The organism is Sulfitobacter mediterraneus (genome assembly GCF_003054325.1).
In the GTDB taxonomy this organism is placed as follows: domain Bacteria; phylum Pseudomonadota; class Alphaproteobacteria; order Rhodobacterales; family Rhodobacteraceae; genus Sulfitobacter; species Sulfitobacter mediterraneus.
Genome location: NZ_QBKU01000004.1, coordinates 165,500 through 377,647, shown reverse-complemented (window position 1 = coordinate 377,647; position 212,148 = coordinate 165,500). Strand labels below are relative to the sequence as shown.

The window sequence follows — 212,148 nt, the reverse complement described above, 5'->3', positions numbered from 1 at the left end:
CGCCCGCAGATGTCTACTTCGGGCGTGACAAAGCCATTCTAAAACAACGCGAAAGGATCAAACGCAAGACGCTCGAAACGCGACGCTTGCATCACGGCAAACACGCCGCATAATCACACTAACCAGATGAGCCAAACTCTCACTTAGTTTAAGCCGCTCTTGGTTCCAAAATCCCTGACGACGGACACCCAAACCCGGCGTTGAATACGATGTTCTCGGGCTTGGTTTTGTTACCAGTTGGGCAGATGGTTACTTTACCATTGAGGGCGCTAACAGCGAAGGTGAAACACACGAGAGACCTGACGCTCCAAGGGCAAGGGCATCGCAAGGTGTGGCGTCCGCTCCCGACACTGACTTTGATACGGAAAACGATGCCGACCTAAGGCAAAAGCAGATCACCACTGTCGCCGCAAGGCGTGGTCAGGCTAGTTTTCGGGCAAGCCTACTTTCCGCATATGAGGGGCGCTGTTGCATCACCGAATGCGATCTAGTCGATGCTTTAGAAGCTGCGCACATCTCGCCATATAGGGGATCACAGTCCAACCATCCACAAAACGGGCTTCTCTTAAGGGCCGATATACATACCTTGTTTGATCTCGGGCTTATGGCTGTCGACCAAAACAAGAAGCTTATTCTTGCACCGCCGTTAGCCCTGTCTCAGGCATATTCCAGCCTCACTGGCATGACCTTGCGGGAGCCAAGCGATCGACGTCTTGCACCAAGTAGAGAGGCTCTGCGGAAGCATAGAGAATGGTCTGGGCTCTAGTGGTGGATTCTGCACATTAATGCCTCTCGCTGCTAATGCGAAAACAGGCCGTCGCAGGGGCGGCGTCGATACGAAGGGTGGAAAGCCGACATTCTCTGCGGCTGCATTCCTATAGAGCCGTAGCGTTGGAAGCTGACATTCAGATATCCGTTCGTTGAGCCGGGTGCTAGTCTGTTTATGATGGCTGGTGTTCTCACGTGGTTGTCCGCACCAGCAGCGTTGTTTGTCGCCAGCATCGGCGCGATCAGTGTGTTCAAGGCGGTCTACATCGATAAACGCGAACTCAAGTCTGCCTGTGTCGGTGGTGACAGCAAGGTTCCATTAGGATTCGTGTCACTGACGGAGAACCTGATGATGGTCGGTATGGCGATCTGGATGCTCTCGAAGCTGTGATAATAAATTGTTTGACCCTCCACCTGCAGGAAGCCTTAGCAACACTCAAAAGCGCAAAGGGGCGGAGCCTACAATGAGATCAATAATCGTAGTTGCGGCCTTACTGGTTGGAGGTGGCGTAGGCTACGCGCTTTGGCCGAACGCATCGCAAACACCACAATCGGACCCCGCATCCAATTTTGAGGGTGGTGCTTTAGCTGATGTGCTGGTGCCTGAAACGCTGTCACAGAACGCCCAGATTGGGCAGCTTGGATATGAGGCCAAGTGTGCTGCTTGCCACAGTGCGAATGCAGCGGGTCAAGATGGCGTGGCTCCGCCATTGGTCCACATCATTTATGAACCCAGCCACCACGGTGACGAAGCGTTTCAACGGGCGACTGAGTTGGGCGTTCGGGGCCACCATTGGCCGTTTGGTGACATGCCTCCCGTAGAAGGTGTCACACGGGCAGACGTTACGATGATCATCGCTTACATTCGCGAATTACAACGTGCCAATGGGATCAACTGATCTCCAACAACAAGACAGGAAACAACAATGAAGACTTTTCTACTCGCAGGCATGATCGGAATTTGGGCAACAGGTGCGATGGCACACTCCCCCCTTGATGCAACGACTCCTGCTAATGAGGCCACCGTCACAGAGATGCCGAGTGAAGTCTTGATGGACTTCAAAGGCGACATTCGGCTGACACGGGTTTCGATCACACATGCTGACACCCACAGTATGGACATGGACCTTGGGGATCAAACAGCATTCACGCAGGAGTTTGCTTTGCCAATGCACGATATGGGTGCAGGGACCTACGTCGTTGAATGGCGCGGCCTTGGTTCCGATGGTCATGCGCTGAATGGCACCTTCAGCTTCAACGTCGAATAACAGTGCCTGATGCGTTCGGGTTGGCCGCCATTATCGCAAAGTTTGCGCTCTATCTTGGTTTGATGACTGCGGCTGGCACGGTCATGGCCACATGCATGTTTCGGCTAGATCGCACTCGTGGTTTGGCCGCAGCATTCGCCGTTGTGGGGTTGATGGCAACGATCCTCGCCTTCTCATTGCGGGGTGCCAATCTGACGGGAAATGTCAGCGGCATGACCGATCCTGAGATGCTTGGCCTGCTTTGGACCACACCTGTAGGCACTGCTTTGTTGTTACGTTTGGTGGGCCTTGGTCTGTTGATCGCTGGTCTGTTCATGGGCCGCCTTGGGATGTGGATTTCTATGCTGGGTGGTATCATTGCAATCTGGTCGTTTGATCACATTGGACACGTTTCTAGCCGTGACACCACACTGCTCGAAATCGCATTGACGTTGCATTTGCTGGCTGTTGCCCTCTGGATCGGGGTTCTCACGCCGTTGAAACGACTGGCATCATCGCCAGCCACATATACGTCGGCTGCGGATGTCGGGCATCGGTTTGGCGTTGTCGCCATGGTTACCGTTCCTGCGTTGATTATCGCGGGTGGCTACATGGGCTATGAACTGGCCGGGTCACTCGAAGCGCTTGTAGGAACTGGCTACGGGCAGGCATTGATCATCAAGATGTTGCTAGTCGGCTTGCTTCTTGGGCTGGCCGCTGCCAACAAGCTTCGGTTCATACCTGCGCTTCGTGCGGGCGATCCAGCCGCCGCAGGCCATCTTTCCAAATCCATATCGGTCGAATGGCTGGTCATCCTGGCAGTGCTGGGAACGACCGCTGTTTTGACAACAAATCTGACTTTGCCAACATGAGGCTCCGCATGAACAGACGACACTTCTTGGCTACCGTCTCAGCCACAGCGATATTACCGATGCCCACATTCGCAGCCCAAGATACGTTGCGGCTGAAGGCGGAAGCGGTGACGCAGCAAATCTTACCCTTGGGAGACGGTGTAACGTCTATGTTGGGTTTCAACGGATCGATGCCCGGTCCCGAACTGCGGGTGCGACGTGGCGAACGTGTGAACATCGAGGTCGAGAACGGTCTTGAGGAAGGCACAGCGGTGCATTGGCACGGCATCAGGTTGGAAAACCGGATGGACGGGGTGCCGATGTTGACGCAAGAATTGATCGAACCTTCTGCCACCAAAACCTACAGTTTCATCCCGCCGGACGAAGGCACCTATTGGTATCATTCGCATTACATTTCTCATGAACAGGTCGCTCGTGGCATGATGGGTCCGTTGATTGTTGAGGATGAAACGCCCCCAGATGTTGATCACGACATAACCGTGTTGATGGCAGATTGGCAGATGCAAGAAGATGGTAGTCTGTCGGACGAGTTCGCCGACATGCACAGTGTCGCTCACGGCGGTTACATGGGAAACTTCGCCCGTGCATTCCTATCCCAAGATCTGGTGAAGACGGGGGATCGTGTTCGGTTTCGGCTGATCAACGCGGCCACAAACCGTATCTTTCCCGTCGCGGTGAGTGGCGTCGTCGGGGCGGTCGTGGCCTTGGATGGCATGGCCCTATCCGAGCCACGTCCTATAGAAGAACTTACTCTTGCACCTGCACAACGGGCAGACTTGATCGTTGATATCACTGGCCCCGTGGGGATCGATATGATGACCCGTCAAGGACCATATAGATTGGCTGATCTGACTGTGAATGGCACAAATACGGATAGGCTGGCTGGACCGATCATGGCTCTGTCACCGCCAAACCTGCCAACACCTGCTGAACCTAGCCAGCATCTGACGCTGACGATGATGGGTGGTGCAATGGGTGGTCGCCATGATGGTGACAATATCTGGGCCTTCAACAATGTCTCGGACCTACAAGGCGACCCATTCGGCTCATTCCAAAGTGGCGAAACGGTGCGGATCACATTCGCAAACGACACATCTTTCCCGCATGGCATCCACCTGCACGGTCACCACTTTTATGAAGTTGATCAGAGCGGGGCCTTGGGCGACTTACGGGACACAACTCTGGTGAATGCAGGCGATAGCCGTGACATCATCTGCGTGTTCGACAACTCTGGCCGATGGTTATTGCACTGTCACATGCTCAGCCACGCTGTTGGCGGGATGCGCACATGGGTGAACGTAGCATGAAGTGGCTCTTACCCGTCTTGCTGTTGCTGGCTTCCACAGTCGCTGCTGATCACAATTGGGAACAACGCGATATCGTTGCAGGTCAAAGCTTGTACGCAGACAACTGTGCATCTTGCCACGGTGCAAACCTTGAGGGACAGCCGAACTGGCAATCCCCGAACGCCGATGGTGTGCTACCAGCCCCGCCGCATGATCGGACGGGTCACACATGGCATCACGATGATGAGCTGCTGTTCGAATATACCAAGTTGGGTGGCGCTGCTGCATTAGAAGTCAGAGGTGGCACTGGGTTCAACAGCGGGATGCCTGCCTTCAACGAGACACTTACAGATGATGATGTATGGGATATCCTCGCCTACATCAGGTCAACTTGGCCTGAGCGGGAACGTGAGGCCCAAGCGAGTAGGAACCCACAGCACTGATGGCATGTCCACATGATGAACATGTCCTCACTATGGCAGCGTATATTTCCCACGACCAACGCGGACCATGCGACCGTCGTCACACAGCCCCCGCAGCGCGCGATAACAGGCTTCATGGCTAAGATTAATGCGGGACGCCAACTCGGTCACCGTTGCATCAAGGTAGCTTGCTTTGACAGCCGCCAGTATGCGTTCTTTGGCTGACGGGATTGCCAGCAACTCGATATGTGCGCGGTACTTTTGGAGCTGAACAGCAAGCAACCTTGTGAAGCATTCAGAGAAAGCAGGATTAGATTGCATCGTTGCAACGACATCTGCCTTTGCGATCTTGGTGACGCTTCCAGCTTTGCTGCATATCGCATCGCAGTGGTACGTCGCTGAGAAGACTGATGCCTCGGCAAACAGCCCGCCCGACACTGCCCTGTGTAGGGTCAAGGTATCGCCACCCAACCCAGTTCGTTGCAGCGTCACGCATCCAGATACAACACGGTAAAGCCCCGATGTTATCTGGCTCTGGCGAAACAGCACGTCCCCCTTCTGCATGTCAATTGTGCGACACGCAGTAGCGGATAGATGAGAAAACGGATCAGGAAGCATATGATCCAAGTCATAAGTGATCAGAGTGAATTTGGATAGGGTGATCAAGAAATAGGAGTGTTCAATGAAACTAGGTCTTTTATCCGCAACGATGATGTTCGTTGCATCCAATGCCATGGCCCAACATGCTCATACGTCGGGGTCGCCAAGCGAAACGGGTCAGTCACAGTTCGCAGCGATTGCCGAGATCGTCACTCTGCTGCGTGATGATCAAAACACGGACTGGGCGCAGGTAGATATCAAAGCACTGCGTGATCACCTCGTGGATATGGATAACGTGACGACGAGGGCGTCGGTTGAGCGAACGGTCGATGGAATGAGTGTGAAGTTCATAGTCATTGGCGATCAGGTGGTCACAGCATCGATCAGGCGCATGGTGCTGGCACACAGTCCGATGTTGCAGGGATCATCGGATTGGACCGTCACCGCTGGAGAAATAGAAGGCGGTGCATCAATGCTGGTTCAGGTCGGGTCAGACGAAGAGTTAAACCAAGTTCTGGGATTAGGTTTCTTTGGATTGATGACAATCGGTGCGCATCATCAACAGCATCACCTTATGATCGCAACAGGGCGATCACCTCACTGAACAAAAGTCCAAAGCAGACCTCCAGAAACTAATGTGGAAAGGTCGCTTTGTCCGCAGACTACCAGTTCACTGTTGGCCCGATTTTGCACCTGCAGAGAAAGTTCGGAATGACGGGCCTCACCGCAGCATTGACGACCATTGTTGGAGGTCTGCAAGGGGCCGCCCTTGAAGGCGGCGCAACCTTCGCGGCACAGGCTTTCTATCCGGGCATCGCATCGGATTTTGGCAGGGTCGGATCCATAACGTCCCAAGGCTGTGCACTTTTGGCAAAGTTATCGCGACTTGGGGTGTCCTGACCCTTAGCGATCGCTAGAATCGTCTAATTGGGTTTGAAAGCGAGCCTGGATTTCACGCAATTCTTCAATAGCGCTGCGAATATCTGAGCTATCGATGATATTGACCTCGACACGTTGACCGGTGTGAGACAACTGCCTGCCTGAGGTCCGGTCTTTGGATGCCACATATTCCGAAAGCTCGAAGTATTGAACAGGTCGTTTGAAGCCGCGTGGAATAAACTCACCTTTGTCTTCGACTTTCACATGTGCTTCGACCAGTGAAACCGTGTTCTGGTCCATGACTATTCTCTTTGGATTGGCCAATCCCTGAAGTCGTGCAGCCAAGTTTACTGGGCTACCCAAAACGGTGTAGTCAAGCCGCTGATCCGAGCCAAAATTTCCGACGGTACAATACCCCGTGGCAATGCCCATCCTGACGCGCAGTCCGTTGGCAACACCATTTTTCTTCCAGAAACTTTGCAACTGTTCGACCCGTTCTTGCATCCTTACCGCCATTTCGACACACTGCAGGGCATCCTCTGCATCCCCTTGGGTTTCCGGGTCTCCAAAGAAGACCAAGATCGCGTCGCCGATGAACTTGTCGATAGTGCCACCGCACTCGATGGCGATGTTTGTCATTTCCGACAGATATGAATTGATCACGGTTGCCAGACGTTCGGGCTCCATTGTGTCGCTCAGATCGGTGAACTGCACGATATCGGAAAAGAAGATTGTCAGGTTTTTGCGCGCATGCGTTTTGGCCGCATCCTCTGTCTCGGAGAAAATACTGTTATAGATCTGCGGAGACAGGTACTTGGCGAGCCGATTTGCCAATGTCTCAAGCTGCTGGCTCTTTTTTTCTATAATCTCTCGGTCGCGAATTTTCTGCTCAAGCAAGTCCTCGCGTTCGCGCCGCAGCGACCATTCAGCGGTCCGGTCGACAAACTGGCCTTGAACACCATTGAGGTAGGAAAAATCGTTATTCTGTGTGTATGTGGACAGCAAGGAGAACACGCGATCCTCGCCTTCGACCGAGACCTGAACATGCGGCAAGAGCACGGACCCATCTTTCTCCAGGCCCGTTCTGTATAGATCAATCTGCTTGCCCGGCAGGCCCAGACGCTCCAGCACATCCAGCATGGATGTATCTGTGGCGTCGCCCAATTCAGGAAAAAAGACGCGGAAATTCTCGTTCACGCGTCGAATTTCGAGGTCTTTAGTGGCAAAATACGCGGCTGTGATGGCATTCTCGAAGTTGAAGAAACTAAGGCCCAGAATAGTTTTCTGATTGAAAAACTGCTCAGCATTCATGACGTGTGCCCGTTAAGTTGGGCAGTGTTGTCTTGTTCTCTGTACTGCCGCTCTGTTTGCGCAATTTTACCCGTCACAGCGCCCCAGGTCGTGACGCAATAGGGGACACAATATGTCAGTAGCACTTTGAGCAACGGTGGGAAGCGCCCAGCCAGGAGGACATCTCCATGATTGATGGCCGTCAGCAGGGTGCCAACGATAAGAGCCGTTACGGCCGCTTTGTGCGGTGTGCCATCTCCGAAAAGCAAGGACGGCAAATCTGCCCTCTTTCGTGATATCTCGTTCGACATATCGCAAGTCTCCGCTCTGGGTTCAGACAGAATGTTCGACCGGAACGCCAGGCGGCCAATGGCTCGTAAGCAGATGATAGGGGCACATCAGTCGATGTAACAGGTCTTTCTTTACCTGTCGTCCCGCCCGAGGTTTGGCCCGTTAATGGCACCTGCATCCACCATAGGTACTGTGATCACGCTTGGAAGTGCCTGCATTGAGGGGTAGCGTCTCATGACTGGCCCAATCACTGGCGCTGGCAGACGGGAGAAAACAATGACGCTTTCACTGCAGGTTTTATACACAACAGAAAATGGCACGACGTTCGATCATGCCTATTACGCGTCAACACATATGCCCATCGTTACCGAACATATGGGCCCTCATATTCAACAAACGCTGATCACCAGAGGTTTGGCAGGTGGCCCAGAAACACCCGCAGGATATCATGCCATTGCGACCATGACCTTTGGGGATCAGGCGGCGTTGGATGCAGCAATGGCCGCTGCGGGACCGGCGTTGCAGGACATTCCAAACTTCTTCAGCGGAGATCCCAAGATGCTCATCGGCGAAGTTGCCGATTGAACGAAAGGTGTCGCAATGGCTGGCCGAAACCTATGACAATAACAAAGGCTTCGGTCAGCTTTGGTGTTTAGAGAACTTAACGCCGAAGACGTTTCGGCACATAGCGATTTATTTCATATTCCGATCAGGGGATGCATTTTTTGTTGACGGAAAAATCGACCAGATCTTTCTGGCTTTGATATTTCGTTGTCAATGCTCGCCTAAGGTTTCCAGTTAGAAAAAAACGACCGTTCTTGCTTCCCTGTCTAAGAGCAGCTCTGGGTACCCCAGCGGCAAAGGCCCGATTTCCTGATCTCCCGGTGCTGGTGTATTGCGCTCCCGCAGCGAATGTCTCCATTGTGAACTACGACCGCAGCATCCGAACTGGGTGCTCAAAGTCGACAATGGGCCGCTTTCAATAGCGACCCTACTTTGCGTTGCAGTTACGTTGCCGCGCCCTTTGCGCTGAACCGGTCTAAAGCTGCTTGCCGGTGGCGGCGGCACTGGGGTCAGAGTTTCCACTCGAACCCGACGGCTTTTTCGGACTCGTCCCAAAGACGTGTCATGACAGCCTTGTCATGGGCGTGAGCGTTCAGTGTGCCCTTGCCGACCGGGCCAACCGCTTCCATCCGGCCCGTTGGACCGTAGAGGGCGCGTTGCTCGGTCAGGGACTCTTCGGTCGCGCAAATAACCTCAGGGTATGAGCCTTGTTCCGCAGTCTGGACCATCGGCGTCTTGGTCATTAGCCACCAGATGAAACGCATTTTCCGGCTTCCGCTGGTGGTGATCAGCGATGTGGCTGACGAGCCTGGATGACAGACGAAGACCTGGACTTCTCTGCGCCCTGCAGCGGCCAGCCGGTCCTGCAGCTCGTAAGCAAACATCATTTGCGCCAGCTTGCTCTGCGAATAGGCGGTGTTTGCGCCGTAGCCTTCGTCCCAGTTCATGTCGTCGAACTTGATGGTCTTGAGACCCATGTTGTAGCCGAGGCTGGCCACAACCACGATCCGGCCTTTGCTTTCAGCGATGCGGTCAAAAAGCAGACCATTGAGCAGAAAATGCCCGTAGTGGTTGGTGCCAAGCTGGCTTTCGAAACCGTCGACGGTCAGCTTGCGCGTCGGCACCTGCGCGATGGCCGCGTTATTGATCAGCGCGTCGACCTGAGGCACCGTTTTCAGAACCTCTTCTGCGGCCTCGCGCACGCTGTCCAGGACGGACAGGTCCATGCGGATGAAGCTCACGTCAGCTTTCGCGCCGAATTCCTGTTTCAGATCTGCGATGGCCGCCTCGGATTTCTCGGCTGAGCGGTTGAGCATCACCACCTTGGCGTTCTTTTTCAGAAGAATGCGCGTGGCTTGAAAACCTGCGCCAGCGTTGGCGCCGGTGATGATGTAGGTCTTGCCTGACTGATCCCCGAGGCGCTCGGGTGTCCAGCCTTTGGGTCCGAATGTCGTATCTGCCATGTTCTGTCTCCTACCAGCGCAGGCTGGCCGTTTGCGATTTCATTGTCTGAAAGCACAGATAGAACCCGGCAGGGTGCAGAAACAGGCGATATCCTCTCGATTACTTGCCCAATCGTCTCAACCCCATTGCAAAGAGGAAAGCCCTCTGCCAGCTAGGTTGCATGAGCAAAGACCAAATAAAAAACCTTATCGAGCGCCGTCTGCCAGAGACGGGCCTCGTCGATACCGCGTTGAAAGGCGTCCAGCTTTTCCGGGTGACCGAGGCCATGCCCTGCGTGCCTGCTGTCTACGAGCCCACGGTGGTGGCCATTCTCAGTGGCACCAAGGAAGCTGTTCTGGACGGTGAGCACCACGTCTATGGCAGCGACAAATACCTGCTGTGCCCCATGACTTTACCGGTGGAGGCGGGCACGCCTTTGGCTTCAAATGACGATCCTCTGCTTGGCGTCGTGATTGCGCTGGAGCCACGAATGATGCGGGAGCTCACCATGGAGATCGAGACCGCCGCCGGTGGCAACAAACAATTGCGGGACGGCGCGCCATCGGCTTTGGCATTGGCGTCTTGGGATGGTGGTTTCACGCAGGCACTGCTGCGGCTTCTCGAACTGCTCGACAATCCGGTTGATCAGGAAGTACTTGGACAGGGGCGACTACGAGAGTTATGTTACGCGGTGCTCATGGGCGAGGCCGGGGTCGCCGCAAGACGGGCTTTTGGCGTCGGCAACGAAATCGCGCGCACCATCGATTACGTCTCGACCCACCTGAACGAGCAGGTCACTATCGACAATATGGCCGAGCACGTCGGCATGAGCCGCGCTGTCTTTCATCGGCGGTTTAAAGAAGCCACGACAATGTCCCCGATACAGTTCGTGAAATCCATGCGGCTGAACCACGCCGCAATGAAGATCGCCGAAGGAAAGCCCGTGTCGGAGGCGGCATGGGATGTAGGCTATCAAAGCTCCTCTCAATTCAGCCGCGAGTTTAAGCGGATGTACGGCCAGTCGCCCCGGCAATGGAGCAACGCGGCACAGGTATCAGAACGACTGAACTAAGGTGCCACTGCCACTTCAGGCTCGTGGTGAATGTCCGGAAAGCGGGCTGCGACTGCAGCATTCTGATCTATAGTTGAGTGACCGGTTTGGGCCGAAATACGCACTTGTTTGCATCAAGCATCTGTCATTATCCAAGCAGTGCCAACCAAATCCCTACAAACATCAATATTCCGCCAAGATTGACCCAAGCGTGCCAAATCGCATACCGGAACGGCAGGGCTTTTCGAGCGTAAAACCCAGTACCAACAACATAGCAAAGTGCTCCAGCAAGAACGCAATAAAGAGTTTCGGCAGGCACATTGGTCAGATCTGGCAACGCGCTGAGACCAATGGCGCCCAAACCGAGATAAGATGCTGTCGACCACCGTGATTTGACGTTTGCATCGGTGACCTTCTTCCAGATCGCAACAACCGTTAAGCTCCAGCAGACCAAGAGGAGCGTCATCGTCCAAGCGGTGTTTGCCTGAATGAAGAAGGGTGTAAAAGTACCTGTAATGCTTGGGTAAATGGCCGCATGATCGATCCGCCGCAACAGCTTGCGCCGATCGTGCCAAGGGGAAAAGTGGTACAGAAACGATGCCAGGTTAGACGCCAAAGCACACAGAAGGTAGACAAACACGGCTACAGACAGCTTAGGTTCAACCCGGCCAACCGAATTCAAAACAAGTAAACTACCGGCAATCAATATCAAGGCCAGACCAGCGATATGTACAACCAAGTCTGCTCTGCGATGGGATTGTTTTGGACTAGGAAAAGTCAGCGATGTCAAGCCTAGCCTCGAAGACTGCAATCGATACTGCAAAAGTGGTGCCCGGGGGCGGAATCGAACCACCGACACGAGGATTTTCAATCCACTGCTCTACCCCTGAGCTACCCGGGCACGGGAGACCAATCACTGGTCGGGTGAGCGGGTTCTAGGGCGTTGCGGCGGGGGTGTCCAGCCTCTTTTGCGAAGTTTTTTCACGCCATCGCCCATTCCGCTTTATTGCGGCTTTTGTGCTGCGATCTGAGCGGCTTCGGCGGCATCTGCGGCGGCTTCGATGTCCTCGGGGTCACGTGAGGGGATGGCGTAATTGCCGTTCATCCATTTGGATAAATCCACGTCCGCGCAGCGCCTTGAACAGAACGGGCGGTACTTTTCAGTGCTGTCTTCAGCGCATATCGGGCAGCTCACGACGAGGCCTCGTTCAACGGCGCACGGGCGCGTTTGCGTTGCAGTTCATAGTGGCCAAGCGGTGTCCAGCCCACCAAGGTCGTCTCGACCGTATCGGCGCGAAATGCGGCGCGCAGGGCGCTTTCGAAGGTGCGGCGGTCCTTCTTGGGCATGGGGGCAAGATCCAGCGTGATTTGACCGCCCAATCCCCGCACCCGCAGCGCGCGCGGCAGCAGACGTGCGCAAGCCATGTTCGCCTTAACCCCGGCGGCAAGGGAGGCATCATTGCCGGTGTTCACATCAACCGCGACCAAGGCGCGGGTCGGCTCTACATACATCGCTGCACCGCCGCCAAGGCCAACGGTTGCCCCGCGTGCATTCTCCAGCGCGTCCAGAACGCCATGGGTTTCAAACCCGCCTTCGTCGGTCACCACCTCGGCCGGATCGGTCCAGTCGCGCCATGCCAGAATATGCGGTCCGTCGCCTTCGGACAGCACTTCCATCTCGGTTGACGTGTCGCCCAGCACCTTTTCCGCCAGATCCAGCATTGCCGAGATATCTTCGCCAATCTCATCACTGTCCGCCCCCGCGCAAGAGGACCGGAGGATCAAACCATGCGGCGCATCACTGGCAATCTCATGGGCAATCTCAAGCAAGCGGTCGCGTTCGTCCTCTTTCTTGATGCTGCGCGAAATGTTCAGACCCGGCGCGTCAGGCGTGACAATCGCATAGCGGCTTTTGAACAGGATCTTTGCCGTTACCGGCAATGCCTTGCCCGGCTCCGAATATCCCGTCACCTGCACCATAATTGGCTGGCCGGGGGACAGCCCTTTGATCTGGCGCAGGAATGCTGAACCGTCAGGGGTTTTCAGAAACATCCCCCCCTGCCCTTTGACGGGCCGATCAGCAATGGCACGATAGATCGTGCCGGGGCGCGGCGCATCATTGTCGATCAGCAGATCGTCCAGCTTGCCGTCCACCATCAATGCAGCGGCTTCAGCCGTGCCCAAATGATCAAGAATAATACTGCGGCCCTTCATGAGGCACCTCCATAAAGCGGGTAACCGGCGGCAATCAGCAAATTCGCGGTTTCAGCCAGAGGCAAGCCCACGATTGCGGTGAAAGAGCCACTGATCCACGGGATCAGCGCCCCCGCTGGCCCTTGAATACCATATCCGCCAGCCTTGCCCTGCCAATCACCGGTGGCAAGGTAGGCTTTTATCTCAGTGTCAGACAGGGATTTCATCTTGACGATGCTTTGCACGTCGCGTTCCCAGATCTGATCGCCGCGCTTCACGGCCACGGCGGTGATCACCTTATGGCGGCGCCCCGACATCAGGCGCAAAAACGCCTCTGCCTCTGCCGCATCATCAGGTTTTCCAAGGATGCGGCGGCCCAAGGCCACTGTGGTATCGGCGCACAGCACGATGTCATCGGCATCCGCAGGCACAGCCGCAGCTTTCTGGCGCGCCATGCGTGCACAATAGGGCCGTGGCAGTTCGCCCTTGGCAGGGGTTTCGTCAATGTCAGGGGCGCGAATATCGTCAGCAACCACGCCGATTTGCGCCAGCAATTCCTTGCGGCGCGGACTTCCTGATCCGAGGATGAATGTCATGGGTCTGCGCCTCGTCTGCCTGATGGTGCTATCGCCGCAGCATCTGCACCCGCCGGCCCGCTGCAGGGGGTCAAGGCCGGGTGCAACTGCATGATGCGGTCCCGGCCATCGATTTGGTCTTACTTAAAGCGGTAGTTGATCCGACCCTTGGTCAAATCATAGGGGGTCATTTCCACCTGTACCTTGTCGCCAGCCAGAACACGGATGCGGTTTTTGCGCATCTTGCCTGCCGTATGTGCGATGATCTCATGGCCGTTTTCCAGCTCGACCCGAAACGTCGCATTAGGCAAGAGTTCCTTCACGACACCGGGAAATTCGAGCGTATCTTCCTTGGCCATGGTCTCTCCTTGATCAAAATACCCTCCAAAATGAGGGCGCAGGCTTAAATGGGCGCATTCTGCCAATATTTCAAGGGGCAATCAGCGCAAAGAGACGTTTGTCGCAGGATGGTCACGCCCGTCCTGCCCGGACCAGTGCCGCCGGTTCAAAACAATGCCATCCGCGCGGACATTGGCAATTTGATCTAAATCCACATCAGCATAGGTCCAAACCGGGTCATTGAGCGCCCCTGCGGCCAGAACACCGGTAGGGGGAAAGCCGTTGTCAGGCGGGCCGTAGATGCCGCCAGCACCAAAGGATGTGCCCAAGGCCTCGGACCACTCGGCGTCACCAACAACTGAGGACATCGCCGTAACGCATTGATTTTCCAGCGCCCGCGCCATGGATCCGATCCGCACGCGCCAATATCCGGCCAGCGTTTCGGTGACGCTTGGCACGGCGATCACATCACATTCGGTCAGGGCGCGGCCCAGCAAAGGAAATTCGCTGTCATAGCAGATCAAAATGCCGATTTTGCCCAATGCGGTGTCAAACACCTGCAAGTTGTTGCCCGGCACCACATCCCAGACCTCGCCTTCAAACCGGGTCATGATCTGCTTGTCCTGCACACCGATCTGCCCGGTGGGCGTGATCAGCCGGGCACGATTCACCGGGCGGGTATCCGTTGCCGCCGGACCGGAGGCTGCGATGATATGCACGCCATAAGTGGCCGCCAGTTTGACATGCAAGGCATCCGCATCCGGCAACCGGTCCGAGACCGAAAACAGGCTTGCCTCCAGATCACCGGCAACCTGCAATCCATCCAGCGTGGCCAACTCCATCGCGCCATATTCGGGAAACACCAGCAAATCGGCCCCTGCCCCCGCAGCGTCCGCCACCCAAGCTTCGATTTTGTCTTCAAATTGTGCCCAGGACGTCAAGACATCCAAAGGATAGGCGGCACTGGCAATTTTCATCGGTGGATCCCCTTGTTTCAGCCGCAGTTTGCGATGCCCGCCCCCTTGCTTCAAGCCAGATCTGACAGTCCCCGCTTATTTCACTTTCTATAAACTAATCCCACTAGAATTCATATTTACTTGACTGAAAGACGCAATAGTTTCAAACAACCGAAATCAAGGGGAGAACGACATGCTCAAAAAAGGGATCTCTTTGCGCGGCATCGAAGTGTTTGAGGCCCTTGCCCAGACCGGATCAGTGGCCCAAGCCGCCGCCATCACCGGGCTCAGCCAACCCGCGGTGAGCCAGCAAATGCGCAACCTCGAAACTGCCGTCGGCGCCGAGTTGATAGATCACGGCCGCCGCCCCATGCGCCTGACCCCGGCAGGGCGCCTGTTCCTGCGCCGGTCAGAGGCCGCGCTGTCCGAATTGCGGCTGGCACAAAGCGAAGTCACCGTGATGGATCTGGCGCATCTGGGCGAATTGAACCTCGGTATCATTGACGATTTCGACGATGATCTGACGCCCAGGCTGGCCACCATATTGGCCGACAGCCTGACCGGATGCCGGTTTCGCATGACCACCGCAGGCAGCAACGAACTGGCACAGGCGATCCGCGACAAAAGCCTGCATATGGCCATCGCCGCCCGCACCAGCGAAAAAGTGCCCGGCGTCATCGAATACCCGCTGGCCCGCGATCCATTCATCATTGTCACCCCTGCGGGCAGCCGCGCACAGGCCCAGCAACTGCTGGCCGGTGAGGCGGAGATCCCGTTTTTGCACTATGCCGCCGGTCAGTTGATCGAAACGCAGATCAGCAGTTTCCTTCAGGGTCAGGATCTGGAACTCTCGGCCCGTTTTGAAATTGGCAGCCATCTGGCGCTTATGGCGATGGTCGCACGCGGAATCGGTTGGGCGATTACGACACCCTTGGGGTACATGCGGGCCACCCGGTTTCACGACGGCATGCGGGTGATGGCCCTGCCGATTCCCGATGCGGCGCGGCAAATTTCGCTTTTTGCCGGATCGGAATGGTCCGGGCCCGTGCCGCGTGATATTGCCCGCACCATGCAACGGCTGATGGAGGCCCATATGATCGGCCCCGCCACCGCCCGCCGCCCTTGGCTTGCAGATAAATTCCACCTGATCGGGGACACGACTGGATGACACAGCCCAACGCGAAAATCGTCATACTGACCGGTGCAGGAATTTCCGCAGAAAGCGGGATCGAAACGTTTCGCGCCGAAGATGGCCTTTGGGCGCAACACCGGGTCGAGGATGTGGCCACACCCGAAGGGTTTGCCCGCGATCCGGAACTGGTTGTGCAATTCTACAACGCCCGCCGTGCGCAAGCTGCTGAGGTTCATCCGAACGCCGCGCACAAAGCACTGGCCCGGCTCGAGACGGAGCATCCCGGCGAAGTTGTCGTGATCACCCAGAACGTCGATGACCTGCACGAACGCGGTGGTTCAGACACCGTGCACCACATGCATGGCCACCTCAAAGGTGCTCTTTGCGCGATCTGCGATCACAGATGGCCTGCGCCCATGGTCATGGCCGTTGGTGATCCCTGCCCCAGCTGCAACGCGCCTGCGGCGCGTCCTGACATCGTTTGGTTCGGCGAGATGCCCTATGAGATGGATCTGCTGTTCGACCACCTGACACAGGCGGATATTTTTGCCGCCATCGGCACCTCTGGGAATGTCTATCCGGCGGCTGGTTTTGTGGCAGAGGCGCGCCGCGCGGGCGCACATACGCTGGAGTTCAATCTGGAACGTTCTGCTGTCGGGAACCAGTTTGCAGAGCACCGCCTGGGGCCAGCCTCCGAAACGGTCACGGCCTGGGTGGCAGAAATTTTAGGGCAGTGACCTCGGAAAATTCGAGTTTTCCGATCCGTTTTCGATAAACAAACGAAAACAGCGCGGGCCGAAACCCGCGCTGTGCAAGCTTTAGTGGCTCATCGCGCCGTGTTTTGGCTTGCGCGTATGGTCCACAGGGATTTTCACTTCCATGTCGCCGGCCTTTTCAAAAGTCAGCGTCACGGTGATCTCTGCGTCTTGCTCAAGCGGGGCCTTCAGCCCCATGAACATCACGTGATCGCCGCCCCGCTTGAGTGCATGCATCTCACCCGCTGGCAACGCGATTCCGCCTTCGACCTCGGTCATCTTCATCACGCCGTTTTCGTCTTCGATATGGGTATGCAGTTCAACCCGGCCCGCCACGTCTGAGCTGGCGGCAATCAGGCGGTCATCCTGATCGGAGTGATTCATCAGCGTCATGAATGCGGCCCCCGTCGGCGAGGACGGCGTTGAGCTGCGGGCATAGGGGTCTTTGACCATAATCTCACCTGCAAATGCAGGAGCGGCCAACATGAAAAGCGCAGCAGAAGCTGCTGTGAAGAAACGTGTATTTGTCATTGTCTTGTCCTTGGTTGATCTGAATTAGCTGGGGTCAGATCAAGGCAGGCGGCGCCCGTGATGGGGGTGTCAATACACGCACCGCCATAGGAGCCGGCAACGCCAGCGTACAGCCGGCTTCAAAGCAAAGCACCTGTTGCGGTGCGTTGATCTGCAGCGCCTCTACCTCAAACAGGACATTCAGCGCTGCGTCCGGGCAGATATGGGGCGCGGAGGTCGGCGCACCACTGGCGTCTACATATACCGCCGATGGCCCGCTGCCGGTACACAGCACCATCTGCCCCGTGGCCGCATTAGCCCCGCGCGCCACCGCCATGCTTTGGCTGGTGAGCGCCAGAACCAGAACCATCAGAAATGAGAACAAGCGGCGTGTCATGCCCCTGCTCTAGCTCATGCAAGCGGGACATTCGAGGTACAAAACGACGCAACCCCGGATCAGATGATCCGGGGTTGCTTAATCTCAAACTGTTCGGAGTTTCCGATCAGGTCAGCGCTTCTGCTGTTGCGCTGGATTTGGCGATTGCCTTTTTGATCTTCAGCGCGTTGGCAGACAGCTCAGTGTCTTTTGCCTTGGCCAGGAACTTGTCAAGGCCACCACGGTGATCCACGCTGCGCAGGGCAGCCGCAGAAATGCGGAGTTTGAACGAACGGCCCAGTGCTTCGGACTGCAGTGTGGTGTCGTTCAGGTTCGGCAGAAAGCGGCGACGCGTCTTGTTGTTCGCGTGGCTTACGTTGTTGCCCGTCATCGGGCCTTTTCCGGTCAATTCGCAAACGCGCGACATGGGTCTATCCTTTTGTTTAGTGGTGCAGCGCCAAGGGGTCGGCGCAACACATAAAACGGGCCGCGGCGGGCGACCCTGAAACTGGTTCGCTGGCTTTAGTGGGAATCGGCCAAGGCGTCAACCCGAAGTCCGCGCGAGTGCGGAATTTCGGGCGTCACTGCGTTTGCCACATCCCCGCCCCGGGCGCCAACCCTGCCGCGCCATTTCCTTTGCATCCCCCGCGCAGATTTGCGACACCTGCCACATGACCATACATATGCGCGCCCTTCTTGTTCATCTTTTCACCGCAACCGGTGCCGTTTTTGCCATGCTGGCAATGCTCGCGGCTGTCGATGGCAAATGGGACATGATGTTCCTATGGCTGGTCGTCGCGTTCTTTGTGGATGGGATTGATGGCCCGCTGGCCCGACGGTTTGATGTCAAAACCAATGCGCCCGAATTTGACGGTGTTCTGCTGGATCTGATCATCGACTATCTGACTTATGTGTTTATCCCTGCCTTCGCCCTGTTCAAATCCGGGCTCATGGACGGGTGGAGCGGCTGGGCCATGATCATCATCGTGACCTTTGCCTCGGCGATGTATTTTGCCGACACAAGAATGAAGACCAAAGACAATTCATTCTCCGGCTTTCCGGGCTGCTGGAATATGCTGGTGATCGTGCTTTTTGCCCTGCAACCGGCATGGTGGATCAGCCTGATTATCGTATCGGCCCTGGCGATCACCATGTTCCTGCCGATCAAATTTGTGCATCCCGTGCGCACCGAACGCTGGCGCCCGGTGACTTTGCCCATGGCATTGGCCTGGACCTTTTTTGCCGGCTGGGCGGCATGGGTCGATTTTCATCCCGAAAGCTGGGCGCACTGGGGTTTGGTCATCACATCGGTCTATCTGATTTGCGCCGGCGCTGTGCAGCAGATGACCGAACCCAAATAGGCTGGTGCATTTTCCTCTTGACCTCAACCTAGGTTGAGCCTGCATCAGAAATGCAACAAGAGGATTTGACATGACCGACGCCCCAAATTCCGCCACCCCGTTGCCACAACAAGACAGCTATGTGTCTTGGCGTGAATTTATGCGCAGCGGCTATTCTGCCCCCTTGGCGCTGGTCTGCCTTGCCGTATGGCTGCACGCCGCCGACAGCCTGATCGTGGCGACGATGCTGCCCTCGATGGTGTCTGACATTGGCGGAGCGGCCTTTGTCAGCTGGACCGTGTCCATCTATGAAATCGGGTCCATCGTCGCCGGCGCAGGCACCGCGCTTTTGACGATGCGCTACGGGCTGCGCGGCCCGATGAGCGTCGCAGCGGCCCTCTTTGGCTTGGGCTGTTTGCTCAGCGCTGTCAGCCCGACCATGGGCGTTGTCCTGATTGGCCGGGTGATGCAGGGCCTCGGCGGTGGCGGCATGGTGGCCATGGCCTTTGTCGCGGTGGGCGTTCTGTTTCCGCGCCGCTATGCCGCGCGGGTGCTGGCCGTGGTGTCGACATTCTGGGGGCTTTCGGCCTTTCTTGGGCCGCTGCTGGGTGGGCTGTTCGTTGAATATGCCAACTGGCGCTGGGGCTTTGGCTTTTTTGCCGTGCAGGCCATGTGCCTCGCGATCTGGATCGCCCTGCAAGGCAGCACTGGCCCCCTCCCCCAAGATGGCCCACTCGGCCGCTTTCCGGTGGTGCGCCTTGCCGTTCTATGCATCGCTGTCGTGCTGATCTCGGCAGGTGGTATCCGGGTGGAGCCTGTGCGGTCCACACTGCTGATCCTTGCGGGCCTGTCTTGCCTTGGCTGGTTTCTCTGGCGCGATGGACAGGCGGGCGCAGACCGATTGCTGCCCAATGCGCCGCTGGACCCCAGAAACGCCACCGGCGCAACCCTGCTGATGATCCTGATGCTGTCGATCGCAACCATCGGCATCCTTGCCTATGGCCCCCTTCTGATGACCACGATCCACGGTATCTCTGCGCTGACCGCCGGATATATCGTCGCCGCCTCCTCCATCGGGTGGACGCTGGCCGCTGTCACCGTAAGCGGCGCACCCGAACGTCTGGACCGGCTGTGGATCGCCGCAGGCATGATCATGACCACCATCAGCATCCCCGGATTTGCCTATGCCGTGCCCGCAGGGCCAATCTGGCTGATCGCACTGTTCGCCGGGCTAGAGGGCGGCGGTTTCGGTCTGGCCTGGACCTTTATCCTGCGCCGTATCACCGCCCTTGTGCCAGAACATGAAATCCAGCGCGTGTCAGGGGCGATCCCCACCGTGCAACGCATCGGCTATGCCCTTGGTGCCGCCTACGTTGGGATCATCGCCAATGCCGCAGGTTTCTTGACCATGACTGGCCCGGAAGACGCCGCAAGCGTGGCGCGTATCCTGTTCCTGTCCTGTGTGCCGCTGGCACTGATCGGGCTTGGTGCGATGCTGGGCCTTGTGCGCAAACATCCCTATGACACTGCAATGACCGCCGCAGATTGATCAGATCAACAAGCCCGCCGCGCCCTCATGGCGCAAGAGCGCCACTTTGGTCTCAACCCCGCCGCGCCCGGAAAACCCGGTCAACCCTTTGGCCCCCATCACCCGGTGGCAAGGAATGATCACCGGGATCGGATTGCCGCCGCAAGCCTGTCCGACAGCCTGCGCCGGAACGCCCAGAGCCTTGGCAATCTCACCATATGTGCGGGTATAGCCAAAGGGGATCGCGGACATCGCCGCACAGACATCGCGCTGAAAATCGGTGCCCGCAACCCGCAGTGGCAAATCAAAATCTTCCAGATCACCCGCTGCATAGGCCGCCAGCTGCTCTGCCGCGCGATCAAGCAAGGATGAGCGGTCCTGCTGTCCGACCCTGGTCCAATCCAGACGAGTGATCGCCCCGTCCTCTTCGGTCAGGGTCAGGTTGCCAAATTGTGTGGGAACGCTGCGCTGTTTCATGCAGCTATGATGGGGGCAAGCGCCCCCCGCCGCAATCCGGTTCTTGCGCAAGAACCGGATGGGGAAAGGTGGGGGAAATCCCCACCTTAAATTTTAAACCGCGTTGGCCTCATCCACCGCAGTATCGCACCGACCGCAAACGCCGCCATGGCTGTGGCTGCCCACATCCGGCAGGACCTTCCAGCAACGTTCGCATTTGTCGCCAATTGCCCTATCAATTACCACCCCGATGCTCGGAAGACTCTCAAGTTCAAATACTCCTTCTGGCGGCTCTGCTTCTGAAAACAGAATATCTGAAACGATGCAAATATCCGCGAAATATTCCCTGTCTAGTGGCCAAACTTCAGTCTTTTCAAGCGGCACACGACTGTCCGCACCTAAATAGACAGTTGCGCATGCTTCCAGGGAAGAACCTATCTCTTTCCTAACCCGCATTTCTTCAAGCGCTCCAGTTACTACACGCCGGATTGTACGAACATCTTTCATTTTCGCCGCCAGATCTGCATCCAGCCAGCTTTGCGGTGTTTCAGGGATATCGGTCAAATGCACCGAACTGCCTTCACCAGGGAAACGTTCAAGCCAGATCTCTTCGGTGGTGAACACCAAGATGGGGGCAAGCCATGTGGTCAACCGGTGGAACAGGATATCCAGCACCGTCCGCGCCGACCGGCGGCGCAGGGTGTCGCCATCGCAATAAAGCGCATCCTTGCGGATATCGAAGTAGAACGCACTCAGATCCACCGTGGCAAAGGTAAAGACCGCCTGAAACACCCCCTGAAAGTCAAATTTGGCATAGCCATCGCGCACCTGCGCGTCCAACTCGGCCAAACGGTGCAGCACCCAACGCTCCAGCTCAGGCATATCCGCCGGATCAACCCGATCGCTTTCGGTGAAATCATTCAGCGACCCCAGCATATAACGCATGGTATTGCGCAACCGGCGATAGCTGTCGGCCACACCCTTGAGGATCTCATCGCCGATCCGCTGATCCGCTGTATAATCGGTTTGCGCCACCCAAAGCCGCAGAATATCCGCGCCATATTGCTGCACGATCTTTTCCGGCACGATGGTGTTGCCGATGGATTTGGACATCTTCATGCCCTTGGCATCCAGCGTGAAACCATGGGTCACCACATTGCGGTAAGGCGCACGACCCGTGGTGCCAACAGATTGCAGCAAGGATGAATGGAACCAACCGCGGTGTTGGTCGGTGCCTTCCATATAGACATCGGCGATGCCGTCTTCGGTGCCATCTTCGCGGTCGCGCAGGGTAAAGGCATGGGTTGATCCACTGTCAAACCACACGTCCAGAATATCCGTCACCTGATCATAGTCATCGGGGTTCACGATGCCCTCGAGGAACCGCTGCTTGGCGCCCTCTTCATACCATGCATCCGCGCCCTCGTCCTCAAACGCAGACGTGATCCGCCGGTTCACCTGTGCATTGCGCAACAGGAAATCATCATCCGTGGGCAAAACACCTTTCTTGGTGAAACAGGTCAGCGGCACACCCCAGGCCCGCTGGCGCGAAAGCACCCAATCAGGCCGCGCCTCCATCATCGAATGCAAACGGTTGCGCCCGGATTTAGGGGTCCAGTTCACATTGTCGATCTCGGTCAAGGCCCGCTCGCGGATGGTCTTGCCATGCGTGTCGAGCCCGTCACCCACAACCTTGTCAATCGCGGCAAACCACTGCGGCGTGTTGCGATAGATCACCGGCGCTTTGGAGCGCCAAGAATGCGGATAGCTGTGCTTGATCTTGCCGCGTGCCAGCAAACCGCCCACCTCGACCAGCTTGTCGATGATCGCGGCATTGGCATTGCCCTCTTTGCCATTCGGCTTGAGGATCGCCTTGCCACCAAAGAACGGCAGATCATCGCGGAACCGCCCGTCAGGATTGACGTTGTAGGTGATCACATCGGCCAACATGCCCAAATCGCGATAAAGTTCATATTCCTCTAGGCCATGCGAAGGCGCGCAATGCACAAAGCCGGTGCCTTCGGTATCCGTCACAAACTCGGCCGCACGGAAATCGCGCAAATCATCCCATTCGCCGTTCGCCCCTTCGGTCCCGGCCAATGGATGCTTCAGCGAAATGCCCGCCAACTCATCGTTGGTGACATCGCGCAAACGGGTCCACTGCCCGTCCTCAAGCCGCGCGCGGCCAAAGACATCCGCCGCCAGATTGTCCGCCAACAGATATTTATCACCCACATTGGCCCAGCATTCATCCGGCGTCGCAGTGACCTCATAAAGGCCATAAGAAATGCCCGCGCCGTAAACCACGGCCTTGTTCGATGGCATGGTCCAGGGTGTGGTGGTCCAGATCACCACCTTGGACCCGCTCAGATCCCCGTCCGCGACCACATCAAACTTCACCCAAATGGTGAAACTGTCCTTATCGTGATACTCAACCTCGGCCTCGGCCAATGCGGTCTGTTCCACCGGCGACCACATCACCGGCTTTGAGCCTTGATACAGCGTGCCATTCATCAGGAACTTCATGAATTCCTCGGCGATCACCCGCTCGGCATGAAAATCCATGGTGAGGTAGGGATCGGCCCAATTGCCCTGCACGCCAAGCCGCTTGAACTCCTCGCGCTGCACATCCACCCAACCACGGGCAAACTCGCGGCATTCGCCGCGAAACTCGTTGATCGGCACCTGATCCTTGTCGCGGCCCTTCTTGCGGTACTGCTCCTCGATCTTCCACTCGATCGGCAGGCCATGACAATCCCAACCCGGAATGTACCGCGCATCAAAGCCCATCATCTGATGGCTGCGCACGATCATATCCTTGATGGTTTTGTTCAGCGCATGACCGATGTGCAAATGCCCGTTGGCATAGGGCGGCCCATCATGCAGCGTAAAGGGCTTGCGCCCCGCTTTCTCGCGTAGGCGATCATAAACGCCAATCTCTTCCCAGCGCGCCAGCCAGTTTGGCTCGCGCTTGGGCAATCCCGCCCGCATCGGAAAATCGGTCTTGGGCAGGTTCAGCGTGGATTTATAGTCGTGTGTCTCGGGCGTATCGGCGCACATCTGTCGCGTCCTTTGGCAAATCGTTCGGGGAATGTTTCGGAGTGGCGGTGCGATGGTCTCAAACACCTCGGCCCGGCGTCTCACTGTATCAGAGCGCCGGGTAAATAATTCGAATAATGATCGCTGTGATGCGTCTCATGCCCCGCTTATAGGCTCGCAACTTGGCCCCCACAAGCCCCCGTCATCGCCCTTTTTGGCCTGCAAAACTCTGGGGGTTTGGGGGCAAAGCCCCCATTCTTGATAAATCAAATGCGGCGCAGCCGCGCCTTCGCAACAGCCAGAAGCGCAACGCTAACCCTTCGCGCCAAAAAGCCCGCCCAAGGCCCGTTTTACAATCCCGCGCACCTTGGGTCGCCGCTCGGGCGCAAAAGGCAAAGGCCGGCAGACTTCCATTGCGGCCACGCCAACGCGGGCGGTCAATGCACCATTCACCAACCCTTCGCCAAACCGGCGGCTGAGCTTGCCCAAAATCGAACCGCCCAGAAACGGCTCCAGCATATCATCGCCAACCGCCACCGCGCCCGTCGCCACCAGATGCGACATCACCGCACGGGTCAGCCGCCAAGACCCGAAAAATCCGGACCGCCCGCCATAGATCTCGGCCACCCGCCGGATCATCCGCAGGTTCGCGCTCAGCGCCGCCACCACATCCGCCAACGCCAGCGGCACCAGCGCCGTCACCGTTGCCACCTGACGCGCTGCGGCTTCAACCTCGCGGCTGGCGGCCTGATCCAGTGGCGCCAGCAGTTCCGCCTCGGCCAGATGCAACAACCCCTCAGCGTCCATCTGATCGGCGCGCAGCTCCTTCAGGCGATCCCGGCCCCAGCGCGTGTCCTCGCGCCCCTTATAGAGCCGTACCAAACGGTCCGTCACCGACCGCGCCGCGCCCAGATCCTCCTGCGCCAAAGCCTGCCCCGCATCATGGCGCAGCCCGTCCAGCTTCGAGAGGCGGCCAAACGCCGCCATCTCGCGCAGGCCCATCAAGGTCAGCACCAGCACAAACGCCCCGATCAGAACCGTCATCGCCCAGCCCAGCAACGGATACCGCGCCATCAGATCCGTAACAAAGGTCCACGCCGTGATGGACACCAGCGCCCCGACCAAAGTCCCGGACACCCACCAGAACAACCGGCCCAGCAGCGATGGCTTTCGCGCCGCCAACCGTGCCGCAACCTGCATTGCCTGCCCCTGCGGCGCGGGCGGCAAGATATCAGGCACCGGCGGCGCATCGGCCACTTGCGGGCGCGGCGCAGCTTCTTCTTCGATCTCAAACAGAACCGGACCTTTGGCCATCACGCGCCCTTTCTTTGCCATTCAAACCGCACATCGGGCAGCTTTTCATCCGTCGTTGCACCATCCGTGCGTTGCACTTCGGCAAATCCGTGGCGCAGGTAAAACCGCTGCGCCCCCTCGTTGGCCTGAAATGTCCAAAGTGACAGCCTGTCATACTGGTCCATCACATGCTCCAAGATCGCGGTTCCGGCACCCTGCCCCCTCGCCTTAGCCGCCACGTAAAGCGCATCCAGATCCGCGCCATCACATGCGGCAAACCCGATCACGCCGCCGTCCTGTTCGGCCACAGTCACCCAGCCACGTTTGATCATCGCACCTGCATGGGCAATGTCCTCGGCCCCGCTGTGCAGCTTTGGCATCCATTCGGTTGTCGCGGCAAATTCGGTCAAAATGCCTCCGACAGCCCCGGCATCGGTGGACCGCGCCGCCCGCAGAACCGTCATAACCGATCCCCGAACAAGAACTCTGCCGCACGGTCCAATCTGATATGCGGCGGCCCGTCACCGGGGCGCAGATTCAGCGGCGCCGGGGCAAACCGCATCACTTGATAGTCCTGATCCAGCCACGCCTCTGCCCCCTGCCGCGCTGGGGTCAGCAGATGCGCCGGATCTTGCGGCAAGTCGCCGGGGTAAAACGCCGCCTCCTTGCCGGTTTCAAGCAACGTGCCGCGCACCACCGGCAACATATCGCCCCCATGTTTCATCTCGTCCTCCGTCGTCGCCCTGAGCGAGGCGATGGACAATGCAGCTGTGCCAGCGCCTGCGTATTGTGCCCGATCTTGTGCCTCGCGCACCAGCGCCTGCATGATCGCGGTCAGGCGCGGATGTTGTTGATGATGAAGATGATCCGCTTTGGTGGCCGCAAACAGGATCTTCTCCACCCGTTTGCCACGCAACAGGTTGCTGAGAAACCCGTTGTTGCCGGGCCGGAACGCCGACAATGTCTCGCTCAGCGCCGCGCGCAAGTCCTCAACCGCCTGCGGCCCTTGATGGATCGCGCCCAGCGCATCAACCAAGACCACCTGGCGGTCGATCCGGGCAAAGTGATCGCGGAAAAACGGCTGCACCACACGTTTTTTGTAGGCCTCGAACCGCCGTGCCATTTCGCGGTGCAAAGACCCGCGATTTGACGGGCCATCCGTGCGCAAGGGCGCAAAGGTCAGCACCGGCGATCCGGCCAGATCACCGGGCAACAGAAACCGCCCCGGCGTGCAATCGGAAAAGCCGTCTTGCCGCGCGGCTTGTAGATAGCTGGCAAATTCCCGCGCCAGATCCTGCGCCAAAGTCTCTTGGTGTTTGGCCTCGGGATCCGCGGTCTTGGCCAGCGCGACAAACGCCTCAGCGGCGCTCCTGCTTTCAATGCGGCTTAGGGTGTCGTTGGACCAGTCTTCATAGCTGCGCTCCATCAAGCCCAGATCCAGCAGCCATTCGCCGGGGTAATCGACAATATCCAGATGGATGGTGCGCGGCCCCTGCAATCCGGACAAAAGCCCGTTTGGGCGCACTTTGAGCGACAGGCGCAGCTCAGATATTGCCCGCGTGCTGTCGGGCCAATGTGGCGCAGGGCCGGTCAGCGCGGCAAGGTGGTTTTCATAGTCAAAGCGCGGCACGGTGTCATCGGGCTGCGGCTGCAAAAACGCCGCCTCAATCCGCCCCTCGGACGCGGCCAAAAGCCCCGGCATCCGGCCACGGTCCAGCAGATTGGCCACCAGCGAGGTGATGAACACGGTTTTGCCCGACCGCGCCAAGCCGGTCACGCCAAGACGGATCACCGGCTCAAAAAATGTCTCTGACACGGTGTCTTGCACCGTTTCAACCTGCCGCCAGATGCCATCGGCAATGCGTGAGATGACCAAAGCTGCGTCCGCCCCGTAATGTGTTTGGCCTTAACATAGGCAGGCGGGTGAGGGATTGCCAGACGCCAGCCACCGCGCTAGACGCGGCGCATGCCCCGTTTTGCCTTAAAAATCGAATATCATGGCGCGCCCTTTGTCGGTTGGCAGCGGCAGGTGAACCTGCCTTCTGTGCAGGGCGCGATTGAGGCGGCCTTGGCCAAGCTTGAGCCGCGCGATCACACCATCGCCGCCGCCGGGCGCACCGATGCGGGCGTGCATGGGCTGGCGCAGGTGGCTCATTGTGACATGATCGGCGATTGGGAGGCGTTTCGCCTGTCAGAGGCGCTCAATTACCATCTCAAGCCGCAGCCCGTGGCGATCACCGCCTGTGTGGCTGTTGAGGAAGATTTTCACGCGCGGTTCTCGGCACTTGAGCGGCGCTATCTGTTCCGTATCCTATCGCGCCGCGCCCCGGCCACCCATCAAGAAGGGCTGGTCTGGCAGGTCAAACATGATCTGGATGAAACCGCCATGCAGGGCGCTGCGGATATTCTGGTGGGCAAACATGATTTCACCACCTTCCGCTCAACCATCTGTCAGGCCGAAAGCCCGGTTAAGACGCTGGACCATCTGAAGGTCAGCCGGGTCGAAACAGCGGGCGGTACCGAGTTCCACTTTGATGTGCGGGCGCGGTCCTTTTTGCACAATCAGGTCCGCAGCTTTGTTGGGACGTTGGAACGGGTCGGCGCCGGATCATGGACGCCGCAGGATGCTCAAGCCGCGCTGGAGGCCCGCGACCGCGCGGCCTGCGGGCCGGTCTGCCCTCCGCAGGGTCTCTATCTGGCGCATGTCAGCTATCCGGTAGATCCGTTCGCCTAGGATCAGGCTTTACAGCGCGTTCCAATCACCGTGAAATTTGCCGTCTTCGTCGGTGCGGGCAAAGCCATGCGCCCCAAAGAAATCCCGCTGCGCCTGTATAAGGTTAGCGGTGCCGCGGCCCCGGCGCATGGTATCGTACCACGCCAGCGAGGCCGCCAATGCCGGCATCGCCACGCCTTGCGCGATGGCCGCTGACAAAACCCGCCGCAATGCTGGCACGGATGCCTCAAGCCTTGCCCGCATAGCAGGCGCAAGGATCAGGTGCTCAGCAGGTAAATCCCCGCGAAACGCATCCGCAAATTCGTCCAGCAAGGCCGAGCGGATGATACATCCGGCCCGCCAGATCTCTGATATCCGCGCCATGTCGAGGGACCAGTCAAATTCATCCGACGCCGCCCAAAGGATACGAAACCCCTGCGCATGGGCCAGAATGCGCCCCGCCAACATCGCCTGTTCCAGATCCGCGTCGCTTGGCATATCTGCCGCAAGCGTACCAGCTGCCAACAAGGGTTCGGCCATCACCCGTGTGTCTTTTTCCGAGGACCAGCCACGCGCACCCACCGCCGCCTCAATGGTATTGGCCGATTGACCCATCTTCAGCGCCTCGATCAGAGTCCAGCGGCCCGTGCCTTTTTGCCCGGCTTGATCGCGGATCACATCCACCATCGGTTGGCCGGTCTTGCTGTCGATTGACAAAAGCGCCGCGGCGGAGACCTCGATCAAATAGGAACTCAGCGGGCCGTCGGTCCAACCCTCAAACAGCGCACCGATCTGCGGCGCCGATTGTCCGCCCGCATCGCGCAGCAAACCGTAAATCTCGGCGATCATCTGCATATCGGCATATTCGATGCCATTGTGCACTGTCTTTACAAAATGCCCCGCGCCATCCGGCCCCAGATGCGCCACGCAAGGCTCGCCCTTGAACTTTGCTGCAATCGCCTCGGCCATCGGGCGCAGGCTGGTCCATGAATGATCCGTGCCGCCCACCATCATCGACGGGCCGTGCCGGGCGCCCTCTTCGCCCCCCGATACGCCCATCCCGACAAAATGCAGCCCCGTACCAGCCAGATCAGCGGAACGGCGGCGGGTGTCATTGAAATTGGCATTCCCACCGTCAATGATCGTATCCCCCTCCTCCAGATGCGGGCGAATGGCCTCGATCATAGCGTCCATCGGCGCGCCGGATGGGATCATGAACAGGATGCTGCGTGGCCGTGCAATGGCCGCAACAAAATCTGCCAAATCGGCCTGCCCGGTCAGCCGCTTGGCCAGGGGGCCGGCTTCTTTGATGAAATCGTCAATCCAATTGGCCTCGCGGTTTGACACTGCCACATCAAAACCGCTGTCGGCCAAATTCAACGCCAGTGCAGAACCCATTGTGCCCAACCCATAGACACCAATATCCGCACCCTTTGACTGTTTGTTCATGGCTGCCGCTGCTCCCGGATGTGTCGATGAAAACGCCTGTTGTCTGCCCCATTTAAGCGGCCCACCTCAGGAAGGCCAATAGACATTCGCCTCTCCGGCCACCGCGCAAGCCCTGCCAAACCGGCCAAATCCCAGCCACATGGGCAAAAACCGTCAAAAAAGTTCAATATGCCGCATCGTATACAATGGTATACCGTAGACGCGCCCAGATGAACCCGCTATGAAGCGGCAAATTCACACATGAGGAGATTCCTATGTCCGATATCATTTACACCAAAGTGGACGAAGCGCCGGAACTGGCGTCCGCATCTTTTCTCCCTGTCATCCAGAAATTTGCCGCCGCCGCCGGTGTCTCTGTCGGGACCAAGGACATCAGCCTTGCCGGGCGTATCCTCGCCACCTTCCCCGAGCATCTGAGCGAAGCACAGCAGCAGTCCGATGATCTGGCCGAACTGGGCCGTCTGGTCAAAACGCCCGACGCCAACGTGATCAAACTGCCAAACATCTCGGCCTCCGTGCCGCAACTTGTTGCCGCGATCAAAGAGCTTCAGTCGCAAGGCTTTGCCCTGCCCGACTACGCCGAAGCACCCGAGACAGACGCAGAAAAAGCTACCCGCGCCAAATATGACGGCATCAAAGGCTCTGCCGTGAACCCGGTCCTGCGCGAAGGCAACTCGGACCGCCGCGCCGCCAAGGCCGTGAAAAGCTTTGCCCAGAACAACCCGCACCGCATGGGCGACTGGTCCGCAGACAGCCAAACCGAAGTGTCCTCGATGTCCGGTGGTGACTTCTTTTCCAACGAGGTGTCCGCGACCCTGCCTCAAGACAGCACCGCCAAGATCGTACTGGAAACAGCCGCAGGCGAAACCGTTCTGAAAGACGGCATCGCCTATCCTGCCGGAACCGTTGTTGACGCCACCTTCATGAGCGCAGCCGCCTTGAAAGGCTTTCTCGCCAGCGAGATTGAAAAGACCAAGGCCGCTGGCACGCTGTTTTCTTTGCACATGAAAGCCACGATGATGAAGGTCTCTGACCCGATCATCTTTGGTCACGCGGTCAAGGCCTTCCTCGCCCCGGTGTTTGACGCCCACGGTGACAAGATGGCCGAACTGGGTGTGAACCCAAACTCTGGTCTGGGGGATCTGCTGACCCGTGTCGAAGGCGATGCGGCGATCATGGCAGATATCGAGGCCTGCATGGCCGCCCGCCCGCCGATGTACATGGTGGATTCCGACAAAGGCATCACCAACCTGCATGTGTCCTCTGACGTGATCATCGACGCTTCTATGCCCGCGCTGATCCGCGCTGGCGGCAAAGGTTGGGGGCCGGACGGCAAGGAAGCGGACACCAATTGCGTGATCCCAGACAATTCCTATGCGCCGGTCTACGACGAGACCATCAAGTTCTTCAAAGAGAACGGCAAGATGAACCCGGCCACCGCAGGCACGGTTCAGAACATCGGCCTGATGGCTCAAAAGGCCGAGGAATACGGCTCTCACCCGACCACATTCGAGATCCCCGAGGCGGGCACCGTCAAGATGATCCTCGATGACGGCACGGTGCTGCATTCCCACGCGGTTGAAGTTGGCGACATCTGGCGCTCTGCCTCTGCCCGCAAGGCCCCTATCGAAGACTGGGTGAATCTCGCAATTGATCGTCAAAAGGCCGAAGGCTGCCGCGCGATTTTCTGGCTGGACGCAAACCGCGCCCATGACGCGGAACTGATCACCTATGTCAAACCTATCCTTGAGGCCAAAGGCGTTGCCGACAAGTTTGAAATCATGGCCCCGCGCGAAGCCACACGCGCCTCGTTCGAGACCATCACCAAGGGTGAGAACACCATCGCCATCACTGGCAACGTGTTGCGCGACTACCTGACTGATCTGTTCCCGATCCTTGAATTGGCGACTTCCGCCAAGATGCTGTCGATCGTGAAACTGATGAACGGCGGCGGCTTGTTTGAAACCGGCGCGGGCGGCTCTGCCCCCAAGCACGTTCAGCAGTTGGTCGAGGAAAACCACCTGCGTTGGGACAGCCTTGGCGAATTCTGCGCCTTGGGTGAAAGCCTGACCTTCCTGGCCGACAGCAAAGGCAACGCCAAAGCCCGCGTTCTGGGTCAGGCCGTGGATGCCGCCACGCAAGGCATTCTCGACCATGGCCGCTCTCCTTCCCGCAAGGTGGGTGAGCCGGACAACCGCGACAGCCACTATTGGTTCGCACGCTACTGGGCCGAAGCCTTGGCCGCGCAATCGGATGATGCAGATCTTGCCGCGCATTTTGCACCCATCGCCAAGGCATTGGCCGAAGGCGAAGCGAAGATCATCGCGGAACTGGCAGCGGCGCAAGGATCCCCCGCCGATCTGGGCGGATATTTCCGCACCGATGCAGCCAAAACGGCGGCTGTCATGCGCTCCTCCGCGACATTGAACAGCATCATCGGATAAACCTGTTCAAAGCGAAACCAAGGCCGCGTAACCCTATGGGCTGCGCGGCCTTTTTCGTTTGTACAACCACCCCCGCAGCGCAGAAAACCGCCCCAGATTTGATCTTTGACCGATTTACACCTATATGTAGAGCCAGAGCAGAACAAAAACCTACAAAACGAAACCAGGTCAATATGATACACTCGTTCAGACGTGCATGGGATGACATGCTGTTGCCGCTGTTGCAGCGCCCCAAACGCTTGCAGGTTGCAGCGCTGTGTTACCGCGAAACCGAAAATGGCAAACGGGTCCTGCTGATCACCAGCCGCGACACGGGCCGGTGGATCGTGCCTAAGGGCTGGCCGATTGACGGGCTTGATGGTCCCGGCTCCGCCTTGCAAGAAGCATGGGAAGAGGCTGGCGTGACCCAAGCGGACATCGAAAGCGATCCGGTTGGCTTTTACGAATATGCCAAGGGGCTGGGCGAAGGGCTGACTGTGCCGGTTGAGGCGCAGGTCTATTTGACCCGTGTGCGCGATCTGAGCGAAGACTATCCAGAGGCCGACGCCCGCAAACGCGCGTGGTTTGCCCCCCAGGACGCCGCCAATCTGGTGGACGAGCCGGACCTTAAGGCAATCTTGAACGCGCTTTGATCGCACGCTAGCCCGGCAAACCCACCCAAAAGCCTCAATCCGCCGTAAAATGTGACGGTTTTGTGACGCTGCGCTTGCGCGGCGGCGCTTGGTATGCCACCTCCCCACCGGATCAATCACTTCCTTGGAAGGTACAGGCATGGCGACGGACAAAGGCCCGCAGGGCAGTCAGTGGAAAACACTTGATACAGACCTCAACCGCATCTCACAGGTTGAGCTGGCCACGACCTATGTCGCCCGTCCGCTGGTGGGGCCCGGTATCGCACTGGCCTTTATGGTGCTGGCCGGAGTGATTGCCGCAGTCTTCTTTGGCCAGACCCCGACCAGCTTTGTGGTTGTCGCCGCCGCTGTCTTTGGGGCCTATATGGCAGTGAACATCGGCGCAAACGACGTGGCCAACAACATGGGCCCTGCGGTGGGCGCCAACGCCCTGACCATGGGCGGGGCCATTGTGATCGCAGCCTTGTGCGAAAGTGCCGGCGCATTGCTGGCGGGCGGTGATGTTGTTTCGACCATTTCCAAAGGCATCATTGATCCTGCCTCTATCGCCGACACACAGGTGTTCATCTGGGCGATGATGGCTGCGCTGATCTCATCAGCGCTTTGGGTCAACCTTGCCACTTGGGTTGGCGCGCCGGTCTCCACCACCCACTCTGTCGTGGGCGGGGTGATGGGCGCAGGCATCGCAGCCGCCGGTTTGACAGCTGTGAACTGGCCGTCCATGGGCCTTATCGCTGCCAGCTGGGTGATTTCCCCGGTTCTGGGCGGCGCAGTGGCCGCCATGTTCCTTGCCTTTATCAAGGCGCGGATCATCTATCAGGACGATAAAATCGCCGCCGCCCGCCGCTGGGTACCTGTCCTCGTCGGCGTTATGGCCGGTGTTTTTGCATCTTATCTGGCGCTCAAGGGGCTGAAACGGATCATCAAGATCGACTTGCCCACAGCTTTGCTAATCGGGGTTCTGCTGGGGGCGTTGGCCTATGCCATTTCTGCGCCGCTGGTGCGCCGCGCCTCTGTAGGCATGGAAAATCGCAACAAATCCGTCAAGATCCTGTTTGGCCTGCCGCTGGTCCTGTCGGCTGCATTGCTCAGCTTTGCCCATGGTGCAAACGATGTAGCCAATGCGGTCGGTCCGCTGGCAGCGATTGTGCATGCCACCGAATTTGGCGGCTTTGAGGCTAAGGTTTCCATCCCCATGTGGGTGATGGTCATCGGGGCCTTTGGTATCTCGTTTGGTCTGTTTCTGTTCGGTCCCAAACTGATCCGCATGGTTGGCAGCCAGATCACCAAGCTGAACCCGATGCGCGCCTATTGTGTGGCCCTCTCGGCAGCAATCACCGTGATTATCGCCTCTTGGCTTGGCCTGCCGGTCAGTTCCACACATATCGCCGTTGGCGGTGTCTTTGGGGTTGGGTTCTACCGCGAATGGCACATGGAACGCCGTCTGCGCCGCCCCGGCGAAACCGCAGGCACCGTCAAACGTATCGCCCCCGAGGAACGCCGCCGCCGCAAGCTGGTGCGCCGCTCCCACTTCATGACGATTGTCGCTGCATGGGTGATCACCGTACCCGCCGCCGCGACGATGTCGGCGATTGTCTTCTACGTCTTGAACGCAGTCATAAACTAAGAAGTACCCTGCCGGATCTCGCGGCGCAAAGCTGCGGCGCTGAGGTCTGGCAAACCTTCCTCTGCCAGCTCTGCGGTGCGGATCACCTCTGCCACCATGGTGCAAATCGGCGCGGGGCGGCCTTGCGCCTTTGCCATGGCAATCACCGCGCCTTGAAGGCTGTCGATCTCTGTCGGTCGACCCGCCATCAAATCCAGCGCCATCGAGGTCCGCGCCTGCGCGTCAATGGTCAGCATCGAGGCCGCAATACGCGAGAACAGAGGCGTCGGCAGGCGCAGAATAAACGGGATGACCCCCACAGAAACCGGCGTCATCGACACAGGCCGAATGCCCGCGCCGCGTAGAACGCCCAAAGCCTCCCGCCATTGATCCGCCATCAGCCGCCGCCAAGACCGATCCCGCAATTGTTCCGCCAAGGGCAGCCCGCTGAGCGCGTTCAGCGCGTTGTTGAGGTTGATCAGGAACTTGCCCCATTGCACCGCCTCGATATCGCGGCTGCTGGTTGTGCTGAGATGCGGCACCGACAGCAAGCCCTCCAAATCGCCTGCGCCCCCCGCAATGACCACATCGCCGCTGGTGGCGCGGTGATAACATCCCTGCCCCATCGGGACGACGTTGAACGGCACCATCCCGCCGCGCACGTCATGCCCCGGCAGCGCCTCTTGCAACAGCGCCCCGTTGCGCAACCCGTTTTGCAGGCTGATCACCGGCGCCTTGATCGGGGCGTGTTGGTCGATGAGTTCCGCGATGGTCGCCGTATCGCCCGACTTGACGGTGACCAACACCACATCTGCCCGCGCCAGACAGGCCGGATCTTCGGACAGCGCCAGACGATCCGTACCGATCTGCACCGCCATGCCGCCAAAATCCGTGAGCGTCAGGCCATGCGACCGGATTTCCTGTGCCACCCGTGGCCGCACCAGCAACGTGACCCGCCGCCCGCCAGCGGCCAAAAGGCCGCCGACAAAACACCCGATGGCCCCCGCCCCGGCAATGACAATGCGTGGCTCAGCGGCCAAGACACCACCGCATAATCGCCTTTTGCGCATGCAAACGGTTTTCCGCCTCGTCAAAGATCACCGAATGCGGCCCGTCCATGACGCTGCTGGTGGCCTCGTCATCGCGGTGCGCAGGCAGGCAATGCATAAAGAGCGCATCATCCTTGGCTTGCGCCATCAACGCATCATTGACCTGATAGCCGCGCAGCTGGTTGTGCCGCCGTTCGCGGGCTGATTGCGGATCATGCATCGACACCCAAGTGTCTGTGACGACCAGATCGGCGCCCTCAACCGCCTTTTGCGGATCGCGCTCGATTGTGTAGAGCCCGTCAAGCGCGGCTTCGGGGTCCAGCGGCGGCGGGCCGGTGAAGGTCAGGTCAAACTCAAACTGTTTGGCCGCATGGGCAAAACTGGCAAAAACGTTGTTGCCGTCCCCGGACCAGACCACCTTTTTGCCCTTGATCGGGCCGTTGTGTTCTTCGAACGTCTGGATATCTGCCATGATCTGACAAGGATGGGTGCGGTTGGTCAGGCCGTTGATCACCGGCACCGTGGCATATTCGGCCATGTCCAGCAGGGTCTGTTCCTCAAATGTGCGGATCATGATCAGATCGACATAACGGCTCAGCACCCGCGCGGTGTCTGCAATGGTCTCGCCGTGGCCCAACTGCATATCGGCCCCCGACAACACCATGGTTTGCCCGCCCATCTGCCGCACCCCCACGTCAAAGGACACCCGCGTCCGTGTCGATGGCTTTTCAAAGATCAGCGCAACCATGTGATCTTTCAGCGGCTGATCATCATCAGGCGCACCGCGCGGACGGCCCGCCCGCGATTTTTTCATCGCGGCGGCATCGTCGATAATGCTGCGCAAATCGGTGGCAGAGGTTTGGTGAATGTCTAGAAAATGGTTCATCGGTATTCTTTCTCGTCAAGTTCGCGCCAAAGACGGCGGAGCTTTTGGTCTTTGGTCAATTCGGGATCACGCGCCTAGGCTGGTGGCGGCGCGGTCAAGGCGCGTGACCGCTTCGGCGATCTCGTCATCGCTGATATTCAACGCGGGCAGCAGTCGGATCACATTGTCCGCCGCGGGCACGGTGATCACCTCGGCGTCGTAGCCAGCCTTGACCACGTCCGCGTTTACGGCTTTGCACTTGATCCCCAGCATCAGACCTGATCCGCGCACCTCTTCGAACACGTCCGGATGGCTGGCGATCAGCCCTTCGAGCTTTTGCCGCAGCAGGCCGGCCTTGCGGTTTACCTCGGCCAGAAAAGCCGGATCAGCGACGATATCAATCACCGCATTGCCCACCGCACAGCCCAATGGATTGCCGCCATAGGTGGACCCATGGGTGCCAGCGGTCATGCCCGAGGCCGCCTCTTCGGTCGCCAGAACCGCACCCAACGGGAACCCCCCGCCAATGCCCTTGGCCACCATCATAATATCCGGCCCAACGCCGGCCCATTCGTGGGCAAACAGCTTGCCCGTCCGGCCGACCCCGCATTGCACCTCGTCCAGCATCATCAGAATGCCATGTTCATCGCACAGATCGCGCAGCCCCTTGAGACAAGCATCCGGCAAAGGGCGAATGCCGCCCTCGCCCTGCACAGGCTCAACCAGGATACCGGCGGTCTTTTCTGTGATCGCCGCTTGCAACGCCTCGTGATCACCAAAGTCCAGATGCACAAATCCAGGCAACAACGGGCCAAAACCCGTGGTCATCTTCTCTGACCCTGCCGCCGCGATGCCTGCGGAAGACCGGCCATGAAAGGAACCGGAGAAAGTAATAATCTCCACCCGCTCTGGCTGACCCTTGTCGTAGAAATACTTGCGGGCCATCTTCACCGCCAATTCGCAACTTTCGGTGCCCGAATTGGTGAAAAACACCGTGTCGGCAAAGCTGTTATCGACCAGCTTGTCCGCCAGCGCCTGTTGCTGCGGGATTTGATAGAGGTTCGAGGTGTGCCAAAGCGTACCCGCCTGCGCGGTCAGCGCCTCAACCAGCGCCGGATGGGCATGGCCCAGTGCATTCACAGCAATCCCCGCACCCAGATCCAGAAAACGTCGGCCATCCGCCTCGATCAACCAGCTGCCCTGTCCGGAGACAAAGCTGAGCGGAGCACGCGAATAGGTCGGCAAGACGGAAGAGATCATGAAAGTGTCCTTAGGTAAGGGCCGCAACAAAGGCCCAAAAGGGCATGGGCGGCGGGTCTGGTCAAGTCAGTTTGGAAGGAGGGCTGCACACTGGCAACAAGATCACCACCTGCAATTGTGCAGGGGAGCGGGATAAAACCTTAGCGTCGTCGGGACAGGTATGCCGTTTGTGTGATCATGGGGCCTGTCTTAGGGGCAATCGAGACGGTTGCAAAGCCCCAATTTCACGCTTGTGACCCATCCCCGCTGCGGTCATAGCTTGGCCATGTATCAAGCCAAGACCCAAAATAATGCCCTTGCTGCTGGATTGATCGGGGTTGCGACCGCGTTTATTGCGGCAACCACCTTGATGGCCAAGGCGCTTGGCAATGATGCACTTGGTCCTGCCTTGCCTGCGCTCCAGATCAGCCATGGCAGGTTTCTGTTTGCGTTCATGGCGATTTCGACGGCTGTGATGATCCTGCGCCCCGCCCTCAGCGCGCCGCATTGGAGGCTGCATCTGGCCCGGACCAGCTGTGGCTGGGCGGGGATCACGCTGATGTTTGCCTCTGTCGCCTATATTCCGCTGGCCGATGCCACCGCGATATCATTTCTCAATCCGGTTTTTGGCATGATGCTTGCCATTCCCCTGCTTGGCGAGACTGTGGGCCGCATCCGTTGGTTCGCCGCCGCATTGGCACTGTTTGGCGCGTTCATCCTGTTGCGCCCTACGCCGGAAAGTTTCCAACCTGCCGCGCTTTTGGCATTTGGCGCGGCGATGGTGATGGGGCTAGAGCTGATTTTCATCAAGAAACTAACGGGCCGCGAAGGGCCGTTTCAGATCCTGTTTTTCAACAACCTGATGGGCCTTGGTATTGCGACCTTGGCGGTTCTGCCCGTTTGGCAAATGCCAAGCACCGCTCAATGGGTCTTGCTGGCCGGGATCGGTGTCTGCATGGCGGTTGCCCAGACCTGCTTTGTCAATGCGATGGCCCGCGCCGATGCCAGCTTTGTCGCGCCCTTCAGCTATGGCACGTTGATCTTTGCCGCGCTCTACGACCAGATCTTTTACGGAGTCGTCCCCGACGCCGTCACCCTGATCGGCGCAGGCATCATCATCGCCGGTGCCGCCCTGCTGGCCCTGCGCGAGGCACGTCAAAAACCCAAACCTCCGGCGGCTCATACGGCACTTTGACGCTTCACACCTTGCACCCAGCCCCCGAGTGATTAGAATAGACGACTGAACATGACAAAGCGGTCCATCAATGGGGGCCGCTTTTTAGCTAGGGAAACCGGAAATGTCCTGGACTGACGAGCGCGTAGAGACACTCAAGAAAATGTGGGGCGAAGGCCAGTCCGCAAGCCAGATCGCCAAAGAACTGGGCGGTGTGACGCGCAATGCCGTGATTGGCAAAGTGCACCGTCTGGGCTTGTCGAACCGCACGACCACGGGGGCCGCCGCGCTGAAATCCGAGCCCAAGGCCAAGCCTGCCCCCAAGGCAGAGCCCAAGGCCAAGCCAGCCGCACCCAAGCCCGCTGCGCCGGAAATGAAAACCGAGGCCGCCGCGCCGCCAAAATCCAACCTGCCCGCCCGCAAGCAGATCATTCCCGCAGGCCAACCCCTGCCGCCACAACCATCGGCGAACGAGATCAGCCCAGAGGCATTGGCCAAGGTCAACGAGATCGAAAAGAAAGCCAAGAAAATCGGCCTGATGGAACTGACCGAACGCACCTGCAAATGGCCTGTGGGCGATCCCGCGACCGAAGATTTCTGGTTCTGCGGCCTGCCGGTGCAGCAGGGCAAACCCTATTGCGAGGCCCACGTCGGCGTGGCGTTCCAGCCGATGTCAGCACGGCGCGACCGCCGCCGGTAAGATCGGCAACAGTTTTCAAGATTTGAAGGGCGGGCCGAAAATGTGCCGCCCTTTTTCTTTTTCGTCCCCGCGTCATGAGTTCAAGCGTCACGAGTTCAAGCGTCAAGCCGGGCAGCGCCAGACTGCGGGATGGCGCAGCAACAAACGTTCTTGCCACTTTATGGTCCATTCAGTCGCTCCTATTCGAGAGAAGTGCCCCAGTAGCCAAAGCGCCAGCCCGGTGGGCGGTCTGGCGCTGCCCGGCGGCTACGCCTTTGCTCCGGGCATGATCGCTATAAGCCTGGTTGCGAAAACCAGCCACTCCGCCCCCTTTCACCAATCCGTGAGGGGGATTTACGCCCATGTAATAATCTCTAGAGATCAATAGATTGCACCTTTGCGCCTGCCGTGCATTGGTAACCTGCCGAGTTCTGCATCCGAAAGGTCCGATGATGCCCGATACGATCCGCGCTGCTGACGCCCTCGCCCGCCGTCTTTATGATGCCGGTTGCCGATATGCCTTTGGTATGCCGGGGGGCGAGGTTCTGACCTTGATCGATGCGCTGAAACAGGCCGGTATCCGGTTTATCCTCGCCAAACACGAGAACGCCGCGGGGTTCATGGCCGAAGGTGTACACCACCGCGATCACGCGCCTGCCATTCTGGTCGGCACCATCGGCCCCGGCACATTGAACGGGGTCAACACCGTGGCCAACGCATTGCAAGATCAGGTGCCGCTGATCGTCCTGTCCGGCTGTGTCGATGCGGATGAGGCGGCCCGCTATACCCATCAGGTTGTCGATCATCAGGCGGTGTTCGAACCGGTCACCAAAGCCTCGTTCCGCTTGTCTGCTGGCGCCGCCCATGTGATTGCAGACAAAGCCGTCGCCATCGCCACCGAAGGGCGCATGGGTCCGGTGCATATCGATGTGCCGATTGGTGTGGCCGACACCCACATTCCCGCACTGGCCCCTGCCCGCCGCCGCCCGGCATCACCCAGCATTCCGGCGGAAAAGGATCTGGAAACCGCCCGCAGCTGGCTGGCCGAAGCCCGCAAGCCGCTGATGATTGTGGGCGTGGATGCGATGAACCAATACGCCGGACAAGCGGTGCGCGAATTTGCCGAAGATCACAACATACCGGTGATCACCACCTACAAGGCCAAAGGCATGCTGCCCGAGGATCATCCGCTGGCCCTTGGTGGTGCAGGCCTGTCCCCCTTGGCGGACAAGCATCTGGTGCCTTTCACACAATCGGCAGACCTGATCATCTGTGTCGGCTATGACCCCATCGAAATGCGCCCCGGCTGGCGCGATGTATGGACCCCGGACAGCCAGCGCGTGATCGACATCACCGCCGTGCCAAACCACCACTATATGCATCAAAGCACGCTCAATTTCGTGACCGACTGCGCCCCGACCCTTGCCGCCCTCAGTGACGGGCTGGACCCGCGTGCGACATGGGTGGACGGCGAGATACACCAGCTCAAGACCGCGCTTGGCACGGCCTTCCCCAATGATGAAGATTGGGGGCCCGCCGCCGTGATCGACACTTGCCGCGCCGTTTTGCCCAAGGGCACCATCGCCTCTGCCGACAGTGGCGCACACCGGATCTTGCTGAGCCAGATGTGGGAATGCCACGCGCCGCGCGATCTGATGCAATCCTCGGCGCTTTGTACGATGGGCTGCGCTGTGCCGATGGCCATTGGCGCAAAACTCGCCGATCCGGAGCGCAGTGTCGTGTCCTTCTCCGGCGACGCGGGGTTCTTGATGGTGGCCGGTGAATTGGCCACCGCCGCAGAGCTGAACCTTGCGCCGATCTTTGTGGTCTTTGTCGATGCCTCACTGGCCCTTATCGAGAAAAAGCAGCGTGAACGACAGCTTAGCAATTCTGGCGTGGATTTCCCCCGCCACAATTTCGCAGCGATGGGCGTGGCCTTCGGCGGGCGCGGCGCAACCGTTCGCAGTCGCAAATCGCTAGAAACCGCGCTTGAGCAAGCCATGCAAGCGGATACCTTTACCGTGATTGCCGCTGTGATTGATCGCGGAGCCTACGATGACCGAATCTGAGCCGAAAGGCGCGTTGGACGGTATTTTTGTCCTCGACCTGAGCCGCATTCTGGCCGGGCCGACCTGCACGCAGATGCTGGGCGATCTGGGCGCAACGGTCATCAAGGTGGAGAACCCGCGCAGTGGCGGCGATGACACCCGTGGCTGGGGCCCGAATTACGCCAAAGATGCGGACGGAAATCCCACAGATTTGTCGGCCTATTTCATGGCTGCAAACCGCAACAAACGCTCTATCTCCGTTGATATTTCTACCGCCGATGGCCAGAAAACCCTGCGCCACCTCGCGGCCCGTGCCGATATCGTGGTGGAGAATTTCAAACCCGATGGCCTCAGGAAATATGGGTTGGATCACGCCAGCCTGATGGCCGCGCATCCCGCGCTGATCTATTGTTCGATCTCCGGCTATGGCCAGACCGGCCCGAACCGTGATCAACCCGGCTATGACCTGATGGCGCAAGGGTTTGGCGGGATTATGTCGATCACCGGCGAACCTGACGGTGCCCCGATGAAAGTGGGTGTTGGCATCGCGGATGTGATGTGCGGCATGTATGCCACCATTGGGGTTCTGGCCGCTTTGCGGCACCGCGATCAAACCGGCGAGGGCCAACATATCGACCTGTCCTTGGTGGACAGCGCCATGGCGTGGCTCATCAACGAAGGCACCAATTTCCTGACCTCTGGCACCCTGCCGGAGCGGCGCGGAAATGCGCACCCCAACATCGTGCCCTATGACGCCTTTGAATGCAGCGACGGTCATATCCTTTTGGCCGTCGGCAATGATGCGCAGTTTGCGCGGTTCTGCGATGTGCTGGGGCTGGGTGATCTGGCGGCTGATCCGATGTTCCAGACCAATCTGGCCCGCATCGAAAACCGCGCAGCTCTTTTGGCGCGGATCGTACCTGCGATGAAGACACAGGCGAAGGCGGATATGCTTGCGCGCTTGCAAGCTGTCAAAGTGCCCTGCGGCCCGATCAACACCATTGCCGAGGCATTGTCGTCGGATCAGGCCCAAGCCCGCGGCGCCGTGATCGACATGCCGCGCCCCGAGATTGCGGGCGGGATGTTACAACTTCTGGGCAATCCTCTGAAACTGTCGCGCACGCCGGTGCAATACAATCGCCCGCCGCCGCGATTTGGCCAAGACACCCGTGATGTGCTTGAAACATGGGGACCAGATGCGCCGCAAAAGGGCGATCCACAGCGATAATCCGCGGGCAAGATCCATACCTTCTGGCACAAAGACGCCCTGCAAACCCGCCAACTGACACATTCGCTCACGAAAGCGCAGGTGCGCTTCACGTTGGCGTGTGACGCGCGTCAGACCCGTTCATCGGTTTTCAGAATCCCGCTATCCCTTTGCCTTAGAACAGCAATCGCAGAAGGCCACGGTGATGACAGTCGATATTTGCAACGCATCCGTTTCACTGCAAAGTGCAGAGGCGCTCACCAGTTGGAATGCGATGATCCGGGCGTTTCTGGCACATGGCACCGCCACGCCGCAGCATCTGGGCGCCACGTTGGAGGCTGATCCGGATTTTGCCATGGCCCATGCGGCCAGAGGGCTTTTTTCGCTGATGCTGGGCCGCGCCGAGATGTGGGCAGTGGCCGAAGGGGCGCTGGCCTCTGCCAAAGCGGCCCGCGCCGCCCGCCCCATCTCTGATCGCGAGGCCTGTTGGATAGATGCGCTGGAGGCATGGTTGGCCATGCACCCCACCGGCGCGATTGCCGCGCTTGAGAAGGCTTTGCAGGATCAACCCCAAGACACATTGTCGGCCAAGGCCAGTCAGGCCATCCGCTTTATCCGTGGGGATGCAGCCGGGATGCGCAGGTCCATTGAACGTGTTCTGCCTGCGCATGGGCCGGATCATCCGCTTTGTGGGTATGTTCTGGGTTGCCATGCCTTTGCGCTTGAGGAAACCGGCGAATATGCCCGCGCCGAACACACGGGCCGCGCTGGTCTGACCTATGCGCCGGATGATGCATGGGGGCTGCATGCCGTTGCCCACGTGCATGATATGCGGGCCGAGCCGGGCGCTGGGATCACCCTCATCGAAAACCACAAAAGCGCTTGGGACGGGTCCAACAATTTCCGCTATCACGTCTGGTGGCATAAAGCCTTGCTGCATCTGGATCTTGGTCAACTGGATCTGGCGTTGACGCTTTATGACAGCCAGATCCGCGCCGACAAAACCGACGATTACCGCGACATCGCCAATGCAACTTCGCTGCTGATGCGACTTGAGCTTGAGGGCATTGATGTTGGCACCCGTTGGGATGAATTGGGTGCATTGGCCGCGCCGCGCATTGACGACGGTTGCCTTGTCTTTGCCGATCTGCATTACATGCTGGCCCTCTCCGGCGCCAAGGAAGGCACGGCCGCTGATGCCATGGCCGCCCGCTTTGCCCGCGATGCCAAGGACAGCGGTGAAATGGCCGCCCGCGTGGCCGATCCAGGCCTTGCCGCACTGGAGGGTCTCAACGCCTTTGCCGAGGGGCGCTATGGCGATGCCTTTACCCTGTTGGCGAAAGCCCGCCCAAAAATGCAAAGCATCGGCGGAAGTCATGCCCAGCGCGATGTGTTTGAGCGCATGACCATTGACGCAGGTCTGCGTGCAGGCCATCTGGATGGCACAGAAGCGATCCTGCTGGACCGACTTGCCCTGCGGGCCGGTCACGAGGACCGCTTTACCGCAACCCGATTTGACCGCCTGTCCTCTGCCCGCCGCATCCCGGCGCAATAACCACCTGATTTGCGGACCCAGCGAACATTATGAGCCTTGCAGCTGCCACATCCGAAATTCCATCCCGCCCGGTGACCGCCTTGGGCGCACAATCCGGCACACGGGTGCGCGATCTGCGACTGGATTTCTTTCGGGGCATTGCGATGTTCATCATCCTGATCGCCCACACCCCCGGCAACCTGCTGACCCTTTGGATACCGGCGCGATGGGGGTTCTCCGACGCAACCGAGATTTTTGTGTTCTGTTCCGGAATGGCCAGCGCCATCGCCTTTGGCGGGGCCTTTGTGCGGATGGGCTGGATACTGGGCACTGCGCGGGTGCTGTTCCGGGTCTGGCAGGTCTATTGGGCGCATGTGGGGCTGTTTTTTGCGACACTGGCGATGACCGTTTATCTGACAGAGCTGGACATCACCGGGCGCAATTATTGGGGCCAGCTGAATCTGTGGATGATGTTTGTCGAAAGTGACAAATGGGACAACTCCAACATCCTGCTCAGCTTTATGACCCTGCGCTATGTGCCGAATTATTTCGACATTTTGCCGATGTATATGGTGGTTCTGATCATGATGCCGCTGGTGATGGCACTGGCGCGGATCAACCTCTGGGCGGTGGCAGGTTTTGTTGCGTTGGTCTGGGTGATGGCGCAGGATGCCTTGCTTGAGTTCTTTGGCCTTGGACATCTGCATCTGGAATTCCCGGCAGAGCCCTGGACCGACAGGTCATGGTTTTTCAACCCGTTTGGCTGGCAGCTGATCTTTTTCACCGGCTTTGCCTTCATGCGCGGCTGGCTGCCCAAGCCGCCGGTTCATAAGATCCTGATCGCCGTAGCGGCATTTGTGGTGCTGGCCAATGTCCCGCTCAGCAATATTGGCGTGCGCGAGTTCGGCTTTGACTGGGCCAAGGACTGGCGGATTGCAAACGGCGGGCTGATCAACAAATCGGACTTCGGCATTCTGCGCTATGCACATTTTCTGGCGCTGGCCTATCTGGCCTGGGTCGCGGCGGGCGACAAAGGTGCGCGGCTTTTGGCCCGTGGCACCGGCGCAGCGGCGCGGTTCTGGTCCGGCGCTTTGGCCGTGATCCTCAAGGTTGGGCAACAATCACTGGCAGTATTTGTTGCGAGCATGTTCATGGCGCGGGTCATGGGTTTTGCGCTTGATGTGCTGGGCCGCAGTTTGGCTGCCACCCTGCTGGTCAATCTGATCGGCGCGGCAATTCTGATTGCGGTGGCCTACGGCGCGGGTTGGTTCAAATCCCAACCATGGCGCGCAAAGGCGGGTGCTTGATGCTGCGCCGCGATGTTCTCAAATCACTGGCCGCGCTGGCCGCCCTGCCCGCCACCGCCTGGGCCGAAGAGCCGGGTCTGCAACTGGCCGCCGAAGCGACCGCGTTTGATCAGGACACTGTATTGGACCGCGCCCGCGCATTGGCGCGCGCGCCCTTTACCCCGCGCCCGCAGATCCCTGAAAGCTGGCGCAACCTGACCTATGACCAGTACCGCAAGATCTGGTTTGATGCCCGCAACGCCCTGTGGGAAAACAGCGATGCGCCGCAGCGCGTTGATGTCTTTCCCCCCGGTCTCTACTTTCCCCAAGCTGTCGCCCTGCATGTGGTGGAGGATGGCCAATCGCGGCCCGTCCGCTTTGACATGGGGGTCTTTGACACCACCGACAAGTTCCCCGATGTCGATCTTGACGAGACCCTCGGCTATTCCGGTTTGCGTCTGCGGGCAGAGCTTGAAACCTCCGGTATCTTTCAGGAATATGCGGTTTTTCAGGGCGCCAGCTATTTCCGCGGCATTGGCACGGGCGAGATTTACGGGTTGTCCGCGCGTGGGCTGGCGCTCAAAACCGGCGATCCGATGGGCGAAGAGTTTCCCGATTTCACCGCCTTTTGGCTGGAAACGCCCGCACCTGGCAGTGACAGCATCGTCCTGCATGCCCTGCTCGACAGCCCGTCTTGCACAGGTGCCTACCGCTTTGAGATCACGCATGGCGCGGTCTTGGAGATGCAGGTCGAGGCCCATGTTTTTGCCCGCACCGACATAACCCATCTGGGCATTGCGCCGTTGACCTCTATGTTCCTGTTTGACGACACGATGCGCCAGCGGTTTTCGGATTTCCGGCCAGCGGTTCATGACAGTGACGGCCTGCTGATCCACAATGGCGCCGGCGAGGTGATCTGGAGGCCGCTGGCCAACCCGGCCGCTCTTCAGATCAGCGCCTTTGCCGACAACAATCCGCGCGGTTTTGGCCTGATGCAGCGCAAGCGCAAGTTCTCGGATTTCAACGACCTTGAGGCGCTTTATCACAAGCGCCCCGCCGTCTGGATCACGCCGGGCGAGGATTGGGGCAAAGGAGCGGTGACTCTGGTCGAGATCCCCGCAGACCTTGAGATCTACGACAATATCGTCGCCTATTGGCGGCCCTCTGCCCCGCTCAGGGCCGGGTCTCAGCATCAGATGAGCTATACCCTGCATTGGGGCGCGGATCCGGTTGCGGCTACACAGGACATGCCTCTGCGGGTGTTCAACACCGCTATGGGCGGCCGTCCCGAAGGCGGGCAGATCATTGCGATTGATTTTGAAGATGCCGCCCATGTGCCGGATGACCTAAGCGCGGTTGAGATTATCCTGCGGTCCAGCGCCGGTGACACTTCCTCTGGCATCGTGCAGCGCAATCCCGAAACCGGCGGTCCGCGTCTGGCCTTTACCTTTGAGCCCGGCGAGGCGACGCTGGCCGAGTTCCGGGCGCAACTGCGGCTGAACGGTGCCCCCTTAAGCGAGGTTTGGCTTTATCGGTGGACCGCATCATGACGGCACCTGCCTGCCCTCCCTTTGCCATGCCGCCCGCCGCGCCGCTGGATATGGACGCACAGGATTTCACCCATGCGCCCACCAGTCGCAACGCCGCACCCATAGGCAACAGGCGCTGGCGTCTGGCGGTGTTTGTGCCGGCCTGTCTGGGCACATTGGCACTGATGATTGGGATCTACGGATGGCTGGCCAGCGGCGGCATGACTGGGCTGGAGTGGGCGCTGCTGATGATGATCGGCCTGACATTTGTCTGGGTCACGCTCTCGGTCAGCACAGTTGGGGTGGCAATTTCTGGGCTACTGGCACGGCAGGCGGCTGACACAAGAAGCCCGGCTGCCATCACACCGATGGATGTGGCCCTCTTGGTGCCGATCTATAACGAAGTCCCTTGGGATGTTTTTGGCAATGCCGCCGCCATGCTGGATGATCTGGCCGCCCGCAAAGGGCCGCACAGCTATAGCCTGTTCATCCTGTCCGACACACGGGATGACGCCATTGCCGCGCAGGAATGGCAGGCGTTTGAACAGTTGCGGGCCACTGCGCCCAGGCAATTTCCAGTCTATTATCGTCGCCGCACCGCCAACACAGACAAGAAGGTTGGCAATCTGGTCAATTGGATCACCGGCTGGGGCGCGGCGTTTGAGGGGATGCTGGTACTGGACGCCGACAGCCTGATGACGGGCCGCGCGATTGAACGGCTGGCCTCTGAACTGGCGAACGACCCTGAGGCAGGCTTGATCCAGAGCTTTCCGATGTTGATCGAGGCCAACACTCTCTTTGCCCGCGTGCAGCAGTTTTCCAACATCGCCTATGGCTGGCTTCTGGCCGAGGGGCTGGCGCTTTGGGCACGCAATGAAGGCAACTACTGGGGCCACAATGCGATCATTCGCACCCGAGCCTTTGCCCAAAGTGCGGGCCTGCCGCATCTGCGCGGGCGCAAAGGGCGCAGCGACTTGATCCTGAGCCATGATTTTGTCGAAGCGGGCCTGCTGCGCCGTGCGGGATGGCGTGTGCGGTTCCTGCCCCGCGTCACCGGCAGTTTTGAAGAGACCCCCGGCACGTTGATCGACTATGTTCTGCGTGACCGCCGCTGGTGCCGGGGTAATCTGCAACATCTGCGATTGCTGCGCACTGCGGGGCTGCATCCGGTGTCACGGTTTCACCTGCTGCATGGGGCAGTGAGTTATCTTCTATCGCCCGCATGGTTTGTTTTGCTGGTGGTCTGGGCCTTGCTTGGCAAAGACGCGGAAACCAACGTGATCCGCTATTTCAACGAGGCCAATCCGCTGTTCCCCGACTGGCCCCCCGCCATGAGCCATATCGACAGTGCCGTGTTTCTGGTGATCATGTACGCAATGTTATTGGCCCCGAAAATCGCGGGCGCTGCGATCATTGCGGCCACCCCGACCGCGACCCGAAGCTTTGGCGGGCGGCGGCCTTTCTTGACCTCGGTTTTGGCCGAGGTGGCGCTGTCTATCGCCTATGCGCCTGTGCTGATGATCCAGCAAACCAAGGCGGTGCTGCGGGCCACATTCACCCGATCCGAACCATGGGCCCCGCAACAGCGCAGCGCACAAAGCTATCCAATCACCACGTTGATCAAATTCCACTGGATCGAAACCCTGCTCGGGCTGGTGCTGCTCGCGGGGTTGTTGGCCGGGTTGATATCGCTCTGGCTGGTACCGATTGTGTTCAGCCTTGTGGCGGCGGTGCCATTGTCGGCCCTATCGGCGGTCAATATATCGCGCCTTGGCATGAAAGGGCTGCGCATGGACAGCCCCAACTCCCTGCATGAGCCAGCGATTGTACGCAGCGCCCGCGCCGCACGGTCCAAAATGAAAAATCAGATTTTGGCCGCAGAACATATCGCGGCAGAATGATCAGGGTTGCCGTACCGGCAATCCGCGGCTGATCCACCCCGGCCCTGCACCGGACCCTACCATGCCCTCCGGCACATCCAATACCTGTTCAAACCCGGCCTCGCGCAGCGCCTTGGCCACCCGGGCAGAGCGCACGCCCCGGGCACAAATCAAGGCTACAGGCCGCGTTCTGTCGCCGTTCACGGCCGCAAGCAAGGCTGCGCCAAAATCATCGCGGCGCATGTCAATCGGCACCGCAGATTGTGCGATGCCCGTTGCGGCCCATTCTTCGGGCCGTCGAATATCAATGAGGGTGATCTGTCCGGCATCGGCCTGCGCCAATGCATCCGGGGCGGACAGGTCGGCGCTGCCAACCTCCGCCCCGATATTGTAATACCTTGCGACCCAAAAGACGCTTAATGTGACCCCGGCCACCGATCCCAGCATGAACCCCCGACGCGGAAACCGCTTGGGGGGCGCCGGTTCAAACGATGGATCGCGCCGGGGTCTGCGCATCAGTTGACGGGCGCGGCGCTGGTGAACTTGGGAATGGCACGATCAGAAGCAGGCGCAGGTTCGATGCTGGTCCAGTTGCCTTCGGCCAGATCAATGTTGCCCGGAATGTCTTCTTCCCAGAAACCAACAACGTTTTTGGTGATGTTCAGGTACAACTTGTCATCCACGATCCGCCACAGGGTCGGGTTGCCCGGAACCTTGCCGCCTTTGGACACGCCGTAAGCGCAGTGACCATCATATTGCGGTGCATATTTGGCAGGATCGGCCAGAAACGCGGTCTTGTTGGCCTCGCTGGAGAAGGCAAACTTGGCCCCGTTGTATTCGGCGGTGATGTCCTTGTCCCCGGCAACGGGCGCAGGCTGGCTTTGACCCACAGCGTTTTGCGGCAGGTCGAAATAGGCAACCACATCATAGCCTGAGGCGGCAAAACCGGTGCCATCAATGTACTGATCCCCGGCAAAAGCTTGCGAGGCAAAGGACAAGGCTGTGGCAGCGGCGGCGATGGAGAGGGTAAAGCGGTTCACGTTTCAATTCCTTTTTGAGGCTTCGGTAAAACCAACCTAGGAGCCCGCCCAACCATTCACATCCCACGAAGCTGTGACCTCGCGCCGATGTGACGGGGCGGTGAATATCTGAAGGATAACAGAGAGGTTTATTTCAAAATAGGGGGTTTAGAGGGGTCACTGCCCGGCGGCATGCGCGGCGTATGTTGCAAACCCTCCCCTTGCGGCAAGTCAAAGCGCAGACCCACTTTGGCGAGTTTTTCAACCGTCGGGTCGTTTGGCGCGAAAAAGCCCACATCCATGGCCCCCGCTTCGATCCCTGAAAACGTCAGCGCCTCGGACGCTGCCCGCACCAGTGCATCCTGCGCCCGCGGGATCGCCCCGACAAAGGCCAGCAAATGCCCGCGTCCGCCGCCCGCATAATCAACCGCCACCAAAAACGCCCCAGCCGCCATGCCCGTGGCGGTCGCCAATTTGGCATCAATCGCAGCGATCAATGTCTCGGGCAGACCCTTGGGCGGCAGCAGCGCCTCAATCTTGGCCTCCACCTCACCGGCCTCATGGGCCAGCGTATCGCGCAGCCATTCCATTGCACCCGCAGGCAACAATATCTCGGACGGGGCCACACCGATATTCACGGCCATGCCCAAGGGCTGCCCCTCAAGCATTCCGGCAATCGCCCGCCCCGATAGGGCGACATAGGGCGCGGCCTCGCCCACATAGGCCGCCAGACGCGCCGCGCGGTCGAACACCACGACATAGGCATCCTCCAGCAAGATCGGATTGATCTGATCCCCGACCGGTTCTGCCTCAAGCAACATGAACAGCTCAACATCTGCGATCCGCTCGTAAAACCGCAGGCGCGCCGTATCGTCATCGGGCGCAGCGGTCATTGCGGCATGCGCCTCGTCCAGCGGGGTCAGGTCAGTCATGGAGCACCTCGGTCACAGCGGCCCGCAGTCGCGGCACCACGTCTGCCTCGAACCACGGATTTTTCTTCAGCCAACCGGTATTGCGCCACGACGGATGAGGCAAGGCAAAGACGCCTTTTGGGTGGTCCTGCCACCCCGCGACGGATAAGCGCACCGATATATAATCCGGCAGATGATATTTCATTGCATAGCCGCCAATCAGCAAAGTCAGCCGGATATCCGGCAATAGGTTCAATGCCTGTGCCCGCCACGTCTTGGCACAGATCGGCGGCGGCGGCAGGTCACTGCCACCGGCGTTGTAACCGGGAAAGCAAAACGCCATCGGCAGGATGGCCAGTTTCGATTGGTCATAGAAGGTGTCTTCGTCCAGCCCCATCCAGTCGCGCAAACGGGTGCCTGAGGCATCCCAAAACGGCTTGCCGCTTTCATGAACGCGCAGCCCCGGCGCCTGCCCCGCGATCAAGATCCGGGCCTCCGGCGCGAACCAGACCACCGGACGCGGCTGATGGCCCGTTGCCGTGGCGGCAAAACGATCGCTGCATAGGGTGCAGCGGCGTAGGGGCGCGCGGATGTCTGTCATAGGCGCAGGATAGCCGATGCCGCCGCCGCGCCAAGCTCAAAGAGAGACGCCCCGCATATTCATTTCGAAAATTATCGAAATAAACCTTGCGTCAGCCATTCATTTCTATATTTCTAGAAATATGAAAATTGATTCTCCACAAACCCCGCCCCTCACGCTGGCCGCTGCCAGCTTCGCCGCGCTTGGCTCCGAACAACGCCTGATGGTACTGCGCACGTTGGTGCGGGCTGGCCCTGACGGGTTGAGCATTGGGCTGCTTGGGGATCGCACCGGCGTGACCGGATCAACTCTAACGCATCATCTCAAACTGTTGGCCGCTGCTGGTCTTGTGAAACAAGAACGTCAAGGCCGCAGCACCATCTGCGCCGCTGTTGCCTATGAAGAGGTGCAGGCGCTGTCCCATTTTCTGCTGACCGAATGCTGCGCAGACGCGGGCAGCCCATGCGAGGAACACAATCATGGCTGACACAACCCAAAGCCAAACCCCGATCAGTCGCCTAAAAATTGGCGCTTGGGGCGTAACCGCCCTGCTGCTGGCGCTGGTTGCGCTGCTCGACTGGCCGCAATTCATCCCCACGGTGACATTCGCCGCCAAGGCCTTGGCTGGCACCGCGCCGTTTATCCTTTTTGCCGTTTTTGCAGTGGCGTACCTCAAGGCCAGTGGCGCGGAAAACCTGCTGGCCCGCGCGTTTGAGGGCAACCCCGCGCGCATGATCGTGATGGCGGCGCTGCTGGGGGGATTGTCACCCTTCTGTTCCTGCGAGGTCATCCCCTTTATCGCCGCGTTGCTGGCCGTCGGGGCGCCGTTAGGCGCGGTGATGGCGTTCTGGCTGGCCTCGCCGTTGATGGATCCTGCGATGTTCGCTATCACCTCTGGCACCTTGGGGTTTGACTTTGCGCTGGCCAAAACCATCGCTGCTATCGGCATCGGGATGTTGGGCGGATTTGGGGTCATGCTGGCCGCGAATACCCCGCTGTTTGCCGATCCGTTGAAGGAACGACCCAGTGTTGGCGGCTGCTGCGGCGTGCAGAAACCGTTCTCTGGCCAAACCGTCTGGAAGTTCTGGCCCGAGCCGGACCGCCGCGCGGTGTTTTCCGAAACCGCCCGCGAAAATGCGCTGTTTCTCTTCAAGTGGCTGACGCTGGCCTATGTGATCGAGGCGCTGATGCTGCACTATATTCCGGCTCAGATGATTGCCTCCGTATTGGGCGGTGAGGGGGTGATGCCGATCCTGCTTGGTGCATTGGTGGGCGCACCTGCCTATCTGAACGGCTATGCCGCCGTGCCACTGGTGGACGCGCTGTTGGCCCAAGGCATGACCCAAGGCGCGGCGATGTCCTTTGTTATTGCAGGCGGGGTCAGTTGCATTCCGGCGGCCATCGCGGTCTGGGCCTTGGTCAAACCGCGGGTCTTCATGGCCTACCTCGGCTTTGCCCTGATCGGTGCCATGATTGCGGGTCTTGCCTGGCAGGCAGTTGCGTGAGTGTTGCCCCCCAATTGCCGGAAACCGATGGCTCATAAACATCAACACATTCACGCCAATAGTGGCGACAGCAAGGTTGCCTTTGCTGTCGCTTTGAACCTTGGCTTGACGATTGCGCAGATCATTGGCGGCATCGTCGCGGGCAGCCTGTCCCTGATCGCAGATGCCTTGCACAACCTGTCTGATGCGATTGCGTTGATCATCGCCTTTGCCGCCCGCAAGATTGCCCGCCGCCCTGCGGATGGACGCATGACCTTTGGCTATGACCGGATCGAGGCGGTTGCCGCCCTGATCAACTACACCACATTGATCGTCGTCGGCTTTTACCTGCTGTACGAAGCTGTCTTGCGCTTCATCACACCCTCTGAAGTCACCGGATGGATTATCGTTTTTGTCGCTGGCATCGCACTGGCCATTGATCTGGCAACAGCCGCGCTGACTTACCGGTTGTCGAAATCCAGCATCAACATCCGCGCGGCGTTTTTGCACAATCTGGCGGATGCACTGGGATCTGTGGCGGTCATTCTGGCAGGCACTTTGGTGATCCTGTTCGGCTGGCATTGGGTTGATCCGCTGACCACGCTTTTGATTGCCGGTTACATATTGTGGCAATCGGCCACCGAGATGCCCAAGGTGATCCGTATTCTGATGCTCGGCAGCCCGCCGCATCTGGACATTCAAGAGGTGATCACCGCATTGGAGCAGACCCCCGGCGTGATCTCTGTTCATCATATACATCTGTGGATGATGGGCGAACATGACACCGCCCTTGATGCCCATATCGTACATGATGCGCAGGCCGATCCCGGCGCTTTGCGTCAAACAATAAAGCAGCAATTGTCTGCAAAATTTGGCGTCGGGCACAGCACGCTGGAACTGGAGAAACCACAAGATTGTTGCCCTGATACCAATCAGATCGGCCACCGCAGGCATTCCGAGCAACAGTGATCCGCGCAACCCACTCGCGGCGTTGTACTTTTCAAAAGAAATGCGACATAATGCGGGGAAAATCGGTAAACAGGCCTTTAAGACACCTCTGCTAAGGGGGGACAGGCCCAATAACAGGCAGCACCGGAGCAGGGCATGCTGGAGTTTGAGAATGTATCCAAGTCCTTTTGGACGGGATCGCAGCACAAGGTCATTCTTGACCATGTGTCTTTTCGCGTGGAATTGGGTAATTCTCTGGGCATTCTGGCCCCCAACGGCACCGGTAAATCCACTCTTATCAATATGATGGCGGGCCTTGAGAAACCCGATGAGGGCGAAATCCGGCGCAGGTGCAACATCTCCTTTCCGCTGGGATTCATGGGCGGCGTTGTCGGCAAGGTTTCGGCCATGGAAAATGCCCGATACATCGCCCGGCTCTATGGTCTGGACCCCGATTATGTCGAAAGCTTTTGCCGATGGCTTTGTGGGTTGGGCGAATATTTTGACCAACCACTCGGCACTTATTCCTCTGGCATGCGGTCGCGGTTCACATTCTCGCTGATGCTGGCGCTGGATTTTGACATCTACCTGATCGACGAAGGTATGCCGTCGACCACCGATATGGAGTTCAACCGCAAAGCGGGTGAAATCCTGCAGGAACGCCTGCGCACAACCACGATCATCATTGTCTCGCATCAGGCGCAGACCTTGGAAAAATTTGCCCGCTCGGCGGCCGTCCTGTTGGGCGGCAAACTCTATATGTTTGACACCTTGGAAGAAGCGAAACAGCTCTATGACTACGAAACCCAAGGCTAGAAAATTCCGCATCAAGCGGAGCGCCTCACCCACGCATAGCCAGCATGCCGATACGCCGGAGCATGTGCAGCGCCCGCAAGCCCCGGATCAATACGGAGAGCCGCCCGTTGCACTGCAACGCCGCGCTGCCGCGCATGCAGCGCCCCGCGCCGTGCCGCCCTCCGGTCCCGCGCACCAAGAGCCACCGCGCCCAGCCGCCCCTCATCGCGAGGCACCCCAAGCCGCGCCGCCCCGACAGCCCGCCCCCACACAAGCCGCCGCCCCGCAGCCGCAGCGGGCACCAGCGGGCGATCACGCTCAACCCCGCGGACCGCAACAGACCCGTCATGCCCCTCCGCCCGAGGCCGCCGCGCCAACTGCGCCACAACAAGACGCCGCGCCAAGCCAACAACCGGGCGGCGAGACAGACATCGACGCGATCCGCCGCGAAGGTCTCACCGGACGGCAACTGCGCATGGCCCGCCGGGTGGCCCAAAAACACGGGCTTGCCCCCACCTCCGATTTTGACGCGGTGCGCCTGCTGCGTGAACAGGGCATCGACCCGTTCCAACGCTCCAACATGCTTGAACTGGTGGTGCCAAACACTGACGGGCAACCCCCCGCCAACCCAGCCGGTAGCCCGCAACCGCCTGCAAACGCGCCACAACCCAATGCCAAAGGCGGCCGCATTCAGCTGCCGCAAACCATGCCCGCGGGGGCCAACACGCTGCCATCCACCGAACAGCTTTCTCCGGCAGAACGGCGCGAGCATGAAATTTCGCAAATTCAGCGCGACATCACCCTGCGCAGACGCCGCAAACTTGGCCTGTTGCTGGCCCGCCTCGCTGCCTTTGTGATCCTGCCCACGCTGATCGCCGGGATCTATTTCTACAAAATCGCCTCGCCGATGTATGCCACCAACAGCCAGTTCCTGATCATCCAAAGCGAGGGCGGCGGCGGCGCCAGCCCGTTTGGCGGCATCCTGCCCACCCAATTTGCCAACAGCGCCGACAGCATCGCAACGCAGGCCTATCTGCAATCCAAGGATGCAATGCTGCGCCTGAACGAAGATACCGGGTTCAAGGACCATTTCTCGGATGACTCTATAGACGTGGTGCAACGCTTGACTGCAAACCCAACCAACGAAGAGGCCTATAAAGTCTACAAAAAGAACGTCAAAATCGGCTATGATCCCACCGAAGGCGTGATCCGTATGGAGGTGATCGCCGCCGATCCGCAGGTCTCCGCCGCCTTTTCCGAAAGCTTGCTGAAATACGCCGAAGACCGAGTTAATGAGCTGTCCAAGCAAAAGCGCGAAGACGGGATGCGCGACGCCCTCACCGGCTTTGAAACCGCGCAGAAAAACCGCCGCGACAGTCAAGAGGCATTGATCCGTCTACAAATCGAAAACGGCGTGGACCCCGAAGCCGAGATCGTCGCGATCCGCGCCCAGATCACCACCTATGAGGGGCTGTTGATCGAAAAAGAACTGGCCCTGTCGGCGCTTCTGGACAACCCGCGCCCCAACAAGGCCAAAGTCGACGGTGCCCGCAGCGATGTGCGCCGCCTCAAGGAACAGCTTGCCAAGTTGAACGTGAAAATGAACTCCGCCACCGAAGGGGATAATTCTCTGGCCAAGCAAGCGGTCACCATGCAATTGGCCAAGGCCGATCTTGCTGCTGCGGATATGGTGCTGCAATCAGCACAAACCGCAATGGAACAAGCCCGGACCGAAGCCAACCGCCAGGTGCGTTACCTCACCGTCGCGGTGCAACCCGTCGCCCCGCAAGAGCCGACATATCCCCGCCGATTTGAGAACACGATCTTGGCTTTCCTGATCTTTGCAGGCATCTACCTGATGTTGTCCCTGACAGCCTCCATCCTCAGAGAACAGGTAACCTCATGACCCAAGTAACCATCCGTGACGTGATTGTCGGCAATGATCGCCCCCTGACCGTGATCGCCGGCCCCTGCCAGCTCGAAAGCGAAGACCACGCACAGATGATCGCGGGCAAAATGAAAGAGGCCTGCGCCGCCGCCGGAGCGCAATACGTTTTCAAGGCCAGCTATGACAAGGCCAACCGCACGTCCCTGTCTGGCAAGCGGGGTCTGGGCATTGATCAAGGCCTCAAGGTGCTGCAATCGGTAGGCAAGGCGCTGGATGTGCCAGTCCTGACCGACGTACATTCAGATACCCAATGCGCCATCGCCGCCGATGCCGTGGATGTGCTGCAAATCCCGGCCTTCCTGTGCCGCCAGACTGACCTTCTGCTGGCCGCAGGCAACACCGGCGCTGCGGTGAACGTCAAAAAGGGCCAATGGCTCGCCCCTTGGGAAATGAGCAATATCGTCGACAAGATCAAATCGACCGGCAATGAGAAAATCTTGCTGACCGAACGCGGCACCGCCTTTGGCTACAACACATTGGTGACCGACATGCGCGGTCTGCCGCAAATGGCGCAAACCGGCTATCCCGTGGTGATGGACGCCACCCACGCCGTTGCCAGCCCCGGCGGCAAAGGCACCTCATCGGGCGGGCAACGCGAATTTGCCCCCGTGCTGGCCCGTGCGGCAGTGTCCATCGGTGTGGCGGCTGTTTTCATCGAAACCCACGAAGATCCGGACAACGCGCCCAGCGACGGCCCCAATATGATCTATCTCGACCAGATGCCTGATCTGATCGCCACACTGATGAAGTTTGACGCGCTGGCCAAACAGCACCCCATGACATTTTAATTGACCCAATTTGCGAGATCTGACGTGACAAAACCGGCACCAACCGTGACCCAGAACACCTGGGAATTCCTGCGCGATGCGATGATCACCCCCACGGGGTTCCGCGAATATGACGCCCGCTGGAAATACCCAGATGACATCAACCTGCCCGGCATCACCGCCCTCGGCCTCGGCCTTGGCACCCAGATGCAGCGGCGCGGGATTGAGCCGGTGATCGCCGTTGGCAATGATTATCGCGACTATTCCCTGTCGATCAAAAACGCGCTGATGCTGGGGCTGATGCAGGCCGGGATCCACGTCAAAGACATCGGCCCTGCCCTATCGCCCATGGCCTATTTCGCGCAGTTCCACCTGGATGCCCCTGCCGTGGCCATGGTCACGGCCAGTCACAATCCAAACGGCTGGACCGGGGTCAAAATGGGCTTTGAACGCCCCCTGACCCACGGCCCCGATGAAATGGCAGAACTGCGCGACATTGTGCTGAATGGCGAAGGAAAACCCCAAAGCGGTGGTGGCTACGAGTTCGTCCACGGCGTGCGCGAGGCCTATCTCGACGATCTGGTTGGCGATTTCAAAATGTCCCGCAAGCTCAAGGTGGTCTGCGCCACGGGCAACGGCACCGCCTCCGCCTTCGCACCTGAGTTGTTCGAACGCCTCGGCGTTGAAGTGGTGCCAAGCCATAACGCGCTGGACTACTCCTTTCCGCATTACAACCCCAACCCCGAAGCCATGGAAATGCTCCACGACATGAGCGCCTCGGTCAAAGCCTCCGGCGCCGACTTCGCGCTGGGTTTCGACGGCGATGGCGACCGCTGCGGCGTGGTGGATGACGAAGGCGAAGAAATCTTCGCCGACAAGGTTGGGGTGATCATGGCCCGCGATCTGGCCAAACTCTACCCCAACGCCACCTTTGTGGCAGATGTAAAATCAACCGGCCTCTTTGCTTCGGACCCCGAGCTTCAAAAACACGGGATCAAAGCCGACTATTGGAAAACCGGCCACAGCCATATGAAACGCCGGGTCAAAGAGATCGGCGCCTTGGCGGGCTTTGAAAAATCTGGCCATTACTTCCTCGCCGAACCCATCGGCCGCGGCTATGACTGCGGCATGCGCGTCGCGGTCGAGATCTGCAAACTCATGGACCGCAACCCCGACATGTCGATGTCCGACCTGCGCAAGGCCCTGCCGCAAACCTGGGCCACGCCCACCATGTCGCCCTATGCCGCCGACACCGAAAAATACGACATCCTCGCACGGCTGGTGGACAGGCTTGTCGCCAAACACGCCGCAGGCGAACAGATCGCCGGACGCGCCATCAAAGACGTTGTGACAGTCAACGGCGCCCGCGTGATCCTCGACAACGGCGCTTGGGGGCTGATCCGCGCCTCATCAAACACGCCAAATCTGGTGGTGGTCTGCGAAAGCCCCGCATCAGAAGCCGAAATGCGCGCAATCTTTAAAGATCTGGATGCCGTGATCCGCACCGAGCCGGGCGTGGGGGATTACGACCAAACCATCTGATCCGGCCGTTCTTCATTTGGCCAGAAAAACTTCTGGGGGGTTTGGGGGGCAAAGCCCCCCATCCAAAAATAGATCAAATGCAGCGCAGCTGCTCAATTGCCATGGGCCGCGCCGCAAAACGCCGCGATCTTCAATGTATCTTTTTCGCCGGGCGCCTGCTCCACCCCGGATGACACATCCACCTGATTTGCGCCGGTCATCGCAATCGCCTCTTCCACATTGTCCGGCGTCAAACCTCCGGCCAACATCCATGGCACCGGCCAGCGGCGCCCGGCAATCAAACGCCAGTCAAAGGCCAACCCGTTGCCGCCGGGCAGGACGGCTTCTTTCGGTGGCTTGGCATCGACAAGGATCTGATCGGCAACCTGCATATAGGCCTCAAGCGCGGGCAGATCGCTGGCATCGGCAATCCCCACAGCCTTCATCACCGGCAGGCCATAACGGGCTTTGATTTCTGTCACCCGTGCAGGGCTTTCCTTGCCATGAAGCTGCAACATGTCCAGCGGCACCTCGGCCACCAAACGGTCCAGAAATTCATTGGGCGCATCCACGACCAGCGCCACCTTGCAGATGCCCTCAGGGATCGCGGCGGCCAGCTCTGCCGCCTCGGGCAAGCCAATATGGCGCGGAGATTTCTCGAAAAATACCAATCCGACATAGCGCGCCCCCGCCGCCACGGCGGCGTCCAAAGACGCGCGATCGGTCAGACCGCAGATTTTCACATTCACTTGTGCAGGCATGGCTGGCCTCAGCTGGCCTCGTCGAGCAGCGCGAGAACCTCGTCCTTGCCCTGATGCTTTTCGCCCTTAAGCCGGGCGACCTCACGCTCCAGCCGGCGCATTTCGCGGGCTTGCCGCGCCGCTTCTGCACGTTGGCCGTATTCGCGGATCCATTCCCAGACAAACCCCACCAACAGACCGGCAACAATGCTACCAAGGATCACCAGAAACAGCGGCAGTTCGATCTGCGGGTTCACCGCAAACCAATGCGACACCTCAGTGGGCAGAATCTTGAGCGGCACAATCGCACGATTGGCCAGTGCCACAGAGATGAGGGCCACTGCAAAAATGGCAATGCAAAAGTAGCGAACGTAACGCATCAGGCTTTCCCGTTTAACCGATCCCGCAACAGTTTTCCGGTCTTGAAGAAGGGCACATGTTTTTCCTCAACATTGACCGCCTCACCGGTGCGCGGGTTACGGCCCACTCTGGCATCTCGCTTCTTGACGGAAAACGCGCCAAAACCGCGCAGCTCAACACGGTCGCCCTGCGCCATGGCGCTGGTGATCTCGTCAAAGATGGTATTCACGATCCGTTCAACATCGCGTTGGTACAAATGTGGATTGTCGTCTGCAATTTTCTGGATCAGTTCTGACCGGATCATCGAATTATCCCCCCCGAGACGTCTATATGTTTTTTTGCTGCTAAAAGACGACTATAGGAAGAAACCTTTCAATCGGGAAGTGATCCTTGCGCCCGTCTGTCGGGTTTTTTCGGCAGAAGGCACTGTTTTCAGGCAATTTTCCGCTGGGTCACCCTGCGATTTGCCCTTTCAGCCCGGTAAATGCGCCCAGCGCCCACCTTCAAATCCGGGCGATTCGCAAAAAAATGGCCCCGCAACATGCGCTGCGGGGCCATTCAATTCTATGCGTTGAGATCTAGCAGATCACTCGTCGCCCTTCAGAGCTGCACCAAGGATATCACCCAAGGATGCGCCGGAATCGGAGGAACCATACTGTTCAACCGCTTCTTTTTCTTCGGCGATTTCGCGGGCCTTGATGGACACGCCCAAACGGTGTGCCTTGGCGTCCACGTTGGTGATGCGCACGTCGACCTTGTCACCGACCGAGAAACGCTCTGGGCGCTGCTCTGCACGGTCACGGGACAGATCGGAGCGACGGATGAAGGATTTCATGCCTTCATATTCCACTTCGATGCCGCCCTCTTCGATCGAGGTCACATTCACAGTCACGATAGAGCCGCGCTTCACGCCGCCAACCGCTTCTGCGAACTTGTCGCCGCCAACACCTTTGATGGAGAGCGAGATACGCTCTTTCTCGACGTCAACTTCGGACACAACCGCGCCGACCATGTCGCCCTTGCGGTAGTTCTGGATCGCGTCTTCGCCGCGCTCGTCCCAGCTGAGGTCAGACAGGTGAACCATGCCGTCGATGTCGCCTGGCAGGCCAACAAACAGACCGAATTCGGTGATGTTTTTGACTTCGCCTTCAACTTCGGTGCCTTCAGGGTGTGTTTCTGCAAACACTTCCCATGGGTTGCGCATGGTCTGCTTGAGACCAAGGGAAACGCGGCGCTTGGCACCGTCGATTTCCAGAACCATGACTTCGACTTCCTGAGATGTGGAAACGATCTTGCCTGGGTGTACGTTCTTTTTGGTCCAAGACATTTCGGACACGTGCACCAGACCCTCAACGCCCGGCTCCAGCTCAACAAAGGCGCCGTAATCGGTGATGTTGGTCACGCGGCCAGTGTGCGAGGATTCCAGCGGGTATTTCGCCGCAACCAGATCCCATGGATCTTCTTGCAACTGTTTCATGCCCAAGGAGATACGGTGTGTCTCTTTGTTGATCTTGATGACCTGAACCTTGATGGTTTCACCAATCGTCAGGATCTCGGATGGGTGGTTCACACGGCGCCATGCCATGTCTGTGACGTGCAACAAGCCGTCAACGCCGCCCAGATCAACAAACGCACCGTATTCGGTGATGTTCTTGACCACACCGTCAACGGTCTGACCTTCGGTCAGGTTGCCGATCACTTCGGCACGCTGTTCGGCACGTGATTCTTCGAGGATCGCACGACGCGATACAACGATGTTGCCACGGCGGCGGTCCATTTTCAGAACCTGGAATGGCTGCTTGAGACCCATCAATGGGCCCGCATCGCGCACGGGGCGCACATCAACCTGAGAGCCGGGCAGGAACGCGACTGCGCCGCCCAGATCGACAGTAAAGCCACCTTTTACGCGGCCAAAGATCGCGCCTTCGACGCGTTCTTCTGCGGCATAGGCTTTTTCCAGACGATCCCATGCTTCCTCGCGGCGGGCCATCTCGCGGGAGATAACTGCTTCACCGCGGGAGTTTTCGACCTGACGGAGGAAAACTTCGACCTCTTGGCCGACTTCAACATTTGGAGCTTCGCCTGGTTCGGCAAATTCTTTCAACTCAACGCGGCCTTCCATTTTGTAGCCTACGTCGATGATGGCCTGGCCCGCTTCGATCGCGATCACCTTGCCTTTAACTACGGAACCCTCTTCGGGGGTGTCCATTTCGAAGCTTTCGTTCAAGAGTGCTTCAAACTCGTCCATCATATTCGCCATGTAGCGTATTTTTCCTAATCTAGACTTGTTTACTGGCCGCGCGGTTGTCTCCGCCGGTCTTGGAATGAAATTGGTCCGCCGCGCGGGCATCAAACACAAAAGAAAGAGGGCCGGTTGAAACCGACCCTGCCCGCAAATTGTGTCCGAAGCTGTATCCGCCCCTTAGACAGACGCGCGTATAGGCCAAATGCCCCAACACTGCAAGGGCCAAAGCCCTAATTGTCTGCCTCGGCGCTGTGCGCTTGGGCCGGAACAATCACCCGCTTTCAGCCGCACCCGTGCCTGAGCGTGCATGCTTCCCAAAACCCCGGCCCGGTTCCCTCAAAGAAACCGCCTATGCACCCTTGTCCGGCATCTGGTCCAAAACCCCTTGGATCAACGCAGTAACCTCCGCCACCGCATCGGCAATCGCCATATTCGACGTATCAATCCGCACTGCATCTTCTGCAGGTTTGAGCGGTGCATCGGCGCGTCCCATATCCCGCGCATCCCGCGCCAGCACGTCTTTCAACACCTCTTCGGGTGTCACATCCATGCCCTTGCCCGACAGCTCTGCATAACGCCGTTCTGCCCGTACCTCTGCATCTGCCGTGACAAACAGTTTCACCTGCGCCTGCGGGCATATCACCGTCCCGATGTCGCGCCCATCCAGCACCGCACCGCCCGCCCGCGCCGCAAAACTGCGTTGAAAATCGACCAAGGCCGCCCGCACCTCGGGGATCGCCGCTACCCGGCTGGCCTCTTGGGCCACGGACGGACGCCGCAAATCGTCATGCTCCAGATCCCCCGGCACCAGCGCGCGCGCTGCCTCTGCCGGAGACTGCCCCTGCAAGGTCTTCCCTGCCACCGCCCTGTACAGCAAACCAGTGTCCAGATGCGCAAACCCAAAATGCGCCGCGACCGCCTTGGAAATTGTGCCCTTGCCAGAGGCCGCAGGCCCGTCAATCGCCACGGTAAAGCCGTTTGTTGTCATGACCCGCCCCTTGCACGTTGTTTTGGCGCCCAGCGCCATGCCCAAAGGCAAATGGCACATGCCAGCGCCAGAAAGCCCCATTTCGCCATGGTAAATCCACTGGCCAGCGCCACCGATTCTGCATCCAACGCCGCGCTGCGCAACATATCAGCCACCAAGGCATTTTCGGCCAGATCCATCACCAAATATGCTGCCGGAATGACCATCAATGACAGGCGCATGGCCGGATGCACCCCGCGCGCTTGCCCCCACAGAATACCCGACAGGCAAATCGTCAGAAGAACCGGAAACACGGTGTCCAGCCATCGAAACCAGCCCAGATAAAGCTGCTTTTGCCCCGCATCCAGCATCCCCCGATAAATCTCGGCCTCCGCCAAAGAGTACCCGCCCAACCGGCTGTCAAAGATCAGCATCCCGTCTGGCTCCAACCATCCTTTCGACAACGCCGCCAACACCAGAAAAAGCGCAAGCGAGATCGCTCCGGACAGTCTGACCAAACGGCCCAGCGTCATCAGCCCGCGTTGCGCGTCACCTGCGCACCCAGCTGCTGCATCAACGGCTCGAATATCGGAAAGGACGTGGCAATTGGCCCGCCATCATCCAACTGAACAGGCTTTTGCGACGCCATGCCCAAGATCATAAAGGACATCGCAATCCGGTGATCCAGATGGCTGGCACAGGTCGCACCACCCGGCACCTCACCATGGCCGCGCCCCGTGACGATCCACCAATCGGGTCCATCCTCAACCTCAATGCCATTGCCCCGCAAACCCGTGGCCATCGCGTCAATCCGGTCGCTTTCCTTCACGCGCAACTCTTTCACACCGCGCATCACAGTCTGCCCTTCGGCAAAGGCGGCAACAACCGACAATACCGGATACTCATCAATCATCGACGCGGCACGCTCGGGTGGCACTTCGATCCCCTTGAGGTTCGGCGAAAACCGCGCCCGCAGATCAGCGACAGGCTCACCGCCCTCTTCGCATTCGTTCTCATAGGTCAAATCCGCACCCATCTCGCGCAGCGTGGTAAAGACACCCGCCCGCGTCGGGTTCAAACCGATCCCCGGCACCAGAACATCCGACCCCGGCACAATAAGCGCTGCACAAACCGGAAACGCCGCCGAAGATGGGTCGCGCGGCACGTCAATATGCTGCGGCTTCAACTCTGGCTGCCCGGTGAGTGTGATCACGCGGCCCGCATCTGTCTGTTCTACGGTTACTTCTGCACCAAACCCGGCCAGCATCCGCTCGGTATGATCACGCGTGGCTTCGGCCTCAATCACAACGGTCTGGCCCGGCGTGTTCAATCCGGCCAGCAAAACCGCGGATTTCACCTGAGCCGACGGCACCGGCACCTCATACCGCACAGGAACCGGATCAGCCGCCCCCACAAGGGTCATCGGCAAACGCCCCCCCTTGCGGCCAACCGACTGACACCCGAACAACGCCAAAGGGTCGGTAATCCGTGCCATTGGCCGCCCGTTGAGGCTTGCATCCCCGGTAAAGGTCGCCGTGATCGGAGATGTCGCCATCGCCCCCATGATCAGCCGCACACCGGTGCCGGAATTGCCGCAATCAATCACATTCTCCGGCTCGGCAAACCCGCCGACACCAACACCCTGCACTGACCAAGACCCGCCGCCGTGATCGGTCACCTCTGCACCAAAGGCCCGCATTGCTTTAGCGGTATCAAGCACATCCTGCCCTTCCAAAAGGCCATTGATCGTGGTCTCGCCCACCGCCATCGCACCCAAAATCAACGACCTGTGCGAGATCGACTTGTCACCCGGCACTTCGGCCACACCGGTCAAGGGACCGCAAGCGGTAGAAGTCATAGGAATGGGGGCACCGTGGCTCGACATGTTAGCGTCCTTACTTTGTTCAAAACGCTTCTAACGCAGCCATGAAACCACGTCCATGCCATCCGCAACGGCGCTGCACCCAAACTTCATTTGGCCAGAAAACCTCTGGGGGAGTTTGAGGGGCCAGTGCCCCTCATCAGCATAATAAAATCAAATGCGGGCCATGCCCGCACAATCGGCTCAGGTCTTGCGGAAGGTCAGGTAATGCGGGGTCCGCCCCTCGCGCAGGGCCTTTCGCTCATACCGCGTCGAAAGCCAATCCTCCCAAGGCTGCCGCCAGTCCTCCGGTCCTTCGGCCAGCCACTCAAACCCGAACTGCGGTACCTGCTCCAGGGTCTGACGCACGTAATCCTCAATATCCGTGGCCACACGGAACATTGCACCGGGTTTGAGCACCCGCGCCAAAGGTTCAAGGTGTTCAGGCGTCACAAACCGGCGCCGGTGATGCCGCGCCTTGGGCCATGGGTCGGGATACAAAAGAAACGCCCGGTCAATCGATTCTGGCGGTAGCACGTCAAACATATCGCGCACGTCGCCGGGGTGGATCGCCAGATTGCCGACACCGGCCCGGCGGATCTTACCCAAAAGCATCGCCACACCATTGATATAAGGCTCGCATCCGATGATCCCCACATCAGGGTTCTGCGCCGCTTGATGCACCAGATGCTCACCACCGCCAAAGCCGATCTCAAGCCAAACCGGCTTGCCATCAAACAGCCCCTTCAGATCCAAAGGGGTCCGCTCGGGATTGTCCTCCCAGCTCACCGGGCCAGGCGACAGCCCGTCCAGATCTTGCTCAATATACCCCTGTTGGGATTTCTTGAGAGATTTGCCTTTGAGGCGACCATAGAAATTGCGGCGGGGGCGTGTTGGCTGTGTCATGCGCTGCCTTTACCGAAGCCCGCGCCGTGCTGCAACGGGGGCATTAAGCCTTGGGTAATATCCTCACGCCTATAGTCGGCCAAACTTGTTGAAAGGACACTCCATGCCCAGCCCCTCGCCCCTGCGGCCCCATGGATCTGTCACAAATGGGCAACCCACGGCGGTTCTCATTCTGGATGACGAACGGTTTGACAGGCACCGATTGGCCCGGTTCTGCTCAAGCCTCGATTTTCCCTGCGCAGTCTCCAACGCCAGCAGCCTGAACGATTTTCGCAGTCGGATAGAGGAAAGCTCGTTCTCGCTGATCCTGATTGACTACTACCTGCCCGATGGCAATGGCTTGGACGCTTTGGAACTGGTGCGCCTGTCGCCGCGCAACCTGAACACCGCCACGATCATGATCACCGGGCTTGGGCAAGATAACATTGAGCAGCAGGCACTGGATTGGGGCTGTGCCGATTACCTCACCAAGGACGAGCTGTCCTCGGCCACCTTTCACCGTGCGGTCAACAACGCCTTGCAAAAATCGAAACTGACCATTGCGGTCGAGGCTCAGACCTATGCCCGGCAAGAGGTGGAAAAAGTACTGGAGCACTTTGCAGGTCAATGCGCCCGCGACATCAAACCCATGGTCAGCCGGATGATGCGGCAATTGCGCGATCTGCGCACCGGCGCTGAACACGCAGGCGCACCGCAATTGGATCAGTTTGACCGCATCGACAGCTCTTGTATGACCTTGTGGGAATTCCTGATCGAGATGGAGCGCTATCAGGGCGAAGCTCTTGTTGGCGGAATGCTAACCCCGCTCAGCGAAAGTTCAAATGGCGATTTGACCGAACCACGCAAACCCCCTTCGCCCTTCGCACGGATGCCGCATTAGGCCTGCGCACCAAAGATAAAGGGCCGCAATCGCGGCCCCTTTTTAATTCCAAATCTCTAGATCTGCCGATCAAACGGCGGCTTTCAACGCCTCTGCCAGATCGGTCTTTTCCCAGCTGAAACCGCCATCCGCCTGCGGTGCGCGGCCAAAGTGACCGTAAGCTGCCGTGCGTTGGTAAATCGGGCGGTTCAACTGCAGATGTTCACGAATGCCGCGCGGCGTCAGGTCCATCGTGGCACCAATCGCCTTTTCAATGTCCTCATCGCGCACTTGGCCCGTGCCAAAGGTGTCACAATAGATCGACAATGGCTTGCTCACCCCAATCGCATAGCTGAGCTGGATCGTGCATTTGCTGGCCATGCCAGAGGCCACAACATTCTTGGCGAGATAGCGCGCCGCATAGGCCGCCGACCGGTCAACCTTGGTCGGATCTTTGCCGGAAAACGCGCCGCCGCCGTGGGGCGCCGCGCCGCCATAGGTATCCACGATGATCTTGCGCCCGGTAAGGCCCGCATCGCCGTCTGGTCCGCCAATCACGAATTTGCCAGTGGGATTGACCCACCACTCGGTCGCATCGGTGATCCACCCTTCGGGCAGCTGCTCGCGGATGTAGGGCTCAACAATCGCGCGAATGTCATCGCTGGTCTGGCTTTCATCGGCATGCTGTGTGGACAGAACGATCGACGTTACGCCAACCGGCTTGCCATTTTCATACCGCACAGACAGCTGGCTTTTGGCATCAGGGCGCAGCGTTGGTTCAGTGCCGTTTTTGCGCACCTCGGCCAAACGGCGCAGGATCGCATGGGCGTAATGGATCGGCGCTGGCATCAATTCGGGCGTCTCGTCGGTTGCAAAACCAAACATGATGCCCTGATCGCCCGCGCCCTCGTCTTTGTCGCCAGAGGCATCAACCCCCTGCGCGATATGCGCAGATTGCCCGTGCAACAGGTTGGTAATCTCGCAGGTGGCGTGGTGGAACTTGTCCTGCTCATAGCCGATGTCTTTGATACAGGCCCGCGCGATGTCTTCAATCTGGTCCAGATACTGACCCAGCTTTTCTTTGTCGCTGAGGCCGACCTCCCCGCCGATGACCACCCGGTTGGTGGTGGCAAAGGTTTCGGCCGCCACCCGCGCTTCGGGCTCTTCGCTGAGGAAGGCATCCAAAACCGCGTCCGAAATCCGGTCACAGACCTTGTCGGGGTGACCTTCGGAAACGGATTCCGAAGTAAAAACATAATTCTGTCGGGACATATCGCGCTCCAATAGATAAAAAACTGCCACGTCAGGAAGCCGTTGTGGCATGTCCGTTGGGCTTATCGGGGCAGGCCAGCAGGGTCAATCTTTAACTGCGGCGGCGGCCGAGTGCCGCAGCGGCCAATCCCAGAATGAGCAGCAATGCAAGCGGCAGATCCCCTATACGGGCATAAAGCGTCGCAGGTGCAGGGGCGGGCAGGACCGCATCCACAAAACCGGCTGTGTTCAATGGCAGTGACGCTGTCACCCGGCCATAGGGGTCAATCATGGCAGAGATGCCGGTGTTGGCCGCCCGCGCCAGCGGCAGCCCCTGTTCCATCGCCCGCATGCGGGCCTGCGCCAGATGCTGTTTCGGCCCGGCCCCTTTGCCAAACCACGCATCATTGGTGATCTGGATCAGGAAGGCAGGCCGCTGGGGTGCGCTGTTCACATCATGGGCAAAAACCGCTTCATAACAGATCAGGGGCAAGGCCTTCCCTAAAGCTCCGAAATCCAGCAGCTCCGGCCCCGGTCCGGCCGAAAATCCAGCCCCGTTTTGCGGGGCCAAGCCATGAATGCCGATCCGCGCCAGCAAATCACCAAAGGGCATGTATTCCCCAAAGGGCACCAGATGATGTTTGTCATAGGTCTGCGTCACCGCGCCTTTCGGATCCAGCACCACCATTGAGTTGAAAAACCGCAAATCGCGGGTGCGTTGAACGCCCAAGGTAACGGCGGCCTCCCCTGCCGCTTCGGCGATCGGTGCCAATGCCTCTTCGCCGTAGGGCAAAGCCCAAGGGATCGCGGTTTCAGGCCAGATGATCAGGTCAGGTGCCTGCCCGGATGCATGTGGCGGCGCGGCGGTCAGTTCCAACTGGCGGTAATAAAACGTATAGGCCTTGTCCGGATCCCATTTGTCTTTTTGCGGTGCGTTCGGCTGGATCAAGCGCAGGCTGTGTTCGGTCATCTGCGCTGTGGGCGCAAAGGGCGGCATCAGCAACAGTGCAGCGGCGGCGCCTGCGCCAAACACACCTGCGTACCGCGCAGGGCCTGTGCGGAATAGACCGACGGCAAGCGCGGCACAGAAGAGCAATGCCAGATTGACCCCATGCGGACCCACAAAGGCCAATCCCCGCCCCGCTGCAACATCAACCAAGGCCTGCGCCGGTGTGGCCCATGGAAATCCGGTGAAAATATAGGCGCGGATCATCTCCGCCGCCGCCAGACACAGCGCCAAAGGCCAGATCGTGCCCCGTGACAAATACCGCGCCCCAGCAAAGGCTGCGCCCCAAAAAAGCGCGAGACCGGCCGCCATGAACACCAGTGCAAAGGGGGCCATCCAGCCGTGACGCGGCACATCCACCAAAAACGGCGAGACGATCCAGTGCAAGCTATGAAGGAAGTAGCCCGTGCCAAAGGCCCAGCCCAAGAGCGCGGCGCTGCGAATGGTCTGTTGCCGCCCTGCCAGCCAAAACCCCACTGCAAAAGCTGCAAACAGCACAACAGGCAGATCATAGGGCGCCTGACCAAACCCTGCGGCGGCACCAACAAGAGCCGCCACAATCAAGCTGCGCCACGCCCCCTGCGGGGTGGTCATCCGGTGGATCCGGTGGTCCGCACCCGCAATCTTTTGATACGGCGGGGATCGGCGTCAATCACTTCAAATTCCGGGCCATCCGGGTGCAGAACCACCTCGCCCCGTGTCGGCACACGCCCCGACAGCATGAACACCAAGCCGCCAAGCGTGTCGATTTCTTCTTCGTCGACGGCCTCGTGATCGGTCAGGGAATGGCCAATCTCGGCTTCAAAATCCTCAAGCGGGGTCTTGGCCAGTGCCAGATAAGTGCCGGGCTTTTCCACACTCCAGAACGTGCCTTCGTCGACGTCGTGTTCGTCTTCGATCTCGCCGATGACCTGTTCGATCAGATCCTCGATTGTCACAAGACCATCAACGCCGCCATATTCATCAATCACCAACGCCATATGCCGCCGCTCTGCCTGCATCTTGGTCAGCAGCACGCCAATGGTCATGCTGGGCGGCACAAACAACAATGGCCGCAACATATTGCCCATGTCGAAATTGGTGGATTTGCCGTTGAACCCGTGTTGCAACGCCAGATCCTTGAGGTGGGCCATACCCACAGGCGTGTCCAGCGTACCGTCATAAACCGGCAGACGGGTCAGGCCGCTGTCCTTGAAAACCTCGACCAGCTCTTCCAAGGAAATCGTGATCGGCACAGCGGTGATTTCCGCTTTGGGCACCGCCACATCATCCACCCGCATCCGCCGCAAGTTCATCATGCCACGAGCCGAGACCCTGTCCACCGGAGGCGGGGTCATGTCGTCCTCAATCTCGCTGTCGGAAGGGCTCAGCGCCCCGATCACCCGTGAGAAGAAACCGCCCGGTTTGGGGCTGTCTTCGGTCTCTTGGTCCATTCCTTCATCTGGAAGCGCGCGCCGCGCCGCGTCAGATGGTCCGTCTGTATCGCCCATTGGGTCCTGTCTTGTGATAGGGCAGTCAATCTGCCGGGATGATCCTATATGGGTCATCATGACCCAGTTTGCCAAGTATTTCGACCTCTAACCCCTCCATCAGGGCCGCATCTGGGTCGCAGATGTGATCAAAACCCAACAGATGCAGCACACCGTGCACGATCAGATGGGTGACATGGGCCTGCACCGGCTTGTCTGCCGCCGTCGCTTCTGCAGCGCAGGTATCATAGCTGATGGCGATATCGCCCAGCTCAATCATACCGTCCGGCCCCGGCAAAGCGGGCAACGGATCACCGCCGGGCTGCGCTGAGCCGCGTTCTTCTGCGGGCCAGCTCAGCACATTGGTGGCCTTTGGTTTGTCTCGAAAATCGCCGTTGAGCACGGTGATGCGGGCATCATCGCAGGCCAGCACCGTCATCTCGCAACCTGCCGCGTCAATCCCGAGGTGGGACAAGGTGACCAGCGCAGCGGTTTGTGCAAGGCTTTCGAGATCAAGATCCGCCCAACGCGCATCCTCGATCACCACATCAAGGCCCTGCACCTTAGCGAAGCCGGGGGCCAGCCCCCGGACCCCCGGAATATTTAAGGCCAAAAAGGGAGAGGACGCCCATCATGCTTTGCGCTCTGCCTCGGCCTCGTAAGCTTCGATGATGGCGGCGACCAGCGGGTGGCGCACAACATCCTTGGAGGTGAAATAGTTAAAGCTGATCTTTGGGATGCGGTTCAGCAGGCGTTCGGCATCGGCCAGCCCTGATGGCACACCGCGCGGCAGGTCGATCTGGGTGCGGTCCCCGGTGATCACCATGCGCGAGCCCTCGCCAAGGCGGGTCAGGAACATTTTCATCTGCATGGAGGTGGCGTTTTGGGCCTCGTCCAGCACCACAAAAGCATTGGACAGCGTGCGCCCGCGCATGAAGGCCAGCGGCGCGATTTCGATGCGTTTTTCTTCAAGCAGTTTTGCCAGCTGTTTGCCCGGCAGAAAATCATTCAGCGCGTCATATAGCGGCTGCATGTAGGGATCGACCTTGTCTTTCATATCGCCGGGCAGATAGCCGAGTTTTTCACCCGCCTCGACCGCCGGGCGGCTGAGGATGATCCGGTCCACATGGCCGCCAATGAACATGCTAACCCCCACGGCCACGGCCAGATAGGTCTTGCCGGTGCCCGCCGGGCCGATGCCAAAGGCCAGTTCGTTGTCAAACAGCGATTGCACGTAAGCTTTCTGTGCCTCTGTGCGCGGCTCTACCCGTTTTTTGCGGGTTTGGATTTCGATTGCCTGACCAATGGGCATTTCGATCTGATCGCCCTGGCGCACGCCGGTATCGACCTCTGATCCGCCCATGCGAATAAGGCTGTCCACATCCGCAGGTTCCACTGCGCGCCCCCCTTCGAGGCGGGCGTAAAGCATGTTGAGCAATTGGCTCGCCTGTTGGGCTGCATCTACTTCACCCAACACGGACAATTGATTGCCGCGGCGGATGATCTGCACCTCCAGCGCCTTTTCGATGGCGGCGAGATGGGCATCATAGGCGCCGCACAGATCAATCAACAGACGGTTGTCCGGAAATTCCAGCACAACAGGATCAGCGTTTGGTGTGGCGGCTGTCATCAGATCGCTTTCAGGCAAGTGGCGCTCCTTTGCTTGCACTCAGACTCAGTAGATAGGGCGATTGCGGGGCGATTGCATCCCGCAAAAACAATAAGGGCCGGAGCGTCACACGCTCCGGCCCGATGATGGTGCGGCACTGGCGCATGTTCAGTTCGGATCCGGCACATTTGAGCCGCGTTTGAAATCCCCCGAGGTGTAGGTTGGCGGGACATCGCCACTACAAACCGGTTTGCCGTCACGATCCAGGCGGGGCGACAAATAGCCCTCAACCCCGTCATCGACGATCCAGTGGTCACAGCCATTTGGATCCACCCAAATGCCTGCTTGCAGCTCGCTTAGCGGTTTTTTGTCAAAACCGCGGTCAAAGGATTTGTCAGCCTTGAACCCCACACCGGGGCCGGCCTCCATATCGGCGCAAGCCGCGAGGCCAAGCACGCAGGCCGTGACAGCAATAAATTTGGTCTTTTGCATCATCATATCCTTCACCGCACACAGAGGATTTCGACGCGGCGGTTCTTGGCCCGGCCAGCGGCGGTTGCATTGGTGGCGGTGGGTTTGCGTTCCCCATAGCCGCGCACATCACTGACGTTGCCGCCGTTTGCGCGGGCAATCGCAGCCACTGCATTGGCCCGGTTTAGCGATAACCTCATGTTATATGCATCCGAGGCGCGGCTGTCGGTGTGGCCGGTGATCACAAATGACGTCGCCTGTTCGTTTTGAAAAAACGCGGCCAGCCGTTCCTGTGCCGAGGCCCCGAGGCGAAAACTGTTGGTGGCAAAAAACTGATCCGAGTTCAGGACACCGCAGATATTGCCCCCCCGGCAGACGGGTTTGCCATCGCGCGTCAAATGCGGGCTCATGAACCCTTCTGCGCCGTCGTCCATGACCCAATGTTCACAGCCATCCGGATCAACCCAGATGCCCGGCACATATTGACCCTGATCGCGGCCCTGCTGTGATGCGGTTTGCGCAAAAGCCATCGGCGCAGCCAACAGGCAGGCCATCACAGCCGCAATAGACCAAGTGCCGATCAGCCTTGAGATCGTGTTTATCACAAGAATTCCTCGCTTTTCGGTTTCGGCGGACGGGCATTTTGCCCACACGCCGCTGTCGCCTGCATTCCCTTTGAGGTTATGCAGAAAAACAGCTTCTGTGAAGCACAGATATCAACATTTAGGGGGTGAAAGTGTTAACGCACCCAATAAAATGCGCCAGAACCTAGGCAGGCGCAATCAGCGCAGGGTTGTTTCGTTATGAAATCTGTCGTGCAGTGAGGGAATTTGTCATTGATTTCACAATTTTAACTGGCACGATGTCGCCAATCTGTGCCTGCGCGTCATCAATATGAACCGCATGTAAATATTCGGATTTACCAAGCATCTGCCCCGGATTACGCCCGGATTTCTCGACCAGAACTGACAATTCGCGTCCGACCATGCTTTGCTGGATCTCTTTTTGATGCTGGGTGATCAACGCCTGCAACCGCTGCAAACGGTCATTGGCCACGTCATCGGGGATCAACGCGCGTTCTGCCGCCGGAGTACCCGGGCGGGTCGAATACCTGAACGAATACGCATAGCCGTAGCGGACCTCGCGCACCAGATCCATGGTGGCCTCAAAATCCGCATCGCTTTCTTCGGGGAAACCGACAATGAAATCGCCAGACATCAGGATATCGGGCCGCACAGCCCGGATGCGTTCGATCAGACGCAGATAGCTTTCTGCGGTGTGACTGCGGTTCATCCGTTTGAGAATGTGATCCGAGCCGGATTGCACCGGCAAATGCAGATATGGCATCAGCGCCTCAACCTCGCCGTGCGCGGCGATCAGATCGTCTTCCATATCGTTGGGGTGGCTGGTGGTGTAGCGAATGCGGTCCAGCCCGTCGATTTTGGCCAGCTCCCGCACCAATGCGGCCAGTGTCATGTCACCCTTGGGGCCAGCGCCGTGGTATGCATTGACGTTCTGGCCCAGCAAAGTGACCTCGTGCACCCCGCGATCGACCAGCGCGCGGGCCTCATCCAGAACGCGGGTTGCAGGGCGGCTGACCTCTGCGCCGCGGGTATAGGGCACAACGCAGAAGGCGCAAAATTTGTCGCAGCCTTCCTGAACTGTCAAAAACGCCGCCGGGGCGCGTTTGGTTTGCGGGCGCGATTTAAGATGCTCAAACTTGTCTTCTTCGGGGAAATCGGTATCGAGCGCGGTTTCTCCCTTGCGCACCTTTGCCTCCATCTGGGGCAGCCGGTGGTAGGATTGCGGCCCAACCACCAGATCCACTGCGGGCTGGCGGCGCATGATCTCTTCGCCTTCGGCCTGCGCAACACAGCCCGCCACGCCGATCTTGAGATCCGGATTCAACGCCTTGAGCGGCTTGAGGCGTCCCAGTTCGGAATAGACCTTTTCGGCGGCCTTTTCCCGGATGTGACAGGTGTTGAGCAGGATCATGTCCGCGTCATCGGCGGTCTTTGTCTCAACATAGCCTTCGCCGCCCAGCGCTTCGACCATGCGTTCGCTGTCATAGACATTCATCTGACAGCCGTATGTCTTGATAAACAGTTTCTTAGGCGTGGTCATGGCAGATATCCGGATCAAAAGGCAGAAGCCGCCATGTAACAGTGCCTGCCATGGCTTGCAATGGAGGTGGAATTGGCCGATTCTGCGCTCAACGATTGTCCGTGAGGCCCTATGCACCATTCTTCGCTCGATGAATTGATCAAAGACGCGCCTGAGGCATTGGCCAAGGGGCCGGTGGCGGTGATCATGGTGGAGGATAACGTCGAGATCGACACATCCTTGCGGCACCATCAACAGGCAGGGTTCAAAACCATCATCGCATTGATGCCGCCGGAGTTTGATCTGCCCCGCGACCTGTCCGAGACGATCCATAGGGTCGATTATGACATGTCCGTCGAAATGGCGATGGAGGCTGCGATCAACGCTCTGATTGATCCCGCCGCCGGGCAGTGGATGTATTACTGCTACAATGCCGAATACCTATTCTATCCGTTCTGCGAGACCCGCAATGTTGTTGAAATGCTGGCCTTTCACACCGAAGAGCGGCGCTCTGCGCTTTTGGCGTATGTAATTGATCTTTATTCCGACGATCTGGGCGAACATCCAAATGCGGTGTCGCTGGACCGGGCCCATCTGGACAAATCGGGCTATTACGCTTTGGCCCGCAAAGACGATGCCAATGGCAATAGCCCCAAGGAACGGCAGCTTGATTTCTTTGGGGGGCTACGCTGGCGGTATGAGGAACATGTGCCCGCCACGAGGCGCAAGATTGACCGCATTCCGTTGTTCCGCGCCAAGAAGGGGCTGCGCCTGCGCTGGGATCACACCTTCAATGACGAAGAATACAACACCTACGCCTGTCCTTGGCACCACAACATCACGGCGGCGGTCTGTTCTTTTCGCACGGCCAAGGCGCTCAAGTCCAATCCCGGCAGCACCTTTCAGATCGACAGCTTCAAGTGGCACAACTCCGCCGCTTTTGAATGGCATTCGCGGCAGTTGCTCGATCTGGGGTTGATGGAGCCGGGGCAATGGTTCTGAAAGGGCAACAGCCCGAAGGCACGCGGATCAATTTGCGGCGGCAAGGAATGCGCCGCCGCTCAAAGCCCTGATCAGCGCGGCCAGAGCACAGGAAACCAATCCTCGCGCAGCCTTTGGCCTTCGGTCATGTCATGGCCGGGATAGGGCGGCGATGTCGGGCCGGGCCGCTGGGTATAGCGGGCATCATCCCCCACCATCCGTAGGGAAAACGCGCGGCGGCGTGTACCTGAGGTATTGCCCCGCGCCCCGTGCAGAATGCCATAATTGAAAGCCACCGCATCACCGGGTTCCATCGCCCATTCGCGGATGTCCATGCCTTCGGCATCCGGGTCCGGCACCGCCATATAAGGCGCAGGATCAAAGAACGCATCGCCCTTGGCCCAACGGGTCGGCAGCACGGGCTTTTCCCATAAATGCGATCCCGCAACACAGCGCAGCGATGCCTCATGCACCGGATCAAGCGGCGACCAAAAGCTGACCGTCTGTTGACCGCCAACAAAATAATACGGTCCATCCTGATGCCATGGGGTGGCCATCGAGGTGCCCGGCTCTTTGACCAACACATGATCATGAAAGAGCTGTGCAGACTGGCTTTGCATCAATTCGGCGGCAATCTGGGCCGCGTCTGATGTGCGGATCACCGCTTCAAACTCGGGGATACGATCCCAGTTGCAATAATCGTCAAAAAACAGGCCCGTCTCGCCCGGCTTGTCGTTGTTGGAGGCATATGGCCCCGGCGCTTCCATATTGCGGGCCACACCGGCCCGAAGGGTTTCAACATGGCCTGCAAACAGACCTTTGATCAGCACCACACCGTCGCGTTGGTAGCTGTCAATCTGGTCCTGCGTGATAAGAGGATGTGGCATTTGATTGTCCTTTGGCTGTGTCTTGCCATGACATTCGCGCCCGCCGCCGTTAGTTTCAAATAATAAATGTGAAACAACGGAATAGGCTGATGTTATATCTAACGCTTAGGCACTACAGCTATGTCGCGGCCATCGCCGATCACGGCAGCCTGTCTGCGGCTGCCGCGCATCTGAACGTGTCGCAACCCTCGCTGTCCAATGCGCTGGATATTATCGAGGCGCGATTGCAGCGGCCCTTGTTTCTACGGGGACGCGGTCAAGGCGCGACAATAACCCCGGACGGGCGCAGTTTTGTCAAAGAGGCCAAATCCCTGATCGCATCGGCCCGCCGATTGGAACAATCGGGCCGATCTCCGCTCTCACAGACCAGCGCCGCCTTGGGCTGTTTCCACGATCTGGCGCCCTTTGTTCTGGCCCCCGCCCTCAGCCGCCTGCGCCAATCCCTGCCGGAGATGGAGCTGCACAGCAGGCTCGGTAGTTTTGAAACGCTGGTGCGCGATATGACCGAAGGGACAATTGATCTGGCGATCACCTGGGATATCGGTCTGGATGCCCGGTTCAGCAAACGGGTTCTGGGGCACCTGCGCCCCCATGCCTTTGTCGCTATGGATCACCCGCTGGCGGGCCGCGCCGCATTGACCCTGAGCGATTTGGCGCATGAACAATTGATCCTGTCAGATGACGGATTGTCGGTGCAGCATATGGTTAAACTCTGCCAAAGCGCCGGATTCACCCCGCATTTGGCGGGCCACGCCGCCCCGGTTGAGGTGATGCGATCCCTCGCCGCCCATGGGGAGGGCATCGGCATCAGCTATTCCGTGCCGCCATCAAGGCAAAGCTACGATGGCCGTGACCTTCGCGCCATTCCCGTCACCGACCCCGCCGCGGAGGAGCCTGTCGTATTGGCACAATTGGGCGATCCTGCGCCCGGCGGCACATTGCATTTGATTGCAGAGACTTTGGAGAAGGCGGATTTATTCCGCTTTGGCGGCGCTTAATTCGATTTACGGCGCAAGCGGATCACCACGTCCACGCTGGCAATCTCGGCCCCGTCAGGGGCGTCCGGCACCTGCGAAATCACCAGTTGATCGGCTGGCGCATCGGTCAGCCGCGCATCGTCTTCCCAGTAGAAATGCGGGTGGTCATGGGTGTTGGTGTCGAAATAACTTTTGGAGCCGTCAACGGTCACCTCTTGCAACAAACCGGCATCACAAAACGCCCGTAAGGTATTGTAAACAGTCGCCAATGACACGGCATCGCCCTGCCCTTTGGCGGCCTCAAACAGGCTTTCGGCAGTGACGTGACGGTGCTGGCCATCACCCACCAGAAGGCTGGCCAATGTGACCCGCTGCCGTGTTGGGCGCACCCCGGCCTGTTCCAGCCAGCGCGTGCCGTTCTGTTGATGCATCTGTGTCATGATGGCTCCGTTGCGCGTCGTCCCTGCCTACCATATAGGGCGCGGCGGCCCTTGTTTTCAATGACTATTCGCCCTCTATGCACAACAGTGCTTATGCCGCCCCCCACGGGCTTTGACTTGCGGCTTGGGCAATCGGGGTGCTAGATCAGGTCAACTTGGAACCACGTGACGCAGGAGAGCCGACCCTATGGCCGAATACCCCACCAGCTTTGACAAAGAAGATCTGTTGAAATGCGCCGAAGGAAAGCTGTTTGGCCCCGGCAACGCACAATTGCCTGCCCCGCCCATGCTGATGATGGACCGGATCACGGATGTATCCGGGGATGGCGGCGCACATGGCAAAGGTCACATCACGGCAGAGTTCGATATCACCCCGGACCTGTGGTTCTTTGATTGCCACTTTCCCGGCAACCCGATCATGCCCGGCTGTCTGGGCCTTGACGGCCTGTGGCAACTGACCGGTTTCAACCTTGGCTGGCGCGGCTGGCAAGGGCGCGGTTACGCGCTTGGCGTTGGCGAGGTCAAACTGACCGGTATGGTCCGCCCTGACCGCAAGATGCTGACCTACAAGATTGATTTCACCAAGGCGATCCAAACCCGCCGCCTGACCATGGGCGTGGCTGACGGCATCGTCGAGGCGGACGGCGAAGTGATCTATCAGGTGACTGGCATGAAAGTCGCGCTGAGCGAGAGCTGAGGCCAAAAATCCGGGTTGGCTTGGCAAGCCGGACCAACCTGTGACCTCCCTCCTCATCCCCCCTAACCGCTTGCGCCCCAGCGCCGTGCTGTCATACACAGAACCAACCAAACAAAGGAGTGCGGTATGCGCCGTGTTGTCGTTACAGGTCTGGGCATTGTCTCATCCATCGGAAACAACGCCGAAGAGGTGATTGCCTCTTTGAAAGCGGGGAAATCGGGGATCGAAGCCAGCCCTGAAATGATCGAACATGGGTTCCGCAGCCAGATCGCTGGCACGATCAAGCTGGATGTCTCTGAACATGTGGACAAGCGCACCTTGCGGTTCATGGGGCCGGGTGCCGCCTATGCCCATATCGCGATGGGCCAAGCGATTGCAGATGCAGGGCTGGGCGATGACATCATCAGCAACCCGCGCACAGGTCTGATTGCAGGCTCTGGCGGGCCGTCCACCTCAGCGATGAAAATCGCCCATGACACCGTCGATAAAACCGGCGCGACCAAGCGGATCGGGCCATTTGCCGTGCCAAAGTGCATGTCCTCCACGATCAGCGCCAACCTCTCTACTGCCTACAAGATCAAGGGCATCAACTATTCGATCACCTCGGCTTGTTCGACCTCCCTGCACTGCATGGGATCAGCGGCAGAACAGATCATGCTGGGCAAGCAGGACGTGATGTTTGCCGGTGGCGGCGAGGAACTGGACTGGACGTTGTCTTGCCTGTTTGACGCCATGGGCGCGATGAGCAGCAAGTACAACGACACACCAGAAAAAGCCTCCCGCGCGTTTGACGCCAATCGCGATGGCTTTGTCATCACTGGCGGCGGCGGCATCGTGGTGCTGGAAGATCTGGACCACGCCTTGGCCCGCGGTGCAAAAATCTATGCCGAGGTCACCGGCTTTGCCGCGACATCGGACGGCCATGACATGGTTGCCCCCTCTGGCGAGGGCGGACAGCGGGCGATGGAACTGGCACTGGCCACCCTGCCCGAAGGCCGCAAAGTCAGCTATATCAACGCGCATGGCACTTCGACCCCGGTCGGCGATGTTGGCGAAATCGAAGCGGTGCGCCGCGTCTTTGGGATCGGAAACACACCGCCCGTCAGCTCAACCAAATCCCTTACCGGTCACGGTCAGGGCGCGGCGGGCGCGATGGAGGCGATTTTTTGCCTGTTGATGCTGGAAAATGATTTCATCACACCGTCGATCAACGTCGAAACCCTCGATCCGGCGCTTAAGCCAGAAGAGATTGCAACAGATCTGGTTGAAAACGCCGGATTGGATTCTGTCATGACCAATTCCTTTGGCTTTGGTGGCACCAACGGGTCTATGATCCTGTCCAAGTATCAGGGGTGAGGAACAAAATGTCGGATTTGCTTAAAGGGAAACGCGGCCTGATCATGGGTGTCGCGAATGAACGGTCGATTGCTTGGGGCATTGCCAAGGCGATGGCCGGTGCCGGGGCCGAACTGGCCTTTACCTATCAGGGCGAGGCCTTTGGCTCGCGTTTGCGGCCATTGGCGGAATCGGTTGGCTCGGACTTCATGGTCGATGTGGATGTGACCGATGATGCATCGCTTGATACCGCCTTTGATCAACTGGCAAGCCGTTGGCCGACCATTGATTTTGTGGTCCATGCGATTGCGTTTTCCGACAAATCTGAACTGACCGGGCGGTTTTTGAACACCAGCCGCGAGAACTTTAAGAACTCGATGGATATCTCCGCCTACAGCTTTATCGAAGTGGCCCGCCGCGCCCATCCGCTGATGGTGGAAAACGGCGGCACGTTGATGACGCTGACCTATCAGGGGTCCAACCGCGTTGTGCCAAACTACAATGTCATGGGTGTAGCCAAAGCAGCGTTGGAGAGCGCGACGCGCTATCTGGCCAATGATCTGGGCCCCGAAGGCATCCGGGTAAACGCCATTTCACCCGGCCCGATGAAAACGCTGGCAGGCGCAGCCATCGGCGGTGCCCGCAAGACCTACAAACATACGGACCAGAACGCCCCCCTGCGTTCCAACGCGACGCTTGAGGCGGTGGGCGGCACGGCGGTTTATCTGGCCTCGGATGCGGGTGCATGCACCACGGGTGAGATTGTCCGCGTGGACGGCGGTTTCCATGTTCTGGGCATGCCCCAGCAAGACAACCTTTAAAAACAGAGATGGTCGTAGGGCGGGGTTCACCCCGCCATACCTGCCCAAACTGCCGCCCAATCCCCTACCGCAGCGGCGGCGTCTGCCACAGCCAGATTTTCAACCCGCCATGCGCCACGGATGGGCCAAGCGGTTTCCACGGTAGTCCGGTCGCCTTGGCCAAAGGCGGCTCAGACGTGACCAGCCCAACACGCCAGCCCTTGAACCGGTCCAGCAAGGTCTGCCCCAAAGTGCCGTATAGTGGGTAAAGCAATTTCTTGTTGCCAATCCGCGCACCATAGGGCGGATTGACAATCACCAAACCGGGCGGCCCCTCTGGCGGCGTGATCTCACCCGCGCCATGGCAGGAAAAGCTGCACGCCTGTACAACACCTGCCCGTTCGGCATTGGCCGTGCTCATCCGGATTGCGCCAGCATCCCTGTCGGATCCAAAAAACTGTTTCTTTGAAAAGCCTTGCGACGCACCCTTCTTCATTGCCTCCCAAGCGACCTCATCAAAACTCGCCAGATCCTCAAAGGCGAACCGCCGGCTGCGCCCCGGTTGCAAGCCCGCAGCGATCTCTGCCGCTTCGATCAAAAATGTGCCGGACCCGCACATCGGATCAACGACAGGTTCCTGCCCGTCATATCCGCATTGGCGCAAAAACAGCGCCGCGAGGTTTTCGCGCATTGGCGCTTTGCCAACCGCTTCTTTGTGGCCGCGCTTGTGCAAGGCCTCGCCACTGGTATCGAGGCTGATCGTGACCTGATTGTCGTGAATACGCACCTTCACCACCATCTCGGCCTCGGGCGAAATGGTGATGCCATGGCTTTCGCGCAGGGCGGTTTCAATCCGCTGGGTTGCAGCCTTGGCGTGATAGATCTTGGAGGCTTTGCACGTCACCTGCACCTTAACCGGCACATCGGTGCGCAGCACATCACCCCATGGGAATTTGCGAGACCGTTTGTCCAACTGCGCCAGATGGAAGGCCATGAAAGATCCGATCCGCGCCAGCACCCGAACCGCGCCGCGCAATTCCAGATTGGCCCGCCAAACATCGGGCCAACCGCCCATGATGGTCACGCCACCGCCGGTAATTTGCGGATCGGCAAAGCCACGTTCGCTCACCTCTTGATGCAAAAGCGGCTCAACGCCCGGTGCGCAAACGAGGAAAATCTCAAATGTATCAGATGTGTTCATGCACCCTGCTTAATCGCTTTGTCAGGTGGCGGCGAGGGGCAGTTGCAAATTCTGATCTTTTGGCCTGCCTGCCCTTTTTCTGCCGATTTGTTGGTCTACCCCTCGGGTATGAGTTTTGGCGAAACATACAAACACGAGACCTTGCAATCGCGGCGTGATCGGTCGCGGCGTTCGATGTTCTGGGCGCGTATCCTTGGGCTTGTTTTGATGCTGACCATCGGCGCGATCCTCAGGTCAGAGCCGCAGCTGCGCCAGGATTTGATGGATGCAGGGATCAATGGCATTCTCAAACTGACCAAACGGGACCAGCCGCAGTTCGCAAACGCGCCCTTGCCGACCAACACACAAGGCAATGGCGGGATCAGGATCAACCGGCCAGTGACCGATACGCCTGATGGCAGTGCATTGGCGGCCCAAGCCGGGCGGCGTGTCGCCGCCCGAAAAATCGGGGATTAGGGCCGCAGCCCCGTCCAATCCTTAGCCGATTGAAATCAGCTCAATATCAAATTGCAGGTCTTTGCCCGCCAGCGGGTGATTGGCATCCAGTGTCACGGTCGCCTCGTCCAGCTCGACCACCATCACCGGCAGCGCCTGCCCGTCAGGTGTTTGCATCTGCAACTGCGTGCCAACCTCAAGCGGGATATCCGCCGGAATGCCTTCGCGCGGGACTGCTTGGCGCATCTCTGGGTTCAGCGGGCCGTAAGCATCTGCACAGGCGATCTTCACAACCTTTTTATCGCCAACCGCCATGCCGGGGATCGCAACATCAAGGCCGGGAATGATCTGGCCAGAGCCAACTTCGAATTCCAGCGGCTCGCGGCCTTCGGAACTGTCAAAGGTCGTGCCGTCCAGCAACGTCCCAGTGTAGTGAATGGCAACTTTATCGCCTGATTTGACCTCAGCCATCGAAAACTCCAATTGTATCGGGAAAAAGGGCGGAGGCCGCGTATCTGCGCAGGTGCTCCGGGTTCGGCGCAATGTTTCAAAGCTGTGCCGCCGTGTAAACCCCCTGCCCCGTATTGGCATTTCGCCTCTTTTCCCTCCCTGCCTGCCGTGACAGTCTGAGCGTGAAGCCCAAGGAGAGCGCCATGCCCATCACCACCTGTGTCTTTGATGCCTACGGTACGTTGTTCGATGTCGCCGCCGCCGCACGCCAAGCGGCGTCAGAGCCCGATTTCGCCGCGATCAAGGACGACTGGCCGCAAATTGCCGAACATTGGCGGCTCAAACAGCTGCAGTATTCCTGGCTGCGGGCCGTGGCAGATGCGCATACGGATTTTTGGGAGGTCACGCAAAATGGTCTCGACTGGGCACTTGAGAAGACCGGCCATGCGGGGGATGCGCCCCTGCGCGAACGGCTTTTGGCGCTCTATTGGGAATTGCAGGCCTATCCCGAAGTGCCGGCAATGCTGGCCGCGCTCAAGGCGGCGGGTCTGAACACTGCGATCCTGTCAAACGGGTCACCCGACATGCTGCAAGGAGCGGTGGACAGTGCGGGCATCGGTGATGTTCTGGACACTTGCCTCTCTGTGCAAAGCGTGGGCATCTTCAAGCCCGATGCGCGGGTTTATGATCTGGTCGGGCAGCATTTTAGCTGTGCCAAGGACGAGGTTTTGTTCGTGTCTTCAAACGGTTGGGACGCGGGTGCCGCCACAGGATACGGGTTTACCACGGCATGGGTGAACCGCGGCGGTGATCCGGTCGATCGCCTGCCCTGGACCCCCAAACATGTGATGTCTGATCTGACGGGCATCCCCGAATTGGCGGGCGCATAATGGCGACATTCACGACCTCTGATGGCCTCTCCCTTCACTACACCGACGAAGGGGCGGGCCTGCCGGTCCTTTGCCTTGCCGGACTGACGCGCACCGGCGCGGACTTTGATTATGTGATGCCGCATCTGTCCGGTCATCGCGTGATCCGGCTGGATTATCGCGGGCGCGGCGGATCGGATTTTGATCCCAACTGGCAGAACTACAATCTGAATGTCGAATGCCGTGATGTGGTGGAATTGCTGGACCATCTGGGGCTGGACAAGGTTGCGCTGCTTGGCACATCGCGTGGCGGGTTAAACGCGATGGTGTTGGCTGCTGTGGCCAAGGGCCGGCTGCTGGGCGCGGCGCTGAATGATGTTGGGCCGGTATTGGACCCCAAGGGGCTTGAGCTGATCATGGGGTATATTGGTCGGAACCCGTCCGCCAAAACCCATGCCGAGGCTGCGGCAACCATGGCCGCCCTCTTTACCGATTTTCAGAATGTGCCGGACAGCCGTTGGTTGGAAGAAGCAGAAAAGCACTATACGCAAACAGAAAGCGGGCTGAAGATCACCTATGATCCGGCACTGCGCAAAGCGGTCGAAGCGGCCGCAAAGGCCGATCCGGTTGACCTGTGGCCCCTGTTCGATGCCCTAGCGGACTTGCCCATCGCGGCAATCCGTGGTGCAAATTCCAACTTGCTGGGCGCCGAAACACTGGCCGAAATGCAGCGCCGCCGCCCCGATATGATTGCCGCAACTGTGCCGGATCGCGGCCATGTCCCGTTTCTAGATGAACCGCAGGCCATTGCCGCCCTGCACGAATGGTTAGGATTGCTTAAATGAATATCGAAATGATCCGCGCCGCCGCTGCGCGCCTCAAGGGTCACGCCCGCGCAACGCCTTTGCTGAATGCGCCTTTACTGGATGATCTGGCGGGTCGCCGCGTCTGGGTGAAACCGGAATGCCTGCAACTGACCGGCAGCTTCAAGTTCCGCGGTGCCTGGTCGGCCTTGTCGGCCCTTGCGCCGGATGTGCGGTCCAAGGGCGTCATCGCGTTTTCAAGCGGCAATCACGCCCAAGGTGTTGCTTTGGCAGCGAAGATGCACGGCGTTCCCGCAGTGATCATTATGCCGTCCGACAGCCCCACCCTCAAGATCGAGAACACCCGCGCCTATGGCGCTGAGGTGGTGCTATATGATCGGGCCGGTGAAAGCCGCGAGGAGATTGGCGATAAGTTGGCTCAAGATCGCGGGCTGACGCTGATCAAACCCTATGATGAGCCGCAGGTGATCGCAGGCCAAGGCACCACCGGGCTGGAAATTGCCCGGCAGGCAGCGGAACAAGGCATTGAAAAAGCAGATGTTATTGTCTGCTGCGGCGGAGGTGGATTGACCTCCGGCATCGCGCTGGCGCTGGAGGCGGAGGCGCCGGGCCTGCGCGTGCGCACCGCAGAACCCGAAGGCTTTGACGATGTGGCGCGGTCCTTGCAATCGGGGCAGATCGAACGCAACGCCCGCACCTCCGGCAATATCTGCGATGCGATCATCACCCCGCAACCGGGCGAGATTACTTTTCCGATCATGCAGCGGCTCGCTGGCCCCGGATTGGTGGTGTCCGAAAATGAGGCGTTGCAAGCGATGGCGCATGCCTTCAACCGCCTCAAACTGGTGGCCGAACCGGGGGGCGCTGCGGCGTTGGCGGCGGCCCTTTTCCGCAGCGATGAGATCGAAGGCGACGATGTGATTGTCACAATCTCGGGCGGCAATGTGGATGCGGCGATGTTCATTCGAGCACTGGAAACGCTGGCATGAGCCAGTTTTCAATCGCCAGCTTCAACGTCAAAAACCTGATCGGACCCGATCAGGAATATTACAAATTTCAGTCCTACACACCCGAAGAATACGCTTGGAAAGAAGACTGGCTGGCAGATCAGATCGTATCGCTAAACGCCGATATCATTGGTTTTCAAGAGATTTTCGATGAGGCAAGCCTGCGTGCTACTATCGCCCGCGCTGATCGTTATGGCCAAGACAGCAATGATGCCTCTGTGCCCGGTGAGGACAAAAGATACCGCCACCGCGCAATCTTTGATCGGCTGGCCTTTCGCGACTACAGCAACGCCGCGCTGGCCTTTGCGCCCAATATTCATGACGGCGATCCCGGACAGCGCCGCCCCGGCGTTGCGATCCTGTCGCGGCTTGGTTTTGCCGAAGACCCGCAGATCATTCAGGTGCTGGACACCCCGCTTGAGATCCCCTTCCAGACCTTTGGCGGCGATGAGGGCGGGCATTTCACCATTCAAAAACTCAGCCGCCCGATCCTCAAGGTGCGGGTGCCGGTGGGCGATCAGATCGTTACCGTATTTAACTGCCACCTGAAATCAAAACTGGGCGAATTTATCCGGGCCGAAGGGGCCGAATATCCTGCCGAGGCCGATCTAACACAATATGACCCTGTTGGCCGGGCCTTGGGCGCGGCACGGTCGGCAATGCGGCGCATGGCCGAAGCATGGGTGTTGCGCGGGGCCATCGTCGGGGAATTGCGGCAGGGCCGCCCTGTGATGGTGCTGGGCGATTTCAACGACAACGAACATGCGGTCAGCACCGAGATTATCATGGGCGAACAGCCCTTCAAGAACTACGCCTGGATGCTGCGCCATGATGCGGAGCATCGCGGCGACCGCTATTCAGAGGCACAAAGCACCAAAATCACCGAAGACATAGAGGCCATGCGCCTGCATTCGGCGGAAAAGATGTTTGTCCGCAAATCCCTGCGTGACATGGTCTATACCTCCGCCTTTGGCGGCGTCTATGAGAGCATCGACCAGATCATGATGTCGCGGCATTTTCTGCCCGATTGGAAAGGACATATCGGCGAGATGTCCTATTTCACCGTTCTGAACGACCATTTGACGGATGGCAGTCACCCCGAAGCGCCTTATAACAAGCTGGCCTCGGATCACGGACAGATCATGGCGACCATTCAAATGCGGGAGACCAAATGATGAAGATGTTTGATACCGGCGATGTGCGTCTGCACTACCGCGTCGATGGCCCCGATGATGGGGCGCCCGTGGTTTTTGCCAATTCGCTGGGCACCGATATGCGCCTGTGGGATCCGATCCTGCCGATGTTGCCCAAGGGTCTGCGGATCATCCGGTTTGACAAACGCGGTCATGGGTTGTCTTCCTGCCCGGCCGGTAACTATTCCATGGGCAGTTTGGTCACCGACACCGAAAGGTTGCTGGATCATTTGGGCGTCAAGGAATGCGTTTTTGTGGGCCTGTCGATTGGAGGCATGATTGCGCAGGGGCTGGCGGTCAAGCGGCTGGATCTGATCCGCGCGGTGGTTCTGTCCAACACCGCAGCCAAGATTGGCAATGCCGAGATGTGGGCCGAGCGGATTGGCGACGTGCGCAAGGGCGGCATAGAAGCCCTTGCCGATGCGGTCATGGAACGTTGGTTCGCGACCCAGTTCCGCGCCACGCCAGAGCTTGAGCTGTGGCGCAATATGTTGGCGCGGCAGGATGACAACGGATACATCGGTTGCGCCGCTGCGATCGCCGGTACAGACTTTTATACGCCGACCTCCGGCCTGCGCCTGCCTGCCTTGGGCATCGCCGGGTCCGAAGATGGCTCAACGCCGCCCGATCTGGTGCGCGAGACCATGGATCTGATCCCCGGCTCCAAGTTCCATTTGATCCGCAAGGCGGGCCATCTGCCCTGTGTCGAACAGCCCGAAGAATACGCGCAGGTTTTGACCGATTTCCTCAAAGGTGTCGGTCATGTCTGACCGCTACGACAAAGGTATGGAGGTGCGCCGGTCGGTCTTGGGCGACGCCCATGTAGACCGCGCAGAGGCGGCAAAAACCGATGCCGACGTGCCCTTTCAGACCCTGATCACCGAGGGCGCATGGGGCAATGTCTGGGCCTCTGACGCGATCTCGCGGCGGGAAAGGTCCATGCTGACGCTGGCCTTGCTGGCCGCGATGGGCAATTTTGACGAAATCCCGATGCACATTCGCGCTTGCGCCCGAACAGGGGCCAGTCAAAGCGACATTATCGAAGCGTTTCAGCATGTAGCGATCTATTGCGGTGTGCCCAAAGCGAACCACGCGATCAAATTGGCCAAACAAACCTGGGCCGAAATGGAATTGGAAGACTAAGACATGGCCGCATCGGTAATTGACAGCCCCCTGTTCGCGCAGCTTTTCCCGACAGGCGACACTGGGCGGTTGTTTTCGGACAGCGCTGCCATCCGCGCGATGCTGCTGACCGAGGGGGCGCTGGCCATGGTACAGGGTGATCTGGGTGTGATCCCGCAAATCAGCGGCGCCGCGATTCACCGGGCAGCGATGGAAATACAGGTGGACCCCGGCGCGATAGCCAAGGCCACGGGCGCAAACGGGGTCAGTGTTCCGGGGCTGGTCGCAGCATTCAGGAGCGAGATGCAAGCGCCCGAACATGCGCAATTTGTACATTGGGGCGCGACATCGCAGGATATCATCGACACCGCATTGATGCTGCGCTTGCGGCAGGCACTTGCACTGGCCGAAGCCGACCTGCGCGAGATTTTGACGGCTTTGGGCGCACAGGCTGCGGAACATGCCACCCTGCCAATGCCCGCCCGCACCTATGGCCAACATGCCACGCCAACCACATGGGGCGCGGTTCTGGCCGAATGGGGGATGCCGCTGCTGGATGCGCTGAGTGAGTTGGACGTCTTGCGCAAATCATCGCTTTGGGTCTCCCTGTCTGGTGCCTCCGGCACGGCCTCTGCCTTGGGCGAGAAAGCCTCCGAGACCCGCGCGGGATTGGCCAAAGCGCTTGGCTTGGGCGATCCCATGCGGTCTTGGCACACAGACCGCACCCCTTTGTTGAGGATCGCGGATTGGCAGGGGCGCGTGATGGCGGCGCTTGCGCATATCGGTCAATCACTGTTGGGGCTGACCGGCAGCGATGTTCAGGAAATCAGTCTGGGCGCGGCGGGTGCGTCCTCCACCATGCCGCAAAAACAAAATCCTGTCGGACCTTCCGCAATCCTTGCCCTGTCGCATCAGTTCACCGGCCAGCGGGCCACTTTGCAAGCCGCCGCCGCCCATCAACATCAAAGGGATGGCGCGGCGTGGTTTGCCGAATGGATGGCCCTGCCGCCGCTTTGCCTGTCATTGGCTTCGGCCTTGGAACACACCAAACGGCTCGCCAGCGGGATTGCACCGCGCCCTGTGCAGATGCATGCCAATCTGGAGGCCACATTGGGCCTTATCCATGCCGAAGCGCTCAGCTTTGCATTGGCCGGCCTGATGCCGCGCCCCGAGGCGCAGGCCAAAGCCAAGGCATTATGCCTTGAGGCGATGGAGAAACGCATTCCGCTCAAAGATCTGGCAACCGCAGCTTATCCAAAGCTCGACACAACTGCATTTGACCCCGCCGCGGGTGCAGGGCATGCCGCCCAAGATGCGGCAGATTTTGCCCGACGCACAAAGGATCTCTAACAACATGCGCCCTGCCGTTCTGTTTATCATGGCCACGGTGATGATTGATGCCATGGGCATTGGTCTGATGATGCCCGTGATGCCCGATCTGATCCGAGAAGTGCGCGGGCTAGCACTAAGTGACGCCGCGCTCTGGGGTGGGGTCATGGCCACCAGTTTTGCAGTGATGCAATTCTTATTCGGTCCAACGTTGGGCGGCTTGTCCGACCGCTATGGCCGGAGGCCGGTCTTGTTGACCTCGCTTGTGGTGATGGCAATCGATTATGTGGTGATGGCATTGGCAGGCAGCATATGGTTGCTGCTTGTCGGGCGGATTGTCGGCGGGATCACGGCGGCCACTCATGCGACCGCCACGGCCTATATGGCAGATATCTCTGCCCCCGAGGACCGGACCAAGAACTTTGGATTGATCGGGGCCGGGTTCGGCATCGGTTTTGTTCTGGGGCCGCTGATTGGTGGTTTGCTGGCCGAATATGGCACCCGCGCACCGTTTTGGGCCGCAGCCGCCCTGGCAACGGCCAATGTGGTTTTGGGTTGGTTTGTCTTGAAAGAAACGGTCACCGATGCCACGCGCCGCCCCTTTGAATGGTTGCGGGCCAACCCCTTTGGCGCATTGCGGCAACTGCGCAAACTGCCCGGTGTTCTGCCCTTGGTGGCTGTCTATTTTCTCTACCACGTGGCCTTTGCGGTCTACCCTTCAGTCTGGTCCTACTTCGGGCAGGAACGGTTCAATTGGTCCGCCTCGGTGATCGGGCTGTCGCTGGCGCTGTTCGGCGTGGCGATGGCCTTGGTGCAGGGCGGCGCGATCCGCTTGACGCTGAAATGGTTCGGCGAACGCGGCACTGTGAACTTTGGCTTTGTCTTTGCCATCGCAAGCTATGGCGCCATAGGGGTGATCACCTCGGGCACGCTTGCCCTGATCCTGACCCCGATTGCCGCCATTGGCGGGGTCATACCCCCTGCGCTTCAGGGGGTCATGTCACGCCGCGTGGACGCCAACGCCCAAGGCGAATTGCAAGGTGCGCTCACCTCGACCACAGCACTGGCGATGATCTTGTCGCCCTTGGCGATGACCGCCAGTTTTTCGGAGTTTACCAAAGACGGGACCACCTTCTATCTGCCGGGCGCCCCATTTCTTTTGGCCATGGCCCTCAGCATTCTCGCGCTGGCGATATTTGTTTTTTCACCCCGTAAAACAACGTGACGTAATCGGGCAAAACAGGGGTCGTATCTTCGCTTGCGCCGCATGGCTTTTCTCGCCACCTTGATCGGTGACCAGCGAGGAAGGAAAGCCCGTGACCCTTATCAAAGCCGCCGTCGCCCATGAGTTTGGTGCGCCTCTGACAATCGAAGACGTGCAATTGCGCGCGCCCGGCGGCAGTGAGGTGGAAGTCACCCTTGATGCCGTCGCAATCTGCCATTCGGATATTTCCTTTGCCGAAGGGGCATGGGGGGGATCCCTGCCTGCGGTCTATGGCCATGAGGCTGCCGGACGGGTTACGGCCGCTGGCCCGACTGTGCGCGGCTTGTCGGTGGGGGACAGTGTTGTTGTCACCTTGATCCGCGCTTGCGGCACCTGCCCCAGCTGTTCTGGCGGCAAACCGACAATCTGTGAGACGCCTTATGACGGCGATCACGGCCCATTGAAAACCGCCGACGGCGGCAAGTTGCATCAGGCAATGGCCGCCGGTGCCTTTGCTGAAAAGGTTGTGGTTGAGCAGTCGCAGGTTGTGAAAATCAGCCCCGACATCCCCAAAGACGCCGCCAGCCTGATTGCCTGCGGTGTGATCACCGGCGTTGGCGCCGTGGTCAATGCTGCCGGTCTTCGGGCCGGCCAGGACGTCGTGGTGATCGGCGCAGGCGGCGTTGGCCTCAATGCCATCCAAGGCGCCCGGATCGCAGGCGCCCGGCGCATTGTTGCTGTGGACATGAGCGAAGAGAAGCTGGAGATCGCCAAAGAGTTTGGCGCAACCGATGGCGTCTTGGCCACTGACCCCAAGCCGTGGCGGGCCGCGCAAAAGGCCATGGGCCGCGGGGCCGATGCGGTGATCGTCACTGTGGGGGCCATTCCGGCCTATGACAGCGCCCCGCGTTATCTGGCGGGCGGCGGCAAGGTGATCATGGTCGGGATGCCCCATTCCGGTCAGGTCTCGACCTATGAGCCGGTCATGCTGGCCGCTGTGGGTCAGGGGATGGTCGGCTCCAAGATGGGCGATGTGGTGATCCAGCGGGATATTCCGTGGATGGTAGATCTGTATTTGCAGGGGCGCCTTAAGCTGGATGAGTTGATTTCAGGACGCTGGACCTTGGATCAGATCAATGACGCCATTTCCGACACCAAGACCGGCGCGGCGCGGCGCAATGTGATTTTGTTCGACCGCTGACTGTGAGTTCCGCAGATCCCGTTTGGATCTGCGGCCGGAATGAGGGGGCGTTCCTCCCCCTCAAACTCCCCCTCCGAGTATTTTTGGCCAAAAAGGGAGGGGGCCTGCGCCCTTTTGAAAGGACTGTAAGATGAAGCTGCAAGACCTTGACGTTATTGTCACATCGCCGCCTGCACCCGGTTGGGGTGGGCGCTATTGGATTTTGGTCAAAGTCACCACCGATACAGGGGTGACAGGTTGGGGCGAATGTTACGCCAGTTCCATCGGTCCCAAAGCGATGGTCGCGGTGATTGAGGATGTGTTTGAGCGCCACATGCAGGGGGAAAACCCTGAGAACATCGAATTGATGTTTCGCCGCGCCTATTCGTCCGGTTTTACCCAGCGGCCAGATCTGACTGTGATTGGCGCGTTCTCGGGGCTTGAGATCGCCTGTTGGGATATTTTGGGCAAGGATCGAGATCGCCCGGTTTATGCACTGCTTGGTGGGCGGATGAATGAACGTGTGCGGGCCTATACCTATCTTTATCCCATGGCCCATCATGATCTGGGTGCGTTCTGGACATCGCCAGAGATGGCCGCAGAGGCCGCAGCGGATTGTGTGGCGCGGGGCTTTACTGCGGTGAAGTTTGACCCTGCCGGCCCCTATACCCTGCGCGGTGGTCATATGCCCGCGATGAGCGACATTGCGCAATCCGTTGCCTTTTGCAAAGCCATCCGGGAGGCAGTTGGCGACAAGGCCGATTTGTTGTTTGGCACCCATGGCCAGTTTACCACGGCGGGTGCGATTCGATTGGGTCAGGCACTGGAGCCTTATAGCCCACTGTGGTTTGAAGAGCCGATCCCGCCGGATGCGGTAGAGCAGATGGCGCAGGTGGCCCGGTCCGTGCGCATCCCCGTGGCAACCGGCGAACGGTTGACGACCAAAGCCGAATTTGCACCGATACTGCGGGCGGGAGCGGCGGCGATCCTGCAGCCTGCGCTTGGTCGTTCAGGCGGGATATGGGAGACCAAGAAGATCGCCGCGATGGCCGAAGTCTACAACGCCCAGATGGCGCCGCATCTCTATGCCGGGCCGGTGGAGTGGGCGGCCAATATCCATCTGGCTGTGTCGATCCCGAATATCCTGATGGCAGAGACCATCGAGACGCCGTTCCATGATCAATTGATCAAGGGGTCGATCCGGGTGGAAGAAGGGTTCATCCCTGCCCCAACCGCACCCGGCCTTGGCATTGAGGTGGACGAAGATCTTGCACGGGCCAATCCCTACCGCGGCAACGACTTGCATTTGCAGATGCAGGAAGCGCCTTGTGACTATGTCAACGGGAACGCTTTTGAGGGCGGTGCGCCTGCGCACAAAGACTAAGCGCGCTTTCCTGCCACCAACTGCTGCGCCGCGGCCGCGATCCCCTCACGTGAGGGCATTGTGACGCCGTAGGCTGGCCCTGTGGCGATAAAGCTGTCTTCGGCGACAATCCGTGCGGTTTGATGTTTGCCCGCCTCCAGCATCAGCGCCATCAGCGCCTCGGCCTGACCGCCGGTGCGGCGGCATTCATCGACGATCAACACGGGTCGGTCGCCGATGGCCTCAAGCAAGGCCTGTTCCGGCAGAGGCGCAAGCCAGCGCAGATCAATCACCCGCGCGTCGATACCACTGGCTGCCAGATCATGCTGCGCCTGACGACTGAGGTAGTGACCATTGCCATAGGTCACAATCGCCAGATCCACGCCATCGCCATGCACGCCAACAGTGTCCAGCCCGATCCGCTGATCCGGTGCGGGATAACTGCGCATCCACCCCCCATCGCCCGCCTCAAGCAGATCACGCATCGGATAAAGCGCGATGGGTTCTACAAATATCACCACCCGCTGTTCCTCGCGGGCAAGGCGATGCGCCTCGCGCAGCATCATCGCGGCCTCATCGCCGCTGGACGGACAGGCAATGATCAACCCCGGAATGTCGCGCAGCACCGCCAGCGAGTTGTCATTGTGGAAATGCCCGCCAAAGCCCTTTTGATAGCCCAGCGCCGAAATGCGGACGACCATCGGGTTGGCCCATTGCCCGTTTGAGAAAAACGGCAAGGTCGCCGCCTCGCCGCGCAATTGATCCTCGGCGTTGTGCAGATAGGCCAGAAACTGGATCTCGGGCATCGGAATGAACCCGTTGTGGGCCAGACCAATGGCCAAGCCCAGAATGCTTTGCTCATCCAACAGCGTATCAATGACCCGCGCGGGGCCAAACCGGGCATGCAGCTTTTGCGTAACCCCGTAGTTGCCGCCTTTGCGCCCGACGTCCTCGCCCATCAGCAAGGTCTCATCATGGGTCAACATCAGATCATGCATGGCCCAGTTGATCAGACGAGACATGGGCTGTGGCTGATCCATCTGCGCCAGATCGCCGCCAAATATCTCGGCGCGGCGGTCCGCAGATGGACCATTGCTGGGCGCACAAACACGGGCGGGCGGGATCAGGCTTTTCATCACCTCTCCTGCGTTTTTCAAACGCGGGATCTCCGCCATTTCCTGCGCAGCTTCGGCCACATCGGCCAATGTGCCCTGATAGATGCCAAGCACATCATCAGCCGAAGCCGCCCCCGCCGCGATCAAGCCCCGCGCCGAATACAACAGCGGATCATGGGCCTCGTCCGCCTCTACCTCGGCCTTGGGCAAATAGGATGTCACGACATCCGGCCCCGCATGCCCATACAGCCGCACCGTGCGCAGGTGCAAAAACGCCGGCTTGCGGTGAAGCCGCACCCATTCGGCGGCCTCCCGCGCGGCGGCAAAGGCGGCATACATGTCCAGCCCATCCGCCTCGAAATATTTCAATCCGGGGCGAACCGACATGGAGGATTTGACCCAACCCGTCGGCGTCTTGGTCGAGATCCCGATACCGTTGTCTTCGCATACGAACAGCAATGGCAAAGGCACTGCCTGAACCGCCGTCCAGCAGGCCGCATTGATCGCCCCCTGCGCAGTGGAATGATTGAGCGAGGCATCGCCAAAACTGCACATCACAATCCCGTCCCGCGCCAGCACCGCATGCTCAGGCCGGTTGCGGCGGGCGAGGCCGATACTATGCGCCGCCCCCACGGCCTTGGGCAGATGGCTGGCAATTGTCGAGGTCTGCGGCGGGATCATTAAAGGCCGCGAGCCCAGAACCTTGTGCCGCCCGCCACTGGTTGGATCTTCCGCCGCACAAGCAAAGCTAAGCAGCATGTCGCGCATGATTCCCGCGTGACCGGCTTTACCAGCGCGGGCAATCTGAAACGCCGCATCGCGGTAATGCAGGAATGCCATATCATCCACGCGCAGCGCATGGCCCACCGCCGCCATTCCCTCGTGACCGGATGATCCGATGGTATAATACCCCTGCCCCTGCTTTTGCATCACCCGACTTTGCAAATCCAAGGCGCGGCTCAACACCTGCGCCCGGAACACCGACAAAGCGTCCGCCTGTTCAAGAGTTTCAACAGGGCTATCCCCAACGGGAAAATCCTGCGCGGGCACCCGGCGCAGGAAGTTTTCATGCACAATACTGACGCGGTCCATCTGGATCCTATGTTCTGGGTGCCACCTGCCGGACCCTCATCCAACACAGCAGCGCATCAAAGGAAAAGCCAATCAAAGAAACGTCTTTTCCCTTTTTGGCCTCAAATACTCGGAGGGGGAGTTTGAGGGGGAGGAACGCCCCCTCAATCCCAGCTTTAGAAAAACGCCTGAAGGCCGGTTTGCGCGCGCCCCAGGATCAGCGCATGCACATCATGGGTGCCTTCATAGGTGTTCACAGTCTCAAGGTTCATCATGTGGCGGATCACCTGGAACTCACCGGAAATCCCGTTGCCGCCATGCATATCACGGGCATGCCGCGCCACCTCAAGTGCCTTGCCGCAGTTGTTGCGTTTGACAATCGAAATCATCTCTGGCGCGGCATTGGCTGCATCCATCAGACGCCCCACCTGAAGCGATCCTTGCAGGCCCAATGAAATCTCGGTCATCATATCGGCCAGCTTCTTCTGGAACAGCTGGGTTTGCGCCAGCGGCTTGCCAAATTGCTTGCGGTCTAGCCCATATTGACGCGCCGCGTGCCAGCAGAACTCTGCCGCGCCCATCGCGCCCCAGCTGATGCCGTAACGCGCCCGGTTGAGACAGCCAAACGGCCCCTTGAGACCCTGCACATGTGGCAGCAACGCATCCTCGCCCACTTCGACATTGTCCATCACGATCTCACCGGTGATCGACGCCCGCAGCGACAGCTTGTTGCCGATCTTGGGGGCAGACAGGCCTTTCATGCCCTTTTCCAGCACGAAACCGCGGATCTTGCCGCCGTGTTCTTCGGATTTGGCCCAGACCACAAAGACATCCGCTATCGGCGCGTTCGAAATCCACATTTTTGAACCGGTCAGCTTGTAACCCGTTGCCGTTTTCACAGCGCGGGTTTTCATGCCAGCAGGGTCGGACCCGGCATCCGGTTCTGTCAGGCCGAAACAGCCGATCCATTCACCGCTGCACAGCTTTGGCAGGTATTTCCTGCGCTGCTCTTCGGAACCGTAGGCATAGATCGGATACATCACCAGGCTGGCCTGCACCGACATCATCGAACGGTACCCGCTGTCCACACGTTCCACCTCACGCGCCACCAACCCGTAAGACACGTAACCGCCGCCAAGGCCGCCGTATTCCTCAGGAATGGTCACGCCCAAAAGACCCATGTCACCCATTTCCTTGAAAATGGACGGGTCGGTGTCTTCGTTGGCAAAAGCATCAATAACCCTTGGCTGCAGCTTTTCCTGCGCATAAGCGCGGGCGCTGTCCTGGATCATCCGTTCGTCTTCGGTCAATTGATCTGTCAGGCGGAAAGGGTCCGCCCAGTCAAATGTGCCCAGATCAGGGGCGTCTTTGGCACGCAGTGCAGGCGCATCAGCGGTCATATCTCGTCCTTTCAGAAATCGTCAATTTGGCCGCAGTATTGCAAAACCGCGCTGCAAACACTATCGCTGCTTTGTTCTGCATTCATGAGAAAAAGTCATATGATCGCCCCGCGCCGGTTCTTGCCCTCGATCTCTGCCCTTCTCGCGTTTGAGGCCGTCGCCCGCCTTGGCAGCGCCACGCGGGCCGCGCATGAGCTGTCCCTGACCCAGAGCGCGATCAGCCGCCAACTCAAAACCTTGGAAGAACAGCTTGGCGTGCCGTTGCTGGCGCGTCAGGGGCGGCAGTTGACCCTGACCGAGGCGGGACATTCCTATGTTGGTGAGGTCCGTGCGATTCTGAACCGCCTTGCGCAGGCCTCTGTCTCCGTGCGCACCAATCCTGTTGGCGGCTCGCTTAACCTCGCGATCCTGCCTGCCTTTGGCATGCATTGGCTGGCGCCCCGCCTGCGCGATTTTGCCCGTAGCCACCCCGAGGTGACCGTCAATCTCAGCACGCGCCTACAACCCTTTGCCATTCAGGACAGCGGGTTTGATGCCGCAATCCATTTTGGTTTTGAGGACTGGCCGGGGGTGAATTACCTGCCCCTGATGCCCGAAACCGTGGTCCCGGTCTGCGCCCCAGACTTGCTAGAGGCGCCCCTGACCGATCCACAAGACATTCTCGACCACCCCTTGTTGCATCTCGAAACCCGCCCACGCGGCTGGGCCCGGTGGCTAGCCGCATTAAATGTCGAAACCGATCCGCCCGCTGGCATGATGTTCGATCAGTTTTCCACCATGGCACAGGCCGCCATTCACGGCCTTGGCGTTGCCTTGCTGCCGACCTTTTTTGCAGAGCCATATCTGCGCGATGGCCAGCTGCAACTGGCTTCGCGTGAGACCACCCAAAGTATTGGCAGCTACTATCTGGTCTGGCCGCATGACCGTCCAGAGGGCGCCGCGCTGTCCTCGTTTCGCGATTGGCTGTCGGAACAGGCGAAACTGCCCCTGCGCGACTGAGGCCTGCAAAGTTTACGCCAAAATTTTGCCCCATTTGATCGATATAGACAATTTACATGAACGGTGGGGGCCGTTGAAAGGAGCACTTCGATGCTTAACTCATTCCGCATGAGCACATTTGCTTTTGCCGCCGCAGCTGTTTGCATCGCAAGCCCGGCTGTATCGGAAGAGCACACCGTGTTGATTGAGGACGGCGGGTATTTCCCGACCATCACCTATGCGTTGCAAGGTGACACAATCGTTTTCATCAACGACAGCGACGCCTCACAAACAGTGTCCGGCCCTGACGAAAGTTGGACCTCAGGTGCGATCCCCGTGGATGGCAGCTTTGAATTGGCGCTGATGGAAGACACCCCGTTGATCTTCAATGGCGGCGTTGACCTTGAAGGCGTTGATATCGAAGGAGAAATCTCCTACGAACCGGCACCGCTGGACGAATAACCAAATCCCGAAGCCGCAGCCGGACTGCGGTTTTTGATGACGCTAGAAGGGCTCGATCAATTCGGGCCCTGAAGCGCGGTTTGAATTTACCGCACGGTCCACCCTGTGCCACTGCAAAAGGTCGTCTTTTGCAGGTTGCATCAGTGTGGCCGCCCCTTTGCCTTGCTCTCCCAGCCACAGCGGCCAATCGTCCTTTTCAACGATCACGGGCATCCTGTGATGGATGTCCTGCATGGGTGCATTGGCCCCGGTGGTCACCACTGCGCAGGTGGGAATCATATCCCCTTCCGGTGTTTTCCAATTCTGCCAAACCGCCGCAAAGGCAAGTGGCGAGGTGTCCCGCCGTGTAATGTACCAAGGATCACGGCCGCCTTCGGCGTCCTTTGTCCATTCATAAAATCCACTACAGATGATCAACCCGCGCCGTTCCCGCGCCGCCGCACGAAAGGCCGGTTTCTCCGCAATGGTTTCGGCCCGTGCATTGATCAACAAGGGTCCGCCTGCCGGTTTTTTGTACCAAACCGGGATAAACCCCCAACGCATCGCGCTCAGCCGTCTGTGACCATCTGAACCCGAGGTAACAATATGCACATCCGTGGTTGGGCAGACGTTGTAGTTCGGCACCTTTGGCAGAGCGTTGGCAGGCGCAGCTGCAAAAATCTGCGCCATCGCATCATGGGGCAATGTCACTGCCATCCGTCCACACATGATCTTGCCCTCCCTGCCAACGGTCACAGCTTAGCGATGCGGCGAAGAACTGACTAGGGCGGCGGGCCATCCCTGACCCGCCGCCCATTGACCTTGTCATTGGCTTATTGGAATTGCGCCACGGTTGCCTTGACGATCATGGCATGGTCCTGCGCCCGTGCGGCCCCGCCATCGCGGCAGATAATCTCGTCGCCCGGCTCTTCGGTTTGCAGGATCTCGAAACCGGCGGGCTTGCAGACGCCCATAAAGTCGAAATGCGACAGGGTCTCGGGTTCCATATAGGTGACCTTCGCGGGCGGCAACAAAGTGGACAATGCCCGCGATTCCGTATCGAGGTTCATCCCCGCAATATCCACCGGCGCGCCCATCACCAGCATCGGCCGTTCAATCGCGGCAAGGCTGCCGGGCGAAAAGGTTTGCGTGCCGCCCAGATCGTAGACCGCAAAGGCCTTGATACGCGGATCGGACAGATCCTGCGCCATCTCAATGCGATCATCGTCTGATTGCGCCACGTTCCAATTGGCCAACGCCTTGCACCCGATATCAGCGGCGTCACTTGCGCAGAACGCATCAAACGCCGCCGGGTCAAACCGCCCTCCGGCCAAGGCCACGGCAGTGAACCCGCCCAGTGAGTGCCCAGCCATATAGATACGGTCCGCGTCAATAAACGGCGATATTTCAGGGTCAGTCAAAGCGTGATCAATCACCCGGCTGATGTCGCCGGGCCGATCCCAAAGCGCCCGCGCGTGATCGGCATCACGCAGCCAGGTTGACGTGCCCGGATGGCTGATCGCCGCCACGATATAGCCTTCATCCACCAGCGCATCGGCCAGCCAGGTCTGGTTCATGGCATTGCCGTACATGCCGTGGGACAGCACAACAAACGGATGCTTTCCGGCCTCGGGCGCGGCATCTTTGATGACGTCGATCCCCTGCCAAACAGCATTGGTGTGAACGGTTTCAGTGCTGCCGGTCTGCGCGGTGGGATACCAGATAAATCCGCCAAGCGGGCGGTCACTGCGGCTGTCTGAAACGCTCAGCTCGGCCAATCCGGTTTGCTGGTCATCGGCATAGACAGCCCCTGCACAGAGAGAAAAAGACAAGGCGGTGATGTGAAACAAGTTTTTCATGGTCGTGATCCTTTTTGGGTGTTGATGCATCCCAAATTGCCAAGCGGACCAAGTAAAACAATGGGTTGAGGGGGCCAAACCTGTCCTCTATCACGATCTAGGACAGGTCAAACGCAATCGAGGACACCAAAAGGGGGAGATTGGGATGATTTCGCTGCCATTGCCGGTGCTTGCGGCTGTGCTGTGTCTGGTGATTGCGCCGCTGATGCTGCGCCTTGATCTGGGGCGGCGCAGTGCGGCGGTCTTTTTTGCCTTGCTGTTTGCCGGGTTTGCCTTGCAGTCGCTGTTGGTCGGCCTGCGCTTTGGCTACGGCATCGAGGATTTCATCACGTTTCAGCGGGTTCTACCGCTGTCGGTCGGGCCGCTTTTGTATCTGGGGTTTCTGTCACTGGCCCTGCCCGACGAAGATCTGCGCCGCCACGCTGCATGGCATTTGGGTGTGGCGCTGGTTCTGGCTCTGGTGCTGAGCCTCTTTGCCAACATCTACCGCGATTTTGATCTGGTGATCAGTGCCAGCTATTTGATCTACATCGCCCTGCTGATCCGTCTGTCCCGCAAAGGACCGGACCACCTGATCTTTGCCCGCCTCGACATCGCCCGCCCGGCGCAGCGCTGGATGTTGTTGGGGGCGGGGTTGCTCTTGATCCTGCTGGTGCTGGACACCGCAATTGCGCTGAACTTCGTCTTTGCACGCGGGAACCATGCCACTGCGATGGTGTCGCTTGGATCGCTGATGTTGATCGGTTTGTTGCTGTTGATCCTGACGCGGATGCCCAGCGTTCTAGCGCCCGAACAATCCGCCCCTGCCCCCGCGCCGGAACGCGCCGCCAGTGATGAGGCGGACCTAGAACAGCTGGTCCGCGAGATGCTGATCAAAAGCCAGATTTACCTTGATCCGGATTTGTCCGTGCAACGGATTGCCCGCCGGCTGTCGGTGCCCGAACGCAATTTGTCAGCGGCGATCAACCAAAGTCAGGGGATGAACATGTCCCAATATGTAAACGGTTTCCGGTTGGACCACGCCGCCCGCCTGCTCCGCGAGACCAATGACAGCGTGACGCAGGTCATGTCCCAAAGCGGCTTTCTGACCCGGTCGAATTTCTATCGAGAATTTCAGCGGGTGTACCGGCAAACCCCCGTGCAATATCGCGAGGGGGCGGGCGCCTAGCTACCATTCCTCGCTTCGGGGGCGGTGCTTACCGGCGGGCACAAAGTAGATCCGCGACGGAGAAATCAGATTAGGGCACGGTACGCCCCTGTCCTTTAAGTGAACTTTCTTCCTGCACTCCTACTGGATTACAAACAAAGGGCGCGCCCTGATCGAACAGGTTTCTTTTTTCGCAAGTTTGCCACATGTCCGGGGAACGGCCTGATCTCTGTCCCGAAACCTCGCAGGCACGCAACCCTAAACGCCCTGATCCCGAACAGCATCCTTATCTTGCTTGGCCGCCTTTTGTTGCTGGCGGATACGCCCAGGCGGAACATTGAAAACGCGCTTGAATGCGCGGCTGAATGCCGGCTCTGATTGATATCCGAGGCCGTCTGCAATACGGGCAACGGGTTGGGACGTTTCAAGAAGCTTTGTGCGGGCCAGATGCATGCGCCATGTGGTCAGATATTGCATCGCCGATTGACCGACCAAACGGGTGAACCTCGCCGAAAAGGCCGAACGCGACATACCCGATATTTGGGCCAGGGTTTCAACACTCCAGTCCTGCGCAGGTCTGCGGTGTATCGCCATAATCGCCCGACCAATCTGGTCGTCCCGAACGCCCTCAAGCCAACCCACCCGCGCCTCAGGGGCAGTGTTGATCCAATTTCTGATCGCCTCGATGACGACAATATCGGCCAACCGTGTGATCACTGTCTCTCCTCCGGGGCGCAGCTCTCGGGCCTCCCTTGAGATAAATTGCAGCGTGCTTTGCAGCCAATCGCTTGAATGTCCGCTCCAGGTGTCGATCTTCAGAACGTTCGGAAGGAGATCCACCAGCCGTTGCCCTGCGGCATGATCAAATCGGACAATACCGTACATCACGCGGGTAAGCTCGCCCCCGCCGCCATACCGGAGTGTTTCATACGCCTCTGTGACTTTGCGCACCGGAAGCGTAGAGAGATCAACCGAAGCTGTACCAGGTTCGCTCAACAATCGATGTTTCAAGCCGCAGGTGAGCAAGACCAGATCACCTTTCTCGACTAACATCGGTGCCTCGCCAACCATTTCAAGCCAACAGCGCCCCTCGGTCACTACGACAAACGCCATAACCCCATTGAATTCCGGAATATCAAACCCCCATGGGGCCGACAGTTCAGACTGGCAATAAAACGTGCCGGTCAATTTGAGCAGATGAAGGATTTCGCCAAGCGGATCACCTAATGGTTTGGCAACGGAAGACGGATCAGGATTATGAGGCGTGTCTGAATTCATAGCCCGCAATTGATAGACGTCAGCTTACCTAAATGTCCAGCACTTCTGGATGAACGGATAAGTTTTGAAGACAAACCAGCATTGTTTGGATCTCCGTACGGCGTATTTGTTACTCATCAAACGCAATCGGAGAAACAAAAGATGAAAACGCAGACTTTGACAAAAATTGCACTGGCCGTTTCGGGTGTGATCGCAACAGGCGTTGGTGTTGGTGTGCTGTTCGCGCCCCACGCCTTTCACGCAACAGCCGGGATAATGCTAGGTGAGGACATAAATCTGCTCAATGAGATGCGTTCATCCGGCGGCATGGTTTTGGTGTCCGGGCTGTTCATCCTGCTGGGTGCGATCCGGGCAAAGGTGGCGTTCTCGGCGCTGGTCGTTTCGAGTGTCCTATACCTGTCCTACGGCCTGTCGCGATTGGTAAGTTTGGCCGCTGATGGCATTCCCAGTGGCTCCATGCTGCAAATTTTGGTGCTTGAGCTCGTTATCGGGGGGATTTGTGCCATCCTGCTTCAGCGGGAAAGGGCATCGCGCTGATGGGTGGCTCCGGCGGACAAGCCCCCTACCAGTTGCTTTTGCCGGAAGATAAAAAAAGGGCGCGTCCCAATGGAACGCGCCCCTCTTTATACAAACGTAACGTCTGCGGTTATTTCACAGTGATACGGCCATCCGTGTAGGGCTTGTAGGGCGCATTGGCGGCAAGATATTCCGCCGTCACATCCGCCAGATCCGGCCCGAAGTCATAGGCGTTATCCGCGCTTTTGAACATCTTGTAACCGTCGCCGCCGTTGCGGACATAGTTGTTGGACACCACGCCATAGACCTTGCCCATGTCAATCGGCGCACCGCCAACCATCACGTCGCTGATGCGGCTGCCGGCTTCTGCTTTGCCGTCAAAGGCATAGGTCATGCCCGCGACCTGCGGGAAACGGCCTGCGCCCTCTTCCACCTGGCTCACACCGTTTTCGAGGGCCTCAACCAAGGTGGTACCGGTGACCTGGAATGTGGACAAAGTGTTCTGGAACGGCAGCACGGTCAGCACCTCGCCCATGGTCACTTCGCCCGCTTCGATGGAGGCACGAATGCCGCCGCCGTTCTGGATCGCCACGTCGATGCCTTGGTCTTTGACCCGCGCCAGCATCGCATCGGCAATCAGGTTGCCCATGGTGCATTCCATCGCACGGCAGACCGCACGGTCGCCGCCGATGGCCTCGTTGGTTTGCGCGACAACTTTGTTGCGGATTTCTTCGAGCGGGCCTGCGGCCTCTGCGATACGGTCCACGGTGCCTTTGTCTTCGGTCACGGCGGCATCCATGATCAGCGGCTCGCCTGTGGCTTCGGTGATGTTGCCCGCGTCATCAAAGGTGACATTCAACTCACCCAGGAACTTGCCATAGGCATAGGCCTGCACAATCGCGGTGTTGCCAACCATCGTCGGGTAAGGCCCCTGCGCACGCTCGTTGGTGTTGGACAGCAGAGTGTTGGAATGCCCGCCCACGATCACGTCTACACCGGTGGTGCCTGCCGCAACCTCTTGATCAACGCCATAGCCGGAGTGGCTCAGCACGATGATCTTGTTCACGCCTTCAGCGGTCAGTTTGTCCACCTCGCCCTGCACCGCCTGCACCGGATCAGTGAAAACAATATTGTCGCCGGGGCTGGCCAATTCATGGGTGTCGTGCGGGGTCAGACCGATCAGGCCAAGCTTTTCGCCGCCGCGTTCGATCACGGTGGATTTCGCCAGCTTGTCGGCCAGCAATGGCTCACCCGAGACATCGGCGTTGGACATCAATACAGGGAATTCCACTGCATCCATAAATCCGCGCAGAACTTCTGGACCATCGTCAAACTCGTGGTTGCCCACTGTCATCGCGTCATAGCCCATCTGGTTCATCATCTCGGCCGCCAGAGAGCCTTTGTAATAGGTGTAGAACAACGTGCCCTGGAACTGGTCGCCGCCGTCCACAAGGATCGAATTGTTGGTCCGACCACGGGCCGCCGTGATCGCGGTTTGCAAACGGCCAGAGCCGCCAAAGCATTTGCCTTCGCCGTTGTCTTCGGCGGAACAGGGGCCGTCATATTTGCTGATCGGCTCGAACCGGGCGTGAAAATCATTGGTGTGCAAAATCGTCAATTTGTAATCGGCTGCGGCCATGGTGCCGGTCAGTGCCAGCGCCGCTGTGGCAGTCAGGAATCGTTTCATCGGTTTTCCCCTATTGGTTTTGTTATGCCTGCATGGTGGCGCGAGGGCGGTGCGCTGTCAAAGATGTTATGCACGTCAAGCGGGATACCCCTGCGTCAAAGCCGCAAGATCGCCGCGATTCACTTGACCCCATGCGCCCCCCAAGGCATCAGGATGTTATGCTGATTTTCAAGATATTCCGGTCCGATGAATGGGCCGCGCTGCGCCGCGATGGAGAGACCACAGGCGCACCCATTGATGTGGCGGACGGCTATGTCCATTTCTCAACCGCAACGCAGGCCGCTGAAACTGCGGCCAAACATTTTGCCGGGGCCGAGGATCTGCAGCTGATTGCTGTGGATGTCGAAGCGGCAGGCGATGCCTTGCAATGGGAGGTGTCGCGCGGTGATGCGCTGTTCCCGCATTTGTATCGTAATATGACCATGGCCGACGTCGTCTGGGCGCAGCCCTTGCCACTGGTGGATGGTGTGCATCAATTTCCTGCCGGACTGGAAGAGGCGAGCGAATGACCGTGTATATCGATCCTGATCGCGCCCAGTTTGACGCGTTCAAGGGGCTGGACCGCGAAACACCCATCGAGATGGTCAATCTGGTCGCCCTGAATGATCTGGCCAATTATCCCGGCGATCATGAACTGGCCCGCGATGGCCTGACCGGGGCGCAGGCCTATGGCAACTATGGCAAGCAAAGCGCGCCTGTGCTGGCCAAGGTCGGCGGCAGTATCCTGTGGCGGGGCAAGTTCGAGACCACGTTGATCGGGCCGTCCGATGAGATCTGGGATCTGATGTTTATCGCCCGCTATCCGAATGCCCATGCCTTTCTCGCCATGATCTCTGATCCTGACTACCAAAAGGCAGTGGTCCACAGGCAAGCGGCTGTAAAAACCTCGCGGCTGATCCGCGCTGGCGCCTTGCCAGTAACGGATGAATTTGCATGACCGCGCTACTGGAACGGCTCGGCCTTGCTGGCCTGCACAAGATCGACCCAGAGGCCGCACATGGGCTGGCGATCCGCGCCTTGCAGATGGGGCTGACCCCGACGCCCGGTCCGGTCACATCACCCCGATTGAAGACCACGCTTGCCGGTTTGGATCTGCCAAATCCGGTTGGATTGGCCGCCGGATTTGACAAGAATGCCACCGCAATTGCGCCGCTGTCCCGCGCCGGGTTTGGGTTTATCGAAGTCGGCGCCGCAACGCCGCTACCACAGCCGGGCAACCCCAAACCGCGCCTGTTTCGTCTGACCGAAGACCGCGCCGCGATCAACCGCTTTGGCTTTAACAACGAGGGCATGGAGGCGATCACCGCCCGTCTGGCACGGCGCGGCGCGGGCGTTCCGGTGGGGCTGAACCTTGGCGCGAACAAAACCAGCACCGACCGCGCCGCTGATTTTGCCAAGGTCATGACCGTTGCACGAGATCATGTGGATTTTGCCACGGTCAATGTCTCCTCTCCCAATACAGAAAAGCTGCGCGATTTGCAGGGCAAGGCGGCTTTGGCGGCCCTGCTCGACGGGGTTATGGACGTGCGCGGCGCAACGCCAGTGTTCTTGAAAATCGCACCAGATCTGACGCCGGACGAGATTGAGGATGTGGCTGATGTGGCCAATTCCGCCGGTGTTGCCGCGATTATCGCCACCAACACCACATTGGGCCGGGGCGGACTAAAAAGTTCGCACAAGGGCGAAGCGGGCGGTTTGTCAGGCGCACCACTGTTTGACAAGTCCACTCGCGTTCTGGCGCGGCTTTCTACAATGACGGACATTCCACTTGTGGGCGTGGGCGGTATCGCCACCGCTGAGCACGCCTATGCCAAAATCCGCGCTGGCGCCTCTGCGGTGCAACTTTACACCGCGCTGGTTTACGGCGGGCTTTCAATGGTGTCCGATATCGCAACGGGTCTTGATGGCCTGTTGGCCCGCGACGGGTTTGCCACTGTGGCCGATGCGGTCGGCACGAACAAGGAAGACTGGCTATGATCACCATTTGGCACAATCCGCGCTGCTCAAAATCGCGGCAAACCCTGGCCCTGATCGAAGAAGCGGGTGTGGAGGTCACGGTGCGCAAATACCTCGACGATGCCCCAACAGCGGCGGAAATCGAAGCCGTCCATGCGGCGCTTGGCACGCCGCCGCTGATCGAGATGATGCGCAGTGGGGACAAGGTGTTTAAGGATCTGGGCCTTGGAAAGGACAGCTCCGATTCCGAACTGCTCAGCGCCATGGCAACGCAGCCTGCGTTGATCGAACGTCCGATTGTGATCAAGGGGGATCAGGCGGTCATTGGCCGGCCGCCAGCGAACGTCAGAGCGCTGCTCTAGAACCGGAGTTTTCAAAAACTCCGAACCGATTTCTTCGAAGAAATCGAAATGGACGTGCGACGCCCGATCCGCGCTACACCGGAAATTCCAAAATTTCCGGCCCGTTTTCTTGAAAGAAAACGACTAAACCGCCGCTTCCAGTTTCGGATACCGCCAGGCCAAAGTTGCGGTCCGCGCCACGAAAGAGATCAAGATCGACACCCATAGCCCGTGATTGCCCAACCACGGCACCAAGATCAACGCCGCCGCTGCATAGATCACAAAAGACACCAGCATCATGTCACGCATATCGCGCGACCGCGTCGCCCCGATAAAGATCCCATCGAGCATAAACGCCCCACAGCCCAGCACCGGCATCAAGACCACATAGGGCAGGAATTCCCGCGCAGCGATGCGCACCTCTGGCGCGGTGGTCATCAGGTCAATCAACCACGGACCCGCGATCCAAAAGCCGACCATCAGCAATGAACATATGAAAAACGCCCAGCCCGAGGTCAGCAATGCACCGCGCCGCAACACACCGCGCCGCCCTGCGCCAAAGGCTTGGCCCACAATCGCTTCGGCGGAAAATGCAAACCCGTCAAGGGCATAGGAGGTAATCATCAAGAACTGCATGAGCACCTGATTGGCCGCCAATGTGACATCACCAAACCCGGCCCCAACAAACAGAAACGCCACGAACATCGCCTGAAGCAGCAGCGACCGCAGCAGAATATCCACATTCAGCTGCATCATCCTGACCCATCTGGCGCGGGCAAAGATCTGAGCCCGGTCGCGCCAAGCGCCACTTTGAAACACTTCGCGGCAGAACCACAAACCCAGCGCGGCACCGCTCCATTCGGCGATAAAGGTCGCAAAGGCCACGCCGCTCACGCCCCATCCGAGCCCAAGTACGAACCACAGATCCAGCAGGATATTCAGCCCGTTCATCCACAGTTGCAGCATCAGCACCGCACGGGTGCGTTCCTGCGCAATCAGCCACCCAGTGATCGCATAGAGCGAGATCGCCGCCGGGGCAGACCAGATGCGCACCGCCATATAGTCTTGTGCGAGCGTTTCGACCTCTGCCGATCCCGGCGCAACCTGAAACGCGCCCCAGAACAGCGGCATCTGCACGGCCACCAAGACCGCGCCTGCCCCCGCACCGATCATCAAACCACGACTTAGCAGCGCGGCCACCTCGGCCTGATCGCCCTGCCCTGCAGCCTGCGCGGTCAGGCCAACCGTGCCCATGCGCAAAAAGCCAAAGACCCAATAGAGTGCCGACAGGATGATTGCGCCCAGCCCGACCGCGCCAATGGGCGCTGCCAGCCCCATCTGGCCCACAACGCCGGTATCCACCGCACCAAGGATCGGCACCGTGGCATTCGATACAACAATCGGAATCGCAATATGCAGCACCCTGCGGTGCGTCACCGCCTCTTTCGGGCCAATGTCCCGCGTGCTGAGATCGGCATCTTGCAACGGGTCTGACATTACCCCTGCCGTGTGGGCAGAACAAAATGGCCCGTGGCCTGCGCAAAGAGCTTGCTGCGGTTGTCTTGCCATGCCTCGACATGCACCGAGGCATAGCGCCGGCCAGACCGGTTGATCCGCGCCCGTGCATAGGCATCACGTGGCAGTCCGGTACGCAGATAATCCACGGTAAAATCGACCGTTTTGGGCAGGCGCGGCAGGTGGGAATGATCCAGATTGTTCACATCCAACGCGCCGCTTTCCATATCTTCCCAGATCAATCCCCAGCTGAGGGTGATAATCGCGGTCACCTCCAGAAAGGCCGCCGTGGCCCCGCCGTGCAAGGCAGGCAAAATCGGATTGCCGATCAGGGATTGGTCAAACGGCATCACCGCCGTCAGCTCATCCCCGCGGCGTTCAAACTCGATGCCCAAAAACTGGATATAGGGCACCCCTTCAACCATGGTGCGCAACACGGCATCACGTCGCTTTTTGACAACTTGGACAGGCTCTGGCGGGCGGCGCTTGTTCATTTGTGTCCCTCCACAGTGAAGGTACCGGTCGCAATGGCGACCGGGTTTTCGATGTCATCATCTGACGCCGCGGCGCGGACAAATGCGACCGATCGGGTGACATGATAGCACGTCGCGCGGGTGGTGATTTTCTGGCCCGGCGTCGCCGCCCGCAGATATTCAATCCGCAGATCAAGCGTTGCGGTGCCGGCAGGATTGCTGGGGTGGCTCATCACCGCCGCGCCGCAGCTGGTGTCCATCAGCGCGGAAACTGCGCCACCATGCACGACCCCTGTTTTGGGATCGCCGATCAGTTTTTCCGAATAGGGCATCGAAATCACGGCCGTGCCGTTGTCCAGCTCATCCAGATGCATGCCCAGCGCCACGGAATGCGGCAGGGCCTGAATGAACTGGCGTGCCATCTTGATCTTGTCTGACATGGAAGATTGGTCCTCGCCTGCGGTTTGGCTCTTTATCATCGTGTGGCCAACAAAGGGCAAGCCCGCTGCTTGCGCTTGGCTTGGCATGATCATAGCTTGGGCGAGAGGAGAGACCGAACATGGCAGAAGACCGCCTGACCTTCAAAGAAATGTGCGCCAAATTTGATGTCACACCGCGGACACTGCGGTATTATGAGTACATCGAATTGCTGGAACCGGACCGCGAGGGACGGGCACGATTTTATGGACCCCGCGAAAGCGCCCGCATGAAATTGATCATGCGGGGGCGCAAGTTCGGCTTTTCACTCGAAGACATCCGCCAATGGTTGCTCATCTACGAACACGAAGGCAACGAGGCCCAGATGCGCGCTTGGGTCGAGATGGCAGACGGCCAACTGCTTGAGTTGGCAGATCAGCGAGTGCAGTTGGACGAGGCAATCGACGAGTTGCAGAAACTGCGTGATGAAACGGCAAAAACCATCGGGCTGGACTGACCAAACCGGACGTCAAAAGGTTGAACTAGTTCACCTTGCTTGCGCGTTTGGCCATTAGCCCATCAACGACACGCTGCAAATCAGCAGCAATGGCAATCAGGTCAGAAATGGTCTCACCGCGTGCGGTTTCTGCCAGATCATAGGTCGCCCGTTCAATCAGCATCACGGCCTCTTGCAACTCTTCTGCGGGCAACGCACGGGCCTTGCAAAGCGTGGTCTCGGTCATTTCTACCTCAAAAGCCATTCTGGCTCACTTCTCTTTGAAAAATGTATTTCAGCGCTAGCTAGTTGCTGCCCAAGGGCCGGTCATGTCACGCAATTGCGTTACACCACCTGCTTGCGGCGCAATTGCAACAAGCCCGATCCCAGCCCGCGCACGGCAGCAGTGGTGCGGTCGTTGACGCCCAGTTTGTCAAACATCCGGCGGGTCATGGTATCCACCGTGTGCCGCGAAATACCCAGGATCTCGGCGATCACCGAATTGCTTTTGCCCCGCGCAATCCAACGCAGCACTTCCAGTTCTCGCGGAGACAAATCCACCTTGGCGCGATCTTGTTCGCCCGAGATGGCGCAATAGCGCAGATGGGCCATCTGGGCCGCGCATTGCAGTTCAAAAATTGCCTCTGCGGTCAATCTTGGTGTGCCTGCGCCAAATCCCAGACACACCAGCGCATTGCGGGCGTTCGGCCCGTAGACCTGCATCGCCAACCCATCACCAAGATCCGACGCAGCACGCAGTGCCATATAGCGTTGTTGTCCATCGCTCAGATTGGCCAGATCATTGATATCCGACCAATAGAAAGGCCGGCCGATTTTCGCTGCTAGTTCGGGCATCGGATCAAGATAGCTCAGCTTGCCCTCGATATACTGGCAGACCCATTCCTCTGGGTAGCCGCTTTGCAGAATGCCCGAATTGCCAACCATGCCGATCTCGCCATTCTCGACTTCGGTGTCGGAATGATAACTGACCATCGCGATCCCCCGGCTTTCGAAAAAACGTACGGAAAGCCGCCACAAATCAGCCAGGTGATTTGCAGCCTCACAGTCTGTCACGAAGTCTTTCAGCGGCGGAACGTCCGTCATGGTCTCCTCCGTTCGACCCATAAACTAGCACAAATTCAGAAATTGTCAGCCTGACGGATGCAAAAGGGGATTCGGTCAGGCAGCGCCTGATACCGCTCCACCCCCTAAAAAGGCCACCACAAGAATGCGTGAACACAGAGATTTCCGGCGAAAACCTGCGCAGCGCCCAAAGTGACGTGACGTCCATCTTACGTCAACGTCAAGCAGTGTTGTAAGAACGACCTCGAACGCCCAAATGCGCATCAGAACGTAGCTTTTCTTATGAAGGAAACGACTATGAATACTGAAACACTCACGATCCGTCAGATGTGCGATGCATTTGACGTGACCCCACGCACTCTGCGCTTTTATGAAGCCAAAGAACTGTTGTTTCCGGTCCGCGAAGGCCAGAAACGCCTATTCACCAAACGCGACCGCGCGCGCCTCAAACTGATCCTGCGCGGCAAACGCTTTGGCTTTAGCCTTGAGGAAATCCGCCAGCTGCTCGACCTTTATCACATGGGCGACCAGCAGCAGACACAGATCGCGCGTACCTATGAGATTGCCCGCGACCGTCTGGCCGACATGATCTCGCAACGCGATGAGCTGAACGAGGCCATCGACGATCTCAAAGATCAGATCAAATGGGGCGAAAAAATCGTCGCCTCCATGAACCAAAATCGCAAGGCGGCGGAGTGATCCGCCCCTGCACACATAATATCAGCTGACCAATCGAGCTTTAGGGAGACACTCATGCCCAGCTACACCGCCCCGACAAAAGACCTGCAATTTGTCCTGCACGACGTTCTGAACATCACCGGGTCCACCATCCCCGGCTATGATGAGCTGGAGGCCGATTTCACCTCCGCCATCCTCGAAGAGGCTGGCAAACTCACCTCCGAAGTTCTCGCACCGCTGAACGTGGTGGGTGATCAAGAGGGCTGCCGCCTTGAGAACGGTGTGGTCTATACGCCCAAGGGTTTCAAAGAAGCCTTTGAACAGGTCAAAGAAGGCGGCTGGCCCGGTCTGGACATGCCCGAACAATACGGCGGGCAGAACATGCCTTACGTTGTGGGCACCGCCGTGGGCGAGATGTTCTCGGCCTCCAACCAGGCCTTCACCATGTATCAGGGTCTGACCCACGGTGCGGCCTCTGCAATTCTGGCGCACGGCACCGATCAGCAGAAAGACACCTATCTGCCCAACATGGTCTCCTGCGAATGGACTGGCACCATGAACCTGACGGAGCCGCATTGCGGTACCGATCTGGGCATGATGCGCACCAAAGCCGCACCGCAGGCGGACGGGTCTTACAAGATCACGGGTCAAAAGATTTTCATCTCGTCCGGCGAGCATGACATGGCCGACAACATCATCCATCTGGTGCTGGCCAAGATCGAAGGCGGCCCAGAAGGCATCAAAGGTGTGTCCCTCTTCATCGTGCCCAAGTTCATGGTCAACGAAGATGGCTCTCTGGGTGAACGCAATGGCGTCACGGTTGGCTCCATCGAAGAAAAGATGGGCATCCACGGCAACTCCACCTGCGTGATGAACTATGACGGCGCCACAGGTTACCTGCTGGGCGACGAACACAAAGGCATGCGCGCCATGTTCACCATGATGAACGAAGCGCGTCTGGGTGTTGGCATGCAAGGCCTCGCCGCCGCAGAAGTGGCCTACCAGAACGCCGCCGAATACGCCAAGGACCGCCTTCAGGGCCGCGCGGTGACCGGCGCAGAACACCCGGACAAACCGGCCGATCCATTGATCGTGCATCCGGACATCCGACGCTCGCTGATGGACCAGAAAAGCTTTGCCGAGGGCGCACGCGCCTTCATCCTGTGGGGCGCAACCATGATCGACGCCGCCCACCGCGCCGGCGACAAGGATGCCGATGGTCTGGTGTCCCTGCTCACGCCGGTGATCAAAGGGTTCCTGACCGATCAAGGCTACGACATGACCGTGAAAGCTCAGCAAATCTATGGCGGCCACGGCTACATCGAAGAATGGGGCATGTCCCAGTTCACCCGCGATGCCCGGATTGCGATGATCTATGAAGGTGCGAACGGCGTTCAGGCACTGGATCTGGTGGGGCGCAAGCTGGCCCAAGACGGCGGCAAACACGTGATGGCCTTCTTTGATCTGGTGAAAAACTTCATCAAGGAAAACGGCGGTCAGGATGAGGCGTTTGGCAAAGACTTCCTTGATCCGCTCAAGGCGGCCAGCAAAGATCTGCAAAGCGCGGGTATGTATTTCATGCAGAACGGCATGAAAAACCCCAATCATGCGCTGGCAGGCTCCAACGACTTTATGCACATGTTCGGCCACGTCTGCCTTGGCCTGATGTGGGCCCGCATGGGTCTGGCCGCTAAAACCGCGCTTGCCGGCGGGGCCAGTGACGCCGCGTTCTATGAGACAAAGCTCGCGACAGGCCGGTATTACATGGCACGGCAACTGCCGGCCACGGCGCTGCACCTGACACGGATCCAATCGGGTGCCGATACGGTGATGGCGCTGGACGCGGCAAACTTCTAAGGGTGTGGCGGGGTAAACCCCGCCCTGCCCCACCGACCATCACGCATGGCGATGATCAAATGGCAAACCGCCATCATCGCCTGCAAAACCAACAGGATGAAACCATGAGAGGCTTTATTATCTTCTGTCTCGTCATTGGCACTCTCGTCGCTGCGGGTTGGTCGGCGCTCAGCTTCCTGTCTTATGGATTGCGGGCGGGCACTATGGCTGATGACCTTGCCACTGGCAGGATCATGGCAGGGGCGGCAGGGGCGCAGTTGATTGTGCTGACCATTGTCGCCTCGCTCAAGAAAAAGGATCCGTAATGCCAAAACGCTTTCGCCTGACCCGCCGCTTTCCCGTCGCCATGACCGAGGAAGGCTACCGCAGGCTCAAGAAATTCAGCGCTGAGGCAGGTCTGGACGAAGGCGAAGCGCTGTCGTTTCTGTTCGAGAACTTCAACAGCGTCATGAACGAAGAAAACCTGACTGCGCGTCTGCGCCTGTTCAATTCCGAATTGGACGACCGCAAACGCTGAACCACACCACCTTGGGAGGGGTGCAATGACCCAGATGACCGCCACCACATCCACATGGATGACCGACGAACACCGCATGCTTGCGGAGATGACGGCGCAGTTCATCACCACCGAATGGTCCCCCCATTTCGAGAAATGGCGCAAGCAGGGCCAGATGGACCGCAACACATGGGGCCAGGCCGGAGAGCTGGGCCTGCTGTGCCCCTCCGTTCCTGAAGAATACGGCGGCGCGGGCGGCGACTTTGGCCATGAAGCGGCCATCCTGATCGAAGGCTCCCGCGCCAATCTGGCATCTTGGGGCAATGGCATCCATTCGGGCATCGTAGCGCATTACATCCTCGCCTACGGCACCGAAGAGCAGAAAAAACGCTGGCTGCCCAAGATGGCTACAGGCGAAATGGTCGGTGCGCTGGCAATGACCGAACCCTCCACCGGATCGGACGTGCAGCGGATCAAGACCAAGGCGCTGCGCGACGGCAACGCTTACCGGCTGTCAGGCCAAAAGACATTTATCACCAACGGCCAACACGCCAACCTGATCATCGTCGCTGCCAAAACCGACCCTTCGGAAGGCTCCAAAGGGGTGTCGCTGGTGGTGCTGGAAACCGATGGGGCAGACGGGTTCCAACGCGGCCGCAACCTCGACAAAATCGGGCTGCACGCCGCAGACACGTCCGAGTTGTTCTTTGACAACGTGGAAATCCCGCCTGAAAACATCCTCGGCCAACAGGAGGGCCAAGGGTTTTACCAAATGATGCAACAGCTGCCGCAAGAACGGCTGATCATCGGCTGCGGCGCGGTCGGCGCCATGGAAGGCGCGGTCGAACGGACCATTGCCTATTGCAAAGAACGCGAAGCCTTTGGCGGCCCGTTGACCCAATTCCAGAACACCCGCTTTCAGCTGGCGGAATGCAAAACCAAAACCATGGTTGCCAGAGCTTTCCTCGACGAATGCATCGCCGATCACTTGCGCGGCGAGCTGACGGTCGAAAAGGCCGCGATGCAGAAATACTGGCTGACCGACACTCAAGGCGAAGTTCTCGATGCCTGCCTGCAATTGCACGGCGGCTATGGCTTTATGCAAGAATATGCAGTGGGCGAGATGTGGGCCGATGCCCGCGTCCAGCGCATCTACGGCGGCACCAACGAGATTATGAAAGAATTGATCGCGCGCGGGCTCTAACCACCCGCCGCGCCAGACGAGAGGACTGATTGAGTTTTTCTAGCCAAATGAAGACAGGCCCGTGCACCCCTCACCGCTGTACACCCCGCCCCCCTTCATTTGGCCAAAAAACCTCCACGGGGGTCTGGGGGTGTGAAACCCCCAGTGCAACATTTGAGTCTGGCGGTGGCACATCCGCTGGGCACGACATTCAGGAAGGATCAAAAATGACCATCAAACTCCACTGCTTTGGCGAATCCGGCAATGCCTACAAGGCGGCACTGGCGCTGCAATTGTCCGGTTTGGACTGGGAACCGGTGAAGGTCGATTTCTTCGGCGGCGAAACCCGCACCCCCGAATACCGCGCCTCGGTGAACGCCATGGGCGAAGCGCCGGTGATGATCGACGGCGATCTGCGCCTGACCCAATCGGGCGTTATTCAGGACTACGTGTCCGAAAAATCCGGCAAATTCGGCGGCAAAGACAACGCCGAGCGGCGCGAGATCCTGCGCTGGGTGCTCTGGGACAATCACAAGCTCAGCTCCATGGCCGGGGTCACCCGTTTCTTGATGAATTTCCTGCCCGCAGACAAACGTCCCGCCGAGGTGATCGCCTTCAATCAAGGCCGCCTCAAGGGCGCTTACACCGTGCTCAACGACCATCTTGAGGGTCGTGACTGGATTGTCGGCGATGGTGTGACCAACGCCGATCTCAGCTGCTGCGGCTATCTGTATTACCCCGAGGCCTTCGGTTTTGACCGCAAGGATTGGCCCAACATCGACGCGTGGCTCACGCGTTTGTCCAACGAACCGGGCTGGAAAGCCCCTTACGATTTGATGCCCGGCAGCCCCGCTGACCGCGCCTGAAGGAGAGAGACATGACCGAAGCTTATATCTATGACGCATTGCGCACCCCGCGCGGCAAGGGCCGCAAGGACGGATCCCTGCACGAGGTGACCGCCGCACGCCTGTCATCGCTGACCCTGAACGCTGTGAAAGACCGCAACAACCTCGAAGGCCACGCCGTTGAGGATGTGATCTGGGGCAATGTCACGCAGGTGATGGAACAGGGCGGCTGTCTGGCCCGCACCGCAGTTTTGGGCTCTGATCTGGATGAGCGCATTCCGGGTCTGGCGATCAACCGGTTCTGCGCGTCTGGCATGGAAGCGGTCAACCTCGCGGCAAACCAGGTCAAAGGCGGGGCCGGCATGGCCTATATCGCGGGCGGCGTGGAAATGATGGGCCGCGTGGCCATGGGCAGCGACGGCGCCGCCATTGCCGTCGATCCAAGCCTTGCCATTGACCAGTACTTTGTGCCGCAGGGCATTTCGGCAGATATCATCGCCACTGAATATGGCTTTTCGCGTGATGACGCGGATCAGCTGGCCATCGCATCGCAGCAGCGCGCGAAAAAGGCATGGGACGAGGGCCGCTTTGCCAATTCGGTGATCAAGGTCAAGGACCAGAACGGCCTGACCATTCTTGATCACGACGAATACATGCGCCCGCAGACAGACATGCAGTCACTGGGCAGTCTGAACCCCGCGTTTCAGGCCATGGGCGAAGTGATGCCGGGCTTTGATAAAGTCGCGATGCTGAAGTACCCGCATCTGGAAAAGATCAACCACATCCACCACGCCGGGAACTCTTCGGGGATCGTAGATGGCGCGGCAGCCGTGCTGATCGGCAACAAGGAATTTGGTGAGAAATACGGCCTCAAACCCCGTGCCCGCATCCGTGCCACCACCAAGATCGGCACCGACCCCACCATCATGCTGACCGGCCCTGTGCCTGCCACCAAAAAGATCCTTGCCGACAATGGCATGAACATCTCTGACATTGACCTGTTTGAGGTCAACGAGGCGTTTGCTTCTGTTGTGATGCTGTTCATGGATGCCTTTGGTGTGGACCACGACAAGGTCAACGTGAACGGCGGTTCCATCGCCATGGGTCACCCATTGGGCGCGACCGGCGCGATGATCATCGGCACCTTGCTGGATGAACTTGAGCGCGCGGACAAAGAGGTGGGCCTTGCCACCCTTTGCATCGCATCCGGCATGGGCGCCGCGACCATCATTGAGCGCGTGTAAGCGCGGATCAGGAGACAAGATATGACCGATTTTACAATTACCACCGACAGCGAAGGCGTTGCTGTCATCACATGGGATGTCGCGGACAAGACCATGAACGTGATGTCCATCGACGGGCTGACAGAACTGGACGCGCTGATTGACCAGGCGCTGGGTGACGACGCTGTCAAAGGCATCATCATCACCTCTGGCAAGGAAGGGTCTTTTGCAGGGGGGATGGACCTCAATCTGCTGGCCAAGATGAAGGCAGACGCGGGCGATGATCCGGCCAAGGGCCTGTTTGAAGGCACCATGCGGATGCACCATCTGCTGCGCAAAATCGAACGCGCGGGCATGGATCCCAAGACCCTCAAGGGCGGCAAACCGATTGCCGCCGCCCTGCCCGGCACCGCCGCTGGCATCGGGCTGGAGTTGCCATTGGCCACGCACCGGATTTTCTGCGCGGACAACCCCAAGGCACGGATCGGCTTGCCCGAAATCCTCGTCGGGATTTTCCCCGGCGCGGGCGGCACAACCCGTCTGGTGCGCAAACTGGGCGCGATGACCGCCTCTTCCTTCTTGCTCGAAGGCAAGATGGTCGCCCCGGCCGCCGCCGCCAAGGCCGGTCTGATCGACGAAGTGGCCGATGATCCAATGGCCGCTGCCCGCGAATGGGTGCTGAATGCCAAGGATGCCGATCTGGTCAAACCATGGGATGCCAAGGGCTACAAAATGCCCGGCGGTGCCCCTTACCACCCTGCCGGCTTTATGACTTTTGTTGGCGCCAGCGCCATGGTCAACGGCAAGACCAAAGGTGCCTTCCCTGCCGCCAAGGCCTTGCTTTCTGCTGTATACGAAGGCGCTTTGGTGCCTTTCGACACCGCGCTCAAAATTGAGGCGCGTTGGTTCACCAATGTTCTGATGAACCCCTCGTCCTCTGCGATGATCCGGTCTTTGTTCCTGAACAAGGAAGCCTTGGAAAAAGGCGCGGTGCGCCCCGAAGGCATCGCCGATCAGCGCGTGAAAAAGCTGGGTGTGCTGGGTGCAGGCATGATGGGCGCGGGCATCGCTCTGGTCTCTGCTCAGGCCGGTATCGAGGTCGTGCTGATCGACCGTGATCAAGCCGCCGCCGACAAGGGCAAAGCCTATTCAGAGGCCTTTATGGACAAGGGCATTGCCCGCAAAAAGGCCACTGCCGAAAAGAAAGAGGCCTTGCTGAGCCTGATCACGGCAACGCCTGATCTGGACGCACTGAAAGGTTGCGATCTGATCATCGAAGCGGTGTTCGAAGACCCCAAGGTCAAGGCCGAGATGACCCAAAAGGTAGAGGCCGTGATCCCCGAGGATTGCATCTTTGCCTCCAACACCTCGACCCTACCGATCACTGATCTGGCCAAGGCGTCATCGCGTCAGGACCAATTCATCGGCATCCACTTCTTCTCCCCAGTGGAGCGGATGTTGCTGGTGGAAATCATCAAAGGCGCGAACACCGGCGACCGTGCGGTGGCCAAGGCGCTGGATTATGTGCGCCAGATCCGCAAGACCCCGATCGTGGTCAATGACGCGCGGTTCTTCTACGCCAACCGCTGCATCATTCCTTACGGCAATGAAGCCACGCGGATGGTTACCGAAGGTGTTGCACCCGTGCTGATCGACAACGCGGCACAGATGCTGGGTTTCCCTGTGGGACCGATCCAGCTGGGCGACGAGACCTCGATTGATCTGGCGACCAAGATCATGCGGGCGACCAAAGCGGCGATGGGCAACGAATACCCGGCCTCCGAAGCGGATGATCTGATCGTCTGGATGGAAGATCTGGGCCGTCTGGGCCGCAAGGCCAACGCGGGCTATTTCGAGTATGACGAAAAGGGCAAGCGCATCGGGTACTGGAAAGGCATCCATGACAAATACCCATTGGCCGAGGAACAGCCCGATCTGCAAGAAGTGCAGGATCGTTTGATGTTTGTTCAAGCGCTCGAAGCGGTACGTGCCCTCGAAGAAGGCGTGTTGATGGACATCCGCGAAGGCGACGTTGGCGCGATCCTTGGGTGGGGTTTTGCCCCGGCCACAGGCGGCCCGCTGAGCTGGCTCGATATGATCGGAACGCCCTATGCAGCGGAACGCTGTGATCAACTTGAGGCCAAGTTTGGCCCGCGTTTCAAATGCCCCGATCTGCTGCGTGAAATGGCTGAGAAGAACCAGTCGTTCTATGGCCGCTTTGGTCCGAAGGCTGCGGAAGCCGCGTAAGGCTGTCACAGGTTAGCTAAAGTCAGAAACGGGGCGCTGCGGCGCCCCGTTTTGCGTTTGTCCCGCGTGCAGGCGCTTGACAGCAGGGCGCATCACCGCAAAGTCACGCAGCTCCCATGCAAGCAAAAGGCGACTGCGCTGATGGATTTTAAAGTTCTGCCAAAAGGGCCGTTCACCCTGAAGAACCTCGCTGTTCCGGCGTGCTACCTCGGCGAAAACGGTGATCTGCGCGTCATAGAGATCGGCGTAGAGGACGGTCGGTTTTGTAAGCCGCATCCACAGGCCGAAACGATTGATATGCGCGGCGCGATGGCTTTTGCCCCGTTCATCGACATGCACACCCATCTCGACAAGGGGCATATCTGGCCGCGTGCCGCCAATCCGGACGGCAGTTTTGACGGGGCCATTGCCGCCGTTCAACCGGATCGGCAGGCCCACTGGTCTGCGCAGGATCTGCGCCGCCGCATGGATTTTGCGCTGCGCTGTGCCTATGCCCACGGCACTGGGGCCATCCGCACCCATCTCGACAGCGCCGCCCCCCAGGACGCCATCAGTTGGCCAGTGTTTCGCGAAATGCGCGAGGATTGGTCGGACCGGATCACGCTTCAGGCAGTTTGCCTTGTCGGTCTGGGCGAAGCCGTTTCAGACCCGGCCTTTGCCCAAACCGCAGATATCGTGGCCCAAAGCGGCGGTGTTTTGGGATGTGCCACCTACCCCATCCCGGATCCGCGCGTTGCGGTGCGCGATTTCCTGAGCATTGCACAGTCTCGCGGCTTGGCTGTGGATATGCACGTCGATGAAACCGCTGATCCCTCTTCCAACTACCTGCGGCTGATTGCGGAAACCGTTTTGGAGATGGATTTTGACGCGCCAGTGTCAGTCGGCCATTGCTGCTCGCTTGCCATGCAGGACGAGGCCGAAGCCATGCAAACCATTGATTTGGTGGCCAAAGCAGGCCTCAACGTCGTGAGCCTTCCAATGTGCAACATGTATTTGCAAGACCGAAGGGCGGGCTGTACGCCGCGTTGGCGGGGCATCACATTGGTGCATGAAATGGTGCAGCGTGGCATCAATGTCAGCTTTGCCTCCGACAACACCCGCGACCCGTTTTATGCCTATGGCGATCTGGACATGATCGAGGTCATGCGAGAGGCCACGCGGATCGCGCAACTGGATCATTCCAGTTATGAGTGGGCCCGTGCGTTTGGCCCCAACCCGGCGCAGGCTTGCGGGTTTGAATCGCCCGGATTTATCCATGGTCAAGCCGCCAATCTGGTGATCTGCCGTGCCCGCAATTGGACCGAATTGTTGGCCCGCCCACAATCTGACCGGATCGTGCTGCGCAGCGGCAGGCAGATTGACCGGACCCTGCCCGATTTTGCGGAACTTGACCCGATCATGCTTTGACTGCGGGCCTGATCTGTGGCTGACGTCTGGCAGACAACACAAGATAGACCGCGCCCGAGATAATCCCGAGCGCCAGCATTTGGCTGGCCGACAAGGTTTCGCCCAACAGCCCCACGCCGATCAGGCTGCCGCCCACAGGCACTGCAAAATTGATTTGCGACATGCGCGTTGCCCCAAGGCGCGGCACCAGATGGAAATAGATCAAATTGGCCGCTGCCGTTGAAAACAGTCCCAGATAGACGACCGCGCCAATGGACTGCGCCGACAGAACGATCCTTCGCGCCCCTTCCCCCGCCGTCAGTGCGATCAGGCAGACGGCAAGCGCCCCAATCAACATGGACCCCGCCGCCATTTCCAGCGCGGGCCGTTTAACGAAGGCTTTGACATAGACTGTTGAGGCCGCATAACACAGCGTTGCCCCGACAATCGCCAGTTGCCCGCTGAGGTTTGCCCCCAGACCGCTCAGGGCGGCAGGGCCCACCAATGTCACCACCCCCGCCAGTGCCAGCCCGAGGCCAAGTAACACCCGCGGCGTCAGCCGTTCATCCGCAAATGACAGGGACGCCAGCACCACAGTGGCCACAGGCGCCACCCCCATCAGGATCGAGGCCAGCGCACTATCCACCGTTTGCTCGCCGTAGGTGATCAACAAAAACGGCAGGGTGCTGCCCAGCATCCCGGTGATCAGATAGGCCAGCCAATCGCCCGGTTTCCGCGAAAGCCTCTGCCCGCGCAGCAACAGGACCAATCCGATCACCGCAGCGCCAATCACCATACGCCCCGCCACCAACGTCACCGGATCGAGAGTTTCAACGCCCAGTTTGATCACACCATAGGACGAGCTCCACATTGCGGCGAGGGCGAGCCAAAGCGCGATATCCGAAGGGCTTGCTTTTGGTGACATGGCTGGGGCATCCTTTGCTACGGAAATAATAGCATAGGTTGCTACGAATTTAGTAGCAATGCCAAAAATGACAAACGACATCCCGCTGCCAAAACCCGGATCCGCCGTGCGCGGATCGCAAAGTGGCCAACCCATCATGGTGCTGTTTGATCTGCTCAGCCGCCGTTGGGCGATGGGCATTCTGTGGAACCTCAGCGACCAGAACCGCAATTTCAGGGATTTGCAGGCCAGATGTGACAGCGCCTCGCCCAGTGTGGTAAACACCAGGCTAAAGGAACTACGCGCCGTTGGGTTGGTTGAACGGGCCGACGATGGATACAGCCTGACCGGAGACGGGCGCGATCTGTTCAAGCGGTTGGAGCCTTTGGGAGATTGGGCGCAGGAATGGATTCCGACATTGGCGGCGGCTTCTAGGGATGATTAACGCCGCCCCGTCAAGCGTAGCTATAGCCAAACCGCGCAATATCCTCGGCGCAGCACGTTGCGATGATCTCAGCCGTTGTGGCGGAGTAATAACGCCGATAATCCGCCTCCCGTTTCGAGGCGTTGCTTTGTGGCAGATCAAGCTCAAACCCCAGATGTGCCCATAGCGGTGCCGCATCTTCGGCCAGATGTTCAAGGCGGATATAGGCGCGGCACTGCTCTGCCCCATTGATATCCGTCATATAGCGCCGCGCTGGCCACTCGCGCAGACTTTGCTGCGTCTGTGGATAAGATACGAAACCCTCAAAATCCTGCGTTTTTGCCAGCCTGACCGAAGCATGATCAAATGTCTGTTCGCGCAGCCAGTGATAGTAGCTGACTGTGCGGTCCCACGGGTTGCGCACAAGGGTGAAGGTGAAAAGATCCGCAATCTCATCCGCACCGATCAATCCGTCAATATCCGCCAAGGTGCTGTGTTTCCAAAGCCGACCAGCGGTTTGCACATCCTTGAGGCGACGCCGCCGGTTGACCGCCTTGGGCGTGTCTCCGATCATCACATCATCCTTCATCGCGCGGCCCTCAAGCGCCAGCGCCATGGAGGTGCCACCGGTTTTAGGGATATGCACAAAAAGGTAGGACCGCCCGCGGCTGATGATCATATGCGCATCCTATTCCGGCACCCGGCCCGCGCCAACCGGGGCAGTGCTGCGCAGGGCGATAATGCTGCCCGCGAGCGCGATAAGAACCATGCCAAACAGGCCCAAGACCGGCACGGTCTGATCCCAAAGAACCCATGCCCAAAAGCTGGCGAAGACCAACAGCGAGTATTCAAAGACGGCCACATGACTGGCCTCACCCAACAAATAGCCGCGAAAGATCAAGCCGATCCCGATGAGTGAGCCAACCGCCTGTACCGCGAACCAAAACAGCATCTCGGCGTCCAGCGGCCCCCAAGAGCGCAGCACAAAACCATCGTGTCCTGCCGGTGCCTCGCCAGAGACAACAAACACCCCAATAAGGCCAAACACACCCAGCATTCCGAAGAATCCTGCGGTCAGGGTCAGCGTGCTTTCGCCCTCGCACCACGCCCGCGTTGCCACCGCGCCAATGGCGTAAAGCAACCCCGCAACAATGGGCAGGAAACTGATCGGATCGAGCGCGGAAGGATCGGGGCGGATCACCATCAAAGCGCCGACAAAGCCAATCACCACGGCTGTCCAGCGGAACAGGCCCACGGATTTGCCCTGAAATATGATCGAGATCAGCACCACAAACAGCGGCGATGTGAACAGCCCCGCCACCACCACGCCAATCGGCAGCACCGACAGGCACCCAAAATAGATCAGCATCGCACCGGCTTGAAACAGACTGCGGCCCAGTACGGCAACAGGTCTTTTGGCCCGCAAACTGCCAAAGCCAAAAGCCACCACAGCCCCCAAAACCACAAAGGCCATCACCGACCGCACCAAATGGAATTGCCACAGCGACCCGCGTTCCGAAATATGTGGAACGAAGTTATCCGTCAGCCCAAGGGCCGCCATTCCGCCCAAGACAGAGATCGCAGCCAGCGCAGGCTTTGTCGATTGTTCGTTCACTTGCGCCCCTTTGTGCAAATCAGCCCTTCCAAAGTCACGCACAGCCAGCAATATTCAACCCCCAAAGCGACATGAATTCGGGGAGACAGGTCATGGGTTGGATGCAGGATGAAACCGGGCTGGACAAATGCGCCGCCAATTATGTGCCCCTGACGCCGCTGTCGCATCTGCGCCGTGCCGCTGAGGTGTTTCCGGCGCGTACGGCGGTTGTCTATGGCGATCACCGCGTGAACTATGGCGAATACTACGAACGTTGCACGCGGCTTGCCTCTGCGCTCGTGGGCCTTGGCGTAAAGGCGGGCGATGTTGTGGCGACCCTTATCCCCAACTTGCCCGCACAGGCCGAGGCGCATTTTGGCGTTCCGGCCTGCGGCGCTGTTCTGAACACCATCAACACCCGTCTGGATGCCGGAACGGTTGCCTATATCTTTGATCACGGCGAGGCCAAAGTTCTGTTGGTGGACAGCGAATTTATGGATCTGGCCGAAACCGCCGCTGCATTGATGGATGGCACCCCGCCCAAGATCATCGAAGTGGTTGATGCCAATTCACGGCACAAGCCTTCCGGTCGCCATCCCCAATACGAGGATTTCCTGAAAACGGGCAACGTGGAATTTGCCTGGCACATGCCACAGGACGAATGGGAAAGCCTCGCGCTCAACTACACCTCCGGCACCACCGGGCGGCCCAAAGGCGTGGTTTACCACCACCGCGGCGCTTATCTGATGACCATGGGCACCGTTATCTCGTGGCGGATGGTCCTGCATCCGGTGTTCATGCAGATCGTGCCGCTGTTTCATTGCAACGGTTGGAACCACACGTGGATGATGCCGCTGATCGGCGGCACGTTGGTCTGCTGCCGCGATGTGACAGCCGGGGCGATCTACAACGCCATCGCGAACGAAGGGGTCACCCATTTTGGCGGCGCGCCCATCGTGCTGAACATGATGGTCAACGCCTCCGATAAAGAACGCCGCAGCTTTGACCATCAGGTCGAGGTCTTTACCGCCGGTGCGCCCCCTGCCCCGGCCACCCTGTCCAAGATTGAAAAGCTGGGCTTTAACGTGACCCAAGTCTACGGCCTTACCGAAACCTATGGTCACGTCACCGAATGCCTATGGCGCAGCGAGGATTGGGAAAGCCTTGATCAATCCGCCCGCGCCGCGATCAAGGCCCGTCAGGGTGTTGCCATGCCGATGATGGACCACATCACCGTCACCGACAGCAAGATCCGCCAGATCCCCCGTGATGGCACCACGCAGGGCGAGATCATGATCCGTGGCAATTCGGTGATGAAAGGATATCTCAAGAACCCAGGTGCCACCGCCGAAGCCTTTGCCGGCGGATACTTTCATTCAGGCGATCTGGCCGTGCAACATGAAGACGGCTACATCCAGATCGCGGACCGCGCCAAAGACATCATCATCTCGGGTGCTGAAAACATCTCTTCCGTCGAGGTGGAGGGCGTGCTGATGGAACATCCTGACGTCAATCTTGCCGCTGTGGTCGCCAAACCGGATGAGAAATGGGGCGAAGTGCCCTGCGCCTTTGTGGAACTGAAACCCGGCACCTTGGGGGATGAAGCGGCATTGATCGCCTTTGTCCGGCAAACGCTTGCAGGTTTCAAAGCGCCAAAAAGGGTTATCTTTCAAGAGCTTCCCAAAACATCTACGGGCAAGATCCAGAAGTTCGAGCTGCGCACCATAGCGGGCCATTTGCGCTGATCCTCGCGGGGCAAGGGGCGCATTCTGCCCATTGCCCCACTGCGCGGCTGTGTTAAATTGGGCCAATAACAAAGGCAGTGCAGCAAACCCATGACCGCCCTCAGAGAATATGCCCGTCTCGAAGCGACGGGCCTGTGGCGTGCCAGCCCGGACGCCCAGCGGCGCGAAGTGATCGTGTCTTTGGGTGATGCCACCCTGACGTTGACGGACATGAAAGATCAGCCGCTTGCGCATTGGTCCATCGCCGCGGTGGAGCGGGCCAACCCCGAAGAGGTACCCGCGCTTTATCACCCTGACGGCGATCCGGGCGAAACGCTTGAACTGCCAGAAAACGAGACCGAGATGGTCGCTGGCATCGAAAAGCTGCGCCGCCGCATCCACAAAAGCCGTCCAAGACCGGGGCGTCTGCGCTGGCTTGGGGTTCTGGCCTCGCTGATTGTGGTTTTGGCGCTGGCGCTCTTTTGGCTGCCCGGCGCGATGCAGGATCACACTTTGCGTGTTGTGCCACAGGTCAAACGCGCCGCCATCGGGGCAGAGCTTCTGAAACGGATCGAACGTGTCTCTGGCACGCGTTGCACCGACACCAGCGGGCTGGTCGCCCTTGGCCTGCTGTCCAAGCGGCTCGGCGCGGGCAAACTGGCGATCCTGCCCGAAATGCCACAGCACAGCCTGCATCTGCCCGGCGGGGTAATTGTGCTCGACCGCGACGTGGTCGAAGACTGGGAAGAGCCGGACGTGGCCGCCGGATATATCCTGACGGAAATGACCCGCCGCGCCGCCAAAGACCCGCTGCGCGATCTGCTTGAGGTCGTCGGCATCCGCGAAAACTTCCGCCTGTTGACCACCGGCGATGTTGCTCCGGCCGCTCTTGCCACCTATGCCGAACACCTGACCACGACGCCCCCTGACGCACCGGATGTGGCTGCGCAGCTGGCCCGTTTTGGCGCGGCAGAGCTGCGCAGCACGCCCTACGCCTATGCCCGCGACATCACCGGTGAAACGGTCCTGCACCTGATCGAAGGCGATCCAATGAATGGCAAACTGACCGAGCCTTTGATGTCTGATGCCAACTGGCTGCGCCTGCAAAACATCTGCGGCGGCTAAACGGATGCTGGACACGCTGGCCCGCGTGGCCCTGTCCCCATTGCTCATCATGCAGGCGCTCAAGGTCAGGCGCATCGCCCAGCGTCTGCCCGAAGCGGCGGGACAAAGATCGGGCGTGGTGGGCAGTGGCCCGCCCCTGCGCCTGCGGATCATCGGTGACAGCTCCGCCGCCGGAGTTGGCGTGCAGACACAGCGTGACGCCCTCAGCGGACAATTGGCCGCCGCACTCTCGGACCACTTCGCCGTTTCATGGCATCTCGATGCAGCAAGCGGAGCAACCACAAAAAGCACGCGAATGCGCCTGCAACACACAGCGGCGGAGCCTGCCGATATCATCGTCACCGCATTGGGGGTGAACGATGTCACCAGTCTGCTGCCGCGCCGGGCATGGCTGGGCCAACAAATGGCCCTGTTTGACGATCTCAGAAAACGGCACCATCCCCACCAGATCTACCTGTCCGGTGTTCCGCCAATGGGGGCCTTTCCGTTACTGCCACAGCCCCTGCGCTGGACCCTTGGCCGTCATGCTCGGGCTTTTGAGGCCACGATGCAGCGCCATACTGTCGCAACTCCCGATTTGACCTATGTGCCCTTTGACCTGCCACCTGATCCGGGACTGATGGCCTCTGACGGGTTTCATCCCAATGCGCAGCTCAATACGCTATGGGCCAAAGAAATGGCCAGCCGGATCATCACCGACTGGCCAAGGTTCTCCCGATAAAGGCCCGATCAATCGCGCAGCACGCGACCATCATAACCCGCGCCGACAACCTTCTTTTGTGCTACTTGCGCAGCGGCCTGTCCGACAAAAGGTCCAGCCTGAACCATGCTATACAGCTTTCCGCCCTGCCGTTTCTTGCCGATACGGGCGGGCATCCCCATTCGCGCAACCCGCTGCGCGGCAGCTTGGGCCTTGGCCGGAGTGGTGAAAAGACCAATCTGAACATAGCGGACCCCGGTGTCTGCCACCTTGGGCGTAACGCGGGCCTGCGGTTTGGCCAAAGGCGCCTTGGGCACGGAACGCGACGACAAGACCGGCGGGCGCACAACGGCGACCGGCCTTTGATTGCGAATGATCCGTTTCATCCGCTGGCCGTCTTTCTCAACGAGGGTGACCTCACCCAGTCTCTGCTGTTGGTTGGCAATATCAACGTAAGGATAAACAAGCGGCACACTGGCCGTCATGTCCCGCCCGCTGCGCTGATCAATCAACCGGCGCGGCACGGTCCGGGTCCAGACCAGCAACATGTCGTTGCGCCCGTCAAGGTTCTGTTCGGCGCGGTGGGGGTTTAAACGGTCATCATCCCAAACCCGCCGATAGCCGCGCGGGATCGTGACGTTACGGGTGTTGACCCGGTTGGCCACAACATGAACGGGCGCGATGCGGGTTTGCGGGGTGATTTCAACCCGTCCTGACGCTGCAGTGCGCAGTCTTACAGGCGGTTTCGGGAACACATCAACTGATGCCACAGCAACCGGCTTGGGCGCGGTCTGGCGGCGCACAACAGGTGCTTTGCGGCGCGGTTTAGCTTTGGCCTTGGCAGTGCGCACAGCTGGTTTCACCACGGGGGATGGCGATGTCTCAGGCGCGGCTGCGGCCACTTCGGTCTCTTCCGGGACCACTTCGGCACTGGCCACCTGCGATGGCAGGCTGGGTGCAAATCCGCAAACGATTTTGCGATCGCGGGTGACGCGCGGCACCCACGACACGTTGCCGTCAATGCCCGCACGGATAAAGACACACCCGTCGCTGTCGACGTATTGCTTGCCCTTATAGCTGTCGGGCGGAAACTCTGTCGGTTGTCGCTCGCCGGTCTGGGCCTGAACAACGCCCAAGCCAAGGACGCTGGCCAAAGCAGAGACTGCAAACAATCTGATGATCTTCATAACGTGCCCCCACACACAAGATGTTGTCAGAATGCACCAGCAAACCGCCCAAGTCTAGGGTCAGAAATACACGCAACGCGTGAAAGCACAGGCCAGATTACTTGGTCCCGAACATCCGGTCGCCCGCATCACCAAGGCCCGGCACAATATAGCCAACCTCATTGAGCTTCTCATCCAGCGCTGCCGTCACAATCGGCACATCCGGATGCGCCTCACGCATCCGCGCCACACCTTCAGGCGCTGCCAAAAGACACAGGAACCGAATGTTCGTGGCGCCCGCCTCTTTCAGCAGATCAATCGCCGCAACCGACGAATTGCCCGTCGCCAACATCGGATCAACGGCAATCACCAAGCGATCATCCAACGCCTCAGGCACCTTGAAATAGTATTGAACCGGCTTGAGCGTTTCCTCATCACGGTAAAGGCCGACAAACCCAACCCGCGCCGACGGAATCAGCTCAAGCACCCCGTCCAAAAGGCCATTGCCCGCCCGCAGGATCGAAATCAGCGCCAGCTTTTTGCCATCCAGCGTTGGTGCGCTCATGGTCTGCATCGGGGTTTGGATCTCTTTGGTTGTCATCGGCAGACCGCGTGTGACCTCATAGGCCAACAACTGGCTGATCTCGCGCAACAACTGACGGAACACCGCCGTTGGGGTGCCCTTGTCGCGCATAATGGTCAATTTGTGCTGCACCAGCGGGTGATCAACAACGGTCAGATGGTCGGCGGCATGGGACATGGGGCAGCTCCTTTGGTTTACATGTCTTTTGGCCCGAAACGGCCGCCACCGCAAGCGCAGCGCCACTGCCTTTTTGGCCAAAAAATATTCCGGGGGAACCGGCCTTGCCGGTGGGGGCTGGCCCCCAAGCCGCACCTTATGTCTGGGCCGTAACGCCCAAATGCACAGCCACCAACTGCGCCACATCGGCAAACCCGATCTGCCCCAGCGGCCCCTGCGCCCCGCCCGTCACCAGTACGGGCACCCGCTCACGGGTGTGATCGGTGCCGATCCATGTCGGGTCATTGCCGTGATCGGCGGTCAACACCATCAAGTCACCTGGCCTCAGACGCGCGATGATCTGCCCGATCTCGCGGTCGAACCATTCCAGCGCGCGGGCATAGCCGGACACATCGCGGCGGTGGCCATATTCGCTGTCAAACTCGACAAAATTTGCAAAGGTAAACGACCCGTCTTCGGCCTCATCGATCAGATCGCTCAAATGCTCCATCAATGCCGAATCGCGCCCTTTGCGGATCTCATCAATGCCCTGCATCGAGAAGATATCGCCAATCTTGCCAATGCCATAGACCTTACCGCCTGCATCTTGCACCCAATTGGTCAACACCGGCTTGGGCGGAACAATTGCAAAGTCGCGGCGGTTGGCAGTGCGCTCAAACCCGCTGGTGGCATCGCCGACAAAAGGCCGTGCGATCACGCGGCCCACTTTCATCTCATGCAACAACGGCGCAACCGCGCGGCAAAGATCCAAAAGGCGCTCAAGTCCAAAGTGATCCTCATGCGCGGCAATCTGCAAAACGGAATCCGCAGAGGTGTAGCAGATCGGCCATCCTGTCTTGCAATGCTCTGCGCCCAGATCAGCAATGACCGCTGTGCCAGAGGCGTGACAATTGCCCAAGATCCCGTCCGTTCCGGCCATTTCAGCCAGATGCGCTGAGACGTGATCGGGAAAGGCGGGCGTTTCATCCGGAAAATAATGCCAATCCCACGGCACCGGCAAACCTGCCAATTCCCAATGTCCCGATGGTGTGTCCTTGCCGCGTGACACTTCGGTGGCCGCGCCCCAACCGCCTTTGATCTCTGCATGCAGGTCCGGCAGATCCAGACCGCTGGCCAGTTTCACTGCCGCGCCAAGACCAAGCGCCGAAAGCACTGGCAATTGCAACGGCCCGCTGCGCCCTTGTTCGGCTTTTCCTGCCGCACAGGCCTGTGCGATATGGCCCAGGGTGTTGGCCCCGGTGTCAGGCTGATCCCCATTGAAAAACTGATCCGCGTCTGGCGCACCGCCAATGCCGACACTGTCCATCACCACCAAAAATGCACGCGCCATCAGCCCACCCTTTCAAGGATCAAATCCGGCACCTGTGCCGAAGTGTCCGACAGCGTCATTGCCGCCTGCACTGCCAAGGCGGCCTGATCGGCCAGATCAGACCGGCTGGCATGAACCACGGCCAAGGTTTGCCCGTTGGACACTTTTGTGCCCAGCCGCACGACCTCTGACAGGCCAACCGCCGGGTTCACTTCATCACTTTCGATTTTGCGCCCGCCGCCCAAGTCCACCACAGCAAGGCCAAGCGCTTCACCGTCAATCGCGGTGACATAGCCCGCGCCGGGGGCCTTGACCGCGCGGATCACGGTGGCCTCCGGCAAGAACCGTTGCCAGTTTTCGACAAAGCTGACCGGCCCGCCCAAGGCGGCGAGCATTTTGCCAAACACCTCTGCCGCGGCGCCCGAGCGGACGGCATTCACAATTGAATCCGCGCCCGCCTGCACGTCCTGCGCCAATCCGCCATTGGCCAACAAAACCCCGCCCAACGCGGCAGCGACATCAATGATCGGCCCCTGCGCGTCGCCGCGCAGAACGCGCATCACCTCAGCCACCTCAAGCGCATTGCCAAGGCTGGGCACCAATGGTTGGTTCATATCGCTGATCACCGCTGTTGTGCGGCAGCCGGCAGCATTTGCTGTCGCGGTCAGGGCGCTGGCCAAGGCCTGCGCCTCTGGCAGGTCTTTCATGAAGGCACCGCTGCCGACTTTCACGTCCAGCACCAAACCATCAAGGCTGGCCGCCAGTTTTTTGCTGAGGATCGACGCGGTGATCAAATCAAGCGAATCCACGGTCGAGGTCACGTCGCGCACCGCGTAAAGCCGTTTATCAGCGGGCGCGATGTTGCCAGTCGCCCCCACAATGGCGCAGCCGACTTGCCGCACGATGTCGTGCAAACGAGCCTCCTCAACCTGCGTGGTCACCCCCGGAATGGCTTCAAGCTTGTCCAGCGTGCCGCCCGTATGACCAAGTCCGCGCCCCGAAATCATCGGCACAAATGCCCCGCAAGCCGCCAAGGCAGGCGCAAGGATCAGCGACACGCAATCGCCAACGCCGCCCGTGGAATGCTTGTCTAGCACTGGCCCGTCCAGATCCCACTGCAACACCTGACCGGAATCGCGCATCGCCAGCGTCAGCGCCACACGGCCAGCATCATCCAGACCATTGCGGCAAATTCCCATGGCAAATGCCCCCGCTTGTGCGGCGCTCATCTCGCCGCTGGCAAGGGCGGCGGCGGCCCAACCCAATTCCACTGCATCCAAGGGCTCTTGATGGCGCAGCTTGGCCAATATCGTGCGGGCGTTGGTCATTCAGCCCTCCATATGTGCAGCGGCAAAGGCGCCGGGCAACAGATCGGCCAAGGTTGTGTGTTCCTCAACGCCCGCGGTTGTCGCCATCGTAACCGGCACAGTGCCAGCGCCAAATTCGGCCAGTTTCTGACGGCAGCCACCGCAAGGCGTCACTGGCAAATCGCTGCCCGCCACAACATAGGCTTCGGTCAGTTTGGTCTCGCCTGCCGCCACCATCGCGGCAATCGCCCCCGCTTCGGCGCAGGTGCCCTCAGGGTAGGCGACATTTTCAACATTGCAGCCAACATAGACCACACCGGACGCCGCTCGGATGGCCGCCCCGACCTTGAAGTTGGAATAGGGGGCATGCGCATTTTCGCGGACCTGCACGGCGGCGGCTCTTAATTCTTGGGACATTGCGCTCTCTTTTCGCGGAAAATTCGAAACTCGAAATAAGGTTACGATGGAATTGCGCAGATTATCCACCCGCTTGCCGTTACGATCTGCTAGAAAGTGTCAAACAGGGCCGACGTGGAGAATTGCCGCATTGGCCTGATCGAAAAAGTAGTTTAACGCTAAACCATATTTTTCTCAGGGAGCCTTTTCATGTCCGACAAGCCTAATCTCCGTCAGGCCGCGCTTGATTATCATGCCTTTCCCAAACCGGGCAAGCTTGAGATTCGAGCGACCAAACCATTGGCCAATGGGCGTGATCTGGCACGGGCCTATTCCCCCGGCGTTGCCGAGGCATGCCTTGAAATCAAAAGCGATCCAGCCACGGCAGCCCTTTACACCTCCCGCGCCAATCTGGTTGCGGTGGTGACAAATGGCACCGCAGTTCTGGGCCTTGGCAACATCGGTGCGCTGGCCTCCAAACCGGTGATGGAAGGCAAGGCGGTCCTGTTCAAAAAATTCGCCAGCATTGATTGTTTTGACATCGAAGTGGACGAAAGCGATCCGGAAAAGCTGGCTGATATTGTCTGTTCGCTTGGCCCCACATTTGGCGCGATCAACCTCGAAGACATCAAAGCGCCCGATTGCTTTACCGTTGAACGGATCTGCCGCGAGCGGATGGACATTCCGGTTTTCCACGACGATCAGCACGGCACAGCCATCGTTGTTGGGGCAGCAGCCAAGAACGCCCTGCATGTGGCGGGTAAAAAATTTGAAGATATCAAGATTGTCTCAACCGGCGGCGGCGCGGCGGGCATTGCTTGCCTGAATATGCTGCTCAAGCTTGGGGTGAAACGAGAGAACGTCTGGCTTTGTGACATTCACGGGTTGGTCTACGAGGGCCGCGAGGTCGATATGAACCCGATCAAGGCCGAATATGCCCAAGCCACCGATCTGCGCACGCTGGATGATGTGATCCATGACGCCGATATGTTCCTTGGTCTGTCCGGGCCGGGCGTGCTGTCCCCTGAAATGGTCGGCAAAATGACCAAACAGCCGATCATCTTTGCCCTTGCCAATCCAACACCCGAAATCCTGCCGGATCTTGCGCGGGCTGTGGCCCCCGATGCAATCATCGCAACGGGCCGGTCGGATTTTCCCAATCAGGTCAACAACGTATTGTGTTTTCCCTTCATCTTTCGGGGGGCGCTGGATGTTGGGGCCACCACCATCAACGACGAGATGCAGCTGGCCTGCATCGACGGCATTGCCGCCCTCGCCCGCGCCACCACCTCCGCCGAAGCCGCCGCAGCTTATCAGGGTGAGCAACTGACCTTTGGGGCAGATTATCTGATCCCCAAACCCTTTGATCCGCGCCTGATCGGGGTGGTGTCATCTGCCGTGGCCAAAGCCGCGATGGAAACCGGCGTGGCGGCGCGGCCCATTGACGATCTTGAGGCATATAAACACCGTCTGGATGGATCGGTGTTCAAATCAGCACTCCTGATGCGGCCCGTATTCGAGGCGGCGCGCAGCTCTCCGCGTCGTCTCGTTTTTGCCGAGGGCGAAGACGAACGGGTGTTGCGCGCCGCGCAAGCCATCATTGAAGAAACGGTGGAGCGCCCGATCCTGATTGGCCGTCCGGAAGTTATCGAACGCCGCATCGAAAAGGCAGGTCTGACGCTCAAACTGGGCGACAATGTCGATCTGGTGAACCCGGAAAATGATCCGCGCTACCGCGATTATTGGGAGACCTATCATCATCTGATGGCGCGGCGCGGGGTTTCCCCCGATATCGCCCGCGCGGTAATGCGGACCAACACCACCGCGATTGGCGCAGTAATGGTGCATCGCGGCGAGGCCGACAGCCTGGTCTGCGGCACCTTTGGGGAATTCCGTTGGCATATGAACTATGTCGAACAGGTACTGGGCCGGGATGGGCTGCGCCCGCATGGCGCCTTGTCGATGATGATCTTGGAAGACGGGCCGCTGTTCATTGCCGACACACAGGTGCATCTGCATCCCACACCCGAACAGATCGCCGAGATCGCCCGCAGCGCGGCGCGGCATGTGCGCCGCTTTGGTCTTGAACCCAAGGTGGCCTTCTGTTCGCAAAGCCAGTTTGGCAATCAAGGCGAAGGCAGCGGCAAACGCCTGCGGGCGGCTATTCGCCTGTTGGATGCGGGAGGGGATGATTTTGCCTATGAAGGCGAGATGAACATCGACACCGCGCTGGACCCGGAGCTGCGCGAGCGGCTGTTGCCTGGCAACCGGCTTGACGGGGCGGCCAATGTTCTGGTCTTTGCCCATGCGGATGCAGCATCCGGCGTGCGCAATATTCTCAAGATGAAAGGCGGCGGTCTGGAGGTTGGGCCGATCCTGATGGGCATGGGCAATCGGGCGCATATCGTGTCACCCTCGATCACCGCGCGAGGGCTGCTGAACGTCGGTGCGATTGCAGGGACACCTGTAGCGCATTACGGCTGATCAGTCATCCAAAGGCGGCGGGCACGCCCGCCATTCGATTTACACAATTCTCCCTTCGGGGAGAATTGGGGTGAGTTTTTCTTGCCAAATGAAGAGGATAGAGGCGTTACAACATTGGCGTGGATTTAGAAAATTTCTTTTCTAAACTCGGGCTGCGACTTTTGCGCCTCTTGCTCGGTGCAGTGACGCTGCGTAACCACAAGGGCAAGGGAATACGGGGGAGGACACCATGGGATACCGAGAAACTTATGCCGCTTGGCAGGACGATCCGGAGGCGTTTTGGCTGAAGGCCGCTGAGGCGATAGATTGGGTTGAGGCCCCCACGCAGGCGCTTTTTGAACGGGGCGATGACCTGTTTGAATGGTTCGCGGATGCCAAGGTCAACGGCTGCTACAACGCGGTTGATCGCCATGTCGAAGGCGGGCGCGGCGAACAGGTGGCGATCATTCATGACAGCCCGATCACCGGAACCCAAACCAAGATCACCTATGCCGATTTGCAAACCCGCGTTGCGTCATTGGCCGGAGCATTGGCCGCGCAGGGCGTGGTCAAGGGCGACCGGGTTATCATTTACATGCCCATGGTGCCCGAGGCGCTTGAGGCGATGTTGGCCTGCGCGCGGATCGGCGCGGTGCATTCTGTTGTCTTTGGTGGCTTTGCCGCGAATGAGCTTGCCGTGCGGATTGATGATTGTGCCCCCAAGGCGATCATTGCGGCCTCTTGCGGGCTCGAGCCGGGCCGCGTGGTGGAATACAAGCCGCTGCTGGATGGCGCGATTGAACTGGCCGACCACAAGCCCGATGTCTGCATTGTTTTACAGCGCCCGCAGCATTTGTGCGAATTGACGCCGGGCCGTGATCTGGATTGGCATGACTGCCAAAAGGATGTGCCCCCTGCCGATTGTGTGCCGGTTGAGGGCAATCACCCTGCCTATATTCTGTATACCTCCGGCACCACCGGTGCGCCCAAGGGCGTTGTTCGGCATACTGCGGGCCATCTGGTTGCGCTGAACTGGACCATGAAAAACATCTACAATGTCGATCCCGGCGATGTGTTCTGGGCGGCCTCTGATGTGGGCTGGGTCGTTGGCCACAGCTACATCTGTTACGGTCCGTTGATTCATGGCAACACCACGGTTGTCTTTGAAGGCAAGCCCATTGGCACGCCGGACGCTGGCACCTTCTGGCGGATCATCGAAGAACACAACGTGCGCAGCTTCTTTACCGCGCCCACCGCGATCCGCGCCGTGAAACGCGAAGACCCCAAGGGGGAATACCGTAAGAAATACGATCTGAGCGGCTTGCGCGCGCTGTATTTGGCGGGGGAACGGGCCGATCCTGACACCATCGAATGGGCGCAGGATATTCTGGACATCCCGGTTTATGACCATTGGTGGCAGACCGAGACGGGCTATACCATCGCGGGCAATCCTGCCGGGCTTGAGGCATTGCCGGTCAAGGTGGGATCGCCCACAGTGCCGATGCCAGGCTATCAGGTGGAAATTCTGGACGAAGCCGGGCATCCACAAAAGCCCGGAGAGCTGGGCGCGATTGCGATCAAGCTGCCCCTTCCCCCCGGCACATTGCCGACCCTGTGGAACGCCGAAGACCGGTTTCGCAAATCCTATCTCACGACCTTTCCGGGATATTATGAGACCGGCGATGCGGGGATGATGGATGAGGATGGCTATCTTTACATCATGGCGCGGACCGATGACGTGATCAACGTGGCCGGGCACCGGCTTTCTACTGGCGCGATGGAAGAAGTGCTGGCCGGGCATCCCGATGTGGCCGAATGTGCGGTTGTTGGCGTCAGTGATGCGCTTAAAGGGCAATCGCCCGTCGGCTTTTTGTGCCTGTCCAACGGCGTGAACCGGCCCCATGAAGAGATTACGAAGGAATGTGTAAAACGCATCCGTGAACAGATTGGCCCCGTGGCCGCCTTCAAACAGGCGATTGTTGTGGACCGTTTGCCCAAGACCCGCTCGGGCAAGATCCTGCGAGCGACGATGGTCAAGATTGCCGATGGACAGGAGTTCAAGCTGCCCGCCACGATTGATGATCCGGCCATTCTGGATGAAATCAAAGTGGCGTTGCAGACCATCGGCTACGCAAAGTGACAAAAAGGGCGGCCTGATCGGGCCGCCCTTATCACTTGTTTTTAATCAGGCCTTGGCAAAAAAGTCGTCAACCTGCCGCTCCGCCTCGTCTTTTGCGATGCCATAGCGTTCCTGAATCTTGCCGACCAATTTGTCACGGTTGCCCGCCGCTTCGTCCACTTCATCATTGGTCAGCTTACCCCAATGGGCCTGCACGTCACCGGACATCTGTTTCCATTTACCTTTGATCTGGTCCCAATTCATCTTTGGTCTCCTTTTTTCCAAGTTGCAGCGCCAAAGCGCCCTCGGAAAGACAACGGGAAACCCCCGCAAGATGTTCCATCATATTTCAGGTTTTTGGATCAGTTGAATTGCTCGCTGATCAACCGCTCTTCGAGGCCGTGACCGGGATCAAACAGGATCGTATGCGCCACGTCGGGTTCTGAACGGACCTCAACAGACACCACGTCGCGGTAGGATTTGCCGTCGGCATCTGCCATCACCGGACGTTTTTCTGGCTCAAGCACGTCAAAACGGACCTGCGCGGTTTTGGGCAACAACGCCCCGCGCCACCTGCGGGGGCGAAAGGCGGCCATTGCGGTGAGGGCCAGTATCTCCGCCCCGATGGGCAGGATCGGACCATGGGCGGAATAGTTGTAGGCTGTGGACCCGGCAGGTGTGGCAACAAGCGCGCCGTCGCAGACCAGCTCCTGCAACCGCAGCCGGCCATCGACGGTGATCTGTAACTTGGCCGCCTGCGGACCTGCCCGGAGCAGCGACACCTCGTTGATTGCCAATGCCTCATGCACCGTCCCGGCGCTGTTAGTCGCGCGCATCGCCAGCGGGTTGATGACCGCCGTTTCAGCCGCCTCAAGACGCTCAACCAGATCGGATTCTTTGTATTCGTTCATCAAAAAACCGATGGTGCCGCGGTTCATCCCGTAAACCGGCGCGGGCAAATCCTGAGTATTGTGCAGCGTTTGCAGCATAAAACCATCGCCGCCCAGCGCCACGATCACCTCGGCCTCTTCGGGGGGCACATTGCCATAGCGCCCGATCAACGCTGCACGCGCGGTCTGGGCGACACTGGCGCGGCTGGCAGCAAAAGCGATTCTCATGGACATGGGTCAAAGTTTCCGATTGGGCGCAATTCGCTCCAAAACAATCACATTATTCCTCAGGCTACCAGCATTGCCGCACATATCTGGCGTTGCGTCGTTTTCCCCACTTCCAAGCCGCTGATGTTTCCGATACGAAACACGAAATTTCGCAGCCCAAAGGAACAGCATCATGTCCGGCTTTTTCACCGCTACCCTGTCTGATTCAGACCCACAAATCTTTGGCTCCATCACTGATGAGCTGGGCCGTCAGCGCGATGAGATCGAACTGATCGCATCTGAAAACATCGTGTCCGCCGCTGTGCTTGAGGCGCAGGGGTCGATCATGACCAACAAATACGCCGAAGGTTATCCGGGCCGCCGCTATTACGGCGGGTGCCAGCACGTCGATGTGGCCGAAAACCTTGCCATCGAACGCGCTTGCAAGCTGTTTGATTGTGAATTTGCCAATGTGCAGCCCAACTCCGGCTCGCAGGCGAACCAGGGTGTGTTCCAAGCGCTGTTGCAGCCCGGCGATACCATCCTTGGCATGTCCTTGGATGCAGGTGGTCACCTGACCCATGGCGCCAAGCCGAACCAATCCGGCAAATGGTTCAACGCCATCCAATACGGCGTGCGCAAGCAAGACAACCTGCTGGATTATGATCAAGTTGAAGCGCTGGCCAAAGAGCACCAGCCCAAGATGATCATCGCAGGCGGTTCCGCCATTCCGCGCCAGATCGACTTTGCCCGCATGCGCGAGATTGCCGATATGGTTGGCGCTTATCTGCATGTTGATATGGCCCACTTTGCCGGTCTTGTGGCCGCTGGCGAACATCCATCGCCCTTCCCGCATGCCCATGTGGCCACCACCACAACCCACAAAACCCTGCGCGGCCCACGCGGCGGCATGATCCTGACAAATGACGAGGCACTGGCGAAAAAGTTCAATTCCGCCATTTTCCCCGGCATTCAGGGTGGCCCGCTTATGCATGTGATCGCCGCCAAGGCCGTTGCCTTTGGTGAGGCGCTGCGTCCTGAGTTCAAGGACTACATCAAGCAGGTAGTCGTTAACGCACAGGCGCTGTCGGATCAGTTGATCAAAGGCGGCCTCGACACGGTTACCCACGGCACCGACACCCACGTTGTGCTGGTTGATCTGCGCCCCAAAGGCGTGACCGGCAACATTGTCGACAAGGCACTGGGCCGCGCCCACATCACCTGCAACAAAAACGGGGTGCCGTTTGACCCGGAAAAACCAACCGTGACTTCGGGTATTCGCCTTGGCTCCCCCGCCGGGACAACCCGCGGCTTTGGCGAGGCTGAGTTCCGCCAAATCGCCGATTGGATCATCGAAGTGGTCGATGGACTGGCTGCCAATGGCGAAGACGGCAATGCCGAGGTCGAAGCCAAGGTAAAGTCAGAAGTTGAAGCCCTCTGCGCGCGCTTCCCGTTGTATCCGAACCTCTGACCGGTTTCTAGCATTGAGACCCGCAAACGCCCTCGCAGAAATGCGGGGGCGTTTTTGCTGGCAATGCCCTGATGCACGCCTACCTTTTCCCCAGAACAACCCCCATTGACCTGCATCAAGGCGGCAGATCATGAAATCTGCTAGATTGTGGGGGTTGGATCAGCGGCAAAAGCCCGCTGGCGCATGACACCCAGAAAGGGAGACACACAGATGGGAAAGACATCGAACAAGGCCGAAGCACCAGATTTTTCCGCGATGCCGATGGCAGCCGCGATGGCAGCGGTCAATCCCGTTGGAATGTCCGCTTGGAAACAGGTCATGGACGAAAGCAGTCGCTTTGTCTCGGAACGGTTTGAACAGGACGTCGAGCTGCAAAAAGCGATGATGGGCTGTTCGTCCCCGCAGGAGTTGTTCCAGCTTCAGTCCGAATTCTACACAAAGGCCGTGCAGGATTACACTGCCGAGGCGACGCGCATGTTCGAGATGATGACAAAAGCCACGCAGGACACCATGAAAGAGGCAACCGCCTCTCATGCACGCAAATACGACGACGTGCCTTTGTAAATTGGTGTCCAGCCGCCCCTAAATCAAACCGGCAGGCCAATGGCCCGCCGGTCTAGATCATATATTCGCTCAGCGGCCCATGTCGCCGATCATTTGGCCTGCATATTCTGAACCATCTTAAGCACCTGACGGCGCGGCAACAGCGGGATCACCCAGTTCACCATAAAGCCAAGGCCGCGCTCATTCACCGTCACCAAATCCCCGCGCATCATTGCATCATAGCCATGTTTGGCGACGCTCGCGGGGGTTTTGCCGCCGCCTAACACCAGCTTGGTGCCTTCCAGATTGGCGGCCTGCGCAAACTCTGTCTCGACATATCCGGGTGCCAGCACCGTCGAAGTCACGCCGCGCGGGCGCAGCTCCTGATCAATGCCTTCGGAAAAGGATTTCACAAAAGCCTTCGTTGCGAAATAGACCGCCTGATTGGGCCCCGGCATAAACCCGGCCGTTGATCCCACCTGCAAAATCTTGCCGCCGCCCTGCGCCACCATATCCGCCGCCGCCAGATGGGTCAGCGCCACCAGGGCTTTGACGTTCAAATCGATCATCCCCAACTCGCCTTTCAAAGGCCGGTCGATATGCGCTCCCTGCCCGCCAAATCCGGCATTGTTGATCAGGATATCCACCTTGAGCCCTGCCGCTTTGACCTGCTGGTACAGCGCCTCTGCGCCGCCATCCGCCCCGAGGTCCAGCGCAAAGACATGCACTTTGACACCATGCTTTTGCTCAAGTTCAGCCTTGAGCGTGTTCAGCGTGTCTTCTCTGCGCGCCGTGACAATCACATCTCCACCCTTGGACGCGTGATAGCGGGCAAATTCCATGCCGATGCCAGACGAGGCACCCGTGATCAGTGCGGTGTTGCTCATGATAGAATCCTTCGGGTTAAGTCAACAGTTGTTGACGGTCAAAATAGGTATCCCGCGAGATATGTCAACACTTGTTGACAACCTAAATCCGCAGTTTAAGCTGCTCCCATGACCAAAGCCTTGAATACCCGCGAAAAACTCCTGTTCCACGGACGTCGCCTGCTTTGGGCGCGGGGCTATTCTCCGGTGTCTCTGCGCCAGATTGCCAAAGCGGCGGATGTCGATGTGGCGCTGATCTCGCGATATTTCGGTGGGAAAATGGGCCTCTTTGACGCCACACTCGCAGATGCATTTGACGACCCAAGCGCATTGGCCAAATCCCCAGAACAGCTCATGGATCTCATGACCCAGCTGTTTGTCACCGCCCCGCGAGGCGGCGAAACGCCATCCGTGGTACGGATGATCCTGTCCAACGCTCACGACGACGACGTCGGCGAAAAAGTGCGCAACCTGACCCATGAGAAATTCTATGCACCCCTGCTGGCCATCATCGGCTGCCCTGCCCGCACCGCATTGTTTATGTCGGTGCTTTTGGGGATCAGCGTGGTCGAAAAAACCATCAAACTGCCCGACTACCCCGCCCCAAGCACCGCCACCTATGAGGCGCAGCTGCGCCACATGATGCAAGCCGCCCTTTCATATTCAGGAGAGACCCAATGATCATCCATCCCGCAGGTTCACGCCCTTCCGGCGCTGGCAGCCCCGATTATTTCACCGGCACCGTGCGCATGGACCCGTTGGTCAGCACCCCTGCCCCGGCCCGCCTGCGCGGCGTGACCGTCACGTTTGACCCCGGCGCCCGCACCGCATGGCACACCCATCCACTGGGGCAAACCCTGATCGTGACCTCCGGTGCGGGGCTGGCACAAAAAGAGGGCGAACCGGTCCAACCCCTGCGCCCCGGTGATGTCGTCTGGTTCGAGCCGGGCGAAAAGCACTGGCACGGGGCCGCGCCCGATTGCGCGATGACCCACATCGCCCTGCAAGAGGAATTGGATGGCAGTGCAGTGGATTGGATGGAACATGTCACCGATGCTCAATACAGCGCCTGAGCGCCCCGCCCCCATCAGATGACAGCACAACACCCAAACCGCACAAAACGCCTTGAACGTCATCTGGGCGACTGGATGCGCGCCCGCTTGCCGCTGGCACTGGCTGAATTTGTGATGTTTGTGCTGAAACAAGGCTGGGCCGCCTTTCCCGGCGCCCTGCTACTGGCCGGATTGATCATCAGCGACCGCATCTGGCAGCCCCACTGGCCGATCGCCCGCTTTGACGCGTTGTTGATCTATGCCCTGGCGCTCCAAGCCCTGTTCCTCGCAACCGGCATGGAAAGCTGGCGCGAGGCGCGGGTCATTGCCTTGTTCCACCTGACCGGCACCCTCATGGAGATCTTCAAGGTCAACGCCGGCAGCTGGGCCTACCCCGGCGATGCGATCAGCAAGATCTGGGGCGTGCCGCTGTTCTCGGGCTTCATGTATGCGGCGGTGGGGTCGTATATGGCGCGGGTGATCCGTCTGTTCGATATGCGGTTCGCGCCCTATCCACCCTATTGGACAACAGTTGTGCTGGCTGTGGCGATCTACACCAATTTCTTCGCCCATCATTACCTGCCAGACATCCGCATCGCGCTGTTTGCCGCCACGGTCCTGCTGTTTGCCCGCACCCGGATCTGGTTTCACATCGGAGCACAGCGCTATTGGATGCCGCTGCCGCTCGCTGCGTTCCTGACCAGCTTTTTCCTGTGGTTGGCTGAAAACATCGGCACCGCCACACGCACATGGCTTTATGCGGGGCAAAACGCAGGGGAAATGGTGCGCCTTGCCAAAATGGGCTCATGGTATCTGCTGCTTTATGTCAGCTTTGTCACCGTCACGCTGGTGCTGCGCGACGCGCTGCGCCCGCCAGAGGATCACCCGCCTCAAACGTAGCCGCGCCACCACATCCAAAAGACAAACGCACCTAGAACAACCAGCAGGTAAAACACAACCAGCCCCGCCATCCGCAACAGCTGCGATTTGCGCCGTTCCCTCACGTCGATCTGGCGCAGATGTGCCGCCACGGCCTCATAGGCCTGATCAATCCGCGCCACATCCCATTGCAAAGCCAGCTTGGGGTTGCGCACCTCTTGCTCCGCCCGGATCAAAATCTCGGCCTGCCTGTGCAACGCCGGCGGCATGCGCCGACCTGTCCGCGCCAACGCAACGGCCAAATTCCGCGCTTTGACGCCGAATTTCTCCCGCAGCAAATTGCGCAGGGCTTCGGATTTCGCAGCTATGTCCGCTTCATAAATCATCCCCCCTTCTAATCGCACTGGCCCAAAGGCCGCAATGGCGCTACCTCTACCCCATGCTCAGCTATTCTGAATTCGGGGACATCCCCGCAACCGCCGACACGCCCGCCCTGATCATTGTGCATGGCCTCTATGGCTCTGGTCGCAACTGGGGCGTAATCGCAAAACGCCTGTCAGACAGCCGCCGGGTGATCACCGTCGATATGCGCAATCACGGCACCAGCCCCCGCATGCCCTCCCAAAGCTATCCTGACATGGCCCAAGATCTGGCCGATCTGATCACCCATCTGAACATCCCTGTCGATGTCTGCGGGCATTCCATGGGCGGCAAGGCGGCGATGGTGCTGGCCCTGACCCACCCACAACTTCTGCGCCGGTTGATCATCGCCGACATCGCACCAACCGCCTATGGCCACACCCAGCAAATGTATATCGACGCCATGCGCAAGGTGGACCTCTCCGCGATCACCCGCCGCTCGGACGCTGAGACGCAATTGGCCGAACAGGGCGTCGACCGCGCCTTGCAAAGCTTTTTCACCCAATCGCTGGATGTGCCGGGCAAGGCGTGGCGCCTCAACCTCGATGTGCTTGAGGCCGAAATGCCCAAGATCATCGGCTGGCCCACCGATATTTCCGGCCACTTTGACGGCCCCACCCTGTTCCTCTCTGGCGGCGCATCTGACTATGTGCGACCCGAACACCGCCCCACGATCAAGGCGCTGTTCCCCGCCGCCCGCTTTGCCAAACTGCCCGGCGCAGGGCACTGGCTGCACGCCGAAAAACCCCGCGAATTTGAGGCCGCCGCTCGGATCTTTCTGAACGCCTGACACCCACACAGACCTGCCCCCCGCCTTTTTGGCCAAAAATATTCCGGGGGTATGGGGGCTGGCCCCCATTCGACCCTTGCAACCGGCGTTGCCATCCCTATAACGCAGGACAATTTGCAAACATCCGGGGGCCATAGCCATGCCAAAGAGAACCGACATCCAGTCGATCATGATCATTGGTGCAGGCCCCATTGTCATTGGACAAGCCTGCGAGTTTGACTACTCAGGCGCACAGGCCTGCAAAGCCCTCAAGGAAGAGGGCTACCGCGTCATCCTTGTGAACTCCAACCCGGCGACGATCATGACCGATCCGGGTCTAGCCGATGCGACCTATATCGAGCCGATCACCCCTGAAATAGTCGCCAAAATCATCGAGAAAGAACGCCCCGACGCTCTGCTTCCAACCATGGGCGGGCAGACCGGATTGAACACATCCCTCGCGCTCGAAGAAATGGGCGTGCTGGAAAAATTCAATGTCGAGATGATCGGCGCAAAACGCGAAGCCATTGAAATGGCAGAAGATCGCAAGCTCTTCCGCGAAGCGATGGACCGTCTGGGCATCGAAAACCCCCGGGCCACAATCTGCACTGCGCCCATCGGCGCGGACGGCAAGAAAGATCTCGCCGCGGGTGTGGCACTGGCGCTCGAAGACCTCGAAGAAATCGGCCTGCCCGCGATCATCCGCCCCGCCTTTACCATGGGCGGTACCGGCGGCGGCGTGGCCTACAACCGCGAAGACTACGAATTTTTCTGCCGCTCTGGCATGGATGCCTCCCCGATGGGTCAGATCCTGATCGACGAATCGCTGCTTGGTTGGAAAGAGTTCGAAATGGAGGTGGTGCGCGACACCGCCGACAATGCGATCATCGTCTGTTCCATCGAAAACGTGGACCCGATGGGCGTGCACACGGGCGATTCTATCACGGTGGCCCCCGCGCTGACCCTGACGGACAAAGAATACCAGATCATGCGCAACCACTCGATCGCGGTGCTGCGCGAAATCGGCGTGGAAACCGGCGGCTCCAACGTGCAATGGGCGGTGAACCCCGCTGACGGCCGCATGGTTGTGATCGAAATGAACCCGCGCGTGTCGCGCTCCTCGGCGCTGGCGTCCAAGGCGACGGGCTTCCCGATTGCCAAGATCGCGGCAAAGCTAGCGGTAGGTTTCACCCTTGATGAGCTGGACAACGACATCACCGGCGTCACCCCGGCCAGTTTTGAGCCGACCATCGACTATGTGGTCACCAAGATCCCGAAATTCGCCTTTGAAAAATTCCCTGGCTCCGAGCCGAACCTGACCACCGCAATGAAATCCGTGGGCGAGGCGATGTCGATCGGCCGCACCATCCACGAGAGCATGCAAAAGGCGCTGGCGTCGATGGAATCGGGCCTCACCGGCTTTGATGAAATCGACATTCCCGGCGCACCCGATCAGGCCGCCTTGGTCAAAGCGATCAGCAAACAAACACCGGACCGTCTGCGCACCATCGCCCAAGCCATGCGCCACGACATGTCCGATGACGAAATCCATGGCGTGACCATGTTTGACCCTTGGTTCCTCGCCCGCATCCGCGAAATCATCGACGCCGAGACACAAGTCAAAACCGACGGCCTGCCCACGGATGAAACCGCGATGCGCCACCTCAAGATGATGGGCTTCACCGATGCGCGGCTGGCCCATTTGACCGGGCAATCCGAAACCGCAGTCCGCAACGCACGCCTGAACGCAGGCGTAAAAGCGGTGTTCAAACGCATCGACACCTGCGCCGCCGAATTTGAGGCGCAGACCCCCTATATGTACTCCACCTACGAGGCCCCGATGATGGGCGACGTGGAATGCGAAGCACGGCCATCGGACCGCAAGAAGGTCGTGATCCTTGGCGGCGGTCCCAACCGGATTGGCCAGGGGATTGAATTTGATTATTGCTGTTGCCACGCTTGCTATGCGCTGACCGATGCGGGTTACGAGACCATCATGGTCAACTGTAATCCCGAGACGGTTTCGACAGATTATGACACCTCGGATCGGCTCTATTTTGAACCGCTGACCTTTGAACATGTCATGGAAATCCTGCGGGTTGAGCAGGAAAACGGCATCCTGCACGGGGTGATTGTGCAGTTTGGCGGCCAAACCCCGCTGAAACTAGCCAATGCACTGGAAGAGGCTGGTATCCCGATCCTTGGCACCACGCCGGACGCGATTGATCTGGCCGAAGATCGTGAGCGTTTCCAACAGCTTGTGCAAAAGCTTGGGCTGAAGCAGCCGCACAACGGTATCGCCCATTCCGACAGCGAAGCGATGGATATTGCCTCTGACATCGGCTTCCCGCTGGTGATCCGTCCCTCCTATGTTTTGGGTGGCCGGGCGATGGAAATCGTGCGCGATCAGGCTTCGCTGGAACGCTACATCTCGACCGCGGTTGTTGTTTCTGGTGACAGCCCTGTGTTGCTCGACAGCTATCTGTCCGGCGCAGTGGAACTGGACGTTGACGCCCTTTGCGATGGCAAGGACGTGCATGTTGCGGGCATTATGCAGCACATCGAAGAGGCGGGCGTGCATTCAGGTGACAGTGCCTGTTCTCTGCCGCCCTATTCGCTGCCCCGCGATATGATCGAAGAGGTCGAGAAACAGACCCGCGCCCTGGCGCTAGCGTTGAATGTTGTGGGCCTGATGAACATCCAGTTCGCGATCAAAGATGGCGAAATTTATCTGATTGAAGTCAACCCGCGCGCTTCCCGTACTGTTCCGTTTGTGGCCAAGGCTACAGACAGTGCCATTGCCTCCATTGCTGCGCGGATCATGGCCGGAGAGCCGCTGACGAACTTCCCCAAACGCGCCGCTTATCCAGAGCAGGCCTCTTACGACGATGTCTTGCCACTGGGCGATCCGATGACCTTGGCCGATCCGAATATGCCTTGGTTCTCGGTGAAAGAAGCCGTAATGCCATTTGCCCGTTTCCCCGGTGTTGATACGCTGCTCGGGCCGGAAATGCGCTCAACCGGTGAGGTGATGGGCTGGGATCGTGACTTCCCCCGTGCATTCCTCAAGGCGCAGATGGGCGCGGGCAATCCGCTGCCCCGCAAGGGCTGTGCCTTCCTGTCGATCAAGGACATGGACAAAACACCGGATATGTTTGAGGCCGCCAAAGTCCTTTTGGATCAGGGTTTTACCCTTATCGCCACACGCGGCACCGCCGAGTGGCTCAGTGGTCAGGGCCTGACCTGTGACGTGGTCAACAAAGTCTATGAAGGTCGCCCGGATATTACCGATATGATGAAAGACGGTGATGTGCATCTGGTGATGAACACCACCGAGGGTGCCCAAGCCGTTGAAGACAGCAAATCCATCCGTTCCATCGCGCTTTATGACAAGATCCCCTACTTCACCACGGCTGCCGGCTCTCACGCTGCGGCCCTGGCGATCAAGGCGCAGGCCGAAGATGAGATTGGGGTGAAAAGCCTACAGGGTTAACCCTCACAGCTTTCGATACATTTTGATCAGTTTGGTCATCCGGTGGGTGAGGGTTTCGCCCAGAACCGAGGCAAGCTGCACATCGCGTACGTCCTGTTCCTTGCCCGTTGCGGCATCGTTGAGCAGGGCGTGAAGGCTAATCCATTTGCTGTCCACCTGACCAAGGGCAATCTTGATGCTGATGTTTGGCGCTTTGGACAGTCCACGTTCAGCATCGCCCGTGATCAGGGCCGCATTCGCCGCCTCAAACCTGCGCATTTTTGCAATCATTTGCGCCCCGTGATCTTCGGGACCAAGCGACAGCCGTGCATAACAGACATCGCGAAGCAATTCTTCGATCAAGGCGTGCTGCGCCTGCAAAAGCCCGATGGCATTGCGCACCTCCGCCGGTTGTTCAGCCGGGGCATAGGTCGGAGCCGATTCTGACAAAACTTCGAACATCTGGTTTGCGACATGTTGATTGCGTACCAGCAAGAGAGAAACAGGGATCGTGTGAAAGTCCCCTGCTGCGATTTGCAAAGAGGATCGCGTCAGCCCTTTAGAAAGGCGCGATATTTCCTCCAATTTTTGCCTCCGCCTGTTGTCTTTCTCAGGCGCCAGTTCACCCTCTGCATCGCCATCGATGAGCCGCATCATGGTTGTGTCAAATTCCAGCGCTGTTTCAGTGGCCGCATCTGCATGCAGCTTTGATTGGGAGCCCGACATCACCAGACAGGCGGATTTTGCGATCCGCAGCGCCCTTTGCCCCTGCTGCGCCATCAAGTCCATCCGTAGCGATCCGGCATCCTGCGCCAACGCAGATCCGGCACACAGAAGCATGGCAAGGAAAAGCCGCACCCAGAAACCCAATGTTATCGCCCTTTGCAGCTTCATCGGGCGTAACATCGCTGCAAAGCCTTAAAACTTTCTGACCAGCCCTCACACAGGCGCCCTAGCGCGCCCTTGGCCCTTGCCCCACCGGCCCACGCATGTGTACGCTGCCCCAACGCAAGAGGGCCTTTTTATGTTCAAACCTGCCATCACCGGCACCGGTGTTTTCACCCCAGACCAGATCATCACCAATGCCGAATTGGTCGAAGCGTTCAACGCCTATGTTGATCTTTACAATGCGCAAAACGCAGAGGCGATTGCCGCCGGTGATCGGGCCGCAAAGGAACACTCTTCAGAGGAGTTTATCTTTAAGGCAAGCGGCATTGAACAGCGGTATGTGATTGATAAATCGGGCATTCTCAATCCCGAGGTGATGCATCCTCTGCTGCGCCAGCGCAGCGATGATGAACCCAGCCTGATGGCCGAGATGGCCCTAGATGCCGCAACCAAGGCACTGGCACAGGCGGGCAAAACTGCTGCCGATGTGGATGCGGTCATCTGTGCTGCCTCCAATCTGGAACGGGCCTATCCCGCCGTAGCCATCGAAATACAGGATCTGCTAGGCATCGAAGGCTTTGCCTTTGACATGAACGTGGCCTGTTCATCGGCAACATTTGGCATTCAGGCGGCGGCGGATATGGTGCGCTCCGGCTCCATCCGGTCTGCGCTGGTGGTCAATCCCGAGATTTGTTCGGCGCATCTGGAATGGCGTGACCGTGATTGCCATTTCATTTTTGGCGATGTGGCCACCGCCACATTGATTGAACGTGAAGAAGCGGCAACCGGCCCCTATTTCGAAATCAAGTCAACCCGTTGCGCCACGGACTTTTCCAACAACATCCGCAACAACAACGGCTTTTTGCGCCGCTCCCGCCCTGATGGGGTCAAGGACCGCCGCGATATGCAGTTCATGCAGAATGGCCGGAAGGTGTTCAAAGAAGTGCTGCCGCTGGTGGCCGAACATATCGCCGGACATATGGCCGAAGAGGGTGTGAATGCCAACGATCTCAAGCGATTGTGGCTGCATCAGGCTAACAAATCGATGAATGATTTTATCGGTCGCAAGGTTCTGGGCCGCTCGCCGGAACCGGGCGAGCAGCCCAATATCCTGCAAGAATACGCCAACACCTCATCGGCCGGGTCGATCATCGCCTTTTCAAAGCATTCCAGCGATATGAAAGACGGCGACACCGGGCTGATCTGTTCTTTTGGTGCGGGCTATTCTGTCGGCTCTGTTGTGGTGCAGCGGCACGGTTAACCTCAGCCGCGCCCCAGCGATCAACCGCTTTCGTCTTCGAGGTTCAGTTTCATATCCACGAGAACCTGCTGCAACAGTGTGGTTTCTTTGAGCAAACGTTTGGCCTCGTTCACCGAGATCTGTCCATCCTCGATGGACTGCTGATACTCTGCCATCAAAAGCGCGAACCGTTGGCTGAGCGCGATCACATCCGAATTCACATTGCCGGAACGTTCGGAATTGGCGCGCCGATCTTCGAAGTTCAAGGCAACGCCGCGCAGCTCGGCCAAGGCCACGGTGACATGGGGATAGCCCGCCGCCTCTTCCAACAGCGCCACGGCATCGATAGGCATAAAGCGGTCGGCGTGTTCGGGGTTGTCAGAATAATAACGCCCCAGCGTCGCCTTGGATTTGCCGGTCACTTCGCACGCGGGCTCAATGCCAACTTCTTTCACCAACGCCTCGGTGTGTTTCTTCAGATAACTGCCCATACCGGCCATTTCTCAGCCTCCCCGCCACTCGCCTGCCCGTTTCTTATTGTCGCAGAAAACCGGCCCGTTGGTAGTCCCCTTACTCAAACCACCCCGACTTGTCATTTATAAAACGGCATCTGCTTCTTTTGGCCTCAGCGGAAATTACAACCAAGGCCAGGTTTTCACCCCTCGAGCGCTTGAAGCCCGCCCGCCCGATGGCGTACCAACACGGCCATGGCAAAACTGTACTTTCACTATTCCACCATGAACGCGGGCAAATCGACGGTCCTGCTTCAGGCGGCGCATAACTATGTCGAACGGGGCATGGTGCCTTACCTTTTGACGGCGCAATTCGACAACCGCGCCGGTGAAGGGCGCATCGCATCGCGGATCGGAATTGGCGAAAAGGCCGATACCTTTGCCCCTGCCGAAGATCTCTTTGCCAAGATCGCGGATCGGATCAATGCAGGCCCCTGTGCCTGTGTATTTATCGACGAGGCCCAGTTTCTGGAGCCTGAACAGGTCTGGCAGCTGGCCCGCGCAGTGGACGATCTGCGGGTGCCAATCATGTGTTTCGGCCTGCGCGTCGATTTCCGCGGCGAGCTGTTTCCCGGATCAGCCACCCTGCTGGCGCTGAGCGATGAAATGCGCGAAGTGCGCACCATCTGCCACTGCGGGAAAAAGGCGACCATGGTTGTGCGCACAGGTGCGGATGGCGCGGTTCTGAAAGATGGCGCTCAGGTGCAGATCGGCGGGAACGAGACCTATGTGTCCTTGTGCCGCCGCCACTGGCGCGAAGCTGTCGAAGACTAAGACATCCTACCTTTCCAGCCAATTATTACCGAAGTCCTGCCCGATTTTTGACCCGATGTTCCCCTAGAACTGGCAAAAATATTGATTTGAACTCAAAACAATTGAGGCTGGATATGAGAACGCACCCAATTCCCTTCAATGAAGAAGCCCGTGTTGCAGCGGTGCAGCATGTGCCGGGTCTGACCCGCGAAAACGAAGCATTGTTTGACGCGCTGTGCGATGCAACGGCCAAGCTGTTTGGTTGTCCGATTGCGCATATCTCTGTCGTTGAACAGGATACGCAATGGTACAAATCGGTGGTCGGCATCGAGCTGGGCGAGATGCCAAAGAACCAATCGTTCTGCACCCATACCATCATGACCGAACAACCGATGATCATCCCTGATCTCAGCAAAGACCCCAAGTTTGCCGATCACCCCATGGTGGCCGAGGGCGGCCCGCAGGCCCGTTTCTATGCCGGTGTACCGTTGATTTTGTCGTCCGGCTATCGCTTTGGCAGCCTGTGCGCATTGGATCTGGTCCCGCATGACGCACCAAGCGAACGCGATATGGCTGTGCTCAAGGATATGGGCCGCGCTATTGTGGCCGCCTTGGAAAAAGCCCCCGCAGAACCAGCCGCGGTGCCCAGCGATCAAGGCCAATCGGCCTTTCTCACCCTTGTGGGGCATGAGTTGCGCACACCGCTGACCATTGTCCATGGCGCCATGCGCATTCTGGAATCGCGGCTCGATGATCAGGTCAGCAAAAAACTGGCCAACAGTTCAATCAAATCCAGCGAACATCTATCCACACTGATCGATTCCATTCTGAAGTTCAGCAACATCAATACGGGTGAATTGCAGCTGAACGAACAATCCACAAATATGGCTAAGCTACTGGATGACGTGCAGCAAAACCATCAATTCAGCGTGGCCGAAGTTGGCAAGACCATCACCACGCCGACATCCGACATGCACGGCGAAATCCTCGTAGATCAGGAACATATCAAGATTTGCCTGACATCCCTGATGCTCAATTCCGTCCTGCATGGCGGCGACGAAATTGCGATCTCTTGCGGCCATGATCCGGCCGGAAATGTCGAGATTTGCGTCTCCGATAACGGTAGCATCGATGACCATGTCGAACTGGCCGAACTTTACAAACCCTTCATCGTGGGCGGCGATGTTGAAAAACGCGGCACAGGCGGCGGGCTTGGCCTTGGCCTGCCACTGACCCGCAAACTGGTCGAATTGCACGGCGGCGAATTCGAGGTCCGTGCCGAACCCACGCAGACCGTGGCCATCATTCGCCTGCCCAAATGGCGGACCGTCAACTAGGATCAACTGGCGCTGCACCGACCATCCTATGCAGCGCCGCCCCTAAACCACGTTCGGCGGCGTCTTTCCGGCCAGAAATGCCTGAATGTTATCCACCGCCATCAACCCCATCTCAATCCGCACCTCAAGCGCCGAGGTACCCAGATGCGGCAGAAGCACAACATTGTCCAACGCCCGCAGTGCCGCTGGCACCTTTGGCTCAAACTCATAAACATCCAAACCGGCACCGCCGATACGCCGGTCTTGCAAGGCCGCGATCAACGCCGCCTCCTCAACGACATCGCCCCGCGAAATGTTGATCAGATGCCCATGGGGCCGCATCGCATCCAGCACAGGTCCGTCAATCAGATGATAGGTCTGCGCACTGCCCGGCACGGCGGCCACAAGGATATCAACCTGCCCCGCCATCTGTTTGAGATCGGAATACTGCTGCGCCGGATAGGCCAGTGTTTTTTCGCTGCGGCTGAAATAGGCCACATCCATGCCAAACCCATAATGACAGCGCCGCGCAATCGCCTGTCCGATCCGGCCCATACCCACGATCCCAACCGTCTTGCCCGTCAGATGCAGGCCCAGCATTTGCGTAGGATGCCACCCCGGCCAAGTGCCGGATCGCACAAACCGCTCCCCCTCGCCAGCCCGCCGCGCGGACATCAGCATCAGCGTCATCGCGATATCTGCAGTGGCATCGGTCACAGCACCGGGCGTGTTGGTCACGGTGATCCCCGCCGCCTTGGCCGCGGCTGCATCAATGTGGTTATATCCAACCCCAAAGTTCGCCAAAATCCGGCAACGCGGAGCAGGCACATCTGCAAAGACCTCGGCCGAGAATGCATCGCCCAAGGTCGGCAAAACCGCGTCATGCTCGGATAATGCGGCCCGCAATTCTGTGGCCGTCAGGGGCAATGTCTCGCTCCGGACTGTCAGATCAACACCGCCCAACTGCGATGTAACAGCCTCCGGCAAAGGCCGCGTTATCAACACCTTGGTCAATGCATCCGCCCTCCGTTCGGCACATCCTGGCCCGGCTGCAACAGCACAATCGCCCCCTCCGCATCAGGCGTTCCCAGGACCAGAACCTCAGACATAAATGGCCCGATTTGCCGGGGCGGGAAGTTCACCACGCCCATCACCTGCCGCCCGACCAATGTCTCTGGCGTGTAATGCACGGTGATCTGCGCCGATGTTTTGCGCTCACCGATCTCCGGCCCAAAATCGATCCACATCTTGATCGCAGGCTTGCGGGCCTCCGGAAAGGGTTCGGCTCGCGTCACGGTGCCCACCCGAATATCGACTTTCATAAAGTCTTCAAACGATATCTCAGCCACTTGCCAGTTCCTTTGATCTGTCCGTTGCCGCCTTCACCGCCCGCCGCAGCAAGGCAGGAAAACCGTCAGTTTCATCCATCAACACCTCAAGCGCGGCCTGCGTGGTGCCATTCGGGCTGGTCACATTAACCCGCAACTGCGTTGGGCTTTCCTCTGCCGCCATCGCCAAGGCCCCTGCCCCGGCCACGGTTGCCTTGGCCAGCTGCATCGATAGATCGGCTGGCAACCCCTGCGCCTCACCCGCCGCCGCCATGGTCTCTATCATATGGAACACGTAAGCCGGGCCAGATCCGCTGACCCCGGTGACCGCATCAATTTGTGCCTCATGCGACAGCCGGACAACCGCGCCCACCGCAGACAACAGTGCCTCTGCCTCATCCAGACCCGCGGCCCCGGCGGCATCATTGGCCACGATCGCCGTGATCCCCTGCGAGATCGCAGCGGGTGTATTGGGCATTGCCCGCACAACAGGCGTTCCTGCGCCAAGCACCTCTTCGAAATAGGATATCGTGGTCCCCGCCGCGACGCTGACAAAAACCGTCTCGCCCTTGCCCATCATCTGCAAGGTGGGCAATGCCTCCGCCATCATCTGCGGTTTGACCGCCACCAGCACCACCGCCGGCGCCTCTGGCAAAGGTTGGTTCAGATGCACGCCTTGCGCCTGCAACCATTCAGATGGATAGGGATCCTTGACCCAGACCGAAGTCGCCGGCAATCCGCGCGCCAGCCATCCGGCCAACATCGCTGATCCCATCTTGCCACATCCCAGCAACACAAGGCCGCCCGATGCAATTCGGCTGTCTTTCATAAAATTTCCCCCGGTTGTTCCGGGGCAAAGTGTTACGCCCGCCCGTAGGCCTCTGCAATGGCAACCTGAATGGCCTCTTCCGGCGTCCGGTCCCCCCAGACCAAAAGCTGCAAGGCAGGATAATAGCGCTCTGCGCTCATCACAGCTGCACCAATCATCGTGTCGATCTGCTCAGCCGAGGCAACATTGCCGCCCGCCAGCACCAGACCATAGCGATAGACCATCAACTGCTGCTCAGCCCAATAGGTAAAGGCACCGGCCCAACATTGATCGTTCACATTGTTGAGAAGCTCATAAAGCTTGGGCAGTTTTTCGGCGGGCGGCTCCATCTCAAACGTACAGATCAGGCGCAACGTCTCATCATAGGGTGACCAGGCAAGCGTGATGGAATAGGTGCGCCACTGCCCCTCCACAGCCATCGCAATCTGGTCATCCGCAATGCGGTCAAAATCCCACTCATGATGAGCCGCCAAATGCTCAACAATATCAATGGGGTGAATATCTTCTTCAAGGTACTGCTCGGACAGGGCCATTTCGCCACCTCTTTTTTTATCCCAATCCAGAGGCAAATCTGCCACCAAACTTGGATGCCTGCACTAAAAGGCGTGGGGCGACCCAGCGCCTATACCAGATATGGTGCGGGCAGCAGGCGCATCTGGCAACCCCTTTTCTGGGGATAACCACAAATCGTGGGGGATAACTCCAATATCTTGTGTGTAAGTCGGCCCGCACACCAAAATAACGCGGTGCTTCTCTTCATTTGGCAAGAAAAACTCAAGAACAACAAAACACCCGGACGCCGCGCGGGCGGTCCGGGTGATCATTCTCAACCTGCAATAAATCAAAATGGCGCGGCAGCGCCGCCTTTGGAATGCGCCTACTTGGCCTCAAGCGCGTCGAGCCGTGCCTTGAGCGCCTCGTTCTCTTCGCGCGCTTTCTGGGCCATCGCCCGCACCGCGTCGAACTCTTCGCGGGTGACAAAATCGCGATCCGCCAGCCAACGGTCCATCATACCTTTCATGGCGGTTTCGGCTTCGTCTTTCGCGCCCTGCGCCACGCCCATGGCGTTGGTCATCATCTGGCTGATATCGTCAAAAATCTTGTTACGGGTTTGCATGTCTGGCCTCCGGCGCGTTGTGTTAATCTCTATATGGGGCCTCGGCCCGTCGCTCGCAAGGTTGACTTCCCCAGCGCGGCACGCTCAATCAGCGCCATGACCGCATTGATCCCCTTTCCCGATATCGCCCCCGAGATTTTTTCTGTCTCTTTGTTTGGCATGACCTTTGCCCTGCGCTGGTATGCGATGGCCTATATCGTCGGCATTCTGCTGGGATGGCGGATAGTGCTCCGCACTGTACGAAACACCAGCCTTTGGCGCAAAGACACCCCGCCGATGACCCCGCAACAGGTCGAGGATATGTTGTTCTGGGTCATACTTGGGGTCATTCTGGGCGGCCGGCTGGGCTATGTCATGTTTTACCAGCCCGCACATTACCTCGCCAATCCCGGCCAGATCCTTCAGGTTTGGCAGGGCGGCATGTCCTTTCATGGCGGCGCTCTCGGCGTGATCATCGCGGGCTTTGCCTATACTCAGCGCCACGCCATCCCGAAGCTGGCCACCGCCGACATGATCTGCCTTGGCCTTGCCCCCGGCCTGTTGCTTGGCCGCATTGCGAACTTCATCAACGCCGAGCTTTGGGGGCGCCCCACCGATTTGCCATGGGGTGTCGCCTTCCCAACCGAGGCTGCACAGTTTTGCCCGGAGGTGCTAGGTATCTGCGCCCGCCATCCCTCGCAGCTTTATGAGGCGCTGCTCGAAGGGCTGATCCTTGGTGGTCTGATCCTCTGGCTCGCATGGCGGCGCGGGGCGCTGAAACGCAGCGGCGTGATTTGCGGGACATTCCTTGCCGGTTACGGCGCGGCGCGGTTTGCCGTCGAATTTGTCCGCCAGCCTGACGCGCAGTTTGTCTCCGATGGCAATCCGCTGGGCCTTGCATGGCAATTGGGCGAGTTTGGCCTGACCATGGGCCAGATCCTGAGCCTGCCGATGATTGCCGTTGGCCTGTTCCTGATCCTTCGCGCCCGCCCATGACCCTCAAGGACCACATCATCGCCCGGATCACAGCCGAAGGCCCGATGCGACTGGACGATTACATGTCTACCTGCCTTCTGCATCCAACGCTTGGCTATTACACGAGCCAAACGCCGTTTGGACAGCAGGGCGATTTTGTCACCGCGCCAGACATCAGCCAGATGTTTGGCGAATTGATTGGCCTTGCGCTGGCACAGGCATGGTTGGATCAAGGGGCGCCAAAGCCGTTCACTCTGGCCGAGCTTGGACCGGGGCGCGGCACATTGATGGCCGACCTGCTGCGAGCGGCAAATCAGGTACCGGGTTTTCTGGATGCCGCAGAGATCATCTTGATCGAGGCCTCTCCCGCCCTGCGGGATGTGCAGCGCGAAACTCTGAGCCAGCATCCTGTACGCTGGCTGGACACGGCGTTTGATCTGCCGGATCAGCCCCTGTTCCTTATAGCCAACGAGTTTTTTGACGCGCTGCCGATCCGGCAGTTCCAGCGGGCCGGGCCAAACTGGCGCGAGCGTAGCATCGGTGTGGAAGGTGCAGCACTAACCATGGGCCTGAGCCCGGCTCAATCGCGTCCGGAGCTGAACTTCCGGCTGGAAGATACCAAAGACGGTGATCTGATTGAGACCTGCACCTTGGCCAGAACAACCACCGCGCAGATCGCCAAACGTATCGACGCATATGGCGGTGTCGCCCTGATCGTCGACTATGGCGATTGGCGCAGCTTGGGCGATACGCTGCAAGCTGTGCAAGGCCACAAAACCACCGATCCATTGGCCGAACCGGGGCGGGCTGACCTGACCGCCCATGTCGATTTCGAAGCACTGGCCATGGCCGCAACCGATTGTGCCTATAGCCGCGTCACCGCCCAAGGGGTGTTTTTGGAACGTCTTGGCATCACCCAAAGGGCGCAGCAACTGGCCAGTGCGCTCAGCGGATCGGCACTCGAAAACCATATTGCCGCACATCGCCGGTTGACGCATCCCGCAGAAATGGGAAACCTGTTCAAAGTGATGGCGCTCTTTCCCAAGGGCGGCACGCCGCCTCCGGGATTGGATCCATGACACTAGAGATTCTGACAACTGACAGCCTTGCCCCCCTGCGCCACGGGTTCTTTACCCGCAAGGGCGGCGCGTCGTCGGGTGTGTTTGCCGGGCTGAACTGCGGCCATGGCAGCTCTGATCAATCCGAGATCGTGAAGATCAACCGCACCCGCGTCGCAGAGGCGATGGGCGTGGCACCGGACTGCCTGCTGGGGGTGCATCAGGTGCATTCTGCCGATGTTGTCACCGCCACCGGCGCAACCGAGGACAAGCCGCGGGCCGATGCCTTGGTCACCAATATGCCCGGCCTTGCGCTGTCGATCCTGACCGCCGATTGCCAGCCGGTTCTGTTTGCCGACCCAGATGCAGGCGTTATTGGCGCGGCGCACGCGGGCTGGCGCGGGGCGCTTGACGGCGTTTTGCAGGCGACCGTGGACGCGATGGTGAACTTGGGCGCCACAGCCGGCAACATCACAGCCGTCATCGGTCCCTCCATCAGCCAACGCGCCTATGAGGTTGGTCCTGAATTCTTTGAGGATTTTCTGGCCGAAGATCCCGACTATGCCCGCTATTTCGCCCAAGGTGAGGCAGACCGGATGCAGTTTGATCTGCCCGGATTTGGCTTGAACCGCCTGCGGGCAGCGGGCGTCGGCCATGCCGAATGGACACGGCACTGTACGTATAGTGATCCCGACCGGTTTTATTCCTACCGGCGCACCACCCACGCAAAAGAAGCGGACTATGGGCGCCTGATTGCCTGCATCACCCTTTGATCTTGGCAGGATTGGGGCAAAACCTGCCCCAGACCTGCCTAAATGCGCGACCCCAATCTGGAAACAATGCGCGATTTTCCATCTGATTGGTGACCGCAGGGCCGCCTAGCCCATAAAAACAAGGGCACCCGGCAATTGGGGCAAGCTGACCATAAAGCGACATAAACTGCGCCTAAGTTTTCTCAACTTTTTCTCAAATTGCCAAAAACCGGCCCGATTGACCCGCCATATTCATCCTCAAGCAAGGGCAAACGCCCAGACCAGAATGCACAAGAGGACCAGAGCCATGAAAACCAACAAACGCTTCATCAAAGGTGTCGTCGAAGCCGCAGCCAAGAACGATACAGTGATGCCCTGGGCCCGTGGCGCACGCCGCGCTGCATTCATCGCCAAGCGCAACGCGGCAGAGCCGCAGCGCAAGAGCGCATAACCAAAGAAACCTCCCTCCCGGTTAACGGGATTTGAACGTTCCCTCGTTCAGAACGCCCCGCATGTGTTGATTCGCATGCGGGGCGTTTTTGTTTTCAAATGTGGCAAATCCATCCGCAATTAAGGAAACAGTAAGGCAAACCCCCTCAGAATTGGGAAAGAAAAAGGCGTCAATGTCCGCCGTTTTTTGACAGTCATGGGCTTGGGCTGCGATTTTCGCTGCAATGAAGACATGAAATGACACCTGTTATTTCCGTGGTTGTCGGTGGGGGCCGGCACGGATGTGACAAACCTGAGAAAGGTTATCGCATGACACTGAACGCATACCGCACCACTGGTGCGACATCCGCAGGACTGTCACAGCCGGGCTTTGCCCAATATCCACCGGCACAGCGTGGCGGGCGTGGCACATCGTCTGTGCCCATGCGCAGTTTTGAAATTGCTGCCCTGCGCAAGGACGGATCGCTGTTCATCGGACAAGACCGGGCACCTGCCCTGTCATTGTTCGAATCCGCGTTCTCCGCCTTTGCCCGCGGCACTGTTATCCAAACCGAAAGCGGCGGCATCGCAGTGGAAGATCTGCAACCGGGCGACATGGTCAACACCTCGTCGGGCGAACCTGCAAAGGTGATCTGGATCGGTTCCAGCAGTTTTGTGCCTGCCGATGCCGGACGCCGGATGCCATTGCTGCGGATCATGGCAGATAGTTTTGGTCCGGCACGTCCCTCGTCATTCCTGACCGTTGGACCTGGCGCGCGTATCCTCAAGACCCCGCATCATCTGCGCGGTGAAGCTGGCGAAACCAAACTGCTGACCCCGGTGCGGGAATTTGTCGATGGTGTGAATGTGATCGAAGTGGTGCCGCCAACCCCGGTGCGCCTGTTCCACATATGCCTGTCGCGCCATGCGGCGATCAATGCAGGCGGGCTGGAGATGGAGACATTTCACCCCGGCGCCCAAGCGATGCGGGCAACTTCATCTTCGTTGCGGGACCGGTTCTTGGAAATGTTCCCACAGATCGACACATTGTCGGATTTTGGACCATTGGCACATCCCCGCGCACCCGAAATCGGCGCAGAGGCCGAAACAATTTTTGCGCTTCAGGCCTGAGTTTCGAGCCGCTGTTCCAACACATCAAAGGGAACGCCGGGTTCATCCTTGGCGCCACGGATCACCAGACTGGTTTTTACGCTGGCCACATTGGGCGTGGTCAGCAAATCACCGGTCAGAAAGCTTTGAAAGCTTGAGAGGTCCGGCGCGACGCATTTGAGGATAAAATCCACCTCACCGTTCAGCATGTGACACTCGCGCACCAGCGGCCATTCCCGGCATTTTGCTTCGAAGGCGCTCAAATCGACCTCGGCCTGACTGGCCAGCCCCACCATCGCAAACACCTGCACCTCAAAACCCAGCTCGCGGGCGTCGACCTCGGCATGGTATCCTTTGATATATCCCTGTTCCTCAAGGGTCCGCACCCGGCGCAGACAAGGCGGCGCGGAAATGCCAACCCGTTTGGCCAATTCAACGTTGGTCATACGACCGTCCGCCTGCAATTCAGCCAGAATTTTCCGATCAATCGGATCAAGCCGTGTGCCTGCCATGTTTGCCCCTTTCAAGATTGCGATTCTTATAGCAGCGCCAGTGGCGCACGCAATAATGTTTCGCATCCACGCAAGATTCTTTCTGCGATGTTCAATTGCCCTCAAAGCGCACCAAAGAACGGTCATTGACCTCAGGCGCTAACAGCTTGGGTTTGCGGCTGATAATCGGATTTCCAAAGCAGGTAAAGCCGCCTTGCCCTCACCTCCGAGTTTATCAGGGGTTTAAGCAGACCGCCGCCATGGCTATATCGATCAAGCTACAATTGATCTTCGGGGGTGCCATATGGCCGAGACACGCAAAACAAAGGTTCTGATCATCGGCTCAGGTCCGGCGGGATATACCGCAGGCGTTTACGCCAGCCGCGCCATGCTGGAACCTATTTTGGTGCAGGGCATCGAGCCCGGCGGCCAGTTGACCACAACAACCGAGGTCGAAAACTGGCCCGGAGATTCCGAGGTGCAAGGCCCGGACCTGATGATCCGTATGCAAGAACACGCCAAAGCCATGGGCACCGAAATCATCGGCGACATCATCACCGATCTGGATCTGTCGAGCCGCCCTTTCCACGCCAAGGGCGACAGTGGCACCACCTATGTGGCCGACGCTGTGATCCTTGCCACTGGCGCCCGCGCCAAATGGCTGGGCCTTGAAACCGAGGAAAAATTCAAGGGCTTTGGCGTCTCTGCCTGCGCGACCTGTGACGGATTTTTCTATCGCGGTCAGGAAATCGTGGTCATTGGCGGCGGCAACACCGCCGTGGAAGAGGCATTGTTCCTCACGAACTTTGCCTCCAAGGTCACCCTCATCCACCGCCGCGACGAGTTGCGGGCGGAGAAGATCCTGATCAACCGCTTGATGAAAAACCCCAAGATTGAGCCGCTTTGGTTCCATGAGCTGGAAGAGGTTTACGGTACCGACAATCCGCTGGGGGTTGAAGGGGTGAAGGTCAAACACACCAAAACCGGCGAGATCACGGACATTCCGGCCAAAGGCGTGTTTGTCGCCATCGGCCACGCACCCGCCAACGAATTGGTCAAAGACACGCTGGAGACCCATATGGGCGGCTATGTCGTGACCAAGCCTGACAGTACCGAAACCTCGATCCCCGGCGTATTTGCCGCGGGCGATCTGACGGACCACAAATACCGTCAGGCCGTAACCAGCGCGGGCATGGGATGTATGGCCGCGCTTGAAGCAGAGCGCTTTCTGGCCGAGGTCGGTGACGACGAAGGCAAAGATACCTCCCTGCCGCTGGGCCACGGCGCAGAAGTAAAAGAGGGCGTTTAACGCTGATTTAGACGGTTTGGCGTGGTTTTTGCGCCAAACCGCGAACTTTTTCCTTTTTGAAAGCTGTTTTTTCGAGCTTTGCTAGACATTTGTCTTATTGAGGGGGCATACCGCGCGGGAAAGTCGCGCTGCGACCTGAGGCAAAACGAGAAAACCATGACAATGTTGAGCAATCTGGCCCCGATACCGGAGCTTTTTGTATCCTACGATTCCGCGCAAAAGATGAAACTTGAGGCGGCGGAACTGACCAGCCACGATCTGTCTCCGCGTCAGATCTGTGATTTGGAACTGTTGATGAACGGCGGATTCAATCCGCTCAAGGGGTTCCTGTCCGAAGAAGACTACAACGGTGTTGTTGAGAACATGCGGCTGGCCGATGGCAGCCTCTGGCCGATGCCGATCACGCTGGATGTCTCTGAGGAATTCGCCGCCTCGATCGAAGTGGGGCAAGACATCGCGCTGCGCGACCAAGAGGGCGTGATCCTTGGCACGATGACAGTGACCGACCGCTGGACACCCGACAAATCGCGTGAGGCGGAAAAGGTTTTCGGCGCGGATGACGACACCCATCCAGCCGTGAACTATCTTCATAATCAATCGGGTAGCGTATATCTCGGCGGTCCGGTTACGGGCATCCAACAACCTGTCCACTATGATTTCCGCGCTCGCCGCGACACACCAAACGAATTGCGCGCCTATTTCCGCAAGCTGGGCTGGCGCAAGATTGTGGCCTTCCAAACCCGCAACCCCTTGCACCGTGCGCATCAGGAACTGACCTTCCGGGCCGCCCGCGAAGCACAGGCGAACCTGCTGATCCATCCAGTGGTGGGCATGACCAAACCCGGCGATGTGGATCACTTTACCCGCGTGCGCTGCTATGAGGCCGTGCTCGACAAATATCCCGCCGCCACCACCAACATGTCTTTGCTAAACCTCGCCATGCGCATGGCCGGCCCGCGCGAGGCCGTTTGGCATGGGTTGATCCGCAAGAACCACGGCTGCACCCATTTCATCGTTGGCCGCGATCATGCGGGCCCCGGCAAGAACGCGCAGGGTGACGATTTCTACGGCCCCTATGATGCGCAGGATCTGTTCCGCGAACATCAAGAGGAAATGGGCATCGAAATGGTCGATTTTAAGCACATGGTATATGTGCAGGAACGCGCCCAATACGAACCCGCTGATGAGATCTTGGACAAGGACGACGTAACGATCCTGAACATCTCGGGCACCGAATTGCGCCGCCGCTTGCAAGAGGGCCTTGAGATCCCAGAATGGTTCTCGTTCCCAGAGGTCGTCAAAGAGCTACGCCGCACCCGCCCGCCGCGCAGCCAGCAAGGCTTTACCGTGTTTTTCACCGGCTTCTCCGGCTCTGGCAAATCTACGGTTGCCAACGCCTTGATGGTCAAATTGATGGAAATGGGTGGCCGCCCTGTGACCCTTCTTGACGGTGACATCGTGCGCAAAAATCTCAGCTCTGAACTGGGCTTTAGCAAGGAACACCGCGATCTGAACATCCGCCGTATTGGTTATGTCGCCTCTGAGATTACCAAAAATGGCGGCATTGCCATCTGTGCGCCCATCGCGCCCTATGCCACCACACGCCGCGCCGTGCGCGAAGACGTCGAAAACTTTGGTGCCTTTGTCGAGGTCCATGTCGCGACGTCGATTGAGGAATGTGAACGCCGCGATCGCAAAGGCCTGTACAAGTTGGCCCGCGAAGGGAAGATCAAGGAATTCACAGGTATCTCAGACCCCTACGATGTTCCAACAAACCCCGAGTTGAGCCTTGAGACCGAAAATGTTGAGGTCGACAACTGCGCCCATCAGGTGCTGCTCAAATTGGAAAGCATGGGTTTGATCAACGCAATGAGCCTTTGATCGCCACACAAGCTACAAAAAAGGCCGCAGTGGAAACTGCGGCCTTTTGCGTTTCTGAGGTTCGATCAACCGGTCAATGCACCATCACCGGCGCATAGTCGTGTTCGCGGGCCAGATGAAAGGCCAGCTTGCGATTGCCCACCAGCGCGAGCTGCTGCCCTTCGGCGTCATGCACCGCATAAAGCTGTTCGAGACCTTCGGCCTGTGCGCGGACCTCACGCGGTAGATCCGTCACCGCAATTGTTTTCACATAAACGGTCCGGTCCTTGGATGTCTGGGCGTTGATATTTTCCACTTGGCTACCCTTTCTTAATCGCGATTGTCTGTACAACTGTCTCTGGTTTGGCGCGGGTCAAGTCCACATGCAGCAAACCGTTCTCCATCAGCGCCTCTCCAACCTCGACCCCGTCTGCCAGAACAAACGAGCGTTGGAACTGCCGCGCCGCAATACCGCGATGCAGGAACACACGCCCCGCGGAATCGTCGGTCTGGCGGCCACGGATCACCAACTGGCGGTCCTCAACGGTGATCGACAGATCTTCATCGGCAAACCCGGCCACGGCCAATGTGATGCGATAGCTAAAATCAGATGTCTGTTCGATGTTGAACGGGGGATACCCTTCGTTGCCACCTTTGGCCGTGCGTTCCAGCACCCGTTCCAGCTGTTCAAACCCCAACATATGGGGATAAGAGCCAAGCGTCATTTTTGTCATGCGACACGTCCTTACGATCTCAAGCGACAGTCAAATATCAGGCCCCTGATGCGGCAACCCGGTAAAAAGAATATGGGGGCGCATTTGGCGCGGTGCAAGGGCTATGCGCGATCATGGCTAACCCCTATATTCAACGGACCGATGCCAAACGGAATCACCTGCCCATGACCGACCCCCAAGATCTGTCGATGAAAAACGACGATGTGCTGCGTGTGGAACTGGAAGTGTTCCGCCGCGAGCACCGTGATCTCGACGAGGCCATTCATGCGCTTGTGGATCGAAAAACCGGCGATCAACTGACCCTTCAGCGGCTGAAAAAGCGCAAACTGCGGCTCAAGGATCTGATTGCCCAGATCGAAGACCGCCTGACCCCTGATATCATTGCCTAAAGCGCCGGTGTTGCATTGCCACGGCGGGCCGCTTGGCTATAGTGCCGCTTCTTCAAATTTCTAAGCAAAGGCCCAGTTTCATGACCACCCCCCCTGTTGGTATTATCATGGGATCTCAGTCGGACTGGGCCACCATGCGCGAGGCGGCAACGCTGCTGGATGAATTGGGCATTGCCTATGAGACACGGATCGTTTCTGCGCATCGCACACCTGACCGGCTTTGGGAGTATGGCAAAACGGCAGTGGACCGTGGCCTGCAAGTGATCATCGCGGGCGCGGGCGGCGCCGCGCATTTGCCGGGGATGATGGCCTCCAAAACCCGTGTGCCGGTGATTGGCGTGCCGGTGCAGACCAAGGCGCTTTCAGGGGTGGATTCCCTGTATTCGATTTTGCAGATGCCCAAAGGGTTTCCCGTGGCAACCATGGCCATCGGCGCGGCGGGTGCTGCCAATGCCGGATTGATGGCCGCAGGCATTCTGGCGTTGCAAGACGCAGGTGTAGCAAAGCGGCTCGATGAATGGCGCGATGCGCTGAGCGCGTCAATTCCGGAGGCTCCGGTAGATGAGTAACCCTCTCCCCCTCGGCAGCACAATCGGTATTCTGGGCGGCGGACAATTGGGCCGAATGCTGTCTGTTGCGGCGGCGCGGCTTGGCTTCAAAACGCATATCTTTGAACCGGGCGCTAACCCGCCTGCGGGCCATGTCGCGGATGCAGTGACCACCGCAAGCTATGACGATCACGATGCACTTTTGCGTTTTGCAAAGTCCTGCGATGTGGTGACATTCGAATTTGAAAACGTGCCAACCGCCGCCTTGGATGTGATTGAGGCGCAAGTGGCGATCCGGCCGGGTCGCGAGGCGCTGCGGATCTCTCAGGATCGCCTGACAGAGAAAGAATTCCTGCAAGGTTTGGGCCTCACAGTTGCGCCCTTCGCCGATGTGCCAGACGCCGCCGCGATGCAGATCGCCGTGGACACCATCGGCGCACCCGCGATCCTGAAAACCCGGCGGTTTGGTTATGACGGCAAAGGTCAGGCCCGGCTGCGCAGCGACAGCGACGCGGATCAGGCCATCGCTGACATGCAAGGCGCGCCTGCCGTTCTCGAAGGGTTTGTCGAATTCAGCCACGAAGTATCCGTGATCGCCGCCCGCAGCCCAGAGGGCGATGTGGCGTGCTTTGATCCGGGTGAAAACGTGCATCGTGATGGCATCCTTCACAGCACCACTGTGCCTGCCAAACTGAGCGCATCCCAGCGCATGGATGCCGTCCTGATGGCCGCCAATATCCTGAATGCATTGGATTATGTCGGTGTTCTGGGGGTCGAGCTATTTGTTACGGCGCAAGGGTTGGTGGTCAATGAGATTGCCCCGCGCGTGCATAATTCGGGTCATTGGACACAAAACGGCTGCACCGTGGATCAGTTTGAACAGCATATCCGCGCCATCACCGGCTGGCCGTTGGGAGATGGGTCTCGCCATGCGGATGTGGTGATGGAAAACCTGATTGGGGATGACATGGACCGCGTGCCCGAATTGATGAAAGAGCGTGATTGCGCCCTGCATCTCTATGGCAAGTCGGACACCAAACCGGGGCGCAAAATGGGACATGTGAACCGCATTCAGCGCGGATGATCAGCCAATAAACCGCGCTGCGATTTCACCGGACAGATACGAAAACTGCCCGCCCGCAAGGGTCGCCGCCACGCGGCGGCTGTCTTTGTGCAAAATCACCATATCCGCTCGCATCCCCGGCGCCAGCGTACCGCGATCAGCCAGCCCCAGCACCTTAGCCGGGCCTGCCGACACCAGATGCCATGCAGCGGCCAGATCGCATAGCCCCGTGTCCGCCAACATCAACGCCGCCCGGCGTGGTGATGGGTAGTGATAATCGGAGGCAAGCGCGTCACACATGCCCATCGCAATCAGATCAACCGCCGACAGATTGCCATTGTGCGATCCGCCCCGCACGACGTTGGGCGCGCCCATCACCACCGCATCTCCGGCCGCATGGGCCGCTTCTGCGGCGGCTTGAGTTTCAGGAAATTCCGCCACCCGCACGCCCCGGCCCCGCCAGATCGCGCGGTCTTCGATGGTTTGGTCGTCATGGCTGCCCATCTGAACACCGGCCTCAGCCAAAGTTGCACAAAGCGCATCCAGCGCTGCGGGCACTTCGCCCCCGCGGGCGTGCATGCCTTGCATCATGGCCAAATGCACATCGGGATTGCGCCCCGCCTTAAGCGCCTGCCCCACCATCCGTTTCGGTGTTTTCCCAGCCGCCAGACGGTCATGCGGCAGATGATCGTTGAACACCACATAAGACAGCCCCCACTGGCGAATACGGTCCGGCAGCTCTGCATAAAGATCAAGCATATGCGTTTCAAATCGCAATTGCGCCCGCAGGTCCGTCACCACATCCGGCGCAGTCGCACGGATCGCGCCGAACACCTGATCGGCAAAATCCAACCCGCGCAAGCCCCCTTCCCAGCTGACGAATTGCGCCAGAACGGCGGTGGTGATCCCGTTTGCAGCCAGCTCTGCCTCAGCGGCGATCAACCCTTCGTTCATCTGTTTCATCGCGCCTCGGCGCGGCGCAAGGTGGCGTTCAAACGCATCACCATGCAGGTCAATAATACCGGGAAGCACCAGAAAACCGGTCAAGTCCACTGTACGGCCAACCTGCTCCGCCTGCATAACGCCCTGCGCGAACGAGACCGTCTGAACCCGCAGCCCACCCCGCAACAGCACCTCAGCACCGGTCAGATCAAGGTGTGTCATCAGGCAGGTCCACTCCGGGCAGGCACACCCCATCGGAGCAGCCGATTGAATCCAAAACACCGTCCAGCCATGTCATTGAACGGTCAAACGATCCGGTTTCAAGAAAACTCATGGTTTGTGCGATCACCCTTGGATTGTTCATCATAAAGGTATGGGTCACCGGCAAGACGATGTGATCCGTCATACCCTCCACCATCGTCGATGCAACCGAAACCTTGCCATCATCCGCGCCCGGCAACAGCGACGAAAAATAGGGATTCAACGATTGCGACCCGGCGATCACACCCACCGGATAGTCCACAGCAGGCAAACTGCGCGGCAATGATGCCGCCCCCGTCCCCATCTGCGCCCCGGCCGGTCCATTGACCCAGCCGAACACATTGTAATCGTCCAATTCATCAACGACTTCACTGCCCTGATTGGGCGGGGCCAGCATCACAACGCGGCCAATCATATCTGCGCCCGCTTCTGCGGCCCATTGACGGACAAGGATGCCCCCCATCGAATGGGTCACAAAATCAACCTTCTCGGTCCCGCATTCGGCGATCGCATCCGGCAAAGTCGGCTTGATCAGGTCTTGGATAGACGCTTCTGTCGACCGATAGCCAGGGCGAAAAATGCGGTATCCTTCCGCCTCCAACGCGGCTTCCATCAATGCAAAAGAGGTCTCACTGCGGGCCAGACCGTGCAGCAATATCGCACAGCGCTGTTCGGCCAAAGCCGGCAGTGCGGCCAGCCAGAAAATCACAAAAGAAATGACAAAGCGTGCGTTCATATCACTGAGATAGACTGAAAACCCGCCATGTGAAATGCTACCCTCAGTTAACCTGACGAAAAGATCCGCCATGTCTGAATACCCACGCGTGGCCGTTCGCGCCATTCTGATCCACGAAAACAAATTGCTTTTGGTCAATGCCTACGCAAACGGGCAAAGCGCATTGATGTGCCCCCCCGGCGGCGGGGTGGAGGCGGGGTCATCCCTACCTGAAAACCTATGTCGTGAGGTGTTTGAGGAAACAGGGCTGCGTATCGAGGTTGGCGCACCCTGTTTGGTGAACGAATTTCACGATCCTGGCGGCAGCTTTCATCAGGTGGACATCTATTTTCGCTGTAGCATCATCGGGTCAGCCGAGATCGATTCAAACTGGCAAGACATTGACAGGATCGTCACGGATCGGCGTTGGGTCACCGCCGAAGAACTGGCCAATGTGCATCACAAGCCAGACAGCCTTGGCGCTGTGGCTTTCGACCCTCAGAATGCAATCACCTATGATCCACTGGAACCTTTGGTGCGGTAACAGTCCATCCGATCCCACCAACAACCATTGCCGCGGCCACCATCAGCAAAACGCCAACGGTTTCATTTAGCAAAAGCGCACCGCCAAGGATCGCCAAAATCGGCACACTCAACTGAACAACCGCCGCGGTCGCGCCTTCAATTTGCGGCAGAACCCGATACCACAGCGCATAACCCAGGCCCGATGTCAGCCCACCGCAAAGGATCGCAAGCGCGGCCCCGGTGATCGTGAGGGAAAGTGCCGGGCCGACCAACAGAACGATCAATATCGGAAGACAAAGCAAGAAGTTCGCGGTTGTCGCCGCCAACGGATCCACTGCACCGCGTCCAATGATCGAATAGGCCGCCCAGCCGAGCCCTGCAACAACCATCAAAGCGGCACCAACCACATCCGTGTTCCCACCCGCACCCGGCCAAAGCGCAATAAGTAACCCGGCAAATGCCAGCCCTGCCCCACTGACCTGTCGCAAACTTGGACGCATGCCAGTGGTCGCCGCGTGAACAAACATCGCAATCTGGACCACACCAAACAAAATCAACGCTCCAAGCCCGGCGTCAAGTGTCAGATAGGCCAGCGAAAATCCCACCATGTAAGCGGCCAGACTAAACGCACCGGGAAGCCGTTTCTTGCGCAACAAACGCAAGGATCCCCCCCGCAGCGTCATCAGCATCCCTAGCACCACCGCACCCGAAAGGACCCTGATCAAGGCAAAGCCGGACGGGTCCATATGTCCCCCCGCGATTGCCAGGCGCGTGAGAAGGGAATTTGCTGCAAAGGCAACCATGGTCAAACTGATAAGCAGGAAAAGCCGCATAACGTTGGCTTAGCGGTCGTTCTCTTCCCCGCCAAGCGGGAAAGCCAAATGATGCCGCGTTAGTGAAAAATAAAGTCATCCTCCTCTGAAAAACCAGAGATCAATGCATCAATTTCTGCCGGGCTCAGATCGGTAAGACGCGCCTTTCGCAGGGCGGTTATACTGTCGAACTCTTTCTTGAACATTGTAACAACATTTTTGCGCAACTCTTGGTCGTTCATCGCATTCAACAGTGCGTCCTTGATCATGCCCTGCTGCTCTTGGAGATTTGCGGTCTGTGCGCGCCTCTCTCGCGCAACTGTCAAGGCATTGACGATTGCGCAATGCAACATTTCCTCATCCATATCATCTTTTCTGAGGTAGTCATGGCAGCCCCCTCGCATCGCCTGCACCGCTGTGTCGACCGCACCATTGCCGGTGATCATGATTTTTCCGGCATCACGGTTCTGGTCATTTTGCAAGATGTGATCCAGTGCGACCAACCCATCCCCAACTGGAAGCCGGTAGTCGATCAAAATCAGGTCATAGTTTTCGTTGATCACCGCCTGATCCATCGCATCAATGCTATCCACTTCATCAAATTGGATCGAAAGGCCCGTGCGCTGGCTAAGCCGCCGAATACGCGCACGATCAAAATTGCTGTCATCCAGCAGCAGCGCCCGAATGTCACCGGGCATTGAAACATGCGGTGAAGGTTGCAGTTCTGTTGATCCGGACTGTAGCATTGGTCTCTCTTTCACATGCGTTTGTGAGTGAAAGATTGGCGCGGCTATGTTTATCAAACCTTAATACCGCGTACAGTGGGCAGTCTTCTTCGTTCAAAGTTTATTCGGATTGTCAGGCTGGCACCGTCCTGTTGTCCGCACTTCAATGCAACATCCTTTGCCGAAAACCGACGGCACCACAGATGCGGTGCCACCGTAGAAGTTTGCGATTTTGCGAACGTTGGCCAACCCCATCCCGCTGCCCTCGACCTCATCGCGTGGGCGCAGGGTGATCATCGCGCCAAAGATCCGCTCCCGAAACTCTTCAGCGATCCCCGGACCATCATCAGAAACTGTCAGCACGACTTCAGTTCCATCCATCAGTGCGGCCACATGAATCTTGCCTGACGTTTTATCATGGTGCCTCACCGCATTGGAAATCAACGCTGACAGCAATGTCAGAATATCTCGATTGCCGATCGTGATTTCTAGCCCTTTCAGATCGCGTGTCACGTCAAACGCGCCTGGAACGTCAAGCTCTTCCAATACCTGATCAAGCACCAAATCCAAGGATAGGGTTTCAACCCTCTGCATTCTGCCAATACGCGAGAACGTGAGCAGATCCACCAGCATGCGATCAAGTCTGCTGGTATGTCGGTTCATCAGATCAATCGAAGCCGCAACCTGTCCTTGCACAGGAAATCCGGCCTCTTCCAAATCTTCGGAGATCCAATTTGGCAGCTCAAGTAGGGCCCTGACAGAGCTTCGCACATCATGGCTGATAAGATAGATAAAATCCTCGATATCCTGCGAATTTCGTCCAGTGTCCCGAGAGGCGGCAACACTCTCAGATTGGGCAGCCATCTGTTCGCTTTGCATAATGTCCTCAATAAATCAGTCAGATAGAGGACTACACAGACATCCTTTCTTTTTGCTTAACATCGCCGCCATGAGGAACTTATAAGTCCTTCAACGCCGCTTTCACATGCGCCGGATATTTGTCACGCAGGCTCCGCCATCGCAGAACCTGTTGTGCATGCCCCGCCTTGCCGGAAATCAATTCCCATTTTTGCGCAACCCCCCGCAACGCCTCTTCGGGCTGCACGTTTCCCATGACCGCTGCATCCAATCCCTTTGCCAAGGCCGCGAAATATTCAGAGTGACCCTTGAGATAGAGATCGGGAATGGCATTGCGCATCGCCTCTCGGTGGACTTTGAGGAAGGGCGCAGAATAGGCCTCGACGATCGTTTCATCCTGGTAATGCTCTGCCCGAAAGGGGTCGAAAAACCCGTCGGTTTGACCGACAGCCAACGTCGACATCCGTGGGCTAGCGGCGAAAAGTGAAAACAAATAAGCAAGCTCGGGTTGATCAGACGTGGCACTCACCACAAAATTCCAGCCCCAGTTGAAGTAGGGAACAGCCAGAGGCCCCTGCCCGATTTGTCCGCCGGGCGTAGGGCCAAATACCATGCGTCCCTGCATCGCTGACTTGGTTTTGTTGAGGTATTTTTGCGTCCCGCCCCAGCCGATATTCGCATAGATATCACCCTGGGCGTACCGCTCCCAATTCTCGAAAAGGCCAATGCTGGCGTGCCCCGGCGCGAGGCTTTCTGTGGCGCGGATCATCTCCTCAAGTGCTGTGACACCCGCCTCTCCGTGGATTTGGGGCGTGAGATCCGGCGCCATGGGCCAGATCCCCTTGGCATGGAATCGTCCCCACCATTCCCACGCGAGAAATTGTGGCACGCGAAACAACAAACCGCCAAAGACCCCATCATCAGGCGCATGAAAGAATGCCATTTGCCGGTCCAGCTCCTCCCATGTGCGAGGGATTTCAAGCCGTTGACCAAACCGATCGGAGAAGCGAGCCTGATGATCCGTGCTCGACATCATATCTGCGTGGTAAAACATCAGATAGGCATCGCCATCTGTCTGAAATCCATAGGTTTCACCGTCAAATGTATCGCCGGTCGGATAGAGGATGCCGTCACGAAATCCTTCCGGTTCATGGGCGGCAACGTAACCATCCAGCGGCAGTAAAGTGCCGGCGGAGACCAGATCCGGCAGAGAAAATGTTGCCGGCAATGCGACGTCGAACCGCCGCTGATCCAGAACATTGTCGAGGATAAGTGTGTTCACAACCTCATCCAGCGGCACCTCAATAGGTTCGACATTCACACCGGTTCGATCCGTGAATGCCGCAATGACTGGCCCGAGATTGGCCCCGGATCCATTTGGTAACAACAGACTAAGCGTTTGTGAGTGCCCTGAAAATCGATCCCGCAGAACATTCTCAACATAGACATCTACATCCATTGCAGAACCGGCCGTTAAGGATGGGGATGCGCACAAGGCTCCTGCCGCAGAGGCAAGTCCACCCGCGCAAAGCCCGAGGGCATATCTCCGGGTCAACGCAGCCGGCGGATCAGTTTTGCAGAGCATGGCACAGTCCGGTTCAGATCCATTTTGGATGTTCCAAGCCCTATCTTCTGGGCGTTAAGAACGTCTTAATGGGCTTGGCCTATGCAAGAGGGATGTTGTTTCTCAATTGGCTCCGGTTACCGGGGAGAGATTCTTTATCGCGGATCACTGTGCGGCTTCGTATTGCATTGTTGATCCTAGCAGCGGCGACCGCAGTTGTCTGGCTTGTCTCCATGCAACAGGCCCGCGCGATTATGCAATCGTATAACCAGCTTGATCAAACGGCCCTGCCGATCCTCGAACGCTCAGGAGGCATTCAGGTCGGGCTGGTCCAATTGGATGCTTTGATGAACCGAATTGATCGCATTCAGCCGGGCGACTCAACGGATCATATCCGGGACAACATCACCAAATCCGTGCAGGAGATGCATCGCAATTTGGAACGACTGATCACACTTGGCCAATCTCAAATCGCCATTGCTGAGTTAACCAAAAACCTTGATCTTGCCGAAGCCAGTTCGCTCGAGATGCTGGAGGACCGCATTTCCTTCCTTCGGGTCCGGCAAACCTTGGAAGACCAATACGTCATTTTGAACGACTTACACCGGCGATCGCAAGATCTTCTCGAGAAATTCGCCTTGAATTTATCAAGCAAGACCAATGACTTTCTGCAATCAGTAGCAAACTCAGACAATGTCAACGCGGCAATGATCGGCGAAGCATTTGAGGGACTTTTCCTGCCATCGTTGACGGTCACCAGCCTGAGCTTCGAACTCGACAGGGTGGTCAGTCTGGCACATGTTTCGAACATCAACAGTATAGAAGATGACCATTCGCGGGCCTTGGCGCAGGCACAATTGGGATTACAAAGAGCCATCTTGCATCTCGCCGAATTGCCCGAGGGACCAGACCGGCTTGCCTTGTCCAAGCATGTCGCTGGCTTACGCGATGTGTTACGCGAACAGGACGGGATTTTCACTCAAAAGAGAACACTAGCGGCTTTGGTCGCGGCGCAGGAGCGCCATCATCTGACGCAGCAGGCCTTAACTGCAAGTGCGATGCAATTGACCTCTGATCTGGTTACCCGATCACGCGACATTGTTGAGGAGGCTTCACAGGCGCTACAGCAAGCGATTTCCAAGATTACCTGGACACTGATAGTAGCAGTTGCTGTCGGGTTGGCGGTCATTTTTTCGGCCAATTACAGCATTATCGAGCGGCAGTTCAATCGACGCATTCACGTTTTAAATCAGTCTGTTCTGGCCATTGCCGCGGGCGATTTGAAGCACCCTATCCCGGTCTCTGGGTCAGATGAGCTTGGCGAAATGGCCAACGCGCTTGTGACCTTCAAGAAGAACGCCGAAGACCTGCATCACTCAAATGAAGAATTGGAGACATTCGCCTATATCACCGCCCATGATCTGCGCACCCCGATCAGCGCCATTCAAAACTTATGCACCTGGGTCTCGGAAGACGAAGAGAACCGACTGTCGTCCGAGAGCCGCGCTTATTTGTCTTTGTTAGAGAAACGCACGCTCCGCTTGAATGGTCATCTCAATGATCTTTTAGCCTATGTTCAGGCCGAACATGTCTCTGATGCATTTGAACTTGTGGATCTGCACCGGGCTGTGACAACCATTTTGAAAGATCTCGATCCAGACCAAAACTTTGAAGTGTCTTTTGGCAAAATGCCTATGCCCTTCGGGGCCAAAGGCGATGTCCTGCGTAATATCTGCACCAACCTGCTCGCCAATGTGATCAAACACCACGATGCGCCCACTGGCCGGATCACCTTTCGCGCTGAGATCCTCGCGGATCAGTACCGGTTCGAAATCCAAGACGATGGACCAGGCATTTCCCCGCTTTATCACGATAAGATATTCGAATTGTTTCAGACATTAAGACCACGCGATGAGGTCGAAGGCAGCGGACTTGGCCTCGCCGTGGTGCGCAAACTCATCAAACGGGAAAACGGCGCCATCACTGTTTCATCCAATCCCGACCTGAAACGAGGCACTAAGATCAGCGTAACACTGCCGCTCCACCCTCCTCCGGCACGCTGTACCCCAGCCCGATTGGGCAAAGCTGCCTAATCCTAGACAAAGGTGCGAACATGAGACCAAGGAAACTGCAAGAGGCGCGATTTTTAATCGTGGATGATGACGAAATCAGCGTGATGGCAATGCAACGCGCAATGCGAAAACTGAAGATTTCAAATGAAACCCATGTCTGTACGGATGGGCAACATGCCTTGGAGTTTTTGCAAAGTGAACAGCAAAAAAAACACCGGACTGCCGCCGTATATTGTCACGCTGGATCTCAATATGCCGCGCATGGGCGGGCTTGAGCTTTTGGATGCGCTGCGGGCCGATCCAGAACTGTCACGCGTGGTGGTATTTGTATTTACCACCTCTGACACGCCACAAGATGTCAGATCAGCTTATGACCACAACGTGGCAGGCTATGTCGTCAAAGAAAACGCATCCGAAACATTGGCCAACGCATTGAATATGCTGGGAACCTACTCGCGGATCGTTGAATTGCCCGTCTGACGGCGGTCAGCCTATCCCCGGACCCAAAGAAAAGGGCGCGCCGTCACCGGCACGCCCAAAATTCTCAGCACGATTGGCTGGCTTACATCATGCCGCCCATGCCGCCCATGCCGCCCATGTCGGGCATGCCGCCGCCGGCTGCGCCGCCGTCTTTGGCCGGACGATCAGCAACCATCGCTTCGGTTGTGATCAACAGACCAGCAACAGAGGCCGCGTCTTGCAGTGCAGTACGCACAACTTTGGCCGGGTCAATGACGCCGAACTTGAACAGATCGCCGTATTCCTCGGTCTGAGCGTTGAAGCCGAATGTCAGGTCAGAGCTTTCACGGATCTTGCCCGCAACAACTGCACCGTCCACGCCGGAGTTTTCAGCAATCTGACGCAGCGGCGCTTCGATGGCCTTGCGTACGATGTTGATACCAACGCTTTGGTCGTTGTTTGCGCCTTCAAGGCCGTCGAGCTTCTTGCCGGCCTGAACCAGAGCAACACCGCCACCAACAACGATACCTTCTTGAACAGCGGCACGTGTCGCGTTCAGTGCATCATCAACGCGGTCTTTGCGCTCTTTCACTTCAACTTCGGTCATGCCGCCAACGCGGATCACGGCAACACCGCCTGCCAGTTTGGCAACGCGTTCTTGCAGCTTTTCACGGTCGTAGTCGGAAGACGTTTCTTCGATCTGGCCGCGGATCTGGGCAACACGCGCTTCGATCTCGGCTTTGTCGCCGGAACCGTCAACAACTGTTGTCTCGTCTTTGGTGATCGACACTTTCTTGGCGGAACCCAGCATGTCCATGGTCACGGACTCAAGCTTCATACCCAGATCTTCGGAGATCACCTGACCACCTGTGAGGATCGCAAGGTCTTGCAGCATCGCTTTGCGGCGATCGCCAAAACCAGGCGCTTTCACTGCTGCGATTTTCAGACCGCCGCGCAGTTTGTTCACAACCAGAGTCGCCAGCGCTTCGCCTTCAACATCTTCAGCGATGATCAGCAGAGGCTTCTGAGACTGGATCACCTGCTCCAGCAGAGGAACCATTGGCTGCAGGGAGGACAGTTTCTTTTCGTGCAGCAGGATGATCGCGTCTTCCAGCTCAACAGTCATCTTGTCAGCGTTGGTGACAAAGTATGGGGACAGGTAGCCGCGGTCGAACTGCATGCCTTCGACAACGTCTGTCTCTGTTTCCAGACCTTTGTTTTCTTCGACGGTGATCACACCCTCGTTGCCAACTTTCTGCATCGCGTCTGCGATCTGACGACCGATTTCCGCTTCGCCGTTGGCGGAGATGGTGCCGACCTGGGCGACTTCGTCGCTGTCAGACACAGGACGTGCCGCCGCTTTGATCGCTTCAACAACTTTGGAAGTTGCCAGATCAATGCCGCGCTTGAGGTCCATTGGGTTCATGCCAGCGGCAACAGATTTCATGCCTTCGCGCACGATCGCCTGAGCCAGAACGGTTGCGGTTGTTGTACCGTCACCCGCTTCGTCGTTGGTGCGAGAAGCAACTTCTTTCACCATCTGGGCGCCCATGTTCTCGAACTTGTCTTCCAGTTCGATCTCTTTCGCCACGGATACACCATCTTTGGTGATGCGCGGTGCGCCGAAAGATTTGTCCAGAACCACGTTGCGGCCTTTGGGGCCCAGCGTGACTTTCACCGCGTCAGCCAGGATGTTCACACCCCGGAGCATTTTGTTGCGGGCATCGGTGTCAAATTTGACGTCCTTAGCAGCCATTTGTCGTCTCCTAATATCTATCTTCCGTTTTGGCGGACAATCCTGTCCGGCCTACGGGTTTGATGTTGTGCAATCATGTGGGTCGAACGGATCGTCCGACACCGGGCCGGTCCGCTTAGGACAGGATCCCCATGATGTCGCTTTCTTTCATCATCAGCATTTCTTCACCGTCTACGGTGACTTCTGTACCGGACCATTTGCCGAACAGGATGCGATCGCCGGCTTTTACAGCCATCTCGATCAGCTCGCCGCTGTCTTTGCGGGCGCCTTCGCCTGTCGCGACAACTTCGCCCTCGGAAGGTTTTTCTTTTGCGCTATCGGGAATGATCAATCCGCCAGCAGTTTTCTCTTCGCTTTCTGTGCGCTTTACCAGCACGCGGTCGTGAAGCGGTTTCAATGCCATCTTTGCAGCTCCTTAAGGCTCAAAGTTACTCTCCCAGACCCGCCGCTCCGTTTGAGAGCGGGCCGTTATCACTCATCCAGTTCGAGTGCTAACGGCGCATAGCTAAGGACGAGTCACAAAGCTGTCAACCAATGAGAATAGAAAAATTGTTGGTAGAAATTGCGGATGGCCGCAGTTTGGCTGCCCCAGATCAATCAGACCCTAGAACATTGCCCGATGTTCCGACTGCTTCAGCCCCCACAGGGGTCAGACCATAGACGCCTTTCTCGACCTTCTCAAACCAGCCGTAGTGGTTATCGCGCATCATCCGGGTCGCAACCGAAACCTTGGTTTCCTTGGCCACATCCGCACCTTTGCACGCCCCGACCTCAAACAAATACATCGCAATCTTAAGCGCATCCTGCCGGTAAGCCGTCACCAATCCCGCACGGGTCTGGCCGCCATCGTTTGGATCGCCTTGCCGCCGTGCAAACTCGCGCAAGAGCTGGGCCTCGCGTTTCTTGTTTTTGCGCGGTGCATAAGGCCCCGGATCGCAATGTACCTCGACCAGCCCATCCGACAGGCGCACCGTGATCAGGCCAAGCCCCAGCCGCCGTGCTAGCGCTGTATTGTCCTTCACCGCTTTGGCAAACCGCTTGCCGGACTGGCGCGCCACCGCAAGATAGACATCGTCAGTCACTTTCATCCGGGCGATACATTGGTGAAACAACGTCAGGGAAAACCCCAGCTTCAGCTCAACCACAACCGGCGGCTCCCCCCCCCGCAAGGCCACAACATCGGCCGCGCCAACCTCGGATTTGACCACATAACCCTGATCCTCAAGAAAGGTCTTGATCGGGGGATACAGGTCAGTTTCGCGCGGATTGCTCATCGCCGCAGATTGCCCCATTTTCATGGCCCCTCCAACCCGCTATTCTGACGCCATGACACGTGATGAATTGATGACCTTCTGCGCCGGACTTCCCCAAACCACCCATGTGGTTCAATGGGGCAACTCCGACGTTTACAAGGTGGGCGGCAAGCTTTTTGCCGTTGTTGGGATGGGGGACGGCGGCAACACCGTGACCTTCAAGGCCACCGAAATGGGCTTTGAAATTCTCTCGGACAGCCCCGGATTGCGCCCCGCCCCGTATATGGCTTCGCGCGGGTTGAAATGGATCCAGCACTACGGCGAACCCGGCCTGTCAGACGACAGCCTGCGCGCGCACATCTTTGCGTCTTACGAAATGGCCATTGGTGCCTTGACCAAGAAGAAACGCGCCGAACTGGGGCTTGACGCCGCACCGCGGCAAAACCCGTGACAACAGGCCAAACGCCCCATATAAGGCGGCGAAACCGTTAGATTGCGACGCAAGGATAGCCCATGACCACGCTTGTTTTTGGCCACAAGAACCCCGACACCGACAGCACCGGCAGCCCGATCATCTGGGCATGGTATCTCAACCAGATCAAAGGTGTTGAGGCAAAGCCCGTCCTCTTGGGCGAACCGAACACCGAGGCGCTGTTTGTTCTGGATCACTGGGATCTGGAAAAGCCGGAGATCATGACCGATCTGGCCGCTGATACGCCTGTTGTGATCGTCGACACCAACAATCCCGGCGAACTGCCCGACAACATCAACGATGCCGACATTCGCGGGATCATTGATCACCACCGTCTGGTGGCAGGTCTGGAAACACGCGGCCCGATTGAGATCAACATCCAGCCGCTCGCGTGCACCGCAACCATCATGTACAAAATGATCGGTGATGATCTGGCACAGGCGCCACGCGGGATCAAAGGCGCGATGCTGTCGTGCATCCTGTCCGACACGCTGGAATTCCGCAGCCCGACCACAACGCAGGAAGATACCGCCATCGCCCATGCGCTGGCCGAGGATCTGGGCATCGACATCAGCGCCTTTGCCGCCGAGATGTTCGCGGCCAAATCCGACGTCTCTGCCTTTTCCGAGCCAGAGCTTTTGCGCATGGACAGCAAGGAATTTGATCTGGATGGCACCGGCCTGCGGGTTTCGGTTCTTGAGACCACCTCCCCTGCCCCGCTTCTGGCGCGCAAAGACGCCCTGATGGCCGCAATGCCCGGCGTTGCTAAAGAAGACGGCGCCGCGCAGGTGTTGCTGTTCATCGTCGACATTCTCAAGGAAGAAGCGACCTTGCTGGTGCCCAACGACATGGTCAAACAGATCGCGGAAAACAGCTTTGGCGCATCCGTTGCGAGCGACACCGTTGTGCTGCCCGGCATCATGAGCCGGAAAAAGCAGATCATTCCAAACCTGAAGCTGTAAGGCAGTTTTTGAAGTTCGAAAAAGAAATGGCCGCCCTGGGGCGGCCATTCTCGCTTCACAAGTTGACTGTTTGTTGCTGTTCAGGACGTCTTGAGCAGATCATCCAGCGCCGATGCAACATCGCGCATTTTCACCATGCCTGAATTGGACTGGGTCTGGAGGGATTTCAGCACAGAGATTTTCTTTTCCTTTGTGCTTTGCCGCGACACCGCAGGACGTTTCGCAGGCGCGGCTTTTGCGGGCGCAGGTTTTGCCTGCCGATTGGCTGCTGCCAAGGGCTTGCGCTCTGCGCTCCGGCCGCTGGCCTTTTGATAGGCGCTAACACCAAGCAGCGTCGATGAAATTGTCGGATTATGGAACACGTCCATGTCTTCCCCCAAGTTTTGCAGAGTCCAAACATCGACGTGAATCCCGGCCGTTTCAAACAAATTCCACAATTCGGCCACATTCTCGCGGAGATTGAATATCTCAGGGCACCAATAGGCAGTTATCCCCTGAATTATCCCCAGAATCCGAAACATCACCCGCAAAACCCGAGGCAGAATTAAGGCAGAATTGTGATCAACCGGCGAATCGGGAGCCTCACTGACACCGCATCGCTGGTTCCATAAGGCGGCATTATCCCCTAAGTCTGCTGCATAACCAGTTGGAGCCTTCTGATGACCCGCATTGTCGACACCCTCGCCGAGATTTCCGCCCAATATGATGCGCTCTTTGTGGATCTGTGGGGCTGCGTGCATGACGGGGTCAAAGCCCTGCCTGACGCGGTTGCCGCCCTTCAGGCCTACCGCAAGACCGGCGGCAAGGTTGTTCTGGTCACCAATTCCCCGCGCCCTCGCGCCGGTGTGGAAAAGCAGTTGGTGCATTTTGGTGTCCCGGATGACGCATGGGACACAATCGCCACCTCGGGCGATTCAGCGCGTTCTGCCATGTTTCAGGGGGTTGTCGGGCAAAAGGTCTGGTTCATTGGCCAACCGGGTGAGGAAAAGTTCTTTCAGCCGCTGCATCTGCTCGACGATCCGATGACGATCCAACAGGTGCCGCTGGCCGAGGCCGAAGGTATTGTCTGTACCGGCCCGGAAGATCCGCACGCGGACCCCGATGTGATGCGCCCGCAGTTTCTGATGGCCAAACAGATGGGCCTGAAACTGCTTTGTGCCAATCCCGATATCGTTGTGGATCGCGGCCATCAGCGTGAATGGTGCGCCGGGGCGCTGGCCAAGCTTTATGCAGAGATGGGCGGCGAGAGCCTGTATTTTGGCAAACCACATCCGCCGATCTATGATCTGGCGCGGCGGCGGCTGTCTGCGCTGGGTAAAGTGGTTTCTGATGACCGGATTTTGGCCATTGGCGATGGCATCCTGACCGACATTCAAGGCGCGATTGGCGAAGATATTGATTCTCTGTTCATCACAGGTGGCCTTGCTGCCGCAGAAACCAAAACACTGCGACAACCTGACCCAAACGCGCTAAGTGACTACCTTGAAAAGGAAAAGTCCTCTCCAAACTATTCAATTGGGTTCCTGCGCTAACAATTTTCCCCTTGATTTTCTGCGCCTGCAAAGTAATTAAGTTACATCGGAGATGCTCCGAACGGCATTTTATTACTCAGAGGATGGGGTATGTTGGACAACCTTCCGCGCGGCACGATCTGTATCGAAGACATCGAAATCGGCATGAGCCGCTATCTGCGTAAGGTCGTGACCGACGCGGATATCGAAATGTTCGCGCAGATCTCGACGGACCGGAACCCGGTGCATCTGGATGATGACTATGCCCAAGACACGATCTTTGAGGGTCGCATCGCCCACGGGATGCTGACGGCCGGTTTGATCTCGGCGGTGATCGGGGAACAACTGCCCGGCCACGGGACGGTTTATCTGGGCCAATCGCTCAAGTTTCTTGGCCCTGTGCGCCCCGGTGATATGGTCTATGCCGAGGTCAAAGTAACCGATATCGAGTTTGCCAAGCGCCGGGTCAAAATGGATTGCCATTGCGCCGTGGACGGCAAGAAAGTGTTGATCGGCGAGGCCACAGTGCTGGCACCGTCGCGCAAGTTCGACTGATCCGGCAAGGGGGCCAGCCCCCATCGCGGCAGGCCGCGATTCCCCCGGAGGTTTTTCTGGCCAAATGAAGCAGGCCCAGTGCTTGCCACTGCGGGCCGTGGCCGATAGGCAATGATCTATGAAGATCATCCGTGACCACCAGTTTGTAGATCAAAGCGACCGCGGCGCCACCGCCGCGATTGGCAACTTTGACGGTGTCCATCAGGGCCATATGTCGGTCATTGATCTGGCCCGCAACGCCGCCCCCGATGCGCCGCTGGGCGTGATCACTTTTGAGCCGCACCCCAGAGAGTTTTTCGCCCCCGATGCGCCGCCCTTTCGCCTGATGAGCCGAGATGCGCGGGCGCATAGACTGGAGAAGGTCGGCATTGATCTGCTTTATGAGCTGAACTTTGGCACGCAGCTGGCTTCCCTGACGCCAGAGGAATTTGCCCGCGATGTGCTCAAGGATGGGCTGGGCATTGCGCATGTGGTGGTTGGTGCGGATTTCTGTTTTGGCAAAGGCCGGGCGGGCAACGCTAAGGATTTGATCACCTTTGGCGAGACCTTTGGCTTTGGCGTGACGATTGCCCCCCTTTTGGAAACCGGAGCGCAGACCGTATCCTCCACTGCAATCCGCAAGGCGCTCAGCGACGGCAAGCCGCGCGAGGCCGCCGCAATGTTGGGCCATTGGCACAGGGTTGACGGGCCGGTCATCACCGGCGAACAGCGCGGGCGCGAATTGGGCTTTCCCACCGCGAATATGTCCATTGATGACATCCACCCGCCTGCTTTTGGCGTTTACGCAGTGCTGGTCGATGTTTTGGAAGGCCCGCACAAGGGCAGTTATCAGGGCGCGGCCAGCATAGGTGTGCGCCCGATGTTTGGTGAAAACACCGCCAATTTGGAGACCTATATTTTTGACTTCAAAGGCGATCTTTACGGCGCGCCTCTGTCCATCGCCTTGGTCGAACATCTGCGCGGCGAGGAAAACTTTGACAGTCTGGATGCGCTGATCACCCAGATGGATGCAGATTGCGCCAAGGCCCGTAGCATTCTGGATGCCCTATGAGCGATCCAATTGGGCGCAAGGGCCTGACCCCGAAGTTCTGGGAGAAAAAGCCGCTGTCCGAGATGAACCAGACAGAGTGGGAGGCGCTGTGTGATGGTTGCGGGAAATGCTGCCTGAACAAGCTGGAAGATGAAGACAGCGGCGAGGTGGCGCTGACCCGCGTGGCCTGCCGCCTGCTCGATGATACGACCTGCCGCTGTGTGCACTACGAAAACCGCCATCAGTTTGTGCCAGATTGCATCGTTCTCAAACCCGATAACATGGACAGCCATGCCTATTGGATGCCGCAGACCTGTGCCTATCGTCTGCTCTGGCAGGGCAAGCCCTTGCCCGAATGGCATCCCTTGATCAGCGGCACAGCCCAGTCGGTGCATGACGCCGGGATCAGCGTGCAAGGCGGCACCGTTTCAGAATTCGACACCCCGTTCGAGGAATGGGAAGACCACATCATCGAGGAGCCGACCTGATGTTTTTTGCCTCTGACAATGCAGGCCCGGCGCATCCGCAGGTGATGGAGCGGGTGATTGCCGCCAACACCGACTATGCGATGCCCTATGGCAACGATCCGATCATGGATGAAGTCCGCGCCGAGATCCGCCGCGTGTTTGAGGCGCCGGATGCAGCGGTTTATCTGGTGGCGACGGGCACAGCGGCCAATGCACTGGCGCTGGCCTGCTATTGCCAGCCTTGGCAGACGGTCTTTTGTTCCGAAGTGGCCCATATTCAGGAAGACGAGTGCAACGCGCCAGAATTCTATGCAGGCGCGGCCAAGCTGACAGTGATACCGACACAGGACAAGATGACGCCAGAGGCTTTGCAGGCGGCGATTGCGGCCCGCTCTCCTGATGATGTGCATTCGGCGCAGCGCGGCCCGGTTTCGATCACCCAAGTCACAGAGCGCGGGTCGGTGCATACCTTGACCGAATTGCGGGCGCTCACCGATGTGGCCAAGGCCCATGAGATCCCGGTGCATATGGACGGCGCACGATTTGCCAATGCGACCGAGGCGCTGAGCTGCACACCGGCCGAGATGACGTGGAAGTTGGGTGTGGATGTTGTCAGCTTTGGCGGCACCAAGAACGGCTGCATGGGGGTTGAGGCGGTTGTGTTCTTTGATCCAACAAAGGCATGGGAATTTGAGCTGCGCCGCAAGCGCGGGGCGCATCTGTTTTCAAAGCACCGGTTCCTGTCCGCGCAAATGGCCGGATACCTGCAAGACGATCTGTGGCGCGAGACTGCGCGGCAGGCCAATGCCAATGCGGCCTATCTGGCAGAGGGATTGCGCAAGGCCGGGGCAGAGTTTTTGCATAAACCGGAAGCCAATATGCTGTTCCCGCGCTTCCCACGGGTCATTCACCGCAAGCTGCATGAGGCCGGAGCCAAATACTACCTATGGGACGGACCGCTAGATGGGCCGGAGGACAGCCTGCTTGCCGCGCGGATGGTGTGCGACTGGTCTATCAGCAAAGAGCGGGTCGACCAGTTCCTGAGCCATTTCTAAGCGCCAATCAGGCCCGTTCAAGCAAAGTGGCAAATGCCTCTGACGTTTCTGCCGGATGGCTGATCGGGGCCATGTGGCCTGCCCCTGCGATAACCGACTGAACCGCTCCGGGGATGCGTTTGCACAGCCCGTCATTCACCGCCGCAATGGCGGGTAACGCCTGTTCGCCGCGGATCAGCAGAGTTGGCAAAGTCAGCGCATCAAGCTGCCCCGGTTCCAGCAGTCCGCAAAGATCATCGTAAAGAAACGCATGGGTGTCCGGCACCACGTGGATGGCGCGGGTCATGGCAGCGCGGGTGCGGTCCGGCAAACGGTCCCATGTTCCCGCCTCGCTCCACATCCGGTTGAACAGACGGGCAGCAAGGGCGCGGTCCCCCGCTTGCATCGCATCAACAAAGGGCTGTGCGCGGCCATCTTGATCGCCCATGGTGTCAGATGCGTCGGCCATCGCCACGGCAAAGAAAACCGGCTCGATCAAGGTAATGCTACGGACCCTTGCGGGATGTTCCACCGCCATGCGCAGGGCCGTGGCTGCGCCAAAAGAATGGCCGATCACATCCATCGGCGCGTCATCCATCACCGACAATGACGCCGCAAGCACTGTATCAGCAAAGCTGCTGCGCTCGTCCCAGTCAACGCTGCGGCCATGGCTGGGCATGTCAGGCGCGATAAAGGTCAGATCCTCACCCAGCAATTTGACCATGCCGCCCCATGCCCCGCCAAAGGCCAGCGTGCAATGCAAGGCAAGAACCCGGCGCGGGCCGGATCCAAGCGTGCTCACGTGAGGGGTGAACCCTACTTGGGCTGTCACAGATCGCCTGCCAGATGGGCATCAACGTCGGCGATGCGGTCCTGCCCCCAGAACCGTTGATCACCGACAAAGTAGAAAGGTGCACCAAAGACACCCCGCTCAACCGCTTCTTCAAGGTTGCGGGCATAGGTCTCCGCCCCGACCAACATGCCGCTGTCTGCCAGTGCCGGATCAAAGCCTGCCTCTTGCAAGCAGGCGCGAACAACGTCGTCTTGCGCGATGTCTTTTTCCTCGGCCCAGACGGCGCGGGTGATCAGATGCGCCAATTGCCCCAAATCTCCGCCACCTGCATTCTGCGCTGCGATAAAGGCATAGGCGGCTGGCGCGCCATTGGTCGGCCAATGTGCGGGCTTGAGGTTGAAATCCATGCCAAGTTTCTTGGCCTGCCGCACCAGTTCTTGGGCGCGGTATTCAATGCGGCTGATGTGCCGGTCCTTTGGCGGTGTGCCTCCCGTCCGGCCAAAGGCCGCGACGATATCGAAAGGCTTGTAGTTGATGCTCGCCCCATGTTTGGCGGCCACCTCTTCAAGGCGAGTGCCTGCGAGGTAACAATAAGGGGACAGGGTGGCAAAAAAATAGTCGATCTGGGCCATTTGGCTCTCCTTCTGGGCTGAGCTGCTTTGCGGCACCGTAAGGCCATGCTAGGTGGTGTCAACGTCACGAATCTGTCATCTACGCCCCACTCGGAGACTGCCCCAATGCCCACCCCCTCAGAACCCAAACTGATTTCAGGCAACGCCAATATGCCACTGGCCAAGGCAATCGCGCGGCGCATGTCGCTGCATCGGGGGGTCAATGTCGGGCTGGTCGATGCACGGGTTGAGCGGTTCAACGACGGTGAGATCTTTGTCGAGGTGTTCGAAAACGTGCGCGGTGAGGATATGTTCATCATTCAACCGACCTCGAACCCGGCCAACGACAACCTGATGGAGCTGCTGATCATGGCCGACGCGCTGCGCCGATCTTCGGCGGCGCGGGTCACGGCAGTGCTGCCATACTTCGGTTATGCCCGTCAGGATCGCCGCACCAAGGCGCGGACGCCCATCACCGCCAAGATGGTGGCAAACATGCTGGTTGGCACAGGCATCGAACGGGTTTTGACAATGGATCTGCATGCCGCACAGATTCAGGGCTTTTTCGATATTCCAGTGGACAACCTCTATGCCTCACCGGTGTTTGCCCTTGATATCAAACACACGTTCAAGGACCGCATGGACGAGCTGATGATTGTCTCGCCTGACGTGGGCGGCGTGGCCCGCGCACGGGAACTGGCCAAGCGGATCAACTCCCCCCTTTCGATCGTAGACAAACGCCGCGAAAAGCCCGGTGAGATCGCCGAGATGACCGTCATTGGTGATGTAAAAGGCAAAATCTGCCTGATCGTGGACGATATCTGCGACACTGCCGGCACGCTGTGCAAAGCCGCCGAAGTGCTGCTGGAGAATGGTGCCAAGGAAGTGCATTCCTACATCAGCCACGGCGTGATGTCCGGCCCTGCCGTGGAACGTGTCACAAATTCGGTGATGAAATCACTGGTCATCACCGACAGCATCCAACCCACCGCCGAGGTCAAGAATGCGGCCAACATCCGTATCGTGCCAACCGCGCCGGTCTTTGCCCAAGCGATCCTGAACATCTGGAACGGCACATCGGTGTCTTCGCTGTTTGAGCAGGACACATTGGGCCCGATTTACGATGGAATGTACGCCGGAAGCTGATCGCCTGATCAGCTGACGTCCCAATCGTCGTCTTCTGACAATTCACCAATGGCCGACCACGCCATGCGCACCCGTGCCACACGGGTGTCGCCCCATGTGCGGAACACCATGTCAAAGCCGGCCTCTGTCACCTTGTCTGCCGCAATATCGGCCCGCATGACCGTCGCGGCATCCACATCCCAAAGGGACAGAGACACCTGCACACTGGGCGGGGATTTGAACGCTTCGGAAAAGGTAATCTGCTTGCGGCGCTCGCGCTGGCCCTCACCGGTCCACATGTCACCGCCGTTTTCATAGTCCGAAAACAGGACAACATCACCGCTGTCCACGCCGATAAGATGACTGCGAAGTTTTTTCATAAATCAAACGGTGTCCGGCCTTCCAGTTGTGCGTGCATACTGGCGGATTTTGCGGGTGCAGCAAAGCAAAAAGGCCCCGCTTGCGCGAGGCCTCTTTAATACCATTGTAACCGGATCAGAGGTTTGGCTGTTTCGCCGAAAGACCGATCTCATCGCCCATTGCGACCATATCCGACAGCAGCTTGGCTGCGTCATCCACGGGGCCGGGTTCATTTGCAAAAGCCTCTTTGGCTTTGGCGTAAGTCGTCTTGGCTTCTTCAACCATCTCGTCAAGCTGGTCTTGGGTCATGTCACCCTTAACCACGGCGCGCTCGGCCAGAACCGACACACCGCGGCTGCTGATCTCGGCGAAACCGCCGGTCACAACATAGGCTTGTGTCCCATCCGGGCCGTCTACCGTCAGAACACCGGGGCGCAGCGTGGTGATGGTGGGGGCATGCCCCTCCATCGCCGTCATATCGCCATCCGCACCGGGGATCTGGACCGAAGTGACCTCCATCGAGGCCAGCCGCCGCTCGGGCGACACCAGATCGAATTGCATCGTGTCTGCCATGAGTAAGGCTCCTGATTAGGCGGCGTCTGCTGCCATTTTCTCGGCTTTCGCCTTCACTTCGTCGATGCCGCCAACCATGTAGAAGGCGCCCTCTGGCAGGTGGTCATATTCACCGGCCACAACCGCTTTGAACGACGCGATTGTGTCTTCCAGAGGCACCTGAACACCGTCAGAACCAGTAAACACTTTCGCAACGTCGAAAGGCTGGCTCAGGAAGCGTTCGATCTTACGGGCACGGGCCACGGCGAGTTTGTCTTCTTCGCTGAGTTCGTCCATGCCGAGGATCGCGATGATATCCTGAAGCGATTTGTAACGCTGAAGAACCTGCTGCACGTCCGTGGCGACTTTGTAGTGTTCATCACCGATCACCAGCGGATCAAGCAGACGGGAGGTGGAACCAAGCGGGTCCACAGCAGGGTAGATACCCTTTTCCGAAATCGCACGATCCAGAACGGTTGTCGCATCAAGGTGGGCAAAGGATGTCGCTGGCGCAGGGTCAGTAAGGTCATCCGCAGGGACGTACACGGCCTGAACCGATGTGATCGAACCGTTCTTGGTCGAGGAAATACGTTCCTGCATCGCCCCCATGTCGGTGGCCAGTGTTGGCTGGTAACCCACAGCGGAAGGAATACGGCCCAGAAGGGCGGACACTTCGGAACCGGCCTGTGTAAAGCGGAAGATGTTGTCCACAAAGAACAGAACGTCAGAACCAGATTCGTCGCGGAACTGTTCGGCCAATGTCAGACCGGACAGAGCCACACGCATACGCGCACCTGGAGGCTCGTTCATCTGGCCGTAGACCAGAGCAATTTTCGAATCGGGCAGGTTATCAGGAACGATAACGCCGGATTCGATCATTTCGTGGTAAAGGTCGTTCCCTTCACGTGTCCGCTCACCCACACCCGCGAACACGGACACACCGGAGTGTACCTTCGCGATGTTGTTGATCAGTTCCATGATCAAAACGGTTTTGCCAACGCCGGCACCGCCGAACAGACCAATTTTACCACCCTTGGTGTAGGGGGCCAGAAGGTCGATCACCTTGATGCCTGTTGTCAGGATCTCGGTTTCGGTGGACTGCGCTTCGAACGCAGGCGCATCGCCGTGAATGGCGCGGCTGTCTGTTGCGTCAACCGGGCCCTTTTCGTCAACCGGATCACCGGTCACGTTCAGGATACGGCCCAATGTGCCTTTGCCAACTGGCACCTGGATAGGTGCGCCTGTGTCGGTCACAGCGGCGCCGCGAACGAGGCCTTCTGTGGCGTCCATCGCGATTGCGCGAACAGTGTTTTCACCAAGGTGCTGCGCCACTTCGAGAACAAGGTTTTTGCCGTTGTTCTCGGTGTTGAGGGCGTTCAGAATCTCAGGAAGGTTATCTTCGAACTGCACGTCAACGACGGCGCCGATGACCTGAGTAATTTTGCCGACTGCATTTGCCATGTCGTTTCTCCGATATTGCTTACAGCGCTTCCGCGCCGGAAATGATTTCGATCAGCTCGTTCGTGATGACGGCCTGACGCGAGCGGTTGTACTGGATCGTCAAACTGTCGATCATATCGCCCGCATTGCGTGTGGCGTTGTCCATCGCGGACATCCGCGCGCCCTGCTCCGATGCTGCGTTTTCCAACAAGCCAGAGAAGATCGCGGTGGCAACACCGCGTGGCAGCAGATCCGCAAGGATCGCCTCTTCGGAAGGCTCGTAGTCAAACAGCGTCGAGGCACCCGCATCTTCGCCGGCATCGTCGAATTTAGCCGGGATGATTTGCTGGGCTGTAGGAACTTGGCTGACCACATTGACGAACTTCGCGTAAAACAGCGTCGCCACATCAAATTCGCCGCCGTCAAACCGCGTCAGAACATCCTTGGCGATATTTTGCGCATCGGCATAACCAAGACGCTTCACCTCGGACATGTCCACGTGACCGATCATATAGGCGCCAAATTCACGCTTCAGCTGATCGCGGCCTTTTTTGCCAACGGTCAGGATCTTCAGCTCTTTGCCCGCGGCCAGCACGTCTTGTGCTTTGGCTTTGGCCAATTTGACGATGTTGGTGTTGAAACCACCGCACAGCCCGCGTTCGGACGTCATGACGACCAAAAGCTGAACCTGATCGGACCCTGTACCGCTCAGCAGTTTGGGGGCGCTGTCAGATCCGCCAACGGAGGCCGCAAGCCCCGCCATCACGGCATTGAACCGTTCGGCGTAGGGGCGAGAGGCTTCGGCAGCTTCCTGCGCGCGGCGAAGTTTCGCCGCGGCAACCATTTGCATGGCCTTGGTGATCTTGCGGGTCGATTTGACCGACGAGATCCTGTTTTTAAGGTCCTTGAGATTTGCCATTGGCTTATCTCTCCTTAAGCGAAGTCAGCGGCGTAGGAATCAAGCGCTGATTTGATTTTGTCTTCCAGCTCGTCTTTCACCTTACGATCGTTGTTGGTGATGTCGTCGAGCAGGTCGGCGTTCTTGCCGCGCAGGTGTGCCAGCAGGCCCTGTTCCCAGCGGCCCACTTCGGACACGTCGAGCTTGTCGAGGTAGCCATGTGTGCCTGCGTAGATCACGCAAACGATCTCGGCGTTGGACAGTGGCGCGTACTGTGGCTGTTTCATCAGTTCGGTCAGGCGGGCACCACGGTTCAGCAACTGCTGGGTGGCGGCATCCAGATCGGAACCGAACTGAGCAAAGGCCGCCATTTCGCGGTACTGAGCCAAGGACAATTTCACCGGACCGGCAACCGAAGACATCGCTTTGGTCTGGGCCGAAGAGCCAACCCGCGAAACCGAAAGACCGGTGTTCACAGCAGGACGGATACCTTGGTAGAACAATTCTGTTTCCAAGAAGATCTGACCGTCGGTGATCGAAATCACGTTGGTTGGAATAAACGCGGACACGTCACCACCTTGGGTTTCGATGATCGGCAGGGCCGTCAAAGAACCGGCACCGTTGTCTTCGTTCAGCTTGGCCGAACGTTCCAGCAGGCGGGAGTGGAGATAGAAAACGTCACCAGGATAAGCTTCACGCCCCGGTGGACGACGCAGAAGCAGGGACATCTGGCGATAAGAAACGGCCTGCTTTGACAAATCATCATAGATGATCAAAGCGTGGCGGCCATTGTCGCGGAAGTGCTCTGCCATCGCGGTGGCGGAATAAGGCGCGAGGAACTGCATCGGTGCAGGCTCGGATGCAGTCGCGGCCACAACGATGGAATATTCGATGGCGCCGGATTCTTCGAGCTTTTTGACCAGCTGCGCCACGGTGGAGCGTTTTTGACCAATCGCAACGTACACGCAGTACATTTTCTTGCTCTCGTCGTCACCAGCGGCGGCGTTCACCTGTGCCTGGTTCAGCATGGCGTCAAGCGCCACGGCTGTTTTACCGGTTTGACGGTCGCCAATGATCAATTCACGCTGGCCACGGCCAATCGGGATCATCGCATCAACAGATTTCAGACCTGTCGACATTGGCTCATGCACCGACTTACGCGGGATAATGCCGGGCGCTTTCACATCTGCAAGACCACGGGTCTTGGATTTGATCGGGCCTTTGCCGTCAATTGGGTTGCCCAGACCGTCTACAACACGGCCAAGAAGTTCGTCACCTGTTGGCACGTCCACAATGGAGTTTGTGCGCTTAACAGTGTCGCCTTCTTTGATGTCACGGTCGGAACCGAAGATAACAACACCAACGTTGTCCGCTTCGAGGTTCAGGGCCATACCCTGAATACCGCCGGGGAATTCAACCATTTCACCAGCCTGAACATTGTCCAGACCGTAAACACGGGCAATACCGTCACCGACGGACAGCACGCGGCCAACTTCGGCCACTTCTGCTTCTTGACCGAAATTCTTGATCTGGTCTTTCAGGATCGCAGAAATCTCTGCAGCTTGGATACCCATTTATCCGACCTCTTTCATTGCATTCTGTAGGGAATTGAGCTTCGAGCGGATCGAGGTATCGATCATCTTGGAGCCCACTTTGACGACAAGACCGCCGATGAGGGTTTCATCCACGGTCGTTTGGAGCGTTACGGTTTTGCCTGTGGTCGCCTTGAGCGATTTGGCAAGTTTGTCTGATTGTGTCTTGGTCAGCGCTTTGGCCGATGTAACCTCTGCGGTGATCTCGCCTTTGTCGGCGGCGATCAGGTCGCGCAAAGTCTTGACCAACTGCGGCAAAACAAACAGGCGACGCTTTTGCGCCATCAGCGCCAGCGTGTTGCCCATCATTGGCGACAGTTTCATTTTCTTGGCCAGCGCAGAAACGGCATTTGCCTGTTCATCGCGGCTGTAGATCGGGGAATGGATCAGATTGCGAAAGTCTTCGCTGTCTGCCAGTGCCGCAGACAGACCTTCAAGATCTGTCTCAATGGCTTTGACCTTTTTGGTCTCTTTCGCCAGATCGTAAACGGCAGCTGCATAGCGTTGCGCAATGCCGGTGGAAATTGATGCTGTTTCGGACACGTCCATCCTCTCATACAGTCAGTTCCGGTATGCGAAGGAAGTCGCGTCACCGGAGTGTTGGCGCGGCTTGAAACGGTTCAAGACGTCTAAATCAGGGGCGATGTAGCAGACAGGGTTCCGCCCCGCAACACTGTATCACGCCCCGACGAAGAGTCCCTATCGCTTTATTTTAAGGGGTCAGCGGCACATGCGGCGCTTTGTCCACCTGCAAATCCCTCAATGTTGCTTAAAAATAGCTACGTTGCGCGATTCTTACACCCGCAATCTGCGGCGTGTTGGTCTGATTGCGGCGCATCCAGACCATATCGGACAGACCGCGCATTTCCCGTTTGGGTTACAGCAAATCTTCTTCTGCGTCAGCGACAGACAAGCCTAAGGCCTCCATCCCACTTTCCAAGTGGTCACAAAAGTGCGGAGAGCCCAAAAGGTAATCTGGTGTCGGAATGCTGGCCTCCCGTTCGGCGGTGGCCATTGCCTCGGCCAGATCGTCGGCCTCAAAACTCCCGCGCCCGATCCACATCACTGCGACAAGGCTGTGCAGTTCTTCGTCGTTGAGCGTTTCAAGAAATCCGCGCAGCTCTGCTTCGCCGCGTTCGATCTCATGTCCGTAAAGAATGATCTGCGCCACTTTGCGCTGACTGATCTGTAACATCGCTATCCCCTTTGGTTCAGTGTTTGACTGAACCATGGCATGCCAGTGGCGGGGTTTCTTTGCGCCAGATCAATGTCGGGGTGGGTCTAAACCGGCTTGGCCGTCGGTTCGGCCATCCCTTCAAGCACTTCAATCGCCCGCCGCGCCGTGCGCCGCTCAACTTTGCCTTTGGGCGGGTACACCAGTTTGGTCGCTTCGACCATAAAGGCGCCGCCTGCCATCATCGTGGGCATATGCCGACCGATTTTCTCAAACAATCCAGCCGATTTCATCCAAACCCGTTGCTGCGATGGAAACTGGAACAAGGCGCCCATGTGCCGCTCTGGCAAAAACTGATGTTTGCGCAACTGGGTCTCAAGCTGGCCGGGCGAATAGGGCCGTCCATAGCCAAACGGCGTTCGGTCCCGCCGCGCCCAAAGCCCGGCACGGTTTGGCACAATAAACAGCGCCCTGCCCCCCGGCCCCAGCACCCGCCAGCATTCCTCAAGCAGATCACTGGGCCGTTCCGACGTCTCAAGGCCATGCAGCAGCACCAGCTTGTCCACATGTCCGGTCTCAATCGGCCAAAGCGTTTCTTCGGTCAGAACCGACGTGTTGGGCATTCCGGCTGGCCAGGGCATCACCCCCTGCGGCCCTGGCATCAGAGTAATCACCCGCCGCGCGTCTTTCAGATAGGGCCGCAACAAGGGCGCGGCAAAGCCAAAGCCGACCACCGTCTGCCCCTTTGCTTCGGGCCAGAATTCCAACAGCCGGTTGCGCATACTTTTCTGCGCCGCACGGCCCAGCGCGCTGCGATAATAGAAATTCCGCAAATCTTGCACATCAAGATGCATTGCAGCCCGCCTTGGTGAATGACACTCTGTCTTCATATTACGCACCACCGAGGTAAACGCCATGCCCTATGATCTGATCACGATCCCCTGCCTGTCCGACAATTACGCCTATCTGTTGCGCGACCATGACAGCGGCGAAGTGGCCGTCATTGACGTGCCCGAAGCGGGGCCGATCCTGAAGGAGTTGGAAAACCGCGGCTGGTCTGCAACGCAGGTCTGGCTGACCCACCACCACTGGGATCACATCGACGGGTTGCCGGATCTGCTGGCCCTGCATCCGGCCAAGGTGGTCGGCGGCAAGGCGGACGCACACCGCCTGCCGAAACTGGATCAGGCCGTGTCAGAAGGTGATGCCGTATCCTTGGGCGCATTGGAGGCGCAGGTGCTGGATGTCTCTGGCCATACCATCGGCCATATCGCCCTATATGTGCCAAAAGCGTCCCTTGCCTTTACCGCCGACAGCCTGATGGCGCTTGGCTGCGGTCGCCTGTTCGAGGGGACACCAGAGCAAATGTGGGACAGCATGCAAAAGCTGATGGCCCTGCCCGCCGACACAACCATCTGTTCGGGCCATGAATACACGGCCTCGAACGCGAAATTCGCGCTCACGGTTGATCCCGCCAATGCAGCCCTTATATCTAGATCAACCGACATTCAGGCGGCCCGCGACAAGGGGTTGCCGACTGTTCCCTCGAAACTTTCAACCGAGCTTGAAACCAATCCCTTTTTGCGCCCCGCCGATCCCGGCATTCGCGCAACCCTAGGGATGCAGGACGCCACAGATGCTGCTGTTTTTACGGAAATTCGCAAACGCAAAGACAGTTTTTAAACCCAGCATAAATGGCCAAAACGCACCGATCACGGCAAAAGTGAGCGTCTTTTTCAAGAAAACGCTTGAAGACCGGCCACGATCAACCAAACTCTAATACTATGAGGCCATGGTCGGACCGGGGGTCTGTTATCCCACAGAACTCCGCCGGCCCCGATCGAAAAGGAGCACGCCCGTGCCTTCATTCTCGACTACACTTGAGCAGGCAATCCACGCAGCCCTTGCGCTGGCCAATGCCCGCCGCCATGAATTTGCCACGCTGGAACACCTGCTGTTGGCATTGATTGATGAACCCGATGCCGCGCAGGTGATGAAAGCCTGCTCCGTTGATACGGATGAATTGCGCGACACCTTGAACGAATTTGTCGATGAGGATCTCAGCAACCTTGTCACCGATGTGGATGGCTCCGAGGCGGTGCCTACTGCCGCATTCCAACGGGTGATCCAACGCGCCGCGATCCATGTGCAATCTTCTGGCCGGACCGAAGTGACCGGCGCCAATGTTTTGGTTGCGATCTTTGCCGAACGCGAAAGCAATGCCGCCTATTTCCTGCAGGAACAGGAAATGACCCGATATGACGCGGTCAATTACATCGCTCATGGCGTTGCAAAAGACCCCGCCTATGGCGAGGCACGCCCCCTGTCCGGCGCCCCCGAACACGAGGAAGAGCCGCAGGGCGTCACCGAGGGTGAGAAAAAAGAATCGGCGCTGGCCAAATATTGCGTGGATCTGAACGCCAAATCCCGCGATGGCGATGTTGATCCGCTGATTGGCCGTTCTGACGAGGTCGAACGCTGCATTCAGGTGCTGTGCCGCCGCCGCAAGAACAACCCGCTACTGGTGGGTGATCCTGGCGTTGGCAAAACAGCCATAGCCGAAGGGCTGGCTCGCAAGATCGTCGCCGGCGAAACGCCGGAAGTTCTGGAAAACACCACCATCTATTCGCTCGATATGGGCGCATTGCTGGCTGGCACCCGCTACCGCGGTGATTTTGAGGAACGGCTCAAGGCGGTTGTGACCGAGTTGGAAGAGCATAAAGACGCTGTTCTGTTCATCGACGAGATTCACACCGTAATTGGTGCTGGCGCGACCTCTGGCGGGGCTATGGATGCCTCCAACTTGCTGAAACCTGCGTTGCAGGGCGGCAAGCTGCGCACCATGGGCTCCACCACCTACAAGGAGTTCCGTCAGCATTTTGAAAAGGACCGCGCCTTGTCGCGCCGGTTCCAGAAGATTGATGTGAATGAACCCTCCGTCGAAGATGCGGTGAAAATCCTGCGCGGACTGAAGCCGTATTTCGAGGATCACCATTCGGTCAAATACACCTCGGACGCGATCAAAACCTCCGTTGAACTGGCGCATCGCTACATCAACGACCGCAAGCTGCCCGACAGCGCGATTGACGTGATCGACGAGGCTGGCGCGGCGCAACATCTGGTTGTTGCCTCCAAACGTCGCAAGACCATCGGCACCAAAGAGGTTGAGGCCGTTGTGGCCAAGATCGCCCGCATCCCGCCCAAAAACGTCTCCAAAGACGATGTGATTGTGCTCAAAGACCTCGAAACCTCGCTCAAGCGGGTGGTCTTTGGTCAAGATACGGCAATCGAAGCACTTTCCTCCGCCATTAAACTGGCGCGGGCGGGCCTGCGCGAACCGGAAAAACCTATCGGCAACTATCTATTCGCCGGACCAACCGGTGTCGGCAAAACCGAGGTTGCCAAACAGCTGGCCGATACGTTGGGTGTGGAACTGTTGCGCTTTGACATGTCGGAATACATGGAAAAACACGCCGTTTCGCGCCTGATTGGTGCGCCTCCGGGTTATGTTGGCTTTGATCAAGGCGGGTTGTTGACCGACGGCGTTGACCAGCATCCGCATTGCGTTCTGCTCCTCGACGAGATGGAGAAAGCGCACCCTGATGTCTACAATATCCTGTTGCAGGTGATGGATAATGGCCGCCTGACGGATCACAACGGACGCACCGTTGATTTCCGCAATGTGGTGCTGATCATGACCTCTAACGCAGGTGCCGCCGAACAGGCAAAAGAGGCCGTTGGCTTTGGCCGGGATCGCCGCACGGGTGAAGATACCGCCGCGATTGAACGGACCTTCACGCCGGAATTCCGAAACCGTCTGGATGCCGTGATCAGTTTTGGCGCATTGCCCAAAGAAGTGATCCTGCGCGTGGTCGAGAAATTTGTACTGCAACTCGAAGCACAGTTGATGGACCGCAACGTGACCATCGAACTCAGCAAGAAAGCCGCCGAATGGCTAGCCGACAAAGGGTATGATGACAAAATGGGCGCCCGTCCTCTGGGCCGCGTGATCCAGGAACACATCAAAAAACCTTTGGCAGAAGAACTTCTGTTTGGTTCGCTCGCCAAGGGCGGTGTTGTGAAGGTCGGCGTGAAAAAAGGTGAGCTGGACCTGACCATTCTCGGCCTTGAAAAGCCGCGGATCTCTGGCGACAAACCACCGCTTTTGACTGCGGAATGATGTTGCGGGGCCTGTTGGCCCTGCTGATCCCCTTCGCCGGTCCTGTACTGGCGGAGGGGTTTCTTTTGGATCTGCCAATTGACTGCGATCTTGGGCAGACCTGCTATATCCAGCAATATGTTGACCACGACCCAAGCAACACCGCGCAAGATTACCGCTGCGCCGGGCTCAGCTATGATGGCCACAAAGGCACCGATTTTGCCCTGCCGCACCTCGCCATGATGCAACAGGGCGTGCCCGTTTTGGCAGCGGCCACTGGTGTGGTGGTCGGGCTGCGCGATGGCATGGCAGATGAGGTCTATTCGCAGGCCAATGCCCAAAAGGTGAAAGGCCGGGAATGCGGCAACGGTGTGGTGCTGCGCCATGAGGGCGGTTGGGAAACCCAATATTGCCATCTCAGACGCGGATCGCTGACCGTGGAAAAGGGCAACCAGATCACCGCTGGCACCCCTCTTGGACAGGTCGGGATGTCAGGGCGTGCGGCCTTTCCGCATCTGCACCTCTCGGTGCGCAAAGATGGCAAGCCGGTTGATCCATTTGTACCAAGTGGAAAAACCTCTTGCTCAGAAACGCCATCACAAACCCTCTGGCGTGATCCGCCACCCTATCGCGCGGGCGGGTTGCTCTTGTCTGGGTTTGCCGATCAAGTGCCTGATTATGCAGAAGTCAAAGCGGGAGCAGCCAACACCGGGCTCTCTGCGAAATCGGCCAATATCGTGGCGTTCTCTTTCGGCTTCGGCTTTCGTAAAGGCGATATTCTAGACATCTCCATCACTGGTCCAAAGGGCCTGCGCCTGTCAAAACGGCATAACTTTGACAAAGCAAAAGCCCAAGCCTTCCGCGCTATCGGACAGAAACGCCGCCGCGCCCCTTGGCCATCCGGCGACTATTCGGGCCGGGCGGCCCTCATCCGGGGCGGCGCAGAGATCAGCAGCCACAGTTGGACCGCCACCATCGCAGATTAATGCGTTACTTTTCCGTAAACTTCAGCTCGATCCGGCGGTTCTGCGCCAGAGCGTCCTCACTGTCACCCGCAGCGACAGGCTGATACTGGCCAAAGCCATTGGCGGCCAACCGATCCGGCGCAATGCCCAAGGCCGAGATCATGTATTTGACCACCGACAGCGCCCGCGCCTGGCTCAATTCCCAATTGTCCGCAAATTCGCCCAGCCCCGACAACGGCACGTTGTCAGTGTGCCCGTCCACGCGGATCACCCAGTCAATTTCAGGCGGAATATCATCCGCAACCGATTGCAGTATCCGCGCCACTTTTGCGATCTCGGCTTGCCCGTCGTCGGATAAAATCGCGCCGCCGGGCGGGAACAAAACCTCGGACGAGAACACAAACCGGTCCCCTTCGATCCGAACCCCATCTTGATTGCCCAGCACATCACGCAGACGCCCGAAAAACTCGGACCGGTACTGCTCAAGATCTTTGGCTTTCTCTTCAAGCCGCGCACGCTCTGCCGCTTCTAGGGCAGCACGGCGGCTTTCTTCTGCGGCCACACGGGCCAGGGCGGTGTTCAAGTCTGAACCCAGCGATTCCAGTTGCAAGGTCTTTGCAGAATCGCGCAATTCAGCGTCATCCAGCAAGGCACGCAGATCGCCAAGCTGTGTGCGCAAGGCCGCAACCTGTTGATTTAACAGCTCCGTCTGGCGTTGCGCCTCGCTGCTGATCTGCTTTTCTTTTGCCAGGGCTGCCTGCGCCGCACTGACCAAAGCCGCCTGTTTCTGCGCATCGGTGCTGTTGTCTTGGGCCAAGGTCTGCGCCGCAATTTTGGCCGCCAGAGCCTCGGCCAATTGCGCGCGAAGCGCCGCTCGGTCGGTCTCAAGAACCGTTTGATTGTCGTCCAGCGCCTGTTCCAACACAGCGATATCCAGCCGGGCCTGCGCCAGTTCGTCCCGCAGCGCATCGCGGTCGGCGCTCAGATTGGCGCGACTGGTTTCAAGGTCTTGTTCCAACTGTGCAATCTGCCCCTGCGCGGTCGCAAGATCCGCTCGCAACGCGTCTCCCTCAGCTGTGAGCGATTGCGCGGTATCCGCCCCGGCGGTCCGTGCCCGATCCAGTTCGGCCCGCAGAACGGTCAACTCCCCCTGAAGCCGGCCAACCTCTGCCTGCGCATCCACGCCAACCTTTGCCGCAGTTTCCGCCGCTTGCAGACTGATCAACGCCTTGATCAACTGATCATCCAGATCTGATTGCGACGCCCGTGCCGCCGCCAGCAATGTCAGCGTTTCTTCCGCTTCTTTGCGTTTGGCCTCCAGCGCCAGCGTCATCGCCGTCAGCTCCGCATCTGCATCCTGCAACTTGGCTCTCAATGCCTCCGCTGCCGCAGCTTCGGCCAATTTTGCGGCCTCTTCGTCGGACAAGGCTTGGGTCGTTTCCGCAATTTGCCCTTGCAGCGCGGTCACTTGATCTTGCGCCTCCGCATTTCGGGCCCTCAGATCTGCGACCAACGCATCGAGTGCCTCACGCCGTGCGGCGGCGAGACGAGCGGCCTCTTGCTGGGCATCAATTTCGCTGCGGCTGGCAGCCAAAGCCAGGTTCAGTGCCTCTTGTTCGTCGATCAAAACCTCTTGTTGGTCCAACAGTTCTGACTGGCGTTCCTCCAACGCGCCGACCTGTGCCAATGCGCCGTCGCGCTCCGTCAAAAGCGCGGCCACCTGCGCCTCGAAACCAGTGATCTGGCTCTGCGCCTCGCGCAAGTTTGCCGCCTGCTGATCCCGTTCCGATGTCAACGCGGCGATCAACGCCGATTGCTCGGTCAACTCGCCCTGCGCATCGCGCAGTGATGCGTTGAGAGCCCCAAGACGCGCTTCCAATTGCGCATTTGACCGCTCTTCCAGCCCCAAGGCCTGCGCCAATGCGGCCACTTCGCCCGACAGCGCATCCAATTCCGTCTCTTGTCCGGTGATCCGTTCCGTCAGGACGAATTGCACGATCATGAAAATTGTCAGAACAAACATCAGGACCAGCAAAAGACCGGTCATCGCATCCACAAATCCCGGCCAGATCGACCCCTGAAACCGCGCACCTGTCCTGCGGGACAATGCCATGGCTAGCGCGTCCCGCCGCCGGGTTGGTCATTGGGACGTTGCCTGCGCGGCTCCGTATTGCGGCGCGGCGACGACAAGGCCTTGGCCAACAGCGAAATATCATGGCGCAGCTCGGCCATGGTTTCTTGCCGACCTGCGGAAATCTCTTCCAAAATGCGCAACATCTGAACGTCGATCGACCGCAGCCGCATCCGGCTTTCGGCATCGATCCCCTCGCCCGAACCTTGAGCCTCAAGAGTTGCGATCAAGCGTTCTTGCCCTGCTGCCACCCGTTCCAACGCGGCGCTGGCCGGGTCGGTCCCTTCCATGCGTGTGGTCATCCGGTCAACAGCATCGGCCAGTTTGCCCATCTTTTCATCGACTTGTGCGCGGCTACCGTCAGAACGGGCGAACAATTGCTGCAATTGCTCCATCTGCTCGGCCATGTGATCGACGACACCGGCCATCACATGCTGCTCACCGCCCGCCTCTTCTCCGGATGAAAAACCGACGCGGGTGATGGAACTCAACCAATCTTCAAGTTCTTGATAAAACCGGTTTTGACCGTGTCCCGCGAACAATTCGAGAAGCCCGACAACCAAGGACCCGGCAAGACCCAGAAGTGACGATCCAAAGGCAACACCCATACCGCCCAGCTGTGCCTCAAGCCCGGTCATCAGCCGGGTGAACACATCCACGCCGCCGTCGCCTTCGGCGGGGGCCAGGCTGCGGATTGTGTCAACGACAGCTGGAACCGTAGTCGCGAGGCCATAAAATGTCCCCAAAAGCCCGAGGAAAATCAGCATGTTAACGATGTAGCGCGTGATCTCACGCGCTTCGTCAATTCGGGTTGCGACGGAATCAAGAATGGATCTGGTTGAGGTCGCGCTGACCTGCATCCGGGCGCCGCGGGTCCGCAACAACGAGGCCAACGGCGCCAAAAGCTGCGGCGCTACGGTGTCGGGATCGGGGCTGTCAGAGGCGAAATTCTCGATCCAGCGGACCGATCCCATCAGCTGCACCACCTGATAAAAGCAGGCCAGCACACCGATCAAAAAGACAAAGATGATCACCCCATTGAGATAGGGATTGGCAGCAAAAATCGGAAACACCGATGGCAGCGCCAGCGTGGCACCAAACCCCGTCAAGATCAAAACAACCAGCATCAGAGTAATCTGACGCACGGGTTGGGAAAACTGCGGTCTTTGTTCGCGCTCTGGCTGCGACATGCGGCCTGTGCTCCTGACCCTTTTTGTCTGCTCTTGCGGCAGCTTACACCGAAACCTACCCCTTATGCCAAGGAATTATGTTGCCAGTGATTTGACCCGCGCATTGAGCCATTCGAGCGCCGGATCATGCAGGCCAACCTCGGCCAGATGATCAGCGGTGTTGTACAGGTATTCGGTGTTTGGCCCACGGCCGCCCACCGCATTGGCGATAATCTGCGCCTGTTCTTCAAGCGGCAAACCACCACAATATTGCACATGCGCCTCATCGATCACGTAGACCACAGCCTCAACATCGCGATTGTCATTGAGGTGAACGGTCAGTGTTCTTTCCACGTAAGCCGATGAAATCAGTTCACGTTCGCGCAAATACGCCAGTGTTTCGGCCTCCTGCCCCGGCACAACCCGCAGCGCGATCCCCTCGCAGGCCGTGTCTGGGTGTTCATCCAGCGCAAGAACCAAACCGGGGTTTTCGTCTGTGCCGCGGTGGTGGATGGAGCGCATACAGAATGACCGCGCATAGCCCGGCAAGGTGCCGATCACGCTTTCGGCGACCTCGAAACCGGGGTTCCAAAGCAGACTGCCATATCCGAATACCCACATTGCCATCACGCTGGTCCTTTCTATTTGCCTTGGGTAAACCGCATATAGCGGCAGAATTAAAGGGGGTTTCAGCAATGCACATAATGATCCGGTTGCTGATCCTTTTGGCGGTGATTTGGAGCGGTTGGTGGTGGTTGGCCGCTACGTTTATTGATCGCGGTGCAGACGGCTGGCTCGCGGCCCGTCGCGGTGAAGGCTGGCAGGCACAGGTGCAGCCAATCGCAACCAAAGGATTTCCGTCCAAGTTTCAAACCCAAATCACGGATCTGTCACTCGCTGATCCCGAAAAGGGCGTGGCGCTTCGGTTGGACAGCGCCACGGTCTCCGCGCCAGCCTATTGGCCGGGGTATGTCACTTTGGCTTTGCCAAGCTCCCCGATTGAACTGGACATAGCCGCCATCACGCATCTGTTTCGGGTGCAAAATGGCACGGCTCGGTTGCATCTTCACCCAGGGGCGTCTTTGCAGCTAGACCACATGCAAACGCGCGGCGGTGCATGGCAATGGAACACGCGGCAGGGCAACGCTCTGGCCGGGGATGATTGGGCCATGCAAGTTGCGCAAAACCCCGCAGTTATCGAGAAGTATCAATTTGATCTGCAAATCACCAACCTGCGTCCGGGCGAACAATTGCGGACGCTGCTTTCTGTGCCCTCCGATTGGCCACTAAGCTTCGAACATTTTTCCGCAGACCTAGCAGTGACGTTTGACCGTCCATGGGACCGCCGCGCCGTCGAAGACCAACGCCCCCAACCGCGCCGCATCACATTGCAAGACGCCAAAGCAAGCTGGGGGCCAATCCGGTTGGTCGCAAATGGCGATTTGATTGTGGACGATATGGGCATCCCTGAAGGGGCCGCGAACCTATTGGTCGAAAATTGGACAGAGTTGTTGGAGCTGGCCGTGGCGGGTGGCGCCTTGCCCGCCAACATCCGCCCGCAGGCCCAAGCGATGCTGGGCGCCTTGGCCAATATGGGTGGTGATCCAACCCGTCTCGATCTCAGTCTGCGGTTCGCGGCAGGCGAGATGTATCTGGGGCCGATCCGCCTTGGGCCTGCGCCGCGCATTGTGCTGCGCTGATCAGCGGCAGTAGTTGCCGCCGCGATAAATTGCGGTGTCGAAATGAAAATGATCACGGTGATAGCGATCCGCTTGCGGGCCTAGAACTGTTTTGAACGGCCCACAGGCGCCGCGATGCATTTTGCGCAGCGCTTTCTTTGTGCCGCGATTGTTCCAGCCGTGCAGCACGGTGATTTCCGATCCATTGCGCAACCGGAACGCCGAGATATCAATCGCCCGGCCTTTGCCATGCTCCGATATCTTTGCATCTTTCTTATTGTTGCGGGTCCGGCAAGCGTAATGCGCCGCCACCTTAAGACCGGTCAAACCGCCACCCTTGCGGGACAGCGCGGGCTTTGCCGTACGATCCAACCATTTTTTCAACGCACCAGCGGTCCGGCAATCCATGACAGACGTCTGGCTCAACCGCACACCGGAAACCGACCGCACGCGCACGGCCCGTTCAACCCCGCAGCCCTTAAGCTTTGCCTTGACCCGGCCAATCTCTTCGCCCTGAATGGCCAGATCGCCGCACACGGCCCCCTTTTTAAGAAGTCGCTTCTTCTGACGGGCGTTTTTCTCAACCCGTGCGGGGCGAAACAACGGCCTCATCGACGAAGACAATCCATTGTCCAGCATCAGTTTTTCATGACTCGCAGTAGCTGCAGCCGCGCTGCCCACTGCCATTGCCGCAGGATAAACATCACCGCCGCGTTGCACCGGCCTTTTGGAGTTTTCCGGCCCTGCGGCCCAACAGGCCTGTCCGATCATCACCAAAGCCAGCACAAGCAAACGCATTATTTTCCCCTAGCACCGCGCCCAAAGTCCGGCGCATCCGTATCCTGCCCCGCCTCAATAATCCCGCGCCTGATGGCACGGGTGCGGGTGAAATAGTCAAACAGGTGATCACCATCACCTTGGCGGATCGCCCGTTGCAGCGCAAAAAGCTCTTCGGTAAAGCGCCCGAGGATTTCGAGGGTTGCGTCTTTGTTGGTCAAAAACACATCCCGCCACATCGTCGGGTCGCTCGCTGCGATCCGGGTAAAATCCCTAAACCCTGCTGCTGAATATTTTATTACTTCGCTGTCAGTCACCCGGCGCAAATCGTCTGCGACGCCGACCATCGTGTAAGCAATCAGGTGCGGCGCATGAGAGGTGACGGCCAGAACCAGATCATGGTGTTCAGCATCCATTTCATCAACGTTTGAACCCAACCCCTCCCAAAACCGGCGCAACTCCGCCGTGGCATCTGGGTCAGTCCCCTCAACCGGCACCAACAGGCACCAGCGGTTGTCAAAAAGTTCCGCAAACCCTGACCGTGGGCCGGAATGTTCAGTGCCCGCCAAAGGATGCGCAGGAATGAAATGCACGTTGTCAGGCAACTCAGGGCCAACCTGCGCAATCACGTCCGCCTTGACCGATCCAACATCCGTGACCGTGGCACCGGGTTTCAGCAATGGCGCGATTTCGGCAGCAACGGCGCCCATAACCCCGACCGGCACACAAAGCACAACCAGATCGGCGTCTTCAACAACTTCGGACAGGTTATCGCACACGGTATCGCACAGGCCAATCTCGCGGGCGATATCGCGGGTCTCAGCGGACCGCGCATAACCGGATACTGATCCTGCCAGCCCGCCGCGTTTCATCCCCCAAAACATCGAAGAGGCAATCAACCCAAGCCCGATCAGGGCAACCTTTTCATATACTTGCGCACTCACCCTGTCGTTCTCCAATTCGCCAAAGCCGCGATGACGCGATCCGTTTGTTGGGCGTCACCGACGGTGATCCGCAAGCCTTCGGGAAAGCCATAGCCGGGCACGCGGCGGATCAGAATGCCCGCCGCCTTGAAGGCCTGATCCGCCGCATCCGCCTCCGCCGCGTCCGCGCAACGGACCAGAACAAAATTGGCCGAACTGTCATCGCAGGCCAACCCCAGTTGCCGCACTGCGCCCGTCAACCGCGACCGTTGCTCTGCGTTCAGATCCACGCATGTCCGGAGCCAGTCGCGATCTTTCGCAGCGGCCTCCGCTGCGGCAAGTTGCACACCGGACAGATTGAAGGGCTGACGAATGCGCCGCATCACGTCGATCATCTCTTGCGGGCCATAGCCCCAACCGATGCGCAACCCGCCCAATCCATAGACCTTGGAAAAGGTGCGTGTCATCAAGACGTTGGGCCGCGATTGCGCCAAGGCAGCCCCGCCATCAAAGCCTTCGGCGTATTCGGTATAGGCCCCGTCGATCACCAAAATCACATCCGCAGGCAAGGCATCCGCCAGCCGCTCCAGCTCTCCTTCGGGCAAGACTGTGCCGGTAGGGTTGCCGGGGTTGGTGATCAGAACCAGACGGGTCTTATCCGTCACGGCTGCCAATACCGTATCCACATCCACAACACGGTCCTTCTCAGGCACGCAGACAGGTGTAGCGCCTGCCATATGGGTCAGGATCGGATACATGGAAAAGCCATGTTCGGTAAAGATGATCTCATCGCCCACGCCGGCATAGGCCTGAATGACGATCTGCAACACTTCGTCAGAACCAACACCGCAAAGGATCCGTTCGGGGTCAAGCGACCAGAGGTCCGCAATGGCCGCGCGCAATTCGGCGTGATCTGTGGGAGGATAGCGATGCAACTGCGCCGCCGCCTCTGCCACGGCTTCCATCGCCGAGGGCGGCGGGCCAAGCGGGTTTTCATTGGAGCTGAGTTTGAGCACATCATTGTGGCCGGGCAATTGGCTTGCCCCACCTTGATAAAGCGCGATCTCCATGATGCCGGGTTGCGGTTTGATCTTGGTCATCTGCTGTCTTCCTTCCCCCATCGCGAGGGTTGTAACGGCCATGAGAAGCTGCGGCCAGCCAAAACGAGAAAGGCCGCGGCGGTTTCCCGTCGCGGCCCTGAATTGGCTTGGAATGAATGGCGAAGATTAGTTCTTCGCGTAGAATTCCACGACGAGGTTTGGTTCCATCATGACCGGATACGGCACATCGCCCAACGCAGGGGTGCGCACGAATGTCGCGGTCATCTTGGAATGATCAACCTCAAGATAGTCAGGAACGTCACGCTCGGCCAGCTGAGTGGCTTCGAGCAGGGCAACCATCTGCTTGGAACGATCACGCACTTCGATCACGTCACCTTCTTTTACGCGGTAAGAAGGAATGTTCACTTTTTTGCCGTTCACACGGACGTGGCCGTGGTTCACGAACTGGCGTGCAGCAAATACGGTTGCAACGAACTTGGCGCGGTACACAACCGCGTCCAGGCGGCGCTCCAGCAGACCGATGAGGTTTTCACCTGTGTCGCCTTTTACCCGCTCAGCTTCACCGTAGATGCGGCGGAATTGCTTTTCGGTCAGGTCGCCATAGTAGCCCTTGAGCTTCTGCTTAGCGCGCAGCTGGATACCGAAGTCGGAAAGTTTGCCTTTACGGCGCTGACCGTGCTGGCCGGGGCCATATTCGCGGCGGTTCACTGGGGATTTTGGACGGCCCCAGATGTTTTCGCCCATGCGGCGGTCGAGCTTGTGCTTGGCAGCGGTGCGTTTGGTCACGGCTGTTTTCCTTCTTTTTTATAGTGCATCATCATCTTGTCCGAAAACCGGTTCCCACTTTTCGGGATGATAAACGCGTGAAGGGCGTTGTCCTTTGGGTTTCCCCCGACAGGCATCCCCTCGCGGGGGCCACCAACACCAATGAAGCCGCGCTTATACGGGGGATCGGGACAGAGTCAACACGGGAATGGGGTTGGCGGAGGAAAGGAAGAGGTTTTCAGGTTAGCACCTTTTATTAGGTCAAGCCGAGAAGGCTGGCCGCACCGCGATAAATTGACAGGTCAAGGTTAGCTTTGAGCCCATTTCCACCAATGCTGCGCAAGGAACGAACGTCGGCTTTGAAGCTTAGACACATTGGTGCCAGTAACGGCCAACAACCCCGACCGAACTTTGTTCAGTTGCTCAGCATATCCCTCGGAGACATCCGAGATGCCACTTCACAGAATTAAGACGGCTTGCAAGGCCAGCCTCAATAAACCAGACAAGTGACATGGAAAAATACAGCTTTCTCGATGACTACAGCGAAGGTGCGCACGCCCGGATTTTGGCAGCACTTGCGGACACTAATCTTGTTCAGCAAACTGCCTACGGGGACGACGCGTACTCACAGAAAACGCGCGATCTTTTGCGCAATCACATGGGCCAAGCGGACCCGGATATTTGGTTCGTGGCAAGCGGTACGTTGGCAAACATACTCTCAATCTCCAGCTGCTTGCGTTCGCATGAAGCTGTAGTGGCGGCTGCATCAGGCCATATTGTTGTGCGGGAAACCGGCGCAATCGAAGCAACGGGCCACAAGATCATCACAGTGTCACCCGACAACGGCAAACTGACGCCGGAAAACATCCAATCAGCCCTGAATGCCAATGCGCATTATCCCCACATGGCCAAGCCAAAGTTGGTCTACATCTCGAACGCAACGGAAGTGGGAACTCTTTATTCCAAGGCGGAACTTCAAGCGATTTCAGACTTATGCCGCACAAAAGGATTGCTGTTGCTGCTGGATGGCGCTCGCTTAGGTGCGGCGCTGACTGCCGAAAAGAATGACTTGTCCCTCGAAGACATTGCGTCATTGGTCGATATCTTTTGGATTGGTGGCACCAAGGTCGGCGCGTTGCTGGGTGAGGCTATTGTGATCTCAAACTCAGAACTGCGAGATGACTTTGACTTTCACATCAAACAGCGCGGCGCTCTTCTCGCAAAAGGGCGTATCCTTGGATTGCAATTTCGGGAACTGTTCAAAGACGGATTGTTCTTCGATCTGGCCAAACACTCAAACGACATGGCGGCACGATTGTCAGGTGGGATTGCCAACGCAGGTTACAGTTTTGTTGCGGAAACTGAGACAAACCAAATCTTCCCGATCTTACCAAATGATTTGATTGATCACCTCAGGCAAGCGTTCGAATTCTATGTCTGGGAACCCTATGACGACGCTCATTCCGTGACGCGCTTGGTGACCTCATGGGCGACAGATGAACAAAGGGTCGAAGCATTCATCGACATGATCCGCGCGTTTCGCACCCGATAGGAACACGCCGCTAATTTCGATCCATAGAGATGACGGAAACACCTGCACCGACCAATGCAAGACCTGCTCCGATATTCAGTACAAACACTGATCTTGGGTTGCGTTCAAACCAACCGGCGACAACGTGAGCAGAACAGCCAAGCACTGCGAAAATCACAAACGCCATAAGCGCAAACCAAGCGCCTAAAACAAACATTTGTTGCCCCATGGTGGGGCCTTCAGCGCTGATGAACTGCGGGATGAACGCGAGGATGAAAATGGCTGGCTTAGGGTTCAGAACATTTGTGAGAAACCCCGTCCAGAAGATCGACCGCAGAGGCAATCGATCTGTTGCATTGAATGAGATCAAGTTGCGGGACAGAATGGCTCTGGCTCCAAGCCAGATCAGGTAGCCCGCACCGATCAGCTTTACAACGAAGAATGCCGTTTGAGAGGTTTGGATAACGACGGCCAGACCAAGCGTCGCAGCCGCAACGTGCACCAAAAGACCGGTGGCCGCCGCAGCACTTGTAATCAATGCCGCTATCTTCCCCTGACTTAACCCGCGCCCAATCGCCAATATATTGTCCGGACCTGGGGAAACAATGACCAATGCACAGGCCAGAGTGAAGGTCATCAGGATTTCAGGCGATGGCATGTTTGCTCCCGTTTCATGATCTGCTTACTCTACGGAGAGGGAAAGTCTACGGCAAGAAATCGAAGACGTAGTACGCTCACCTATGAGCGCCAATTTAGGATAGAAATCGCCATAGCCGTCATTGGTTTTGCGTTACTGAACGGCGGCAAAGTCCGCACACCCGCCTTTCCCCCTACCGCGCCATTGCAGCGCATTCATCATGCCGGTGGCAGCTCACGATGTGATCATTCACCAGACCGCAAGCCTCCATCCAGGCATAGACAATCGTCGGGCCACAAAACTTGAATCCCGCTTTCTTGAGGTCTTTTGACACCTGCACCGAAAGCGGGGTCTGCGGCGGCACATCGGCCTGCGTGGCAAAACGGGTCTGCAAGGGGGTGCCGTCCACGTATCGCCACATGAAGGTATCGAATCCGCCCTTCTCCTCCAACTCAATCCAAGCGCGGGCGTTGTTGATTGTCGCTTCGATCTTGCCGCGGTGGCGGATGATGCCGGGATCAGCCAACAGACGGGTCACCTTCGCCTCGCCCCAGCCGGCAATCACATGTGGATCAAACCCTTCAAACGCAGTGCGAAAATTCTCGCGCTTTTTCAGAATCGTGATCCAGCTTAGCCCCGCCTGAAACCCATCCAGGATCAGCTTTTCCCAAAGTGCGCGGCTGTCATACTCCGGCACGCCCCATTCGGTATCGTGATAATTCACGTAGATCTCTTCCAGACCAGCCCAGCCGCAACGTTCCATAGATCCTGCCTTTCGCTCAATTCTTCGCAAATTGGCCTGTTAAGCCCGCGTTATCATTTGCCCTGCACTGTCGGCACGGGTCAGAGGAAAGTACATCATCGTGGGCAGCCGGCACAAACGTCGTTTCAGCGATATCACACCGGGGGCGGAAAGCCCGTTGAATTTTGCCCTCGCCCAAAGGGACAGAAACACCGTTGCCATGGTCCGTGATGCGCTGCTGCACAAACAGACGCTGCTGGCCTACCAGCCGATTATGCGGGCCAGCAATCACGGCAAGGTCGCCTTTTATGAAGGGTTGATGCGGATCATCGACGAAACCGGCCGGGTGATCCCCGCCCGCGATTTTATGCCCGTGGTCGAGGATATGGAGCTGGGCCGCGAGATTGATGTGCAGGCCCTGCGCATGGGGCTCAATGCGCTGCGCCAAAATCCGGGTTTGCGGCTTTCAATCAATATGTCAGCGAGGTCTATCGGCTACAAAACCTGGAACCAGGTGCTGCGCCGTGCCTTACGGCAGGATGAAACGCTGGGGGAACGGCTGATCCTTGAAATTACCGAAAGCTCGGCCATGCTGGTGCCCGAACTTGTCTCTGACTTTATGGATGAGCTGCAACCGCATGGCGTTTGCTTTGCTATGGACGATTTCGGCGCGGGCTTTACTGCGATCCGGTATTTCAAAGACTTCTACTTCGACATCCTGAAACTGGACGGCCAGTTCATACAGGGAATCTCTCAAAATCCGGACAACCGCGCCATCACAGCGGCGCTGATTTCCATAGCGCGACATTTTGACATGCTGACCATCGCCGAATTTGTCGAGAACGCAGAAGATGCCGCTACGTTAACCGAAATGGGCGTAGACTGCTTACAAGGTTACCTTTTTAGCGCTCCCATCACCCAGCCGAAATGGCTGCGAACCGGCAAAGGGCCCACTGCGCCCGTATGATCGGCTCAGTTGCCGCGATGCAGCAAATAGGGTAAGAGGCCTCCAGAAGGTTGGGGGCGCGCCCTGTCACTTTTCGGCAGGCGTCATGGTATCCTCGGCCAATGGTAGAGGAATAGACTTTATGACCAACGTCGTCATCGCATCTGCGGCACGTACCCCGGTGGGCAGCTTCGGAGGCTCTTTCGCCACAACCCCCGCACATGATCTGGGCGCGGCCGTTCTCAAGGAAATCGTAGCCCGCGCCGGTGTGGATGCTTCCGAGGTTTCCGAAACCATTCTGGGTCAGGTTCTCACGGCTGCCCAAGGCCAGAACCCCGCCCGTCAGGCGCACATCAACGCTGGCCTGCCACAAGAAGCCGCCGCCTGGAGCATCAACCAGGTTTGCGGCTCCGGCCTGCGTGCCGTGGCATTGGCCGCGCAGCACATCCAGCTTGGCGATGCTTCCATCGTTGCGGCGGGCGGTCAGGAAAACATGACCCTCTCCCCCCACGCGCAAAACCTGCGTGCAGGCCAGAAAATGGGCGATCTGCAATTCATCGACACCATGATCCGTGACGGTCTTTGGGATGCTTTCAACGGCTATCACATGGGTCAGACCGCAGAAAACGTTGCTGAAAAGTGGCAGATCAGCCGCGAACAGCAGGACGAATTTGCCGTCGCCTCGCAAAACAAGGCCGAAGCCGCCCAGAAGGCTGGCAAATTCGCCGATGAAATCGCCGCCTACACCGTCAAGACCCGCAAGGGCGACATCGTTGTGGATCAGGACGAATACATCCGCCACGGCGCCACTATGGAAGCGATGCAAAAACTGCGCCCTGCGTTCACCCGTGACGGTTCGGTCACCGCGGCCAACGCATCCGGCCTGAACGACGGTGCCGCCGGTGCCCTGCTGATGAGCGCGGACGACGCAGAAAAGCGCGGGATTGAGCCATTGGCCCGCATCGCATCCTACGCCACTGCCGGTCTGGACCCATCCATCATGGGCGTTGGCCCGATCTACGCCTCCCGCAAGGCGCTGGAAAAGGCGGGCTGGAAGGCCGAAGATCTGGATCTTGTCGAAGCCAACGAAGCCTTTGCCGCACAGGCCTGCGCCGTGAACAAAGACATGGGCTGGGATCCATCTATCGTCAACGTGAACGGCGGCGCGATTGCGATCGGTCACCCGATCGGCGCGTCCGGTGCGCGGATCCTCAACACCCTGCTGTTCGAAATGAAGCGGCGCGACGCCAAAAAAGGCCTTGCGACACTTTGCATCGGCGGCGGTATGGGTGTTGCCATGTGCCTTGAACGCCCCTAAACAGATTTGGGTGCGCAAGAATATTGCGCACCCGCGCTTGAATTAGAAATAACGTTACTCAAGGGAAAGGATCACTATGTCCCGCGTCGCACTTGTTACCGGAGGCAGCCGTGGCATCGGCGCCGCCATTTCGAAAGAACTCAAAGCAGCCGGTTATTCCGTCGCCGCGACCTACGCTGGCAACGATGAAGCCGCCGCCGCCTTCACCGAAGAGACCGGCATCAAGACTTACAAATGGAACGTTGCCGATTACGACAGCTCCAAGGCAGGCATCGAACAGGTCGAAGCGGACCTCGGCCCGGTCGAAGTGGTTGTGGCCAACGCAGGCATCACCCGCGACGCGCCATTCCACAAAATGACACCCGAGCAGTGGCATCAGGTGATCGACACCAACCTGACCGGCGTGTTCAACACGGTTCACCCGATCTGGCCCGGCATGCGCGAGCGCAAGTTTGGCCGTATCGTCGTGATCTCTTCAATCAACGGCCAAAAAGGCCAGTTCGCTCAGGTGAACTATGCCGCAACCAAAGCTGGCGATCTGGGCATCGTAAAATCCCTGGCCCAGGAAGGCGCGCGCGCCAACATCACTGCCAACGCAATCTGCCCCGGCTACATCGGCACTGACATGGTGATGGCCGTGCCAGAAAAAGTCCGTGAAAGCATCATCGCACAGATCCCCGCCGGACGTCTGGGTGAGCCAGAAGAGATCGCCCGTGCGGTGAAATTCCTCGTGGCTGACGACGCGGGCTTTATCAATGGCTCGACAATCTCTGCCAATGGCGCACAGTTCTTTGTCTAAGTGAGACACCCCCGCCACGGCGGGTCTGAAAACAAAAAGGCCGGCTCATCCAGAGCCGGCCTTTTTCTATCCCGTAAGAACGCTGCAGTCGCTCAGCGGGAAGTCTTGCCCATCAGCCAGGCCCAGACGCCCTGAACGGCAGCAGCGCGTTCAGCATGGGCATTCTGCATGATGCTGCGGGCGGCGGGGTTTGTGGTCGCTTCGATCATGATCTGGATCCTTTCAGAGGGAAAACGTGAGTACATTTGAACTGATCCTAAGATGGTCCTTTCATTCACAACTGACAAACGAGACTTTTCAACGCTTCAGTTAAGTATTACTTATGTGAATATGTCCAATACTCTGCCTCCCCTCACCGCCCTTCGTGCCTTTGATGCGGCCGCACGCCATATGTCCTTTGCCCGGGCGGCGGATGAATTGAACGTGACCCCAGCCGCGTTAAGCTTC

Annotated in this window: 220 protein-coding genes, 1 tRNA gene, 2 pseudogenes and 1 riboswitch (1 of these 224 running past the window's edge); of the genes and pseudogenes, 114 read left to right on the top strand and 109 right to left on the bottom strand. The window is 58.5% G+C overall.

Annotation, left to right across the window (positions count from 1 at the left end; translation table 11 throughout):
- Positions 1–331: 331 nt before the first annotated feature.
- From C8N31_RS20700 to C8N31_RS09210, 7 genes and pseudogenes are all read left to right on the top strand, one after another.
- Entirely contained in the window at positions 332–766 is a 435-nt protein-coding gene (locus tag C8N31_RS20700; protein ID WP_051544666.1) for an HNH endonuclease, read from the top strand.
- A 144-nt stretch (positions 767–910) separates the two neighbouring features.
- Positions 911–1,159, top strand: a pseudogene (locus tag C8N31_RS09235) (glutaredoxin); the annotation flags it as partial.
- 73 nt (positions 1,160–1,232) lie between these two features.
- Positions 1,233–1,667 (top strand): c-type cytochrome, encoded by a 435-nt coding sequence (locus C8N31_RS09230; RefSeq protein ID WP_025049889.1) that lies wholly within the window; start codon positions 1,233–1,235, stop codon positions 1,665–1,667.
- 27 nt (positions 1,668–1,694) lie between these two features.
- The gene (locus tag C8N31_RS09225; protein ID WP_025049888.1) at positions 1,695–2,036 is read left to right on the top strand and encodes a copper resistance CopC family protein; all 342 of its coding nucleotides are present in this window, start codon (positions 1,695–1,697) and stop codon (positions 2,034–2,036) included.
- 2 nt (positions 2,037–2,038) lie between these two features.
- Positions 2,039–2,887 (top strand): copper resistance D family protein, encoded by an 849-nt coding sequence (locus tag C8N31_RS09220; RefSeq protein ID WP_025049887.1) that lies wholly within the window; start codon positions 2,039–2,041, stop codon positions 2,885–2,887.
- 59 nt (positions 2,888–2,946) lie between these two features.
- Positions 2,947–4,194 (top strand): multicopper oxidase family protein, encoded by a 1,248-nt coding sequence (locus tag C8N31_RS09215; RefSeq protein WP_231476908.1) that lies wholly within the window; start codon positions 2,947–2,949, stop codon positions 4,192–4,194.
- On the top strand, positions 4,176–4,616 hold the full coding sequence (locus C8N31_RS09210; protein ID WP_037918989.1) for a c-type cytochrome: 441 nt from the start codon (positions 4,176–4,178) through the stop codon (positions 4,614–4,616). Before C8N31_RS09215 ends, C8N31_RS09210 begins: the two co-directional genes overlap by 19 nt.
- A gap of 30 nt (positions 4,617–4,646) precedes the next feature.
- On the opposite strand, the gene C8N31_RS09205 is transcribed toward C8N31_RS09210, so the two are convergent.
- The gene (locus C8N31_RS09205; RefSeq protein WP_025049884.1) at positions 4,647–5,330 is read right to left on the bottom strand and encodes a Crp/Fnr family transcriptional regulator; all 684 of its coding nucleotides are present in this window, start codon (positions 5,328–5,330) and stop codon (positions 4,647–4,649) included.
- Between C8N31_RS09205 and C8N31_RS09200 the strand changes: the two genes are divergently transcribed.
- Positions 5,329–5,799, top strand: a complete 471-nt coding sequence (locus tag C8N31_RS09200) for a hypothetical protein (protein WP_025049883.1) — start codon at positions 5,329–5,331, stop codon at positions 5,797–5,799. The two genes, C8N31_RS09205 and C8N31_RS09200, sit on opposite strands and share 2 nt — an antisense overlap.
- Positions 5,800–6,098: 299 nt before the next feature.
- On the opposite strand, the gene C8N31_RS09190 is transcribed toward C8N31_RS09200, so the two are convergent.
- Both C8N31_RS09190 and nrtS read right to left on the bottom strand, forming a co-directional pair.
- Positions 6,099–7,385: an adenylate/guanylate cyclase domain-containing protein gene (locus C8N31_RS09190; protein ID WP_025049881.1), complete on the bottom strand. Its 1,287-nt coding sequence runs from the start codon at positions 7,383–7,385 to the stop codon at positions 6,099–6,101.
- Complete coding sequence (gene nrtS, locus C8N31_RS20695; RefSeq protein WP_025049880.1) at positions 7,382–7,675, bottom strand: nitrate/nitrite transporter NrtS; 294 nt, start codon at positions 7,673–7,675, stop codon at positions 7,382–7,384. The genes C8N31_RS09190 and nrtS overlap by 4 nt, the downstream gene beginning before the upstream one ends.
- A 214-nt stretch (positions 7,676–7,889) precedes the next feature.
- Between nrtS and C8N31_RS09180 the strand changes: the two genes are divergently transcribed.
- Positions 7,890–8,240, top strand: coding sequence for an EthD family reductase (locus tag C8N31_RS09180; RefSeq protein WP_338063676.1), 351 nt, complete (start codon positions 7,890–7,892; stop codon positions 8,238–8,240).
- A gap of 488 nt (positions 8,241–8,728) precedes the next feature.
- Here the strand turns inward: C8N31_RS09180 and C8N31_RS09175 are convergent, their stop codons facing one another.
- Positions 8,729–9,682, bottom strand: a complete 954-nt coding sequence (locus C8N31_RS09175; protein WP_025049878.1) for an SDR family oxidoreductase — start codon at positions 9,680–9,682, stop codon at positions 8,729–8,731.
- A 161-nt stretch (positions 9,683–9,843) separates the two neighbouring features.
- Here C8N31_RS09175 and C8N31_RS09170 point away from each other — a divergent pair, with 161 nt between their 5' ends.
- Positions 9,844–10,734, top strand: coding sequence for an AraC family transcriptional regulator (locus C8N31_RS09170; protein ID WP_025049877.1), 891 nt, complete (start codon positions 9,844–9,846; stop codon positions 10,732–10,734).
- A 127-nt stretch (positions 10,735–10,861) separates the two neighbouring features.
- Here the strand turns inward: C8N31_RS09170 and trhA are convergent, their stop codons facing one another.
- The 7 genes from trhA to C8N31_RS09135 all read right to left on the bottom strand — a co-directional run bounded on the left by trhA (position 10,862) and on the right by C8N31_RS09135 (position 14,797).
- Positions 10,862–11,503 (bottom strand): PAQR family membrane homeostasis protein TrhA, encoded by a 642-nt coding sequence (gene trhA, locus C8N31_RS09165; protein WP_025049876.1) that lies wholly within the window; start codon positions 11,501–11,503, stop codon positions 10,862–10,864.
- 36 nt (positions 11,504–11,539) lie between these two features.
- A tRNA-Phe gene (locus C8N31_RS09160) sits at positions 11,540–11,614 on the bottom strand.
- 102 nt (positions 11,615–11,716) lie between these two features.
- Complete coding sequence (locus tag C8N31_RS09155; RefSeq protein ID WP_025049875.1) at positions 11,717–11,908, bottom strand: DNA gyrase inhibitor YacG; 192 nt, start codon at positions 11,906–11,908, stop codon at positions 11,717–11,719.
- On the bottom strand, positions 11,905–12,927 hold the full coding sequence (locus tag C8N31_RS09150; protein ID WP_025049874.1) for a ribonuclease E/G: 1,023 nt from the start codon (positions 12,925–12,927) through the stop codon (positions 11,905–11,907). Before C8N31_RS09150 ends, C8N31_RS09155 begins: the two co-directional genes overlap by 4 nt.
- Positions 12,924–13,502: a Maf family protein gene (locus C8N31_RS09145; RefSeq protein WP_025049873.1), complete on the bottom strand. Its 579-nt coding sequence runs from the start codon at positions 13,500–13,502 to the stop codon at positions 12,924–12,926. Before C8N31_RS09145 ends, C8N31_RS09150 begins: the two co-directional genes overlap by 4 nt.
- Before the next feature lie 119 nt (positions 13,503–13,621).
- Complete coding sequence (gene infA, locus C8N31_RS09140) at positions 13,622–13,840, bottom strand: translation initiation factor IF-1 (protein ID WP_005978431.1); 219 nt, start codon at positions 13,838–13,840, stop codon at positions 13,622–13,624.
- 81 nt (positions 13,841–13,921) lie between these two features.
- Positions 13,922–14,797 (bottom strand): carbon-nitrogen hydrolase family protein, encoded by an 876-nt coding sequence (locus tag C8N31_RS09135; RefSeq protein ID WP_025049872.1) that lies wholly within the window; start codon positions 14,795–14,797, stop codon positions 13,922–13,924.
- Positions 14,798–14,969: 172 nt separating this feature from the next.
- On the opposite strand from C8N31_RS09135, the gene C8N31_RS09130 reads away from it, so the two are divergent.
- Positions 14,970–15,944, top strand: coding sequence for a LysR family transcriptional regulator (locus C8N31_RS09130; protein ID WP_025049871.1), 975 nt, complete (start codon positions 14,970–14,972; stop codon positions 15,942–15,944).
- A complete protein-coding gene (locus C8N31_RS09125) occupies positions 15,941–16,645 on the top strand; it encodes an NAD-dependent deacylase (RefSeq protein ID WP_025049870.1) in 705 nt (234 codons plus the stop codon). Before C8N31_RS09130 ends, C8N31_RS09125 begins: the two co-directional genes overlap by 4 nt.
- Before the next feature lie 81 nt (positions 16,646–16,726).
- Here C8N31_RS09125 and C8N31_RS09120 read toward each other — a convergent pair whose 3' ends face one another.
- The 3 genes from C8N31_RS09120 to rpmB all read right to left on the bottom strand — a co-directional run bounded on the left by C8N31_RS09120 (position 16,727) and on the right by rpmB (position 17,976).
- Positions 16,727–17,194, bottom strand: coding sequence for a copper chaperone PCu(A)C (locus C8N31_RS09120; protein ID WP_025049869.1), 468 nt, complete (start codon positions 17,192–17,194; stop codon positions 16,727–16,729).
- Between the two features lie 34 nt (positions 17,195–17,228).
- Complete coding sequence (locus C8N31_RS20550) at positions 17,229–17,570, bottom strand: hypothetical protein (protein WP_025049868.1); 342 nt, start codon at positions 17,568–17,570, stop codon at positions 17,229–17,231.
- Between the two features lie 106 nt (positions 17,571–17,676).
- Positions 17,677–17,976 (bottom strand): 50S ribosomal protein L28, encoded by a 300-nt coding sequence (gene rpmB / locus C8N31_RS09110; RefSeq protein WP_025049867.1) that lies wholly within the window; start codon positions 17,974–17,976, stop codon positions 17,677–17,679.
- A 244-nt stretch (positions 17,977–18,220) separates the two neighbouring features.
- Here rpmB and C8N31_RS09105 point away from each other — a divergent pair, with 244 nt between their 5' ends.
- Together C8N31_RS09105 and C8N31_RS09100 are read left to right on the top strand one after the other, a co-directional pair.
- On the top strand, positions 18,221–18,910 hold the full coding sequence (locus C8N31_RS09105; RefSeq protein ID WP_025049866.1) for a CDP-alcohol phosphatidyltransferase family protein: 690 nt from the start codon (positions 18,221–18,223) through the stop codon (positions 18,908–18,910).
- Positions 18,911–18,980: 70 nt separating this feature from the next.
- Positions 18,981–20,438 carry an MFS transporter gene (locus C8N31_RS09100; RefSeq protein WP_025049865.1) on the top strand — a complete coding sequence of 486 codons (1,458 nt, stop codon included), beginning with the start codon at positions 18,981–18,983 and terminating at the stop codon, positions 20,436–20,438.
- Here C8N31_RS09100 and C8N31_RS09095 read toward each other — a convergent pair whose 3' ends face one another.
- The 5 genes from C8N31_RS09095 to C8N31_RS09075 all read right to left on the bottom strand — a co-directional run bounded on the left by C8N31_RS09095 (position 20,439) and on the right by C8N31_RS09075 (position 27,081).
- Positions 20,439–20,894 carry a methylated-DNA--[protein]-cysteine S-methyltransferase gene (locus tag C8N31_RS09095; RefSeq protein WP_025049864.1) on the bottom strand — a complete coding sequence of 152 codons (456 nt, stop codon included), beginning with the start codon at positions 20,892–20,894 and terminating at the stop codon, positions 20,439–20,441. It abuts the gene before it with no gap.
- A gap of 93 nt (positions 20,895–20,987) precedes the next feature.
- A complete protein-coding gene (ileS, locus tag C8N31_RS09090) occupies positions 20,988–23,933 on the bottom strand; it encodes an isoleucine--tRNA ligase (protein WP_025049863.1) in 2,946 nt (981 codons plus the stop codon).
- Positions 23,934–24,224: 291 nt separating this feature from the next.
- Positions 24,225–25,226, bottom strand: coding sequence for a YcjF family protein (locus C8N31_RS09085; protein ID WP_025049862.1), 1,002 nt, complete (start codon positions 25,224–25,226; stop codon positions 24,225–24,227).
- On the bottom strand, positions 25,226–25,669 hold the full coding sequence (locus C8N31_RS09080; protein WP_025049861.1) for a GNAT family N-acetyltransferase: 444 nt from the start codon (positions 25,667–25,669) through the stop codon (positions 25,226–25,228). The genes C8N31_RS09085 and C8N31_RS09080 overlap by 1 nt, the downstream gene beginning before the upstream one ends.
- Positions 25,666–27,081, bottom strand: a complete 1,416-nt coding sequence (locus tag C8N31_RS09075) for a YcjX family GTP-binding protein (protein ID WP_025049860.1) — start codon at positions 27,079–27,081, stop codon at positions 25,666–25,668. The genes C8N31_RS09080 and C8N31_RS09075 overlap by 4 nt, the downstream gene beginning before the upstream one ends.
- A gap of 90 nt (positions 27,082–27,171) precedes the next feature.
- Between C8N31_RS09075 and truA the strand changes: the two genes are divergently transcribed.
- Positions 27,172–27,939 (top strand): tRNA pseudouridine(38-40) synthase TruA, encoded by a 768-nt coding sequence (gene truA / locus C8N31_RS09070; RefSeq protein ID WP_025049859.1) that lies wholly within the window; start codon positions 27,172–27,174, stop codon positions 27,937–27,939.
- 9 nt (positions 27,940–27,948) lie between these two features.
- Here the strand turns inward: truA and gndA are convergent, their stop codons facing one another.
- Entirely contained in the window at positions 27,949–29,367 is a 1,419-nt protein-coding gene (gene gndA / locus C8N31_RS09065) for an NADP-dependent phosphogluconate dehydrogenase (protein WP_025049858.1), read from the bottom strand.
- 254 nt (positions 29,368–29,621) lie between these two features.
- On the opposite strand from gndA, the gene C8N31_RS09060 reads away from it, so the two are divergent.
- From C8N31_RS09060 to C8N31_RS09050, 3 genes are all read left to right on the top strand, one after another.
- The gene (locus C8N31_RS09060; RefSeq protein ID WP_025049857.1) at positions 29,622–31,811 is read left to right on the top strand and encodes an NADP-dependent isocitrate dehydrogenase; all 2,190 of its coding nucleotides are present in this window, start codon (positions 29,622–29,624) and stop codon (positions 31,809–31,811) included.
- Between the two features lie 173 nt (positions 31,812–31,984).
- Positions 31,985–32,443, top strand: a complete 459-nt coding sequence (locus C8N31_RS09055; protein WP_025049856.1) for an NUDIX hydrolase — start codon at positions 31,985–31,987, stop codon at positions 32,441–32,443.
- Between the two features lie 139 nt (positions 32,444–32,582).
- Entirely contained in the window at positions 32,583–34,070 is a 1,488-nt protein-coding gene (locus tag C8N31_RS09050; RefSeq protein WP_025049855.1) for an inorganic phosphate transporter, read from the top strand.
- Here the strand turns inward: C8N31_RS09050 and C8N31_RS09045 are convergent.
- The 3 genes from C8N31_RS09045 to C8N31_RS09035 all read right to left on the bottom strand — a co-directional run bounded on the left by C8N31_RS09045 (position 34,067) and on the right by C8N31_RS09035 (position 37,223).
- Positions 34,067–35,089 (bottom strand): 2-dehydropantoate 2-reductase, encoded by a 1,023-nt coding sequence (locus C8N31_RS09045; protein WP_025049854.1) that lies wholly within the window; start codon positions 35,087–35,089, stop codon positions 34,067–34,069. The two genes, C8N31_RS09050 and C8N31_RS09045, sit on opposite strands and share 4 nt — an antisense overlap.
- Entirely contained in the window at positions 35,079–35,984 is a 906-nt protein-coding gene (argF, locus tag C8N31_RS09040) for an ornithine carbamoyltransferase (RefSeq protein ID WP_025049853.1), read from the bottom strand. Before argF ends, C8N31_RS09045 begins: the two co-directional genes overlap by 11 nt.
- A 66-nt stretch (positions 35,985–36,050) precedes the next feature.
- Positions 36,051–37,223: an aspartate aminotransferase family protein gene (locus C8N31_RS09035; protein WP_025049852.1), complete on the bottom strand. Its 1,173-nt coding sequence runs from the start codon at positions 37,221–37,223 to the stop codon at positions 36,051–36,053.
- A gap of 265 nt (positions 37,224–37,488) precedes the next feature.
- On the opposite strand from C8N31_RS09035, the gene C8N31_RS09030 reads away from it, so the two are divergent.
- The 8 genes from C8N31_RS09030 to mdoH all read left to right on the top strand — a co-directional run bounded on the left by C8N31_RS09030 (position 37,489) and on the right by mdoH (position 48,560).
- The gene (locus tag C8N31_RS09030) at positions 37,489–38,397 is read left to right on the top strand and encodes a DMT family transporter (protein ID WP_025049851.1); all 909 of its coding nucleotides are present in this window, start codon (positions 37,489–37,491) and stop codon (positions 38,395–38,397) included.
- A gap of 103 nt (positions 38,398–38,500) precedes the next feature.
- The gene (locus tag C8N31_RS09025) at positions 38,501–39,076 is read left to right on the top strand and encodes a GcrA family cell cycle regulator (RefSeq protein WP_025049850.1); all 576 of its coding nucleotides are present in this window, start codon (positions 38,501–38,503) and stop codon (positions 39,074–39,076) included.
- 431 nt (positions 39,077–39,507) lie between these two features.
- Positions 39,508–41,124: a thiamine pyrophosphate-binding protein gene (locus C8N31_RS09020; RefSeq protein WP_025049849.1), complete on the top strand. Its 1,617-nt coding sequence runs from the start codon at positions 39,508–39,510 to the stop codon at positions 41,122–41,124.
- Positions 41,111–42,331 (top strand): CaiB/BaiF CoA transferase family protein, encoded by a 1,221-nt coding sequence (locus C8N31_RS09015; RefSeq protein WP_025049848.1) that lies wholly within the window; start codon positions 41,111–41,113, stop codon positions 42,329–42,331. The genes C8N31_RS09020 and C8N31_RS09015 overlap by 14 nt, the downstream gene beginning before the upstream one ends.
- A 184-nt stretch (positions 42,332–42,515) precedes the next feature.
- Entirely contained in the window at positions 42,516–43,865 is a 1,350-nt protein-coding gene (locus C8N31_RS09010) for a tetratricopeptide repeat protein (protein WP_025049847.1), read from the top strand.
- Between the two features lie 29 nt (positions 43,866–43,894).
- Positions 43,895–45,151, top strand: a complete 1,257-nt coding sequence (locus tag C8N31_RS09005) for an OpgC family protein (protein ID WP_025049846.1) — start codon at positions 43,895–43,897, stop codon at positions 45,149–45,151.
- The gene (locus C8N31_RS09000; RefSeq protein WP_025049845.1) at positions 45,151–46,680 is read left to right on the top strand and encodes an OpgD/OpgG family glucan biosynthesis protein; all 1,530 of its coding nucleotides are present in this window, start codon (positions 45,151–45,153) and stop codon (positions 46,678–46,680) included. The genes C8N31_RS09005 and C8N31_RS09000 overlap by 1 nt, the downstream gene beginning before the upstream one ends.
- Positions 46,677–48,560: a glucans biosynthesis glucosyltransferase MdoH gene (gene mdoH / locus C8N31_RS08995; protein ID WP_025049844.1), complete on the top strand. Its 1,884-nt coding sequence runs from the start codon at positions 46,677–46,679 to the stop codon at positions 48,558–48,560. Before C8N31_RS09000 ends, mdoH begins: the two co-directional genes overlap by 4 nt.
- Here mdoH and C8N31_RS08990 read toward each other — a convergent pair whose 3' ends face one another.
- From C8N31_RS08990 to C8N31_RS08975, 4 genes are all read right to left on the bottom strand, one after another.
- A complete protein-coding gene (locus C8N31_RS08990; protein WP_025049843.1) occupies positions 48,561–49,055 on the bottom strand; it encodes a rhodanese-like domain-containing protein in 495 nt (164 codons plus the stop codon).
- On the bottom strand, positions 49,055–49,579 hold the full coding sequence (locus C8N31_RS08985; RefSeq protein ID WP_025049842.1) for a YHS domain-containing (seleno)protein: 525 nt from the start codon (positions 49,577–49,579) through the stop codon (positions 49,055–49,057). Before C8N31_RS08985 ends, C8N31_RS08990 begins: the two co-directional genes overlap by 1 nt.
- 128 nt (positions 49,580–49,707) lie before the next feature.
- Positions 49,708–50,490, bottom strand: a complete 783-nt coding sequence (locus C8N31_RS08980) for an SseB family protein (RefSeq protein WP_025049841.1) — start codon at positions 50,488–50,490, stop codon at positions 49,708–49,710.
- Positions 50,483–51,070, bottom strand: coding sequence for a uracil-DNA glycosylase family protein (locus C8N31_RS08975; protein ID WP_025049840.1), 588 nt, complete (start codon positions 51,068–51,070; stop codon positions 50,483–50,485). The genes C8N31_RS08980 and C8N31_RS08975 overlap by 8 nt, the downstream gene beginning before the upstream one ends.
- A 121-nt stretch (positions 51,071–51,191) precedes the next feature.
- Here C8N31_RS08975 and C8N31_RS08970 point away from each other — a divergent pair, with 121 nt between their 5' ends.
- The 7 genes from C8N31_RS08970 to C8N31_RS08940 all read left to right on the top strand — a co-directional run bounded on the left by C8N31_RS08970 (position 51,192) and on the right by C8N31_RS08940 (position 58,533).
- Complete coding sequence (locus tag C8N31_RS08970; protein WP_025049839.1) at positions 51,192–51,536, top strand: ArsR/SmtB family transcription factor; 345 nt, start codon at positions 51,192–51,194, stop codon at positions 51,534–51,536.
- The gene (locus C8N31_RS08965; RefSeq protein ID WP_025049838.1) at positions 51,529–52,554 is read left to right on the top strand and encodes a permease; all 1,026 of its coding nucleotides are present in this window, start codon (positions 51,529–51,531) and stop codon (positions 52,552–52,554) included. The genes C8N31_RS08970 and C8N31_RS08965 overlap by 8 nt, the downstream gene beginning before the upstream one ends.
- 27 nt (positions 52,555–52,581) lie before the next feature.
- Entirely contained in the window at positions 52,582–53,502 is a 921-nt protein-coding gene (locus tag C8N31_RS08960; RefSeq protein WP_025049837.1) for a cation diffusion facilitator family transporter, read from the top strand.
- A gap of 135 nt (positions 53,503–53,637) precedes the next feature.
- The gene (locus tag C8N31_RS08955) at positions 53,638–54,297 is read left to right on the top strand and encodes an ABC transporter ATP-binding protein (RefSeq protein WP_025049836.1); all 660 of its coding nucleotides are present in this window, start codon (positions 53,638–53,640) and stop codon (positions 54,295–54,297) included.
- The gene (locus tag C8N31_RS08950; RefSeq protein WP_025049835.1) at positions 54,275–56,182 is read left to right on the top strand and encodes a KpsE/RkpR family capsule polysaccharide export protein; all 1,908 of its coding nucleotides are present in this window, start codon (positions 54,275–54,277) and stop codon (positions 56,180–56,182) included. The genes C8N31_RS08955 and C8N31_RS08950 overlap by 23 nt, the downstream gene beginning before the upstream one ends.
- Positions 56,179–57,012: a 3-deoxy-8-phosphooctulonate synthase gene (gene kdsA / locus C8N31_RS08945; RefSeq protein ID WP_025049834.1), complete on the top strand. Its 834-nt coding sequence runs from the start codon at positions 56,179–56,181 to the stop codon at positions 57,010–57,012. The genes C8N31_RS08950 and kdsA overlap by 4 nt, the downstream gene beginning before the upstream one ends.
- Positions 57,013–57,036: 24 nt before the next feature.
- Positions 57,037–58,533, top strand: coding sequence for a phosphomannomutase/phosphoglucomutase (locus C8N31_RS08940; RefSeq protein WP_025049833.1), 1,497 nt, complete (start codon positions 57,037–57,039; stop codon positions 58,531–58,533).
- Positions 58,534–58,625: 92 nt separating this feature from the next.
- Here the strand turns inward: C8N31_RS08940 and C8N31_RS08935 are convergent, their stop codons facing one another.
- From C8N31_RS08935 to trmB, 8 genes and pseudogenes are all read right to left on the bottom strand, one after another.
- Positions 58,626–59,273: a phosphoribosylanthranilate isomerase gene (locus C8N31_RS08935; protein ID WP_025049832.1), complete on the bottom strand. Its 648-nt coding sequence runs from the start codon at positions 59,271–59,273 to the stop codon at positions 58,626–58,628.
- 8 nt (positions 59,274–59,281) lie between these two features.
- On the bottom strand, positions 59,282–59,632 hold the full coding sequence (locus C8N31_RS08930; protein WP_025049831.1) for a LapA family protein: 351 nt from the start codon (positions 59,630–59,632) through the stop codon (positions 59,282–59,284).
- Positions 59,632–59,940, bottom strand: a pseudogene (gene ihfB, locus C8N31_RS08925) (integration host factor subunit beta); the annotation flags it as partial. The pseudogene ihfB and the gene C8N31_RS08930, both read right to left, overlap by 1 nt.
- Positions 59,941–60,198: 258 nt before the next feature.
- On the bottom strand, positions 60,199–61,860 hold the full coding sequence (gene rpsA / locus C8N31_RS08915) for a 30S ribosomal protein S1 (protein ID WP_037908180.1): 1,662 nt from the start codon (positions 61,858–61,860) through the stop codon (positions 60,199–60,201).
- A gap of 346 nt (positions 61,861–62,206) precedes the next feature.
- The gene (locus C8N31_RS08910; RefSeq protein WP_025049827.1) at positions 62,207–62,845 is read right to left on the bottom strand and encodes a (d)CMP kinase; all 639 of its coding nucleotides are present in this window, start codon (positions 62,843–62,845) and stop codon (positions 62,207–62,209) included.
- The gene (locus C8N31_RS08905) at positions 62,842–63,357 is read right to left on the bottom strand and encodes a hypothetical protein (protein ID WP_025049826.1); all 516 of its coding nucleotides are present in this window, start codon (positions 63,355–63,357) and stop codon (positions 62,842–62,844) included. Before C8N31_RS08905 ends, C8N31_RS08910 begins: the two co-directional genes overlap by 4 nt.
- On the bottom strand, positions 63,357–64,709 hold the full coding sequence (aroA, locus tag C8N31_RS08900) for a 3-phosphoshikimate 1-carboxyvinyltransferase (RefSeq protein ID WP_025049825.1): 1,353 nt from the start codon (positions 64,707–64,709) through the stop codon (positions 63,357–63,359). The genes C8N31_RS08905 and aroA overlap by 1 nt, the downstream gene beginning before the upstream one ends.
- A gap of 180 nt (positions 64,710–64,889) precedes the next feature.
- On the bottom strand, positions 64,890–65,591 hold the full coding sequence (trmB, locus tag C8N31_RS08895) for a tRNA (guanosine(46)-N7)-methyltransferase TrmB (RefSeq protein ID WP_025049824.1): 702 nt from the start codon (positions 65,589–65,591) through the stop codon (positions 64,890–64,892).
- Positions 65,592–65,694: 103 nt separating this feature from the next.
- Between trmB and C8N31_RS08890 the strand changes: the two genes are divergently transcribed.
- Entirely contained in the window at positions 65,695–66,471 is a 777-nt protein-coding gene (locus C8N31_RS08890) for a response regulator (RefSeq protein WP_025049823.1), read from the top strand.
- Positions 66,472–66,540: 69 nt separating this feature from the next.
- Here the strand turns inward: C8N31_RS08890 and metK are convergent, their stop codons facing one another.
- The 8 genes from metK to miaB all read right to left on the bottom strand — a co-directional run bounded on the left by metK (position 66,541) and on the right by miaB (position 74,380).
- Positions 66,541–67,722 (bottom strand): methionine adenosyltransferase, encoded by a 1,182-nt coding sequence (gene metK / locus C8N31_RS08885; RefSeq protein ID WP_025049822.1) that lies wholly within the window; start codon positions 67,720–67,722, stop codon positions 66,541–66,543.
- Positions 67,723–67,726: 4 nt separating this feature from the next.
- Positions 67,727–67,776, bottom strand: a riboswitch (SAM-SAH riboswitch).
- Between the two features lie 37 nt (positions 67,777–67,813).
- A complete protein-coding gene (lnt, locus tag C8N31_RS08880; protein WP_037918979.1) occupies positions 67,814–69,301 on the bottom strand; it encodes an apolipoprotein N-acyltransferase in 1,488 nt (495 codons plus the stop codon).
- Positions 69,298–70,197 (bottom strand): hemolysin family protein, encoded by a 900-nt coding sequence (locus C8N31_RS08875; RefSeq protein WP_025049821.1) that lies wholly within the window; start codon positions 70,195–70,197, stop codon positions 69,298–69,300. Before C8N31_RS08875 ends, lnt begins: the two co-directional genes overlap by 4 nt.
- Positions 70,198–70,222: 25 nt before the next feature.
- Positions 70,223–70,738 carry an rRNA maturation RNase YbeY gene (gene ybeY / locus C8N31_RS08870; protein WP_025049820.1) on the bottom strand — a complete coding sequence of 172 codons (516 nt, stop codon included), beginning with the start codon at positions 70,736–70,738 and terminating at the stop codon, positions 70,223–70,225.
- A 69-nt stretch (positions 70,739–70,807) separates the two neighbouring features.
- Positions 70,808–71,806 (bottom strand): PhoH family protein, encoded by a 999-nt coding sequence (locus tag C8N31_RS08865; protein ID WP_037918997.1) that lies wholly within the window; start codon positions 71,804–71,806, stop codon positions 70,808–70,810.
- 147 nt (positions 71,807–71,953) lie between these two features.
- Positions 71,954–72,277 carry a hypothetical protein gene (locus tag C8N31_RS08860; RefSeq protein WP_025049818.1) on the bottom strand — a complete coding sequence of 108 codons (324 nt, stop codon included), beginning with the start codon at positions 72,275–72,277 and terminating at the stop codon, positions 71,954–71,956.
- An 11-nt stretch (positions 72,278–72,288) separates the two neighbouring features.
- Positions 72,289–72,861, bottom strand: a complete 573-nt coding sequence (locus tag C8N31_RS08855) for an OmpA family protein (protein ID WP_025049817.1) — start codon at positions 72,859–72,861, stop codon at positions 72,289–72,291.
- A gap of 196 nt (positions 72,862–73,057) precedes the next feature.
- Entirely contained in the window at positions 73,058–74,380 is a 1,323-nt protein-coding gene (miaB, locus tag C8N31_RS08850; RefSeq protein ID WP_025049816.1) for a tRNA (N6-isopentenyl adenosine(37)-C2)-methylthiotransferase MiaB, read from the bottom strand.
- A 111-nt stretch (positions 74,381–74,491) separates the two neighbouring features.
- Between miaB and C8N31_RS08845 the strand changes: the two genes are divergently transcribed.
- Positions 74,492–75,361, top strand: a complete 870-nt coding sequence (locus tag C8N31_RS08845; RefSeq protein ID WP_025049815.1) for a hypothetical protein — start codon at positions 74,492–74,494, stop codon at positions 75,359–75,361.
- 71 nt (positions 75,362–75,432) lie between these two features.
- Here the strand turns inward: C8N31_RS08845 and C8N31_RS08840 are convergent, their stop codons facing one another.
- Positions 75,433–76,227 carry a phytanoyl-CoA dioxygenase family protein gene (locus C8N31_RS08840; RefSeq protein WP_025049814.1) on the bottom strand — a complete coding sequence of 265 codons (795 nt, stop codon included), beginning with the start codon at positions 76,225–76,227 and terminating at the stop codon, positions 75,433–75,435.
- A gap of 89 nt (positions 76,228–76,316) precedes the next feature.
- Here C8N31_RS08840 and C8N31_RS08835 point away from each other — a divergent pair, with 89 nt between their 5' ends.
- Positions 76,317–77,225, top strand: coding sequence for a LysR family transcriptional regulator (locus C8N31_RS08835; protein ID WP_025049813.1), 909 nt, complete (start codon positions 76,317–76,319; stop codon positions 77,223–77,225).
- On the opposite strand, the gene irrA is transcribed toward C8N31_RS08835, so the two are convergent.
- Entirely contained in the window at positions 77,222–77,644 is a 423-nt protein-coding gene (irrA, locus tag C8N31_RS08830; protein WP_025049812.1) for an iron response transcriptional regulator IrrA, read from the bottom strand. The two genes, C8N31_RS08835 and irrA, sit on opposite strands and share 4 nt — an antisense overlap.
- Before the next feature lie 187 nt (positions 77,645–77,831).
- Here irrA and fabA point away from each other — a divergent pair, with 187 nt between their 5' ends.
- The 3 genes from fabA to C8N31_RS08815 all read left to right on the top strand — a co-directional run bounded on the left by fabA (position 77,832) and on the right by C8N31_RS08815 (position 80,497).
- Positions 77,832–78,341 (top strand): bifunctional 3-hydroxydecanoyl-ACP dehydratase/trans-2-decenoyl-ACP isomerase, encoded by a 510-nt coding sequence (gene fabA, locus C8N31_RS08825; RefSeq protein WP_025049811.1) that lies wholly within the window; start codon positions 77,832–77,834, stop codon positions 78,339–78,341.
- Positions 78,342–78,467: 126 nt separating this feature from the next.
- Positions 78,468–79,697 carry a beta-ketoacyl-ACP synthase I gene (gene fabB / locus C8N31_RS08820; RefSeq protein WP_025049810.1) on the top strand — a complete coding sequence of 410 codons (1,230 nt, stop codon included), beginning with the start codon at positions 78,468–78,470 and terminating at the stop codon, positions 79,695–79,697.
- 8 nt (positions 79,698–79,705) lie between these two features.
- Entirely contained in the window at positions 79,706–80,497 is a 792-nt protein-coding gene (locus C8N31_RS08815) for an enoyl-ACP reductase FabI (protein WP_025049809.1), read from the top strand.
- A 64-nt stretch (positions 80,498–80,561) separates the two neighbouring features.
- On the opposite strand, the gene C8N31_RS08810 is transcribed toward C8N31_RS08815, so the two are convergent.
- The gene (locus tag C8N31_RS08810) at positions 80,562–81,677 is read right to left on the bottom strand and encodes a THUMP domain-containing class I SAM-dependent RNA methyltransferase (RefSeq protein WP_025049808.1); all 1,116 of its coding nucleotides are present in this window, start codon (positions 81,675–81,677) and stop codon (positions 80,562–80,564) included.
- 108 nt (positions 81,678–81,785) lie between these two features.
- On the opposite strand from C8N31_RS08810, the gene C8N31_RS08805 reads away from it, so the two are divergent.
- Positions 81,786–82,133, top strand: coding sequence for a hypothetical protein (locus C8N31_RS08805; protein WP_146173120.1), 348 nt, complete (start codon positions 81,786–81,788; stop codon positions 82,131–82,133).
- Between the two features lie 21 nt (positions 82,134–82,154).
- On the opposite strand, the gene C8N31_RS08800 is transcribed toward C8N31_RS08805, so the two are convergent.
- A complete protein-coding gene (locus tag C8N31_RS08800) occupies positions 82,155–82,583 on the bottom strand; it encodes an FKBP-type peptidyl-prolyl cis-trans isomerase (protein WP_025049806.1) in 429 nt (142 codons plus the stop codon).
- Between the two features lie 182 nt (positions 82,584–82,765).
- Here C8N31_RS08800 and C8N31_RS08795 point away from each other — a divergent pair, with 182 nt between their 5' ends.
- The 10 genes from C8N31_RS08795 (at position 82,766) to C8N31_RS08750 (ending at position 92,674) form a co-directional block, all read left to right on the top strand.
- On the top strand, positions 82,766–83,452 hold the full coding sequence (locus tag C8N31_RS08795) for a haloacid dehalogenase type II (RefSeq protein ID WP_025049805.1): 687 nt from the start codon (positions 82,766–82,768) through the stop codon (positions 83,450–83,452).
- Positions 83,452–84,276, top strand: a complete 825-nt coding sequence (locus tag C8N31_RS08790; protein ID WP_025049804.1) for an alpha/beta fold hydrolase — start codon at positions 83,452–83,454, stop codon at positions 84,274–84,276. The genes C8N31_RS08795 and C8N31_RS08790 overlap by 1 nt, the downstream gene beginning before the upstream one ends.
- Positions 84,273–85,244: a threonine ammonia-lyase gene (locus C8N31_RS08785; protein ID WP_025049803.1), complete on the top strand. Its 972-nt coding sequence runs from the start codon at positions 84,273–84,275 to the stop codon at positions 85,242–85,244. The genes C8N31_RS08790 and C8N31_RS08785 overlap by 4 nt, the downstream gene beginning before the upstream one ends.
- A complete protein-coding gene (locus tag C8N31_RS08780; protein WP_025049802.1) occupies positions 85,241–86,437 on the top strand; it encodes an endonuclease/exonuclease/phosphatase family protein in 1,197 nt (398 codons plus the stop codon). The genes C8N31_RS08785 and C8N31_RS08780 overlap by 4 nt, the downstream gene beginning before the upstream one ends.
- Positions 86,437–87,225: a 3-oxoadipate enol-lactonase gene (gene pcaD / locus C8N31_RS08775; RefSeq protein WP_025049801.1), complete on the top strand. Its 789-nt coding sequence runs from the start codon at positions 86,437–86,439 to the stop codon at positions 87,223–87,225. Before C8N31_RS08780 ends, pcaD begins: the two co-directional genes overlap by 1 nt.
- On the top strand, positions 87,218–87,598 hold the full coding sequence (gene pcaC, locus C8N31_RS08770; RefSeq protein WP_025049800.1) for a 4-carboxymuconolactone decarboxylase: 381 nt from the start codon (positions 87,218–87,220) through the stop codon (positions 87,596–87,598). Before pcaD ends, pcaC begins: the two co-directional genes overlap by 8 nt.
- 3 nt (positions 87,599–87,601) lie before the next feature.
- Entirely contained in the window at positions 87,602–88,927 is a 1,326-nt protein-coding gene (locus C8N31_RS08765; protein ID WP_025049799.1) for a lyase family protein, read from the top strand.
- 4 nt (positions 88,928–88,931) lie between these two features.
- Positions 88,932–90,131: a TCR/Tet family MFS transporter gene (locus tag C8N31_RS08760; protein WP_025049798.1), complete on the top strand. Its 1,200-nt coding sequence runs from the start codon at positions 88,932–88,934 to the stop codon at positions 90,129–90,131.
- 91 nt (positions 90,132–90,222) lie between these two features.
- The gene (locus tag C8N31_RS08755; RefSeq protein WP_025049797.1) at positions 90,223–91,311 is read left to right on the top strand and encodes a Zn-dependent alcohol dehydrogenase; all 1,089 of its coding nucleotides are present in this window, start codon (positions 90,223–90,225) and stop codon (positions 91,309–91,311) included.
- A gap of 130 nt (positions 91,312–91,441) precedes the next feature.
- Positions 91,442–92,674, top strand: a complete 1,233-nt coding sequence (locus C8N31_RS08750) for a mandelate racemase/muconate lactonizing enzyme family protein (protein ID WP_025049796.1) — start codon at positions 91,442–91,444, stop codon at positions 92,672–92,674.
- Here C8N31_RS08750 and C8N31_RS08745 read toward each other — a convergent pair.
- Together C8N31_RS08745 and C8N31_RS08740 are read right to left on the bottom strand one after the other, a co-directional pair.
- Positions 92,671–94,860, bottom strand: a complete 2,190-nt coding sequence (locus C8N31_RS08745; RefSeq protein WP_025049795.1) for a thiamine pyrophosphate-dependent enzyme — start codon at positions 94,858–94,860, stop codon at positions 92,671–92,673. The genes C8N31_RS08750 and C8N31_RS08745 overlap by 4 nt on opposite strands.
- Before the next feature lie 155 nt (positions 94,861–95,015).
- A complete protein-coding gene (locus C8N31_RS08740; RefSeq protein ID WP_025049794.1) occupies positions 95,016–96,239 on the bottom strand; it encodes an acyl-CoA dehydrogenase in 1,224 nt (407 codons plus the stop codon).
- Between the two features lie 84 nt (positions 96,240–96,323).
- On the opposite strand from C8N31_RS08740, the gene C8N31_RS08735 reads away from it, so the two are divergent.
- Both C8N31_RS08735 and C8N31_RS08730 read left to right on the top strand, forming a co-directional pair.
- Complete coding sequence (locus tag C8N31_RS08735) at positions 96,324–97,238, top strand: LysR substrate-binding domain-containing protein (protein WP_231476906.1); 915 nt, start codon at positions 96,324–96,326, stop codon at positions 97,236–97,238.
- A 108-nt stretch (positions 97,239–97,346) separates the two neighbouring features.
- Positions 97,347–97,679: a cupredoxin domain-containing protein gene (locus C8N31_RS08730; protein WP_025049792.1), complete on the top strand. Its 333-nt coding sequence runs from the start codon at positions 97,347–97,349 to the stop codon at positions 97,677–97,679.
- 42 nt (positions 97,680–97,721) lie between these two features.
- On the opposite strand, the gene C8N31_RS08725 is transcribed toward C8N31_RS08730, so the two are convergent.
- The gene (locus C8N31_RS08725) at positions 97,722–98,387 is read right to left on the bottom strand and encodes an SOS response-associated peptidase (RefSeq protein ID WP_025049791.1); all 666 of its coding nucleotides are present in this window, start codon (positions 98,385–98,387) and stop codon (positions 97,722–97,724) included.
- Between the two features lie 104 nt (positions 98,388–98,491).
- On the bottom strand, positions 98,492–99,517 hold the full coding sequence (locus C8N31_RS08720) for an alpha/beta hydrolase family protein (RefSeq protein ID WP_025049790.1): 1,026 nt from the start codon (positions 99,515–99,517) through the stop codon (positions 98,492–98,494).
- Positions 99,518–99,662: 145 nt separating this feature from the next.
- Here C8N31_RS08720 and C8N31_RS08715 point away from each other — a divergent pair, with 145 nt between their 5' ends.
- A complete protein-coding gene (locus C8N31_RS08715; RefSeq protein ID WP_025049789.1) occupies positions 99,663–100,685 on the top strand; it encodes a helix-turn-helix transcriptional regulator in 1,023 nt (340 codons plus the stop codon).
- A gap of 237 nt (positions 100,686–100,922) precedes the next feature.
- Here the strand turns inward: C8N31_RS08715 and C8N31_RS08710 are convergent, their stop codons facing one another.
- Positions 100,923–101,942: an AraC family transcriptional regulator gene (locus tag C8N31_RS08710; protein ID WP_025049788.1), complete on the bottom strand. Its 1,020-nt coding sequence runs from the start codon at positions 101,940–101,942 to the stop codon at positions 100,923–100,925.
- A 9-nt stretch (positions 101,943–101,951) separates the two neighbouring features.
- On the opposite strand from C8N31_RS08710, the gene C8N31_RS08705 reads away from it, so the two are divergent.
- Positions 101,952–102,479, top strand: coding sequence for a DUF4345 domain-containing protein (locus C8N31_RS08705; RefSeq protein WP_146173118.1), 528 nt, complete (start codon positions 101,952–101,954; stop codon positions 102,477–102,479).
- Positions 102,480–102,588: 109 nt separating this feature from the next.
- Here C8N31_RS08705 and C8N31_RS08700 read toward each other — a convergent pair whose 3' ends face one another.
- Positions 102,589–104,145 carry a bifunctional metallophosphatase/5'-nucleotidase gene (locus C8N31_RS08700; RefSeq protein ID WP_025049786.1) on the bottom strand — a complete coding sequence of 519 codons (1,557 nt, stop codon included), beginning with the start codon at positions 104,143–104,145 and terminating at the stop codon, positions 102,589–102,591.
- Between the two features lie 158 nt (positions 104,146–104,303).
- Between C8N31_RS08700 and C8N31_RS08695 the strand changes: the two genes are divergently transcribed.
- From C8N31_RS08695 to arsC, 4 genes are read left to right on the top strand one after another with little or no spacing between them, the layout of a single operon-like run.
- On the top strand, positions 104,304–104,654 hold the full coding sequence (locus C8N31_RS08695; protein ID WP_025049785.1) for a DUF952 domain-containing protein: 351 nt from the start codon (positions 104,304–104,306) through the stop codon (positions 104,652–104,654).
- Entirely contained in the window at positions 104,651–105,082 is a 432-nt protein-coding gene (locus C8N31_RS08690; protein ID WP_025049784.1) for a DUF1330 domain-containing protein, read from the top strand. The genes C8N31_RS08695 and C8N31_RS08690 overlap by 4 nt, the downstream gene beginning before the upstream one ends.
- Positions 105,079–106,122, top strand: coding sequence for a quinone-dependent dihydroorotate dehydrogenase (locus C8N31_RS08685; RefSeq protein ID WP_025049783.1), 1,044 nt, complete (start codon positions 105,079–105,081; stop codon positions 106,120–106,122). The genes C8N31_RS08690 and C8N31_RS08685 overlap by 4 nt, the downstream gene beginning before the upstream one ends.
- On the top strand, positions 106,119–106,463 hold the full coding sequence (gene arsC, locus C8N31_RS08680) for an arsenate reductase (glutaredoxin) (protein WP_025049782.1): 345 nt from the start codon (positions 106,119–106,121) through the stop codon (positions 106,461–106,463). Before C8N31_RS08685 ends, arsC begins: the two co-directional genes overlap by 4 nt.
- A 123-nt stretch (positions 106,464–106,586) precedes the next feature.
- Here arsC and C8N31_RS08675 read toward each other — a convergent pair whose 3' ends face one another.
- From C8N31_RS08675 to C8N31_RS08665, 3 genes are read right to left on the bottom strand one after another with little or no spacing between them, the layout of a single operon-like run.
- On the bottom strand, positions 106,587–107,939 hold the full coding sequence (locus C8N31_RS08675) for an MATE family efflux transporter (RefSeq protein WP_025049781.1): 1,353 nt from the start codon (positions 107,937–107,939) through the stop codon (positions 106,587–106,589).
- Positions 107,939–108,451 (bottom strand): PaaI family thioesterase, encoded by a 513-nt coding sequence (locus C8N31_RS08670; RefSeq protein ID WP_025049780.1) that lies wholly within the window; start codon positions 108,449–108,451, stop codon positions 107,939–107,941. Before C8N31_RS08670 ends, C8N31_RS08675 begins: the two co-directional genes overlap by 1 nt.
- Positions 108,448–108,870, bottom strand: a complete 423-nt coding sequence (locus C8N31_RS08665) for a PaaI family thioesterase (RefSeq protein WP_025049779.1) — start codon at positions 108,868–108,870, stop codon at positions 108,448–108,450. The genes C8N31_RS08670 and C8N31_RS08665 overlap by 4 nt, the downstream gene beginning before the upstream one ends.
- A 119-nt stretch (positions 108,871–108,989) precedes the next feature.
- On the opposite strand from C8N31_RS08665, the gene C8N31_RS08660 reads away from it, so the two are divergent.
- Positions 108,990–109,364: a MerR family transcriptional regulator gene (locus tag C8N31_RS08660; protein ID WP_025049778.1), complete on the top strand. Its 375-nt coding sequence runs from the start codon at positions 108,990–108,992 to the stop codon at positions 109,362–109,364.
- Between the two features lie 25 nt (positions 109,365–109,389).
- Here C8N31_RS08660 and C8N31_RS08655 read toward each other — a convergent pair whose 3' ends face one another.
- Complete coding sequence (locus C8N31_RS08655) at positions 109,390–109,608, bottom strand: hypothetical protein (RefSeq protein ID WP_025049777.1); 219 nt, start codon at positions 109,606–109,608, stop codon at positions 109,390–109,392.
- An 80-nt stretch (positions 109,609–109,688) separates the two neighbouring features.
- Positions 109,689–110,447, bottom strand: coding sequence for a helix-turn-helix transcriptional regulator (locus tag C8N31_RS08650; RefSeq protein WP_025049776.1), 759 nt, complete (start codon positions 110,445–110,447; stop codon positions 109,689–109,691).
- Between the two features lie 276 nt (positions 110,448–110,723).
- On the opposite strand from C8N31_RS08650, the gene C8N31_RS08645 reads away from it, so the two are divergent.
- The 9 genes from C8N31_RS08645 (at position 110,724) to C8N31_RS08605 (ending at position 120,362) form a co-directional block, all read left to right on the top strand.
- A complete protein-coding gene (locus tag C8N31_RS08645) occupies positions 110,724–111,125 on the top strand; it encodes a MerR family transcriptional regulator (RefSeq protein ID WP_025049775.1) in 402 nt (133 codons plus the stop codon).
- Positions 111,126–111,179: 54 nt separating this feature from the next.
- The gene (locus C8N31_RS08640; protein WP_025049774.1) at positions 111,180–112,961 is read left to right on the top strand and encodes an acyl-CoA dehydrogenase C-terminal domain-containing protein; all 1,782 of its coding nucleotides are present in this window, start codon (positions 111,180–111,182) and stop codon (positions 112,959–112,961) included.
- Between the two features lie 104 nt (positions 112,962–113,065).
- On the top strand, positions 113,066–113,266 hold the full coding sequence (locus C8N31_RS08635) for a hypothetical protein (protein ID WP_146173117.1): 201 nt from the start codon (positions 113,066–113,068) through the stop codon (positions 113,264–113,266).
- Positions 113,266–113,478, top strand: coding sequence for a hypothetical protein (locus C8N31_RS08630; protein WP_025047825.1), 213 nt, complete (start codon positions 113,266–113,268; stop codon positions 113,476–113,478). Before C8N31_RS08635 ends, C8N31_RS08630 begins: the two co-directional genes overlap by 1 nt.
- Before the next feature lie 34 nt (positions 113,479–113,512).
- Positions 113,513–114,661, top strand: coding sequence for an acyl-CoA dehydrogenase family protein (locus tag C8N31_RS08625; RefSeq protein WP_025047826.1), 1,149 nt, complete (start codon positions 113,513–113,515; stop codon positions 114,659–114,661).
- 206 nt (positions 114,662–114,867) lie between these two features.
- A complete protein-coding gene (locus C8N31_RS08620; protein WP_025047827.1) occupies positions 114,868–115,506 on the top strand; it encodes a glutathione S-transferase family protein in 639 nt (212 codons plus the stop codon).
- A gap of 11 nt (positions 115,507–115,517) precedes the next feature.
- Complete coding sequence (locus C8N31_RS08615; protein ID WP_025047828.1) at positions 115,518–116,729, top strand: acetyl-CoA C-acetyltransferase; 1,212 nt, start codon at positions 115,518–115,520, stop codon at positions 116,727–116,729.
- A 21-nt stretch (positions 116,730–116,750) separates the two neighbouring features.
- Positions 116,751–118,955, top strand: a complete 2,205-nt coding sequence (locus C8N31_RS08610) for a 3-hydroxyacyl-CoA dehydrogenase NAD-binding domain-containing protein (protein ID WP_025047829.1) — start codon at positions 116,751–116,753, stop codon at positions 118,953–118,955.
- Positions 118,956–119,096: 141 nt separating this feature from the next.
- On the top strand, positions 119,097–120,362 hold the full coding sequence (locus C8N31_RS08605; protein ID WP_025047830.1) for a cytosine deaminase: 1,266 nt from the start codon (positions 119,097–119,099) through the stop codon (positions 120,360–120,362).
- On the opposite strand, the gene C8N31_RS08600 is transcribed toward C8N31_RS08605, so the two are convergent.
- A complete protein-coding gene (locus tag C8N31_RS08600) occupies positions 120,352–121,266 on the bottom strand; it encodes a DMT family transporter (RefSeq protein ID WP_025047831.1) in 915 nt (304 codons plus the stop codon). The two genes, C8N31_RS08605 and C8N31_RS08600, sit on opposite strands and share 11 nt — an antisense overlap.
- A gap of 67 nt (positions 121,267–121,333) precedes the next feature.
- Between C8N31_RS08600 and C8N31_RS08595 the strand changes: the two genes are divergently transcribed.
- Positions 121,334–121,690, top strand: a complete 357-nt coding sequence (locus C8N31_RS08595; RefSeq protein ID WP_037918303.1) for a winged helix-turn-helix transcriptional regulator — start codon at positions 121,334–121,336, stop codon at positions 121,688–121,690.
- Positions 121,691–121,700: 10 nt separating this feature from the next.
- On the opposite strand, the gene C8N31_RS08590 is transcribed toward C8N31_RS08595, so the two are convergent.
- Both C8N31_RS08590 and C8N31_RS08585 read right to left on the bottom strand, forming a co-directional pair.
- The gene (locus tag C8N31_RS08590) at positions 121,701–122,348 is read right to left on the bottom strand and encodes a sulfotransferase family 2 domain-containing protein (protein ID WP_025047833.1); all 648 of its coding nucleotides are present in this window, start codon (positions 122,346–122,348) and stop codon (positions 121,701–121,703) included.
- Positions 122,349–122,357: 9 nt separating this feature from the next.
- Positions 122,358–123,284 (bottom strand): EamA family transporter, encoded by a 927-nt coding sequence (locus tag C8N31_RS08585; RefSeq protein WP_025047834.1) that lies wholly within the window; start codon positions 123,282–123,284, stop codon positions 122,358–122,360.
- A 92-nt stretch (positions 123,285–123,376) separates the two neighbouring features.
- Here C8N31_RS08585 and C8N31_RS08580 point away from each other — a divergent pair, with 92 nt between their 5' ends.
- The 3 genes from C8N31_RS08580 to C8N31_RS08570 all read left to right on the top strand — a co-directional run bounded on the left by C8N31_RS08580 (position 123,377) and on the right by C8N31_RS08570 (position 126,833).
- Positions 123,377–125,008: an AMP-binding protein gene (locus C8N31_RS08580; protein WP_025047835.1), complete on the top strand. Its 1,632-nt coding sequence runs from the start codon at positions 123,377–123,379 to the stop codon at positions 125,006–125,008.
- A 90-nt stretch (positions 125,009–125,098) separates the two neighbouring features.
- Complete coding sequence (locus tag C8N31_RS08575; RefSeq protein WP_025047836.1) at positions 125,099–126,112, top strand: hypothetical protein; 1,014 nt, start codon at positions 125,099–125,101, stop codon at positions 126,110–126,112.
- Positions 126,072–126,833, top strand: coding sequence for an SGNH/GDSL hydrolase family protein (locus C8N31_RS08570; RefSeq protein WP_081785668.1), 762 nt, complete (start codon positions 126,072–126,074; stop codon positions 126,831–126,833). Before C8N31_RS08575 ends, C8N31_RS08570 begins: the two co-directional genes overlap by 41 nt.
- 8 nt (positions 126,834–126,841) lie before the next feature.
- Here C8N31_RS08570 and C8N31_RS08565 read toward each other — a convergent pair whose 3' ends face one another.
- The 5 genes from C8N31_RS08565 to C8N31_RS08545 form a co-directional block, all read right to left on the bottom strand.
- Positions 126,842–127,999, bottom strand: a complete 1,158-nt coding sequence (locus tag C8N31_RS08565) for an SPOR domain-containing protein (protein ID WP_025047838.1) — start codon at positions 127,997–127,999, stop codon at positions 126,842–126,844.
- Between the two features lie 97 nt (positions 128,000–128,096).
- Complete coding sequence (gene upp / locus C8N31_RS08560; protein ID WP_025047839.1) at positions 128,097–128,738, bottom strand: uracil phosphoribosyltransferase; 642 nt, start codon at positions 128,736–128,738, stop codon at positions 128,097–128,099.
- Positions 128,739–128,874: 136 nt separating this feature from the next.
- Positions 128,875–130,068, bottom strand: a complete 1,194-nt coding sequence (locus C8N31_RS08555) for a phosphopentomutase (RefSeq protein WP_025047840.1) — start codon at positions 130,066–130,068, stop codon at positions 128,875–128,877.
- A complete protein-coding gene (locus tag C8N31_RS08550) occupies positions 130,068–131,375 on the bottom strand; it encodes a thymidine phosphorylase (RefSeq protein ID WP_025047841.1) in 1,308 nt (435 codons plus the stop codon). The genes C8N31_RS08555 and C8N31_RS08550 overlap by 1 nt, the downstream gene beginning before the upstream one ends.
- On the bottom strand, positions 131,376–131,819 hold the full coding sequence (locus C8N31_RS08545) for a cytidine deaminase (protein ID WP_476755910.1): 444 nt from the start codon (positions 131,817–131,819) through the stop codon (positions 131,376–131,378). It lies immediately after the preceding gene.
- 141 nt (positions 131,820–131,960) lie between these two features.
- Between C8N31_RS08545 and C8N31_RS08540 the strand changes: the two genes are divergently transcribed.
- Positions 131,961–134,234 (top strand): NADP-dependent malic enzyme, encoded by a 2,274-nt coding sequence (locus tag C8N31_RS08540; RefSeq protein WP_025047843.1) that lies wholly within the window; start codon positions 131,961–131,963, stop codon positions 134,232–134,234.
- A 229-nt stretch (positions 134,235–134,463) separates the two neighbouring features.
- Positions 134,464–136,353 (top strand): propionyl-CoA synthetase, encoded by a 1,890-nt coding sequence (locus C8N31_RS08535; protein WP_025047844.1) that lies wholly within the window; start codon positions 134,464–134,466, stop codon positions 136,351–136,353.
- A 45-nt stretch (positions 136,354–136,398) separates the two neighbouring features.
- Here the strand turns inward: C8N31_RS08535 and C8N31_RS08530 are convergent, their stop codons facing one another.
- Both C8N31_RS08530 and C8N31_RS08525 read right to left on the bottom strand, forming a co-directional pair.
- Complete coding sequence (locus C8N31_RS08530) at positions 136,399–136,596, bottom strand: CsbD family protein (RefSeq protein WP_025047845.1); 198 nt, start codon at positions 136,594–136,596, stop codon at positions 136,399–136,401.
- Positions 136,597–136,694: 98 nt separating this feature from the next.
- Positions 136,695–137,456, bottom strand: a complete 762-nt coding sequence (locus C8N31_RS08525; protein ID WP_025047846.1) for an NAD kinase — start codon at positions 137,454–137,456, stop codon at positions 136,695–136,697.
- 166 nt (positions 137,457–137,622) lie between these two features.
- Between C8N31_RS08525 and glyA the strand changes: the two genes are divergently transcribed.
- Entirely contained in the window at positions 137,623–138,900 is a 1,278-nt protein-coding gene (gene glyA / locus C8N31_RS08520; RefSeq protein ID WP_025047847.1) for a serine hydroxymethyltransferase, read from the top strand.
- A 210-nt stretch (positions 138,901–139,110) separates the two neighbouring features.
- Positions 139,111–139,464 (top strand): phasin family protein, encoded by a 354-nt coding sequence (locus C8N31_RS08515; protein ID WP_162933432.1) that lies wholly within the window; start codon positions 139,111–139,113, stop codon positions 139,462–139,464.
- An 89-nt stretch (positions 139,465–139,553) separates the two neighbouring features.
- Here C8N31_RS08515 and C8N31_RS08510 read toward each other — a convergent pair whose 3' ends face one another.
- Positions 139,554–140,330, bottom strand: a complete 777-nt coding sequence (locus C8N31_RS08510) for an SDR family NAD(P)-dependent oxidoreductase (RefSeq protein ID WP_025047850.1) — start codon at positions 140,328–140,330, stop codon at positions 139,554–139,556.
- Between the two features lie 108 nt (positions 140,331–140,438).
- On the opposite strand from C8N31_RS08510, the gene C8N31_RS08505 reads away from it, so the two are divergent.
- The 3 genes from C8N31_RS08505 to C8N31_RS08495 are packed head-to-tail and all read left to right on the top strand — an operon-like array spanning position 140,439 to position 142,261.
- Positions 140,439–140,990, top strand: coding sequence for a TetR/AcrR family transcriptional regulator (locus C8N31_RS08505; protein ID WP_025047851.1), 552 nt, complete (start codon positions 140,439–140,441; stop codon positions 140,988–140,990).
- On the top strand, positions 140,987–141,382 hold the full coding sequence (locus tag C8N31_RS08500) for a (R)-mandelonitrile lyase (RefSeq protein WP_025047852.1): 396 nt from the start codon (positions 140,987–140,989) through the stop codon (positions 141,380–141,382). Before C8N31_RS08505 ends, C8N31_RS08500 begins: the two co-directional genes overlap by 4 nt.
- 18 nt (positions 141,383–141,400) lie before the next feature.
- Positions 141,401–142,261 carry a DUF817 domain-containing protein gene (locus C8N31_RS08495; RefSeq protein ID WP_051544595.1) on the top strand — a complete coding sequence of 287 codons (861 nt, stop codon included), beginning with the start codon at positions 141,401–141,403 and terminating at the stop codon, positions 142,259–142,261.
- On the opposite strand, the gene C8N31_RS08490 is transcribed toward C8N31_RS08495, so the two are convergent.
- Positions 142,252–142,626 carry a hypothetical protein gene (locus C8N31_RS08490; protein WP_025047853.1) on the bottom strand — a complete coding sequence of 125 codons (375 nt, stop codon included), beginning with the start codon at positions 142,624–142,626 and terminating at the stop codon, positions 142,252–142,254. The two genes, C8N31_RS08495 and C8N31_RS08490, sit on opposite strands and share 10 nt — an antisense overlap.
- A 53-nt stretch (positions 142,627–142,679) precedes the next feature.
- Here C8N31_RS08490 and C8N31_RS08485 point away from each other — a divergent pair, with 53 nt between their 5' ends.
- Positions 142,680–143,450 carry an alpha/beta fold hydrolase gene (locus C8N31_RS08485; RefSeq protein ID WP_025047854.1) on the top strand — a complete coding sequence of 257 codons (771 nt, stop codon included), beginning with the start codon at positions 142,680–142,682 and terminating at the stop codon, positions 143,448–143,450.
- Positions 143,451–143,589: 139 nt separating this feature from the next.
- Positions 143,590–146,922, top strand: coding sequence for a carbamoyl-phosphate synthase large subunit (gene carB / locus C8N31_RS08480; protein WP_025047855.1), 3,333 nt, complete (start codon positions 143,590–143,592; stop codon positions 146,920–146,922).
- Between the two features lie 3 nt (positions 146,923–146,925).
- Here the strand turns inward: carB and C8N31_RS08475 are convergent, their stop codons facing one another.
- Positions 146,926–147,807 carry a hypothetical protein gene (locus tag C8N31_RS08475; protein ID WP_146173116.1) on the bottom strand — a complete coding sequence of 294 codons (882 nt, stop codon included), beginning with the start codon at positions 147,805–147,807 and terminating at the stop codon, positions 146,926–146,928.
- Between the two features lie 118 nt (positions 147,808–147,925).
- On the opposite strand from C8N31_RS08475, the gene C8N31_RS08470 reads away from it, so the two are divergent.
- A complete protein-coding gene (locus tag C8N31_RS08470; protein WP_025047857.1) occupies positions 147,926–149,050 on the top strand; it encodes a beta-ketoacyl-ACP synthase III in 1,125 nt (374 codons plus the stop codon).
- Between the two features lie 20 nt (positions 149,051–149,070).
- Here C8N31_RS08470 and C8N31_RS08465 read toward each other — a convergent pair whose 3' ends face one another.
- A complete protein-coding gene (locus tag C8N31_RS08465; protein ID WP_025047858.1) occupies positions 149,071–149,529 on the bottom strand; it encodes a hypothetical protein in 459 nt (152 codons plus the stop codon).
- Positions 149,530–149,736: 207 nt separating this feature from the next.
- On the opposite strand from C8N31_RS08465, the gene C8N31_RS08460 reads away from it, so the two are divergent.
- Both C8N31_RS08460 and C8N31_RS08455 read left to right on the top strand, forming a co-directional pair.
- Positions 149,737–150,315 (top strand): thymidine kinase, encoded by a 579-nt coding sequence (locus C8N31_RS08460; RefSeq protein WP_025047859.1) that lies wholly within the window; start codon positions 149,737–149,739, stop codon positions 150,313–150,315.
- Positions 150,316–150,428: 113 nt separating this feature from the next.
- Positions 150,429–151,631 carry a GAF domain-containing sensor histidine kinase gene (locus C8N31_RS08455; protein WP_037918270.1) on the top strand — a complete coding sequence of 401 codons (1,203 nt, stop codon included), beginning with the start codon at positions 150,429–150,431 and terminating at the stop codon, positions 151,629–151,631.
- 42 nt (positions 151,632–151,673) lie between these two features.
- Here C8N31_RS08455 and C8N31_RS08450 read toward each other — a convergent pair whose 3' ends face one another.
- The 5 genes from C8N31_RS08450 to C8N31_RS08430 form a co-directional block, all read right to left on the bottom strand.
- A complete protein-coding gene (locus tag C8N31_RS08450) occupies positions 151,674–152,624 on the bottom strand; it encodes a 2-hydroxyacid dehydrogenase (protein WP_025047860.1) in 951 nt (316 codons plus the stop codon).
- A complete protein-coding gene (locus tag C8N31_RS08445; RefSeq protein WP_025047861.1) occupies positions 152,621–152,959 on the bottom strand; it encodes a tRNA-binding protein in 339 nt (112 codons plus the stop codon). Before C8N31_RS08445 ends, C8N31_RS08450 begins: the two co-directional genes overlap by 4 nt.
- Positions 152,952–153,767, bottom strand: coding sequence for a pyrroline-5-carboxylate reductase (proC, locus tag C8N31_RS08440; protein WP_025047862.1), 816 nt, complete (start codon positions 153,765–153,767; stop codon positions 152,952–152,954). The genes C8N31_RS08445 and proC overlap by 8 nt, the downstream gene beginning before the upstream one ends.
- Positions 153,768–153,799: 32 nt before the next feature.
- Positions 153,800–154,300 (bottom strand): type III secretion system chaperone family protein, encoded by a 501-nt coding sequence (locus C8N31_RS08435; protein ID WP_025047863.1) that lies wholly within the window; start codon positions 154,298–154,300, stop codon positions 153,800–153,802.
- A 344-nt stretch (positions 154,301–154,644) separates the two neighbouring features.
- Positions 154,645–154,884 carry an accessory factor UbiK family protein gene (locus tag C8N31_RS08430; RefSeq protein WP_025047864.1) on the bottom strand — a complete coding sequence of 80 codons (240 nt, stop codon included), beginning with the start codon at positions 154,882–154,884 and terminating at the stop codon, positions 154,645–154,647.
- Positions 154,885–154,980: 96 nt separating this feature from the next.
- Here C8N31_RS08430 and lgt point away from each other — a divergent pair, with 96 nt between their 5' ends.
- From lgt to C8N31_RS08405, 5 genes are all read left to right on the top strand, one after another.
- Positions 154,981–155,859 (top strand): prolipoprotein diacylglyceryl transferase, encoded by an 879-nt coding sequence (gene lgt / locus C8N31_RS08425; protein ID WP_025047865.1) that lies wholly within the window; start codon positions 154,981–154,983, stop codon positions 155,857–155,859.
- A complete protein-coding gene (locus C8N31_RS08420) occupies positions 155,856–156,917 on the top strand; it encodes a class I SAM-dependent methyltransferase (protein WP_025047866.1) in 1,062 nt (353 codons plus the stop codon). The genes lgt and C8N31_RS08420 overlap by 4 nt, the downstream gene beginning before the upstream one ends.
- Positions 156,914–157,669 (top strand): peptidoglycan editing factor PgeF, encoded by a 756-nt coding sequence (gene pgeF, locus C8N31_RS08415; RefSeq protein WP_025047867.1) that lies wholly within the window; start codon positions 156,914–156,916, stop codon positions 157,667–157,669. The genes C8N31_RS08420 and pgeF overlap by 4 nt, the downstream gene beginning before the upstream one ends.
- Before the next feature lie 286 nt (positions 157,670–157,955).
- Complete coding sequence (locus C8N31_RS20340) at positions 157,956–158,099, top strand: hypothetical protein (RefSeq protein WP_162933430.1); 144 nt, start codon at positions 157,956–157,958, stop codon at positions 158,097–158,099.
- Between the two features lie 308 nt (positions 158,100–158,407).
- On the top strand, positions 158,408–159,208 hold the full coding sequence (locus tag C8N31_RS08405; protein WP_081785676.1) for a Hint domain-containing protein: 801 nt from the start codon (positions 158,408–158,410) through the stop codon (positions 159,206–159,208).
- On the opposite strand, the gene C8N31_RS08400 is transcribed toward C8N31_RS08405, so the two are convergent.
- Positions 159,199–159,699 carry an Lrp/AsnC family transcriptional regulator gene (locus C8N31_RS08400; protein WP_025047870.1) on the bottom strand — a complete coding sequence of 167 codons (501 nt, stop codon included), beginning with the start codon at positions 159,697–159,699 and terminating at the stop codon, positions 159,199–159,201. The genes C8N31_RS08405 and C8N31_RS08400 overlap by 10 nt on opposite strands.
- Positions 159,700–159,982: 283 nt before the next feature.
- Between C8N31_RS08400 and trxB the strand changes: the two genes are divergently transcribed.
- Together trxB and C8N31_RS08390 are read left to right on the top strand one after the other, a co-directional pair.
- The gene (gene trxB, locus C8N31_RS08395; RefSeq protein ID WP_025047871.1) at positions 159,983–160,987 is read left to right on the top strand and encodes a thioredoxin-disulfide reductase; all 1,005 of its coding nucleotides are present in this window, start codon (positions 159,983–159,985) and stop codon (positions 160,985–160,987) included.
- Positions 160,988–161,143: 156 nt separating this feature from the next.
- A complete protein-coding gene (locus C8N31_RS08390; protein ID WP_025047872.1) occupies positions 161,144–162,868 on the top strand; it encodes a bifunctional sulfate adenylyltransferase/adenylylsulfate kinase in 1,725 nt (574 codons plus the stop codon).
- A gap of 73 nt (positions 162,869–162,941) precedes the next feature.
- Here the strand turns inward: C8N31_RS08390 and C8N31_RS08385 are convergent, their stop codons facing one another.
- Positions 162,942–163,163, bottom strand: coding sequence for a DUF1150 family protein (locus tag C8N31_RS08385; RefSeq protein WP_025047873.1), 222 nt, complete (start codon positions 163,161–163,163; stop codon positions 162,942–162,944).
- Positions 163,164–163,167: 4 nt separating this feature from the next.
- Complete coding sequence (locus tag C8N31_RS08380; RefSeq protein WP_025047874.1) at positions 163,168–163,581, bottom strand: Hsp20 family protein; 414 nt, start codon at positions 163,579–163,581, stop codon at positions 163,168–163,170.
- A 164-nt stretch (positions 163,582–163,745) separates the two neighbouring features.
- Here C8N31_RS08380 and C8N31_RS08375 point away from each other — a divergent pair, with 164 nt between their 5' ends.
- From C8N31_RS08375 to C8N31_RS08365, 3 genes are all read left to right on the top strand, one after another.
- The gene (locus C8N31_RS08375; protein ID WP_025047875.1) at positions 163,746–163,970 is read left to right on the top strand and encodes a YdcH family protein; all 225 of its coding nucleotides are present in this window, start codon (positions 163,746–163,748) and stop codon (positions 163,968–163,970) included.
- A gap of 80 nt (positions 163,971–164,050) precedes the next feature.
- Positions 164,051–164,539, top strand: a complete 489-nt coding sequence (gene purE, locus C8N31_RS08370; protein ID WP_025047876.1) for a 5-(carboxyamino)imidazole ribonucleotide mutase — start codon at positions 164,051–164,053, stop codon at positions 164,537–164,539.
- Positions 164,532–165,602, top strand: a complete 1,071-nt coding sequence (locus C8N31_RS08365; protein ID WP_025047877.1) for a 5-(carboxyamino)imidazole ribonucleotide synthase — start codon at positions 164,532–164,534, stop codon at positions 165,600–165,602. The genes purE and C8N31_RS08365 overlap by 8 nt, the downstream gene beginning before the upstream one ends.
- Here C8N31_RS08365 and C8N31_RS08360 read toward each other — a convergent pair whose 3' ends face one another.
- Positions 165,603–166,745, bottom strand: a complete 1,143-nt coding sequence (locus C8N31_RS08360) for an alpha-D-ribose 1-methylphosphonate 5-triphosphate diphosphatase (RefSeq protein ID WP_025047878.1) — start codon at positions 166,743–166,745, stop codon at positions 165,603–165,605.
- Complete coding sequence (locus tag C8N31_RS08355) at positions 166,732–167,520, bottom strand: alpha/beta fold hydrolase (protein ID WP_025047879.1); 789 nt, start codon at positions 167,518–167,520, stop codon at positions 166,732–166,734. Before C8N31_RS08355 ends, C8N31_RS08360 begins: the two co-directional genes overlap by 14 nt.
- 70 nt (positions 167,521–167,590) lie before the next feature.
- Between C8N31_RS08355 and C8N31_RS08350 the strand changes: the two genes are divergently transcribed.
- Positions 167,591–168,043, top strand: a complete 453-nt coding sequence (locus C8N31_RS08350; RefSeq protein WP_037918273.1) for an NUDIX domain-containing protein — start codon at positions 167,591–167,593, stop codon at positions 168,041–168,043.
- On the opposite strand, the gene C8N31_RS08345 is transcribed toward C8N31_RS08350, so the two are convergent.
- The 4 genes from C8N31_RS08345 to C8N31_RS08330 form a co-directional block, all read right to left on the bottom strand.
- Complete coding sequence (locus tag C8N31_RS08345) at positions 168,009–168,857, bottom strand: DMT family transporter (RefSeq protein ID WP_025047881.1); 849 nt, start codon at positions 168,855–168,857, stop codon at positions 168,009–168,011. The genes C8N31_RS08350 and C8N31_RS08345 overlap by 35 nt on opposite strands.
- Before the next feature lie 59 nt (positions 168,858–168,916).
- A complete protein-coding gene (locus C8N31_RS08340) occupies positions 168,917–169,582 on the bottom strand; it encodes a response regulator (protein ID WP_081785670.1) in 666 nt (221 codons plus the stop codon).
- A 93-nt stretch (positions 169,583–169,675) separates the two neighbouring features.
- Complete coding sequence (locus tag C8N31_RS08335) at positions 169,676–170,440, bottom strand: sensor histidine kinase (RefSeq protein WP_025047883.1); 765 nt, start codon at positions 170,438–170,440, stop codon at positions 169,676–169,678.
- Positions 170,441–170,519: 79 nt separating this feature from the next.
- A complete protein-coding gene (locus tag C8N31_RS08330) occupies positions 170,520–171,806 on the bottom strand; it encodes an ABC transporter substrate-binding protein (protein ID WP_420834947.1) in 1,287 nt (428 codons plus the stop codon).
- 410 nt (positions 171,807–172,216) lie between these two features.
- On the opposite strand from C8N31_RS08330, the gene C8N31_RS08325 reads away from it, so the two are divergent.
- Both C8N31_RS08325 and C8N31_RS20545 read left to right on the top strand, forming a co-directional pair.
- Positions 172,217–174,076, top strand: coding sequence for a sensor histidine kinase (locus C8N31_RS08325; protein WP_170116157.1), 1,860 nt, complete (start codon positions 172,217–172,219; stop codon positions 174,074–174,076).
- A gap of 174 nt (positions 174,077–174,250) precedes the next feature.
- Entirely contained in the window at positions 174,251–174,535 is a 285-nt protein-coding gene (locus tag C8N31_RS20545; protein WP_231476774.1) for a response regulator, read from the top strand.
- 82 nt (positions 174,536–174,617) lie between these two features.
- Here the strand turns inward: C8N31_RS20545 and groL are convergent, their stop codons facing one another.
- From groL to C8N31_RS08305, 3 genes are all read right to left on the bottom strand, one after another.
- Positions 174,618–176,270, bottom strand: a complete 1,653-nt coding sequence (gene groL, locus C8N31_RS08315) for a chaperonin GroEL (RefSeq protein ID WP_025047886.1) — start codon at positions 176,268–176,270, stop codon at positions 174,618–174,620.
- A 115-nt stretch (positions 176,271–176,385) separates the two neighbouring features.
- A complete protein-coding gene (gene groES / locus C8N31_RS08310; RefSeq protein ID WP_025047887.1) occupies positions 176,386–176,673 on the bottom strand; it encodes a co-chaperone GroES in 288 nt (95 codons plus the stop codon).
- Between the two features lie 190 nt (positions 176,674–176,863).
- Complete coding sequence (locus C8N31_RS08305; RefSeq protein ID WP_025047888.1) at positions 176,864–177,544, bottom strand: DUF2161 domain-containing phosphodiesterase; 681 nt, start codon at positions 177,542–177,544, stop codon at positions 176,864–176,866.
- Between the two features lie 52 nt (positions 177,545–177,596).
- Here C8N31_RS08305 and C8N31_RS08300 point away from each other — a divergent pair, with 52 nt between their 5' ends.
- Positions 177,597–177,974: an MmcQ/YjbR family DNA-binding protein gene (locus C8N31_RS08300; RefSeq protein WP_025047889.1), complete on the top strand. Its 378-nt coding sequence runs from the start codon at positions 177,597–177,599 to the stop codon at positions 177,972–177,974.
- 62 nt (positions 177,975–178,036) lie between these two features.
- Positions 178,037–178,957, top strand: a complete 921-nt coding sequence (locus C8N31_RS08295; RefSeq protein WP_025047890.1) for a manganese-dependent inorganic pyrophosphatase — start codon at positions 178,037–178,039, stop codon at positions 178,955–178,957.
- Positions 178,958–179,037: 80 nt separating this feature from the next.
- On the opposite strand, the gene C8N31_RS08290 is transcribed toward C8N31_RS08295, so the two are convergent.
- Positions 179,038–179,658: a hypothetical protein gene (locus C8N31_RS08290; protein ID WP_146173115.1), complete on the bottom strand. Its 621-nt coding sequence runs from the start codon at positions 179,656–179,658 to the stop codon at positions 179,038–179,040.
- Between C8N31_RS08290 and C8N31_RS08285 the strand changes: the two genes are divergently transcribed.
- The 5 genes from C8N31_RS08285 (at position 179,617) to C8N31_RS08265 (ending at position 183,575) form a co-directional block, all read left to right on the top strand.
- Positions 179,617–180,489, top strand: coding sequence for a TIGR01459 family HAD-type hydrolase (locus C8N31_RS08285; RefSeq protein ID WP_025047892.1), 873 nt, complete (start codon positions 179,617–179,619; stop codon positions 180,487–180,489). The two genes, C8N31_RS08290 and C8N31_RS08285, sit on opposite strands and share 42 nt — an antisense overlap.
- A 90-nt stretch (positions 180,490–180,579) precedes the next feature.
- On the top strand, positions 180,580–181,023 hold the full coding sequence (locus tag C8N31_RS08280; RefSeq protein WP_025047893.1) for a MaoC family dehydratase: 444 nt from the start codon (positions 180,580–180,582) through the stop codon (positions 181,021–181,023).
- A 118-nt stretch (positions 181,024–181,141) separates the two neighbouring features.
- A complete protein-coding gene (locus tag C8N31_RS08275) occupies positions 181,142–182,074 on the top strand; it encodes a bifunctional riboflavin kinase/FAD synthetase (RefSeq protein ID WP_025047894.1) in 933 nt (310 codons plus the stop codon).
- Complete coding sequence (locus C8N31_RS08270) at positions 182,071–182,541, top strand: YcgN family cysteine cluster protein (RefSeq protein WP_025047895.1); 471 nt, start codon at positions 182,071–182,073, stop codon at positions 182,539–182,541. Before C8N31_RS08275 ends, C8N31_RS08270 begins: the two co-directional genes overlap by 4 nt.
- Positions 182,541–183,575: a threonine aldolase family protein gene (locus tag C8N31_RS08265; RefSeq protein ID WP_025047896.1), complete on the top strand. Its 1,035-nt coding sequence runs from the start codon at positions 182,541–182,543 to the stop codon at positions 183,573–183,575. Before C8N31_RS08270 ends, C8N31_RS08265 begins: the two co-directional genes overlap by 1 nt.
- 7 nt (positions 183,576–183,582) lie before the next feature.
- On the opposite strand, the gene C8N31_RS08260 is transcribed toward C8N31_RS08265, so the two are convergent.
- Complete coding sequence (locus C8N31_RS08260) at positions 183,583–184,356, bottom strand: alpha/beta fold hydrolase (protein WP_025047897.1); 774 nt, start codon at positions 184,354–184,356, stop codon at positions 183,583–183,585.
- 26 nt (positions 184,357–184,382) lie between these two features.
- Positions 184,383–184,979, bottom strand: coding sequence for a 2-hydroxychromene-2-carboxylate isomerase (locus tag C8N31_RS08255; RefSeq protein ID WP_025047898.1), 597 nt, complete (start codon positions 184,977–184,979; stop codon positions 184,383–184,385).
- Positions 184,980–185,084: 105 nt separating this feature from the next.
- On the opposite strand from C8N31_RS08255, the gene C8N31_RS08250 reads away from it, so the two are divergent.
- Entirely contained in the window at positions 185,085–186,104 is a 1,020-nt protein-coding gene (locus C8N31_RS08250) for a ribose-phosphate pyrophosphokinase (RefSeq protein ID WP_025047899.1), read from the top strand.
- Positions 186,105–186,112: 8 nt separating this feature from the next.
- Here C8N31_RS08250 and C8N31_RS08245 read toward each other — a convergent pair whose 3' ends face one another.
- The 8 genes from C8N31_RS08245 to C8N31_RS08210 form a co-directional block, all read right to left on the bottom strand.
- Positions 186,113–186,463: an H-type lectin domain-containing protein gene (locus tag C8N31_RS08245; protein ID WP_025047900.1), complete on the bottom strand. Its 351-nt coding sequence runs from the start codon at positions 186,461–186,463 to the stop codon at positions 186,113–186,115.
- Between the two features lie 115 nt (positions 186,464–186,578).
- The gene (locus C8N31_RS08240) at positions 186,579–187,016 is read right to left on the bottom strand and encodes a F0F1 ATP synthase subunit epsilon (protein WP_025047901.1); all 438 of its coding nucleotides are present in this window, start codon (positions 187,014–187,016) and stop codon (positions 186,579–186,581) included.
- 15 nt (positions 187,017–187,031) lie between these two features.
- Positions 187,032–188,456, bottom strand: coding sequence for a F0F1 ATP synthase subunit beta (gene atpD / locus C8N31_RS08235; protein ID WP_025047902.1), 1,425 nt, complete (start codon positions 188,454–188,456; stop codon positions 187,032–187,034).
- A gap of 19 nt (positions 188,457–188,475) precedes the next feature.
- Positions 188,476–189,354: a F0F1 ATP synthase subunit gamma gene (locus C8N31_RS08230; protein ID WP_025047903.1), complete on the bottom strand. Its 879-nt coding sequence runs from the start codon at positions 189,352–189,354 to the stop codon at positions 188,476–188,478.
- Between the two features lie 14 nt (positions 189,355–189,368).
- The gene (gene atpA / locus C8N31_RS08225) at positions 189,369–190,907 is read right to left on the bottom strand and encodes a F0F1 ATP synthase subunit alpha (RefSeq protein WP_025047904.1); all 1,539 of its coding nucleotides are present in this window, start codon (positions 190,905–190,907) and stop codon (positions 189,369–189,371) included.
- Positions 190,908–191,468, bottom strand: coding sequence for a F0F1 ATP synthase subunit delta (locus tag C8N31_RS08220; protein WP_174233535.1), 561 nt, complete (start codon positions 191,466–191,468; stop codon positions 190,908–190,910). It lies immediately after the preceding gene.
- 334 nt (positions 191,469–191,802) lie between these two features.
- Entirely contained in the window at positions 191,803–192,120 is a 318-nt protein-coding gene (locus C8N31_RS08215; protein WP_025047906.1) for a DUF3775 domain-containing protein, read from the bottom strand.
- Between the two features lie 86 nt (positions 192,121–192,206).
- On the bottom strand, positions 192,207–192,953 hold the full coding sequence (locus tag C8N31_RS08210; protein ID WP_025047907.1) for a methyltransferase domain-containing protein: 747 nt from the start codon (positions 192,951–192,953) through the stop codon (positions 192,207–192,209).
- Positions 192,954–193,014: 61 nt separating this feature from the next.
- Between C8N31_RS08210 and gloB the strand changes: the two genes are divergently transcribed.
- The 3 genes from gloB (at position 193,015) to C8N31_RS08195 (ending at position 197,244) form a co-directional block, all read left to right on the top strand.
- Positions 193,015–193,782 (top strand): hydroxyacylglutathione hydrolase, encoded by a 768-nt coding sequence (gene gloB, locus C8N31_RS08205; protein ID WP_025047908.1) that lies wholly within the window; start codon positions 193,015–193,017, stop codon positions 193,780–193,782.
- 175 nt (positions 193,783–193,957) lie between these two features.
- A complete protein-coding gene (gene clpA / locus C8N31_RS08200) occupies positions 193,958–196,279 on the top strand; it encodes an ATP-dependent Clp protease ATP-binding subunit ClpA (protein ID WP_025047909.1) in 2,322 nt (773 codons plus the stop codon).
- The gene (locus C8N31_RS08195; RefSeq protein ID WP_025047910.1) at positions 196,276–197,244 is read left to right on the top strand and encodes a M23 family metallopeptidase; all 969 of its coding nucleotides are present in this window, start codon (positions 196,276–196,278) and stop codon (positions 197,242–197,244) included. Before clpA ends, C8N31_RS08195 begins: the two co-directional genes overlap by 4 nt.
- Positions 197,245–197,248: 4 nt before the next feature.
- On the opposite strand, the gene C8N31_RS08190 is transcribed toward C8N31_RS08195, so the two are convergent.
- The 3 genes from C8N31_RS08190 to C8N31_RS08180 form a co-directional block, all read right to left on the bottom strand.
- Positions 197,249–199,336 (bottom strand): peptidoglycan -binding protein, encoded by a 2,088-nt coding sequence (locus C8N31_RS08190; RefSeq protein ID WP_025047911.1) that lies wholly within the window; start codon positions 199,334–199,336, stop codon positions 197,249–197,251.
- A gap of 2 nt (positions 199,337–199,338) precedes the next feature.
- Positions 199,339–200,544: a biopolymer transporter ExbB gene (locus C8N31_RS08185; RefSeq protein ID WP_025047912.1), complete on the bottom strand. Its 1,206-nt coding sequence runs from the start codon at positions 200,542–200,544 to the stop codon at positions 199,339–199,341.
- Positions 200,545–200,619: 75 nt separating this feature from the next.
- Positions 200,620–201,150, bottom strand: a complete 531-nt coding sequence (locus C8N31_RS08180) for a gamma-glutamylcyclotransferase (protein ID WP_025047913.1) — start codon at positions 201,148–201,150, stop codon at positions 200,620–200,622.
- A 68-nt stretch (positions 201,151–201,218) separates the two neighbouring features.
- On the opposite strand from C8N31_RS08180, the gene C8N31_RS08175 reads away from it, so the two are divergent.
- Positions 201,219–202,223 (top strand): DUF2125 domain-containing protein, encoded by a 1,005-nt coding sequence (locus tag C8N31_RS08175; RefSeq protein WP_037918276.1) that lies wholly within the window; start codon positions 201,219–201,221, stop codon positions 202,221–202,223.
- On the opposite strand, the gene C8N31_RS08170 is transcribed toward C8N31_RS08175, so the two are convergent.
- From C8N31_RS08170 to rpsD, 4 genes are all read right to left on the bottom strand, one after another.
- Positions 202,224–203,000: an extensin-like domain-containing protein gene (locus tag C8N31_RS08170; RefSeq protein ID WP_197021509.1), complete on the bottom strand. Its 777-nt coding sequence runs from the start codon at positions 202,998–203,000 to the stop codon at positions 202,224–202,226.
- The gene (locus C8N31_RS08165) at positions 203,000–203,923 is read right to left on the bottom strand and encodes a prephenate/arogenate dehydrogenase family protein (RefSeq protein WP_025047916.1); all 924 of its coding nucleotides are present in this window, start codon (positions 203,921–203,923) and stop codon (positions 203,000–203,002) included. The genes C8N31_RS08170 and C8N31_RS08165 overlap by 1 nt, the downstream gene beginning before the upstream one ends.
- Entirely contained in the window at positions 203,920–205,002 is a 1,083-nt protein-coding gene (hisC, locus tag C8N31_RS08160; protein WP_025047917.1) for a histidinol-phosphate transaminase, read from the bottom strand. Before hisC ends, C8N31_RS08165 begins: the two co-directional genes overlap by 4 nt.
- Before the next feature lie 126 nt (positions 205,003–205,128).
- On the bottom strand, positions 205,129–205,749 hold the full coding sequence (rpsD, locus tag C8N31_RS08155; protein WP_025047918.1) for a 30S ribosomal protein S4: 621 nt from the start codon (positions 205,747–205,749) through the stop codon (positions 205,129–205,131).
- 490 nt (positions 205,750–206,239) lie between these two features.
- On the opposite strand from rpsD, the gene C8N31_RS08150 reads away from it, so the two are divergent.
- The gene (locus C8N31_RS08150; RefSeq protein WP_025047919.1) at positions 206,240–207,280 is read left to right on the top strand and encodes a threonine aldolase family protein; all 1,041 of its coding nucleotides are present in this window, start codon (positions 206,240–206,242) and stop codon (positions 207,278–207,280) included.
- Between the two features lie 10 nt (positions 207,281–207,290).
- Here the strand turns inward: C8N31_RS08150 and C8N31_RS08145 are convergent, their stop codons facing one another.
- Together C8N31_RS08145 and C8N31_RS08140 are read right to left on the bottom strand one after the other, a co-directional pair.
- Entirely contained in the window at positions 207,291–207,917 is a 627-nt protein-coding gene (locus tag C8N31_RS08145) for a LysE family translocator (RefSeq protein ID WP_025047920.1), read from the bottom strand.
- Positions 207,918–208,089: 172 nt separating this feature from the next.
- Positions 208,090–208,659, bottom strand: a complete 570-nt coding sequence (locus C8N31_RS08140) for a DNA-3-methyladenine glycosylase I (RefSeq protein ID WP_025047921.1) — start codon at positions 208,657–208,659, stop codon at positions 208,090–208,092.
- 199 nt (positions 208,660–208,858) lie between these two features.
- On the opposite strand from C8N31_RS08140, the gene C8N31_RS08135 reads away from it, so the two are divergent.
- From C8N31_RS08135 to C8N31_RS08120, 4 genes are all read left to right on the top strand, one after another.
- Positions 208,859–209,605: an EAL domain-containing protein gene (locus C8N31_RS08135; protein ID WP_081785678.1), complete on the top strand. Its 747-nt coding sequence runs from the start codon at positions 208,859–208,861 to the stop codon at positions 209,603–209,605.
- Positions 209,606–209,726: 121 nt separating this feature from the next.
- Complete coding sequence (locus C8N31_RS08130; RefSeq protein ID WP_025047923.1) at positions 209,727–210,902, top strand: acetyl-CoA C-acetyltransferase; 1,176 nt, start codon at positions 209,727–209,729, stop codon at positions 210,900–210,902.
- Positions 210,903–210,978: 76 nt separating this feature from the next.
- Positions 210,979–211,701, top strand: a complete 723-nt coding sequence (gene phbB / locus C8N31_RS08125; protein WP_025047924.1) for an acetoacetyl-CoA reductase — start codon at positions 210,979–210,981, stop codon at positions 211,699–211,701.
- A 330-nt stretch (positions 211,702–212,031) separates the two neighbouring features.
- Positions 212,032–212,148 carry the start of a transcriptional regulator GcvA gene (locus tag C8N31_RS08120; protein ID WP_025047925.1) on the top strand. The gene runs 822 nt beyond the window's last position, so only the first 117 of its 939 coding nucleotides appear in the window; the start codon lies at positions 212,032–212,034; its stop codon lies off the right edge, out of view.

Bases quoted from the DNA above. Each gene is read 5' to 3' on its own strand.
- C8N31_RS08840 (WP_025049814.1), bottom strand. From the start codon at position 76,227: ATGCCACATCCTCTTATCACGCAGGACCAGATTGACAGCTACCAACGC.
- C8N31_RS08280 (WP_025047893.1), top strand. From the start codon at position 180,580: ATGTTGGACAACCTTCCGCGCGGCACGATCTGTATCGAAGACATCGAA.
- C8N31_RS09210 (WP_037918989.1), top strand. From the start codon at position 4,176: ATGGGTGAACGTAGCATGAAGTGGCTCTTACCCGTCTTGCTGTTGCTG.
- C8N31_RS09145 (WP_025049873.1), bottom strand. From the start codon at position 13,502: ATGACATTCATCCTCGGATCAGGAAGTCCGCGCCGCAAGGAATTGCTG.
- C8N31_RS08525 (WP_025047846.1), bottom strand. From the start codon at position 137,456: ATGTCCATGAGAATCGCTTTTGCTGCCAGCCGCGCCAGTGTCGCCCAG.
- nrtS (WP_025049880.1), bottom strand. From the start codon at position 7,675: ATGTCGAACGAGATATCACGAAAGAGGGCAGATTTGCCGTCCTTGCTT.
- C8N31_RS08475 (WP_146173116.1), bottom strand. From the start codon at position 147,807: ATGTTACGCCCGATGAAGCTGCAAAGGGCGATAACATTGGGTTTCTGG.
- C8N31_RS08405 (WP_081785676.1), top strand. From the start codon at position 158,408: ATGACACTGAACGCATACCGCACCACTGGTGCGACATCCGCAGGACTG.
- fabA (WP_025049811.1), top strand. From the start codon at position 77,832: ATGGCCGAATACCCCACCAGCTTTGACAAAGAAGATCTGTTGAAATGC.
- C8N31_RS08665 (WP_025049779.1), bottom strand. From the start codon at position 108,870: ATGTCAGACAAGATCAAGATGGCACGCCAGTTCATTCAGGCCCTGCCG.
- C8N31_RS08375 (WP_025047875.1), top strand. From the start codon at position 163,746: ATGACCGACCCCCAAGATCTGTCGATGAAAAACGACGATGTGCTGCGT.
- C8N31_RS08965 (WP_025049838.1), top strand. From the start codon at position 51,529: ATGGCTGACACAACCCAAAGCCAAACCCCGATCAGTCGCCTAAAAATT.
- C8N31_RS08640 (WP_025049774.1), top strand. From the start codon at position 111,180: ATGCCCAGCTACACCGCCCCGACAAAAGACCTGCAATTTGTCCTGCAC.
- C8N31_RS08535 (WP_025047844.1), top strand. From the start codon at position 134,464: ATGGGATACCGAGAAACTTATGCCGCTTGGCAGGACGATCCGGAGGCG.
- rpsA (WP_037908180.1), bottom strand. From the start codon at position 61,860: ATGGACGAGTTTGAAGCACTCTTGAACGAAAGCTTCGAAATGGACACC.
- C8N31_RS09080 (WP_025049861.1), bottom strand. From the start codon at position 25,669: ATGACGGTTCTGCGGGCGGCGCGGTCCACCGATGCCGGGGCTGTCGGA.
- C8N31_RS08170 (WP_197021509.1), bottom strand. From the start codon at position 203,000: ATGCGTTTGCTTGTGCTGGCTTTGGTGATGATCGGACAGGCCTGTTGG.
- C8N31_RS08490 (WP_025047853.1), bottom strand. From the start codon at position 142,626: ATGATTTATGAAGCGGACATAGCTGCGAAATCCGAAGCCCTGCGCAAT.
- C8N31_RS08555 (WP_025047840.1), bottom strand. From the start codon at position 130,068: ATGGCGCGTGCATTTTTGGTGGTGATGGACAGTGTCGGCATTGGCGGT.
- C8N31_RS08740 (WP_025049794.1), bottom strand. From the start codon at position 96,239: ATGACCGCTGATGCGCCTGCACTGCGTGCCAAAGACGCCCCTGATCTG.
- C8N31_RS09105 (WP_025049866.1), top strand. From the start codon at position 18,221: ATGACCATACATATGCGCGCCCTTCTTGTTCATCTTTTCACCGCAACC.
- C8N31_RS09120 (WP_025049869.1), bottom strand. From the start codon at position 17,194: ATGACAAATACACGTTTCTTCACAGCAGCTTCTGCTGCGCTTTTCATG.
- C8N31_RS08625 (WP_025047826.1), top strand. From the start codon at position 113,513: ATGACCGCCACCACATCCACATGGATGACCGACGAACACCGCATGCTT.
- C8N31_RS08635 (WP_146173117.1), top strand. From the start codon at position 113,066: ATGAGAGGCTTTATTATCTTCTGTCTCGTCATTGGCACTCTCGTCGCT.
- C8N31_RS08600 (WP_025047831.1), bottom strand. From the start codon at position 121,266: ATGTCACCAAAAGCAAGCCCTTCGGATATCGCGCTTTGGCTCGCCCTC.
- C8N31_RS08540 (WP_025047843.1), top strand. From the start codon at position 131,961: ATGTCCGACAAGCCTAATCTCCGTCAGGCCGCGCTTGATTATCATGCC.
- C8N31_RS08980 (WP_025049841.1), bottom strand. From the start codon at position 50,490: ATGACTGACCTGACCCCGCTGGACGAGGCGCATGCCGCAATGACCGCT.
- C8N31_RS08130 (WP_025047923.1), top strand. From the start codon at position 209,727: ATGACCAACGTCGTCATCGCATCTGCGGCACGTACCCCGGTGGGCAGC.
- C8N31_RS08695 (WP_025049785.1), top strand. From the start codon at position 104,304: ATGCTGATTTTCAAGATATTCCGGTCCGATGAATGGGCCGCGCTGCGC.
- C8N31_RS09215 (WP_231476908.1), top strand. From the start codon at position 2,947: ATGCCCACATTCGCAGCCCAAGATACGTTGCGGCTGAAGGCGGAAGCG.
- C8N31_RS08565 (WP_025047838.1), bottom strand. From the start codon at position 127,999: ATGAAGATCATCAGATTGTTTGCAGTCTCTGCTTTGGCCAGCGTCCTT.
- C8N31_RS08135 (WP_081785678.1), top strand. From the start codon at position 208,859: ATGGTCCGTGATGCGCTGCTGCACAAACAGACGCTGCTGGCCTACCAG.
- C8N31_RS08255 (WP_025047898.1), bottom strand. From the start codon at position 184,979: ATGGCCCAGATCGACTATTTTTTTGCCACCCTGTCCCCTTATTGTTAC.
- C8N31_RS08530 (WP_025047845.1), bottom strand. From the start codon at position 136,596: ATGAATTGGGACCAGATCAAAGGTAAATGGAAACAGATGTCCGGTGAC.
- C8N31_RS08735 (WP_231476906.1), top strand. From the start codon at position 96,324: ATGAGAAAAAGTCATATGATCGCCCCGCGCCGGTTCTTGCCCTCGATC.
- C8N31_RS08730 (WP_025049792.1), top strand. From the start codon at position 97,347: ATGAGCACATTTGCTTTTGCCGCCGCAGCTGTTTGCATCGCAAGCCCG.
- C8N31_RS09015 (WP_025049848.1), top strand. From the start codon at position 41,111: ATGACCGAATCTGAGCCGAAAGGCGCGTTGGACGGTATTTTTGTCCTC.
- C8N31_RS09190 (WP_025049881.1), bottom strand. From the start codon at position 7,385: ATGAATGCTGAGCAGTTTTTCAATCAGAAAACTATTCTGGGCCTTAGT.
- C8N31_RS09125 (WP_025049870.1), top strand. From the start codon at position 15,941: ATGACACAGCCCAACGCGAAAATCGTCATACTGACCGGTGCAGGAATT.
- C8N31_RS09170 (WP_025049877.1), top strand. From the start codon at position 9,844: ATGAGCAAAGACCAAATAAAAAACCTTATCGAGCGCCGTCTGCCAGAG.
- C8N31_RS09005 (WP_025049846.1), top strand. From the start codon at position 43,895: ATGAGCCTTGCAGCTGCCACATCCGAAATTCCATCCCGCCCGGTGACC.
- C8N31_RS08875 (WP_025049821.1), bottom strand. From the start codon at position 70,197: ATGGGCGATACAGACGGACCATCTGACGCGGCGCGGCGCGCGCTTCCA.
- gndA (WP_025049858.1), bottom strand. From the start codon at position 29,367: ATGAACAAACAGTCAAAGGGTGCGGATATTGGTGTCTATGGGTTGGGC.
- C8N31_RS08270 (WP_025047895.1), top strand. From the start codon at position 182,071: ATGAGCGATCCAATTGGGCGCAAGGGCCTGACCCCGAAGTTCTGGGAG.
- C8N31_RS08295 (WP_025047890.1), top strand. From the start codon at position 178,037: ATGACCACGCTTGTTTTTGGCCACAAGAACCCCGACACCGACAGCACC.
- C8N31_RS08910 (WP_025049827.1), bottom strand. From the start codon at position 62,845: ATGACAACAAACGGCTTTACCGTGGCGATTGACGGGCCTGCGGCCTCT.
- C8N31_RS08950 (WP_025049835.1), top strand. From the start codon at position 54,275: ATGACTACGAAACCCAAGGCTAGAAAATTCCGCATCAAGCGGAGCGCC.
- C8N31_RS08670 (WP_025049780.1), bottom strand. From the start codon at position 108,451: ATGAACAAGCGCCGCCCGCCAGAGCCTGTCCAAGTTGTCAAAAAGCGA.
- C8N31_RS08905 (WP_025049826.1), bottom strand. From the start codon at position 63,357: ATGACGCTGGGCCGTTTGGTCAGACTGTCCGGAGCGATCTCGCTTGCG.
- C8N31_RS08655 (WP_025049777.1), bottom strand. From the start codon at position 109,608: ATGGCTTTTGAGGTAGAAATGACCGAGACCACGCTTTGCAAGGCCCGT.
- argF (WP_025049853.1), bottom strand. From the start codon at position 35,984: ATGAACCATTTTCTAGACATTCACCAAACCTCTGCCACCGATTTGCGC.
- groL (WP_025047886.1), bottom strand. From the start codon at position 176,270: ATGGCTGCTAAGGACGTCAAATTTGACACCGATGCCCGCAACAAAATG.
- C8N31_RS08765 (WP_025049799.1), top strand. From the start codon at position 87,602: ATGGCCGCATCGGTAATTGACAGCCCCCTGTTCGCGCAGCTTTTCCCG.
- C8N31_RS08960 (WP_025049837.1), top strand. From the start codon at position 52,582: ATGGCTCATAAACATCAACACATTCACGCCAATAGTGGCGACAGCAAG.
- purE (WP_025047876.1), top strand. From the start codon at position 164,051: ATGACCACCCCCCCTGTTGGTATTATCATGGGATCTCAGTCGGACTGG.
- C8N31_RS08970 (WP_025049839.1), top strand. From the start codon at position 51,192: ATGAAAATTGATTCTCCACAAACCCCGCCCCTCACGCTGGCCGCTGCC.
- C8N31_RS08365 (WP_025047877.1), top strand. From the start codon at position 164,532: ATGAGTAACCCTCTCCCCCTCGGCAGCACAATCGGTATTCTGGGCGGC.
- C8N31_RS08180 (WP_025047913.1), bottom strand. From the start codon at position 201,150: ATGGCAATGTGGGTATTCGGATATGGCAGTCTGCTTTGGAACCCCGGT.
- C8N31_RS09035 (WP_025049852.1), bottom strand. From the start codon at position 37,223: ATGATCTCTTCCGTCTTGCCGACCTATTCGCGTGCTCCGCTCAGCTTT.
- atpA (WP_025047904.1), bottom strand. From the start codon at position 190,907: ATGGGTATCCAAGCTGCAGAGATTTCTGCGATCCTGAAAGACCAGATC.
- C8N31_RS20550 (WP_025049868.1), bottom strand. From the start codon at position 17,570: ATGACACGCCGCTTGTTCTCATTTCTGATGGTTCTGGTTCTGGCGCTC.
- C8N31_RS08355 (WP_025047879.1), bottom strand. From the start codon at position 167,520: ATGAACGCACGCTTTGTCATTTCTTTTGTGATTTTCTGGCTGGCCGCA.
- upp (WP_025047839.1), bottom strand. From the start codon at position 128,738: ATGTCCCATGCCGCCGACCATCTGACCGTTGTTGATCACCCGCTGGTG.
- C8N31_RS09085 (WP_025049862.1), bottom strand. From the start codon at position 25,226: ATGGCCAAAGGTCCGGTTCTGTTTGAGATCGAAGAAGAAGCTGCGCCG.
- C8N31_RS09095 (WP_025049864.1), bottom strand. From the start codon at position 20,894: ATGAAACAGCGCAGCGTTCCCACACAATTTGGCAACCTGACCCTGACC.
- C8N31_RS09180 (WP_338063676.1), top strand. From the start codon at position 7,890: ATGACTGGCCCAATCACTGGCGCTGGCAGACGGGAGAAAACAATGACG.
- C8N31_RS08660 (WP_025049778.1), top strand. From the start codon at position 108,990: ATGGCAGAAGACCGCCTGACCTTCAAAGAAATGTGCGCCAAATTTGAT.
- C8N31_RS08350 (WP_037918273.1), top strand. From the start codon at position 167,591: ATGTCTGAATACCCACGCGTGGCCGTTCGCGCCATTCTGATCCACGAA.
- C8N31_RS08930 (WP_025049831.1), bottom strand. From the start codon at position 59,632: ATGCGTTACGTTCGCTACTTTTGCATTGCCATTTTTGCAGTGGCCCTC.
- C8N31_RS09020 (WP_025049849.1), top strand. From the start codon at position 39,508: ATGCCCGATACGATCCGCGCTGCTGACGCCCTCGCCCGCCGTCTTTAT.
- irrA (WP_025049812.1), bottom strand. From the start codon at position 77,644: ATGACACAGATGCATCAACAGAACGGCACGCGCTGGCTGGAACAGGCC.
- C8N31_RS08685 (WP_025049783.1), top strand. From the start codon at position 105,079: ATGACCGCGCTACTGGAACGGCTCGGCCTTGCTGGCCTGCACAAGATC.
- C8N31_RS08265 (WP_025047896.1), top strand. From the start codon at position 182,541: ATGTTTTTTGCCTCTGACAATGCAGGCCCGGCGCATCCGCAGGTGATG.
- C8N31_RS08620 (WP_025047827.1), top strand. From the start codon at position 114,868: ATGACCATCAAACTCCACTGCTTTGGCGAATCCGGCAATGCCTACAAG.
- C8N31_RS08240 (WP_025047901.1), bottom strand. From the start codon at position 187,016: ATGGCAGACACGATGCAATTCGATCTGGTGTCGCCCGAGCGGCGGCTG.
- C8N31_RS08390 (WP_025047872.1), top strand. From the start codon at position 161,144: ATGACAATGTTGAGCAATCTGGCCCCGATACCGGAGCTTTTTGTATCC.
- phbB (WP_025047924.1), top strand. From the start codon at position 210,979: ATGTCCCGCGTCGCACTTGTTACCGGAGGCAGCCGTGGCATCGGCGCC.
- C8N31_RS08865 (WP_037918997.1), bottom strand. From the start codon at position 71,806: ATGACAGCCGCCACACCAAACGCTGATCCTGTTGTGCTGGAATTTCCG.
- C8N31_RS08810 (WP_025049808.1), bottom strand. From the start codon at position 81,677: ATGAACACATCTGATACATTTGAGATTTTCCTCGTTTGCGCACCGGGC.
- proC (WP_025047862.1), bottom strand. From the start codon at position 153,767: ATGAAAGACAGCCGAATTGCATCGGGCGGCCTTGTGTTGCTGGGATGT.
- C8N31_RS09130 (WP_025049871.1), top strand. From the start codon at position 14,970: ATGCTCAAAAAAGGGATCTCTTTGCGCGGCATCGAAGTGTTTGAGGCC.
- C8N31_RS08275 (WP_025047894.1), top strand. From the start codon at position 181,142: ATGAAGATCATCCGTGACCACCAGTTTGTAGATCAAAGCGACCGCGGC.
- C8N31_RS09225 (WP_025049888.1), top strand. From the start codon at position 1,695: ATGAAGACTTTTCTACTCGCAGGCATGATCGGAATTTGGGCAACAGGT.
- hisC (WP_025047917.1), bottom strand. From the start codon at position 205,002: ATGACCAAGATCAAACCGCAACCCGGCATCATGGAGATCGCGCTTTAT.
- C8N31_RS09135 (WP_025049872.1), bottom strand. From the start codon at position 14,797: ATGAAAATTGCCAGTGCCGCCTATCCTTTGGATGTCTTGACGTCCTGG.
- miaB (WP_025049816.1), bottom strand. From the start codon at position 74,380: ATGACCACGCCTAAGAAACTGTTTATCAAGACATACGGCTGTCAGATG.
- pcaC (WP_025049800.1), top strand. From the start codon at position 87,218: ATGTCTGACCGCTACGACAAAGGTATGGAGGTGCGCCGGTCGGTCTTG.
- C8N31_RS08690 (WP_025049784.1), top strand. From the start codon at position 104,651: ATGACCGTGTATATCGATCCTGATCGCGCCCAGTTTGACGCGTTCAAG.
- glyA (WP_025047847.1), top strand. From the start codon at position 137,623: ATGTCCGGCTTTTTCACCGCTACCCTGTCTGATTCAGACCCACAAATC.
- C8N31_RS08495 (WP_051544595.1), top strand. From the start codon at position 141,401: ATGACAGCACAACACCCAAACCGCACAAAACGCCTTGAACGTCATCTG.
- C8N31_RS08430 (WP_025047864.1), bottom strand. From the start codon at position 154,884: ATGCAAACCCGTAACAAGATTTTTGACGATATCAGCCAGATGATGACC.
- C8N31_RS08720 (WP_025049790.1), bottom strand. From the start codon at position 99,517: ATGAAAAACTTGTTTCACATCACCGCCTTGTCTTTTTCTCTCTGTGCA.
- ileS (WP_025049863.1), bottom strand. From the start codon at position 23,933: ATGTGCGCCGATACGCCCGAGACACACGACTATAAATCCACGCTGAAC.
- C8N31_RS08455 (WP_037918270.1), top strand. From the start codon at position 150,429: ATGAGAACGCACCCAATTCCCTTCAATGAAGAAGCCCGTGTTGCAGCG.
- C8N31_RS08935 (WP_025049832.1), bottom strand. From the start codon at position 59,273: ATGCCTGCACAAGTGAATGTGAAAATCTGCGGTCTGACCGATCGCGCG.
- C8N31_RS09030 (WP_025049851.1), top strand. From the start codon at position 37,489: ATGTATCAAGCCAAGACCCAAAATAATGCCCTTGCTGCTGGATTGATC.
- C8N31_RS08215 (WP_025047906.1), bottom strand. From the start codon at position 192,120: ATGTTACAGATCAGTCAGCGCAAAGTGGCGCAGATCATTCTTTACGGA.
- C8N31_RS08675 (WP_025049781.1), bottom strand. From the start codon at position 107,939: ATGTCAGACCCGTTGCAAGATGCCGATCTCAGCACGCGGGACATTGGC.
- C8N31_RS08590 (WP_025047833.1), bottom strand. From the start codon at position 122,348: ATGATCATCAGCCGCGGGCGGTCCTACCTTTTTGTGCATATCCCTAAA.
- C8N31_RS08595 (WP_037918303.1), top strand. From the start codon at position 121,334: ATGACAAACGACATCCCGCTGCCAAAACCCGGATCCGCCGTGCGCGGA.
- C8N31_RS08195 (WP_025047910.1), top strand. From the start codon at position 196,276: ATGATGTTGCGGGGCCTGTTGGCCCTGCTGATCCCCTTCGCCGGTCCT.
- C8N31_RS09050 (WP_025049855.1), top strand. From the start codon at position 32,583: ATGGCGACGGACAAAGGCCCGCAGGGCAGTCAGTGGAAAACACTTGAT.
- C8N31_RS08725 (WP_025049791.1), bottom strand. From the start codon at position 98,387: ATGTGTGGACGGATGGCAGTGACATTGCCCCATGATGCGATGGCGCAG.
- C8N31_RS08575 (WP_025047836.1), top strand. From the start codon at position 125,099: ATGACCGCCCTCAGAGAATATGCCCGTCTCGAAGCGACGGGCCTGTGG.
- gloB (WP_025047908.1), top strand. From the start codon at position 193,015: ATGCCCTATGATCTGATCACGATCCCCTGCCTGTCCGACAATTACGCC.
- C8N31_RS08190 (WP_025047911.1), bottom strand. From the start codon at position 199,336: ATGGCATTGTCCCGCAGGACAGGTGCGCGGTTTCAGGGGTCGATCTGG.
- C8N31_RS08435 (WP_025047863.1), bottom strand. From the start codon at position 154,300: ATGGCCCTGTCCGAGCAGTACCTTGAAGAAGATATTCACCCCATTGAT.
- C8N31_RS08500 (WP_025047852.1), top strand. From the start codon at position 140,987: ATGATCATCCATCCCGCAGGTTCACGCCCTTCCGGCGCTGGCAGCCCC.
- C8N31_RS08465 (WP_025047858.1), bottom strand. From the start codon at position 149,529: ATGGCCGGTATGGGCAGTTATCTGAAGAAACACACCGAGGCGTTGGTG.
- C8N31_RS08975 (WP_025049840.1), bottom strand. From the start codon at position 51,070: ATGACAGACATCCGCGCGCCCCTACGCCGCTGCACCCTATGCAGCGAT.
- C8N31_RS09060 (WP_025049857.1), top strand. From the start codon at position 29,622: ATGTCCGATATCATTTACACCAAAGTGGACGAAGCGCCGGAACTGGCG.
- C8N31_RS08185 (WP_025047912.1), bottom strand. From the start codon at position 200,544: ATGTCGCAGCCAGAGCGCGAACAAAGACCGCAGTTTTCCCAACCCGTG.
- C8N31_RS08700 (WP_025049786.1), bottom strand. From the start codon at position 104,145: ATGAAACGATTCCTGACTGCCACAGCGGCGCTGGCACTGACCGGCACC.
- C8N31_RS09010 (WP_025049847.1), top strand. From the start codon at position 42,516: ATGACAGTCGATATTTGCAACGCATCCGTTTCACTGCAAAGTGCAGAG.
- C8N31_RS08795 (WP_025049805.1), top strand. From the start codon at position 82,766: ATGCCCATCACCACCTGTGTCTTTGATGCCTACGGTACGTTGTTCGAT.
- C8N31_RS09100 (WP_025049865.1), top strand. From the start codon at position 18,981: ATGACCGACGCCCCAAATTCCGCCACCCCGTTGCCACAACAAGACAGC.
- C8N31_RS08510 (WP_025047850.1), bottom strand. From the start codon at position 140,330: ATGAGCAACACCGCACTGATCACGGGTGCCTCGTCTGGCATCGGCATG.
- C8N31_RS08210 (WP_025047907.1), bottom strand. From the start codon at position 192,953: ATGCATCTTGATGTGCAAGATTTGCGGAATTTCTATTATCGCAGCGCG.
- C8N31_RS09025 (WP_025049850.1), top strand. From the start codon at position 38,501: ATGTCCTGGACTGACGAGCGCGTAGAGACACTCAAGAAAATGTGGGGC.
- C8N31_RS08360 (WP_025047878.1), bottom strand. From the start codon at position 166,745: ATGACACACCTTGATCTGACCGGTGCTGAGGTGCTGTTGCGGGGTGGG.
- C8N31_RS08645 (WP_025049775.1), top strand. From the start codon at position 110,724: ATGAATACTGAAACACTCACGATCCGTCAGATGTGCGATGCATTTGAC.
- truA (WP_025049859.1), top strand. From the start codon at position 27,172: ATGCCCCGTTTTGCCTTAAAAATCGAATATCATGGCGCGCCCTTTGTC.
- pgeF (WP_025047867.1), top strand. From the start codon at position 156,914: ATGACACTAGAGATTCTGACAACTGACAGCCTTGCCCCCCTGCGCCAC.
- infA (WP_005978431.1), bottom strand. From the start codon at position 13,840: ATGGCCAAGGAAGATACGCTCGAATTTCCCGGTGTCGTGAAGGAACTC.
- C8N31_RS08750 (WP_025049796.1), top strand. From the start codon at position 91,442: ATGAAGCTGCAAGACCTTGACGTTATTGTCACATCGCCGCCTGCACCC.
- C8N31_RS08890 (WP_025049823.1), top strand. From the start codon at position 65,695: ATGCCCAGCCCCTCGCCCCTGCGGCCCCATGGATCTGTCACAAATGGG.
- C8N31_RS08345 (WP_025047881.1), bottom strand. From the start codon at position 168,857: ATGCGGCTTTTCCTGCTTATCAGTTTGACCATGGTTGCCTTTGCAGCA.
- C8N31_RS08550 (WP_025047841.1), bottom strand. From the start codon at position 131,375: ATGACCAACGCCCGCACGATATTGGCCAAGCTGCGCCATCAAGAGCCC.
- C8N31_RS08805 (WP_146173120.1), top strand. From the start codon at position 81,786: ATGAGTTTTGGCGAAACATACAAACACGAGACCTTGCAATCGCGGCGT.
- fabB (WP_025049810.1), top strand. From the start codon at position 78,468: ATGCGCCGTGTTGTCGTTACAGGTCTGGGCATTGTCTCATCCATCGGA.
- C8N31_RS08570 (WP_081785668.1), top strand. From the start codon at position 126,072: ATGCCAACTGGCTGCGCCTGCAAAACATCTGCGGCGGCTAAACGGATG.
- trxB (WP_025047871.1), top strand. From the start codon at position 159,983: ATGGCCGAGACACGCAAAACAAAGGTTCTGATCATCGGCTCAGGTCCG.
- C8N31_RS08605 (WP_025047830.1), top strand. From the start codon at position 119,097: ATGGATTTTAAAGTTCTGCCAAAAGGGCCGTTCACCCTGAAGAACCTC.
- C8N31_RS08845 (WP_025049815.1), top strand. From the start codon at position 74,492: ATGCACCATTCTTCGCTCGATGAATTGATCAAAGACGCGCCTGAGGCA.
- C8N31_RS09205 (WP_025049884.1), bottom strand. From the start codon at position 5,330: ATGGCATTGGATGCAACGAACATCATCGTTGCGGATAAAAGACCTAGT.
- C8N31_RS08485 (WP_025047854.1), top strand. From the start codon at position 142,680: ATGCTCAGCTATTCTGAATTCGGGGACATCCCCGCAACCGCCGACACG.
- rpmB (WP_025049867.1), bottom strand. From the start codon at position 17,976: ATGTCGCGCGTTTGCGAATTGACCGGAAAAGGCCCGATGACGGGCAAC.
- C8N31_RS08400 (WP_025047870.1), bottom strand. From the start codon at position 159,699: ATGGCAGGCACACGGCTTGATCCGATTGATCGGAAAATTCTGGCTGAA.
- pcaD (WP_025049801.1), top strand. From the start codon at position 86,437: ATGAAGATGTTTGATACCGGCGATGTGCGTCTGCACTACCGCGTCGAT.
- arsC (WP_025049782.1), top strand. From the start codon at position 106,119: ATGATCACCATTTGGCACAATCCGCGCTGCTCAAAATCGCGGCAAACC.
- C8N31_RS09000 (WP_025049845.1), top strand. From the start codon at position 45,151: ATGCTGCGCCGCGATGTTCTCAAATCACTGGCCGCGCTGGCCGCCCTG.
- C8N31_RS08790 (WP_025049804.1), top strand. From the start codon at position 83,452: ATGGCGACATTCACGACCTCTGATGGCCTCTCCCTTCACTACACCGAC.
- carB (WP_025047855.1), top strand. From the start codon at position 143,590: ATGCCAAAGAGAACCGACATCCAGTCGATCATGATCATTGGTGCAGGC.
- C8N31_RS08285 (WP_025047892.1), top strand. From the start codon at position 179,617: ATGACCCGCATTGTCGACACCCTCGCCGAGATTTCCGCCCAATATGAT.
- C8N31_RS08785 (WP_025049803.1), top strand. From the start codon at position 84,273: ATGAATATCGAAATGATCCGCGCCGCCGCTGCGCGCCTCAAGGGTCAC.
- C8N31_RS08610 (WP_025047829.1), top strand. From the start codon at position 116,751: ATGACCGATTTTACAATTACCACCGACAGCGAAGGCGTTGCTGTCATC.
- C8N31_RS08150 (WP_025047919.1), top strand. From the start codon at position 206,240: ATGGAAAAATACAGCTTTCTCGATGACTACAGCGAAGGTGCGCACGCC.
- C8N31_RS09175 (WP_025049878.1), bottom strand. From the start codon at position 9,682: ATGGCAGATACGACATTCGGACCCAAAGGCTGGACACCCGAGCGCCTC.
- C8N31_RS08515 (WP_162933432.1), top strand. From the start codon at position 139,111: ATGGGAAAGACATCGAACAAGGCCGAAGCACCAGATTTTTCCGCGATG.
- C8N31_RS08715 (WP_025049789.1), top strand. From the start codon at position 99,663: ATGATTTCGCTGCCATTGCCGGTGCTTGCGGCTGTGCTGTGTCTGGTG.
- C8N31_RS08835 (WP_025049813.1), top strand. From the start codon at position 76,317: ATGTTATATCTAACGCTTAGGCACTACAGCTATGTCGCGGCCATCGCC.
- metK (WP_025049822.1), bottom strand. From the start codon at position 67,722: ATGTCCCGACAGAATTATGTTTTTACTTCGGAATCCGTTTCCGAAGGT.
- C8N31_RS09150 (WP_025049874.1), bottom strand. From the start codon at position 12,927: ATGAAGGGCCGCAGTATTATTCTTGATCATTTGGGCACGGCTGAAGCC.
- C8N31_RS08615 (WP_025047828.1), top strand. From the start codon at position 115,518: ATGACCGAAGCTTATATCTATGACGCATTGCGCACCCCGCGCGGCAAG.
- C8N31_RS08250 (WP_025047899.1), top strand. From the start codon at position 185,085: ATGCCCACCCCCTCAGAACCCAAACTGATTTCAGGCAACGCCAATATG.
- mdoH (WP_025049844.1), top strand. From the start codon at position 46,677: ATGACGGCACCTGCCTGCCCTCCCTTTGCCATGCCGCCCGCCGCGCCG.
- C8N31_RS08145 (WP_025047920.1), bottom strand. From the start codon at position 207,917: ATGCCATCGCCTGAAATCCTGATGACCTTCACTCTGGCCTGTGCATTG.
- C8N31_RS08710 (WP_025049788.1), bottom strand. From the start codon at position 101,942: ATGAATTCAGACACGCCTCATAATCCTGATCCGTCTTCCGTTGCCAAA.
- C8N31_RS20340 (WP_162933430.1), top strand. From the start codon at position 157,956: ATGAAAACCAACAAACGCTTCATCAAAGGTGTCGTCGAAGCCGCAGCC.
- C8N31_RS08245 (WP_025047900.1), bottom strand. From the start codon at position 186,463: ATGAAAAAACTTCGCAGTCATCTTATCGGCGTGGACAGCGGTGATGTT.
- C8N31_RS08760 (WP_025049798.1), top strand. From the start codon at position 88,932: ATGCGCCCTGCCGTTCTGTTTATCATGGCCACGGTGATGATTGATGCC.
- aroA (WP_025049825.1), bottom strand. From the start codon at position 64,709: ATGTCGAGCCACGGTGCCCCCATTCCTATGACTTCTACCGCTTGCGGT.
- C8N31_RS08990 (WP_025049843.1), bottom strand. From the start codon at position 49,055: ATGCGCAGACCCCGGCGCGATCCATCGTTTGAACCGGCGCCCCCCAAG.
- C8N31_RS08860 (WP_025049818.1), bottom strand. From the start codon at position 72,277: ATGCAAAAGACCAAATTTATTGCTGTCACGGCCTGCGTGCTTGGCCTC.
- lnt (WP_037918979.1), bottom strand. From the start codon at position 69,301: ATGACCACCCCGCAGGGGGCGTGGCGCAGCTTGATTGTGGCGGCTCTT.
- C8N31_RS08815 (WP_025049809.1), top strand. From the start codon at position 79,706: ATGTCGGATTTGCTTAAAGGGAAACGCGGCCTGATCATGGGTGTCGCG.
- C8N31_RS08175 (WP_037918276.1), top strand. From the start codon at position 201,219: ATGCACATAATGATCCGGTTGCTGATCCTTTTGGCGGTGATTTGGAGC.
- C8N31_RS08955 (WP_025049836.1), top strand. From the start codon at position 53,638: ATGCTGGAGTTTGAGAATGTATCCAAGTCCTTTTGGACGGGATCGCAG.
- C8N31_RS08300 (WP_025047889.1), top strand. From the start codon at position 177,597: ATGACACGTGATGAATTGATGACCTTCTGCGCCGGACTTCCCCAAACC.
- C8N31_RS08230 (WP_025047903.1), bottom strand. From the start codon at position 189,354: ATGGCAAATCTCAAGGACCTTAAAAACAGGATCTCGTCGGTCAAATCG.
- C8N31_RS08630 (WP_025047825.1), top strand. From the start codon at position 113,266: ATGCCAAAACGCTTTCGCCTGACCCGCCGCTTTCCCGTCGCCATGACC.
- C8N31_RS08460 (WP_025047859.1), top strand. From the start codon at position 149,737: ATGGCAAAACTGTACTTTCACTATTCCACCATGAACGCGGGCAAATCG.
- C8N31_RS09230 (WP_025049889.1), top strand. From the start codon at position 1,233: ATGAGATCAATAATCGTAGTTGCGGCCTTACTGGTTGGAGGTGGCGTA.
- C8N31_RS09055 (WP_025049856.1), top strand. From the start codon at position 31,985: ATGATACACTCGTTCAGACGTGCATGGGATGACATGCTGTTGCCGCTG.
- C8N31_RS08335 (WP_025047883.1), bottom strand. From the start codon at position 170,440: ATGCAAAGCGAACAGATGGCTGCCCAATCTGAGAGTGTTGCCGCCTCT.
- C8N31_RS08325 (WP_170116157.1), top strand. From the start codon at position 172,217: ATGCAACAGGCCCGCGCGATTATGCAATCGTATAACCAGCTTGATCAA.
- C8N31_RS09200 (WP_025049883.1), top strand. From the start codon at position 5,329: ATGGCCCAACATGCTCATACGTCGGGGTCGCCAAGCGAAACGGGTCAG.
- C8N31_RS08800 (WP_025049806.1), bottom strand. From the start codon at position 82,583: ATGGCTGAGGTCAAATCAGGCGATAAAGTTGCCATTCACTACACTGGG.
- C8N31_RS08420 (WP_025047866.1), top strand. From the start codon at position 155,856: ATGACCCTCAAGGACCACATCATCGCCCGGATCACAGCCGAAGGCCCG.
- kdsA (WP_025049834.1), top strand. From the start codon at position 56,179: ATGACCCAAGTAACCATCCGTGACGTGATTGTCGGCAATGATCGCCCC.
- C8N31_RS08780 (WP_025049802.1), top strand. From the start codon at position 85,241: ATGAGCCAGTTTTCAATCGCCAGCTTCAACGTCAAAAACCTGATCGGA.
- trmB (WP_025049824.1), bottom strand. From the start codon at position 65,591: ATGACACAGCCAACACGCCCCCGCCGCAATTTCTATGGTCGCCTCAAA.
- groES (WP_025047887.1), bottom strand. From the start codon at position 176,673: ATGGCATTGAAACCGCTTCACGACCGCGTGCTGGTAAAGCGCACAGAA.
- C8N31_RS08340 (WP_081785670.1), bottom strand. From the start codon at position 169,582: ATGCTACAGTCCGGATCAACAGAACTGCAACCTTCACCGCATGTTTCA.
- C8N31_RS08580 (WP_025047835.1), top strand. From the start codon at position 123,377: ATGGGTTGGATGCAGGATGAAACCGGGCTGGACAAATGCGCCGCCAAT.
- C8N31_RS08380 (WP_025047874.1), bottom strand. From the start codon at position 163,581: ATGACAAAAATGACGCTTGGCTCTTATCCCCATATGTTGGGGTTTGAA.
- lgt (WP_025047865.1), top strand. From the start codon at position 154,981: ATGACCGCATTGATCCCCTTTCCCGATATCGCCCCCGAGATTTTTTCT.
- C8N31_RS08140 (WP_025047921.1), bottom strand. From the start codon at position 208,659: ATGGAACGTTGCGGCTGGGCTGGTCTGGAAGAGATCTACGTGAATTAT.
- C8N31_RS08305 (WP_025047888.1), bottom strand. From the start codon at position 177,544: ATGAGCAATCCGCGCGAAACTGACCTGTATCCCCCGATCAAGACCTTT.
- C8N31_RS08505 (WP_025047851.1), top strand. From the start codon at position 140,439: ATGACCAAAGCCTTGAATACCCGCGAAAAACTCCTGTTCCACGGACGT.
- C8N31_RS08470 (WP_025047857.1), top strand. From the start codon at position 147,926: ATGTTCAAACCTGCCATCACCGGCACCGGTGTTTTCACCCCAGACCAG.
- C8N31_RS08745 (WP_025049795.1), bottom strand. From the start codon at position 94,860: ATGGACCGCGTCAGTATTGTGCATGAAAACTTCCTGCGCCGGGTGCCC.
- C8N31_RS08650 (WP_025049776.1), bottom strand. From the start codon at position 110,447: ATGACGGACGTTCCGCCGCTGAAAGACTTCGTGACAGACTGTGAGGCT.
- atpD (WP_025047902.1), bottom strand. From the start codon at position 188,456: ATGGCAAATGCAGTCGGCAAAATTACTCAGGTCATCGGCGCCGTCGTT.